Genomic DNA, 230,686 nt, shown 5'->3' with positions numbered 1-230,686 from the left:
TGTTGGTTTGATATACTGAAATAATTCGACTTGACTCCCCCCTGCCCCCAAACAGAATAAGCGTCTAAGTGAGTCGCGCGCGTGACCAGTTTACAGTGCACTGAAACACGAGCCACCTGTTCCAGGTCCTCACTATAAAACAGCCTGTTTTTTCCAGATTTGCACTGCCTGAAACCACACTTGTGCGTGATGTGCGCCTGCGGGTCGCCGCACCATCGCCGCTCTTCGCCTCGGCACCGCCCCGGTACCGCCTGACATCGCCCCGGTATCAACCTGTATCGCCACAGCATTCCAATAATCCCCTTGCTCGCCGCGCGCCACTCCCTAAGATGATCCTCGCACAGAAAACGAAACCCGATTCCCAAAAAACCAAGCATGACTCCCTCCTTTCGTGCCCTTTCGTGTTTTCGTGGCAGCAATATCAATCACCGGGTGCCTCAGTCAGCTTGCCCGACAATGCTGACGCCAGGGTCCACTACCCGTTTCACAACGCATTATAAAAGAGGCGCCCCCACTCCCGCAGATGAATATCCCGAACCACTAAACAGAGATCACGGATAGCCCCGGTTGCAATCCAGGCCAAGCGCAGCGAACAGGAAACTGTCAGAGCAAGCCCTTAATCCAGGTCTCAAGTGACCGACCTGCCCCGCCGGCATGGCGGCCTCACTCTACTCCCCGTCACGCTCTCGCTGGTACTTCTTATAGAGGATCCTGATTATTTCCAGGAAATAACCACATACGGTTCAGTGTGGATTATTTTACTTTTTGAATCTCATTCATTGAGCGTATTTGGAGTATCTTTTAAAACGGTGGTATAAAGGCACGTACCGGAATACGTATGAGTTGACAGGATTACAAAAGCGACTGAAACAGGAGGACCAGAACTTGTTCCATTGCTGGATAGTTCTGTAAACATGAGATGACTGACTTCAATAACAGCCGCTCGGGTCTACAGTTTTGTTATTCCTGTAATTTCGAGTCGGCACCCGAAAACGCCTCAAGATACCCCAGCAACACCGAATAGTTGTGCTGCCGTAACTTCCATTGCGGCGTCTTTGAGGGCGATTGAGTGGTTGTGATCAGCACGCTTCGATCCTCGGGTACCACGACACCGAAGAAGCTAGAATGGAGCGTGGCTAATCCATTGTCGGAGTGACATTGCGAACATTGCTGCAAACCCCTTGGAAAAGGTTGTTCGCCGAAGAATGGTTCGCCGAACTCTAATCTTCTTAATGATGCTGCCGCATCCGTATCGAGAAGATGCTGAATGGACATTTCGAATACTGCACTTCGAAGACGATGTTGCATTCGGGTACGTTCGCTTATCGTGGGGGTTAAGTCATTAAATGCGATCGACAGGATGACGGGAGTCGTTTTCGGGATGCCGCTGGTCGAAATCACAAGCATACGTTCCACAAGAATCGCGCGAAGCCCCTGCGGGAAACTCGGTAGCGGAGGAAGCGGCGTCCGCCGGGGGACAAACCGATAGAGAAACTCGCGTCGCCGTTCCGCTTCCACTGCCGCATGCTTATTGAATTCTGCGAGATAAGTCTTCGCTTGCTCCCGGCCCTTCGGGAACCGAACAAACAGGAGAAACTCTGACCTTCCGCCATGCGAAGATTCGTGCGTGAGTGCCACGCGATTGATCCCTTTGTGTGTGAGCTGAACCCATTCGCCGTCCGGCTCGAACAGGTCTGCGGGAAGCTCAAGATCATTGAGGGAGTCACGGGGTAATTCATTTCCGAGCGGGCGAGTCGAGTAGTTTCCCTTAAGTTCACCGATTTCCCGCTCTGTGAGTGCAGTCAATGAAATGAGTTTCGCGAGTCGGTATCGCAGGGTCCGGTGGGCGGGTGCGGTGAATTTACCTTGATCTACCAGCCGATCAAACGTACGCCACGCCTCGTGTTGCATCACAGCGCGCTGAATCGGTTGTCGAGCATCCGACTCAACCGGCGCGTTGAGCAAAGTATCTATCGTGTCCGACGCTTTTCGCAGGAAGTCCTCATCGTCCAGCTCCGTATGTCCGGTGTTGCTAAGCAACTGATAGCAAACGTTCCACGGATGTTTACAGTCGCTATCAAAGAGCGTTACGTTCTGGGCCCAACATGATGAGCCGCACACCATTCCGAGCGCCAACAGCGTGAGAATACAGAGTCGTGACATGCATGAACTTTCAGGAATAATGATTCAGAGACAGAAGATGTTACTGCATAAACCCATGCTCACATTAAAACCTATCAAGTTTTCCGACTACAGTCAAATAATGACAAGTGAGCCGACATACAAAGCGAGACTGTGTCCCGTTTTACTGTAGCGTCTCCAGTTCCATTGGGACCGTATATATAAGGAAAGGTTGACCTTCTCCCATCCTGGTACAAGGGGGGCATGTCAGAAATCACACTTGTCGCACGCTTTGATTTTTCGCGAACGATACGGGAAACCGTTCTCCCAGCGCGGCTGAAGCCTGTCGGATACATTCACAGGGGGAATTCAATTTCTTTCCTGATCCTCGCTGCCACTTTCTGTACTCTCAACGGGAAAGAGATCCGCCAGAAACGTTACCTGTTCCCCTGATCGAAGGAACCAGGCTTTGATACCTTCGCCGTACGAAGATGACAGGATGGCTGTCGAATCAGGAAAGAGCGACAATACCGTAATGAACCGGGGCGGATTGTAAGGAAAGGACTGCGTCTCCAGTCCATCATAATTCCAGAGGGAAATGCTCCGTACCGTTCTGCCCCCGGCTGTGATGAACTGTTTGTTGTCAGGCAAAAACAGCACCGTCCCTCCTTCCACCGTGCAGCGCAACTCACCTTTGAGTGAGATCAGGGAGGTTTTCTGATTGCAGGAGGCAAGAATCCATTTGCCGTCCGGAGACAGATCAAGATCCTGCACGCCGAATGTGGGTGGTACCTTGCGATCCAGTTCGATCGTCTGCTGGACTTGAAATTCCCCCCCTGGCTCAGACCTGGTCCAGATTTTTACTGCAGGCATCACCTTTTTACCAAACGCTTCCCCGCCACATCCCCCGGAGAGCAACAGCCTGCCGTCCGGTGAAAACTTCAGCTTTGTGACACTGGCCACGTGATCTTTGAGGATCTGAACCGGCAGATTCGATTCGGACTCCAGGTCCCAGACCATGATGTTACCATCCTTGAGACCACTGACAAAATAGCGGCCCGTGGGATCAAACGTACCCGACTCGACAAAGCTGGTTTCTCCTTCCAGAATGCGCACCACTTCACCCGATTCCGTATCCCAGATGGAAACGGGCGCCTTTTCCTGGAGTTCGCGTATGATCGCACGAGGCATCGTGTCAGCAGTCGTCGCAAGATAATTGAAGTCGGGACTGAAATCGAATGCCCTGGTGCCCACCGGTCCCGACGCCCGGTATAACCTTCCTTTGACCTTTGACGGATCGGAAAAGTCCCAGATCAATGCCCCTGTCTGTTCGTTGCAGACCCCTACCCGCTGCGAATCCGGATCAAATTTGATTTCGCGGGGATGCTGATGGGGATACAGATCGGGTTCCGTCAATACGGAACGCACATCGGGAATCAGTTCACCAGAAAAGAGTTTGACGTTCCCCTTTACATCAATGGTCACCAACCGGTCCCTTTCAGGGGGCGTCAGCAGAAAACGGACATTGTCGGGATGCTGCTGGAGACTGGTCAGCTCCCGGCCACTCTGCCAGTCCCAGACCAGCAGCTCATTTTCCGACAAGGCGATCAGCTGGGAACGATCTTTCCCGAAGGCACGCGGTACCCAGAGCGGTTTGTCACGGCCGGCATACTGCTGGATGGTCTTCTCTCCCTCTTCGAGATTCATCAACTTGATCGAACAGGTCTCCCTGGTTTCAGGTCTTGCGCCAGGTTCAAATTCCACCAGGCTCCATTCTGTACCTGAGATCAGCAGTTCGTTTTCAGTGTCAGTAAATTCAATCGCATTGATGTTGGGTTGAAAAGGAATTCCCTGGTAAACCAGTTTCTGCTGTTCCAGGTCCCAGACGTACAAAACATTGACGACATGGGGAAGTGCGCCGGGTGCCCAGTAACCTGGACGGAATTTCTTGATGACTACACCTCGCACGAAAGCCAGCTGTGAATCATCGGCGTTAAAACAGATTTCCCTGATGTGCTGCAGGAAGTCTCTCCACTCGAATTCATAAACCTTCGTCTGGACCGCGCGAATGTTGATTTCAGCAAGCTTGCTTTGCGTCGCGACGTCCCAGATTTCCACCTGTTCTGCCACTGCGACAACGAGGTACTTTCCCGTATTCGAAATCCGATGCGATTTCACCGGTTCGGTTCCTGGTAATTTCAGGCTGGCCACTTCGGAAAACGATTCTGTCTCGTAGACTTTGATTTCGGGATGCTGATAACAGGTGATGTATTTCGCGCCCTCTGAAATACTGTACTGCATCGATGCCTCCGGTTTGACATCAGGCAGCAGCGAATATTCCTTTACCATTTCATGGGTTTTGAGGTCCCAGGTCTGAACCTTTCCGCCGGGCAGACAAAGCATCAGCTGGGAACGATCTGACAGGAAACCGGTCCCCTGCAGTTCTTTCAGGTCCACCGTCAGCAGGTTTCTGGCTTTCCGTTTGGATTCACTGCGTTTCACCTCCATTCGATCAAGATAGACTTCCTCAAGTGCCTCCGGTTTCAGCCGCGATCCCAGCGCGGCAAATTGCGTTTTCGCAATCTTCTGATTCCCCTGAATCCAGTTTATACCGGCCAGGAGTGAAGCGTAATAATCTTTCTGTTCGGCATTGAAATGGGATGCATACCCCTCCACCATCCGCTTCATCTGCGGCAAGATGTCTTTAAACCCATAGACCTCACGACTGCGGGGTCCGGCGGGCCCTCGCGAATATTCACTGTGGGCAATGATCGCCTGCACGGCATCCTGAAAGCCGAAAGGAACCTGTGTATCAAACCGCTCGGTATTCAGGCATTCCACTCCGAACTGGAGCGCCGGCTGAAAACGCTCCCAGTTCTCGTAGATGATCGGTGGAGGAATCAGGGCGACGCGATACTGGCGATACATGGGCCTGAAATCAAACTGGGCAGCGATCGCCCGGTCAAACCAGTACCGCGGGCTCGCCGGTGAAAGCCGATCGGGCTCCCCTTTCCCATCGGGAAGATCCTCCGAAATCTTCAGTTGGAGATTCTGTCGGAACGACATGCGAAACAGCTTCAGCGGGGTTTCCGGGAGTTCAGGGGCGATCTGGTAAGCCTGGAGATACAGCCGATACGATTTGCGCAGGTGTCCCATAATTACCGAGTTCACGTTTAACGGGTTGGACTGATTCACTTTGGTATAAGCGGGCCAAAAGTATCTGAGCATACCTTCGTCCAACCCCAGTTCATAATAAAACGTTCCCAGAATCATGTTTTTGAGCCACGGGTCGGCGTCAGCCTGTTGTTCCAGCGAAATAATGAATTGCCCCAGCTTCGATTGATGTACCGGAGCCAGCATGATTTGCCCTTCGTGCAGATAAATCCGTCTTTCCAGTGACGTCAGCTGCTTGTCCTGGATGGCTTTGCGGAAACTGTGTGACATTTCCTCCCTCAAATCGGTTCCCTTTCCGTAGCGCACCAGTATTTTCAGAATCTGAAAACGGGCGATCTCCGAGTAGTGATCGGGAGTGTAGAGTTCCTGCAGTTTTTGGGTAGAGGCAGTCAGCTCCGTAAACATTTTCTGCCTGCCCAACGCTTCGATCAACAGGCTGATCACCAGCGGATCGTTGCAGCCCAGGTCAAGTACCTGCAGCCCCTGTTTCACGAGCTGGTCGTCCAGCTGGTCGGGATAAAACTTCGGTGAGCGGAACTCTCGATAACGGGCTATTGATGCCCGTCGACCTGCTTCTTTCAGAAAGGCACGCGCCGCTTCATCCCAACGGGGATCGCGGTCGTCGTGCTGTTCATACTCTGTTAAAAACAGATTCTGGTACCATTCCGCACGATCCTGTTGAAACTGATTTTCGGTATAGGTGACCTTCACTTCATTCAGCGGAACGGGCTGGTACTGCTTCTCCCAGGGAATGCCTTTCACCAGTTCGGGATCGATTTTCATCTCGGCAACAGCAGTCGGAGGAAAGAGAATCCGTCCCCGATTGTCGGTTCTTTCCTGCAGCAGTTCACGTCGTTGCTCTTCTGCCTCGCTGAGTCGTGGCGGGGGTGTCGGTGGAGTAAACGTCTGCCTGGCCTGCTGCTTTTGATGTGCGGCGTCAGCAATAGACTCGGCCGCCCGTGTGAACAGGTCGAACTTCTTAGCAATCCCCACAGCCAGTATTACGAGAAGTCCGGCACTGATAATCCACCATTTACGTTTCATCATCATGACTCCCAGGTTCAGGGCAGTTTCCAGATACTGACGTTTCCATTCAGGGAAGCAGCAATGACATGCCGGGCATCAGCACTCGCCTGTATTGCTGTCACAGGTGAAGGGTCGTTGCGATATTCTTTGATCATTTTAAACTGTCGAGTGTCCCACAACCGGACGACGCCACTCCGATACGCTGCGGCCAGTAACCGGGAAGAGGGTACAAAGCACAGATCCGTTACCAGATCGGAATGGCTCTCCAGCACACTCACTTGAGAGTGATCGCTTTGTGAGAGTAGATGAATCAGCCCCCGGCGATCGGCTATCGCAATCAGCTGATGTTCATCACTGACCGCGCAGTCGATCCCTTCATAAGCAGTCTGCAGAAATTCTTCCGGCGATGTACTTTGCGCATAATCCCAGAGTTCCAGCGCATGCGCCCCTGTAACCAGCAGGCAGCGGGCTCCCTCCTTTAGTTGTGATAAATGCAGGATGGGTACATTCAGCTGAAGCGCAGACTCCACCTTGTTCTTTCCCGGATCCCAGCTTTTGAGCTGACCGCCCTGACTGGCAGCCAGGATCAGTTTGCCGCTCTGATCCCACGCCACTGATGAAATCCGATCCTCAAATCCTTCCAGCTTTTGCCAGTCCGTTGTTTTTTTGAGAAATCGCTGCACATGATCGGTGTATTCCATTTTCCGCACGCCAACATAATTGGTGGTGGAACCTTGCTGACCCGTTCCGTAAGCGAGATATCCCCCGTTCGGAGAGAATGCCAGACTCGAAATCTGATTGGGAGACTCCAGCACGAAACTCGCTGGAGGATGATCCATGTTCCACAGGTAAATCATCCCTGCTCCTCCCCCGGCAATCCAGACCCCATCGGAGGCAATGTCCAGGGCGTGAATCGGGGTCTCCGCGTGAAACTGATACACGAGATCTTTTGGCGGAGGGACCTCAGGCAGAAAACATAGATGCAGCGTCTTATCAGAAGTCGCCACGACCCCCATGGCCCCGTTTTGTGCCAGCAGTATTCTGGCCCGCTGGCTGGACTTGATTTGCAGCTCACGAGTCTCGATCAGTTCCCCTGTATCGGTTTGCCAGAGTTTCAGACTGCGGTTTTGCAGCGTTAACGCCCGATTGACATCAGGTGCAAAGGCAGCAGCCTGGCTGACTCCCGCAAAAGAGCGAATTTTTTCTGCAGTCAACGCATTCCACACATCGATGCGTCCTGCCGCGAAAGCCATAGCCAGCCGCGCATCTGCTGACAGGGCGAGCGTTGCTGGAGCAGCATCGGTCGGAAAGACCTTTTCCGGCCTCGATTCCAGCGAGTTCCACAAAACCAGGGAGTCGTCAATACGAAACCTCTTTCCGATCAGCAGGCGACTCAGTTTACTATTTGCTGCCATCAACTCTGCATCGTTGCGGCCGACTTCGAAACGGCGGATTTCCGTACCGGATCTGATATCCCAATAGCGTACCGTACGGTCTTCACTCAGGGAAACCAGGGTCGATTCGTCTCCGGAAAATGTCATGCTGACCACAGGCTGAACATGTCCCTCCAGTCGGCGGTATTCTTCCATTCCCCTTTTGTTCGTTTCAAAGAGACGAATTGAATTGTCTCCGGCTGCAACCGCAGTCAACGTTGCCTGGGGAGAAAGAGCAATCGCTTTCACACCGGCAGGGCCCCCCAGAAATCCCGTTTGAACAACATAGTTCAACCCACTTCGAAAGTAATATTTTATCAATGTATTATTATCGAGTGCAGCGATGACCGTGTAAGCAGGCTTGTCGATGTACCGCGTAACAGCAATGTCCATTGCACGGACTTTGGCCTGGAGCGGGATGATAACCTCCCGGGGAGATTCAATGGGCCAGTGGTGTGACTGTGCTCCCGCCTTGGTTGCGGCTATTGTTTTCAGCGCTGGCTGACCTTGCCCTGATTGCACCGTCCTGAATTGAGTGCTCTTCAGCACAAACAAGAGTATCATGCAGCTCACAACCAGAATCAGGATGGTCACCACTGTTCGACTGCGAGATGCATTACCCCCTCGCTTGCGAGTTTCCGCACTGCGTAAACGGGCCAACAGAACATCGCGTTCAGTCCGCACCTGAGCCAGTCGTGCATTCACCTGATGAAGTTGTCTCTGGATGGTATCGGCCTGCTGCACCTGCTCGGTACAGGCAGCCCGAAGTTCCTGCAGCAGGAAATCATCTTCTGCCTCGCTGTCATCCTGTAGCTTTTCTTTTGTTTTGATATCCTGCTGCAGTTGTTTGAGCAGCAGTTGCGCATCCCGGTTCAGAGATGCCAGCAGATCGCGATGCCGTTCCAGCTTTAAAACGGCTCGATCGACCTGCAACTGAGTATTCTGCAGGCGTTCTGCCCAGTGCGGGGACTTCGTTTCAAACCAGTCGTAAAGACGCTCTACAATCCGGCCCCAGAGACTGGAAGGACCGCTACTGAGAATCTCCAGTTCTTCTTCGAAATCATTGACGCCTGGCGCAGAGATAATGGCGGTGGCAGACCTGGTAGTCCCCGCCTTTGCAATCGGGTTGAAAAAATAGTCAGCATCGTTCTGAAGAATCTGCTCTGCATGCGAAGGAAGTTGTTCACCATTCTGAAACGCCCTGACATCATCCAGAGCCGCCTGGGCGTCTGCATAGCGGTGCGCGGGGTTCTTGGCCATCATCTTTGAAACGATAGCCGAAACCTCAACAGGAACCAGACCAGCGACCTCGGACAGAGGCACAGGACGCTCATAGACATGTTGAAAGATCATTCCGGTGGGGCTGTCCGCGTAGAACGGCAACTTCCCGCTGATAATTTCATAGAGTACAACGCCCAGGGAATACAGGTCACTGCGCGCATCCACGGCTCTGCTGCTGCCCTGTTCGGGGGAGATATAATCCATTGTGCCCAGTACAGTTCCGGAGTGCGTCGGTCCGTCGTCGTCCTGCAGGGATTTGACCAGCCCGAAGTCGACCAGCAGATAACGGTTGGTTTTCTGCTCTCTGAGAATGTTACCCGGCTTGACATCCCGGTGCACGAGCCCCACCCGATGCGCCGCCTGCAGCCCTTCGAGAATCTGCACGATCACGTTCAAGGCATCTGCAACGGAAAGCGGTGCACGTCCCAATTGTTCTGCGAGAGACTCTCCATCGACAAATTCCATCGCAAAGAAATGATGACCGTGATCTTCCCCTATGAAAAAGATCTGAACAATATGAGGATGTACGATCTTCGCGACGCTGGCCGCTTCTGAATAAAACCGCTTCACGAATGAATCATGCCGCCCCAGTTCCGGTGGCAGAACCTTGATTGCCACTTTGCGTTTCAGCGATTCATCATATCCTTCATAAACGTCTCCCATCCCGCCGCTGCCAATGCGTCGAAGGATCTGAAAGTGACCAATGCGTTCAAAGGGAAGCCCTGCCTGCTCATCGCCTGAATCCACGTCCGTCTTAGTCAATTGCCGATGCAGGTGAAGAGACTCAGAAAGGTCTTCCGTCAATGCTTCCTGTCTAAGCAGGCTCTGAATGGTTCTGAGCTGAGTCATCAGATCTTCGATGTCTTCACAACGTTGACTGGGGTCAAATCCCAGTGCTCGGTCAATCAGTGGTCGAAGCTCTACAGGAATACTCTGTAACACGCGGGGGCTTTGCAGATATTCCGAAACACTGCAGTCCGCCGTGATCCGACAGGCAAATTCTCCCAATGCATAACTGTCAATCAGTCGAACAGAGAACACCAGACCGATCTGATCGACTTGCTGTTGCGCTTCTGTAATCTTCAGCGGCAACGTCTGTAATTCCTCACGGGTAGACGCTTCGTACCAGGTAGCCTCGGCGGGAAACGAAATCGGCTCTGACTCACCCGATGCATTAAAGACGATCTGCCACGTCCTCTTTGATTCATCGCACCAGATCTGGGAAGGATCAATCAAGCCACTGAGCATCCCCGCCCGCTGTCGGTCGCGAATAGACTCAGCCACTGCTAGCAATACTTCTACAATTTCATCCAAAGCCGATTGACTGGAATCGGAACGCATCGGTCCGGCTCGCAGCTGTTTCTCTTCCAGTTTTCGGCGTTCAGTCATGCTGTGGTGTCTTTCGATCATCAACTGATGTCAACTGCTGTAGAAGATCTGCTTTCGACTTCCGTTCCTGGAAACGAATCTCATCCGTTTCTGTGGAAAACTGTCGGAACACAGATTCCAGATCGCCCTGCGATTTCAGATACTCCCCCAGAGTCTGCCATTCCAGTTCGACTTCTTCAGCAAAATTATCCCGGTAACCGTATCTTCTGACATGCTCTTCAACAGTAGCCCGCAACCGGTCTGTGAACTGGCCCCGGGTCCGCTTGTAATAATTTTCGACATCCGTCACTTTCAGATTCAGGTACTGCGCCATTTCCGGATTAGACAAGCCTTCCAGAGATTTACCGTAAAATACGCGAAACGCATTCACACGTCCCTGACTGAGACTGTCCTGCTGCAACTGCTTTAAAGTTGTCTGTAATAATTCTTCTACCCAGGCTTCGTAAAAACTATCTTCTGTTGAATCAGTCTGTCGCTCTTCGTTCTCAGCTGCCAGTACCGGTATGATCTCCTCCATGATTTTTTCCCGCCCTGACTGAACCCGGGCACGGTTTGAGATCAGATTTCTGACCACGACGCACAACATCGTACTCAGCCTGGAACGTCGATCTTTCAGCCAGCGAGAGAGCAAATCAGCAGAGACCAGAATTTTGAAAGCCTCAGCTGTAATGTCTTCGGCATCCTGTGTTTTCAGGTTACCTGTGCGAATCGCAAACCGGACGACAGGTCCCCAGTAATCATCCAGAAACGTTTTCCACCCTGGAGCTTCACGACTGGCTACGATTTGTTGAATCAACGTCTGCCGGGTTTGAGGGAAACGATTCACAGTCGCGGGACCTCTTGCTTCCAGTATGAGTGAAGAACTCTCTATTCTCTTCATTGTCAACTTCAGTTGTCAAGCTGTTCACTACCGGAAGGCTCAGTCTTTCTTCTGTTTCAAAGCATTCAGTTCCTCTTCGATTTCCATCGATTGAACCCCATCTGCGAGTGAGTCCTTTTCAATCTGTCCTCCCAGTTCCAACGATGTAACATCAACCATGGCGTTCAATTCATCAAGCGCATCGGCTTCCGCTTCTGCCTCTTCCACTTTTTCGCGGAGACGATCAAATTTACGAAAGGAATTTGTGTTGAATGCTTTAGTCTGCTGGCAATTCAGTGAGGAATGTGATTGTTTACGGATCTCAGCAGATCGCTTTCGCAGCAGTAAGGCAGAAAGTTGTCGCTTGGCTTCCGCCATTTTGGCTTTCATGGCCGACAACTGAACTTTTAATGTATCACCTGCTTTCTTGACCGGTTCGAGTTGTTCTTTCAGCGCCTGACTGAGGTTTTCATGCTCTTTTTTCCGAGCGAGCGCTTTTCGGGCCAGCTGATCGTCTCCGTTCTGCACAGCCTGCAAGGCACGCTGCTGCCAGTTTTGTGCTTCCAGATCATTTTTAGTTAGCTCACGGATCAGTCGTTTCTCCCCCGCCATCACGCGTGCCGTATCCTGGGTCACGGTGTCTATGGATTGCTCCATCTCCCGGATCGCCTGCTTCAGCATGACTTCCGGATCTTCGAACTGATCGATCATGTCGTGAATGTTGGCTGCGATGATATCATTAATTCGTGCAAATATTCGCATGAGCGCTCCCTGATTAAAGTATTCTGCATGGACCCCAAAGTGGATCAAGTTCACGTTTCATCAGAGTGATGTAATAAGACTGTCAGTTCGGTCAGAGAAATTTCATTTTATCTGAAATGATCTGAAACTCACTACTTCTCACTTCGCTCCCATCGATTTGTAATCACCTGTACCTGAATGACTTAACGATTTGTTCCATGCCTGGTTACGAAGCCGGGGATGTTGAATCAAAAACGCGTCGATTCACTGGGGTCGTGGGCTGTCCCTAGTTAATTGTGGGACGCGCGCTGGTCGGTCTCTGCGCTGGCTGCGTCGGGAAATGACCTTGGGAGCTGACAGTCAAGCAGCTCATCGGGAATACCTGCTTCCCGGCTCCGGGGCCAAGCCTCGCTCCAGCTTTCCGGCAGGAACAATTCACCCTCAAGCAGGCAAATGCGCCCGGGTATCCTTGCTGGTAAAGCAATCCGCAACACGATTCTAATAACGACTCTGTTCCTGCGATTTAGACCGTGTCCCGATTTACAGTAGCGTCTCCAGTTTCATTGGGACCGATTATATTAGATGGTGAGACGCTTTATTAAATGTGAAGTGCTCTGGCATGGCAGGACCTCACCAACTCGAATTGCATCCACAGAGATGAATATGTTGAATCAACACACATTTTCTGATATATTAAGTTTATTAAGATTTAGCACCATCCCTCACGTGGTTATGACCACCCCTGCCACCACTTTGGAAATTGCCCATGACAGCCAGAAGATTCATCGACTGTCTTATGATTCTCGGGCTGAGTCTCTGTAACAGCGTGCCTCTTTTCGCAGCCCCGCCTGAACTGGAAAGTCTGTTTCCGTTCAGCTTTCAGGCAGGCACCACCGCCGAGATCAAGCTGAAGGGAAAGAATCTCAAAAACATACGTCAGTCTCAGGTCAATGCGCCGGGAGTTTCCGTCAAAGTCATCGACGACAAGAACCTCCGGATCAACGTCGAGAATCAGACCCCCGCAGGCATTTATAATCTGCGCCTCTTGACCGACGACGGACTGAGCCAGCCGTACCCCGTACAGATCACCGCCTGGTCCACGTTGACAGCCACGGAAAAATCGGATCAGCCCGACTCCGCTCTGAAACTCTCCCTCCCCGGGGGCGTCGATGCCCGCTTCGAACATACCGGAGACATCGACTGGTATGCGTTCACCGGAAAAAAGGATCAACAGATCACACTGCGCTGTCGTTCAAAATCCCTGGGTAGTTCCGCAGCGCCTCTGATGACACTCATCGCCCCCGATGGTGAAGAAATTGCGTTTGCCTCTCCCCATCAACGAGAGCCGGTTCTGCATGTGAAACTCCCCAACTCGGGCACGTACCAGGTCAAAGTGTTTAATCGCGCTTACAGCAGCGATCCCTCGGCCCTGTATCATCTCTCTGTAAATTCAGAGCCGCGTCTGCTGGCGGCGTTTCCTGCTCTGATCAATTCCGGTCAACCCAACCCAGTCACCATTCAGGGAATCAGTCTGCCCGGCGTTTCACAGAACGCTACGCAAATTCTGCAACAAACAGAAATCACCGTCGATCCTGAAAAATGGGCAGCACCACACCAGACCGACAGTCCACTGACAAACCGCTTTCATCTGAACGTGCCGGAACTTGAAGGCACCGTCCCCCTGATAATAACCGACCTGCCCGTCGTTGTTGATCAGGAGCCGGGAAACCAGTCACAGAAAACCGCACAGAAAATCAAAGTCCCCTGCGACATTGCCGGTCAGTTCCTGAAACCCCGCGACCTGGACTGGTACCAGTTCACCGCGGAAAAAGGACAGGAGCTCAGCATTCGTGCTTTCGGCGAGCAGCTGGACCAGCAGATGGATCTCGAACTCGCTCTGCTCGACAGTAGTGGCAAGGTATTGAAGAGTCTGACGAACAAAGCAGAAGTGAAAGGGAACGCAACGCCCGTCTCTGCCACGTCTCTCGATCCGGAGGGGACCTGGAAAGCACCGAAGTCCGGCACTTACGCTCTCCTGGTTCGCGACCTCTATGGCAGTAGCCTGGGTGACTTTGATCGACAGTACCGGGTACGCATCGAAAACAAACAACCGGATTTTCAGGTCTATGCCTACCCCGCTGCCAGCGATCGCTATTCCGGGGTTTCACTCCACCAGGGCGGACACACACACGTAACGATTTACGTCGACCGCCAGCACGGTTTTTCCGAACCGGTCCGCATCCAGGCCGTTGATCTTCCCGAAGGGCTCTCTGCTGACGAGGCCATTATTCCCGCTCATCAAAGCGAGGCCCGCTTCTCGATTTTCACATCGAAAAACGCGCCGCAGACAATCGTTCCTCTTTCGCTTAAAGCAATCGCCACAGTGCAGGATCAGCAAGTCGTCAAACAGGTTCACCCCCAGACAGTCTCTCGCAGCGGTTCGTTCCAGCAGGTCGCCACCCTGACAGCAGGAACCGCAAAGGCTGCCCCTTTCAATATGACGATCAAGCCAAACCAGGCGAAACGGGCGCTGGGTGAGAAAATAGAACTGGATGTTCAGTGGGAATCTGCCGGTTCTGAGATTTCTGGCAAGCCTGTTCTGAAGTGGCACATCGATCTGGTCGATGCCAAAGGTAAGCAGGCATCATTAATCAAACCTGTGACCTCACTCGATTTGAAACAATCCGAGAACATCCTCACCGCACAACTGCCCCAAAACGTGCAGCCAGGCCAATATTCGCTCTGGTTATCCGCCACCCTTAACGTCACACCGTCACAATCGACCGACAAAAAACAGAAAAAGCCAAAACCCGCCCCCTTCGAGGCGGTCAGCAATATCATCACACTGGAGATCCAGCCACTGCCCAATAAAGAGAAAATTCAACCCCGGAAAAAGCAGTCAAAATAAAAGACGAAACCAGACTCATCAACCAACAGTGAGCCGCATGCCGGGATCAAACATACTTAAAGAAAATCAAACCTGATATGATGATTATCTTAAAACAGATCAAAACAGAGAACAGTTTCCTCTACAGGAACAGCAGCATTGGCAAAGCCGTGCTCTGTCTGCTGTTGTCCCTCTGCGGGATACCCCAAGCCGCGACCGCCTCTGAAGCGGAACACAAACCGGCTGCGGAAATCCTGCCTGCTAAAATCTCCCCGCAGCAAACGGTCCGACTCAAGACGTGGCCCGAGAAAATTCATCTGCGCGGTCGAGACAGCCGACAGCAACTCCTGGTCACCGGTTTCGCCGACGACGAGAAAACCTTCGACCTCACGCGTGCTGTCAAATTCAAACTCAAAGATCCTCAATTGGCATCCGTGAATGAACTGGGTATCATCACTCCCGCAGCCTCCGGCAAAACTGAACTGCAAATCAGCTGGGGCAAACTCAAGCAGACCCTGCCCGTCGTCATTGAGCAGGGAGAAACATTTCTCCCGCTGAGTTTCGAAAACGATATTGCTCCGATTCTGACCCGACGCGGATGTAATGGCGGCGGCTGTCACGGAAAATCGGACGGCCGCGGCGGATTCCAGCTCTCCCTGTTCGGCTTTCAGCCGGAACAGGACTACGAATGGATCACCCGCGATATTCGGGGCCGGCGCATCTTCCCCGCCTCGCCTGACGACTCTCTGCTGCTTCGTAAAGCCACCATGAAAATTCCGCACGGTGGAGGCAAACGACTGGAAGAAGCCACACCGGAATACAACCGCTTAGTCCGCTGGATTGAAGCCAATACACCACACGGCCCGGCAGACACGCCGCAGATCGTCAAGCTAACCGTCGAACCTGCATTCGAATCTCTGGGCCACCATGATCAACAGCAGTTGACTGGCACAGCCCATTATTCGGATGGTTCCCGCCGCGATGTCACACCGCTGGTTGAATTTCGCTCAAAGGATACCTCTGTCGCCACGGTCGACGAACGGGGGCTCGTCACTTCCCTGGAACGAACCGGCGAAACCTCGGTGCTGGCTCTGTACCAGGGTCAAGTTTCCGTATCGAAAATTCTGGTCCCCTCCAACGAATCGCCCGATGCCTGGCCCGCGTTTCCTGTGACGAACTTCATCGACGAACATATTCAACGCAAACTGAAAGTCCTGGAGGTTCCCCCCTCTCCCCTCGCCGATGATGCCACATTCATCCGCAGAGCCACTCTGCAGATCGCCGGAAAACTACCGACGCTCGCTGAGGTCGAGACCTATACCCACAGCACCGATCCCCGCAAACGACAAAAGCTGATCGACCGCCTGGTTCACTCCGGCGACTACGCCGATCACTTCGCTCAGAAATGGTCGGATCTGCTGCGTAACAAACGCCGCGGACAACGCAACCGCGAGCCCGGCACGATCGCCTTTCACCGCTGGCTGCGAAATAAAATTGCCGCCAATGCTCCTTATGACGAACTGGTTCGCGGCGTATTGACGGCAACCGGAGATGTTTCGGTCAATCCGCCCGCGCAGTGGTACGCGGAAGTCCGTTATCTCGACCGGTATGTCGACGATATGGCCCAGGTCTTTTTAGGACTGCGAATCGGCTGTGCCCGCTGTCATCATCATCCGTTTGAGAAATACAGCCAGCAAGATTACTACGGTCTGGCTGCCTTCTTTTCCCGTGTGAACCGCACCGGCGGAACCGGCGTTGCCGAACGGCGTGCCAATGAAATGATCTCCGTTAAACAGACCGGTCAGGTCAAACATCCGGTCACGGGTGAAGTCGTCCCCCCGCACGGGTTGGGCGGTCCCGATCTGGAAATTGCTCCTTTCGATGATCCGCGCCACTATCTGGTTGACTGGATGGCCGAAAAACAGAATCCCTATTTTGCCCGGGCCTTTGTGAACCGGATGTGGGCTCATTTCTTTGGACGCGGCCTCGTTCATCCACTGGATGATCTGCGGGTCACCAACCCCGCTTCCAACGAACCCCTGCTGGAAGAGCTGGCACAGGAATTTACCCGGTCTGGCTACGACATGCGACATATCGTCAAACTGATCTGCACCAGCAGTACCTACCAGATCGGTTCTGAAGCGAATGAAATCAACCTTGAAGAGACGCAGAATTATGCGCGCTTCTATCCGCAACGGCTCTCCGCCGAGATTCTGCTGGATGCCATCGACGATGTCACCGACACGCCGACCCGCTACAGTGGGCTTCCCAAAGCAACACGGGCATTGCAGTTGCCCGACGAAGGTTATTCCAACCAGTTCCTGACGCTGTTCGGTCGTCCGAAACGCGAGAGTGCCTGTGAATGCGAGCGGGTTTCTGAACCCAACCTGTCACAGTCGCTGTTTGTAATGAATAACAGCTTCATCCTCTCCAAAGCGATGGGCGGCTATGCATCCTCTCTGGCGAAAGAGAAAAAGACAGAGGAAAGAAAAGTCAGAGAACTGTTCCTGAAAAGCTTATCGCGTGAACCGACTGATCGCGAAATGAAAAATGCACTGGCCTACCTCGCCAGCGAAAAAGACAAGCAGGCTGCGTTTGGTAACCTGATCTGGACGCTGCTCAATACCAAAGAATTCCTTTTCGTTCATTAATCAACCACACACGTTACGATTTTGAACAGAGAATAGAATCATGAATGAAGAAATGAATCAACAATGTTCCGGCCCTATGGGTCGTCGCGAGTTTCTGAAAATTGGTGGCCTCGGTCTGGGCGCCCTGTCAGGCGGTCTGGATCCGAACCTGACAAGACTGCTGGCAGGCGAAACACAGCACGCCAGTCCGAACAAGGACTTTTCGGTGATTCTGCTCTGGGCCAACGGCGGCCCCAGTCACATCGACACCTTCGATATGAAACCGCTGGCTCCCACCGAATACCGCGGCGATTTCAGTCCCATCAAGACCAATGTCCCGGGAATGGAGATCAGTGAACTGTTGCCGAACCTGGCGAAAATGGCGGACAAATTTTCCATCGTCCGCAGCCTGCATCATAACCGCAACGAACATTCGGGCGGCACCTGTCGACTGCTCTCCGGTTACACCCCGACGGCTGCCAACCCGGGAGATGCCGAGTATCCCGAAATCGGTTCGGTTGTGGCCAGCCATCTGGAAAATCAGGTACGCGACATTCCCCTGTTTATCGCCAACACGAAATTTTATGGCGGAGGGCCGGCGTACCTGGGGCCCGCTTACAGTCCCTTCATGTTCAGCGGCGATCCGAACAGTTCCAAGTTCTCGGTAAATAATCTTTCGGTCAACCAGTCGGCGGCGGACGCTCTGAAAAAACGCAATCAGCTGCTGAGCCAGTTCGATACCTTTCGGCGGGAACTGGACAAGAGCGGTTCGATGGCGGCACTGGACAAGTTCAACAATCGGGCACTCTCCATGCTGACCAGCGACCGGACGAGCAAAGCCTTCGACCTCTCCTCCGAACCGGATGAACTCCGCGATGAATATGGGCGAACAACCTGGGGACAGGGCTTACTGCTGGCTCGTCGCCTGGTGGAATCGGGAGTCCGACTGGTGCAACTGCAGGCCAGCTTCCGTCTCTCGAAAAAAGCAGGACGCACCAGCAACTGGGACGACCACTCCGTCAACGCCGACATTTTCCAGGCCTACCGGGAACGCATGCCGGTCTTCGACCAGGCAGTTCCGGCCCTGATTAACGACCTGCATCGCCGCGGCCTGGATCAGAATGTGCTGTTCATTTTCTGTGGTGAATTTGGACGTACCCCCAAAGTTCGCCATCAGGATAAAACCAAACGCCCGGGCCGCGATCACTGGTGCCGGGCCATGAGTATCTTTCTGGCTGGAGGCGGTTTGAAGATGGGTCAGACGATCGGTGCGACCAACCCCAAAGGCGAACATCCCGTGGACCGCGTCATGAACAGTAACGATTTACTGGCCACGATCTATCAGAAATTCGGCATCGATACGTCCCAGGCCTTCCACGATAACACAGGCCGCCCGATCCCGATCCTGACCGATGGAAAACCGATTCCAGAGCTGCTGTAAAAGCGGGTTACCGATTTTATTAATCGGAATCCGTTCCGTTAGCCACAGGCTGAGTCCGTTCTGATAGATTGCTGAATTTTCCAAGCCGTTCGTTGCTCTCAAATAAGAGGCAAAACGAACCCCTCTCTTTCAGACGGGACCACATGTTCCCTGCTGCAACACAATCCCCGCATAGATGACCTCACCCTTAACACACCCACCCACCCACTCCAACACACATATTATATTTACACATCACAACTTTAACCAGACACGCCTGAATATAAACACCGGGACCCAAAAGGTTCTACCAGCCTGCAACACGCCCCTCTCTTACATTTAAAGAGTCAGTCGCCACTCTATAAAACAGGCATACAAACTAATAACACTCATTCTTCAAGCGCCTGACTGCCGAGAATTTATTGAAATCCTTACATTTCTGATTGACATCGCATCAACATTCATTTAACTTAACACACTTAAACTTAAAGCGCATTATATATCCCACTAAAGAATAGTATGTTTCCACCCCCTTCTTATACTGTTCTCTATACATTCAAAGGAAAAAGTCATGAAGATGCGTTTTTCGAGAGTCCGTGGTTTTACGCTGATTGAGCTGCTCGTCGTTATCGCTATCATCGCCATTCTGATTGCTCTCTTACTGCCAGCGGTTCAACAAGCCAGAGAAGCTGCCCGCAGAAGCACCTGCAAAAACAACATGAAGCAGTTGGGGCTGGCAATCCACAACTATCACGATACCCACTCTCAGTTCCCTCCACTCTGCATCTCGACCCAGGCTGGCAGCCCCAATGGTTGCTCGGGATTCGGTGCCCCCAACATCAGCGGCCTGACTCTCATGCTGCCTTATCTCGATCAAGCCCCTCTCTATAACGAGTACAATTTTGCAATTGGTCAGTCTGACCCGGGCGGTTCCATCAACTCAACACAAATGAGTACCAACATACCGGCCTTACTCTGCCCGTCTGACCCCAACCAGACCGTGCAGATGATCGGGGCCTGCCTCAAGTTCCCCTTCCCTGCGGGGAACCATAATGGCGGGACCAACTATGTATTCGCCGTCGGCGCCGGTGCCTGGCAGTTTTATACGGGTGGCACTCCCAGTGCGACACTGGGGCTGACGGGTATCTTCCTGGTGAATGGGAACAAACGGGCTCGCGATGTCACCGATGGCACATCCAATACCGTTGCCATGGGAGAAGTGCTCTGGGTAATCAATCATGATGGCAATCCAGGTAACGGCCAGGGAAAACCTTCCTGGTCCAACGGCTTCGGTACTCAGATCGGCTATTCATCAACAGGCGGAATCAACTTTCAGTGGGAACAGTTTGGTGCAGATTGCCACGGACCGAATGTCACGCAAGGTGCACCTTGTGGAGGTGCTCGTCCCGCTGCGCTGCAAAGCAAGCATGTCGGCGGATGCCACGCGCTGTTTGCCGACGGGTCGGTCCATTTCCTTTCAGAAAACATTGACCAGACAACCCTGGACAACCTCACCATGCGTGCAGACGGCGAAGTGATTGGCGAGTATTAATCGACACTGTGCTGATCAGGCTGATGGTCGCCATTACTGAAAAAGGAAAGAGCAGGCGACATCAGCCGGAACAGGACATCTGCGACACGACCGATTACTCTCAGTAAAGAAGTATCACTCTGCACCCACAATCATCCTCTGATCCTTTAACAATCATCCTCTGATCCTTTAAATTGAAAGGGACTCTGGTGAGATTCTATTTCCATATGACTGGCGTCTGTGTTTTAAGTTTTATTTTGTCGGGATGCAGTAATTCATCAGGAATACCAGCTCCGACCAGAGCTGTCGTCACAGGCGAGATCAAGTTTAACGACAAACCCATCCAGAGTGGACAGATCACCTTTCTCCCCACAAAGGGGCCGGTTGCCATGGGTCCGGTCTCGGAAGGTACCTATCGAATTGACTGGAAAGGCGGCGTTCCAGTAGGTGAATGCAAAGTAGAAATTTTGGGATACGAAGAGACTGGCAAAGAAATCATTGTCGGCGCTGGAGGAAAAACAGAAAAAGAAACCCGTCAAGTCCTGCCTGCGAAATACAATACAGAATCAACATTAAGCGTGACCGTTGAAGAGGGACAGGAAAACCAGTGTGATTTTGACCTCAAATAGCGATTTCAATTTGTTTAAACTACATTATGCCTTATCATTTCTGTATTGTTTGTACTCAATCAGCCATCAGAGCATAATCAGACCACTCGATCTTTCAGAATCCTGCTCATGCTGTCCCAAAACAGGTTTTCTTCTCCGTGAAAAAAAGTAACAACTTCAAGCTACACAAACTTGTCAACAACCGTATCCCTTCTGAAATCCTGGGATGTATCAGGAAATGGGGGCCCATTTCACGCGCGCGACTGGCAGAAAACTGTGGTGTTTCCCGGCCCGCCATTACCCGAACCGTATCCGCCTTACTCCAGCAGGAACTGCTGGTCGAAACGGCACTCTCCGATTCTAAAGGCCCGCGCAGGAAAGACGGGCTGGTACTGAACCCTGAGGCAGGCTATTGCATTGCCATCGCCTATACCGTAGAGGGACTCAATGTCATTGCGATGGATACCTCGTATACGGTAGTCGCTGAGACCAGTCGCTGGGTGGACCTGCACCCGATGACCGAAGAGGAACGACTGCAGACCATCTTTGAAAGCGTAGATGATATCCTCGCTCAAACCCGGGACCTGAAAGGGCACTGCCTCGGCCTGGCAGTGGCTGATCCCGGTGTGATCGACCATGAAGCCGGAATCGCAAAATGGTCGTCGATCCTCCAGCACTGGCACAACGTTCCCATTGTGGATATTTTCCAGAAGCGATTCCAACTGCCGGTCCTGCTGCTGAATGGTGCCTCGACTTATATCCGCGCCATCGACCGACTGGAAATGCGCGAACAATCCGAAAACATGTTTTTCGTCCAGTTCGGAGCCGGTATCGGCTGCTGTTTTAAGCTGGGAGGAATTTATATTTCCGGGAATGCAATGCTCGCAGGTGAATTTGGTCACTGGAAAGTTACAGACGAACCTGTGCAGTGCCGCTGTGGCGGCGTGGGGTGCCTCGAAGCAGTCGCCGCTTTACCCGCCATCGCCAACAATGCCCGGGCAGCGCTGCAACATGGAAGCGAGAGTGTACTGGCCGATCTGGAATCCTTCACTGGCTATGATGTGCTTGACGCCGCCGCTCAAGGGGATCGGCTTTCTTTTCGGATTGTCTGCGAAGCATTCGACCAACTGGGACAGGCGATCGGCGGATTAATCAACACACTCGCGCCGGAAGTCGTCCTGATTGAAGAAGTCGTCGGTCGTGCCGGACCGGATGCCGTCGCTTCCTTATTCCAGTCAATCAAACGAAACATTCTGCCTTCGCATTCTGAGCACCTCAGCCTGCGCATCAGCACCGTCGAATCACAACTGGCACGCATTGCCTGCCTTGGTGCCGCAGTCACCACCCTGGATACCTGTTTTGAATATGACTCCAATTGAGCAACACAACTTTTAAGGCATTGAGATGGATCTGGAACACAAAGTTGCACTTGTAACTGGCGCGGGACAGGGAATTGGAAAAGGGTGCGCAATTCAGCTGGCAAAACAGGGGGCTGACCTGATCTTAAATGATCGTCCGGGATCGCCGACAGTCCAGCAGACTGCCCTCGAAATTAAGGAACTGGGCCGGCAATGTACGGTCCTGGAAGCAGATGTGTTTTCGCGTGAATCCAGTTTGCAGCTCGTTGCGGATGCAATCGCCTGGAAATCGCAGATCGATATTTTAGTCAGCAACCCGGCATTGACCCATCACGCCGACTTTCTTGAATTCGACATTGACCGCTTTGAACAAATCATCCAAAGCACCCTGATCAGCGGCTTTGTCATGAGCCAGCAGATTGCCAAACAGATGGTCAAACAACAGACAGGCGGAAAAATCATTTTCATCTCCAGTGTGCATGCTGAAATGCCCGTGGCGCGATCCATCGCCTATGGCGCCGCAAAAGCAGGCTTGAATCACATGGCTGAAACCATGGCCGTGGAACTGGCGCGCCACCACATTAATGTGAATGTGATCGAACCCGGCTGGATTGATACACCGGGCGAACGCACCCTGTTCTCTGAGGAATACATCCAGGAACAAGCGACTAAGCTGCCACTCGGTCGCCTCGGGACTCCTGATGATATCGGCAGCACCGTCGCGTTCCTCGCCTCATCCTCCGCAGACTACATCACGGGAGCCATCCTGCGCGTCGATGGCGGTTTTGTTCACAAACACTGTCGCGCAGAGAAATCTTAACAAAACAGTACAGAACGGGCCGCCCTGATTCGCAAGCGCATTCGGGAATCTCGAGCCAGACAAACAGTCCCCTGAGACTTCACACAGGTTAACTGTAACTTGCGATCAGCTGGAACACTTATGCCTGCGTCACGTCTCGCCCGGCCAGAGGTACGTGTTTAAAATGCCGGTATTTTAAACTGTGCTCCCCAATAAAAATGTCTGATATACGAGTCGCATCAAGCCACAGGATTCACAAACAACGACACTGATTAATAAATCTTACCACGCACCAACAAATTTAACCCACAAAACATTGACAAACACCTTAACCGCATTTAAATTAACAAATGTAAATTAAAAGACCGTAATATACCCATATGCCGCAACACGAATACACTTAAGGCCACCACCAAAACACAAGGATCAATACTGTGTCCTCTTGCAATTCTCTCAGAGTTCCCCTCTACACTGCCGCACTTATTGTCCTGATGTTTGTGACTTTGAATGCCAGTACAAAGGCAGCAGAAAAGCAGGTCAGCCAGCCCTTTCGCTCCGTATTGAGAGAACCCCTGCCTGAAGAGTCACTGAGCTATAAAGTCGATTCGGTCGGCATCCATCTCAAAGGCCCTGTGTTTGAATATCTGGTTGATCCAAATACCGGCTGCATTACCAATCTTGAGGTCCGTCGCGACGACGAGAAAGTCATTCAGCTCAGTGAACCCGTTGATCTGATTCTGGATGATTACCGGTTGAGCGCAAAACAGAATAGCGGTAAGACCGTACTGGAATTCAAAAGTCAGCATCAGGTCATCCTGAAAACAACCGGACTCCTGAAACCACAGGCGAACAACAGCAGCGCGATCCCTTATACTCTTCAGTCAACTTTTTTTGATGATGGTGTCGTCGTATCGAATGTAACGCTGCAGCCGAAGCAGGATCTGGTCATCCATCGAAACGTAAGTAGCCGCCTGTCAGCGAAGGGGAAATTCCACAGCTATCTGCATAAACGCCGAGATCAACATGGAATGGGCTCGCAAAGTGGCTCATTGCCCCCCACGGGAAAAGCACTGCCCCTGACAACTCTCACCTCGTGCCTCGAAGTATTCAGCCCTGAAGCGGCTCTGGCCCTGTTTACCGACAGTGGTGCCACACATCTTTCTAAAGCCGGCCTGCCGACAGCGGCATTAAACATCACTGAAAATGACGGTGTCACTGCAGATGTGGTGCTGGAGCAGAACATCATCAACATCAGCGAAGGGGCAAAGCCCTATCTTATTAAATCCGGAGAAGAATTGACGTTCCGCACGGGACTCAGCCTGGCACCGAATCGGGTGCCCCACCCGCGCAACAGCGGCCTGCGAATGTTTACCTGGGCCGGGGATCAAAAGCATCCTTACCCGACGCATCAGGAAATTCTGGACGCGGCACGGCTGGGATTTACCCTGTTTCAAATGCATCGTCCGGGAACTCCCGGCAAACCGCGGCCTCCTGCCGGTGAGATGAAGCGTGTCATTCAACAGGTCCACGATGCGGGCATGTTGTTCATCTGGTGCACCATGGCAGACATGATGTATGAGAGTTCGGAGGGGGTCCAGAAAATGCGGGAGCAGAATCAGTGGAAGCTCTGGCAGGGGTTTAACTACGGCGGCCACTACCAGCCGCACATGGACTCGTATTGTAATATGACCGCTACCTGTCTCTCCTCTCCCAATGGACTGGCCGAATATCGTCTGAAAACCATTTCCGAAATGCTGGATAAATTCGCCGTTGATGGCATCTATGTTGATGACAATCTGGCTTATCCCAGTTGTCCGTTGCACCAGGAACATCAGCACCCGCATCCCGTCTACGACAGCCTGATTGAACTGCATGAGGTCAGCTGGCGACGCCGCAAGCTCATGATGGAAAAATGCCCACACGTAGTCTTGATTGATCATTGTACCACTGCCATGGTGCTGCCTGTCATGAGTGCCTTCGACATGCACCTGTATGGCGAAGGTTATGGCTCTACTTCACTGGAAAACTACTGGAACTTCTTTGGAATCACCAAAAGCCTGAACGGGCAAGGCTGTCTCTGGCCGGGAGATGACGAAAACACACGGACTTCTGCAGCCATTGTGTATAACTACGATCTGCTCACAGGGGGCGGCCAGTACAGCTACCTCGACTGGCGACTGTATCCGAAAAAATTCCCGTATGCAAAAGGGGTTGCAGACGAAGAGTCGCTCTATATCCGCACCTACAGCACCGCGCAGGCAAACTTTGGAATTTATGAATCGCAGCCCTATATTTTCGCAGAATCGGGGAAACAGTTTTCCACATCCACACCACAAACCTACGCGACCATCTATCGAAATCGAACATGGAATGACTATCTGATTCCCATTGCAAATATGTCATCGGAATCTCAAACAACCTCACTGGAGATCCATCAGCCGGAAGCGATCAAAGTCAAACAGGACCAGAACTATCTGGTGTTTGATGTCAATCAGCATACCAGTAAAATCGCATCGGGAGCTGATGTATCTTCCACTTTATCCAATCTGGAGATTCCGGGGGGCAGTCTCAGACTCCTGTATCTTCGACCTGTTTCAGACTCGCATCCAATGCACCTCTGGGGAGGGAAACGTCTTTCAGAGTCATGGGATGCCGCTCAAAAATCACTGCGATTCGAAATCGATGGTCCCCCCGGTTTGCAGGAGACGATTTATATCGCCAACTGCCGACAACCCGCTTTGAAAGTGCTCGTCAATGGGCAACCGGCCGCGTTTGCCTTGGATGCGTCACAGGGAATCGCCTTTGGTACCGTGACCTTTACTGAAACGCCTCTGCAGTTAGAAGTCATCGTCGAAACAGAAAAAGAATCCAGCCTGCCGTTAGAGAAGATTAAGCCGGACCAGCTCTTTCTGCATCAGCATCAGAAATGATTGGCATTCGTCAGTCTGTTTTCATAGATTTGATATGTTCTGTCAGTGGCCATCAGGGGAAGAAACTAAGATGATTATCGATGTTCACAGTCATGCCTGGAAATTTCCGGACCACTTCAACGACGATTTTCGTCTGCAGGCGGCACGACGGGCCAAGGCGGGCGTGGAACTCGATTTGACTGTCGAATACGAGGCCTACCGGAATACTGCTCCCGCAGAAACACGCACCATTGTTTTCGGAGGTAAGGCGCGGTTGAGCGGCCTCTGGGTGGATGACCGGTATGTGGCCGATTATGTCAATGCACACCCGGAGACTCTCATCGGTTACATGTCGCTGGATCCGACGCAAGCCGGCTGGCAGGATGAAATGCGAGAGGGATACGAAGTTTTAGGACTAAAGGGTATCAAATTACTGTCCATGTATGCTGGTTTTCGTCCAGATGACAGGCTTCTGGATCCGCTCTGGGAATTTGCCACTCAAAATAAACTGCCGGTCCTGTTACATACCGGCACCACCTTTGTGGCTCAGGCGCCGCTGGATTGCACCTTGCCAATACACATCGATCGGGTGGCGATCCGGTTTCCGGAAGTTAGAATCGTGATGGCACACCTCTCTCATCCTTATGAAGGGGAATCCGTCGTTGTGATTCGCAAACACCCCCACGTTTATGCCGATATCAGCGCACTCCATTATCGCCCGTTTCAGCTGTACCACAGCCTCATGCTCGTGCAGGAATACGGCGTGTGGGATAAACTGCTGTTTGGTTCGGACTATCCTTTTACTACAGTCAACGCATCCATTGAAGGTTTGCGAAATCTCAATCTGATGCTGGAAGGAACAGCCCTGCCCCGGCTCGATACCGAGCAGATTGAATCATTGCTTTTTCGTAATGCCCTGCCGCTTCTGGGGCTGGAAGACTGACCTGCCCCGTTTAATAGATCCCCGCTTGAAAGCTCACTGCATGCCATTTCAGATTACAAAAGTAGAAGCCAGAATCGCAAACTATTCGCTGCACCAGGATCGTGTTATCATCACCAGCCTGGGAATCCATGACCGCTCCCGTTACCTCATCATCACCCTGACGGATGAACTGGAAAACCAGGGATTCGGTGAAGCGGCAACTGTCATGATCTGGAGCGGAGAAGCAGCCGAGACCGGGTTATGGATTGTCCAAAATCGAATTACACCTCTCTTAACAGGCAGCCACTATGATCATCCGAGTGAGATCCTGACAATTCTGGATCGCGCTCTGCAGGGAAACCCGTTCCTGAAAGCCAGTATCGATATCGCCGCCTGGGACTTATGGGCCCGACGCCAGGAAAAACCAGTCAGCGCGCTGATCGGCGATCGGAAACCTGTGGAATCGGTTCCCACCCGGTTCAGTATTGGCGCTTATTCCGTGGAAGATACCGTGCGGCTGGCAGTCGAATCGTGGGAAGCGGGCATCCGAACATTGAAAATCAAAACGGGAGTACCAGGCCTGGATGATGTCGCCCGCCTGAAAGCGGTTCGGGAGCGACTGGGTAAGGAACCGATTTTGACCATTGATGCCAACGGTGCTTATCAAACGGAAGACCAGGCAGTCGCCGCGATTGAGGAACTACTGCCATTTAACCTGGCGCTTGTTGAACAACCGACGCCCCGGGATCGGATCGGCATGATGGCCCGTGTGAAACAACGTGTGGATGTTCCGATCCTGGCCGACGAAAGCATCTTCACACCGGGAGAACTGGCAGAAGCTCTGGACTGCGACGCCATGGATCTGCTCTCGTTGTACCCGGGAAAAAATGGGGGCTTCACGAATTCACTAAAGATGGCTCAAACGGCTCAGAATGCAGGCAAGTATTGCGTGATCGGCTCGAATATGGAAACCGACCTCGGTCAGGCCGCCATGGTCTGTCTGGCAGCCAGTCTGACCGCATTTCCTGTTGAGGAATATGCTTCGGATCTGATGACAGGGATGATTTACACAGCCTCTTCGACGTCTCCCGCACTGGAATTAAACAACGGTCGCCTGTTGACTCCTCTCGGCACCGGATTTGGAGTGGAGCCGCTTCATGACTAAACTGACGATCGTTGACTCACATGTCCTGTTAGGGACCGAAGATCATCTGTCTTTAACACCTGATGATCTCTTGAGACGGATGGATCTGAATGGTGTCGAAACCGCGATTGCCAGACCGATGGGCGCAGAGTTGATTGTCCGCAACCGTGAAGGTAACGATACCATCCTGAAGGCGCATCCCCGCATTAAGGCAATGGTCAGCGTCAATCCCTGGTGGGGACCGGAATTTTGCCTTGAAGAACTGCAGCGCTGCCGCGACCAGGGAGCCGTCGGCCTGTTTCTGAATCCGGCCCGTCAGGGATTTTTCCCGACCGATTCCCGGATTACCCCGTTATTGGAACTGGCCGAAGAATTTCAATGGCCCGTGATGTTTCATACGGGAACCTATATCTATGCCGATGTGTTATCCGTGCTGGAACGGGCACGCCAGTTTCCTGCGCTGAATTTCATCGCCGGCTTCGGTGGTTTTGCCGATATGTGGTTCGAGCTGCCCGGAGTTTTCAGTGCGACGGAAAATCTCTATCTGGATACGTCCCTGCTCTGGGGGGAAGCCGTTCAGGGTATTCTCGAGAGTTCCGGCGCTTCACGGTTGTTGTTCGCCAGTGCCGAGCCGCGCAATTCCATCCAGGTGGTGCTTAAAGTTCTGGAACGACTCGCTTTGCCCGAAACACAGCGGGAATCCATTCTGTCCGGCAACGCGAAGAGGATTTTTCACCTGACATGAGCATTATTGATTTCCATACACATCTGGATGAAGCCTGGCTGGGAAACTCACTCATGAACAGTGAAGATTTCATCGCAGGCCTCGATAAAACTGGCGTGGACATCGCCTGCATTTTTACAATGCAGGGTTTTTACGAAGATTGCCCCCGGCACAATGACTTATTGTTGAAACGGGCCGACCGTTATCCGGATCGACTGATTCCCTTCGTCACCGTCGATCCCAAACAGGGCGCACAGGCCGTCAAAGAGACAGAACGCTGTCTGTCGAACCCCCGCTTTCGGGGCATGAAATTTCATTCCTGGATTCAATCGTTTGCCCCGTCCATGGTCAAAGAAACGATGATTGACATCCTGCACTGCGCTGCCGAGCATAAAGTTCCCGTGTTGTTTCATGACGGCACGCCCCCTTATGCCACTACATTTCAAATTGCCGATCTGGCCAGACAGGTTCCCGAAGCAGATATTGTATTAGGACACGTCGGCCTCGCCGATTATGTTTATCCGGCCGGGCAGTTGCTGCGGGACATTCCTAATTTATATGCCTGTTTATGCGGACCGCGCTGTGGAGATCTGCAGTATCTGATCCAGGAAGCGGGCAGTCACAAAATTTTATTTGGCAGCGATTTCGGAATTGCTGAATGGCTCCTGCTCGCAGAGCGCCTCGATAACGTTTATGCAGCGGACCTGTCTCCGGACGATTTGCATCATGTCCTGTATCAGAACGCAGCCCGACTCTTAAAGCTGGATCAAAGCCCGCTGTCTGCCGCCGACGCCACATCAATCGTTCCGAAAGGTGATCTCACATGAGGAGTGAATTGTTGGCAAGCGTCTCATTCTCACTGGAACTTGCAGACTGGCTGGTATTGGGACTCTACCTGATTTCCATGCTGGCTGTGGGAATTTACTTCTCGAAACGGGCTTCGCAGTCAGCCGATGGATTTCTGATTGCGGATCGGAACCTGCCCTGGTGGGTGATCGGTTTTTCCAATGTGTCCACCTACTCTGATGCCGGGGGCGCCTGGGTCTGGATCTTTTTCTTCGGCGGATTCATGTACTTGAATAAGATCGCCTGGATTTCGTGGTCCATCTGGATGCCGCTGGTCTGTATTTTCTGGGCTAAAATGTGGCGCCGCAGTCAACTGGTGACAACCGGAGAGTTGATCGAATTTCGCTATAGCGGCAAGGTAGCCGGCTGGTTTCGCGGCTTCTATGGCGCTTATGCCTGTCTGGTCTGGGCCGTTGTTCTGCTGGGATACGGTGCCTCCATGACCGCACAGCTGCTGGCGCCTCTGGTCGGCTGGGACATTTTAACCATCACGCTGATATTTGGCGGTATCACTCTGGCTTACACTTTAATGAGTGGGTTGATCGGTGCCGCCTATAACGATGTGCCGCAGTTCTTTATCTTTTTTATCGCCTCGTTTGTGATCCTTTATTTTGGAATTCAGGAGTTCGGCAGCTATGAGAGCATTGTTGAACGCGCACTCACTCAACGACCGGCTGATTTCTGGCAGATCATTCCCCCTTCCTCCGGTGACAATTCCTTCATCGACCCGGTCACGCTGATTGCCATTATCATTATGGGACTGTTCATGGCCGGGAGTCCTTTTGCGGGGGAAGGCTGGGCGGCACAGCGATTCCTTGCGGCACGAAATGAACGGCACGCCGTACTCGGACAGATGTTTAACGCTCTGCTCAGTCTCGTAATCCGCATGCTGCCGATCCTGCCTTTGGGTCTCCTGGCGATCGCCCTCTATCCGGCAGTCGATCCGGCCCAACCTGATGCAATGCTGCTTCCGTCTGGACAGGAAATTCCGTCAGTCGAAGTCTGGGGGCACATGGTGGCACGCTATGGCGATAAAGCCCCCGGGTTTATCGGACTGTTGCTGGCAGCGGTCCTCGCCGGTTATATGTCGACGGTCGACACCTTACTGCAATGGGGATCTGCCTTCATTATTAATGATCTATACCGCCGTCACATACGACCGGAGCAAAGCCAGCAGGAATACATCTGGGTGACCCGTCTCGTCATGATTCTGATGATGATTCTGGCAACCGGTCTCGCGCTTTCGATTCAGGAAATTGGAAACTGGGTGCTGTTCATCAATGCGGCGATGATTATTCCGGCGTTACCGTTGTCCTGGTTGAGATGGTTCTGGTGGCGATTTAATGTCTGGGGCGAAATCTTTGCCATCATGATCTCGGCCCCCCTGGCGTACCTGGTCTGGTTTGTCTGGGAAATCCGCGAACCATTCTGGTACCCTGCCGGGATTTTATTCAGTGTGGGGTTAGTAGGGAGCATCTGCTTGGCCTTCCTGGCCAAACCGAAGTCCGATGACCATCTCAAGCGGTTTTACTTGCAGGTACAGCCCCCCGGACTCTGGGGTCGGATAAGGTCTGAACTCGAGCAGGAAGGATTGATTCAAACTTCCACTCAGAAACAGGAATTCCGCCTGGACCTGCTTGCGGCCATCGGAGGAATTGCCTTATGCCTGTCGGCTACATTTGCCTTGTTTTCAGCCTCCCTGTTACAGTGGACGAAAGTCGGTATGTTACTGCCGGTCATTCTGCTTTCAGGAGTTTTATTTTATGTTCCCTGGTTAAAAAGCAATCAACTGGCCGCCCGCGTTGCCGCGGATTTAAAACAGGTTCCCGATTAACCGAATCACAAGCCACGAAGACCGAACCAAATCCAAGCCTGAGAAAGAAAACCCATGCGAGTCGTCCAATTTATGATCCCCGGACAAGGCCGTCGGCTTGGCGTGATCGAAGAGGAAACAGTCATCGATCTGACCTCCAGCGATTCCAGTCTGACGAGTGTATACGCTGCGTTTCAAACCGCGTTTGCAAAGCAGATCTCTTTCACCCGGTTTCAGAAAGAAGCAGCAACTGCTCCGGGGAATACGCGATACTCTTACTCCGATTTACTGGAGGGGACGCCTGGAGAAGACAGCGCATACCTCTTGCCGCCCGTCGATCACCCGGACCCCCATTGCCTGCTGGTAACGGGAACCGGATTGACACATACCGGCAGTATGCAGTCTCGCGATCAGATGCACGCGCATGCAGAGGATGCCAGCCAGACGGATTCGGCCAAAATGTTTGCCATGGGACTCGCGGGGGGAAAACCGTCATCGGGAAAACGGGGCGTCTCTCCGGAATGGTTTTACAAAGGGAACGGCACCATACTCCGCGGTCAGCGAGACCGGTTAGACATTCCCGGCTTTGCGCTGGACGGTGGTGAAGAGCCGGAAATTGTCGGCTGTTATGTGATTGCCCCTGATGGAACTCCCCGTCGTCTCGGTTTTGTCCTGGGAAACGAGTGGTCTGATCACGAGACGGAAACCATCAATTATCTCTACCTGGCCCCTTCCAAATTACGAACCTGTGCGATCGGTCCAGAGCTGAATACCGACTTTGACTTTGTTGATTTGACCATCCGCTGCACGGTCCGCCGCGAAGGAAAGATTATCTATGAAAGCGGCGACCTTAAAACAGGCGCTGAGTTCATGTGCCATTCGCTGGAGAACTGCGAAGATCATCATTTCAAATATCCTCAGCATCGACAGCCCGGCGATGTCCATTTGCATTTTCTGGGAACCAGTAAACTGAGCCATTCGACACGCAACTGGAAATACGAAACCGGGGATGAAATCAGAATTGAAGCCCCGGGGTTCAGCAGCCCACTGGTGAATACGGTTCTGAAAAACGTTCATTCGGATACGCTGCCGATTAAGGTGGAACCTGCCTGACGTCCCGTAATGACATTTTACACGGTCGCAAAAACGGAACGCATCATTCACAAATCATTTTTGTCCCTTTGAATCATTGACCTTGAGGAAAACCATGCTCCGAACCACTCTGCCGTTGATTGCGTTACTCGCTGTCTGTTATCCAGTCGGTCTCCAGGAAATCAGAGCCGATGAAATCAAAATTCTCGCACCGGCAGAACTAACTCCGCTTGCTGCAGAAAGTCTGCACCGGATCCGCTGGCAGACAGATTCATCCCCGGCTTCCGAATCCCAGCTGACTCTTTCCAGTTCCTTCGATCAGGGACAAAGCTGGATTCCGATCAAACAACTGACCGCTTCCGAATCAGAATATCTGTGGGAGATTCCCAATCAACCGGGAAAAACCTGCCTGCTGCGTCTGCAGACCGCGGACGGCAAACAGCAGTCAACTGTTTCTCTCAAAATCGTACCATGCCGTAAAGTGACGAATTACGAATGGAATAACATTACCATGAAAGCCCCCTTCGCATTCCGCGACGGTGCCGGCGCCCTGGTCTACAAGGATAAAATGTGGCTGCTGGGTGGCTGGAATCCACAAGATAAAACCTACTTCCCGCGCATCTGCAATAATGAAGTCTGGAATTCAACTGACGGCATGCACTGGAACCTGATCAAAGAAAACACGTACCTCGATAAAAACTTCGATCCCCTACAGGACTGGGAAGGCCGTCACACAGCCGGGTACACCGTTTTTCAAAACAAAATGTGGATCGTGGGAGGCGATGCAAATCAGGGACATTATCAGAGCGACGTCTGGAATTCGACGGACGGAAAAACCTGGAATCGCCTCAGCCCCCAGGCGCCCCCCTGGGCACCGCGGGCCCTGCATTACACGTTGACATTCAAAGATAAAATCTGGGTCATCGGCGGACAGACCATGCCCGCCTTCGCTCCTGCAGACGAAATCTTTTACCGTGATCAGTGGAATTCCACTGACGGCATTCACTGGAAAGAGGTGAAACCGAAAGAGCCCTGCTGGTCGGCACGCGGCATGATCGGCGGTAATGTCGTCTTCAAGGATCGCATGTGGATTCTGGGAGGGGGAACCTACGATACACCGACCACCCCCACGCGCGAATTCTATAACGATGTCTGGAGTTCTGCCGACGGAGTCACCTGGAAGGAACATACTGCGGCGGCCCCCTGGTTCCCTCGACAGTATCACGATGTGGCTGTGTTTGATGGTCGCATGTGGGTCATGGAAGGTTACAACGGACAGGGTGGCAACCGAAACGATGTCTGGTATTCAGACGACGGCGTAAACTGGTATGAACTGCCGAATACTCCCTGGAACCCTCGCCACGCCGCCAGCGTTTTCGTATTTGACGATGCACTCTGGATGGTCACCGGCAATAATTTCCAATCAGACGTCTGGAAACTCACGCGAAAATAATTGCGAGGGAATCCTTTCTGAGAAAGATTCCAATTTCATAAATCACTTACCGGCAGGAACCTCGATGTCCAGTGTTTGATCCTGGTCCTGAAACTGCTGCTTGAGTTGATAATCAGAAAACAGTGTTTTCCCCTGCAGAAAGGTTTTCGCGCCGTCGTCGGACTCGAAAGGAACGCCGTCGAAAATCGCGGCAAACAGCAGATGCACCTGCACGACAAAGACGGCTTGCAGCTGCCCCCCTTAACGTGTTCCCTGATCAGATTTACTGTGAGAACGGACCTGAATTCACGACAGGTCGAGTTCGTGACTGACTTCGCAGAATTGCATTGAAAACTTTGTTCATTGCCCCCGAAACGCATCCGCTCCCGATCGTCCTGAGCTTTGTCACGCCATTCGGAATGATTCGATGTCACCGCAGGTACGCCTCAAAGCGGTTCATGATTTCGCTGGGCGTGACTGGCGTGATACTGTATGCATCCATGCCAATTATTTTATATCTTGTGGTTGTTGCAGCTTCAGGTGCCCGGGGTGTCCGGTGAGCGAATGAGTAGCGCTAACGAGCAGGATAATGGAGGTTGTTCCGCCCTCTAATCCTTGCGATACACATCCTGGGACACCTGCCCTCACATCACTGAAATCGGCGCGGAGAGTCTGCGCAGAATCAGCGTTCGCCGCTTAAATACAAATCGACGGGGACCGATTTGTGGTCTCCAGCAGCAGGGAGAAGAAAAAATCCAGAAAAATTCGCAACTGGTTAGACACGGGTGGGACGCGATGTTAAGTTGGGGAACGATTCAGGGCATGGTAAAGCCCTCCCGCTTCCTCAGCACGAGGTGGTTTTGGCATCCACTCAGCCTGGTGGACGATCACCCCTCGCAACAAAGGCCTGCCCCTTTTTCTTCCGGGCGAATTATGGATAATAATGGCTATGAATTTCTTCGATATTGCCGGCATCCTCGTGGCCCTCGCAGCGGCCTTCGCATACATTAACCACAAACTGCTCAAGCTGCCGACAACGGTAGGCCTGATGCTGCTGGCCATGCTGCATGCAGTCGCCCTGCTGCTGATTGATCGGATCGTACCGGGGGTGAGCGTGCTCACCGCGGCCGAGACACTCATCGGCTCGATCGACTTCGACCAGACGCTGATGCAGGGCATGCTCGGTTACCTGCTCTTTGCCGGGGCGTTGCATGTGAATCTCAACGACCTTAAGAAACAAACCGCGGTCATTGTCCTGCTGGCGACCATCGGTGTCCTCGCAACGACGTTCATCGTCGGCGGGCTCACCTGGGTCATCACCGGCTGGCTCGGCATCGAGGTCCGCTTCATCTACTGCCTGATCTTCGGCTCGATCGTCGCCCCCACCGACCCGATCGCGGTCCTGGGGATCTTCAAGAGTCTCGGTGCTCCCAAGTCGCTGGAGACCAAGATCGCAGGCGAGTCGCTGTTTAATGATGGCGTGGGCGTGGTGGTGTTTATTGCGCTCCTGGGCATCGCGGGGTTGGGCGGACATGGTGAGTCGCCTGCAGACATAAATCAGCCAGATGAGTCCAATCGCGTCGTTCAGCAGAGCGAACAAGAGCATGCGCACGATGTTCAAGCAGGCAGCGAGGTGACGGAGACGAACGCAAGCGACGTCGCGAAGCTCTTTGCCCTCGAAGCCGGCGGCGGAATTGCGCTGGGCTTTGTGCTGGGTCTGCTCGCGTTCTTGATGTTACGATCCATTGATCACTACGCGACGGAGATTTTGATTTCGCTGGCGATGGTGACGGGCGGGTATGCACTGGCGATGAAGCTGCATCTGTCGGGGCCGTTGGCGATGGTGGTCGCGGGGCTGATCCTGGGGAACCATGGCAGAACGCTGGCGATGTCTGACAAAACACGCGAGCACCTGGACACTTTCTGGGAGCTGGTGGACGAACTTCTGAACGCGGTGCTGTTTGTGCTGATCGGGCTGGAGGTCCTGGTGTTGTCGTTCCAGGAGAAATATCTGCTGGCCGGGGCGCTGGCAATCCCCGCGGTGCTGCTGGCGCGGTTCCTCTCCGTGGGCACGGTAATAACCGCCCTGAAGAAGGCGACCGGCCGGGAATTCACACCCCACGCAATCAAGGTCATGACCTGGGGCGGCCTGCGCGGCGGGATCAGTGTGGCCCTCGCCCTCTCGCTCAAGGAAGAGATCCACGCTCGGCAATCGCAGTACGACAACGTCGGCGAACTCGTCCTGACCATGACCTACGTCGTCGTCGCCTTCTCAATCCTCGTCGGCGGCCTGACTATCGGCCCCATGCTGAGCCGACTGGGCCTCACGGGGCAAGGCAAAACAGACGCCCCAGAGGGGAACTAAAACGGGGGTAGCAAACTTTATTTGTCCCTGTATGACTCAAAGTCCGAGAACCCCTCAGCCAGCAGTGTCTGGAGCTGGTCTGGGGTTGCTGACACACAGGCCTCCCCAAATATTTCTCGAGCAGAACTCAGCAGCGCAGGCCTGGTGACAATCGCCCGCGAATCCTCCATTGCTGCCTGAATGGCAAATCCAGCTGTATTACTGATTTCATAGATAAGATCAACCATGCTGGATGAATTTGAGTAGACGTTCAGAGCGAGCGAAGTGCACTCTTCCTGGCAAAACAGCTCGGAAGCATTGATCTCAGCATGCCCTCCATCCGGCAGTTGGAGCGTTGCACTACCGTTTGCATCGACCTCGGTCCCCAGCTCAACAAGTCGTTTCCGGATCAGTTCCGCGACCGCCGCATCCATCGGGGCCATTACAGGCACCTCCATGAGTTGGCCTGTAAACGGGTTGGGCCGGGAGTTTGTTTTGCCCGTCCTGCTGCAACTGAGTAGAAAGACATCGAAGCTCATAGCGTTCCTTTCAATTGAAGCGTACATTTGCTGTTCAATGGTGAGCTTTCTGATGCCTATTGAACATTTTTAGCATTTTGAGCAGGACCGATATACACTTTTTGATCTGACGTGTATGGTTCCAGCCGGTATTCAAATCCTTTTTTAACCATCAGGTTTTTTAAAACTGCAAATTGTTCAAACGAATCGGGAGAGACAAAAACAGCGATGTAGTGCTGATCAGGATTAAAGTCAGACAGTCGTTTTTCAAGTGCTTCCTGAACGGAGTTGTCGTCTGAAGAAATCTTTATGCCTGCCGAGGGAACAGGTTCAATATAATCCCCTTGCAGGCCCGTTTTCTCAACGACTTCATTCGTGTTGGGAACGTATATGCCTTCTCCCATCTTTCGTGCGTAAGAAGAGAAATATTGCTTGTGCAGAAAAAACACCATTTCGTTTTTGTCAGTTTTTCGCAACTTCGGCAGTTTGGCAGTCTGAGATCGCGATTCAACTTCCAGTCGGAGTTTGCTTTGCAGAGAAGAATATTTCTCTTTAGCACTGGCGAGCGCGTCAGCACTTTGTTTTGACTCGGCGGCAACTCTGTTGATCAGTACCTGATCTTCACTGATATTACTTAGTGTCTGCTCTTTACTTTCAGCCAGACGGGTTACTTCTGCGTTGAGTTGCGTCCAGTTACGAATAAGATTTTTCGTGTCAGGATCGACAAATTGTTTTTCAATGCTTTGCTGCTGCTCGATTACATGCTGCAGTTTCTGGATTCGATCCTGTGATTTCTGCAACTCAAGCTGCATTTCCATGAGTTCAGTCTGTGCTATCTCATCGGGAGGCCTGCTCCGGGCAGAATCGCTGGACATGTTGATCAGGATTACTACCAGGATCGAAATAAACAATACCCCCCCAAAGGTATTGCAAATGGTATCTAATAATAATTCGAGGCTGCTGCCGTTATTATCCCGTCTTACTCGACTCATTCCAGCCCACTCCCAGCGCCTGTTTGAGGATCGATGGCACTCTGGTTTGCAGAGAGTAAATCAAAGCCTACATCATAATTCTTTTCTTTGAGTTTAGGCAGGATGGAATTAAACTGCTCGATACCATCCGGTTTAATCAATAAAACAAAATACTGAGTTCCCGGATTTCTGCCTGTTAGCCAGTCCTCGAAGCCATTCACATCAGAAAAATGAAACGGCACCTGAGTTTTTCCCATTTCAGCCACACTGATGTTGCCTGCAGTGAGTTCAACAAGCCAGGGGGTTTTTGACGAGCCTTCAGCAGAATTAAAAATAACACGATTTTCCTGTTTCATTTTCTCGAGTTGTTCGTTCATACTCTGGATCTGCTGATGTATCTCCTCGATTGTCTTCTGTTCTGTTCTAAGCTGGTCTTGTTGTTCGACTGCTTTATTTTTCACAAGTTCGGTTTTCTTTTGATCCTCAGCAATGCTCTCATTTTCTGTATGTAAGACTTCAGTGAGCTTGGTAAGCTGACTGATTTGAGTCTGTAAATGAGAGGGGGAAAATCGAGTCAGATCTGCCAACTGGGTCTTGCCAGCATTAAACTGTTTTTCCAGATCTTCGACTTCACCGACAGTTGCTTTGAGTTGGGAAATAATCTCACTGGTTCTTTCCCGGGGAGACTCTTCCTGGCGTTCCATCATTTCCAGAGAGAGAATCAATGTAATCAGAATCATGATGCCCGTTACAGACATGATGATGTCTTGAAACACAAAAAGTGAAAATGCCGATTTATTTCTGCCACGTCGAGACATTTCGAATCTCTATCTTCTAATCCACTTTTTAAACGATCATTAATATGCGATATGCTCAAGTATGTATAAATAATTATCGAGATAAATTATCGATCAATACAGGAGGATCACCATAATTGAGGGTTCCTGAAAACTGCCTGCTTTTTCCGCCCACCATAATCCTGACTGTATACTTCGTGGGATCGGGAGATCCGTGCCGACTGTAATGATGGACGAAGACCTTGTAGATTCCTTTACGCATGTTTCTGGGAGGCCAGTAAATATTTTCCACCGGCTGTAATGATTCGCCACGTACATTCATGTCGACATCCAGTTCTCCGCCATCTGCGGAATGCTTGTGATCAAATGAAATTCTTTCACCAGTGGGGCATAATACATGCAGGTCCAAATCATTTCTGTTATTCCAGATCAGGGAAATCTGAACATCACCGGTTTTAGCTCCCTCTCGTTCAAGACGTTTATTGATTTCCTGATTATTTCCAGTGATGTTCTCATTGCCGGGGCTGGCTACAGAAAGTCGACTGGCAGTGAGCAGACCGGATGCCGGTGGTTCTTTGTTGGTCGTTCCATTCTGCTTTTCAGGTGGTTTTGACTCAAGCGACGTTTCCTGTGAAATCGACTCTGGCGTTTCAGCTTCTGGATTCGGGTCTACCTTGCTCTCCTGACTCTGGGCCGATTCTGCAATCGATGGCATCGTATCGCCGGTCGCGCCGTTTCCCTCTGGGCTTTGTCCCCCTGCTGTTTCCGCTTCCTGGAGTTGTGAGGCGGGTGAACTGGCAACGGTTTCCGGCTGTGTCGGATCTTCCCATAAAAAGAGTACCAGCAACAAAAGCAACAGCAGGAGAAGTCCCCCTGCCAGCATGCTGATAATTACATTTTTATGACGTCGATTCCGATTGGTTACCGGCAAAGGGGGGATCTTTGTTTCATGCGTTGTTTCGTCAATGAACTCGACTATTTCAGAACTGGTGGATGATTGCTGTTGGGCTGCACGCGGTTCTAATAAGGATGAAAGATTGATTTTGGAACGTGTCAGTCTTTCTTTTGAAAACAGTTCACGAACGGAATCCGCACGAAGCCAGACGCTGTCTGTACTGTTTTTTACCTGCGCGCCTGGCGCGAGCTTCCCCTGATTCTTCAAGAAGATCAATTCATCCAATGAATATGGACCATATTCATTCTCGTCGGATTTAAAATACCAACTGCTCATCTCGCTCAATTGTCATTCTGATTTTCAAAAGGCATGATGCGAAGTTTATTGACGATGTTTGTGATGCAGTATTCTGAGCAGGAATCGAGGAATTCTTCTTCCGATTTCTTCAGGAAGGTGAGGATCAACTGAATAAAGAGTGCTGCAATCAATGCCTGTAACGTCGTCTCGAATGCAGTTGCCAGTCCACCAGTTACTCCCTGTAATGATGTTTTGATCTGACTGAGTTCTTCACTGGTCTGCAGAACTTTTCCAAAACCGCCAATCGCCTGAGAAAGTCCCAAAACCGTTCCTATAAACCCTAGAACGGGGATCGCCCAGATAAATCCGCTTAAGAGGGAGTAACTGGTTTCCATGGAAGACTCGTCATGTACTGCCTGCGAACGGAGGATTTCGTCGACATCAGTGACTCGCCCCAGATTTCGCAAATTAGAGAGAGCAATAATAATCCGATTGAACAGCACAAAGTGCCTGGGGTCATCAACACACTCATAAATATTGTCGATTACGGTATCCACAGTGGTTGACGACAACACGAAACTCGCATCGGAGGGAACGACAATGTAAGCCAGACTCTTCTTTTGCAGGGAGAGTTTACGGTACTTGATGAACAGAATTGACAAGGACCATAATGAGAAAAAGCAGATCAGATAAGGAATGAAACCACGTCTGGTAAACATTTCTGCGAAAAATGTTCCTTCCAGCGGAATGAGTAGCGCATAGAAAATAACGGTGAGTATTCCCCCTGATAGAATGGAGAGTAGAGTATTGACGCGTGTGTACCTTCCCCCTTTAAATGCAAGTCGTTGTTCAATATCCTGACGCGACCAGGAAAGGGGAACTTCAGTAGTAATAGCCAACGATCCTCCCAGAATATTTTCTATTGTTACGCTCAAGGTGCCGAATGATCGAGTGAAGACTATGGTTGTACTACGAACTCGCTGCCATGATGCCAATCAGCATAAAAATGGCAAGCACAACGATCACTATCAAACAGACAAAAATGACCCCATACCCCAGCAGCAGGCCAGCGATCGCCATTCCGCGACCGCTGAGTCTTCCTCCCGCCTGTTTGATTTGTTTGAGAGCGACATGACCAAAAATGACAGCCAGAATGCTCCCTAATAAAAATATGATGTTGAAGCCGACCAGTCCCAGAACCAGGCTGGCCACCGCCATGGGGGCTGTTCGTGTGAATTCTGACTCGCCGACTTGATTCACACCAGCAGCTTCTACGATTGGCTGAGTCACTATTTGAGGAGTTGAATATAAGCCCGGGATGTCGCTGCTTAATTCCCAATCCTGCATGCCTTCCTGGCATACATAATCATTCGGTTTAAGTTTACCTGCTGACGCAAGGGATTGGAGTTCCGAGAACGAAACCGGTCCCTGACGTTCCGAACCTTGTGAGTAGTACCAGTTTTTCTGTTCATTGTCAGAAATTTCCGCCAGTTCGTATGACTCAGAGAGCTGATCTTCGGTTTCAGTTTCAGAGACCACCTCCACTTCCTGTTTCTTACGAACTTTGGGTTGTGCAGAAGCAGGAAACAAGTCAGGTCGTGAAGAAGCACGACTCCAATTAATCCCGTCTTCGGAAATTTCATTATGTCGACCAAACCGTCCACGATGTGCCTGGACTCGAATCTGCTCCGCAGTAAGAGGTCCTTTTACATTTCCGCGAATTCGTATAAATAATTGATCTGACAAAGTATTAACCCTTGTTGTAATTTATTGAGAGAAAGAACACCTGGTGTCTCCTCCCTTAATCAGTATTCGTATTCTTTTTCACGTAAAAAACCGGACGTCCTTCCTGGAAGGCATAAGGTGCCCCCGAGAGGGTAGCTTTTCCTTTCTGAACTTCTCCGACTCTTACTATTTCCATCAATTTAGAGTTAGGATCTGCCGATTCAGATTCCGGTTTTGGATCTACCGGTTCAGGCTTAGGATAAATGGCAAATAAAATCTTGTTTTCCGACTCAAGAGGCACTGATTTTGTTTTGCAGATCCACTTGCCTTCTGCTTTATCTTCAATCATCCACCCGTACCATTCATATTGATTTGCCAGAACAGGTTTCTTCCATTTCGCTTGATATGCTTCTAATGATTTCAGTGCAGATTTAGGGTGTTCCATTCTTGCCAAAACGCGAATTGCTTTTTTTTCGGCAAGTTTGGCATTGAGGTTTTCCGGGTTAATCCAGTTGACGGTAAAATCAAGATTGGAGTTTGATAAGATATCCATTTGGGAAGCAAATTCCTGCTTGATAAACAGGCTGCCCTGAGATGCGACTTTCAAGATACTTTCGATCAACTGAAGTTTGAGCATCGGCTCCATCTCTTCATTGTCAAACAATAAAACCAGTATTTCAATAAATGTTTTCTCCCAGCCTTTTCTATCAAGTCCGGCCATCAGGTCCTGTGCTGCAGTACTAAACACTGCTTGTGGCGCTGCGTAATTTACTTTCCCATCTTGAATTGGATATGTTATTTCTCCCTTTTGAATTCGCTCCACACCACCAATTTTCACTAAATCAAAACCATCCAGAAAATTGACAACAAGCACGGCCCCGCTTGAATTCGGAGGCTCTTTAAAATAGTACCTTTTGCCATCGGTTGTTTTGATCATCAGAAGATTCGCGACTGTTTCATTGCTGAATACATCATTTAACTGGTACTGTAGTTTCTCTCCGTTCTCAGTAACGCGACTGTTCCTGGATTGCAGCATGTCCACCAGAGGTTGTATATATTCTGCTGCTGGAAAATCCTTGTATTCTTCCTGTATTTTTCTGGCTTCACTCTCGAAAGCTTTTGACTCATCCTGAGAGAGTTTCGTGAAATCGGTCCTGGAGCATTTATCAATAAAATGATTCCAGGCATTGAGTCCAACCCAGACCGTAAATTCATCCTCTAAAACTTTTTTAATCGCTTCTGCTCGTGCCGTCTGATTTTGAGAGGAGTATTTTTCCAAGGCCGTTTTAAACCGATTCCGATCTCCCACCGCCTCAGTGATCTGCTGTAAAGCTCTGCTCTCACGCTGTTTTTCTAACGTTGTTGTCGTCATTGAATTCAAGGAATTGATCAGAGGTGGTACCAGAACAGAGTACTCCGAACTGACACGAGGTCGCGCGTTGAGCTCATTCGCCTGATTTACCAGCCCCTGCAGTTGAGTCAGATTTTCCTGGTCAGCACCGGCGATGCCTGCCTTCAGTTTGTCTAAATCAGTTCGGAAGCGGTCATCAACTTCTTTCTGCATTCCAATCTGTTTTTCGTTGACCTTACGAGTCAATTCGACAATTTGTCCATACTCTGCATCCGTAATGGCCACTTCCTTGGCTTCATCCAGACTTTCCAGGGCGGCGGGCATGGTTTCCCAGCTTGCATTCAAGACCCCTCTCGTGCGCGCATCATCAAGGATATTTCGAAATTTATCTTGCCGTCCCCTCTCAGCTTCAATCGCAAGTTTCAGGTCTGCCTTGAGTTTTTTGACTTCAGGACTATCGGCGACCCTCTGGTTCTCTGACTCCAACTGCTCAAAATAACGGTTGACTTCTTTGAAATTTCCTGTTGTCCGAGCTGACTCAAGCAGTTCCGTTGCAGCAGCAACAGATGTAGCCAGTTCTTTGTTGTGGATTTGCCTGACAATCAGAAACGTAATTCCGGCCCCGATCAATAAGACCCCCATAGCAACGCAGGAAATAATCAGCCGCCCTTTACGTCGGGCCGCGAGTTCCTGATATTCGAGCCGTTCGGAAAGACGTCGATGTAATACATCGGGAAGAGCACGATCATTTTTTACAGCCTGGTAATAGAGCCGCTCCAGTTCCTCTTTGGGGAGTTCAGCGTCCAGCCCCTGTTCCAGTTGCGATAAGGCGAGCTGGTATTCCTGCTCTTCCTGTTCTTTCTGATCCTCCTGTTTCAACCAGTCCAGAGCCGGTCCTGCCAAATCCCATAACTGATCATCTGGGGGGAGGCTGGCAATCGGAACCAGCGCATTCCAGCGCTGACGTAAGTTTCGTGCCGCCTTAAGGTCAAAGTCACTGAAAGCAGACGTCAGGCCTTCTTCAATTTTTACCATTTCCTCGCGCGCCTCTTTGGCACGCAGTTGTGAATGCGCAGCAGATACATTGGAGAGCAGTTTTTTAGAAGGTCGTTCCAGCCAGTTTGGATCGAGCAGTTCCTGTTCCAGTAGAGCCAGTTGTTTTGTGTCCAACTGTTTCACGGCAACATTCGCTTCATCTTTGAGCTGCATCTGACGAGCGCGTTCAAATACATGCAGGTCATCTTCCCAGATGGGGTTGGTCTGGTCGGCTTCTGCCAGTCGGCGGAGAATTCCGATTCTTGTTTTCAAGGGGCTGCGTGCCAGCGCGTGTAAGCGATTCAAACGCATCAGGCCGTTTAAAGGCTGCTCTTCCGAATACGCTTCGTTAAGGTCGGCGGCAATATCGAGCTGTAATTCCGGAGGGGCCGGCAGATCAAACTGGGAGAGATAATCGACCCAGACCTCACGTCCGGGGAAATCCAGGGCCGCGACAACATCCAACAGATTGGGAGTGATTTCACACTTTCCAAGCGCTTCCGTCCGTAGTCCCTGGTGCAACAGAGTTTCACACTCCCGCAACCGACCATTGGCTTCTTCAACTGCTCTGACGAACCGATCTTCCAGGGCTTCCAGTGTTTCCTGCTCTGCATCGATGTCTGAAGACAGAATTGCCTGGATCTCTTCAATTATACTCTGCTGGTCTCTCATTACTTTTTATCCCTGAGGGTATCTTCGTATCGTTCCAGAAGTCTTAAAGCAGATCTGAAATCAAAGTCCTGGATACTTCCATTCCAAAAGCAGCTGTCGTTAACAAAAGCTAATGCTTTTTACTGTCGGGGGTGGTCTTAATAATCACAACTTTCTCACCTTCGATTTCGATAAAGAGTTCGTAATCGATGGTCACGTTCTTCTCTAACTGGTCGAAGAGTTTCAGCATATTGTTACACCATTTTTCGTTATCTCTTGCAAAGTTAATATGAGTATTGCTGTCTTCGATAGACTTTTTTAATTTTGTAATATCTTGGACTAACTTAGCCTGTTGTAATTTAAGTGATGGGTAATCCAACTTGATCTTATTCAATACGAGCCATTGATAAACCTGTTGATAATAATTAGCAATGACATTCATGTCGGCATTCGCCTGAGGCTGTTTGGGAAACGTGGGATTACTTTCTATTGGTTTTAAAATATGATTTTTCTCATCTAGTTGTGAATCAAGCTTAGCGAGTTTAGTAGTAGCTTTCCGAATGAATTTATTTCGGTTGTCAATTTGGAGATTACAATAGTCGAGGTTCTCTATAATAATCTGGTGTGATACGAACTTGCTCTGAAGAGCACTCTCTCCATCTTTGAGAATTTTCCCATGAGCCTGCGATTGGATTTTTATTCCATAACTATCTGATAGGCGAATGAATGAAATAACCAGGTCCAAAAATGGTTCATCAACTTTCATAATTGGATTGAAAAAACGAATTTCTACTGATTCTTTTTTCGAATTTAACTCTAATTCCGAATCCTTCACATATTGAAATCTGGGATAGCCAACTAATCCATCCTGAGGAGTTCCATGAACTTGAATTTTTAAACGGAGGAGCTCTTCTGGAGGAAGAGAATTTATTGAAAGCGGAATATTATTACTTAGTAACTTTGATTTAAAATCAAGACCAAGAGAATTATTTTCAATCTTGAGTTCTGAATTGGGTTCCGAGAGACGACAGAGCACAGAGTCACCACCAACAGTGATTTTCAGCAGGCAATATTTCAAAAATTGCCATTTTTCAGGAGGCTCCTTCCCCCATACGAACGTAAGGGAGTTATTGATCATCTGGAAATGCCCCACTACCTTCTGACCGAAGCCGCTACCCGACTTTTTGATCACATTCCATTGGTTCGGTGTTTTGGGGAGAGATTCCAGTACAAATTTGCTGCCATCCCCAAGTACTTTCTCGCTACCCAGAAGTTCTAAATGACAATTCTGTTTACCTCTAACAAAGACTTTTGTAAGTTCGTATGGATCGCTGCTACTGTTGAGGCTCTGGTCAAGTAATGGCAAAGGAAGCATCCGATGATGCTTCTTAAGAACATCCTCGAGTGGCTTTTTCTTCGGCTCTTTTTTAACCTGTTTTGGTTCAGGTTCAGGTACCATTTCAGCCTGGGGGATTGAGACAACTTGTTTTGGCTTTTCAACAGGTTTAAGCCGCTTCACCTTTTTTACAGACGCTTCTATTTTGTCTTTCTCCATCTTCTCCAGGATTATTTTCTGTTTCATCTCTGTTGGCGGTTTTGGGGATTGAACGACTTGCTCATGTTCATTCTGTCCCGGCATCAACAGGTAAACGGTTCCTGCAATCAAAACGAACAGCAAAACGACACTCGAACCAATGAGCAGCTTGCGACTCTTTTTTGGTTTCTGAAAATGTTTCTCCAGCGGGGGAGGACCGGAAGCTCTCCGCGTTTTCACAACAGGAGGGGGCACAGGAGAAGCTGGCTCGGGGAAATCGGAATTTTCTTCCGTCGAATCCTGCTGTACGATTTCATGGGACGGGATCGGTGGCGCTACATGAATCGCTTTTGGGGACGCCGAATCCTTCTGTCGATTGATTTGCCCAGTCCGGGCTGCTGCTACCAGGGGCCCTTCCGGGGCCGTTCCCAGATCGGCACACAGGTCAATCAGTTTCACGCGAGGATTACGTCGTGCGGCTTCTGCTTCCGGACTACCATCCAGCACAAACCGCCACTGACAATCCACGCCAGCCGGCAGCTTTGTGAAATAGGTACTGAAGGTCACCTCCCAGCGTTGCTTTTCCGGCAGCAGCTGTAACGCCTCTGACACCAGCGCCAGCGTACTGCTGCCGGCTTCCACCGGATAGATAATCGTCTGTGATTGATTTCCCCCTTCCAACGCCGATTCTGCCAGCACACCTGCCCAGCCCGCATCACACCACCTCGACCAGCTGGTGCACTGGGTCAAGGGAGGATGATCGCTGCTCAGGCGATGGCAGTTTATCTCAGTATAACGAGTCTGAGAGTCCCATGCTTCTATGCAAAAACCTGGCTGTTGCAGCTGGTAGGCTGGTCCCGCAGGGGGACGTTCTGAAGGCGTCAGTGCCACATGATGCGCCAGTTTGTTGGTTCGGCCTGTATAGTCCTGGCCGGCATCGCCGATACGGGACAGTACGGAATATTCCTGGCCACCCACGGTGACTTTCAAATGCGAATAATTGACCGGATTGAGATGCGCGTGTTCGTCATGCACTGCATACGCATGACGATAGCCACTTAAGGATTCCAGGCGTTCTGCCAGATTACGGGCCATGCCCTGCGTGGCGATCACGGTACAGAATCCACGACTGCCCGGCTTCAAACCCTGAGGCGCGGAAGTGTAGACGATCTCCTGACTCATGTTCCCGAATCCCTGAAGATGCGTGGCTGTGATGGTGAGGAGTGTTGGTCCTTACCGGTCTGATCTTTATTGACTGATGAAGCTGCCTTTTTTTTCGCTTCCTCACTCTTCACAGTAGAGATGAGGCCTGGGACAGAGCGATGAAGCGCATAGAGCATGGGGATTTCGATCCACATCGATTTGATATCTTTGGGGCGAATTCCTAAATAACCTGATTCTTCAATCAGTTCAGGCGCTTGTCCCTGGGCACTCGCCGGAACATAGATCACATCTGACGAAAAGCCCTCCACAGCAGACACCATCTCAGGTGCATACTTCAATACAATATCGCGTATCTGCCTGGAAATATTTCGTAACTGCTTCAGATTCAAACCGAAATAAGGGGGATTAGCCGGACTGGTTGCCCATTCTTCTTTCAGAGGTTTTCCGCTCGCCAGTGAGCACCATGCATCATATTTTGTAACAACGACCACGAGGGGACGATCATCTTTTTCATGCGCAGGCAGCCCTTTATAGTTGCGGATACGATTTGCCGCTTCCTGGAAGATCAGATCCTGGCGGTTACTCCAGACATTATCCACCATCTGGGGGTCCTGGCTTTGGCCTTTGCAGGCATTCCTGAATTTCGGATGCTGTGTAGGGTCAAATAAAAACAGTAACACACGCGAGACAGCCAGATGTTGAACTGGCCTGTTTGCCGTTTCGTTTCCCGGGAGAAAATGTTCGCCCGCGTTATCATACAGACACAAAGCACGTGCCAGTCGCCTGCTGTGCACACCATACTGGTGACCCGGTTCGGGTTGGATGGGGAACACAAATGGTTTGGGATACTGTACCGTTCTACCTGATCCATAATTGACCGTCTCGTACAATTCCCCCCCTTCCAGTTCCGTCTTTCGAAGCGCGACTAATTTGTCCTCGTTATTATTGAGGAACAGTTCTTCTTCGTAATCGATTAAAAGCTGGTTCGCTTCGGGGTCGGCATCGCCAAAACTAAGCCCGAATTGATTGCTCAAAATCGACCGTAGTTTCCAGGTCATGGCTGCCAGAAAATACGATTTCCCCGAGCCGGGAGCGCCCAGGATTGAAATAAAGAATGGCTCCATTTCCAGCAACTGTCGGGGAATCAGCAAATGACATTGAGGACAGGCCAGTTTACTGCATGCGACCCCTTTGATATCCAGGGCTTTGCCTTGGACATTAAAACGGGAAGGCAGAAATCGCTGTTGTGCATCATTTCCCAGAAGTGGATCACCTGTCAGATCCGAATGGGCGGCAACCCAAAGTATCTCTTCAGGAGGAAATTCATTCCAGCAGTGAGGACAGATAACTTGCTTCAGCAATGTTTGTGTAATCGTTTTTTCACGGCCCTTCGACACAAAACCTCTCCCACGGGAATCTATCTCAATGGAAACCACTCACTGTCGTTGCCAGTCAAGTTGACTGTTTAATCGACATGAATCTACCAGGGTAAACCTGGTTACAGGTTGATACAAAAGTCCCCAGTGACATATATACTAACATGCATGTCCACGAGAAACGAGCGTTTAGATTTGATTTTCTGGAGAAGTGCAGTAGATAGTAAATGCCAGCCGTAAAGTCTTTATTAAAACAAGGGTTGTTACTTATTTATGTTTCTCGAATTCGTCTTTCCAGTGATCTAAAGCTCTGGGTTCTCCGGCATGGGACGGATTAGAAACTCGAGCGGAAGTATGCGGTTTTCCTGAAATTCTCTCCAGATTCCAGATCACAAGCGCCCTTGATAAATAATCCCCTACTTTCAACTGCTGGTCACCATACTGCAAGATTTTAACGAAATAGATGTCGCCAGTCGGTTTTTTAAGAACCGATTCCGCGCGTACAGTTCCACCACTGCCAAAGGTGTCAATCTTTAATCGAGCGCTATTACCACGAATTAAATCGAGCAAATCCTCTGCAGTACGCAGGCGTTCCCAGGCATCCACTAATTCCTTGGGTAGCTCCAGTTTCTCTTTTTTGCTTTCCTGTTTTTCCTCTGGAATATCTTTCTTCTCTGCATTATAGGATTTCAACTGGTTGTCATATTCTATTTTCAATTCGGAAATTGTAGCGATGCTTTCTCCAGGCGACAGCTGACTGTTCACCGCCTGCCAGATCTTTTCTTCCTGAGCTTTTTGATCGCTTTCAGGTAAGCTGACCAGTTGCCAGTGGAGCACATCCACAAACTCAGGCCACGATAAAGCCACCTCTGCCTTCTTCTCAGGTTCCATGAGTGCCTTAACCAGAGGGTCGACCTCGCCCAGCAGGCCAAGAGCCAGGGTCAGCTGTGCTTTTTGCTGCCCCTCGGACTGATTCAGCTTTTCCAACAGGATCCGTTTTATGTCTTGATAATATTTTTCAGATCTCGAATCAGGGGATGCTCCCTTTTCACCAGTCAGTGCTGCAGTAATTTCCTTAGAGTCTTGTAAATCAACTGCCGGTATTTTGGATGGTGACTCACTTTCTCGCTTTTCAATTCCTAGAGGGTTCTTATCTGAATCTAATTTGATTTCTCCGGATCGTGCAAATAGTTTCAATTGACTCTCTTTAAGCGGTGCTATAGGCAAGTCTGCCTCAAATATTGCAGTTATATTATTTGTTACTCCCAAGGGAGTCATTGCAATACGATGTAAGTGACGGGATTTTGTTGCTTCTGACAGAATGATCTCTTGAGATTTTTGACTCACGTTCTCCACGGTAATCCGGCCGAATCTCAACGAAATTCTGGGGACTGATTTCTCACCGGAATTCACTTCATCCATTGATAATTCAATTTCTGTTTTTTCATGGACGGTCAGTTCCAACTGATCGGTAAGATGAATTTTCACCTGAGACATCGGTAATACGAGCAGCTTTCCTCCCGGGAACCAAATCGCCTTATCATCGTTCGCCTTCTCATTTTTATTTTCTGTAAGATAGAAATCAGGATGCTCACCGAATACAAGATAAGTATCGCGTATGCTTGGTTTGACTGGCTTTTGTGGCGTATCTGCTGTTTTCGTGATTTCAGCGAGTATGGGCTTGGATGCAACAAGCGGGGGTTCGTCAATTGTTGCTGTTTCAGTTTTATTGACAGGTGAAAGACGCTTCACTTCTTTCGCGACTGCCTCTGCCTTTTCTCGCTCCATCTTTTCCAGGGCTTTCTTGTTCTCCATCTTCAGTGGTGGGGGCGAATTTTTGACAACTTTTTCCTGATCTCGTTGGTCCGGCATCAACAGGTAACCCATTCCCACAATCATCAGCAGGAGCAGAACGACCCCTGTACCAATCAGGAGTTTTCGGCTCCCATTCGATTTCGCTTTTTGAAAATGCTGCGCCAACGGAGGGGGGCTTGTGGTACGCTTGGGACTTGCGGAAGGCGAGGGAGTTGGAACCGGTGGTTCTGGCACTGGTGTTGAAGGAAGATCTGTCTTCAGCTGTTGAGGACGTTGCCCAGTCCGGGCTGCTGCTACCAGGGGCCCTTCCGGGGCCGTTCCCAGATCGGCACACAGGTCAATCAGTTTCACTCGAGGATTACGCCGTGCGGCTTCTGCTTCCGGGCTACCATCCAGCACAAACCGCCACTGACAATCCACGCCAGCCGGCAGCTTTGTGAAATAGGTACTGAAGGTCACCTCCCAGCGTTGCTTTTCCGGCAGCAGTTGTAACGCCTCTGACACCAGCGCCAGCGTACTGCTGCCGGCTTCCACCGGATAGATAATCGTCTGCGACTGATTTCTCCCTTCCAATGCCGATTCTGCCAGCACACCTGCCCAGCCCGCATCACACCACCTCGACCAACTGGTGCACTGGGTCAAGGGAGGATGATCGCTGCTCAGGCGATGGCAGTTTATCTCAGTATAACGAGTCTGAGAGTCCCATGCTTCTATGCAAAAACCTGGCTGTTGCAGCTGGTAGGCCGGGCCCGCGGGGGGACGTTCTGAAGGCGTCAGTGCTACATGATGCGCCAGTTTGTTGGTTCGGCCTGTATAGTCCTGGCCGGCATCGCCGATACGGGACAGTACGGAATATTCCTGGCCACCCACGGTGACTTTCAAATGCGAATAATTGACCGGATTGAGATGCGCGTGTTCGTCATGCACTGCATACGCATGACGATAGCCACTTAAGGATTCCAGGCGTTCTGCCAGATTACGGGCCATGCCCTGCGTGGCGATCACAGTACAGAATCCACGACTGCCCGGCTTCAAACCCTGAGGCGCGGAAGTGTAGACGATCTCCTGACTCATGATACGAATCCCTGAATTTATATGGGTTTAATGATAAAGGAAGGGAGTATTGACTGCTGCCCAGGAAAATGGGGGATCAATAATTGAGTTGAAACCTCGATCATTCATAATATTCTGCATCACTAAAAAAAGCTCAAATACTCTATGAAGTATAAACGGCAGGTAATCCTGTAATATCTGATCCCCACTATTCGTGTCATGGGGGGGGACATGATTTCATCAATGAGTTTCTCTCAGAAGTCGCTCGGCTTCACTATTGAAAAAGGCAATACGACAATTAGAAATCTCATTAAACTAACCCCCTCAACACAAGCATGCCCGCCCCGTTCATTTAACATTCCGTTCAGACTATACATATTTGCAAGTATTATCAAGAATGAATCTCTAAGTTTAAACACTGCTGCTTATCACGGCTTTACCATCATTTTGTCGTGAGTTAAAGAAAGACCTGACCTGGTTATTTAAAGGGGTCAGCGACTGTCTTGGATTATGTCAAGAAGCAAGAAGATTTTGATCCCACGTCTGATTGTTTTTCATCATGGAATTCAGGATGGTGATAAACTTTCTCATGCAGGCTGTGATGGCCAGCTTCTTCGGTTTACCTCTTTCCAATAAGGACAAGTAAAATGCTTTGATGCGACTGTTCCAGCGCGTGGCTACTAAGGTCGCCATATAAAGGATCCGCCGTATCTGGCTTCTGCCGGCATATGTTCTGCGCTGCCCTTTGAATTTGCCACTGTCCCGAACGAGAGGAGCCAGGCCGACGAGCTTGGCGATCTGCTGCCGATTCAGTTGCCCGAGTTCAGGCAGCCCGGCAATCAGGTTAGCGGTTGTTGCCGGGCCGACACCTTTCGCAGAGAGCAGAATTTCGGACTTCTGTTTCATGGTCTGGTCGGCTTCAATGACCTTCAGCATTTCATTGTCCAGTTTTTTAAGCTGTTTCTGATAGAGTTGGATCGCCCGTTGAATGAAGGCCCGAATTTGCCGATCCTCAATTTGCTGCTGACGATTGGATTCCTGGGTAATCATACTTTGAACCTGTTCTCGACGAGTTGCCAGCAACTTGAGTTTCTCCCTGTTTCGATCGATTTTTCCCATCGTCCTCGGTTGCATCATCTGTCCAAAAGAGGCGATGATCCTGGCGTCGATGGCATCGTTTTTCTCAAGCTTCCCACAGGCTCTGGCAAAGTCACGAATCAGCTTCGGATTCACCACGGCACATGCAATTCCCTGGCTCTGTAAATATTTGACCAGTTTCTTTTCGTAGCCACCCGTGGCTTCCATGACGACGGTTGCGTTGAGCTTGATGATCTGCCGGGCAAGCAGCTTGAGGGAATCCTGCTGATAAGCGATCTTCTGCTGCTGGCCATTAATCGTATGGAAGAGATCGAGTGAATCTTTAGAAACATCAATGCCAACCACAGAAATTGAAGAGGAGTCTTTCATCGTGTGTCCCATCCTAGTAAAATACGAGCTCACCTGAGTGGCTCTAGCGACTGTTCGGGTTGAAAACGATGCGGCTCTGCGATCCAACTGACCCACGGTGTCTATCAGCACCCAGGACTCGACGATCTACAAAGTCGCAGCTCATCCCTGATGGCCATCAGGGATGAGCTCTTATCAATATAACCAGCCACATCAATTCTGTAAGCCTGGTCCAATGCCGCTCGTACCCGAGATACTAGGACTGAATGGCACTGCCTGTTGTTGTGAAAGAGTTTGCGTTCATACAGTTGCCCTTCTTTGTTGATGGTAATGGTATCTTGGTTGCTTCAGCAAAGCCAGCACTTTGGTGCGACGTTTATTAGCTCTGGGCTCTGTTCGGCCGATGCGATGTCCTACACGTTCGCTGCAGGGGACCTGCTGTCCGAGTGTGGCTAATTCCTCGGTCGTCTGCGTGACAGCTCCCAGCAACCAGCTTGCAGCCAGCATCTGCTGAGTGGTGGTAAACGAGAGCGAGCGTGGATCACGGCCTGTCGCCAGGCTACTCTGCAGCATCTTCAATCGAATCAGATTGTACGCCAGCAGACATGACCAGAGTTCGGTGAGCACCATGGCCGGAGACTTTGCACGCAGAATATCCATGCCCAGAGAACACTTGATACTGCGAATGTCCAGTTCGATCAGCCAGCGGCTCTGATACACGGCGGCGATCCAGCGTGCCGGGCATGCTTTCCGATCTGTGATGGTGGTGGCAATCGTAAAAGTTTTGGTGCGACACCCCGGCTGACTGACCTGCACATCGACCAGGCGCAGAGTGAGTGTCAGCGGCTGTCGCCGGTATTCCTGACGGGCCATCCAGGCAGGACGGACGGGGGGACGTAACCACGTCACCAGGCGCTCTCGCTTGTTCAGTCGGCGTGCGGTTTGCGGATGATCGTCTCGCAGGTGATGATTTTTCATCAGGATCTGCACGCCCCGCGCATGGCAAGCACTCACCAGCCAGTACGTGCAGTAATACGAGTCTGCCACCAGAGTATCTCCCGGTCGGAGTACATCGAGCATTTGCCAAAGCAGGGCTGTTTCGCCACTCCCTTTACCGCTGTAAGGTCCGCTCACCAGGTCAACCAGCAGTCCGGTGGTCATCGAGATCAGAGAAACGCAGCGGAGAACGGGGAACCCGAGCCCTGGCTTCTGTGCCGGATTCTGCGGATAGGCCCGCTGATTCTCAGGCGTATCGGCGGCCGTGATGGTGAAGCCGTCGACAAGCAGAATGCGACCGCCGGTGCTCCGTGATTTCACATCGGCCACGTTGGAAGGACTGAGCCGCGCCGCTGACTGCTCTTGGGACTGGACACAGTTCTGGTCACAGGCCGCTTCGGCATCGGCGGCAAGTTGCTGGACGATCTCACGGATGGCGGTAAAGGACAGTTTGAGTCGCGCCCGACAGTAAGCACCAGTATTCGTGCTGCAGACTCGCCGGCCCAGTGCCGCCCAGAAGCTGGCAACGCGGATCACGGCTGCCTTACAGCTGCGCTGCTCGCCGGAAAAGAAGACCTGAGAGATTAACGCCCAGAGCGTGATCGCCGGTGTGTAGATGGCATCGGGGTCATTGCCAAAATCGATTTCGTGTTCGTCAAACACCTGCTGCCAGCGTTGATCGTCAAGGACGTCGGCTAGCGGCAGGCTGCTCTCCTGCATCATCGAACGTTTGAAAAGAGAAAATGATGCTGCATTCACTCGGGAAGATGATATAAATGGCATAGGACCTTCCTTGGTCAAATGTTTTGCCCACACCAACCCAAGGAAGATCCTGCCAGAACGCAGCATAATGCCGGGAGAGGTTTTGCCAAACTCAATTTCCAGCGAACTGGCAAAAAATTGGAAAATTAAATACGTGACAACGTCACGAAAGAATCGTTGCGCAAACACAAATCATAAAAACAGCGGCAGTGCCATTCGGGTCAGGACTCTTATTTATTGAGTCCTGACCCCTTTATTCATCCGGTTGCGTGACGCAAAGAATGCTTACCAAGCAGCTTCGCGAACTCGAATCAAGTGGATTGGTGTCGAGAACCGTTTACGCTGAAGTCCCACCAAGAGTTGAGTACGAGCTCACGAAAGAAGGAGAGTCGTTGAAGCCAGTCATCAATGCATTGAAAAAATGGGGAGAGTCACATGCGTTGAAACTGCTTGAGCAGCGATAGACCAGCGAAGATGAAATTTTGGTAACACCGCTTACAGCGGGCGCCTGCACATTCACGCAGGAGGGAAATTCTTCGGTTCGCAAATAATGATTTTGCTGAACTGGAACAGTGTCCAAGTAATCAAAAGCAGACATCGTCGCAAACATGCTTTGCTTATAGTCTCATTGTTCGCCAAAAAGAGCCGATTCGTCTATTCATCAATCCATCTGATAGCGGTTTCATTTTTGGGGCTCTTCATGAAGCTCAGCTTCGTGTTGGATCTTGTCGTGCTCGTCGCGTTTTGCTTCTCTAATAAACAGTGGGATGAAAGGGAAAAGGAGAAATATCGACAGGAGAAAGAAGAGTGCTGCGACCACCCCCACCATCGACCAGTCTTCGACCAACGTTGCTGCCAGGATGAAAGCCCCCAAACCTAAGAACAGCGTCAAGGCGATGGCGGTAGAAATGCCCGCGTATTGGACATCCATTTCTGCTTCTTTTTGCGAAATGGTCGACTGATTTCTGCTGCGCAGCACTTTCGCTTGTGATTGACGTTCCAGATAACTCACGAATACGAAACCAATAAATATCACAGGCACTGCAAATGCAGACAGGTAGGCCGCCGAAGGTAAGAACAGTAAGAGTACGCTCGTAGCAATCAGTGCAACGATCAGTAGAAAACGCAGTATTGATTTTGCATGTCGCATCATCACGTGCGCGTCGGGCTCACCAAGAATGGGCTTATCCATTGTACCTGTCCTCTATCTGAGCTTTCCCACCTGGATTAGCCTGGAACCGATCCAAGAATGGATTACTGTTGATTATAAGGTCTGCGATTTCCCGTGTTTAAATTAAAGTGATTTTTCTCCACTTTGTTATCCTTCATTTGTAGTCCTTCAGTAGCTGAAATCCGGAAATCGCTGCCGAACGAATAATTTTTCATCACTCAATACATTTTATGCGCGGACTTTTTCGGTGAGAACCCCCATTTTCCATTAATTGATCCACTGCAGCTTCACGCCGCACGTGCCCCGCAGTGGCGACAGAATTGCCAGCCGTATAATCCGATCAAGAATCGCTGTAAACAATCTTCGTGACACTGCCACTTCCGCCAGTTGAAAGAATCTGTACTAGCTGTGCCCCGGCACTTTGTCGCCAATCTTGTCCAGCTTCTCCCACGGCGTCATCAGCGGCCAGTTCTCGGACCAAAAAAGTAATAAGTTTTCGCTCTCCCCCGTGTAACCGGCCCACGAAATACACCTTGACGTGTATCGTATTCTGAATGTGTTTCAACCCCAGCATATTCAGGAGCGAATGCGATGCCCATATCCCAGCCAACACAACGTGCCGATCAGCGGCGGAACCCGGACCGCGAAGCGTTCTGGCGACAAACAATTTCAGACAGGCTGCAGTCCGGACTTTCGATCCGTGCCTTCTGTGAGCGTGAGGGATTGAGCGAACCAACTTACCACTACTGGCGGCGGGAGCTGAAAAAACGCGATGCCGAGAACACAGTTGCAACATCCTTCCTGCCCATCGAGGTCCCTCGCCAGCCGCTTCCCACACCGATTGAAATCGTGTTCTCACACGGCACCACCGTTCGCGTTGGAAACGGCTGTGATCAAACCACGCTCGAAACCGTGCTCGCCGCGCTGGAGCAGCGCGCATGCTGAATCTCCCGGCCCGAATTTATTTCTGCACGGTGCCCACTGATATGCGTAAAAGTTTTGACGGGCTGATGCGGATGACCGAAGCCTACCTACAGCAAAACGTACTCGACGGGGGACTGTTTGTATTTCTCAACAAAAAACAGGATCGAATCAAGCTGCTCTACTGGGACCACGATGGCCTGGCTATCTGGTACAAACGCCTGGAAGCGGGCACGTACCAGCGTCTCTCCGGCCCGGAAGGCACACACGGCCTATCTCTTAAATCTACCGATCTGGCGCTACTGCTGCAGGGCATCGACCTGACCAGCGTGCAGCGCAGAAAACGCTATCAGATTTCGCAAAAAGTATCGACTTAATAAAAAAACAGTTCCCGCCTGACAACGATTATGTTAAGACGTGGGACATGAACCAGAAACGATCTTCACTGCCGAGCGACGTCCAGTCCTGTCACGACATGATTCACCAGCTGGGTGAGACCGTGGGAGAGCAACAGCGGGAAGTCGAGCAGCTCAAACATTTCATTGAGCGGCTGCTGCGACAACGCTTTGGCGCTCGTTCCGAAAAGATCGCTCCCAATCAAATGAGCCTGTTTGACGAACCCGAGGCTGCCGAGGAAGCTACCGACCCCGAGGACGATGAACCTCCTCCCACGGCGGTTTCCGCACATCGCCGTCATGGTGGTGGCCGTAACAAGCTGCCCGATCATCTGCCCCGGGAACGGGTAGAACATGACCTGACCGAATCGGAAAAACTCTGTCCCTGCTGTAATCAGACGCGACAGCGGATCGGAGAAATCAGCCACGAACAGCTGGAATTCATACCTGCCAGCCTGAAAGTAATCGAGCACGTACGTTTCAAATACGCGTGCCGGGAGTGTGAAGAGCATGTGGCGCTGGCTCCAGTTCCTGCCCGGCCGATTGCCAAAAGCTTCGCCGGCCCCGGCTTGCTCTCGACGATCCTGGTGGGGAAATACTCAGATCATCTCCCCCTGTATCGTCATGAATCCATTCTCAGCCGGAATGGCGTACAGCTTTCGCGAAGCACGATGAGCCGCTGGGTACTGGAAACTGCGGAATTACTGCAACCGCTGACTGATCTGATGAAAAGTCGCGTTCTGCAATCCAGTGTCGTGCATACGGACGATACAACGATTCCCGTCCAGGACCAACGGCTTTCCCGCACGCGGACCGGCCGGTCCTGGGTTTACTGCGGCGATGCCGCGCACCCGTATTCGGTCTATGATTTCACCCCGAACCGGGAACGCGCCGGTCCCCAGGCGTTTTTAAAACACTTTCGCGGTTATCTGCAGGCTGACGCGTATGCCGGCTACGAAGAGCTGTACCGCTCGGGCAGAATTCATCAGGTTTTATGTTGGGCACATGCGCGACGCAAGTTTTACGATGCGCGGACCGTGCAGCCGGAAGCCGCACACCGGGCATTATTGTTTATCCAGCAGTTATACGCGATTGAACGGGAGGCCGGCGAATTGAAATTGGATCTGTCACAGCCGGCGGACTGTGAACGCTGGTGGCAACACCGCCGACAGTTGCGACAGGACAAGGCGTTACCGATTTTGGAAACGTTTTGCGACTGGTTGACGGAAACCGCGCGCAGTCTGTTACCGAAAAGTCCGGTGGCAGTCGCGATGCAATATCTGTTAAGCCGCTGGTCCGGGTTTACGCGGTATTGTGCAGAGGGCATTCTGTCGATTGACAACAATCTGGCCGAACGCACCTTGCGTCCCTGTGCTATCGGCCGGAAGAATTATCTGTTCGTCGGCAGTGACCGGGGCGGCCAAGCCGCCGCCGTGCACTACAGTCTGATGGCCAGTTGCAAAGCAAACGAGGTAGAACCGTTTGCCTATCTGCGCGATGTGTTGGCACGGATCACCGATCACGCCGCCGATCGTCTGGAAGAACTGCTGCCGGACCAATGGCTGAAGCATCACCCGGAAGCCCACCGTCCCCGACGACGCTGAACCGGCAGTGATTCAGTTCAGACCGTTGATAGACCGTGTATTTGCTGAAACGGTTACTCCCCCGTTGCGGTCTGATCTGACAATACTGCTTGATCGCGAAAGTATACCTGCGCAGTGCAGATTCAAGGCCTTTCACCATCAAGACACTCTGGCTAGATGACCTGCCTTAAAAACCTGTACCAGTTTTTATGAAGGTTGGTCAGTGGAACGTGCCTGATCCAGAGCCACACAGGTTCTCCACTCAGAGACATGGAACTCACCCTGGATCGCGTTGACGGCGGCTCGTTTTCGGGAAGGGCTTACCAGTTTCCCTCCGAGATATATTTCAGCATTTTGTTATCCAGAGACAGATCGGCGTGTCCTTCCGGTAAGCGTGCAAAATCTTTCCGTTGTGAATTATTTGGCGGGCCACTCAGGAAGCGAGGCCAGCCGCCGACGGGGGCTCAAGCAACGGCGGGGAGTTCGGCGATTGTCTGGCGGTAGTTCCAGGGCAGGAACCGTTCGGGATGGGCGGCGACTTCGCCGGGATGGCGGAAGAGTTCGGTGAGATAATCGAAGGGGTTCGCCTGATTGAGCTCGCAGGTGTGGATCAGGCTCATGAACATATCGCCGATGCGGGCTCCGTTTTGCGTGCGATAGAAAAGTGAATTTTTGCGATGGCAGATCGCTTTTTTCAGAGCCCGCTCGCAGACGTTATTGTCCAGCGGGGCTCCGGCTTTGTGCAGAAAGAGCGTCAGCTTCTCCCAGTGTCTGAGCAGGTAATTGACGGCGGTGCCCAGAGTCGAGTTCGGCTCGACGAGCCTTTCGTCGAACTGCCGATGCAGCCAACTCTTCAATTCCGTCATCGCCAGTTGGCTGTGGGCTTGATGTAACTCCAGACGTGCTTCAGAAGACAGCCCCTCTTTCCGGGCAGTGGCATCATTTTTATAGACGATCTTTAATGCTTCGAGTACGTGGCCGCACTCTGCGGGAAACAGATCGTGAATCTCCACGAACTGCCGGCGGGCATGGGCCAGGCAGTTGGCGACGATCGTCCCCAGTTCCCGGGGTATGTTCCGCGCGAGCGCATCGCACATCTGGATCGGAGACTCAAGTTCGGCTGCGCGCTGCTTGAGTACCTCGGCCAGGTTCTCGCCGGCGTGCCGATGCGAGCTGAAAAACAACGCAATGCGGCGACCATCCCGCGTGGAAATCACGCCGGAAGTGAACAGACCGGTGCGGTCCGGATTGTCCACGAAGGGAATCCGGCGTTCTCCCATCAGGGTCAGAATCTTCACGGTTGTGTCGTCGTTGTAGAGAATCGTTCCCTGAGCGGCTTCTCGCATGAGGTCTTCAAAAGCCGGATTGAGTAGAGGGGCAAAAGTGGAAACCACATCCCACTGAGTCGAGGCCGGCAGAGGAATTTCCAGGTTCCCCTGCAGACCCTGGAGGCGGTTGAAGGGAAGCCCGCTTCCGTATTTTAAAAGGCCGATCATCGCACCGGCTCTGGCATCGTATTTCTCGCGGCCGGCTTCCCGGGGAAGCGCGGCAGTGAAGACCGCGCCGCACAGACCGCAGCTGAGGCGTTCCAGTGCATAGGTCCTGGCACCCAGCGGAGCCTGGCCTGTGATCCGCACCACAGTGCGGGGCAGCTTTTGATAGAGGGTTCCCTTCCCGCATTCCAGACAAGGATCACCGGCGTGAAGCAAGGAGTGAGGGATTTCGATCTGCTCGGCCCCGCGATACGCGTCGGCTCCGTTTCGGCCGTGGCCCCTGGGAGGTGGTTTGCCGTTCCGCTTTTTGTCGGATTCGGTTTCGCCCGTGTCCCCGGTATGCTCCGAGGATTTGCCGGAGTTCGGCTCGGCATCGGCCTGATCAGAATTGCCCACGACCTGTCTGGTCTTCTCCGTCTTCGCGCCGAACAGCATCTTCTGCAGCCGGCCGATCGACATGTTCTTTTCTTGAATCAGGCCCGCCACATATTCATAGGATTCAAAAACCCGCTCGATCAGCTCCGCATCTTGATGAGCCAGCGATTGCCTGGCGCGGTCCGCCACATCCTGGAGTCGTTTGTGATCCACTTCCATGACCTCCGGTTTCTTCCGATTCATGATCCACCATCCGTGGCAAACACAGAGCCTCCAAGTCCGTTCGCTCAGTGAAGGAATACCCTGATTGTCGCAGCGTGGCAAGAGCAATTGTCTGATGCGACGATCAAGCCTGGGGGCCCACGGGCCGCCAGTCGGGGGCCCACGGGCCGCCAGTCGGGGGCAGCTCCCGTTCGCTCCGGGTTGCCGGCCGAGAACAGAACCGACAATTGATGAGCTGCCAGGCGTTGCGTGGCGGTATCTCGCGCGTCGGGCCACCAGTGAAGGCGCCCTTCGGAAAAACGCTTGTGACAGAGCCAGAAACCCTGGCCATCATACACCAGCACCTTGATGGCAGTCTTTCTGCGATTGCGAAAGCAAAACACCGTCCCCGCGAAGGGGTCTTCACCCAGGGTGTCTTTGCACAACCGTGCCAGTCCATCGATGCCCCTGCGAAAATCCGCCGGTTGGGTGGCGACCAGGATCTTCATCTGCGGTGTAATAGCCAGCATCAGTTTGAGCCTCGCAGGCTGCGTCCCACCACCGCGATATCGGCGGCCTGATAACCTGTCAGATGGACCCGCAACATTCCGGCATGGTCCTCCCACTCGATCACGCATGCGGGAGCCGGGGCAGAGACGGACGGCAATTCGACAAATGCCGCCCCGTTTTCCGCTGGTTGCTCTTCCGCCAGAAAAACCCGCTTTTTCAACGCATAGTAGTCAAGCTTCAATGACCGGGCGGTGCGTGTCACACCATATTTGCCGGCCAGCCTGACCGCCATTTCCCACAAGGGTGCGGGAATCCGCGCCCCGGGCTGTTTTGTCTCCCGCCACCCCGACAATCGATCCCGAACCCTAGCCAGATCCGGGGACAGTGCATTCTGATTCGCCATCGCCGACCTCCTGATAAGAGAAACCGCTCACGATAGCAGATTCAAAAAAAACAATCATGCACGCTTACCGGAAGGACACGATCGTCTGGAAGAACTGCTGCCGGACCAATGGCTGAAGCATCACCCGGAAGCCCACCGTCCCCGACGACGCTGAACCGGCAGTGATTCAGTTCAGACCGTTGATAGACCGTGTATTTGCTGAAACGGTTACTCCCCCGTTGCGGTCTGATCTGACAATACTGCTTGATCGCGAAAGTATACCTGCGCAGTGCAGATTCAAGGCCTTTCACCATCAAGACACTCTGGCTAGATGACCTGCCTTAAAAACCTGTACCAGTTTTTATGAAGGTTGGTCAGTGGAACGTGCCTGATCCAGAGCCACACAGGTTCTCCACTCAGAGACATGGAACTCACCCTGGATCGCGTTGACGGCGGCTCGTTTTCGGGAAGGGCTTACCAGTTTCCCTCCGAGATATATTTCAGCATTTTGTTATCCAGAGACAGATCGGCGACCAGTTCTTTCAGTCGCTTGTTCTCGTCTTCCAGTTGTTTGAGACGCTTGGCTTCTTCCGATTTCATGCCGCCGTACTGATTCCGCCAGCGCAAGTAAGTCGATTCACTGACCTCCAGGTCCCGCAGCAGCGAAGCCAGACTTTACCGGCATTCAGAATCGCATCCGCATCACGCAGCTTGCGGACAATCTGCTCGGGGTTGTGACGTTTTCTTCGCTTGTTCATCAATAGTTCTCCTCGTCAAAAGGACGCTAAGAACCTTCATCAGGGCTGGTACAAGTTTTTGAAAAGCAGACCACAATCATCTTATGCATTTATTTACCTCTGAAATTCAGATTAGAGGTAAACTATTACTCAACGATCGTCCATATTGCACGAAGAGTATGGCGTTCAAGATAAGAAAGCGGTGGAAATGAATCATCATTCATGCCATCTATAGAGAAACTACGTGCTGGAGAGCGGCTAGCTGACATACACCATACCCAATCATCTCCTTGCCATGGCCAAAGTGCGGATCCACCACCCCGAACAACATAAACCCCCTCATCAACAGAAGCTTCTTTTGAATAATCACTTCTAAATAAATCGCAGCACCATTCTCCCGTAAATAGTCCAAAAAACCCAAATTTATTTCGTTTAAAATTGATGTCTTTTGTAAACTCTTCAGAAACGTATTGTTCTAATTCTTGTCGCCCAGGCAAATAGTCACCAAAATAGAACAATTCTTTGGATAAACCACGACAGAAACATTCCCATTCTTCTTCATGAGGTAAGCGTGCGCCTATAGTACTTAAAAACTCCACAGCTTCATCATAAGATAGCCTAACAGGATTTCCAGATTCAAACTCAGCATCTTCATAAACTTCATTAGTAATATAGTGAAAGTCAGAAGGTAAGATGGGGTAGATTGAAGCAAAAATGGATTCCACTTTCGCATTATGAACAGGCCTCATACTGGAAACGCATACTGGAAGTGGATTCTTGATCGCTAGGGCTTTTTCCTCTTCTCTTTTAGACAACCCCATTTTGAATTCATTTGAAGGAATTAATTTCACTTGTAGATTACTTATTTTATGACAAAAAGTTGGAAGAATATCTATTCCATCCCCAAGTTTTATAAATTTGAAATCGGAATTTTTTTCCTCAATTTCTAAGCAATATTCTTTTTGTTTTTCCTGATTTAATTCTAAATATAACAATAAATCCATATCTAAATCCCGATCATAAACTAACTAAAACTATTGTATTGTATTTTAGTCGAAATATAAAAAACTCAATATTTCAATCATTTTAAAATGGAATATTTGGATCATGAATTTTTCCATTTTTATAAATTGTTGCACCATTTTCACCCAGATATTGAATTGTCATATTAAATTTTTGCGAAGCCCATCTCATAATTCCTCTGCAGTGAGAGCATGGAGCAAGAATTCCATCAATATTTAAAAACCGTCCAGGTTGGAGTAGATTACTATCATATAAATCTGAAATTATTTTACCTTCAGTATGTGCATACCACGACTGCTCAGGAAAGGTTAATTTACCAGGATTCGAAAAATCTGTTCCACTAGTTTCAATATCTCTTGCAATTAATTTGCCACTAGGGTCTCTTAACTCCCACTCGGCATAATGCCCTTCGCTTGATGCATAATTGAAATTATTACCAAAGCCATTACTACCTCTATTGACAGAAAATGCACCACTTAACCCTAATGCAACTGGTTTTGCATAAAGATAAGCCCATTGAGCAAGCCACCCCGCTATCACAGGAGTATCAATAGCCCATGGGACCACTTGCTCTACTGTTTTGATTCTACCAACACCAACTGCAACTAGCCCCCCTCCTCCAACAAAAGGAACTGCTGGTGGCGTTGGTGGTCTCTTAATCCCTAATAGTGATAGAACTGCAAAACCAAAGTCTACAGCACTCCAAACAGAGTAAAGTATTCCATCTAGCAACTTTCCAGTTCTAAAGGAATGAAATGCCATTAACCCATGTTGAATACCTGCAGCTCCATTCAAAATGAAGGAAACGGCATTTAAATATGGCATCGCCGCTGAAAAAGCATTCCCCATTGCAGATATCAATCCTTGAAGAGTCTCCAAGCCACTTGGATCTGTTCCATTAATTGGATCTGCTTGAGTGTAGAGGTATTTATGTAAACTTTGGGGGTCTTGAGTGTGCCCTGAAAACGGATCCAAGCGGTTAAATCGACCAGTAGTGGCATCATAGTACCGCGCTCTCAAATATTGCTGACTGATCTTAGCATCAAATTGCTCACCACTGTAGAGATAACTAGTCGCTGCCTGACTAGCTGACATATTCAGCAGATTGCCATATGCATCATAGAAGAAGAGCTGCTCTACTCCAGCAATGCTGGCAATAGCACCTGCAGCATCAGCCAGAACACGTGTACTACCATGTCCATCGGCCAGGAAGTAGAGCGTCTGTGTTGTTTGGGGAGATCCACTCACATACTCAATGGTTGTCTGGCTGATCTGATCATGACCGATTGTGTAAATCACACGTTTTGTGATCACACCGTTCTCATCATATTCAGTTTCCTGAATGACCTGAGAATAGCCTGTAAAGTTATAGGGATCATTCAGATATTCAGTTTTGGTTGTCTCATCGACAATACCATCGGCATCGGTATCTACCTCATACAGAGCGGACACACGAATTCCCCTCGCATCGTAATCATACGTCGTTTTTTCGATACGGGTCGCTGTTCCGGTCCCATCCAGAGTGGTGATAGTGACCGTTTCCATCCGCCCCTGGAGGTCATAGGTAAATGAAGTCGTTGACTGGTTGACTCCCCCTTCACTGACCGTTTTTCCGGTCTGTTGAGTACCGGTATAGCTGTAGCTCGTGGTACTGGTGGATTCAACAGATCCATCATTGTTATCGTCCAGTTCTGTCGTTTCAGAAAGCAGACGATCATTTGCATCATAGCTGTATGTGGTTGTCTTTTTATCGATGTCCCCGTCACCATCAAAATCTTTTTCGACCTGCTGCTCCAGACGGTTCCCGGTTAAGTCGTATGTAAAATGGGATGACTGATCTAATAGATCGTCATAATGACTGAAGACTTCATCGATCAAGCGTCCTGCTTCGTCATACGTCCAGTCAGTGGTTATTGTCTTGATTTCACTGGATTCGAACTGGCCATTCTCGTTTTCGTCGCGGTAAATTGTCTCGGTTTCTTTCGTCCGCTTACCATCGGCCCGCACTACGTATTCAAAGACAATTTTGTCATTGTCCGACAGATCTTCCGGTGTCTCATCGGTCTGGTAATGCGTCAGCGTTTGCAGGCGATTCAGTTCGTCGTAGGTGTAATCGGTAATTACCCCATTGGGCAGAATCGTCTGATCCAGGTTCCCTACCAGGTCATACTCATAGGTTGTGGTTTCCGGAACCGCCAGCACCTCGTCATTGCGTTCAACAACACTCACTGTCGCCAGGCGTCCCAGAGCATCATAGGTATAGAGTGTATCGGTGACCGGGTCACTCGGATCACCAGTATAGGTGCGGGTTTTACGACCATACTGATCGTATTCGTAATTGACGACCCCTTCCGGTGAATCAACCTGGATCACCTGCCCTTGGGAATCGTAGACTGTTGTAGTGGTTCGGGTTTCACTGGCTAACTGCTGTGTGACACTGACTTCGCGACCGAATGCGTCATACACATAAGAGAAGATTTCATAAGGTATTCCGCTACCAGATTGAAAACTGGCTGCGTCATTGAAGAACTGTTTTTGTGTTAATCTTCCTGAACCACTTTGACTGTCATCATAAATGTATTTTGTAATGACTCCTTCAAATGAAGTATGAGTCAACATCCGTTCCCGCGCATCATAGGTAAAATTTTCAACTGAGCCATCTGGTAATGTACGGCTCAGTTGTTTTCCACGCTCATCATAGGTAAATAAAGTCTGATTACCCAATGGGTCCGTGATGGAGGTTTGATTCCCTAAAGCGTCATAGGTGTATTTATAGGTGGGGTTGATTGATTGTCCGCTATTCTCTGGATCAGTGACAGCAGGCAGAATAACTTTAATTAATCGATCCTGCTCATCATATTCATACGACTTGGTTTGTCCCATCGCATTGGTTTCAGCAACCAGATGCCCCAAGTCATCGTATTCGCTAGTAATGAATAAATCGTTTTGATAAATCGTCTTTGTCTGGTTTCCGAATTCATCATATTCATAGCTTGTAATTCGTTCTCCGGAACGGTCAATTGTTCCGTCTAGTAATTGCACAAGATTGGCATGGACCGATTCAACATATCCCTGATAGCTATATTTGAGTTCACTTCTATCCCGCTGAATTATTCCATCTACAACTGTTTCCGGTCCAATTATCGCCGTTTTACGACGAAGAGAATCATACTCATAATCAACAATCTTACCTGTATCTGAAATAGTCTGTGTGACCAGGCCTTGATCATTGTATTTTGTTATTGCATATGAGATCTCAGTTCCAGCTGAAATTAATATTGATTCGCCATCAACCAAGTCTATCTGTAAACCTTCGACAACGGCTTCACGAAATTGTCTTCCGTTACTGTCATATTCAATTTGACGAGCAGTAATCGAAGATGTTTCTCCTTCCAAATATTCATCTGTTGAAATGGCAACTTGGCCAGTTGAATTATAAATTGTACGAGTCACTAACCAGACAACATTACCAGACTCATCCTGTGATTGACGACGAGTCTCAGATATCTGGCCCTTAGAATTATAGGTATAGTGTATCTCGTTTCCATTAGGGTCAACACTTGTTATTAAGCGACTTAATTGGTCATAATCTTTTATAGATTTCGTAAGTGTTGAACCTTTAGATACAAGGATACTTTCCCCATTTCTAATCGCTATATCGATTCCACTTACAGTTTCATACTCTAGAACATTTCCAACAGGATCATATGTTGTTATAGATCCATAAATTGGATTGAAAGTACCTTCATTATATGGATCAGTAGACGCGACAAGCCGACCAACAACATCATAAACATACTTTGAAATCAACCATACTGTCCCTCCATTACCATCAGTCATCTCTGTCCGTTTTTGAATCAGTTGACCACGATTATCATAAAGGTATTCAGTCAAATCCCCATTTTGATCTAAACTACTCGTAATCTGCCTTGTCAGGTTAAAGTTAAATTCTTCTGAATCTGTAACATACTGCTTATCAACTTCGACATGCTCAAATCCTGATTCAATGAAATGTCCCACAGGTAAATTGGCTTTGAGAGTTTTAAGAATATTTCGTTCTTCATCATAGTATGTCAAAACGAGCAATTGAGTCTTGTTTACACCTTCCCCATAAAAAGTCCATTCGGCAATAGTGTCACCATTAGTGTTATATGCATACTGAGTAATTTGTCCTGTTCGATCCGTTCTTGTTAGAACTTCACCATAATCATTGTGAGTAGTCTCAAAGATAATACTGTTATCTGTATCTCTTAACTCTATTACATTTCCTTGGCTGTCATATATAACATGAGTGATATTACCTGATACATCAGTCAATTCACTAGGAAGACTATTTCGACCATAGTTGGTTGAAACAGAATTTCCATACTGGTTCGTTTGAGACTGAATTTTGCCATTTTGATCGTAAGTTGATACCGTTGTGTTCCCAAAATAATCTCGATAGGAAATCAACTGGCCGTTCTCGTCATATTGATAGGTAATTGTTAAATCGTTTTCCTCACCGTTTGCTTGAGAATCTATCTGACCAACAATTTTTGTCTCGGTTGCCAAGTTATTATGTTCATCATATGTTCGTATTGTCATTCCACCTATTGGATTAACTTCTTGAACAATATTTCCCGAATCGTCAAAAGTTATAATTGTTGTATTACCAAGTTGATCTGAAATTTTCTGCTGCTTAGTACCAAGGCTCCAGTCGTATTCAATCGAATTCCCATCAGAATCAATAGCTTTAATTAAACGTCCATCTGAGTCATACTCGGTCTTCGCAGCAGATCTCCCCAACGGATCTATGATTTCGTCTAAATAATGCTCCGGATCATTCACGTCATCCAGGTAAGTAAACTGGGTCGTTGCTCCTATACGATCCGTCATGGAAATTAAGTTTCCATCGGTATCGTAGGAATACTCCAAACGGTTGCCTGTGGGGTCGATAATCGCACTAATACGTCCTGCATAATCACGCTCGAACTCAATACTTCGACCAGCATTACTTTCAATTCCCATACCGGTAAATGTAATCTGATTTCCATTCAAATCTGTGATTGTGGAAAGATCTCCAGTTTCGGCATTGATAGCAAGTTCGACCCCATTTCTCAGGATGAGTGTATAAGCCCCTCCCAAAAGAGGATTGGCAGGTGAATAACCAATGCCTGTTTCCATATCAATGTAGCCATCACCTAATTTTCGAATGTAGCGTTTACCTACTATCAACTGGCTTTTAACTCCGACATCGGGTACAAACATTGGGAGATAATCAGCCGTCTGAATAAATCCGGAAACCTGCTTTTGAGGTTTAAATGTAAAGCCCTCTTCCGTACCGTCAGGCAAGGTAACTACAATACGTGTTCCATCTTCAAAGATCGGGTATCCGGATAGTCCAGGATCTCCTCCTTCTGGTAGAATAATGCGTACTTTGGTGTTGCTGAAATCCAACGACCAACCATATCCAAAATCTCCTTCAATATCGGAATTAAGTGTGTCATATGTTCGCGTCACTGTAATCGGAATCCCCGACACAGGAACTTCCAAGTCAGTGAAAGAGACTGTCATATTCCCCAGCTTCAGATTTCCGTCTACCTTGATCACTTCGCTGTCGTATGACACGTTGCCGCCGGCGTCGGTGGCTTCCAGTTCGATGGTGTAGATGCCGTTTCGCAGTAGCGTGGGGTCGAAGCGGCCGATGACTTCGTTCGTCAATTCGCCGATTCCGCTGGCGATAATTTTAGTTGCGCCGCCGTCGTGGGGGATGGCGGAGAGAGTCCAGCTCAGGTTGTCGAGTGAATCGTCGGTTACCGAACCGAGGATGTCAATCGGCGCTGTGATTTCCTGGTAATAACTGAGCGAAGTCAGCGTCACAGTCGGTGGGTTCTGATCGCTGGGGTCCAGGACCTGCAGTTCGACCGGGGTGGCGGTGCCTTCGTTGCCCGCTTCATCAACGGCGCTGGCGGTAAAGGTCAGCGTGCCCAGCATGTCTTCCGTCAGCGTGAGTCGGGCGATTCCGTTCGCGTCGATGGCCAGCGTCTGATTGAGCACGGTTGTCGTTTCGTTCAGAGTCACGCTGTAAAGCGTCAACGTGCGGGCAGTGACACCTACCTGATCAGTGGCGAAGACCTGAATCGAAAGTTCTTCCCCAATCTTGTCACTGTTATTTAACAGCGTGATCGTCACATCCGGTGCCGTCTGGTCGGCTTCCACGGTGATACTGAATTCCTCAGTGACCGGTGTGCCCCGTCCGTCGGAGACAGTCACCGTCACGTCGTACGGCGTGGCCGAGATATCGTCGATGTCGGTCTGCCAGTTGATCAGGCCGTAAGTACTGTCGATTGTCATGCCACGATCGAGGGACGCCTGATCGAGCGAGTATGTCAGCGGGTCTGCGTTCCCGTCCCAGGCATAGACGCCGTAATTGAAGTAGGCACCGGCGGAAAGCGTGATATCGCCAATCTCTCCCACATCAGGCAGTTCATTGACAGGCTGCACGCGGACGCTGTAACTCTGGGTTGACGTCAGACTGCCATCACTGGCGACGACTTTGAACTGTACCAGTTGCCCGATGAGCGACACATCAGGCGTCCAGGCAATGACTCCCGTATTCGTATCGAAGGTCATGTCTGCCAGCAGCGGATCCGGGGCGACCAGCGAGAAGGTAATCGTATCGCTGAGGTTCGGATCGAAAGCATCCACATCGTAGGTATAGAGCGCCCCTGCTTCGGCTTCGACGGCCGGTCTGGTGGTGATGTAAGGTGCGAAGTTCGGCGGAGCCCCCAGGACTTCCACATCATACAGTTGAGCAACCCCCAGACCGTATTCATCGAACACATTCACATGAATGCGATACGTGCCTGCTGTTGTGGGGGTCCAGTCAATCTCGCCTGTGGCGGAATTGATCGTGATGCCGGTCGCCGTGGTCTGATCGCCGAGTGAATACGTCAGCGTATTACCATCGGGGTCGTTAGCCAGTACGGTGTAGTCATAGCTGTCGTTGATCACAAGTTGCGTAGGCGGACGGGAGGTAATCATCGGCGGACGATTCACACTGCGGACCGTGAGCGTCACGGTCTGGTCCACGCCGGCTCCATAGGTATCCACGAGCCGGACTGTCATCGTGTGTTCGCCTAGATCGTCAATCGAAGGAGTCCACTGGACGAGCCCGGTTTTCGCATCAATGGTCATGCCGTCAGGTGCATTGACCAGACGGAACAGGATTGTATCACCGTCCGCATCGACGCCGTTGGCATCGTAGGTGTAGGTTTTACCAACCACCAGATTGGTAGACGGAGAAGTTGTGAACTGTGGCGCGGTATTGACGAATTCACTGACCACATTGATGTCGTACGATGCCTGCACACTGCCACCCCGCCCATCTTCGACCAGGATCGTGAAGGTGTGCGGCGAGCCGGCGACATCGGCGCCCGTGGGCGTCCAGTCGAGCAGCCCCTTCGAATCGAGCACCATGCCTGCAGGGCCGGAAACGAGCGTATAAGAGAGAGTGTCGCCGTCCGAATCGAAGGCTTCCACCTGATACAGAAATCGCTGATCGACCTGCACCTGAGAACGAGGAGCTGAAGTAAGCACAGGGGCGTTATTATTGACCGGGTCAATCACCTGCAGCTGGTAAGTTTGTGAGCCAGTGGCACCGTCCTGGTCGGTGGCGGTAACCGTAAAGCTGTAGAGTCCGGGTGTGCTGGAGGTCCAGTTCAACAGGCCGGTTTCGGCGTCGATGGTTGCCCCAGCGGGACTGTCGGTCAGAGCGAATGTCACTGTATCGCCGGGGTTCGGGTCACTGGCGCTGACTTCATAACTGTAAGCGACATTGATATCGACGGATTGATCCGGCGTGGAAGTGATGACGGGAGCCGCATTCTTCAGCACAACCAGGCTGAAGGTCTGAGAAGCTGCGGCACCATGCGAATCGGTCGCGATGACGGTTATAGAGTAAGTGCCATCATCCGCCGGCGTCCAGGTCAGCTGACCAGTTGTGGCGTTAATTGCCATATTACCGACTACGGATACCGGATCGAGCGACCAGGTAATGACATCGCCGTTCGGATCACTGGCGATGGCCCGGTACTGGTAGGCACGATCTTTGATCGCAGGACCGGTGGGAGTGGAGGTAATCTCCGGACCTTCGTTGAGCACCACGGGAGCCGTCACGAGCAGCGTGAAGGTTTGCGTTGACTGCAGACCTGCCGGGTCTTCAACGACCAGTTCCACACTGTACTCACCTAGCGTCTGTGGCGACCAGCTGATGAGGCCGTCGTCATCGATGGACATTCCAGCGGGTGCTGAGTTCAGCGAGTAGATCAAGTCATCTCCATTCGGATCATAGGCATCGATCTGATACTGATAAACCTGATTCAATTCCACCGAAGTTACCGGAATCGAATCAATCACGGGTGACTGATTCGGAGGTACAACCGTTTCTACTTCCAGAGTGAACGACTGCGTACGGTAGCCGCCAGCGCTGTCGCTGACTTTGATTTCGATATCGACAGGGTCGGTCGTTGTGGGTGTCCAGGTCAATAAGCCGTTGGCATCAATCTGCATGTCATCGGGCAATACACCCGGTGAGAGCAGTTCGTACTGCAGAGCATGGCCGTCTACATCGGTGGCGATCACCTGATAAGACCATTGAGTACCCACATAGGCAGGCCCGGTCGGCTGTGAGTTGATTTCCGGATTTGCATTATTGACGGCAATCGTAAAGGAGTGCGTTGCGGTTAAACCGTTACCATCGTCGACAGTTACCACCACCGGGTACGAACCAACGGTATCTGGAGTCCAGAGAATGCGTCCGGTTGTGGCATTGATTGTCATGCCACGCGTTAAAGAATCCTCGTCGAGGGAGTAAGTCAGCGTATCCCCATTCGGATCAGTCGCCTGAACGAGGTAGGACCAGTATTCGTTGACCCTGATATTTGTTGTCGGGGTCGAGGTCACTTCCGGAGGCAGGTTGTGCTCGACAACATCGACTTCAAAGGTTTGCGTGGTGATGCCGTCAGCGTTGTCATCTACAGACACCGTAATCGTATATCGTCCCGCGACAGAAGGGGTCCAGGTCAGACTGCCGTTTCCATCGATACTGATATCTTCGCCGGCGACATCAGACTGGACATCGAAAGTAATGGTCGGATCGCCGTCTGGTTCATTATAGGTCACATCGTATGTCCAGAGCTCACCCGCGTAGATGGGCCCTTCCGGCACTGAAGTGATTGTTGGTAGTGCACCGCCGCCACCTGAAGTCGGCGCAGTAATAACAGGGACTGTGAAGCTCTGTTCCGCATAGCCGCCGAAGCCGTCTTCCACGCGGACCGTGAAGCTGAGGCCATCCGGGTTCTGTGCTGCGACCGGCGTCCAGCTGATGGTACCGGTCTGATCATCAAAGCTGACACCTGCCGGCAGAGTTTCCGGAGACACCAGTGAGTAGGTCAGCATGTCATTATCAGGATCGGTGGCATCAATTACATAAGTCCACAACTGCCCCTCAATGGCGGGCCCTGAGGGAATGGAGGTAATCTCGGGTGCTTCATTATGTCGCACTGCAGGAATGGTAACGCTTTGTGTCGCTAAGCCACCATTCCCGTCCGAGACTTCGACAGTGAAGCTCAATTCTGTTTCACCGGTCGAAGGTGTCCAGATCAAAATTCCTGTCTGATCATCAAAGCTGACATTTCCGGGCAGCGTTTCAGGAGACAGCAGACTGTATGTCAACGTATCATCGTCTGCGTCGCTGGCACTGATCTGATAGGACCAGGCTTCATCAATGTAAGCGGGGCCGGTCGGTACCGATGTGATTTCCGGCCCATGATTTAGAGTAATGACGGGCAGCGTGAAGGTCTGAATGAACTGGTTTGCCGCTTCATCCGTTACCGTGATGGATATACTCTGATTTCCCGCTACGGGCGGATTGGTCCAGGTCAGAAGACCGGTGGTGCTGTCGATGGTAATACCGACCGCTTCCGACGCGGAATCCACGGAATACGTCAGCGTTTCTCCCTCGGGATCAAAAGCAGTCACCTGGTATGAGTAAGAGGTTCCCACCACTGCCGGTCCCGTGGGAATCGAGGTAATTTCAGGAGGATCGTTTTGCACAGGAACCGCAACCGCTGGTACTGTAAAGGACTGTTCCCTCCAGGACCCTGCCGAATCGGTAACCCGAACCGTAAACGACTGGCTGGTTCCCACATCACCGACTGCAGGCGTCCAGGTCAATGTATGTGTCACGGTATCAAATTCAATCACCCCGGTGACCTGTTCGGGCGACATAAGTGAATAGAACAGAGCAGCATCATCGCTGTCCACGTCCGTTGCTGTCACCGTATAGGTCCACGGCAATTCTGCGTAGGCAGGCCCCGACGGTCTTGAAGTGATGACCGGAGGTTCGCTGACTACCACCGGCGTTTTTACGGGCAGTGTGAAGGACTGGGTGGTAACCGCCCCCTGCCCGTCATCGGCAGAGATGGTCACAGCGACATCACCCAGGTGCAGCGCAGTCCAAGTGAGGACATTTCCGGTCAGGATCATTCCCCGTGCAAGCGAATCTGCATCCAGGCTGAGGGTTACGGTGTCCGAGAGATTCGGATCGGAGACTACAATATTATAAATATAGACTTCGCCCACAAAGGCCGGAGCCGGTGGATTGCTTTCAAAGACCGGTGCGGCATTATTGCGAACTGGCAAGACAAACTGCAGAGTTGCCGTACCGCCCCGCTGATCGTCGACAGTCACTTCCACCTGATAGTCGCCTGTCGCGGTGGCGGTCCAGGAGACCAGACCGGTGGAGTCGATTGTCATGCCACGATCGAGCGATGCCTGGTCCAGACGATAAACAAGAATGTCACCATTCGGATCACTGGCTTCGACCTGATACGTCCAGAGCAGATCCAGACCGGCCGCTTCAATGGGAGTAGGAGTGATTTCGGGTGCTTCGTTGGTTGAGGTAACATTTAGTTCGAAGACCTGGACAGCCACGCCGCCTAAAGCGTCTGTGACGCGCGCGACCACGGTGGTGTATCCCAGCTGTTTATAGGTCGGCTTCCAGGCGATCATCCCGGTATCGCCATCAATTGCCATTCCTTCGGGAGCAACAGAAAGTTCATACGTCAACCGGTCTCCTTCGGCATCGGTGGCATCCAGATCATACAGGTAAGTCACACCTTCCAGTGCCGAAAGTGGTGCCGAAGATGTGATCACAGGTCGGTTATTTGTGAATTCAGCCGGTTCATTAACGGTAATCGTAAAGCTGGTTTCATCGATGCCACCAAAACTGTCGAGTACGCGGGCCTTTATCGTATATATCCCCTCCTGTTCCTCTGTCGGATTCCAGTAGACAACTCCCGTAGTCGAATCAATTGTCATGCCAACGGGAATCGGTGCTCCGTTGGCAGTGTCGTCAACGAGATAGAACCAAAGGGCATCTCCGTCTGTATCGGATCCAGTCAACTGAATTGTGATTTCGCGATCGGTTTCAGTGGTAATGTCGGCTATATCATCGATCACAGGATCAACATTGTCTGCCCCGGTTTCGGTTACCGTAACAGTCCAGGTTTGAGTGTCCTGGCCACCATTTCCATCGGTCACCAAAGCTGTGAAGGTGTATTCACCCGTGTCTTCTGGATACCAGGTCATGATGCCGGTTTCGGAATTGATTAGAGCTCCATGAGTATCACCAACCAGTTCGTAAGTGAGCGTATCACCATCCACATCCAGGGCATTCACATCGTAGAGATAACCCAGCTGAATCGTAGTTGGAATCGAGCCAAATACAATCCCTGGTTCATCCTGCTGAACAAACTGGAGATCAAATGAATGACCTTCTGTAGTTCCCGTAAATTGAACCGTAAATGTGGCAACCCCATCTTCCACCTGCTCATCCAGGATCGTGAATTCAACGGAAGGGTCTGTTGCAACGAGATCAAGATCCTGCTGATCATAAATGTTCTGCGTCAATGTTGATACAAAAGCTTTAGAAAATGCGATTGCGTTCAGAGTCTCATCTAAAGTCGTAACTCCGTATTGTCCACGAAACTGGTCAATACTCCAGGCCGTTCCCCCGGCTGCGTACGCAAGATCCACATACTCTTCTTCAGTCCCATAATTATCGGCTTCGGTACTTTGGGGATGGGGAGGATAAGATCGTAGCGGTTTGTAAAACAGATTTTCATTTACGATTGTCGTATAATAATCGCCATATCCGGCAATCAGTCGGAGATCAAATTCGCCATTTCCTGCCAGCAGATTGGGATTGATACTCAAAGAAAATTCGCCAGTATATTTATCCGCGATTGCAACGGGATCAAAGACTCCATCAGAATTGTAATCGATTTCGATTCGGTACAAATCTGCGTTCAGACTTAAATCCACAATACCGGCAAGTGTTGCTGTGGAATTTTTAAGATAGTAGGAATCGAAGCCGACTCCGGTAAATGTGATTAAAGCTGAAGCATCCAGTGTTTCCCAAGACAGCGTTTGAGTATCATCGTCAGTCAGCCGGACATTAATGGAACCGCTAGAGGGAATCTGAGCTGCATTGAGTGCAACACTGAAGACACCAGTGGTCGCATTCGCAGACGTTGACGCATCTGCGGAACCATCCTGGTCATAGTCGATCTCAATCAGATAATCGGTATAGCCTTGTGAAAGATCAACAATCCCCGAGAGCACCCCTGTCTGATCATCAAGGTTCAGCTCATCAAAACCTTCATATCTCATCATCGAAATCCAGGGCAAGTCAAATTCGTCGGCCACTTTCACATTAAAGTCAAGATTTGCAGGTACCGAGCCGCTATCCAATACAATACTGAATTCGTATTCTGCATTCGGATAGACACTCTCATCCGGAGATCCATTTTTATCATAATCCACGTACACAACAGGAGTGAACCAGGGGAGACCCGGGTCTAAAGTCCCTGATAGTACATGCGTATTTTCATCATAGTTAATTTCTAAAAAGCCGTTGACTTCTGCTGACAATAAATTTGAAGCATCGACTGCTTGTGAAGATAACGTATTGTAACTGTTATCCGAAAAGAACGCCGCATCCGAAGCAGTTTCCCCAGTCAGGCCCAGAGCGCTGGGAACATCGTCCGGGTAGAAAGAAATATTGGTGTAATTATTCAGAGTATAATCAACTTCAATAACTGGAATCTGGTATCCCAGACTCATATCAAAGACACCAGACACAGTGCCCGTCACTTCATCAAATGAAATGGATTCAAAGCCTGGTACATTCGTCAGGGTCGTGTCCGCCAGCGTGATCCATTCCGGATCCAGTTCAAACTCATAGTAGTCATTAAGTCGAACCTGAACCGTTCCACTCGCATCAATCAGACCAGGATCAAGCGTATAACTGAAGCTGCCTTCATCTGGATGCGCATTGATATCCAGCATCACCATGCTATGCAGGGTTGCTCCGATGGCGTTCAGCTGCTCCAGCATATTGTTATAGTTGAGTGACTGATTTACCACATCGCGATTCTCATCTGTGATCAGAATCACATTCACGGCAGCATCTTCACGGAATGGCAACGACAAAGCCCCGGCTAGACCGTTATAACCATCTTCTGTTCCCGATGTATCTACCGTTGAGACTTTCTTGATAAAATCAGCGGAATCTGAAAATGCATCCAACTTAACAGTAATCCGATCACCACGCTGACCGGAGAATTGATAGACATCCTGTTTTTCCTCGGCAGGAAATTCCCCGGACAGGATCGATTCAAATGTCAACTCCGGCTGGATTGATAAATCGAGGAGACGGAACTCGTAATCTCCCGGAGTACTATTCAGGTTTTCGATCACGATCTGGTAAGTTCCCGGTTCCCATAACGTGACCGGCCAGGGGTTTTCATATTCTGTAGAATATTCAATTGAAAATTCAGTATTGATCAGTTCGTTATCTTTGACAAAAGATGTCGACACAATCTCGTGGCCGCTTGGTGAAATGAGTTTGACCGACATACTGGAAGTCTCCGCTTCCAGGGAATCGAAGAACACGGTCTGACCTGCAGAAATATTAAACAGATAAGTATCCTGCTCCCCATTTGACTGCATGTTCCCCTGCACCACTTCACCCAGGGATTTCAGATCGCCGGAAGGTGTTGTGGGAGTCGTTGAGCCCAATGTTACGATTTCAAAGGAATAGTCAACATCCCCCTGATTGGCAGTAGCTCCTTTGATTAACAGAGAGTAGGTTCCCGTTGACAGCAGCGTACCCGGAGACTGGTCTGCAGCACTTGCCGAGCTCATGTAAGTATTAAAAATCGATCTGCCATACGGATCAATTAATTCCCAGTAGGCACTGCCTGAACCGGAACGTGCAGTAAGATCAAACGTAAACTCGTCACCCGCGGTCACATCAAATCGATACACGTTTGTTTCTGCTGCTGGATCCAGGCTGCCGGTAATTGTCGAGTCGACGGATACCAGTGATCCTGCGGTTTGCAGGTCCAGAATCTGAAAATTAAAGTCAATGGTCTCAGTATCTTTACTATTTATCACAAGCGTATAGTCGCCTGTTTCTGGTAATACAAATACCCCTTGATCTCCATCTCCAGAGTACTCTCCGTTCACAAACACTTTTTTCCCAGTAGGAGAAATCAGTGTCACTTCATAATATTCATATCCTGGTTCTTCAAAGTACAGATTTTCCTGATCAAAAGAGTCATAAAAGACAGTTTGTCCTGCCGTTCCCGTAAAGCGATAAAACTTGCTCGCTTTCGGCTCAGAAATACTGTCGCTGACAGCCGTATTCAACGTCAGATTTGTCGTCAGACCACTAAAGTCGCTCAGACGAACATTGTAGTTTCCTGTATCTGTCGGACTGGTCCCCCTGACTGTGAGGGTATATGTGCCAGATTCGGATAAGAGAACTGGCAATTGATCCAGATAAGTATAAGAATCGTTCAGATATTGCAGTAACACTGATTCACCTGAAGGCGATTCAATCTGGAACCGTAATGGACCTGTATTACCCTCCAGTAAATCAAGATATAACTGAAATCCCTGCGGGGCAGTAAATGTAATGACTGCTTCTTCCCCTGCCTGTATCGATCCCTGAAAATCCCCGAGCCCGGAAACCGCGACACTCTCATCCCGCTCCCGATCCAGGACCACACTATACTCATCATTAGTATAAGGAGATCCTACTATGAGTTTGTAATCACCATCTGCAGGTAAAACAAACTGATCTATTGCCGCGCGCACCGAAGTCAGAGGTACCGATACCGAGTCCACTACGGTATTCCCGGGTCCGATCAGTGTCAGGGCGACCTGGGGATCATTTGCATCATTACTGATAATGTTGGCATCACCGAGAAACTCGACCAGAGCGAATCGATTGTCCGTAATACCGGCATCGATCAAAGCATTATTCAGGTCAGGAATCATGGTTTTCAGCCACTCGAGTTCCTCTCCCATGGAAGGAGAGACGTCAACGACTACCACAATATCAGTTGAAAAACCTGTCGTTACTGGTGGTAAAGTAATCGAAATTGTTTGTGTATCAGTCGCACCCGGAGCCACTGCAATATTGATTTCAGTGGGGTCAACGTCCCCAGAGGCGGGATTGGTTGACTGGTTTGGCACCTCAAACGTCTCTTCAGGCTCACTGGTAATCACCGGATCATGATTGCCCTCCTGAGGATGGACATAGATCTCATACATCTGTTGCGAGAGACCGCCGTTCGAATCGTCTGCCAGCAGGGTCACCTGGAAGATTTTCCCTACATCATCCGCAGTCGGCGTCCAGCTGAAGCCTCCCTGGCTGTTATCGAAACTGGAAACGCGAATAGTTACATTACCGCTGGCATCCAGTAAATCCGCATCGAGGGTATAACTGAACGTTCCATCTACCAGGTTGACGGGAATCACTGTTTCAAAAACGCCATCAAAATCGTAATCCAGCTCAATGAAAGGCTGGTATAAATTCAGGCTGCTGTCAACGGTACCAGAAATCGTTCTGGTCGTGCTGGAGAATTCCAGTTCTGAGAATCCCGGGGTGGGAGTAAATGTCACTCCCGTCACATCTACGTCAGTCCACGGTAATGGTTCGGCTGAGTAAAAGGCATCAATGGCTCGCACTTTAATCGTATCCACCAGCGCCAATTCTGCACTATCGAGTTGAATACTGAATGTTGTGTCCTCTAAAGTTGCTGAGACGACAACATCTCCCTCTCCGTCCCCATCATAATCTACCTCAAATGATGCGACTGTGAACTCGTCGCTATAGTAGAGTTCTCCCGACAATATCCCAGATGCCAGATCCAACTCGAGACTGACGACAGCAGGCACATTCGTTATTGATACGCGTCTGTTCTCCAGAGAAAGCCAGGTTATCGGATCAAGCGATGTTGTCTGACTGTTGATCATCCCATCAGGGCCGCTGACCAGAACATATGACAGGGAATCGCCATCGGGATCAGTAGCGCTGGAGGTATAGAGATATTCTGTATTTACATAAGCGTCAATGACCGGAGAGGACGTGAACTGGGGTGGTCGGTTGGGAATATTTTCCGTTACCTCAAGCGTAAATGTCTGCGTATCCGACAGACCGTGAGGATCAACGGCTTTCACAGCGATGGAGTGGGTTCCCACTTCGTTTGTGGTCGTTCCCCAGCTGATCACGCCGGTCTGGGAATCAATGGTCATCCCATCTGGCCCATAAACCAATTCGTAGGTTAAAGTCCCATTTTCATGATCCGTGGCGTCAACATCATACTGATAGGTCTGACCTGCTACGACTTCCAGCTCTGGATTACTGGTAATATTCGGAGCAACATTCAAATGCCCCAGAACGACCAGATCATAATCAAACTGCGCCTCCTGTGGATTGAGGAATGTCAGGCTCAGACCGGATATGGAATCGCCAGGCGAAAACGTTCCGTCGTTTAACAGATGAGTGATATCATAATAGGGCATCCCCTCTGCCGTATATCCATCTACATTTCCCATAGACACTGCAGGTGAAGTGATATTTCGAATGCCAACCAGAACCGGTCCATAAATGTCATAAGATCCGGCATGTGTCAAAGTGATTCCCGTTAACAACTGATTGTCTGCATCGTTAAAAGAAGTGGTAGTGTAATCTACCTGCATGATGCTGGTCACATCGGTTAAATCACTATCATCCACGTTGTCAGTCTCGCCCTGATATCCAGCGGGAACGGAAGCAGACGGACTCGTGAATGGTGATTCTACAAAAGCAAGTTGTGTATCGATTGTGACTTCTGTGGTCGTATCGTCATCATTATTTACCAGTCGGGCAATCAGAGTCGCTGTCGTACCGGCCGCCAGGTGTGAGATATCAACTGTCACGGTCCCTGTGGAAGCGTTATATTCGACGCCCAACCCATTCTGGAACGACTCACCCTCAGTACTGTTAAAGAACGCATCATGATCCTGATCGATCATGGCAACCAGCGATTGACCATTCGCATCGACCAGCGCCAGCTCGAAAGCATCGTTCATATCATCCGTATCAGTTGTATCAAATTGAAGCCCGGTAAATGTAAGCTGCACTGCTGATGGATTTTCAGGTACCTCAAATTCGATACTGCGCGTGACAACAAAATCAGTCCCCTCAACCAGCGTCTGCAGAGTTGACTCAATAAAAGTCACTACGATCGAATTAGAGTTGTAAGTTCCATCCTCATCCGTGGCCGTCGCAGAAATCGTATAGCTGGAAAGACCATTTGCATAATCATGCGTAACAGTCGAAGGACTACCGGACACCGTCTCAACATTACCGTCGCCCCAGTTGATCGACCATTCCGTAATCGTATCGGTCCCCGGATCGGAAGCAGACAGGTTCAACGTGTAGGTGGCTCCCTCATCGACGGTCGCATCTCCACTGATGGTCAGTGTCGGTGCAACATTCAACACGGAAACCACAATCGAATTCGAATTGAACGTGCCATCTTCATCAGTCGCAGTCGCAGAGACGGTAAAACTGTCTGCACCATCGGCAAAAATATGTGTGGCGGTAGACGGATTCCCGACAATCGTTTCTACATTACCGTCACCCCAGTCGATGGACCATCCCGTGATCGTGTCGGCCCCTGGATCAGAAGCGGACAGGTTCAACGTATAGGTGGCTCCCTCATCGACGGTTGCGTTTCCACTGATGGTCAGTGTCGGTGTGACGTTCAATACGGATACCACAATCGAATTCGAATTAAACGTGCCATCCTCATCGGTCGCAGTCGCTGAGACGGTAAAACTGTCTGCACCATCGGCAAAAACATGAGTGGCAGACGATGGATTACCCACGATGGTTTCCACATTACCATCACCCCAGTCAATCAACCATTCCGTGATTGTCTCAATTCCAGGATCAGATTCACTGAGTGCCAGCGTATATGTAGCTCCCTCATTAATGGTCGCGTCTCCACTGATGGTCAGTGTCGGTGCAACGTTCAATACGGAAACCACAATCAAATTCGAATTAAACGTGCCATCCTCATCGGTCGCAGTCGCAGAGACGGTGTGACTGTCTGCACCATCGGCAAAAACATGTGTTGCCGTTGCAGGATTCCCGACAATCGTTTCCACATTACCGTCACCCCAGTCGATCGACCATTCCGTGATTGTCTCAGTACCCGGATCGGAAGCAGACAGGTTTAACGTGTACGTTGCGCCTTCATCTACAGTCGCGGGTCCACTGATGGTCAGCGTCGGTGCGACATTCAATACGGAAACCACAATCGAATTCGAATTAAATGTGCCATCTTCATCGGTAGCAGTGGCGGAAACGGTATAACTGTCTGCACCATCAGCAAAAACATGCGTGGCCGTTGCAGGATCCCCGACAATCGTTTCCACATTACCGTCACCCCAGTCAATCGACCATTCCGTGATCGTGTCGGCCCCTGGATCAGAAGCGGACAGGTTCAACGTATAGGTAACTCCCTCATCGACGGTTGCGTTTCCACTGATGGTCAGTGTCGGTGCAACGTCCAGAACGGAAACCACGATCGAGTTCGAATTGAACGTGCCATCTTCATCAGTCGCAGTCGCAGAAACAGTATGACTGTCTGCACCATCAGCAAAAACATGTGTGACAGACGATGGATTACCGGCTACGGTTTCTACATTGCCGTCACCCCAGTCAATCGACCATTCCGTAATCGTATCGGTCCCCGGATCGGAAGCAGACAGGTTTAACGTGTAGGTGGCGCCTTCATCCACAGTCGCGGGCCCACTGATGGTCAGTGTCGGTGCGACATTCAAAACGGATACCACAATCGAATTCGAATCAAACGTGCCATCCTCATCGGTTGCAGTCGCTGAGACGGTAAAACTGTCTGCACCATCGGCAAAAACATGTGTGGCCGTTGCAGGATTCCCGACAATCGTTTCCACATTACCGTCACCCCAGTCAATGGACCATTCCGTAATTGTCTCAGTACCCGGATCGGAAGCAGACAGGTTTAACGTGTAGGTGGCGCCTTCATTTACAGTCGCGTTTCCACTGATGGTCAGTGTCGGTGCGACATTCAATACGGAAACTACAATCGAATTCGAATTAAACGTGCCATCCTCATCGGTCGCAGTCGCAGAGACGGTAAAACTGTCTGCACCATCGGCAAAAACATGTGTTGCCGTTGCAGGATTACCGACAATCGTTTCGACATTGCCGTCACCCCAGTCGATCGACCATTCCGTAATCGTATCGGGACCGGGATCGGAAGCAGACAGGTTGAGCGTATAGGTGGTGCCTTCATCCACAGTCGCGTTTCCACTGATGGTCAGTGTCGGCGCGACGTTCAGCACGGATACGACGATCGAATTCGAATTGAACGTACCATCTTCATTCGTAGCCGTAGCGCTGATGTTAAAGCTGTCCGTGCCATCGGCAAAGACATGCGTTGCTGCTGAAGGGTTCCCTGCAATCGTTTCTACATTGCCATCACCCCAGTCGATCGACCATTCCGTAATTGTATCGGTCCCGGAATCTGATGAGGCCAGACTGAGTGTATAGATCGCGGCTTCGTCAACGGTCGCATTACCACTAATCGTCAGCACGGGATCTACGTTGAGTACAGAGATAACGATGGAATTCGAATTAAACATACCATCTTCATCAGTCGCTGTGGCAGAAATGGTATAGCTCGGTGAATCATCCAGGTAGACATGCGTCGCTGAAGAAGGATTACCAGTGATCGTTTCCACATTGCCATCACCCCAGTCGACGGACCACTGTGTGATTGTATCGATTCCAGGATCAGATTCGGAAAGCGAGAGTGTGTAAGTCGCCCCTTCATCTACGGTCGCGGACCCGCTGATAATCAGAGTCGGTGCCACATTTAATACATTTACGACAATCGAATTCGCGTCATAAGTTCCATATTCATCAGTGGCGGTAGCAGAAATCGTTCGGCTGGCTGCACCATCAGTATAGAGGTGAGTGACCGTTGTGGGATTTCCGAAGATGGTTTCCACAATTCCATCACCCCAATTGATCGACCAGTTGGAAATGGTTCCGGTGTCAGTATCGACGGCCGACAGGTCCAATGAATACAGACTTCCCTCATTGGTTGTCGCTGAACCTGAAATCGTCAGCACGGGATCTTCGTTGAGTGCAGTGATGACGATCGAGTTGGAATTATAAGTACCGTCTTCATCAGTCGCTGTTGCGGAAACAGTATGACTCGCCGCCATATTGTTGAAGACGTGAACCGCCGATGTCGGATTACCAACGATGGTTTCCACACTGCCATCACCCCAATCAATGGTCCATTCTACGATGGTGTCATCGCCCGGATCTGATTCTGACAAATTGAGCGTGTAACTGAAACCTTCGACAAAATAGTCATTTCCACTGATCGTCAATGCTGGTGCTACATTTTGCACAGTCACTAACCTGGGTGTTGCTGCGATAGCTCCATTGGCAGAAGTACCAGTGGCAGAAATCATCACAGTCTGATCACCGTCTGAGAAAACATGTGACACGGAAGCCGGGGCTCCTGAAATTGTTTCTACGTCTCCATCTCCCCAGTGGATGGTCCATTCGGTAAAAGCAGCCCCGTCAGCATCGACAACAGGTAAATCCAGAGTATAAGCAGACCCTTCATTTACCGAAGTGCTGCCGGCAATAACAGGACGTTTGCGGTATTCAAAGTCTGCATCAACCTGATAGATTCGCAGAGAGTCAGCCAGACTCAAACCATGTCCATCATCGGCAAGGACAACACGCAATTTATTCCCGGTAATTTCAACAGGTGTACCGAGAAAGTCCCAGCCTTGCAGATCATCATAGAAGTCATTGGCGCCACGGGCTCCATTGACCTGATCCAAATGGAAGTCAGTTAATGGGGTCGTATCATCATAAACTGTATAATGAGCGTCGGGAGCAACACCGCTGTTGTAAGGCGCAATATTGGGATTCCCTACCCAGTTAGCAGCAATCTGATACGTTCCGGGAGTCACATCAAACTCCCAGGTAACCGTTTTAGTGCCATCCCCGATTCCCTGACTCTGCGTACTTGAATACAGATAAGGTAGATCATGAACGGAGTCATGCAACCATCTGCCCCGTTCTATGAATTCCGGGTCATCGTAGTTCACAGTTAACGGACCGGACTCAGCTTTGAGTGTAATGTTATAAGGGCTGTTATCAGGATCCCCTGACGTTACAAAGAGTTGACCTGTAAACTCTCCCAGACTTCCCTCCGGGTTGAACTGCACAGAAAAGGTTACGGAATCCCCGCCTGCCAGCACTGTGGAACCACCAGACAAACCAATTTCAGAACCAGGCACGATCGTAAACTGAGGAGGCAGATTGATCAGGCCTGCAAGATCAACGGCTTGCGTCGAAAGATTTCTGATTACAAAATCTTTGACAACTGGAACATCGGGCAGAGTAGCACCAAAATCTACGATGCCGGCATCATCCTGCAGAACTTCTTCCGAACCATCGGCGTTGACTACCGAGATTTCCAGTTCGGTTTCAGGCAGGTATTCAATCCGAATCGCATCTGCAATCACCCCGTAACCCGGACCCCAATTGTCTCTCCAGTAACTGTTGGCATCATTGGTCAGTGTAACAGTGAGAACTCCTCCCGTAACAGTAAACAGGGAATTCAAATCTAACCAGTTCTTCCCCAGGTCAGTAAATCCAGCGGGAGCGATCTGCTGGTTAACATCAATGGAAAACGTGTCTGCTCCCCCATCCAATGTAAAAGGCGCATCATCGACTCTGGTATAACCTGTGGACCAGGTTGTCGATACTCGATAGTCACCATCAGTCAGTCCTGAAAAGGTCCAGGTCGCAGTTTCAGCGCCAGGTTGCGGCGTATTACCTGGCTGGTTAGGGATTGCAGCGCTGATATCACCTCCAAAACCGGCACTACCCTGCCAATAATTAGTATCAAAAACCACAAAACCTTCGGTTACCGAAAAGTCGGAATCACCATTGTCAATAACAACAACATTAGACACATTGCCATGTAATCGGATTTCATAATTTGTTTCATTACTGTCATTCGTATCGAAAGTCAGCAAGCCGTCCCGGTCCCCAAACGTGGCCGCATTCATCGTAACAGTGAATTCTATCGTCTCACCTGCAGCCACTGTCTGGGTAACCAGATCCGTCGAAAATTCAGGAGAAATGGTGATATTACTGATATTGAGTGGATCAGTTCCCTGATTAGCAATCTGGAAACTGCGTGTAACTTCTGTAAGCAATTCGGTAGTGCCAAAATCAACGCCAGCCTGATTTTCATCGACCACCAGTGTATACGGCGTTTCTCCTACAACTTCATCTGTGATATCTCTAACATCAATGTCGGCGCCCGAACTGATGCGTTCAATTCGGACCGCATCGACGAGATTCCGGGAATTGATTGTAGGAGGTAACATTACAGTGAGTGAGCCGCTGGAGAGGGAATAGATTCCTAAATCTTCCCAGAGCGCACCATCATCGTAAAAGGAAGAAGGAGTTTCACGCTGATTGAGCACCACAGGAGCATCCACTTGAATATAATCATCCAGGACATAATACGTAGCAGTTGTCGGAATTTCTAAACCACTGATTGGAGCATTATCAGGCCAGGTAACCGAAATTCGATATTCCCCGGCATCAAGTCCCGAGAATTCCCAATAAGCAGTTAAACCTGTCCCGACATGGACGATATCCAGATCATTCTGATATCCGTAATTAAGTAATGACGGTCCATATCCAATCTGATTTCCGACGGCACTGGCATTCAGAATTCCATTGTTCTCAAGACGAAAACCGGTAAAAGTAGTCTGATCGAACAAATCACCATTGTCCAGAATCATGACGACACGATCGTCATCCACGATCGTACCTTTGCCTTGCGCATCTGCCAGGATGACGTATGCCCCGGACGTTTGCACATTACTCAAATTGACATAAAATTCTTCATCTGTCACATCATGGTAGTCATCATTGATTGTGACAACGATGGACTTCGTTTCGCCGGCATTTCCTGCAAAATCAAGTGTGCCTGTCTCTGCGATATAATCGTTGCCTGCGACTGTCGCAGTCCCGTCTGATGTCGCAAAGTCAACCGAAACAGGACCGCCAGCAGACTGATCCAGCGTCACCAGAAACTCCATAAAGCTACCGTCTTCAGAGACGCTGGCGTCGGAAATGACAATTGTTGGTACTGCAACCACACTGATGCTGAAATTCTGCACTGTCTGCCCGCCTGCTTCATCAGTCACCGTAACTGTGATCACAGCTGTGCCTGACTGATTTGCCAGTGGTGCATATACCAGAGTTCCTGTACTCTCACCCGAGGTGTAAGATACCGTTGGATCAGCAATCAGAGATGGATTGCTGCTCACTGCTGTCACTGTCAATGTTTGTGACTCGCCGCCACCCGCGGAAATTCCCGTCAGGTTAACCATCTGTTCGCTGGCATCTCCGTTGATCGCCGTCGGATCAGTAATTGCATCGAGTGTTGGTAAATCATTAACAGCATTCACGCCTACCGTAAATATGTCCGAATACGTTACGCCATCTTCATCAGTAATGATCACCGTAATCTGAGCCGATCCGCTCGCATTACCAGTCGGAGTATAGCTCAGAGATCCAGTTGCGTCGCCTGGAGTATACGTTACGCTCGGGTCACTGATCAGACTCGGGTTATCGCTGATCGCAATCAGACTCACCACTTGTTTTCCTGCACCGGCAGTGATTCCGGTCAGTGAAACCGTCTGCTCTCCGGCATCTTCGTCAATCACTGTCGGATCGGAGATCGGATCGAGTTGCAGATCTACATTCACACCATTGACCACTACAGTAAAGGTTTTAGTCGTTTCTCCACCCTGCCCATCACTCACCGTAACTGTGATCACTGCAGAACCATAGGCGTCGGTCACCGGAGAATAGGTCAGGGTTCCGGTCGAATCTGCCGAAGTATAATTCACTACAGGATCAGGAATCACTGACGTGTTACTGCTGCTCGCTGTGACGGTCAAAGCCTGCGTCTCTCCACCACCGGCTGTAATTCCACTTAGATTGACAGTCTGCCCGGTTGCGTTGATAGCAATGACTGCCGGATCGGAAATCACATCCAGGGTCGGATCATCATTGACCCCGTTTACACTCACCGTAAAGGTCTGCACGGTCTGGCCGCCGTCTTCGTCAGTAACGGTCACAGTAACCACCGCAGTTCCACTCTGGTTCTCAAGCGGGGTATAGGTCAATGTACCTGTGCTTTGCCCCGAGGTGTAGACAACAGTCGGATCTGCGATCAGCGACGGATTACTACTGACCGCTGTTACAGTCAACGTCTGTAATTCACCGCCCCCCGCGGAGATTCCCGTCAGGTTGACAGTCTGTTCACCCGCATCTTCGTCAATCGCTGTCGGATCCGAAATTGTATCCAGTGTCGGTGTCGTATTGATCAGTTCTACTCGAACCGCATCCGCGATAACTTTCCCATTCGCCAGGTTATCCGATATTGTAACGGTAATCGGCCCACTGCCATCTACATCAAAATAACCGAAATCTTCCCAGTTAACTCCATTTTCCGCGAGATTGGCAGTCAGGGTTCTCTGGTTGATATACTGAGTGACAGGTCCCCCGGAAACACCATCTATCGTAATCTCTATATTTGTAGCCCGGTCACCATAAGTGAACCAGTTACTGGAGATCCGATAAGTCCCTGCAACTGGATTATCAAACTGCCAGGTTGCCGTATTCAGACCGGTTCCGCCACCATTCAGATAATCAGAACTTCCCAGATAGTTCGAAGCATGTGTACTTTCCAGCCAGCTGCCAGTAGTACTGTATCCGGCATCTTCGTTGTCAATAATTTTCAGATAATTCGCAGTTGCAGTCAGATCAAATGTGAAGAGTTCTTCAAAGTAATCATTACTCAAAATCGTCACAGTATCACTCAGGTCATCTGCTTCAGTACCTGCTGTGAACGCGATTTCAAACGTGGTAGATTGACCCGCAAACAGAGCGCTGACCGGTTGTGAAGTAATAACAAACCCGGAGCCGCCTGCAACGCTGATCCCGTTACTCAAATCGAGTGTATTCGTCCCGGTATTATTAATCGTAATCGTCCTGGTAACTGTTTCTCCCAGATGAACAGTTCCAAAGTCGACCGTACTCGCTCCATTCTCAAGTTCCGTATCACTATCATAGACTCCGATCTCTGGAATAACGGCAGGCACGCGTCCGATTCGAAATGCATCTGCACCAATCACACCATTAGCATCCTCGTCAGTCAGTGTGATACTTAATGTTCCACCAGACTCCACCTCAAAGTACCCAAAGTCTTGCCACTGCGTTCCTTCGTCTTTTATAAAATTAACAATCCAATGCTGGTCAACCGTTACTTCTACATCGCCCCCCACTATGCCTGAAATCGTATATTTTGCATTGGACGCACGGTTCCAGTACGTGAACCAGGTTCCTGAAACGCGGTAGGTTCCTTCATTCAGGTCTGTAAATTCCCAGGTCGCCGTATTGAGTCCTGTCCCACCACTGGACACAGAGAGTATATCATCCTCAAAATAATCAGAGTTCGTTCCATAAGTCCAGGTTCCCGTTGTACTGAAACCGGGATCGCCATCATCAATGATTTTTTCAGACGAAATAGTGGCAGTGATATCAAAAGTAAAGGGCTCTTCCGGCTGGATACTGTTGGGGATTGTTACAGTCTCCGTGAATTCTGCCCAGGGACTTCCTACCTCAAAATCAAATTCGAAATCAGCGTCAAACTGCACCACAAAAGTGGTGGATTCACCAGCCGCCAGAGAGGTCACCGCCGGTTGTGACGCGATGCTGAATCCACTGGTTCCAGTCAGCGTCACTCCATTGCTCAAGTCCAGTGTACTGGCTCCTGAATTCAAAATGGTAAAGGTTTTGGTAGTTGATTCCCCAAAGAAAACCGCATCCATATCCTTACTGACTGTATCATCAACAATAACCTGGGAACCTTCGAAGACTTCAATCGTGGCAGGCACATCGACCAGTGCTTCCAGCCGCATTGCGTCTGCTAAAACATATCCAGCATGTGCGATCACATTTCCTTGAACATTATTATCAGTCAGGGTGACTGAAAGTGTGCCCCCCTCTTCTACTTTATAATAGCCGAAATCCTGAAAATAATGACCGCCATAAAGGTTGGTCTCTCCCCAATGATAGTCTTCGTAATAACCATTAATCTCGGTATCTGATTGATCTATAACAAGAAAATCGTCGCCTCCTACCACACCAGAAATGGTATACTCCGCATGAGGAGTGTAAAGAGAACCGGTTGGCAAGTTCCCGGAAAGTCGGTAATACCCTGCAGCCAGTCCACTGAAACTCCACGTTGCTGTATTCGCTCCTGTACCGGGAGATGAAGTATGAATAATATAGTTTCGGTCACCTCCATAATCCCATGTCGCTGTGATATACCCCCAAGTGCCCGTCGTGCTGTAACCAGCATCTCCATTATCAATAATATTCACATAAATCACTGTCGCTGAAATATCAAAAGTAAACGTACCTTGATTCGGGTCGTTACTTAAAATGGTTACTGTATCTGCGAAGGTACCCTGGGTTGCCCCCGCATCAAACTGAATTTCAAACGTAGTCGATTCCCCTGGATCCAGACTGCTGACAGCTGGTTGCGAAACCAGTGTGAATCCATTCCCACCCAGAATACTGATCCCTCCACTCAGATCTAACGGATCAATTCCGGAATTGCTGATGGTAATTGTGCGTGTTGCCGATTCATTAAAATAGATTCGGCCGAAATTGAGATTCGCAGAACCGTTCGTCAATTCCCCCGTTTCATCAATCACATGGATTCCCGGGTCCTGAACTCCCGTGATTGTGATGGTCGCAGCTTGCGCTGTGGATCCGCCGTCCCCATCAATAATATTGTAACTGTAGGTAACGACTTCTGTTGCTCCCTGAACCAGGTTGTTGTAAGCGTTGGGATCAATCTCCAGCGTATTTCCATTCACAGTAATACCGGCAGCATCACCACTAACCAGCGTCAGACCACTGACGTTAAGCGTCGCATTCGCATCGGCATCACTGGCGCCCGCTAACAGATCCAGACTGAAAGAACCATCATCTTCAGTTACTGTTGAAGATAAGGCAGCACTTACTGTCGGGTTATCATTCATGCCAGTAATTGTAATCGTTGCCGTCTGAGCGACCGTTCCACCGTTACCATCCACAATGTCATAACTGTAACTGATCACTGCTGATTCACCTGTATTCAGACTGGTATAGATTATCGGATTGATATCCAGCATATTTCCATTCACCGTAACACCGGTAGCATCGCCGCTGACGAGAACCAAACCACTAATATTGAGACTATCGCTGAGGTCAATATCGCTGGCGCCTGATAACAGATCCAGACTGAAGACACCATCATCTTCGGTGACCGATGAGCTCAACTCTGCACTCACTGTGGGCGTATTATTCAGCCCGGTAATCGTAATGGTCGCGGTCTGTGCCACAGTACCACCATTGCCGTCAATCACATTGTAGCTGTAACTGATGACTTCACTTTCCTCTTCAGCCAGACTGGTGTAAGCACCAGGATCGATTTCGAGCGTATTACCATTCACTGTAATACCGGCAGCATCACCACTTACCAGAGTCAAACCACTGACATTGAGAGAATCATTCGTATCAGCATCCACGGCATCCGATAACAGATTCAGACTGTAAGCCCCCGCTTCCTCAGTAACTGTCGAGCTCAATGCTGCCCCGACTGTTGGTGTATCATTCACACCGGCAATCGAAATCGTCGCCGTCTGTACTACGGTATTTCCATTAGCATCTGTTACACTATAGCTGTAACTGACGACTTCACTTTCGCCTTCAGCCAGGCTGTTATAGACACCAGGATCGATATCCAGAGTGTTACCGTTAACAGTTATTCCTGCAGCATTACCACTCAACAGTGTCAGACTACTCACGTTAAGAGTATCATTTGCATCAGTATCTTCGGCACCCGCTAACAGATCCAGACTGTAAGTACCATCATTTTCAGTGACCGTGGAACTCAATGCCGCACTTACCGTCGGCACGTCATCCACTCCTGCAATCGTTATGGTCGCGGTTTGAGATACTGTGCCACCATTGCTGTCAGTCACAATGTAGCTGTAACTGACCACTTCGGTTTCGCCGGTATACAGGCCAGCGTAAGCATCAGGATCGACATCCAGCGTATTACCGTTTACCGTGATACCGGCAGCATCACCACTGATCAGCGTCAGACCACTCACGTTGAGCACATCATTGACATCCACATCGCTGGCACCTGCTAATAGATTCAGATTAAAAGCGATATCATTTTCGTTTACTGTTGAACCGATTGCCGCCCCCAATGTCGGAGCCGCATTCACTCCCGTGATTGTGACAGTCACCGTCGCTGTATCCGTAGCCGTTTCAGTATCGGATATCGTATAGGTAAAACTGTCCGTCGCTGCCTCACCCAGCGAAAGATACTCAAACTGACCATTCGGGTCGTAGCTGAATGTACCATCAGAATTCAGAGTCAATAGCGCACCTGAAGCAAGTGTAAACTGAGCACCCACGGTGCCACCTGCAACCGCACTCACCGTCAGTGTCTGACCTTCCGCGTCACTGTCCGCGGTCGTCGGATTAGCAGACAGCACATTATCGCTGGTCAGCGTAACCCCTTCTGATGTAGTAAATGCATCCGCCACAGCGACCGGAGCGTTATTGACCCCACTAATCGTAATCGTCGCCGTCTGAGAGACCGTACCACCATTGCCGTCGATCACGTTATAGCTGTAACTGATCACTTCGCTTTGCCCCATGTTCAACGCGGAGTAGGCATACGGGTCGATCTCCAGAGCATTCCCGTTCACGGTAATGCCGCTCGCATCACCACTCACCAGCGTCAGACCACTCACGTTGAGCACATCACTGACATCCACATCGCTGGCACCTGTCAATAGATTCAGACTGTAAGCACCATCAGCATCCGTGACACCAGAACTCACGGAGGCACTCACTGTCGGAGCCGCATTCACTCCCGTGATTGTGACAGTCACCGTCGCTGTATCCGTAGCCGTTTCAGTATCGGATATCGTATAGGTAAAACTGTCCGTCGCTGCCTCACCCAGCGAAAGATACTCAAACTGACCATTCGGGTCATAGCTGAATGTACCATCAGAATTCAGAGTCAATAACGCGCCTGAAGCAAGTGTAAACTGAGCACCCACGGTGCCACCTGCAACCGCACTCACCGTCAGTGTCTGACCTTCCGCGTCACTGTCCGCGGTCGTCGGGTTAGCAGACAGCACATTATCGCTGGTCAGCGTAACCCCTTCTGATGTGGTAAATGCATCCGCCACAGCGACCGGAGCGTTATTGACCCCACTAATCGTAATCGTCGCCGTCTGAGAGACCGTACCACCATTGCCGTCGATCACGTTATAGCTGTAACTGATCACTTCGCTTTGCCCCACGTTCAACGCGGAGTAGGCATACGGGTCGATCTCCAGAGCATTCCCGTTCACGGAAATGCCGCTCGCATCACCACTCACCAGCGTCAGACCACTCACGTTAAGCACATCACTGACATCCACATCGCTGGCACCTGCCAATAGATTCAGACTGTAAGCACCGTCAGCATCCGTCCCACCAGAACTCACGGAGGCACTCACTGTCGGTGTATCATTGACTCCAGTCACGGTAACTGTTACAGAGCCTATGTTACTGGTCGCCGCATGTGAATCAGTCGCCGTAAAGGTAAAGGTTACCTGACGTGTTTCTCCCGTAGCCAGGTTCTGAAAATCAGACTCCGGATCAAATGTAAAAGTCCCATCCCCATTCGAGATGACTGAACCTTCTGCAGGTTGAGTCACAATTGTATAACTCAATGAATTTTCATCATCATCACTATCTACATCCAAAGCCAGAACGCCAGTCATTACAGTCGAGCCATCTTCCGTTGCAGTAATTAACTCATCACTGGCGACAGGAGCGGTATTCACTGCGTTCACTGTTACTATAAACGTTTTGGATATCGTACCCCCTTCCTCATCAGTCACCGTCACTGTAATCACAGCCGTATCATCCAGGTTACTCTGAGGAGTAAAAGTTAAAGTCGCAGTCGAATCAGGAGAGATATAATTGACTATGGGGTCTGGTATCAATGACGGGTTATCGCTGGATGCCGTCACTGTGAGAGTCTGTGACTCGCTCCCACCCGCAGTAATGCCAGAAAGATTAATCACCTGCTGACCAGCATCGCTGTCAATGGCAGCTGGATCAGTGATGTCATCCAAAGTGGGATCAACATTTACTACGGGCACTGCCTCCAGGCGGATCGCATCCACAAACACAGTCCCATCCGTATCATTTCCGGACAGGGTCACAGTGATTGTCCCGTTCGCATCCACTTCGAAGTAACCCAGGTCTTCCCAGTTGCGACCTGCATCGGTCACATCGACAATCAGAGTCCGCTGGTCAAGATACGTCGTTACATCACCACCGTTAACTCCCGACATCGTAAACGCCGCGCTGCTCGTACGGTTATAATAAGTGTTCCAGGTCGAGGAGAGACGGTAAGTACCCGCTGCCAGACCGGAAAATTCCCAGATGGCATTACTCTCTCCCTCCAAGCCACCGGAACGATAGTAGCTGTCATTACCATAGCCCTCTCCTGCACTATTCCAGTTACCCGTTATCTCAAAACCCGGATCCCCATTGTCCACAATCGTAGACAGAGTCAGATCGGCTGATACCGTAAACGTGAAGGGGCTCTCATCACTGTCATTCGTACTGATACTCACAGTGTCGCTGTACGTCCCGACTTCTGCTGTTGACAGAAACTCCACGTCAAATGTCGTTGATTCACCGGCGGCCAGCACGCTCACGGCAGGCTGAGAGGAGATCGTAAAGCCGTTACCACCCGTCACGCTCACACCGCCGCTCAGATCCAGGTTACCCGTACCCAGATTCGTTATCGTAAATGTCCTCACATGCGAACGACCATATAATGCATCACCCCAGGCGATTGTGCTGTTAACCGCGATACCGGTCGTTGGTTTCGCAGGATCCGTCAATTTGATTTCCGCTGCCGTTGCCCCTGCGGGCACTGCCTCCAGGCGGATCGCATCCACAAACACAGTCCCATCCGTATCATTTCCGGACAGGGTCACAGTGATTGTCCCGTTCGCATCCACTTCGAAGTAACCCAGGTCTTCCCAGTTGCGACCTGCATCGGTCACATCGACAATCAGAGTCCGCTGGTCAAGATACGTCGTTACATCACCACCGTTAACTCCCGACATCGTAAACGCCGCGCTGCTCGTACGGTTATAATAAGTGTTCCAGGTCGAGGAGAGACGGTAAGTACCCGCTGCCAGACCGGAAAATTCCCAGATGGCATTACTCTCTCCCTCCAAGCCACCGGAACGATAGTAGCTGTCATTACCATAGCCCTCTCCTGCACTATTCCAGTTACCCGTTATCTCAAAACCCGGATCCCCATTGTCCACAATCGTAGACAGAGTCAGATCGGCTGATACCGTAAACGTGAAGGGGCTCTCATCACTGTCATTCGTACTGATACTCACAGTGTCGCTGTACGTCCCGACTTCTGCTGTTGACAGAAACTCCACGTCAAATGTCGTTGATTCACCGGCGGCCAGCACGCTCACGGCAGGCTGAGAGGAGATCGTAAAGCCGTTACCACCCGTCACGCTCACACCGCCGCTCAGATCCAGGTTACCCGTACCCAGATTCGTTATCGTAAATGTCCTCACATGCGAACGACCATATAATGCATCACCCCAGGCGATTGTGCTGTTAACCGCGATACCGGTCGTTGGTTTCGCAGGATCCGTCAATTTGATTTCCGCTGCCGTTGCCCCTGCGGGCACTGCCTCCAGGCGGATCGCATCCACAAACACAGTCCCATCCGTATCATTTCCGGACAGGGTCACAGTGATTGTCCCGTTCGCATCCACTTCGAAGTAACCCAGGTCTTCCCAGTTGCGACCTGCATCGGTCACATCGACAATCAGAGTCCGCTGGTCAAGATACGTCGTTACATCACCACCGTTAACTCCCGACATCGTAAACGCCGCGCTGCTCGTACGGTTATAATAAGTGTTCCAGGTCGAGGAGAGACGGTAAGTACCCGCTGCCAGACCGGAAAATTCCCAGATGGCATTACTCTCTCCCTCCAAGCCACCGGAACGATAGTAGCTGTCATTACCATAGCCCTCTCCTGCACTATTCCAGTTACCCGTTATCTCAAAACCCGGATCCCCATTGTCCACAATCGTAGACAGAGTCAGATCGGCTGATACCGTAAACGTGAAGGGGCTCTCATCACTGTCATTCGTACTGATACTCACAGTGTCGCTGTACGTCCCGACTTCTGCTGTTGACAGAAACTCCACGTCAAATGTCGTTGATTCACCGGCGGCCAGCACGCTCACGGCAGGCTGAGAGGAGATCGTAAAGCCGTTACCACCCGTCACGCTCACACCGCCGCTCAGATCCAGGTTACCCGTACCCAGATTCGTTATCGTAAATGTCCTCACATGCGAACGACCATATAATGCATCACCCCAGGCGATTGTGCTGTTAACCGCGATACCGGTCGTTGGTTTCGCAGGATCCGTCAATTTGATTTCCGCTGCCGTTGCCCCTGCGGGCACTGCCTCCAGGCGGATCGCATCCACAAACACAGTCCCATCCGTATCATTTCCGGACAGGGTCACAGTGATTGTCCCGTTCGCATCCACTTCGAAGTAACCCAGGTCTTCCCAGTTGCGACCTGCATCGGTCACATCGACAATCAGAGTCCGCTGGTCAAGATACGTCGTTACATCACCACCGTTAACTCCCGACATCGTAAACGCCGCGCTGCTCGTACGGTTATAATAAGTGTTCCAGGTCGAGGAGAGACGGTAAGTACCCGCTGCCAGACCGGAAAATTCCCAGATAGCATTGTTCTCTCCCTCCAAGCCACCGGAACGATAGTAGCTGTCATTACCATAGCCCTCTCCTGCACTATTCCAGTTACCCGTTATCTCAAAACCCGGATCCCCATTGTCCACGATCGTAGACAGAGTCAGATCGGCTGATACCGTAAACGTGAAGGGACTCTCATCACTGTCATTCGTACTGACACTCACAGTGTCGCTGTACGTCCCGACTTCTGCTGTTGACAGAAACTCCACGTCAAATGTCGTTGATTCACCCGCAGACAGCACGCTCACGGCAGGCTGAGAGGAGATCGTAAAGCCGTTACCACCCGTCACGCTCACACCGCCGCTCAGATCCAGGTTACCCGTACCCAGATTCGTTATCGTGAATGTCCTCACATGCGAACGACCATATAATGCATCACCCCAGGCAACCGTGCTGTTGCCACTGTTCAATTCTGTCGAAGATTGTGACACTTTGATTTCGGATGACGTCACTCCTGCAGGAATTGCTTCCAGTCGCATTGCATCCGCGAACACATAACCATTCGCTCCATCATCGGACAACGTAACCGTAATTGTTCCGTTCGCGTCTACCTCGAAATCGCCCAAATCTTGCCAGTACACGCCTGCATCATACACATCCTGAGTCAAACCTTGTTGATCAAGATATTGAACCACATCGCCGCCGGTCACCCCTGAGACGGTAAATTGCGAATTTGTAGCATGTGAAACATCGACGGTCCAGGTACCAGAGAGACGATATGTACCTGCGTGTAAATTCTGGAATGTCCAGGATGAAGTATTCGAACCTGTTCCCCCAGAAACATACTTACCATCTGCATTCAAACCACTGGTACTATCCAGCCAGGTTCCCGAAAGATTGAATTTAGCATCAGCATTATCGATGATCTCCTGCAAAACCAGACTGGCGGAAAGAGAAATTCTAAAAGCATGCTCATCGCTATCATTATTATTGATGACAATTAAAGCTTCATAATCTCCTGTCCCCTGTGTGGATGAAAACTCCACTGCAAATGTCGTCGATTCCCCGGCAGCCAGCAGACTGCTCGCCGGAGGAGACACGATCGTAAAACCATTACCCCCTGTCAGACTCACGCCGCCACTCAGATCCAGATCGGCGGTACCCAGGTTCTCGATTGTAAATGTCTTTACAACACTGCGACCATATAACACATCGCCCCAGGCGACCGTACTGCTGCCGCTGAGCACATCGTTCGTAGATTCCGTCACCTTGATTTCCGGCAGAGATACACCAGCGGGTACCGCTTCCAGACGCATCATGTTCGCCATCACATAATTATTCGCGTCAATATCAGACACTGTGACTGTGATCGTACCGTTCGCATCCACTTCGAAGTAACCCAGGTCTTCCCAGTACACGCCTGCATCATACACATCCTGAGACAGCGTCTTCTGGTTTACATAACGCACAACATCACCACCAGTCACGCCGGATATCGTATGCTGAGCATTTGAAGCACGATTACTGCTGGTACTCCAGTTAGAAGAGAGTCGGTACGTGCCAGCTCCCAGGTCAGAAAACGACCATGACACGGTATTCGCGCCCGAACCTCCTCCCGCGATGTATTTGTTTCCAGAGGTAGTACTCCACATACCAATTGTACTTGAGGACGGACCTGTTTCTTCCAGCACTGCCGACATAACTTGATCGGCAGATACCGTAAACGTAAAGGGACTCTCATCACTGTCATTCGTACTGATACTCACCGTGTCACTGTAGGCGCCAGCTGTAGAGGAAGACAGAAACTCCACTGCAAACGTCGTCGATTCACCCGCAGCCAGCAGACTGCTCGCCGGGGGAGACATGATCGTAAAACCGTTCCCGCCCGTCAGGCTCACACCACCACTCAGATCCAGATCGGCGGTCCCCAGGTTCTCGATTGTAAATGTCTTTACAACACTGCGACCATATAACACATCGCCCCAGGCGACCGTACTGCTGCCACTGAGCACATCGTTCGTGGATTCCGTCACCTTGATTTCCGGCAGAGATACACCAGCGGGTACCGCTTCCAGACGCATCATGTTCGCCATCACATAATTATTCGCGTCAATATCAGACACTGTGACTGTGATCGTACCGTTCGCATCCACTTCGAAGTAACCCAGGTCTTCCCAGTACACGCCTGCATCATACACATCCTGAGACAGCGTCTTCTGGTTTACATAACGCACAACATCACCGCCATTCACACCGGAAACCGTATGCTGAGCGTTCGTAGCGCGCGATGTATGGGTATGCCAGTTAGCAGAGAGCCGATAAGTGCCAGCTCCCAGGTCAGAAAACGACCATGACACGGTATTCGCGCCCGAACCTCCTCCCGCGATGTATTTGTTTCCAGAGGTAGTACTCCACATACCAATTGTACTTGAGGACGGACCTGTTTCTTCCAGCACTGCCGACATAACTTGATCGGCAGATACCGTAAACGTAAAGGGACTCTCATCACTGTCATTCGTACTGATACTCACCGTGTCACTGTAGGCGCCAGCTGTAGAGGAAGACAGAAACTCCACTGCAAACGTCGTCGATTCACCCGCAGCCAGCAGACTGCTCGCCGGGGGAGACACGATCGTAAAACCATTACCTCCCGTCAGGCTCACACCGCCACTCAGATCCAGATCGGCGGTCCCCAGGTTCTCGATTGTAAATGTCTTTACAACACTGCGACCATATAACACATCGCCCCAGGCGACCGTACTGCTGCCACTGAGCACATCGTTCGTGGATTCCGTCACCTTGATTTCCGGCAGAGATACACCAGCGGGTACAGCTTCCAGACGCATCATGTTCGCCATCACATAATTATTCGCGTCAATATCAGACACTGTGACTGTGATCGTACCGTTCGCATCCACTTCGAAGTAACCCAGGTCTTCCCAGTACACGCCTGCATCATACACATCCTGAGACAGCGTCTTCTGGTTTACATAACGCACCACATCACCGCCATTCACGCCGGATATCGTATGCTGAGCGTTCGTAGCGCGCGATGTATGGGTATGCCAGTTAGCAGAGAGCCGATAAGTGCCAGCTCCCAGGTCAGAAAAAGACCATGACACAGTATTCGCGCCCGAACCTCCTCCCGCGATGTATTTGTTTCCAGAGGTAGTACTCCACATACCAATTGTACTTGAGGACGGATCAGTTTCTTCCAGCACTGCCGACATAACTTGATCGGCAGATACCGTAAACGTAAAGGGACTCTCATCACTGTCATTCGTACTGATACTCACCGTGTCGCTGTACGTTCCGACTTCTGCTGTTGACAGAAACTCCACGTCAAACGTCGTCGACTCACCGGCGGCCAGCAGACTGCTCGCCGGGGGAGACACGATCGTAAAACCATTACCCCCTGTCAGACTCACGCCACCACTCAGATCCAGATCGGCGGTACCCAGGTTCTCGATCGTAAATGTCTTTACAACACTACGACCATATAACACATCGCCCCAGGCGACCGTACTGCTCCCACTGAGCACATCGTTCGTGGATTCCGTCACCCTGATTTCCGGCAGAGACACACCGGCAGGTACCGCTTCCAGACGCATGCCATCTGCAAATACATAACCATCCGCGCCATTGTCAGACAGGGTCACCGTAATCGTACCGTTCGCTTCCACTTCAAAGTAACCCAGGTCTTCCCAGTACACGCCTGCATCATACACATCCTGAGACAACGTCTTCTGATTCAGATAGGTCGTCACTTCTCCATCGGACACACCCGAGATCTGATACTCCGCGTTTGAAGCACGATTACTGTTGGTACTCCAGTTTGCGGAGAGACGATACGTACCCGCGCCCACATCACTGAAGTCCCAGGAGATCCGGTTCAGTCCGGAGCCACCCAGATGGTAACGGCTGCTGCCGGATTCTCCCCAGTTTCCGACAATACGGGTTTCCGTATCTTCCGTCTTAATGATCTTCACAAAGCTGTCATCATTCGTGATCGTCCCGATCGCTGATTCAGTGGCGCCACTTCCAGCGAACGTCACTCCCTGCCCTCCCTCATTCAAATCTGACAATGTGACCTGGAACGTTTCATCCAGTTCCACCTTGGTATCGCCGTATACGTCGATCGCGATGGCGGCACTGGTCTCACCTGCAATGATGGTGAAAGTTTGCGAACTCAATGCCTCATAGTCGCCATCCGCTGCACTGGCGGTGACGTCAGAGGTGGAAACATCAAACGTGACATTCGCTCCGACAGCAGCAGATAAATTTGCATAGAAATAGAGCGTTTGCGTTCCTGAATCATCTTCTACGAGATCGACGTCTGTGATCGAAAGCGACGTTAGCATCTCGCGCGCTTCTAAAACGTCAACTGTCGTGATTTTGTTTTGCTGGATTGCCTGCCAGCGTTTTCGAATTGAGCGGCGGGTGCGAGAATTATAGCGGGGACGATGGCGAATACGGGTTACAAGAGCACTTAACCAGTTCGTTATCAGCACGGTGAACTCCTCTCAACGCTTGAAACGGTCAGATTTTTTTAGATTTAAACAATCAGAATTGCATTAGATTTGAAGATGAGGAACGGAGGTGTTTTGGAATCACAAAAAAACACACAGTCACGTTTGTTCAAGAGAACAAGTTCACATAGTTAACAATTTAAAACTGATTAATCTATACAAAAATTTCGATTTTCATTTTTTTCACAAAACCACAACATGCCCATAACAACATCGCCTCAAGTGTAAACCTATAACCTTAACTGATCTTTCGATCCATGAATTCTCACAGATATAATTTTGCTGATGAGTCTGAAAATGACTGGCGCGATGAATAAATCAACGCAGAATTGTGAAACAAAATGCGAGGTTTTGAGTTGTGATTATTCAAAGAGTTTCGAGTCACAAGAAAAGCAACACCGCGATTTGTCCATACTCTATGATCTGGATGAACTGTTTCATCACATCCTCTGAAATACAGTGATAGAGTGAGGGAAGATGAGATCGAGCTAACCAAATACAGCGGAGTTACAAGCAAGTCCTGAATAGTTACGCCTGCGCGCTTTAGAGAACAAAGAATTCAAAATTCAGCAACAATGGGAAAAAACCGGTACACGACCTGTGAACCGCCCGCTTGTCCTGTCGAAGCAACTCGGAAACTCATTAGAGGGAACAGGAAGATGCCGACCTGGTGAAACGTACCGCCGCGGGTGGAATATGAGCTGACCGAAGCTGGATAACCACTCTCCCCAGTCTTGACTTCACTCAAGGACTGGGAAGAGAACGATGCACTCAATCTATCGAAAACACAGACAGTTCAGACAGTTAATGAAAGATGAATCAGACTCGATCTCCCACGAGCAGATTGCCTTACGCCTCTCACTTACACTGAACATACACTTCATCAAATGCGGTTTCTGACTCTCTTCAGGGAAGCTTCTGAATCAACTGACAGTTCTCTTTGTTAAAATACCAGTCTGTGTGCCTGACTCGTTACAGGGGAACCTGTGGTCAGACTGTTACTTACCGATTTTCCATCAAAATATCAAAAGTCTGACCGTTTTTTTGTAACCAACTCTGATTTCGCGGTAAGTACCCCTTGGAGAGTATTCATGGAACAGACTCAAAACACCGAACATTTTGTCAAACTCCTGACCGAACATCAGAACCGACTTTATGGATACATCTATTCGTTGCTCGGAGATCGCAGCCGGTCGGCGGACGTCGTCCAGGAAACGAACCTCGTTCTTTGGCGAAAGTTCGCTGAATTCGATCCACAGCGTCCTTTTTTACCCTGGGCTTTCTCGATTGCACGGTTCCAGGTATTGGCGCATCTCCGCGATCACAAACGAGATCGCATGCTGCTGAACGAAGAACTGGTTCAGACGCTCGCCGAAGAAACAGAACGAGAAGCCGAACGGCTCGGTTCCTTCCAGACTGCCCTTCGACAATGCCTGCAACAACTGCCCGAGTCTCACCAAAGCCTGATCAAACAGCGTTACTTCAAGTCGCAACCGGTAAGCGACATCGCTGAAACATTAAACCGGTCGGCAGGAACCGTCAAAGTTTCGTTATTACGTATTCGCAGACAACTGGCTGAGTGCGTCGAAAAGCGACTGGTGGGGGGTTCAAATGGTTGATGTCAACGAGATCGACTCACTGTTGCTCGAATGGGAATGTGGTACGCTTGACGACCAGGGCATCGAACATTTGCGCACCTTGCTCAAGACGAATTCCGCAGCCCGCAGCCGCTTTATCCAGATGCAGCTGTTAACGACGGCCCTGCACCAGGAAGCTGATACCGGAGCAACAGAAATCGACACAAATTCAGCTCCGGTCGGAACTACTGTAATTCCAGCAGTCCAGCCACGTTTCCGGCAGACGCGTGCCTGGAATCAACTGGCTGTATCCCTGCTGCTGTTCACGGTCTGCCTGTTGACGGGCTGGATTTTATATCGGGAGACAGGCAGTCCATTAACACAATCGGTGCCCCCCTCGATGCCGAGCCAGCGTGACCCGGCTGCTGAAGCAACTTCTGAAGGTGTCGCACTTTTGACGCGACTGGTTGATGTGCGCTGGCCTGACTCGCAGCCCCAGATCGAGGTGGGACAGGCACTCCCGCGCGGTTCGTTTCAGTTTGATGAGGGACACGCCCAGATCGAGTTTCTCTGTGGAGCCACCCTGATTGTAGAAGGACCGGCGCACATTGAGCTGCAATCTCCGACTCAGGCGCGTGTTCACAAAGGCAGGCTCCGAGCCCATGTTCCTCCGGCAGCGCGTGGTTTCACACTGCAAATGGATGACCTGACGGTGGTGGACCTCGGAACCGAATTCGGGCTTGCTGTTTCTGATGCCGGTACTGATGTCGAAGTCTTTGACGGCGAAGTCGAACTACACGATCCTTCCAGCAGAATACAACGCTTGACGACTGGGCAGGCACTGGTCCTGACTGACGGAGGAGAATATCGAGAGAAGAAACCGGAACCGGAGAAATTTCTCGATATCTCTTCTCTGGAAGTCAAAGACCAACAGCTTCAGTCTGCCCGCTATGAAAGGTGGCGCGCCTGGTCAAAGGCGCTGCGTAAAGATTCGCGGCTGATCGCTTATTACTCGTTTGCAGAACCGGGGGACTGGGAACGGCGTCTCGTCTGCAATACACTTCCGCTTGAAAAGGATCTCGATGGTGCCATCGTCGGAGCACGCGAAGTCCCCGGCCGCTGGGATGCCAAACGGGCATTGGAATTCAAACAGCCTGCAGATCGTGTCCGTGTTCAGATTCCCGGCGAGTACGAGTCACTCACCTTTGCAGCCTGGGTTAAGATCGACAGCCTCGACCGCTGGTACAACTCCCTGTTCCTGACGGACAGCTACGATAAGGGAGAACCCCACTGGCAGATTCTGGATACCGGTCAGCTTTACTTCTCAATTCGTCCGGTCGATCGCGGCGAAAAAGGGCCGACCGATTTCAAAGCCTTATCCCCCCCGTTCTGGAACCCTTCGCTGAACGGGAAATGGATTCACCTGGCCGTAACCTGTGATCTCGCGACGAGTACGATCACTCACTATCTGAACGGCACCATTCTGAGCAGGCACAAAGTACCGCCGGAACAACTACCTGCAACAACCCGCTTCGGAGCAGCCTCTATCGGGAACTGGTCATCGCCAACACTCCCCGGTCAGCGTTTCGCGATCCGCAATCTGAATGGTGCGCTGGACGAGTTAATTCTCTTCTCCAGCGCCTTATCACCAGAAGAGATTCAGGAGATCTACCAACATGGAAAGCCCTAGGCAATGCCTGCAGATGAATGCTGTGAGTCTCCCGGGAATCTCAAAATTCCTGCAACCTTTGACCTGCCTTTTCGTTCTCCTGTCGGCAGCATATTTAACTGCTGGCGAGACTCCCGATGCAGCAGACGAACAGTTCACACTCAAGGTCCTGCCCCTGCTGCAGACCAAGTGCTTTGGCTGTCATGGTACAGATCCCCAGGACATTCGCGGTGAATACAATATGTTATCCCGCGCAGGATTGCTGGCGGGAGGCGAATCGGGAGAGCCCTCGCTGATTCCCGGAAATCCTGAACAGAGCTCGCTGTACCAGGCTGTTCTCTGGGAAGGCCTGGAGATGCCTCCCAAGGAAAATGACCGTCTGACAGACGAGGAAACGAAACAGATCCGCCAATGGATCGCAGCCGGTGCCCCGTGGCCCAGTCTCGAGAGACAGACTCAGATTCACAAATCTGCAGCCGCTGTCGCCGTTAAAGAAGATGGGCGAATCGTCTCCACCAGCGGGGGAACTTCTGCGGAATGGACCAATCGACGTTATCAACCGGCAGACCTATGGGCTTTTGAGCAAGTCAGACCCGCCTCTGATCTGTTGCCTGAGGAAGTTTCCGCGAACGCAGCCATAGATTATTTCATCAATCAGAAACTGGTTGAGGCAGATCTTTCCCCTGCAGCGGAAGCGTCACCGCGTCAGCTGATCATCCGTGCCTCGTATGACTTGACCGGCTTGCCCCCTGCTCCTTCTGAAATCGATGACTTTATCGCCGCTTACTCCCGGGATACAGAGCAGGCCTGGGAAGCACTCATCGACCGCCTGCTGGCAAGTCCGCGTTACGGAGAACACTGGGGGCGTCACTGGCTGGACGTAACCCGCTATGCTGACACGGGGGGAATGTCGAACGACTTTGAACGCTCCAATATGTGGCGTTATCGGGACTATGTCATTCGTGCCTTCAATAATGATAAACCATATCAGGAATTCATTATCGAACAACTGGCCGGAGACGAACTGGCCGACAGGTCCGTGGCAAAGCGAACCGGTGGTGACCGGAAGACGGTGCATCAAGCCCAGCTAGCGGGTAAGTATACCGACCAGGAAGCCGAGTGGATTATCGCGACCGGGTTTCTGCGTCTGGGACCCTGGGACAATGCGATGGTCGAACCGGACGCAGCCCGGCAGATGTACCTGGACGATCTTGTAAATATCACCGGACAGACTTTCCTGGCACAGACCCTTCGCTGCTGTAAGTGTCACGATCACAAGTTTGATCCAATTCCCACCCGCGATTATTACCGGATTTACGCCGCCTTCTCCCCAACACACATGGCGGAGCGTCCCGTCCCTCTACTCTCCTGCGAAAACCGGGACGGCTTTGAAAATGGGAAAGCGCATGTGGAGCGCATGCTGCAGTTCGCCGTCCAGGAGAAGAACCGGCTCATTCAAAAACGGGAAGACGCGGCACGTGCCTGGTTCAGGGAACATGATCTGCCCTACAAGAATGAAGCAGAACGACGTGATCTCCCCGACGACAAAAAACCGCCCCGACACGTGGGTCTGGATCACGTCGAGCAGGGACAACTCAAGGTCCGCGAACAGGATGAGTGGATCTGGACCCGCCGACTCGAACGGTATCAGCCCATGGCACAAAGTGTCTTTAACGCAGAGCGTTATACCATGCCCTGGAACGGCGCTCGTAAGCTGCGTATCAAACGCAAGCCAGCGAAACAGAAGGTCGTCAATCATATTCTGACAGGGGGTGCCCTGGAGGCCCGCGGCGATGTCGTACAGCCGGGTGTACTCAGTGCCGTTTCTATCCCGGCCGACAGCTCCACTGCGAATTCCGGCCTGATAACCGCAGCCACCGAGGGGCGGCGGACGGAACTGGCCCGCCGGATCGCTCACCCCGATAATGGTTTGACGACGCGTGCCATTGTGAATCGAATCTGGCAGTATCATTTCGGAACCGGCCTGGCCGCGAATGCAAACAACTTTGGTGCCAAGGGAGCCAAACCGACTCACCCTGAACTGCTGGACTGGCTGGCTGGTGATTTTGTAATGCATGGCTGGCGCATTAAACGCCTCCATCGTCAGATCATGCTGTCCGAAGTCTATCGGCGGAGTTCCATCCCGGTTGACTCACAGCAACTGACTCAGACAGACCCGAATAATCGACTCCTTTCCTGCTTTCCACGCCGACGTCTGAGTGCAGAAGAACTGCGCGACGGAATCCTGAAAATCACCGGCGAACTGGTACAATCCGCGGGAGGAGTCCCCGTTATGCCGGAAATCAACATGGAGGTCGCGCTGCAGCCGCGAATGATTCAGTTCTCTCTGGCTCCCGCATATCAGCCATCACCCACGCCGGCAGAACGGAATCGACGCACAATTTACTCCTACCATGTTCGTGGCCAGGCCGATCCGTTTACGGAACTGTTCAACCAACCGAATCCCAATGAGTCCTGTGAACTGCGTGAATCAGCGGCGGTCACTCCCCAGGTATTTACCCTGCTCAATAGTGACCAGATGATTGATCGTTCCATCGCATTCGCCTTGAGACTGCAGCAGGAACACGCGACACTTCCCGAACAGGTTAACCGGGCCTTTCGCCTGGCACTGGGACGATCTGCTTCGGAGCAGGAACGGAGTCGACTCAAGCAGTATGTCACGGACATGAGGGAATATCATGCGGATGTGGTTCCTGAACCAAACCGTTACCCCCAGACAATTACGCGTTCGCTGGTCGAAGAGTTTTCGGGTCAGCCTTTCGAATACCAGGAAATCCTGCCTGTCTTCACCCACTACCTGTCAGACAAAAAACCGGCAGATGTTTCCACAGAGACACGGGCGCTGGCAGATCTCTGCCTGTTATTGTTCAATTCTAACGAGTTCATGTACGTAGAATAGAATTCAGATCATGCACACGATACCACACCAGACACGTCGGGAAGCACTCTTCAGCCTGGGTGCCTCTCTGGGGAGCCTTGCCTTCACTTCACTGCTCGGCGCAGAACAGTCTGCAGCTGCCAGCGAGACAGGACCGTTGACTCAGAAAACGCCACAGCACCGCCCCCGGGCCAAAAACGTGATCATGCTCTTCATGGAAGGAGGTCCCGGGCAGATGGATACATTCGATCCCAAGCCCGATCTGACCCGCCTGCACAAACAGGAATCCAAACTGACCGGCGGCCTGGAAAAAGGCTTCAAGTTTTTCGTCGGCAGCCCATTTGGGTTTCAAAAACCTGCTGACACGGGAATTGAAATGTGTGACCAATGGAAATACCTGTCCGATCCATTCGTCGCTAATGAACTCTGTAACTTCCGTGGTTGCCAGGCGGAATCGTTGAATCACCCGGAAGCCCTGTTCCACATGAATACCGGCAGTCGTCTCGGCGGTGATCCTGCTCTCGGCTCCTGGGCGACCTACGGTCTCGGGACCGAGAATCAGAACCTGCCCGGCTACGTCGTGATGACCGAACTCGCGCTGCCCCAGGGAGGTCCCACCAACTGGAGTAACGGATTTCTGCCTCCCCATTTCCAGGGAACGCGTCTGCGTCCGGAAGGCTCTCCGATTCTCGACCTCGCCGCCCCGGGTTTCAAATCGCGTCAACACCAGCTACGCACACTGGAAGAACTGTCGCGACTGAACGCCGACCACCTGCAAACGCTCGGCGTACAGGATCAGAAACTAGAGGCCCGCATGCAGAGCTACGAACTTGCTTTTCGCATGCAGACAGAAGTCCCCAATGTCCTGAATCTTTCCCGTGAAACAGCCCGCACGCAGGAAATGTACGGTTTAAATGAACCGGAGACCAGTGGCTTTGGTCGCCAGTGCCTGATGGCGCGACGACTGGTCGAAAACGGGGTTCGCTTCGTGCAGATCTTCAGCGGCGGCTGGGACAGCCATGATTACCTGGAACGTGGGCACTCCTCGCGAATCAAAAGCGTCGATAAACCGATGGCGGGCCTGATCCGCGACCTGAAAAGCCGCGGCATGCTGGATGACACGCTTGTCATCTGGACGGGAGAATTTGGCCGGACCCCGGACAACAATAAACGGGGCGGCGTCTATTCCCTCGGACGCGGGCACAATAATCAGGCGATGACCATGTTGCTGGCGGGCGGAGGTGTGAAGCCGGGAGTCGTCGGAGCCACCGATGAACTCGGGGCCCGCGCAGTTGAATGCGTACACCCGATTCGTGATCTCCACGTCACACTCTTGCATCTTCTCGGCCTGGATGACAATAAGCTGACCTACCTCCATGCGGGACGCTTTAAACAGCTCAGTCAGTTTGGCGGCCTGGTGATTCAGGAAATGATTGCCTGATGTCTTGATATCTCTTCATTCACTTTTGATCCCCACAATTGATTCAATACGGTCTTTCACTTAGTTGTAATAAGATTTGAGCCACTATGTTCTCTTCCTCCAATCTGAAATCGCGCTACTGAGAAGCCTCCTTCGGTTTATTGAATTGACGCCACTTTTTAAAATCGCTCGCTCTATAAAAGCATTTGACATACTTTCTGGACGGTATCCAGTTTAACAATAGTGTCTCCAGGGCCCGACCATAAAATAAGCCGGGCTCATTTTTGTTTACGTTGCCGATGATATTCTGCCAGTTTCTGGTGGAGTTGTTTTGCGGTTTTGACATCTCCGTTGCGGGCGGCTACGCGGGCCAGTGCGCCGATATATCGGATATTATTTTGATTCTCAGGATAAATCCGCTTCAGTTTCTCGTAGGCTTCAGCGGCTTTTTTTCAAACAGGATGAGCTGAAGCTGCCTGCCGACAAGTCATTAGGATTCGACTGCACTACCTGCCACAATATCCATCAGCAGGCTAGCAGAGATCCTGAGTACTATCGAGAGATCTACTTAATATTTCATCGCGAGCTAAAAGGACACGCTCCCGCCTGCTCACAGGAAACTCTGGACAACCAGTGCCTGAAATGCCACATGCCTGCGGTGAATGTCCTCGAAAACCTGTTCGGTCGTTTGCATACTATTCCTACTCGGTTTAAGCGGGGTTGACTAGTTGGATCATTTAAGTAATTCGTTTCTGGATTGCACTCTTTCTAATCACCTACTCATTTTCAGATAATGATCTTAAGCATTTTTTCACCTTGGTTCAAAAACTAAACTTGACTGACAACGCAACGCTAGTACACTCAGCATGGTGACCATAACGTTTCCATATATGCACATTCATCAAGTAAGAGGAAGGAAGAACATGAAACTCTTCAAATGTTTCTGGTTAGTGACTGTATCAGTAACTCTTTCATCATTAACTACTGTGAATGCTCAGACTCCGGTCTATTCTTTCCAACGAGATCTGTCACTTAGCAGTCTCAGAGCATATCATGACTTTCAATTGTACGTGACGGATCAGTATGCAAATTCTGATTCAGATATCGGCTTTAATGTTGTTACCAATGGTACACTAGCCGCATTAAACAGCAGTGGAGCTGCTTTTACTCCACAAGCAGGAATTGATGATTACACAAGTAATCAGATCAGTTTTAACCCCGATAATTTACAAATTGTGGATATTGCGGCAATTAATCAAAGACATGGGCTTGCCAATGCTAATGACCCAGCAAATTCTTATTTAGATTCTTCATATAGTTACTCAGGTGTAGGGGCAACGGGCATCTTCTTATTCACTAGTGACCCACCGGGAGCACCTGCCGTTCCAGTAAAAATCCGAATCTATGGGTCGTGGAGTCACAATAATGGAATGGTATCTACATACAGTTATTCAGTGTATACGGGCCCCACTGCAACAGGCCCTTGGTCATTACAATTCAGCGACCAGCGTGGTTTTCCATATGATTATCAAGACGGATCAGGAGATACCTTCACGGTTAAAACAATTGCTCCTGGTACCTTTTTTCGCGTGCTGGGAGGTACATCATCTCTTTACGGAATTACTTGTAACTATGATCCGAATTGTAGTTCTAAAGCAGCCTTAGTCCAATCTACTGGAAACGCAACGCTTCAAGTTGGATTTTAATATTGTTTCTTCAGAACTAACTCATCGTAATTGAATTAAAGAAATAACAGACGGCACATTTTGTTATGAAGTGTGCCGTTTTTTATGACTCAGCAAAATAACATTGCCAGACACCAGACGGTACAGCGTGGCAGGCTGCCTCTTAAATAATCGACCTCGCTCATGTGATAGCAACTAAAGGGGTGAGGACTCAATAAGAAAAGAATCCTGCCTCAATTCGCACTGCCTGTTTTGGTAAAAAAGTTTTGCGTTTATACGATCACACTCCGTTGTTGATAGTAATGGTATCTTGGTGGCTTCAATAGAGCTAGCGCTTTTATTCGACGTTTATTCGCTCTGGGTTCTGTTCGTCCGGTGCGATGACCCACACATTCTCTGCTGAGGATCTATTGTCCGGGTGTGGATAATTCCTCGGTCGTCTTCATGACGGCTCCCAGCAAGCAACTTGCAGCCAGCATTTGTTGCGTTATAGTAAACGAGAGTGAGTGCAGATCTCGACCTGTTGCCATGCCACTTTGCAGCATTCTGAATCGAATCAGATTATACGCCAGCAGGTACGACAGGATTTCGGTGAGCCCCATAGCCGGAAACTCCCCACGCGTTAGACAGGGGGAAACCGAAACAGTCACAATGAAAGCCAATGCATAACGAGAACGATTTCCGATTGATCAATCGGGAATCGCTCTGGCGGCCCTGTCTGGCTTCATCAATGTCAAGTTCCTGAAACTGCCCAAGACCATCGGTCTGATGATCGTCGCCTCCCTGTTCGCGAGGCTGTTATTTGACAGTGCGTGGTGTGGATCGATGGTCACATTCTGGACTACGCCCGCACTCTGATTGCCTACATTGGACTTCCAGAAGGTTTTTCTGGATGTCATGCTCGGTGTCCTGTGATCCACCGCGCAGGTGAGGATCGTTTCATACGATACGTTCAATCTGCCGGAATCGATTGCACTCAAATCATGTTTCGAATATTTGATGCGGATGTGGGGAATGCAAACAGGACCGATTTGAGATCTGTTGCGGTCAGGCGGAACTTCATACCCAGCGCAAACAGATTGATGGTTTCTGCAGCATCAGGGGCGAGCAGGTGCGCTCCCAGAACCTGATCCGTCTGCCTTTCAATGAGAATCTTATATGCAGCACAGGTGACTCCCACTTTACGGAGCGAACCCCAGCTGCTCATGTCATCAGTCTGGACTTTGAAATCGTATCCTGCTTCACTGGCCTGCGCTTCATCCATCCCTACCGACGCCAGTTGAGGCACACTAAACAATACGCGAGGCACCACTCCGTAATCGGGCGTCGCATGATTCCCTTCGATTATATTTTTCACAACAGTATAGGCCTGCTGATTCGCAACGGGGGTCAGTTTAGGTTGATCAGTGTCAACGACGTCTCCGGCGGCATAGATATGCGCGTTGGAAATGCTCTGCATAAATTGATTGACTTTGATTCCCTTTTCATCATATTCTACCGCAGCCTGTTCCAGATCGAGCCCCTCGGTCGCCGGGACGCGACCGGCACCGTGCACGACCATGTCTGCAAAATACTCTTTCTGCATCCCCTTTTGTTTCGCGGTCAGTTGTAGTTTCCTGTTTTTATTTTTGACTAAGGACTGCACATTCGAAGATAGAGCGAATTCGATTCCCAGGGTACGCGAATAGTCCACAAGCCTCTCGACTAAAGAAGGTTCAAAACCACTCAGAGGTTGTTCGTTGTGGTCCATTACTGTGACTGCTGAACCTGCACGCTGCGCCACGTGAGCAAATTCAAATGAAATATAACCACCTCCAATAAAAATCAGCTCCGCTGGTAAGCGGTTGCATTGCAGAAATTGATCGCTGTGAGTGATTAAATCCTCCCCGGTAATCTTCAGCGGCGCTGGTCTGGCCCCCGTGCAGATCACAATTTTTTCACCTTCGAGTTCAGCACCATCGACTTCGATGGTTTTTAATCCCGTGAATCGAGCCTCTCCCTGGAAAATGCTGATGTTTTTCTTTTTAAACTTTTTTGTCTTTTGAGATGTCACCGGTTTTGTGAATGTCTCTTTAAATGCGATTAATTGTGACCAGTTAATGCTGGCGCGGCTGTTATCATCAATCAGTTGCCCTTTCGACCGTCGCGTCCTGTCCACTAATTCTGCAGCGTGAACCAGAACTTTTTTTGGATTGCAGCCGTGTAACGCACAGGTCCCGCCAATCTCCTGCGAATCGATAACCGCGACCTGATATCTCTCCGCGCACTGCTCAGCAATACGGGTGGCCGCAGGCCCCGAACCCAAAATCAAGATGTCGAATTGCATTGTCATAACCAATCCTTCACACCAGGTCTGATCCGAACACGAAAAGGGTTTTCGTATTTCGGATTGATTGACGCCTCCGGGAACGCATGAAAGCACGGGCAGTATCGGGAAAATCGATCATCAGAATTGGGATAAGTCAGAGTACTGAGGAGGGTGAAAGGCAAAACCACGGTCACGCAGGCCACAATCAATACAGAGATTACTCTCCAGACGCTGTTGTACTTCGGATTCGGTATAACCCAGCTGGTTTTCCACCCACTCCGGCGAAAAGATCGTATCCAGGTAACGAGTGCCTGAATCATGTAGTATGACCGCACAGATTTTGTCGTGCAGTTCATGTTTCATCGCGCGAACCGTTTCCAGAACTCCCCCTGCCGAACCACCGACGAGCATCGCTTCTTTCTGAACCATGCGCCAGCATCCTGCCACACAATCCAGATCTGAAACGCGACGTACGGCATCGAACTGCTGACCTTCTGCCAGTTCGGGAACATTTCCAGCGCCCAGACCGGGGATGCGTCTCTCGCCTGCGGTACCACCAAACAAGACACTGCCCATGGCATCCACGGCAACGATCTTTGTTTTTCGACCACGCTTCCTCAGATAATCCCGACAACCTCGAATGGTCCCCGTACTGCTTGTCGCCACAAACAGATAATCGAGTTCACCATTGAGCGCTTCGTCGATTTCTTTGATCGTACCGTTTTCATGTGCCCCGGGGTTGTGCCTGTTACCATACTGATTAGGCCAGAACGAATCGGGAATCGTTTCCAGCAGGGACCTCACTTTCGCCAGTCTAGCTTTCAGAAAGTCGCCTTCCAGCGGCTCCGTCACCATCTCGATCTCCGCACCCAGGGCTTTCATAATGGCGATATTCTGAGGTTGAGCCCGCACATCCACCACGCAGATAAAGGGGAGCCCGTAATACCGACAGACCTGAGCCAGACCGATCCCCATATTGCCTGAAGAAGACTCAATGATCGTGGTATTGGAATTAATCTCGCCGGTATTAAATGCTTCTTCAATCATGGCACGTGAAGGACGATCTTTCGCACTGCCTCCCGGATTAAAACATTCCATTTTTGCAAACAGGGCCACGTCGGAACTGCCCAGATAGCGGCGCAGGCGGATCAAAGGAGTTGATCCAATGGTTTCCAGCACCCCTTCTTGCGCCTGGACCTTCAGTACTGTCGTTTTTCGGTTGTCAATCATCGGCTGCGACCTCTGGTTACACTCTGTGACAGGGTTGGTAGACTTAAAACTGGAATATCAGTTGAATAGCTAAAAATGTGCCAAACTTTCAGGCTTTATTTGCAGCAGATTCCCCTGTTTGAACACTGAAAACACATGTAAATAGAAGTGTCCGGCAGAAATGCGCGAGTGTCAGACAGCCAGTCTGGTCGGTCAGAATACAGCGTGGTCCGGAGAGAGTGCAGAACGGCTTGCATGAAACCAGTCTGATACAACCTGCTTCTGGAATGCATTCTGAATCCCTATTGGCTTAAAAAACATGAATCCTGATCGGCTGAGAACCGTCATTCACTCACTTTCACGATCGCTTTTCCCATTTTGCTGCCGTGAAATAAATCGATAAATGCCTGGGGAGTCTTTTCCAGTCCTGTCGTTACTGTCTCTTCCCAATGCATCTTTCCCGCCTGGATCCATTCGGTCATTCTGATTTGAAACTCTTCCCGGATGTCATCATGATCGCGGACGATAAAACCTTGCATTCGCAATCGTCTGGAGATGATTTTAAACAGGTTGTCCGGCCCCGGCTGAGGTGACTTATCGTTATACGTCGAGATCATTCCACATGAGACGATGCGGCCGAAGTCATTCAGGTTATCGAGTGCTGCCTGCAGATGGTCCCCTCCCACATTGTCGAAATAAAGATCAATGCCTTCCGGAGCCAGTTCTTTCAACCGTGCCGACACGTCATCCACTTCCTTGTAATTAAAAGCGGCATCAATATCGGCTTTCTCTTTCAGCCAGTCAATCTTCTGTTTTGAGCCGGCACTCCCCACCACAAAACAACCATGAATTTTTGCAATCTGACAGACAATCGACCCGACGGCACCACTAGCCGCTGATACAAAGACGCGGTCTCCCTCTTTCAATTCGCCGATTTTCAGCAGTCCGACATACGCGGTCATACCGGTCATCCCCAGAATACTCAGATATGCCTGCAGGGGAACCGCTTCAGGATCGACTTTCATCACCCCAGTTCCCTCTGACAGCCATGCGTCCCGCCAGCCCTGGTTTCCCAGAACATAATCCCCTTCGGAATACTGCGGATGCCGCGATTCGACTACTTTGCCGACACAGGCACCTTCCATCGGCTCACCAATCTGAAACGGCTTTACATAACTCTCACCTTCACGCATCCGGCCCCGCATATAGGGATCGACGGACAGCCATTCATTTTGAACCAGAAATTCATTTTCACCGGGAGACTGGAGTTCTGTTTCCACCAGTTCAAAATTATCCAGAGTCGGCAGTCCCTCGGGATAACTTGTGAGCTGAATTTGTCTCGATTGCATAGCGTCATTACCTTTCGTCTCTGATGTGATTATTAATTTATTGCTGAAGCTCCTCGCGTCGACGGTCTCTCAGGATTTCATCGCATGAATCAGTTTTTTATTGACAAATTCCAGAATTCCGAGATGGGATAACTCACGACCGTAGCCGGAATGTTTTATCCCGCCAAAGGGTAATTCTGCCTGTGAATTTGTCGGCTGATTAATGAACATCATGCCCGTATCGACCTGTTCCGCTACGTGACGGGCCCGATCAATATCTTTCGTGTAGACTGAACCTCCCAGTCCATAAGACGAATCGTTGGCGACCTGAATCGCTTCTTTTTCATCTTTCACGACATACACACTGGCGACAGGACCGAATAATTCCTGATCATAAGTCGGCATATCGCGTGTAATGTCTGTCAGAATAGTCGGATTGTAGAAGGCGCCTTCACGGTCGGGCCGTCCTCCTCCCAGTACCACTGTTGCTCCGGCATTGATGGTTTTCTGCACCATTTCATCCAGGTTGACCGCGGCCTCCTCGGTCGACAGAGGTGCCACATCGGTTTCCGGATCCAGTGGATCACCCAGCTTGAGCCTGGACATTTCCTCTTTAAAAGCGGACAGGAATTCATCAGCAACTTTCTGGACGATAATAAAACGTTTTGACGCTGCACAGGATTGCCCTGTGTTGGTCATTCTCCCCTGGACCGCCATTTTAATCACATGTTTCATATCCGCATCTTCCAGCACGATAAACGGATCGTTGCCGCCCAGTTCCAGCACCGAACGTTTGAGTTTTTGCCCTGCTTCTCCCGCGACAATGGCACCCGCCTTATCACTTCCCGTGAGCGAAACTCCCTGGATGCAGTCGTTTTCAATGACTGATTTGATGAATTCCTTGGGAATAAAAAGATTCGTGAACACACCCTCGGGTGCGCCGCAGTCGCTGAACAGATCGTGAATCGCCTGTGCACACTGGGGGACATTACTGGCATGTTTTACCAGGACGGTATTCCCCGCCATGATATTGGGAGCAGCAAAGCGAGTGACCTGATAAAAAGGAAAGTTCCAGGGCATAATTCCTAACAGAACGCCAATCGGCGCATATTGAACATACGCGTCAGCATCGTCGACATCCATCGGCTGGTCCGCCAGAAACTTTTCGGCACCATTGGCGTAGAACTCGGCAATTTCGGCACAGAAATTAATTTCTTCACGACTTTCGGAGATTCGTTTCCCCATCTCCAGTGTAATCAGTCTGGAATATTCATCGATCCGCTCTCGCAGTTTTGAAGCATATTGCAACATCAGATTTTTGCGTTCGTCAAAGGAAGTATGCCGCCAGCAATCGAAAGCCTCGCCAGCCTGCTCAATCGCATCGACTGTCTGTTCGCGTGTGAGTGGATCATATTCTTTAAGGGTCTCGTTCGTGAAAGGATTGATACTGGTATAAGTCATGAATAAATCTCCTGTTTATGTTTGATATGGATAAACCACATTAATATAGAATCACGTCTTTATCGTTAACTCGGATTCGGTACGATTTCATTGGGGCGCACTCCCGGATCGGCTGAACTTTTAAATCCGGACGCGCTGGGACCGAGAGAGTGACGCCGTAACGCTTCCGATAGCCTGAACAGAGGAAACGACGAATTGGTCCCGGGGTAAAGCCGGCATTTGAGAAAAGTCGATCTCCAGTTTCTGATCTCGCACTTTGTAGCGAATTGCTTGTGTCAGAAACCGGGAAGTCAGCTTCATCAGACTGACCGTGATCCACTCCCCCGGACACCGATGATTGGCAGCATATTCCCCACCTCCCTGCGGAATGAAATCATAAGGAGTCGGCTCCCGTTGTAAAAAACGATCGGGTTGAAACAGATCCGGTTCTTTCCAGATCCGGCTGTCGTGATTTGTACCATACAAATCCAGCAGCACACGCTTTCCACGAGGAAACTCATAGCCGTTCCATTCAAAATAAGTCTGCACAATCGCCGCTGTAAAAGGAAAAAAAGGATAGTAGCGTCGCACTTCCTGAACGAAAGCTGTTTCACATTCATCGGAACCTGATTTCAGCTTTTCCCGATATCCAGGATGAAAATGCAATGCATGCGCAATGAGCGTCATATAAACGGATATCGCGACGACCGGTCTTAAAAGATTCAACAATTCTACGGCAGCAACCTGTGGCTCCAGCAGTTCATTTTTCAGATTTCGATGCCAGGCGATCTTTAATGCCGGGCTATGTTCGGGGAGCGAAACCTGCTTGTCTCGAATCTGCTGAATCAAGTCCGTTATCCAGGCATTCGTCTGTCGCCGCGCCAGGCGTGCACGAATATGTCCCATTCCGATTTTCGCCGCATCATTGAATAGAGACGTCAACTGCTTAGTTCGTAACCGCACTTCAGAATCTGCCAGGGGCACGCCTGCCCATTCACAGACAGCCATGGTTAATACCCGCTGAAACTCTTCGTACAGCGGCACCTCAGACATATCTTTCCAATGGGGTACCGCAGCCGTCAACTGGCGTTCTGTCAGAACTCTTAACTGTTCGATCTGCTCTGTCGTCATGATCGACAAAAACATCTGCTTGCGATGCCTGTGTGCATCCTCATCCAGACTCTGTACGCCTCCCTCTCCGAACAATGTTTTCATGACGGCTTTCGGTGCCGCCCCCTTGCGACTAAACAGATCGGGATCATAAAACACCTGAGCGGCTTCCTGTCCTCGCATACAATACGTTTTCTGCAACAGCAGCCTTGCCTCAAACAAATCTGACTGTTCGTTCTGACAGTTTCTGGAAATGAATCGATAAGGATCTCTCAATAAATCAAGGGTGCTGTCCCATTTCTGTAATCGTGGAATCGGAGTCATAATTTCATTCCAGTTTATGAGAGTTTTTTTGGATGTTGCCAGTATGCATTGTTCTATTCAAAGGATTTCAATAGTTTGTTGCTGTCTTTGACTGTCGCTTGAGCCTTCAGGCCGGACGCTTTGCAACCAGCCGCAAGTTTGGAATTCTTGAGCTTTATGAATAAACTTCCTGCCAGACAGGATTAATTTCATTTGAGGCCCCCTTCCCAGCCGTGCCTGATCTTGATTGACGCAATTCCCGTACCTTTAGAATCGGTAGCAGCAGGAATTCTCCAGCTCGGTAGAAGCTGATTTGAAAGACGGATGATTAAGGGCGACAATCTGTCTCAGGAGACCAGGACAATTTTCACATTGCCCTCTTTACGATCCACATTCATTCCCACATCTCGAGGGTGCCGACGCAATGTGCAGTCGATGGTTGCCTCCCCCATGCGTAAATTTTTGATTGAGATCCACTGAATGGCAGGCGGCAGCATGGGATTTTCAAAGCGGATTTCTGACAGATGGGAATAGAACTTGAGCCCCAGACAGGATTGCAGCAGCATGAAAACAGAACCAGCGGCCCAGGCCTGGGGAGCACAGGCCACCGGATACAAGGTCGGTGCATGACCGCTTATTCGGTCAAAACCGCAAAAGAGTTCCGGCAAGCGATGCCATTCCAGAAAGCAGGAGACATCAAACATCCCTGCCAGCAGACGGGTACACTCTGTCTGATATCCATAACGTGACAGACCTGCCCCACACAGGGCGGTATCATGAGGCCAGATTGACCCGTTATGATAGGACATCGGATTATATCTCAATTCCCCGCGCGAAATGGTGCGAATACCCCAGCCATTGAAGGTATCCTCATCCATCAGAGTTTCCGCGACTCGCTTGACATACTGTTCTTCCACAATCCCGGTATAAAGGAGATGTCCGGCGTTGGAATTTCTAACGGCACAGGGATTTTTATCTCCATCCAGGGCAATCGCAAAGGTCCCAATCGTATCGACCCAGAACCGTTCATTAAATTTTCTCTTCAGATCAATTGCTTCAGCCCGCAGTTGGCTGGCCCATTCTTTTTCTCCAAAGATTTCTGCCAGGTCAGCGGCCCTGTTTTTTGCCGCATACACATACCCCTGAACTTCGCTGAGTGCAATGGCGCCTTCTGCGTTTTTTCCATCAGCATGAAAGACGGAATCATCCGAGTCTTTCCAGCCCTGTTGTTTTAATCCATGTTCATTCTGTCTCATGTACTCAAGAAAGCCATCGCGATCAGGGTCTCCATAGCTGTCGATCCATGCGATGGCGCGTTTGATATTCGTCCAGATTTTTTCCAGGAACTCCAGATCTCCTGTCCGCCAGTAATAATGAGCAGCCAGGATCACAAATAAAGGAGTAGCATCCACAGTCCCATAATAACGCCGAAAGGGAATCTCACCTAATGCCGCCATTTCCCCCTCACGGATTTCGTGAAATATCTTTCCTGGCTCCGATTCGGCGACAGGATCCAGTTCTGTAGCCTGCGTAGCTGCCAGAAAGTTGAGAACGCCTTTTGAAAGCTGCGGATGAATCCACAACGTCTGCAGAGCAGTAATGATCGCATCGCGACCAAAAGGAGTGGAAAACCAGGGGACCCCGGCATAAGGATAAGGACCATGGGGAGTTTCAGACGTCAGCATCATCAGATCGGAAGTGGAACGGTTAATCCAGTCATTAAACTGTTCATTGGAAGTTTCGATTCGGGTTCTCTCCTGATTGAACTGATCGATAAAATTCGAAACCTGCTGGATTGCCTGTTGATGACTGCGTTTCGTGATCGGAATCTGATCATTCTGACAGGCAACGATGGTCCGCAAGGTATCGGATTCACCTGGCTCAAGTTCAATGTGGATGTTCGCTTCTTTGTCAGATACGGTTTGCTCTTTCCCCTGGACATCGATTTCCGTGCTGCGTTCTATTTGATCCAGCCCCCGATATTTCAGGATGGCGGAATCGCAATTGACTTCGACAGGCAGCATCGATCCCCGCTGACTGCGATGATTGCCGCGCACTTCAAATATATCGCGAAAATCAGCCGCATAGTGATATTTGATATTGAATTCCAGAGGCGCATTTGAATAGTTCGTCAGCTTCAGGTTTTCATACAGAATGGCGCCTTCAATGATAATGGAACGCGAAGCATGCAGTTGCCCCTTTGGTAACAGTAGTCGATCACCTTGATGGATATCAGGCGTTGTCAGTTCGACCATCAATACGCTGTTGTCCTCTTTCATTGTAGAATTCAACAGCATCGGCCGACGATCATTGATCAGCAGTTCCCAATGAGAAAGATGGCGAGTCCCCAGGTGATAAACCCCCTGCTCTCCGAGCCCGGTACGGGAGATATCCCCCAGCAGGTCAAGAACAGCAAATGTATCTCCCTGTTTTAAAACCTGGTTTCGAGAATCGGTTTTCTGGGAACCGGCTGCGTAATACCACTGATCGTCGATCTGAATGACGTCATCCATGGGTGTTCTTTTCCAGTTAAGGCTGACAGCTCTTCAAAGCTGTTCTTCACTTTTGAAAAGCAATTCCCTTTGAAATTACAGGCTGTGTTGCTGTCGAAGAATGCTCCTGATTTTTCATAGCGCGGTGGCCGGGATTCACTTTTCTTTTCCACTCAGTGAGTACGTTTTGATAAGTTTGCAGGTAGCCTTTAGCCATGTGCTGGCAGGTAAAACGGTTTTCAAAATATTTTCGGCAAAGCCGTCGATCCAGTTGGCTGATCTTTGAAACCGCTGCCACCGCTTCCTGTACCGTCTCCACAATAAAACCGCTCACTCCTGGTTTGACGACTTCCGGAACAGAACCTTCCATAAAAGCAATCACAGGAGTTCCACAGGCCATCGCTTCTGTCATGACCAGACCGAACGGTTCTGGCCATTTGATGGGAAACAACAAGGCACGGGCTCCACATATCAGTTCGGATTTTTCGGGCTCACCAACTTCTCCCAGATATTCAATCAGGGGATGCTCCAGCAATGGCGCAATCCGGGATTCGAAATAGGCTTTATCAGACGCATCCACCTTCGCTGCCATCTTCAGCCGGAAGTTGGATTTCAAAGCGATGTCAATCGCTTCTTCCGGACCTTTATCGGGACAGAATCTTCCCAAAAACAGCAGGTAATCTCCGGGGCTGTCATTGAAATTCTCATTGACGGGGATTCCATTATACACTGTCGAGACCCAGTTGGCATCAGGAATAAACCGTCGTTGCGCAGCCGAGATGGAAACGACAGGCACTTCTTGAAATTCCTGATACAGGGAGATGACATCCGGTCGGTCTAAGCGGGAATGCAGTGTGGTCACATGCGGGATGTCAAGATGACGCACCAGTGGAAAATGAATCGTTTCAATATGAAAATGGATGATGTCAAAGCGATCACGCATCTGGATCAACTTTTCCAGCTGTATGATCTGAGCGATCTCAGGGTCTCGCGGAGTCTGAGATAAACGCAACGATTGCTCTACCACCGCATACAGATCGGCGGTCGTTTTTGAATCGCCTGATGCAAATAATGTAACGTCATGCCCTTCCTTAACAAGTGATTCTGTAAGATTCGAAACGACTCTTTCAATTCCCCCATAGGTCTGGGGAGGAACGCTTTCAATCAATGGTGAAACCTGGGCGATCCGCATTTTCCCTCCTTAGTTCAATGTGAACCTCATATGTATTTATTGAGCCACCATCTCAAAAGTATGAGAAACGGTGACTGTTTAATAAATCTAAAATCTCACAAATGGCTTATTCTGAAAGGGTTTTAGTATCATTTCTCCCGACCGATCTTTTTAACCTCGCCGAGAAATTCAGAGATCACATCGGAATCAAGTGCCCTTCGGAACAGGAAATACTCTTGCAAATGATGAGCCAGTCAGAACAGAAGATTTTAAACTTTTATCAAATCCCTGATTTCGCATTTCTGAACCTTATTTCCACTCACCTGGATCAGTCAGAATCATTGATCGCCCAAGGCGCATAGTGAGCGTTGATAGACCAGAGCCAGGGAAATCAAAGAAGAAATATCACGCGTTTCTCCCCAGGCAATGAGAAGAAACAGAAAACGCAATCAGCCAAGAAATTCTATGAAATATCACTTTCTGCGGATTGCGGTAGAACCGGGTTTCACTCCGATCCTGTATCGTGGCCCGCGATTTGCTCGCTAAGTTGCTGACTGGCGATATCATCTGTCCATTCTGATATTAGCCAATCGGAATGCTCAGTTCAGGGTTGTGAAGCAATTCTCAACGGATAAGACGTGATTCTGCGTACCCATTATCACGTTTTCATCAGGAGAATCGCTTTAGATAAAACAGGGAGGAAAAATGAAAACGGGATTATTTAACTCGACTTGTGCTTCAGGTACATCGAAAGAACAGTGTTCGCTTTCTCAGAACGTTGCCAACAGTGAGCGTGTGCTTTCGTTAGTGGGAGGGGGAAGTCTTCTTTTGATGGGACTGAAGCGGGGGTCCGTCGCAGGTTTACTGGGAATCGCCGCGGGAGCCTCACTGCTATACCGCGGGTGGACGGGACATTGTCACCTGTACGAAGGACTGGGAATCAACACGGCAGACCCGCATCGCGGCCGCCCCGGCGTCCCGGCACAGCAGGGTAGCCGTGTGAACTGCGCCTTGCACGTCAATCGCGACCGTCAGGAATTATACGATTTCTGGCGTCATCTGGAAAACCTTCCCCAAATCATGCAGCATCTGCAGTCTGTGACTGTCATTGACGACAAACGTTCTAAATGGATCGCCCGCGCTCCTTTTGATAAAACACTGGAGTGGGAAGCCGAGATAATCACCGACAAACCCGGAGAAGTGATTGCCTGGCAATCATTGCCCGGCTCTCAGGTGGAGACCGCCGGTTCCGTTCATTTTAAAGACTCGTCTACCGGTGACGGCACTGAACTCGCTATTTCGATCAAATATAATCCCCCCGGCGGTCGTATCGTCACCCAGATCGCACACCTGCTGGGTCAGGATCTTCAGGCAGAATTGAATCAGGATCTGAGAGAGTTTAAACAACTCCTGGAGGCGGGCGAGATTGCGACGAATGCCATTGCCCCGGAAGCAGGTCAGACCCACAAGCCTGATATGACCAGTCTCAAGGTTGAAAAAACATAAAATCCGCTCTCCCTGCTGGAGTTTGAAAAAGGAACAATCACTCACCCACCGAAAACTATTTAAAAGAAGCGAGACCATTATGAGAGCTGTTTCCTGGCATGGTAAAGAAGACATTCGTGTGGAAACGTTTCCCGATCCCCAGATTGTCAATCCCCGTGACGCGATTGTGAAAGTAAGCCTCACCGCCATTTGCGGATCTGATCTGCATCTTTATACAGGACGAATCCCCACCATGCAGACCGGAGATATTCTCGGTCATGAGTTTATGGGAGAAGTCGTCGCCGTGGGTCACGAAGTGACGAATCTAAAGATCGGTGATCGTGTGGTGGTTCCATTCACCATTGCCTGTGGTGGCTGCTATTTTTGCAAACACGATCTCTGGTCTCTCTGCGACAATTCAAATCCCAATGCGTGGATGGTGGAAAAGCTATACGGTCATTCCCCCTCCGGACTGTTCGGGTACTCGCATATGCTGGGAGGCTATGCCGGCGGACAGGCAGAATATGTGCGCGTGCCCTTCGCCGACGTCGGGCCGATAACTGTTCCTGAAGGACTCTCCGATGAACAGGTTCTGTTCCTCTCCGATATTTTTCCTACCGGGTATATGGCCGCTGAAAACTGTCAGATCAGAGAAGGTGACACTGTCGCAGTCTGGGGTTGTGGTCCTGTGGGACTGTTTGCCATCTGGAGCGCCTATAAATTAGGGGCCGGAAAGGTGATTGCCATTGATCGCTTCCCCGAACGCTTGAAACTGGCCCGGGAATATTGCAAAGCCAAAACACTCAATTACGAAGAAGTAGACGTGTTTACCATGCTCCAGGAATTAACGGGAGGACGCGGACCGGATTCCTGTATTGACGCAGTTGGCAGTGAAGCACACGGCACCACTCTTGATGCATGGTATGATCTGGCTGCCGAGAAACTGATGCTGGAAACAGATCGCGGGCATGTCTTGCGCCAGGTTATTCATAGCTGTCGCAAAGGAGGCACCATTTCTATCCCCGGCGTTTATGGAGGCTTTCTGGACAAAGTTCCCATTGGTGCCGCGTTTGGAAAAGGACTGCAGCTGCGGATGGGTCAGACACACGTGCATCGTTATTTACCACGATTGCTGGAATTTATTCGTGAAGGCGAACTCGACCCTTCGTTTCTGATTACACACCGCAGTTCCCTCGAACAGGCTGCAGACATGTATCGGATTTTTGAACAGAAGCAGGACGAGTGTATTAAGGTAGTATTACAGACATGAATTCGAATATTAAGCAACCACTTGTATTAGCAACAGCCGGGCTTGGACTGGCTCTCGCAGGCCGGGCTTTATATCGACGCATGAACCGCCTCAACCTGGCTGGCCGCACCGTATTGATCACGGGGGGCTCCCGCGGACTGGGACTCGTACTGGCACGTCAGTTTGCTGCAGAAGGGGCCAATTTGATTTTATGTGGTCGCAACAAAGACAAACTTCTGCAGGCAGGAAAAGAATTATTTGAAAAAGGCGCCAACGTCAGTTGTGTCACCTGTGATGTCACTCAACCAGAACAGGTTCAAGACATGGTCACACAGATTGAACAACATTTCAGCAGTATTGATGTCGTTGTGAATAACGCCGGCATCATACAGGTCGGTCCCATGGAATCCATGGAAAGACAAGACTACCAGGAAACAATGCAAACCCATTTTTATGGACCGCTGCATGTGATTGAAGCAGTTCTACCCGGAATGCGGAAACGAGGTGCAGGACGCATAGTCAATATCTCCTCAGTCGGTGGTCGCATCAGTGTGCCTCACATGCTGCCTTACAGTGCCAGCAAATTCGCGCTGGTCGGCTATTCACTGGGACTGCGGAGTGAACTGGCAAAAGAAGGAATCGGCGTGGTAACTGTCTGTCCGGGCATGATGCGAACGGGCAGTCCCCAAAACGCCTACTTTAAAGGTCAACATGAAGCGGAATATGCATTGTTTAAAATCAGTGATTCCCTGCCTCTGATCTCCATGAGTTCTGAAAGAGCAGCCAGGCAGATTCTCAAGGCCTGTCAATACAATGACGGATTTCTTGTTCTGGGCCTGCATATCAAGCTGGCAGAAAAACTGTACGCTCTCTGTCCCGGCCTGATGGCTGATGCGCTGGGCGTAGTCAATCGACTCCTGCCTGCAGCGGGTCCCGCTGGCTCTATCAAAAAACAGGGATCAGAAAGTCAGTCGAGATGGTCTGAGTCCTGGTTAACGGAATTAACTCAGAAAGCGGCTGAACGTAACAACGAACTCTGAAGGCTTCAAAGCAATACATCATTATTACGTTACAGCCCGGTTAGACTGTGTCCAGTCTCACTATAGCGTCGACAGGTTCATTTAGACCGGTTATCTCAGATTGACAGACGCTACAGTTAAATGCGGTGCGATCCAGAATAAACAATATCGAAACAGATATTCTCAGTGATTTCTGAGAGCATAAATCAATTCTTTTTTGTCCATTTTTGAACGCCCCTCAATACCCACTTCTTTTGCTTTATCATAAAGCTCTTCTTTCGTCCAGTCTTCGTATTTGCCTGCTTTACCTCCGCGTTTTCCTGTTGTCTGACGGTCAGAATTCGCAATGCGTGCCGCCTTTTCCTTACTCATCCCTTTTTCACGCAGTGTCTGATATTGGGCATCATCTTTGATAGTGGGACCATGACTTTTAACCATGATAATCTCCTTTAGATTGACTTTGAAATACAGTCCGGTAAAAACAACTCTCTGTTAAGCTTTCAACTAATTCAGCCGGCCCGTGTCGCTCCTCCCAGGATGGTCAGAACTTCCCCGGTGACATAGCTGGAATCCGCATTGGAAGCGAAATACACATAAGCTGGCGCAATTTCTTCCGGCTGCGCGGGCCGCCCATAAGGCGTACCACTACCGAAGTCCTTTACCTCATCCTCGGAACGTTCCGCGGGGTTCAGAGGCGTCCAGACCGGACCCGGGGCGACACAGTTCACTCGAATTTTCCGGTCCACCAGGTTCTGGGCCAGGGACTTGGTAAAAGCATGAATGGCCCCTTTGGTTGCTGAATAATCCAGCAGGCGACCACTGCCCTCGAGGCCGGTAATCGAACCGGTATTGATAATATTCGCCCCCTCTTTCATATGTTTCAAGGCAGCCTGCACCATGTGAAAGTATCCATAAATATTCGTCTTGAAAGTATGGTCCCACTGTTCTTCACTGATGTCATCTATCCCATCCTGGTGCTGCTGATAGGCGGCATTATTCACAAGAATATCCAGGTGACCATACTCAGTAACCGTTTGCTCCACCGCAGACTTGCAGAAGGAGGCATCAGTGACATCGCCGCAAATCAGCAGAACCTGATCGCTGCCGACAGTCTCTTGAATATAGTTGCGAATGGCTTCCGCGTCCTGCTGCTCCTCTTCCAGACAGACCAGCGCTAGACTGGCGCCTTCGCGGGCAAACAGCGTTGCGACAGAACGTCCGATTCCAGAATCTCCACCTGTGATCAGAGCCACCTTACCCTCCAGCTTATCCGCAGCTCGATAATCGGGAGCCTCAAAATGAGGTTGTGGATCCATCGCTTCTTCAATTCCTGGTTTTTCCAGTCCCTGTTGTGGAAATTCCGGAGCAGGTTGTTGGCGGGGCATAATACATTTCCTTTTTACTATTGATTCGAGTCAAATAATGAGAGCAATATGATATCTCGTAGAGTGCTTAAGTCAGTGAGAACTGCACTTCGCGTACCAAATCAGAAAGGATTTTATCAGTGCCTGACGGAAAGGACTTCAGTAATGCTGCTGGAAAAAACGGCACTCTTTGCCCGTGAGATGCCAGACCGAAACTGTTCTCTCTGCGAACAATCTGCTCGGTGAGGAATCAGCGGTTCTGATGGATATATTGTGAGAAACTGCGTTTTATCTCTCTGGTAGCTCAGAGTAGTAAAAGCTGACATCGCGAATCTGATCCGGCTTCAATCCATCGACGGCCGCGTGCATCAGATTGGCAGACTGAGACCCACCACGACTGCGGTTCTGAAAGAGTCTGATCTGCAGTTCCAGATAAGCCTGATACTGTCCCATCAGTGCCGGATAAGCATTTTTGAAAGGCTTTCGTGTCGCAGGATGACAGTCTGCACAGGCGGGGACGTCCTGGCCTGCAATTCCTTCCGCCGCGATCTGGGCGCCGCGTTCAAACGATGCGTCTTCTTCTTGAGCGTCACGGTTATTCGTTTTATCTCTACCCTGACTTTCATTTGAAAGGAATGGTTTCAGCCGAGAATAATAGCGTGAAACCTCCTCAATCTCTTGCTGATGCATTCTGCTGGCAAGTTCCTCCATCGTACCGCTCATCCGTTTGTCCTGATGATAGGCTTCCAGAGAAACCAGTAAATAAGCCTCATTCTGACCTGCCAGTCTCGGAAATACGCCGAGTCCCCTCCCCTGTCCGTCTACACCATGGCAGCCGGCGCAGACTTCGATTACCAGATGAGGCACCGGTAACGATGTTCCCTCGGCCGAATCGATCGATTGACCACTCTGTTTTTGATGTTTCCCCCAGACCAGTTCATCATATTCATTGAAATCCAATTCAGGATATTTCAACAGAAATGCAACAACAGGCCAGATTTCATCATCACGCTTTAACTCCGGCCAGGCTGGCATTCCGGTCATCTTAATCCCGTGCTTCACCACATAGAAAAGTTCCTGTGGCTCCCGTTCCGGGACGATGTTTTTTAAATTCGGAGGCTGAGGAGTCATCAGAGATACCATCCGCGGACGCATACCATCTGGTTTTCCGTGACACATTCGACAGCCTGCTTCGTAATGTCCTGCCCCCTTGACGATCAGCGCCTGATCATCAAGGTCCGGAACTTTGATTCCGGTGCTATGCGTCGCAACAGACCGTTCTTTGGTAAAATTCAGAAACCACTTCGTGATTTCCCAGTGTCCTGAACTGGCTTTTACGGGAATGACGCCACTGACTACGACAAGAATCCCAACAATGCCAATCACCAGGATCAGACCAGTCATGATTTTCCAGGGTCGTTTCATGATGACAACTCCTTTCGCTGACTTTTAAGCCATAACAAATCCACCGTAAGCCAGAGACCTCCAGAAAGGTAAACAATGCCTCCCACCACCAGCATGATCGCTCCTCCCAGATGCTGATCCTGCAGCGCTGACATGGTTGAAAAGCCTTGATGGTGCGCATAGACCGAGCGTGGTGCCAGCGCCAGCAAAGCCCCCAGGAGAGTCATATGCATGGAGGTTAACAGCAGCCCGATCACTCCCGCGGCACTACGACTACGACTGCGGGGACTCGTCCCGCCGAAGGCAGATATCCAGACCGCGATCCCCGCCAGCAGGAACGATCCCTGTTCAGCCACAAGCCCCCAGGAAGTCATCCGGGCCAGGTGATGCAAGCCCGGTGCATGCCACGCCCAGACAATAATCAGTTCCGCTACGGACGCCGGTATCGGTGCGAAGAAGACGGGGTACTTAATGACAGGATCAAAACGACTTCCGGCGATTGCCAGGCTGAGTAAAGGAGCTGCTACAGCCACAACCAGCATATGCATTGTCATGTGCGCAAAAAATGCATGATGCGCCAGTTCAGGGAGAGGGCCCGACCAGGCAACCGCCAGGCTAAGCAACCCCAGCAGAAACAGCCAGACCTGCACTTTTCTATAAGCTGAAGTAGAATGAGCCATATGAATACCCTCCAGTTGATTCGTCTTTGTCATTGCAGTCATGCCAGATCTCATCAGTTACAATTCCCGAAAAACAGAGCTACAGCCGCTACGAACAATGTCGCGACGGCACTCAAAGCAGAAAGCAGAAAGGTTGCCAGTCCCAGAAAACGATATCGATCCAGAGGAGTATCGTCATGATAAGCCAGGTCTTCAGAAAGGTGTCGATGCCGCCTGTAACCGGCCCAGCCAAGGGATCCAATGCTGGCAAGCGCCAGCAAGGTATAAATCCCAATCGCCACCCTCACCGTGAGAAAATGATTTGTCATACCGGAGAATTTCGCGCACCAGATCGCAGCGGTCAGGTAACAGGCCAGCAGGTGAACCGCCCAGACCAATGGGGGAAGAAACATGAACCAGATCCGTTCATGTTTTTCATGAAATTCTTCAGAATGATGATGTTGCTGCTCCATGATGGTCCTCATGATACACTGGGAAAGCCGGCGATTACGCCGACAGTCATGACCACGGTCAAAGCCAGAAAATGCCAGTACAGTGAGACATTCACAATATCCGCGTCCCATTGGTTCGTCATTTTCCCTGCCGCCCTTCTCGCCAGACAGTACAGTTGCATGATGACGCCCAGAATCACATGCAATACTGTCCAGCCCGTCAACACCCAGACGATTGCCGGGTAGACATGTGTCGTGGGGTCAAGCCCCGTCAACCAGGGACCAGCCAGCAGTGCACAGGCACCTGCCAGTGAAACAACTGCTGCCAGCGTGAGCGAAAGATAGAAGGCGCTGACCTGCCCCGAACGATTCCAGTAGCGGGAGAGCAACGTCAGTCCATACGCAATCAACAGCAATACCATTCCCGTTACCGGCCAGAATACTCCGGGTCCCTGCAGTGGCTGGGGAGGAAAATCTTCGTGAATCGTCCAGTAGAAAAAGTATCCAAATACCAGTGAAACGAATGCGGTGATGTCAGCAGTCATCGTGATAAACATGGCCCACCAGCCGACTGCATTGGGACCGGAGATATACAAAGGCAGCGAAAGTCCCAGCCCCACATCCTTCCTCTCTTTTTCAGGTATTTCAGCAGTCCCGGTCCAGACCCAGGTTAGCATGACGCCAATCGCAATCAACCCGCTGACGATCGCAGCCAGCCACCAGTGATAGGTCGCGAAAATAAAGAATCCCCCCGTAAATAACGCGGCAAAAAATGTAAGAAAGGTCGGGCCTCCTACCCGCAGGCATTGCAGGGGCTCTGCGTCGATTACCGTCGTGACCAGCGTCTCCCGTTTCCCTTCCACCGCATCGGGCAGATAAAACCGGCCTTCATCTACATCACGCACAAAGTTGGGTTGTTCCCATAACGGATAACGGCTCTCGATGATGGGAATCGTACGCACACCCCAGGGCTGATCCGGCATTTGCGCCAGCCACTCCAGTGTGCCCGCCTGCCATGGATTCCGTTCAGAAAGCGGCTGTTTTGTTCGTGGCCGAACCACATCATATAAAAAGAGCACGAAACCGGCAGCGAGAATCATCGACCCCAGGCTGGAGATCAGGTTCAACGTATCAAAACCCATGTCAGCGGGATATGTAAAAACCCGGCGCGGCATTCCCAGCAAGCCGGTAATATGCATCGGAAAAAATGTGATGTTGAATCCGATCAATACGAGCCAGAAAACAATCCTGCCGATCCGTTCCGAAAGCTGTTTACCTTTAACCAGCGGGAAGAAATAGTAAAAGCCTGCCATGATCGGAAAGATGGTTCCGCCGATCAAGACGTAATGCAAATGACCGACGATAAAGAAAGTGTCATGTGCCTGAAAATCAAATGGCGCCACCGCCACCATCACTCCCGTTAAACCCCCGATGATGAACGTCGCGAGACCGGCAAAAATGAAATGCAGGCAAACAGACCGTTTTACAGTTCCTGCTGTAAATGTTGCCAGGAAACAGAAGAGTTGCACTCCGGTCGGGATTGCCACTGCCTGCGAAGCGGCTGAAAAAATGCCGATGGAGATGCCGGGCAGACCGGTGGTAAACATATGATGGACCCATAACCCGAAACTCAGAAATCCGGTCCCCACTGCAGACAGGACCACCCAGCTGTAGCCGACCATCGGGGTTTTGGCAAACGTCGGCACCATCATCGCCATCAGGGCCACTGAAGGCAGGAATACAATGTAAACTTCCGGATGACCAAAGATCCAGAACAGATGCTGCCACAACAGCGGATCTCCGCCTCGCTGGGGATCAAAGAAGGGCCAGTCAAAGGCACGTTCCATCTCCAGCAGAATGTCACCTGCGATCAATGGCGGAAAAGCAAACAGAATCATTCCCGCAACCACCAGGATGTACCAGCAATACAGGGGAATCAGATTGATTCGCATGCCGGGCGGACGACACTTGAGGACGCCGACAATCAATTCAATCGCAGCTGCAATCGAGGCAATTTCAATAAACGTTAATCCCAGCAACCAGATATCAGCGCCGATATCATCTTGAAAGGAACTCGTCAGAGGAGGATACATGAACCAGCCCCCTTTGGGAGCCGCATCAAAAAACAATGAACCACAGACGAAGATTCCACCGATCACGAAGCTGTAGAAGCCGTATGCTGACAAACGAGGAAACGGCAGATCACGGGCTCCCAGCATTTCGGGAAGAATCATGATTGAAAATGCTTCAAAAATGGGGACGGCAAACAGAAACATCATCACCGAACCATGCATCGTGAAAATCTGATTGTACTGATCAGCGGTTAAAAACGTGTTTCCTGGCACAGCAAGTTGAATGCGCATCAGCAGTGCCAGCACTCCACCGAACAGAAAAAAACAGAACGAAGCGACGGTATACCACATGCCCACTTCAGAATTGTTGACTGCCGACCAGTAGCGCCAGCCGCGCGGAGTTTCCCAGGCCTTCAACAACCGCGCTGCGGACTGTCGACGGTATTCTGCAGAATCAAGATCCTGCTCTGAAATCAGATTGGCGGGTTCAGAATCCATATCGTCTGGCTTCACTTCAACTGTTCTAAATAGTTTGACAGAGTTTGGTATTCATCGTCTTTGAGCGCACGAAATGCGGGCATCTTCACGCCGGGTTTCAATGCGGACACATGTGCGATCCACTTCTGAAGGTTTCCTCGATTAGTAGGAAACATATCCGCTCCCAGAGAGCTACGACTGCCGATATGTGTCAAATCGGGGCCTATCTTTCCATCAGCCTCTGTCCCTCGAATCGTATGACAGGCTCCACAGCCTGTCTGCAGGAATAATGCCTCCCCCCTCTCAACAGATTCAGTTTGCGGCGTTATTCTGTCCGTAGACTGCTGCGCCAGCCACTCATCAAATTCCTCTTTCTCGACAACGTCCACCGTAAAATTCATATAGGCATGAGAAGCACCACAATATTCTGCACAGGCCCCTCGAAAATGCCCCGTCTTCGTAGGATGCAATGTCAGGCGCGTGGTACGTCCGGGGATCATGTCGACTTTCCCGCCCAGTGAGGGAATCCAGAACGAATGCACGACATCATTACTGGTGAGGATAAACTCGACCGGTTCGCCTCGAGGTAATCGTATTTCATTAGCCAGTTCGACTGGCTTTCCACTTTGGGTCGGGTAACGCACTCTCCACCACCATTGATATCCCTCAACCTCGATCTGCAACGTCCCTGCCGGAGGTCGGGCAAGCAGTGCGGGCAGGAGATTTAATCCATAGATCAACAGTATGGTGAGGATGATCGTGGGGGCTATCGCGCCTCCCCCGATTATAAACAGGGCGGATTTCTGACGATGATGGGCGACGGGATTCAGATGCAATGCATAGATCGACAAAGCGATCATGACTAACCAGATGACTGTTGCCCCCCCGGCCATCCACCAGAACAGTCTGGCAATCAGTTCGGCACCTGCTCCTGCAGGATTCAGTGCTGACTGCGAACTGGAACAACCGGAAATCAGAACACCTGCGCAGATCAGCTTAGCCTTGACAGCATCACCCTCGGCAGGCATTTCAATTACTTTCATTCTGGCGGGTCAGAGACGTTCGATTTAATCTTATGAATAACAGAATCATCAGATTCATCTGCCATTCAGGAACATGGTTTAGAAATGATCTCTTTCATATTAAGGCCCGGCCAGATTGTGAAGCCAGCCTTTCTGTGTTTACAGAACGGCATCTGGCCGGGCCCGAAAGAGATATTTATGAATGATCTATTTGTTTCTTTCGCATGCGATTTTGTTTAATGCCTGCTGGCACTTCGGGGCGAAACAGGCAATTCTGCGGTGACTTTCGGGGTTGATTTGGCAATTCCAATGACTCCTAAACCGGCTTGAGGACCTGCATCTCCAGATGGCTGACTGGCAAGATCATCAGCGCCGGCATGAACAACGATCGACCTGCCAATTACGTCAGAGAGCTTGAAGTCTTCAGATCGCATATCGATCACAGCGACTCCATTCTGATCTGCGGTAATATTCCCCAGGTCCCCGGCATGATGCTGACCTTTGCCTGGCTTCCCATGTCGATGACCTTCTGGAGCAAAATGGCCCCCGGCAGAGCTGCCGTCGACTGCACTGAGATCACCAAACTCATGGATGTGAAACCCATGCTTGCCGGGAGTAAGTCCTTCGATTTTTCCTGTCAGATGTACCACTCCTTTGCTCTGCTGCAATTGAATCAGGCCAGTGGCACTGAAATCTTTGGTCGGCATCACTGCTACCACGGCCTTGGTTGTTTTGGACTCTGTCTCTTTCTGGTCAGATTTGACCGTAGACACCAGTGAAGTCGCAACAGGAATGACAGCAGAGAGCAGATAGAATACTTGGGTTTTCATGGTTCAAGTCCTTTACTTGATTTTAGTGATAGCATCCTCTGTTATCACTCCAGATTCTATTAGTGAACCCAGCTTCAACCGCTAATTCGATACCTGAAGCAGCAAAGATCTGAGTCCAACCATCAGACAAAACCCCCTCACTACCATCGCCGGTAGTGAGGAGGACCGAACTCATATTTCAGGCACGCGCTGCCGCTTTATTCGTCGATTCTTCAGCGATCTGCGTCAGAATTTTGTCAGCATTACCTTCTTCATCTAATGTTTCCTGCAGAATTTCAGCAAGATTGGTTTTTCCCAGGCGCTGTGCAAAATTGCGGGCAGATCCGTAACCGGCGATTTCATAGTGTTCCACACGTTGAGCCGCGGCGATCAAGGCTGCATCTTTGACATTGGAATCCCCTTTCGCCTTAACCATCTCTTCGCCTTCGCTGATTAATCCTTTCATGGCCTCACAGGATTCTCTCTTAGGTTCGACACCCATCCCTTTGAAAACAGATTCCAGGCGTTTCACATGCTCTTTGGTTTCGCCCAGATGTGTTTGAAACGCCGATTTCAGCTCCTGGCAGGAAGCGGCTTCAGCCATCTTAGGCAAGGCATCGACGAGCCGATTTTCCGCATCGTATAAGTCCTGAATCTGCTCAACAAATAAGTCCTCTAAATTAGAAAATTCTTTACTGGTGAATAAACCCATTTTGATACTCCTGAACCTTAAAACATTCCGTTCCGTAAAAAGTAACACAATGACACAATGTCACTGCGGCAATCTCAGATAATGTCCGCAATTTTTATGCCGCAGAAAAGAATTCGATACCACTTCGCCAGATTGATTTGCGATCGAAACAGGTAGCAGTGAATCTGAAAAAAGTGATGAGATCTGTGCGATCAACATCGGTTTACACAGCGCATGCTGAAGCAGTTTTAAAAAGTTAATCATTGCTGCTTGAAAACACGAATACCGACAGAGTTGCACAGGCAATCAGCTGGAACGACTGACCTTTCCCTGAAATGATTTCATTTTCTGCCGAAAGTGAAGATTTCGAAACCACAGGATATATTCTCATCAATATCTAAAAGGCGCTTTTCAATAATCGTCAGTTCACAAACCATTCTGGTTGCTGGGCAGTCAGTACGTTAATCGCCCAGAGGTAGAAAAACGGAACTGAATACAAGACTCACACTTCTCAATACGACAGATTGGCACAGGGGTATTTCAGAATATTCGTTGCATCTAAACTGGTTGTCGCCATCTCCTGCAGCCAGATTAAGTTGATTTGGTTGGTTTTAATTGAGTGATGATCGGCTATGCTTTGTTGCGATCACCGTATACAGTGCAGGCACCATGTAGAGTGTAAAGATCGTTCCGATTGCCATCCCTACGCCTAAGGTAAAACTGATGGCAAAGCGGCTGGCAGCCCCGGGCCCTCCGGAAACAATCAGCAATGGTAACAGCCCCACCAGCGTGGCAATTGTGGTCATCAGAATAGAACGCAGTCGCAGTGAAGCTGCTTTTTCAATCGCCTGCCGACGGTCCAGACCTTCCTCGCGCTGGATTTCATTAGCAAATTCCACCAGTAGAATTCCATGGCGAATAATAGAACCAATTAATGCCAGCAGACCGATCTGTGTATAAATATTAATGCTGGTAATTCCCAGAGCAAAGAACAGCATCGCGCCCGCCAGTGACATCGGAATGCTCACAAACATGATCGCCGGATCGCGAAAGCTCTCGTACTGGGCCGCCAAAGTCAGGTACATCATCAGGATTGCCAGGGCAAATGCCACCAGCAAAGATGTATTTTCAGAAACGAACTGCCTGGACTGACCTTTCCAGTCGGTCACTACATTCTGCGCCACAGTCTCCTCCACGGTTGTCTGCAGAAATTCAATCAGTTGATCGAAAGAGACTCCGGGTGCAGGGACGCCTGATAACGTCGCTGAGTTGAGTTGATTGAACCGTTTCAGTTGTCGAGGCTGAATTTCATCTTCCAGTGAAACAAAAAGCGAGAGTGGAACCAGATCACCGTCACGGGTAGTTACTCGATAGTCGAGCAGCTGGTCTGTCTGCAGACGATGCGCGCGTGCCACCTGGGGAATGACACGATAGCTGCGGCCATCGTAGCTGAAATAATTGACATAGCCTCCACTCAACATGGTCGCCAGATCTACTCCCAGCGTACTGATATTAATACCGAGTGCTGCTGCTTTATCACGATCGATTTTAATTCTCTGTTCCAGCTTATCAAACTTGAAATCCGACTGGATGAAAGTGAATAAGCCGCTTTCCCGGGCTTTTTTCAGAATAGTCTGCGAAGTTTCATACACGACCCGCGGCTCATCAATCGAGCTGATCACAAACTGCAAAGGAGGACCTTCTCCCGCGCCGGGGAGTGTGGGGGGAGCGATGACCACCGCTTCCAGGCCTGCCACTTGAGCTGCAGTCATCTGGATCTGCTGTTGCAACTGCATCTGAGAAGGATCGCGTTGTTCCCAGTCTTCTAAAATCACACCCCCAAAAGCAGAACTGCTCCCTCCACCAGTATTCCCTCCTCCACCATTCACCGCAAAAAAATACTGGACTCCCCCGACCTCGCTCACCTTCTTTTCCAGCACACCGGTCCAGCGCTCCAGATGATCGATCGAGATATTCGGATCTGCATTTGCAGAAACGATCAGGAAACCCTCGTCTTCCGGCGGTGAAAGTTCTTTATTCGCAGCACTAAATAGAAAATACAGACTGAGGAGAATGCACATGCCTGCCGCCAGAATAATCCAGCGGGCATCCAGCGCCAGCCCCAGCGTTTTTCCATATCCACGGGAAAGGGCTTGAAAACCCTGATCGACTTTGCGGGACAGCCATCTTTTCTGCATTCCGGTTTTAAGCAGCTGGGCACACATCATCGGTGAAACAGTTAATGCCAGTATACCTGAAATCAGCGTCGCACCGGCGACCGTATAAGCAAATTCAGTAAACAGACTGCCCGTCAGGCCTCCCATCAGTCCTACAGGAGCAAAAACGGCCACCACCACCAGATTCATGGCAATGATCGAACCGGTCAATTCACGTACCGTTTTTTTCGCTGCCCCTTCAGGTGTCGCCCCTCCTTCAATATGGCGTGTGGCGTTCTCGACCATTACGATCCCGTCATCAACTACGGTTCCAATCGCCAGTATTAATGCCAGCAGGGTCAGCAGATTGACAGAATATCCCAGCATCTGCATCAGAAAAAATGCACCAATGATCGCCAGAGGCATCGCAATTCCCGGAACCAGTGCCGAACGCAATGCCCCCAGAAACAGGTAAATCACGACAGTCACAATCAGTAATGCTTCAATCAGCGAGCGGATGACTTCATCGATCGAAGCTTCCACCGCTTCCGTGCTGTCATATACAACAATGCCTTCCAGTCCGCCTGGTAACTGTTTTTTCACCTGGGGAATCAGTTGACGTACACCTGCAATGGTATCGAGCAGGTTCGCTTCAGGAGCGACTTGCACTCCAATAAAGGCTACATTTTTACCTTCAAAAATCACCGAACTGTCATAGCTTTCTGCACCAAGTTCGACTTGAGCAAGATCACGCACGCGAATAATGGTGTCACCTTCTTCACGGATCACCAGATTTTCAAAGGCTTCCACCGAACGCAGGTTCGTATCTGCTTTTAGGGGAATGGAAATCAGCGAGCCTTTGGTTTCTCCGATAGCGGAGAGAAAATTACTTTCAGCGATCGAGCGACGGACTTCACTGGGAGACACCTTCAGTGAAGCCATTTTTCCGGGATCAAGCCAGAGCCGCATGGCGATAGTCTGGGCACCAATCAGCTGTGCCTGCTGAACGCCGGGAACAGTCTCCAGTCGCGGGCGGACAGCACGCGTCAGATAATCGGTTATTTCACTTGCCTTGAGAACATCGCTGAAGAATGCCAGATACATGGCGGCCTGATCGCTGCCTCTGCTGATGGTAACGATCGAGTCTTCCGAACCTTCCGGCAGACGATTCCGCACCTGTTGAATTTTAGTCAGAATTTCAGCGACCGCAGCATTCGGATCATACTCCAGTTCCAGGCGTGCCGTGATGGTACTGGCTCCCAACGTACTGCTGCTCTCCAGGTATTCGATGCCTTCTGCAGTGGCGATCGTCTGCTCTAGAGGAGTTGTAATAAAGCCCTGCACCAGCTCAGCGTTCGCCCCGATGTAAGGAGTGACAATTCGAATTGTTGTGGAGGTGGTTTCCGGATATTGTCGTACTGTCAGAGAAGTCATCGCCTCCGCTCCCAGCAGCAGGACTACCAGGCCGATGACTGTCGCCAGGACAGGACGTTCAATAAACCGATCAAAAATATTCATGGGCTGGTCGCCTTCGCTTCCACATCGCGAGCGGCGTCGGTTCTGGCGATCTGTACGGGAATGCCATCATCGATTTTCAGCTGACCGAAAGTTATAACGCGCGTACCTGGTTCGATCCCTTTTCGGATTTCAATCAGCTTCCCCCGGCGTTCCCCGGTCTCAATGAATGCGCGTCTGGCTATCAGAGAGGCTTTTTGTTTACTTCTTTTTTTTCCGGTCGAGTCTCCCTGGTTGAGATTATTTTTAATGGGACGGTCCGCAGCACTGGCTTCCTGCTGCGCTTCCTGTTCCTGCACAAAATAAACAGACTTTCCGTACGCATTAAATGCGACTGCAGTCTGCGGAATCACAACCACTTCGCGATCGCCTGATATCTCGACGACCACCTGCGCAAACATCCCTGGGCGTAATTTACGCTCTTCATTTCCCAGCTGTGCCCGAACTTTGAAGCTGCGCGTCGACTCTTCGATAAGAGGATTGACGGCTATGACTGACCCCCGAAAAACATGCTTGGGATGGGCACTGACTGAGATCCGGACTGACTGCCCCTCCTTAATGAGGCCGGCATCCTGTTCGGGCAGATCGAAGTCCACATAAATCGGATCAAGCTGCTGTAAAGTGGCAACTGCAGTTTCCGGCGAGAGATATTGCCCCAGACTGATTTGACGGATGCCGATTTCACCACTGAAGGGCGCCAGAATTTCCTTTTTTTCAATAATCGCGCGCTGACGGTCAGCAGATGATTTCAGTCGCTCCACTTCGGTCATCATCTGTTCGTAATTCTCTTCGGTCGTTGCATCTTTCTGCAGCAATTCTTTCACCCGCCCGAGATTCGAATGCGCCTGTTTCAGCTCGGCTTCGATCGATTCGAGTTCTGCCTTTTCACTCGAAGCGTCCAACTGTACCAGCAGTTCCCCCCGTCGGACCCGTTTTCCCGATTCGAATAGAATTTCAATGACTTTTCCAGCCAGCTCACTGGTCAGATCTGTCCCTTGAATCGCGCGAACAGTGCCGATACCGGTTCGTTCTCTCTGCCACGTCTGTTGCTCCGCCTGAGCAACGGTCACAGTCGCCGGAGGTCTGCGGGGACAATTCGATTTTTTACCTTTCGCGGTGAAATACCAATAGCTGGTTGAGACTGCTGCCACGAACAGGATTACGAGAAAGATACTGGTAAAGAGAGCGGTTTTCCTCTTCCTGGTTTTTGCAGCTGCTGTCTGCTCTGGCCCCGAAACCTGAGTTGATGAATCCATTGATTCTCCATTTCCATTAGCCCCGCTATTAGATATCTCATCTCCCGTTCTGAAAATGAAAATAAAGCTGGACCCCCTTCCCCCTGTTTAATAACCAGGCGGATTTAACAGGAGAACGTCTGGTTTTATTTCTTATCCCGTTCGTGGATATGGGCTGGTGGGGCAGTTGCTTCCACCGCAACCAGCGGTTCCAGAATGCGGTAACGGTGGACGGCTTCTCTGGGAACTACCCAGCTGTCACCAGCATTCAGGATAATCTTCTGATCTTCGATTTCCAGCTCGGCACTGCCTTTGATCACATAGCCAACCACTTCGTAATCGCGGCACATTGGCTGAGGATCCGGTTGAGTGGGATCTTCTTCCCAGAGCCGCATCGAGACGGTCACTCCAGAGGCAAGATATTTCTGTCCCATTGAACCCAGCGGGGAATGAGTGGAATCCACTTTCTTAATGCTCGTATCATTCATCAATATCTCCCGACGTTGAGACGAAATACAAAAATCATGACTATGAAGAATAATTAGATCGAAGAACCGCTTGAAATAAATAATAGATGCTGCCTGACATGACATGTCACCCATCTGGTATTACACCAGACAATCCCTCCAGGAGACGAAGGTGCGGAAAGCCTTCCTTCATCGGGTTGGGGCAACCACATCATTTCTGACGCACCTGATCTTCGATTGGCAGCATCTATTATTTTGAATGATGAAATGGTTTCGCAAATCGCATGCCGCTTGGCTTGATATCCGAAGTGGTGGTCGACTGATTTTCTCATTTCACACTTCTTTATCAATACAGCCTGGCTCCCTATTCGCTGGGATGAAACTGGCATTCGACAGGGATGTCGCTCAGTAATTGATTCGAGATCGGATTTTTGATTACTGCCAGACAAGCCAGATTCATTCATCAATATGGTTGCTGAGCGTTCATATTGTTCAATCAATGATCAGTCAGACTTCATTAGTCATCCTTGTATGCTCTGCTACGCCTTTTTGTCTTTTCAACAGAAAATAATGGTCCGTTTATGGATGATTCTAACCGTGACACAACAATCATCTTCACAGAATTAATGAATTAGGAATGCGATATGCAAACATTATTCTGTTAAAACAGGAATGCTGTTGATTGTGTGAAAGGAATCGGTCGGAAGTTTTAAGCAATGGTTAATTTCAGCAGGGCGAAAATATGAAAGCAGTCACATTCAATGAATACGGATCGCCCCGGGTTTTAAAACTATCCCAGATCAACAGACCTGATCCTGATAAACACGAAGTACTGATTCAGGTCGCTGCAGCTGGTGTCAATCCCATTGATGCAAGATTGCGTCAGGGCGAAATGAAATGGTTGCTGCCGGGAGGCTTTCCCAGAGTCCCAGGCTATGATGTTGCGGGGATCGTCGAAGAGTCAGATCCTGCCAGTGATTTCGAACCAGGCGACCGCGTTCTCGCGTTCCTGGATAATATTTATGGTGGTGCTTACGCTGAGTATGCTGGCTGTTCGGCACATTGCGTTGTCAAAATTCCGGATGCCCTTTCATTTACACAGGCAGCAGCGATCCCATTAGCTGGCTCAACGGCATTACAGTCACTCCGAGATTTTGGTCATCTCAAGCCCCGCGATCGCGTCCTCATCAATGGTGCCAGTGGAGGTGTCGGCGCGTTTGCCGTTCAAATTGCAGTCGCTTATGGAGCTGAGGTAACCGCAGTCGCCAGCACCCGGCATGAAGACTTTGTCCGTTCACTGGGTGCCTCGCATTTCATTGATTATAAACGGGAAGACTTTACTGATTCCTCACAAAAATGGGAAATCATCTTTGATGTCGCGGGAAAGCGGTCCTTCTCTCAGGTAAAAGACTCCCTCGCACGAACTGGACAGTACGTCACAACCGAGCCCAGCTTTCGCGGTTTGGCCATTTCTGTTCTTACCTGGCCGCAATCAGAGCAGAGCCATGTCATGTTGGCACATCCGAAAAAAGAAGATCTTACAGAACTTGTTCGGCTCTGGTCAGAAAAACAACTGGTTGTCACACTGGCAGACACTATTTCATTCAGTGATGCTGTAAAAGCACATCAAATGATTGAAGAAGGAGGCTTCTGCGGCAAACTGGTTCTAAAGCCGGATCTCTTTAACGCTGACTGAAAATGTTTGAGATCCATGGCAAGCTGATCGCCAGCTGAAAGTTCCTGGCTGGTTCGGCATAGTTTTTGCGAATATTTTTTTGAGTTAGAAACGGTCAGATGATTCATCAGACCACCAGATCAAATCAATGTCGAATTAATTTTATATTGAAATGGTCGTCCATCTTACTATGAGCGCAAGGAGAATCACATGTTACATCACTCACTTCCTTTAATGCTGCTTGTCTTGTTTACGGCAGGTTGCACCGAACAGGAAAACAGGCCGAATGAACCAGCAGAAAATAACCAGACGCAGACTGAAATGGGAGAGCCAGGCCAACTGACACCTCAGGCTGCAGATGAAACGGAGACTGTTACGAAAGCAGTCTGCAAGCTCCAACCCATTGGTGACAGCCAGGTTTCGGGGATCATTCATTTCACCAGGGAAGGAAATAAAATACATGTTGAGGGAGAAATCACAGGTTTGAAACCAGGGAAACATGGATTTCACGTTCATGAAAAAGGGGACCTGTCAGATAAAGAGACCGGAAAATCTGCGGGAGGCCACTTCAACCCTACCGATAAGCCACATGGCAAGCCCACCGATTCAGAACGTCACGTGGGTGACCTGGGCAATATCGAAGCCAATGCTGACGGACTGGCTAAAGTGGATATCGTTGATGAAGTGATCCAATTGAATGGAGCGAACTCAATTATTGGTCGTTCGATTGTTGTACATGCCGGGGAAGATCAGTTTACCCAACCTTCAGGTGATGCTGGCGACCGGGTGGCATTTGGTGACATCATCGAAGAAAAAACGGATTGATTATTGAATCGAGCCATCGTTCCGTTTTAATCTCAAAGCAATTTACGGCCCTGGCAGATCGTTGACCTGCCAGGAAGGTGGTCCGTATGTGGATCACCTGTCGTCGATTTTATGGGTTGAGCGAGAAAATAAACTATGCCTCACTATATCTGCACAAATTGTGGCACACAGTACGCAGAAACAGTTCAACCTCCGGAAAAATGTACGATCTGTATTGAAGAACGGGAGTTTGTAGCCTGGGATGGCCAGAAGTGGACGACCTCAGACCAACTGGCAAAATCACATCGAAATGTGATCCGCCAGGAAGAGAAAGGACTGTCTGGCATTGGGATGGAACCCTCCTTTGCGATCGGGCAACGCGGCTTGCTGATTACGCATCCCGAAGGAAATGTGCTCTGGGATTGTATCTCCCTGCTGGATAACAGTCTGGTTGAGATGGTGAACGGAATCGGCGGGCTCTCTGCCATCGCCATCAGTCACCCGCATTATTATTCCTGCATGATCGAATGGGCTGAAGCTTTTGATTGCCCTGTCTATCTCCATCATGCAGATCGTAAATGGGTTATGCGATCTGGCCCGCCAATTGAGTACTGGGAGGGCGACCGGAAAAACATCGGCGCTGGTCTGACACTCATTCGCTGTGGCGGGCATTTTGATGGCGGAACTGTTTTACACTGGCCAGCGGGAGCCGGTGGGAAAGGCGTTTTGTTGAGTGGGGATATCATCCATGTCGTGCAGGACCGTCGCTGGGTCAGTTTCATGTACAGCTACCCCAATCTGATCCCTCTCTCTGCTTCAAAAATACGACAGATTGTTAACTGTGTAGAGCCACTCGAGTTTGATCGGATTTATGGAGCGTGGTGGGGAAAAACCGTATCAAGCGATGCCAAAGCCGCCGTTGATCGCTCTGCCAGACGTTATATCCAGCACCTTCAGGAATGATATTCCATTGGGTAATCCAAAACACTGAATCAACCTCGCTGTCGATACAGTCGAACTTTTCGTTCCTGGATCATAAAGAAGATCCTGTTACAGATCTCTGCCCTGACTTGTGTAACGCGATATCATCTCCAGCAGTTCATTGGAGTCGATTGGCTTGCTCAGATAGTCATCGCACCCCAGTTCCAGACACCGGTTCATATCCCCCTGCATCGCATCGGCGGTCAGTGCGATGATCGCCCGGCGAAAACCGATTTCGCGCAGCCGGGCCGCTGTCTGGTAGCCATCCATTCGCGGCATTTGCATATCAAGCAAAATTAAATCAACAGTCAAGCCGTTCTGTAACTGGTTCTCGATCAGTTCCACTGCCTGGATTCCGTCTTCCGCGAATTCGGTCTCGATGCCTGCCCGCTGCAGTAACAGATGCGTCAGATGGCGGACATCCCGTTGATCATCCACAATCAGCACACGGCATTGAAGCTGATACTCCCGTACGGTTGTAATAGCTTTTATGGGTACCACTTCCAGATTGGGGCTCGTTATTTTAACGTTTTCTCTCACCGGTAGATTTATCGTGCAACTGAAGGTACTCCCTTCTCCCGGCTTACTGGAAACAGAAATGTTACCATTCAGCATTCCTGCCAGGCGTTGACTGATTGCCAGCCCCAGGCCTGTACCTCCGTAATTGCGGGTAACGGACGCATCACCCTGCGAAAATGACTGGAATAAGCGAGACTGTTGTTTTGGCGTAATACCAATCCCGGTATCAATCACATCAAATTTTAAGACAGCATCCGCTTTCTCTCTGAGGAAATTAATCACCACTTTCACACTGCCCGTCTCTGTAAATTTGATCGCATTACTGATCAGGTTCAACAGGATCTGACGTAATCGTTTGGGATCAGTTTCAATTCGCTCCGGGAGATCACTGATAAACTCAATACCAAATTCCAGGTTCTTTTCCTCAGCACGGACACGCATCATGGATTGTAAATCTGCAAGCATTTCATTCAGCGAAAATGATTCCTGACTGATCTCCAGCTTACCGGCTTCAATTTTAGATAAGTCCAGAATATCATTTATAATTTCCAGCAGAAAGTTTCCATTACGTTTGATATTCTGGAGATACTCTGCCTTCTCCTGCTCCTGTTCCATACCAATCAATAGATCGGTATATCCCAGAACGGCTGTCATCGGCGTACGGATTTCATGACTCATATTCGCTAAAAAAGCACTCTTGGCAACATTGGCCTGTTTCGCCTGCTTCTCACTTCTACGAAGCGCTTCTTCTCCTTCCCGCTCCTGAGTGAAATCCCAGTTCAACCCAAAGATCTGTGTCACGTTGCCTTGGGGATCACGAACGATTTCTCCGACACCGGCTAACCAGCGGATTTCTCCATCGGGGCGCACAATCCGAAATATCTGATCATATTCTTTCTCCCCCTGAACGGCCTCATCCCATGCTTTAATCAAACCGGGAAGATCCTCCTTGTAGACACAGGAAAATAATGTTTCTGGTGAAGCTGATGTCGTATTCGGAATTCCCAGCAGTTCATACAATTCATTGGACCAGAAACTGGCGTGAGGTTGCCATTCCCAGGCTGCCATTCCCGCTGCTTTCAATGCCATGAACAGTCGTTTTTCGTTTGCCTCAACTTCCTGCTGCAGATGTTTCTGCCGGGTGATATCAAGGTTCATCCCCACCCAGCGCAACACAGTCCCTTCCGAATTGATCTGGGGCACCGCCCGTACCGAGGTCCAGCACCACTCCCCTTCTCTGTTGCATAAGCGGTACTCACAATCAAGGGGAGTCACAGATTCGAATGCTGTCTGCCAGTTCCGCAGTGTCTGCTCACGATCATCGGGATGGATCCCATCTATCCAGCCTTTGTCTTTCCACTCCTCATAAGTCTGACCGGTAAATTCACGCCAGGTGGGAGAATCCTCTACCGTCCGGGCATCAGGAGTCATCGTCCAGACCATATGCGCAGAAGCTTCAACCAGTGCCTTGGATCGACCTTCACTGTCCCGGAGCGCCTCTTCCTGCTGTTTGCGTAAGCTGATGTCTCTCAAACACAGAGTAAAAAATGGATGCCCGTCTTCCAGATGCGTGACACTGATGGCCAGTTCGACTGGAAAGTGGCTGCCATCCTGATGCATTACCGGTAATTCGATGTGTCGCCCGATCAAATCGGATTCACCAGTTTTCAGAAACTGTTCCAGAGCGGTATGGTAACGCTCATGATACTCTTCCAGAAGTAACAGATCACACAGTGTCTTACCGATGACCTCTTGCGCAGTGTATCCAAAAGTCCGTTCCGCTGCCGGGTTGAAATCAACAATATTCCCGGCGGCATCGGTGGTGATGATACAATCGATGGCCGAAGACAATATGGCATTTTTTCGTGCGACCTCCTCGTACAACTGATCCTGGATCCGACAGCGACTGAGAAACGAACCAATTTCGTAACCGATGGAAGAAAACATATTCGCCAGGAGGGGATCACGTTTTAAGTGTTCCCTGGTATAAAATTCCATAATCCCCTGACATTGCCTGTCAAATATAATCGGAATCGCAATACCACTGACCAGCCCACTCTTGCTGGCGGCTTCAGAGCGGTTATACCAGACCAGGGTTTGAATATCCTCGCACCACTCGGTCTGCATGTTCTGCCAGGTTGTCCCCGGCAGTCCTTCTCCACAAGCAAACTGGATGGATGTATTACTCTTCAGGAATTCACGGTTTTTGGTGACGTTGGTTGCCACACTGGTTTCCAGAACAAGCCTCTCATACGATTTGTCAGGGAGCCAGAGCAGTCCCACACTCGCCTGCAGACATTTGCGAATGGTCTGCAGAATGGTCTGATCAATTTCTTTTAATGAATTCGCTTCAGCCAGAAGTTGGGTGATGGCATGTTCGGTTTCCAGTCGAATCTCCGCCAGCTTGAACTCTGTCACATCCAGAAAAGTCAGGATCATGCCATCAAATTCACCATCACTTTCGTAAGGCAAGATGCGTCGTAAAAGCCAGGTTCCATTTTTCAATTGCATCTCATCTTCGAACTGGCCGTTTTGCTTTCTGGTATTTTCAAGCGATGGGATCTTCGGCATTCGCTTTACATTGTGAGTGATATCCGAAAGCGGACGCCCCACATCAGTCGCATTCAGATTGTAAATTGTTTTTGCAGAAGTCGTGAAACTTTTGATCAGCATCTGCCGATCCAGATAGATCGTCGCGATTTTCGTCCCGTTCAGCAGGTTTTCCAGATCAGACTGGGCACGAGTCAACGCTTCCATACTGGCCTGAATTTCCTCTTTGGACGTTTCCAGTTCTTCATTGGCGGACTGCAACTCTTCATTGATGGATAGCAGTTCTTCATTTGAAGATTTCAGTTCCTCATTAGAACCCTCAAGTTCCTGAACACTGTTTTCCAGTTCTGTTCGAGTCCGTTCCAGTTCTGATTCCAGTTGCTCAATTACCGAGTCGCTCTCTGCAGCATTGGCATTCGTCCTATCTGAAAACGATGTGTGGTGCACGATCGGTCCCTGATCTTCAAAAATCACCAGGAATAATTCGGTATCCTGGCTGATTTCGGGCAGTGGATGAACTGCCAGTCGCGCGCGTCGCAGATCACTTGCTGTTTTGTAGGAGAGATCATTGACTTCCACCTTCTCCCTTGTTCTGCAGGCTTCCGTTAAGGCAGTCCGTAAGCCGTTCCGCAGACCGGTGCGTGTCATTTTAATGAGATTATTATGAAAGCTTCCATCCGGGAATTCCAGAAACTGTTCGATCCCCGCTGATGTTGTCAGAATATGTGATTCCTCACTGACTACTGCATACCGGGGAGCATACTCTGCCAGGAGAATCCGTTGGGCAATACCGGGAATATCTGTCGTCTGCACTTCCAGACTCTCATGACCTGTTTGATAATTGCGGGAGCGATTCGAAGTGTACCGCAATGCGGAGGTTTGAATGGGAACTGATTTACGCTGTGAAATACAATGTTTCTTATCCAGGGGACGAAACATGTCCGTATGCATCATCATATTTTCAGAGGGCCCCAGCAGTAGCAGGCCATTCTGTTTCAAGGCAAAGTGAAATACGGGCACGATACGCTGCTGTAATGACGCATCCAGATAGATCAGCAGGTTGCGGCAGGAGATCAGATCCAGTTGAGAAAAAGGAGGGTCACTTATGAGATTATGAGTCGAAAAAACACACAACTCCCGGATCTCTTTGACCACACGGTAATGCTTCCCTTTTTTGATAAAAAAACGTTCCAGCCGCTCCTGCGATACATGTTCTTCAATGGAAAGTGGATAAACGGCTTCCCGCCCGATCGCCAGTGCCCGTTCATCGATGTCAGTCGCAAAAACATGCATTTCCACATCAATCTTTGCCTGTTCCCGGGCTTCGTACAACAGCATGGCCAGTGAATAGGCTTCTTCTCCACTGGCACAACCAGGAACCCAGATGCGGATCGATTGATCCCGCTCCCGATTTTCAAACAGGCTTGGAATATAGCTCTCTGCCAGAATCGCGAAGGTCTTCGGATCACGAAAAAAGGCGGTCACGCTGATCAACAACTCGCGAAACAAAGCCTGACTTTCATCCCGATTCGCAGACAGGTGTGACAGATATTGATTCACATCATTGAATCGTAAGACCTGCATGCGGCGGATAATCCGTCGTATTAAAGTCCCCGTTTTATAATGCCGGAAATCGTGATTGGTTGCTTCCAGTAACTGATCACAGATACGTGGCAGATGGTTTTCTACCTCGTTCAATAAGTCCTGCTCATCAATTTTCCGCTGAGTTCTGCGATTCAGAAATATCAGGTAGGCATCGAGTTCCGCAGGCATCTGAGCTGGCTGCAGTACATAGTCGATGTTCTCGGAATGAATTGCGCTGGCAGGCATGTCATCGTACTCTGAAGATTCCGGATCCTGAACCATGGTCATTCCGCCGGCTTCCCGGATCGCGTTCAGACCGTACGTACCATCACTACCCATTCCCGACAGAATAATCCCCACGGCATTCGAGCCTGCAATTTCCGCCAGGGAACGAAATGAGGGATTGATCACCGGAGTCCCCTGCCCCTCCTGCATGACCGCACTTGCAGAAAAACAAGGCGCATCGTCAAACTGAACGCTGCAGTGTGGGGGGGCTATATAGACGTGATTCTTTTTAACCTGAGTATTCTGATCAATGTCTGAGACAGGCAGAGGACAGATCTGCTCCATCGTTTTCAGTAATGTCTCTGCGCCTTCAGGCAGCATATGCTGAATGACAACGATCGCATAGCCGGGCCTGGCTTTAATGGTCGAAAAGAAATTCTTAACGGCATTCAGTCCACCAGCAGAAGCGCCGATTGCGACAACGATTAATGTGGAAGAGTTTTGAATGTGTTTTTCTTCCGCAGATTTTGGCATACATGGTCCGCCTCATTTAGCAGTCACTTCACACATCATTCAGCTATCCATAAACGTCAGTTTTTGACTGTGATCAGAGTACCTGAAGATCCTGCAGATATTTTCAATTAAGTCACTGAGGAAGGCCACCAGAGTAAAGCCGGAAATGCTCTTTAGAACTTCATCTCCGCCTACTTTACATCTGTATTACCAAATTTTCAAGGAATTCCCTGCTCACCTCCAGGGATTTCAAAGTCGATTTACACATCTGAATTACAATACTCCCCAAACAATACAGCAGGTCTCATCTGTGACAGTCTGACGTACTGAAACAATTACATTCAGTTCATATACGACAGCAGTATGAAGCCACACAGATACAAAACCAGCATCAATACGCTTTCAAAGCCGATATTGGCAGGACCATGCTTCTGTCTGTAAATTAAACCGGAAAGCAGAATCACATTCAGTAACAGCGTAATTGAAATCAGAAAGATTTCGCGCATTCCCACACCGGACGCATGATACAGAGAACCACTCAGGAAGAAAAAATCAGCCGCAGCAATAAACAGTACATCAAAGAAGTTCCCACCAACGACATCGCTGACAGCCAGTGTAAGTGCTCCCCGTTTTACAGCCGCCAGACAGGTTACCAACTCCGGTAAAGATGTCGCGCCTGCCATCAGAAAGCCTCCAATCAGCGATGCGGAAATCGCCGTCTTCTCCTGAATATTAGCAGCGGTCTCTGCAACCAGACTCCCACTGATGAGAGTCAGCAGACCTGAAATGACCAGACCGCTCCAGAGCAACCAGAGTCGCTCATGCTGTGATCCTTTGGCTGGTTTGTCTGCCACGGTTTCGGCTGTATCTTGGGGATGCCACATCGGTTGCTCCTTCACACGATAAGTCAGCCAGAACGCCAAAGCGGCTCCTCCCAACAATAACAGAGTGGCTGGATGAACTGGTCCCACCACAACATTGGGACTGCTTAACCCTGAAAGCACAATCGAAATCAGTAGAATCAACATAATTGTCTGCATCATCGTCGTCGCTGAAGCAGCAGCATGTTCGAGATTGGCTTTGCGATACATCAGATCGGCCAGTGCCAGGACCATCGTCTGAAAGGCGATTCCTCCCATCGCATTACTCAATGCCAGTACCGCATTTCCCTGCAAAGCAGCTGTGACGGAAGCAGCCAGTCCCGGTAGCGCGGTAATCAGTCCCAGCATAATGGTACCGGTCACTGCTTCTCCCAGGCCGGTCCGATCTGCCAGTCGATCTGCGTATTCAGCCAGCTTCACCCCAGAGATTCCAATCACGATCGCCGCAACAATAAATACGGATATATCTCCCCAGAGTGGCAGATCCAGTTGATACATGGTTTGGCAGTCTTTTTTCTTTGATATTGTTCACAGATTATTAGCTATGAGATCAGGAAGTTCATTTACTTCAATTATTTGAACAACTGTAAGAATAAAAGGCAGCTGGCAAACCAGAGTGAGCGCTGAGCAATCAACGGGATGTTTCCTCTTTTATTTACTCGTTTATGTTCGCGTTCCAGTCAAAATACTCAGTGTCTGAACAGCAGATCCCTGTGAACCCAGAGAGCAGTTTCTATCCGACTGCAGTAACCCGACACTACATGCTGTAAATAATGGTCTGTCCTCATTCTCTCAAGTTGATACACAGTACTCTCCCTGCAAATCCCATACGATTAGTAACACTGCGAGAAACTTTCCTCTTGATTCGGGTTTCCATCGAAAAAACCACTGAGTTTATAGGGAAGCAGTCGACAGACAATTTCGATTCATCGTGTTCTCATATTTCTCCTGAGCACGACTTAAAACAGAGGAAATTTGTTCTCCGGCATTGCAGTTGCTTTAAATCGTTTTGCATCTCCATTTTTTCAGTAACCAGGAGAGTTCATACTCGATTGAATCCTCTAAGGGATAAAAGGAGTGAAATCGACTGGGAGCAGTCTGCGCACAGCTGATCAAGTATGGCAAGACCCGCGCTGGTTTGCTGTGCTTGACAGTTATTATGCTGAGACAATGAACATGGGATGGACCATCGACATAACCTTCAACCAACAGGAACACACTCATGACACGTGAACCGATGATTGACCATGGGCAAACTCTCACTGGCCCAGCCGGCAAGGTGATCGGCTTTCTTGATGGTAAAGAGAAGTTTGAATCATTTGCGGATACATTACTGGCTACCGGCTATCCAGAGACGTCTGTGACTTTGCTTTATGGAGAAGACGGAATTCACATCCTGGAACGAATGCAGGAACATCGCTTCTTCTTCTCAGATTCTGAAGACAGCATCATCCAAACCGGTATCCGAGAGCTGAAGCTGGGACATTGTGCCGTGTCCGTGGAAGTCGCCGACCGTCAGCATGCCGTGGACATCGCAAAACTGGCAAAACCTCACGGGGGACACGGTTTCATATACTTCGGAACCTGGGTCAACGAGCGAATCCCGACCTGATGAATTTTAAAGGGGTCAGCGACTGTCTTGGATTATGTCAAGAAGCAAGAAGATTTTGATCCCACGTCTGATTGTTTTTCATCATGGAATTCAGGATGGTGATAAACTTTCTCATGCAGGCTGTGATGGCCAGCTTCTTCGGTTTACCTCTTTCCAATAAGGACAAGTAAAATGCTTTGATGCGACTGTTCCAGCGCGTGGCTACTAAGGTCGCCATATAAAGGATCCGCCGTATCTGGCTTCTGCCGGCATATGTTCTGCGCTGCCCTTTGAATTTGCCACTGTCCCGAACGAGAGGAGCCAGGCCGACGAGCTTGGCGATCTGCTGCCGATTCAGTTGCCCGAGTTCAGGCAGCCCGGCAATCAGGTTAGCGGTTGTTGCCGGGCCGACACCTTTCGCAGAGAGCAGAATTTCGGACTTCTGTTTCATGGTCTGGTCGGCTTCAATGACCTTCAGCATTTCATTGTCCAGTTTTTTAAGCTGTTTCTGATAGAGTTGGATCGCCCGTTGAATGAAGGCCCGAATTTGCCGATCCTCAATTTGCTGCTGACGATTGGATTCCTGGGTAATCATACTTTGAACCTGTTCTCGACGAGTTGCCAGCAACTTGAGTTTCTCCCTGTTTCGATCGATTTTTCCCATCGTCCTCGGTTGCATCATCTGTCCAAAAGAGGCGATGATCCTGGCGTCGATGGCATCGTTTTTCTCAAGCTTCCCACAGGCTCTGGCAAAGTCACGAATCAGCTTCGGATTCACCACGGCACATGCAATTCCCTGGCTCTGTAAATATTTGACCAGTTTCTTTTCGTAGCCACCCGTGGCTTCCATGACGACGGTTGCGTTGAGCTTGATGATCTGCCGGGCAAGCAGCTTGAGGGAATCCTGCTGATAAGCGATCTTCTGCTGCTGGCCATTAATCGTATGGAAGAGATCGAGTGAATCTTTAGAAACATCAATGCCAACCACAGAAATTGAAGAGGAGTCTTTCATCGTGTGTCCCATCCTAGTAAAATACGAGCTCACCTGAGTGGCTCTAGCGACTGTTCGGGTTGAAAACGATGCGGCTCTGCGATCCAACTGACCCACGGTGTCTATCAGCACCCAGGACTCGACGATCTACAAAGTCGCAGCTCATCCCTGATGGCCATCAGGGATGAGCTCTTATCAATATAACCAGCCACATCAATTCTGTAAGCCTGGTCCAATGCCGCTCGTACCCGAGATACTAGGTCTCTTATTTATTGAGTCCTGACCCCTTTTTTTCTGAAACCGTGCGGTAGAGAAACGCATCCGAGGTGAGCAGCGATACCAGCAGTGCATTCATGCTGCCGCCGTTCTCTTTGTAAGCGCGATACGCTGCCTGAAGAACCGGGGCATCATTGAGGGTTTCGTTGCGGCCCATCCAGAAACGAAACGCGTGGCGGACGAAGACCTGTTCGGACCGCTCGCTGGCTGCAAGCTTTTCTATCAGCTCAATCGCGTTGGCAACTTTACCATCCAGGGCAGCATCACCGGAATCAATGATCTCGCCCGTTGTGTCAACCGGCCTCTCAAGTTCCAACTCGCGATATAGGCCGGCATGGTTAAACATTTCAAACGGCAGCCCCAGTGGATCCATTTTCTTGTGACAGGTCCAGCAATATTCCTGCCTGGTGACCCGCATCCGTTCCCGGAGCGTATTTTGTGGTTCATCCGGCAGCATGGCATCCACGGTGATGGGAACATCGGGAATGCCGCCGCCCAGTAAGCGTTCGTGAATCCATCTGCCGCGGCGGATCGCATGATTATCCATGGCGTCGGAGTGGGAGACCAGCCAGCTGGGATGAGTCAGAATCCCCAGGCGTTGTTCTTCAGGTACAGTGGCGAGAAGCCGTTCCGGTTCCATCGATCCGGTACCGAAGCTGCGCCGACTGACACGTGCATAGACCTCCGTCCCAGACAGTTCCGCCGGGGTGACGCTGTGATTCACTCTGTTCTGATTTCTCCTCTTACGCTTCGGCGGCTCTTTCCCGGATTTGGCTGCCTCTTTTCGAGCCAGTTCCTCTGCGGCCTTTCGGGCTGCAATCTCTTCTGCCCGGGAACGCCGCTTACCAAAATAGATTTTGTCCGCATCAGTGGCCACAACCCGATCCGTGGTTAGCAATTGCTTTAATACATCCCGATCTTCTTTGAGGATCAGTTCGATCAGTCGATCCGTACTCGCTGTCGCATCGAACATCGCCCGGTAATGCGCCTGTCCTCGATTGCTCACCCCCGTTTGTGCCAATGCCCGGGCGTCTTTGCAGATGTAACCGGCCAGGTCATAGTCAAAGTAATCACGGAAGAAACGCAGAATACGAGGCTTCCTGATTCTGTCGTCGGCCAGCATCCGTTCCACTTCCCGTTTTACATCGGCCTTCGTCCGCATACGTCCTTCAACAATCGCTGCCCGTAATTCTTCATCCGGTTTGATGTAGCGCAACGCGTGATTGACTGCCAGCCCCAGTTCCCAGTCCTGCAGCATGACACGTCCGTATTGATCTGGTTGACCGGCTTTGGCAAGTTCCGGTCTGAAGAGTGCGTCACGCTCGAGAAAAATAGACGACAAACCAAGGACGACGCCGTCTTCCTTACCAAGTTTCTCGATGGACTGTTTCACAATCGCAGTGTAGTCGTCTGACTCCTTTTTACTCGGAGGACGGAATGTCAGCATTTCAAACAGGTAATCAACGGCAGCCTGCAAACCTTCATCGGTAACACCTTCCTGCCGCATGAGATCATAGACCGGTGTCAGGGGGCGCGCGACCTTCGTACTGTAAACAATACTTGTGGGTAAACCGCGAATATCGCCTTTCATCTTGTCCGCGATGGACCGGGGATTATCCGTAATCTGATAAGGCTTGGCGATGCTCAAAGGACCATAAGCCATATAGCGCAGAATGTCCTCAGAAATCCCCAGGATCTGTGTCGCCTCCGCACTGTTGACAGAATAGAAGTCAGGATAGTTTTCCAGACCATGAGTTCGGGCCGATGAGAGCACAGCGGGAACACTCTTGACAGCCGTCGCATAAGCCACAGTCCCCCCCTGCCATTTGATAATTCGATCTGTACCAAAGTAGAGCTTAAGTTCGCCGCCGTGATTCGTGGGAACCACATCTCCATGAGTTCGCAAACCAGGCTTAGCTGGATCGTACTCCGGCTCTTTATTGATCAATTCATTCAGGCGCGTAATGTGTTCCTGAGGCGTCAATCGCCACAGGCGTGCCGGCGAAGATGCAGGAGTGAGTTTGATTTCCTCTGGCAGTGGGCCGAACAGCAGGCTGTGGTCGACATAGTTCCCTTTATTCGGATCGAGATGATCATGAAAACCACCCTTGTCGCGCATCACGCGTGTCAGTTCACCGACAATCAGGTCTGAGAACTGCAGCCGTTCCACTACTTTGGGCTGAGTCATCTCCTTGGGAGGCATCTCTTTCAGGGTGACCTGTGCCCACACGCTTCTCCAGGTCGCGGCATTGACTTCGTCGACAGGTCCCAGGTCATGGAGCGAGAGATTGCCCTCAGATTCTGTTTCCCCATGACAGTCCACACAATGCCTGTTCAAAAACGATTGAGTAAAGGCCTCAAAGTCTTGGGAAACCTTTTGACCGGGAGTGTAAGTCTCACCAGAAGCGTCTGTAAGCAGACTGCACAGTAGCGCGAGAACCAGAACCAGTCGGCACCCGGTCATACCAGCAGTTCCTGAATCGGGCCGGTAGTGGTATCGAACTTCCTGGCCAGTTTCTCATTCATATTGAAGTGATCACAGGGAACCCCCGCGGTGTGCAGTAGCGTCGCGTAGAGTGAGTTGATGGGGCGTTTACCGTCCAGTTGTGTAAAGCAACCTGTCTTGAATGAGCCGTCAAAATTACCCAGTAGCATAACCGGCCAGTTGGCACCACTGGTATGCTGCTTGTCCGCATTGTTACTGGTGTAAACAATCAGCGTGTGGTCCATCATCGTACTACTTCCTTCTGGAACGCTTTCCAGTGCTTCGATGATCTTCACCAGCATGCGGCTGTTATACTGACGGATCTTAATCCAGATGGGATTGCCAGGCTGCGCCATGTGCCCCAGATTGTGCCCCTGTTGTTCGATGCCCAGTCCCTTCCATGCTCCGAAGATTTCGCCGCGGCCCGAACCAATGGTCAGCGTATTGGTGATACCTGATGTGAGCGACGAGATTCCCAGGTCGAGCAAAGCATCATGCCAGTCTGTTTCATACTCGGGACTGGTATATCGCGAATCCACTTTGGGAGCAAATTTCCGCAGGTGATCTGCAACCGAATCCAGGCGATCACGCAGTCCATTGACATCTTTGAATCCATTCACAAATTGACCGTAACGCTGCTGGTCTGCAGTCGGAAGCGATCGGCCCTTCGAAGCGGCCAACTTTTCAATCTGATTGAGTAAATTGAATCGGGCTTCATGCTGGAGTCGAATATCACCGGTGGAGATACCGCCATACAACATCTGGTAAAGATGATTCGGATTGGAATGCATAAAAATCGGCTGACCGGCACCACTGGCAGAAAGCGTTGCGATGGTAGGCTTGGTCTTCATGTTCTCGATGGAATCCATGCCAATACACAAGTGAGGCAGAAGTGTCTGAGGCAAGACTTTGCTCAATTCATAATCGATCGTCGCTGCACTGGGAGGCACTCCGTCACTGCCGCGATAGCCCCCCAGAGCGCCAAAGAAGGCACTGTGCGACGGGCTGGTGTGGATGCCATGCAGACCATTGATAATGTGCAGGCGTTCCTTGTAAGGTTCCAGCGGACTGATGGGCTCAGGGAGTTTGACTTTTGCCAGCGAGCCACTGCGCTTCATCCCTTCCGGAATGCAGGTGGCTGGATCGAAGCCCTGGTTCTGCATGAAGAACACGATCCGCTTCGGAGTCTCCTTACGGGCCGACGATGCCAGGAGCTGTTCGGGAAGAAAGGGAAGTCCCAGTGCAGCACCTGCACCAGCCGCCATACCTTGAATCATTTTTCTACGGGTCAGCATGATTAATCTTTCAGAAAACGAGGCAGCCATTTAACTGTGATCGAAGTTTTAATCAGGATTGGCCTGTTGGTTCAGACACCCCGATGAGTTAACACCCCGATCCAGATCATCTGGCAGTGGCAGGCATCTCTGATGCTTGAACAATGGAGGCACTATGTTCAAGCAGGAAGACTTAATGAAACACTGGATTTAACAAGATCATTTTAACCGGTTTCAGCGTTGATGCAACCTGTAAATCAGGGCAGAATCGCTCCCACGGGAGAGTTTCATCATTCCATTGTACTGCACCTGGAGATCACTATTTGAGCCCCTGAGAACGTTTTCAGCCAGCACAAGGCCACACAGGCCAGTAACCCCGAACTCCAAATGAAGCAGGAACGGTCTTGAAATCACTTCTGAAGCTGCAGTTGCATTCGGATCAGATTCACACTGGTCATTCGGACAGAAATGTAATCTTCCAGATCAACGGTTTGAGTCTGTTACCGACCAACCTTCTGAACTGTCGTGAATAGATCAGGTTTCGTTTTGCCCCCCTGAATGCGCTCAAGCTCTGAATCAATTCTCGGGGACCTTCGACGGGAGCTCTTCTGTCCCCAGTTGATAAATCACAAAATTTCCCCCGACATAGAGCTGATTCCAAAACACCTCAGAGCCGTAATACTCTTTGAGATATTCTCTGAGCATGGAATCCATTTCAGGGTGTGAGATGAAGAAAATCTGTCTTGATCCCAGCAGTTCGTCCAACGGTGATTCAATCTGGAACGCTTTCATTTTTTTCTGAAACAAAGGCGAACCCTGGCGTCCGTTAAGAAACAGATATTTGAAGTCTTTGAATACCGATTGATTATCCAGGGGTAGAAATCGATCTATGGGAAATGTCCAGATCGCCACGAACACTTTATCCGGCAATTTCTCCTTCAGCAGTTGCACGTCCTGTTTCAGCCGGGTGTTCTGCTTTACGATCCGGTCTGACCAGGAAACGTATCCCAGCAGCATAGCAGAGCTGAGTAGAATTAGAATCACCATACCAGTTTTGAGCAGGAGTGGCCCGCGAAAGATACGACCGGTCGCCGCCAGCCCTTCTTTACCGGTAACATTCATCAGCAGCGTAAAATAAAAGCAGAGAGCGATAAGGCAGGAAAAGACCCGATCGGGTAATTTCTTGTAGACCACCAGGTAAGCCATAATCAGAACACACCAGAGGACAGTCCATTTGATACTCTTTCTCTGCCAGCTTCCTTTCTGTCCCAGGAATGTAAAAAGCAGCGTGGCGAAGAGACTGAAATAAGTGACCGGACGAGTGAGCGCGTGCCGGACTGCCTGCATCCGGGAGGCGGTCACCTCAGGCATTTGACTCAAAGGTAAAGTAGCGACTTGCTGTTGGAACCGCTGCATTCGATCAAGGCTGAATTTTTCCTGATCCAGATAGACCCACTCACGAAACGCGCGGTAATCAGTCCTGCTCCAGTTCACATCAGCAAAGACCTCCTGGGTCTGCTCATTATAGGGGATTTCGATATCATTAATCAGGGGAGCCAACGCGGCGTGGTAAGTTAGAAATTCTCTCCATTCTTCATCCTGTTGATAGTATTGCGCGTCATAATAATGCCCCCCCAGAACACCAAAGACAGCCAGGGCAGCCGGCAGGAGATAGACCTTGATCTTCAAACTGCTGAAATACTGATAGAACAATAGCAGAAGCATTGGCAGAGAAGTCAGGACCAGCATCTGCAGTGACTGAAAACGAACCAGGCTGGCGAAGATCAGACAGCAGGCTCCCCCCCATTTAAGCCAGGGCCGATGCCTTTCCCTGCAATCCAGCATCAGGCTGACCATGATCAGCGACAGGCCCGCCAGGCCGATCAGAAATGCTGTTGAAGTAAACTGAACGTGCACCAGAAAGTAGACTCCTACCCCCACATAAAACATCAGGTAGCTGAACAGTATCAGGCGATTTCGCTTCAACAGGAGCATTGAATATAATAAAAGCCAGTGAGCCACGAACTGGGCCAGCAGCAGGTAGCCACCATACCAGGGAATGAGTGGAGCCAGCATGTAGAGGTGCTTCAGTAACAATCCGATCAGCACGTTCGTGTAAAGCAGGTGCTCATCAGGGCCGACGACTGTCCCATAGCCGGAGGCCACCAGCCCCATGACCGGATCGTCATTTGTGTCGTATACCGGCGTCAAGATCAGGAACGTCAATCCGAACAGGCAGAGCACAATTCCCGCTGCCCAGAGTGCTGGCGATTTTTCAAGCCGGTCGGCGAGTCCGGCGGACTCGGGTTGATGTTGTGCTTCCGACATGATGTTCCTGAATGCTCTCAGAAATAAGATACCCGGGTTTGTTAACAATCTGCTGCACGTGTAAACGCAAAAGATATACCAGAACCTGCAGAGTACCGATTTTTGCAAATATGCAGATTATTCGAGTCCTGACTTCACTCCCAGGTGAACTGCATTTTCATTCTGCGCAGACTGATCGTGTAAGAAATTCTTGCATTGTGCCGCGGTTATTGCCGTGAATTCATCCGCCATCCCCGCTCTCAAAACAGTACCATCAAGACTTTCAAGAGCGCATAGCGGTCAAAGATCGGTCCTGGCACCAACCTGACAGGAAAACAGCCATCTGTCTGACTGATGCACATAAGCCGAAACATTTTGTATCGATACTTTAATTCTGTTCATGTGACTTTATATGAGAGATCAATACACAGACAGATACTTCGTAAGAGCTGGTATATCTTTTGGGTGAGAGGATTGATTGACTCACCGGTAGTTCCTGCCCGGAGCCGCTCAGAAAGAACTGGTATCCAGATTTTTCATCAGCAGGATGGTATCCGTAGAATGCGTATTCTCTTTTGAAAAGCCACGCTTTCGAAACAGTTCCAGCATGCGACGGTTATCCGGAGCCGTTTCGGCCACGATCCGTTTTACCCCCCAGGTCCGGCATACCTCCAGGCAGAAATCCGTCAACATGGATCCCAGCCCCTGTCCCTGCCAGCGATCTCCCACAAGCACGGCATACTCGGCTTCCTGATGATCCGCATCAGCCACCATGCGTCCCACGCCAATCAGCTCTCCTGTTGGATCATCGACTCGCTCTGCGACGATCGCAATTTCACGGTCATAGTCAATAAAACAGAAACGGGTTGCCATATCATGTGTTGTACCTTGAAAAGTAAACCGGAACCGTGCCCGAATGGATTCGGGTGAACAGCCCCGTAGCAGTTCATGCCATTTATCCTCGTCTTCGGGTTGAATCGGTCGCAAGCGCACGAGGGTACCATCCTTCAGCGTCACTGATTTTGTAAACTCGTCCGGATAAGGTCGTATTGCCAGCTGAGAATAAGGACGGGACGACTTTTCCCTCTGTGTTCGATCAACAACAATCCGAGCATCAAGGGCAACGGAATTCCTGGGTGTCACCATGAGAGGATTGATATCCAGTTCCACAATTTGCGGAAAATCGGCAACAAAGTAGGACAGCCGGATCAACACTTCGATCAGTTGATCCAGGTTCACAGGAGGGCGCCCTCGATAGCCGTTCAATAAAGGCCAGGAACGCAGCGATTCCAGCGCATGCCGCGCCAGCCGTTCATTCAGAGGAGGCAGTTCCAGTGCACGGTCCTGGTACAATTCGGCAGAGGTTCCCCCTGCTCCGACCAGCAGCACCATCCCAAATACCGGATCGCGTTTGACCCCCAGAATCAGTTCATGCCCTTCCGGCTCGGAAACCATTCGCTGAACCGTCACTCCCTCTACATCCGCATCTGGTCGCGATTCTTTCACACGTTGCATGATGCGTGCATAAGCTTCACTGATTTCACGATCATCGAACAAATCCAGTTCGACGCCTCCCACATCTGTTTTGTGAGTAATCTGTTCGGAATAGACTTTGAGCACAACCGGCCGCCCCATCTGTTGAGATAACTGCACAGCTTCTTCCGCGCTGCGAGCTACAACTGTTCGATTGACCGGGATCCCATAGGCTTCCAGGAGTGTTTTTGAAGTACACTCGGAGAGGATATCGCGTCCTTCCAGCAACGCGGCGTCAGCCAGTTCCCTCAGGTGCGGTCGATCCAGCAAATAGTGGAGCGGCATCGCGCGCGGAGTTTCATACAGAAACTCACGATTCCGGGCATAGGTCACCAGATACATAAATGCCCGCACGGCCTGCTCTGGAGTATTGTAGGTGGGTATGCCGGCAGCAGTCAGACGTGTTATTCCTTCAAGAACTTTTCCTCCTCCCATCCAGGAAGTGAGAATCGGTTTCGATGTCAGCTTCGCCGCTTTGATGACCGCATCAGCAGCTCCGGTAGGATCGGTCATTGCCTGGGGAGACAGGACTACCAGTACCCCATCCACCTGAGAATCAACGAGGATAATTTCAAGCGCCTTGCCAAATCGTTCCGGCAGTGCATCCCCCAGAATATCCAGCGGATTTCCATGCGACCAGGCTGGCGGTAACACACGATTCAGCTGCTCAATGGTCTCTTCCGAAAGCGATGCCAGGACTCCTTTTCGTTCCAGCAGCGCATCGGTGCACATGACCCCGGGACCTCCTGCATTGGTGAGAATCGCCAGTCGTTCCCCCCGCGGAGGCCTGTGTCGCGCCAGTAATTCAGCGCAGTCAAACAGGTCATCCAGTTCAAAAACGCGTACGATCCCTGCGCGAGCGAATGCTGCTTCATAAACAGCGTCAACGCCTGCCATCGCTCCTGTATGAGATGACGCCGCCTTGGCAGATTCCTGAAAACGCCCTGCTTTGTAGGCAATTATCGGTTTATGTTTAGTAAATGCCCGCGCCGCCGACATGAATTGTCGTGCTTCGGTGATCGACTCCACGTACAGGATGATTGACTTCGTTTGCGGATCCAGGGCAAAGTAGTCGATCAAATCAGCAATGCCGACATCCAGCATATTCCCCACAGAGACAAAATGAGAAAAACCAACCTTTTCCTGCAACGCCCAATCCAATACAGCAGTGCACAGTGCGCCAGACTGCGAGATAAAGGCAATATTTCCAGTGAGGGGCATGTCCGTGGCAAAACTCGCATTCAGATTGACATAGGGAGCCATGATTCCCAGGCAGTTCGGGCCAATAATTCGCATTCCGGAAAACTGCCTGGCAATACTCAGAACCTGCAGTTCCCGCTCTTTCCCTGCGGCTCCTGTTTCACGAAAACCAGCTGACAGAATCACGATTCCCCGAATTCCCGCTGTCCCACACTGCTGGATCACATCGGGTATCGTTTGTGCCGGAGTGCAAATCACAGCCAGATCGACGGGTTCAGGCAGGTCCAGAACAGATTGATAACAGGGATGCTCGCCTAACCGGGCATGCCGGGGATTCACGGGATAGACTTCGCCGGAAAATCCACCTGACACCAGATTCTGAAATACTGTCTGTCCGACGCTCAGTGGACGTTGACTGGCTCCCACCACGGCAACCCGACGGGGACGAAATATCTTATCAAGGTTCCGAATCGGCATAAGAAACTGTCTCTGCTGTTTGTGATCCGTCTGAACTGCGCTTGTCAATATTCAGGCAGATGCCATTTCCAGTAAATGATGTTCAATACATTCTGCAAGAGCGCCGGGATTATATCCCCCTTCCAGCACACTTACGACACGTCCATTGGCATGCGTTTTTGCGATTTCAAGGACAACCCGGGTGAGCCTGGCATAATCTTCACTTTCCAGTCCCAGTGATCCGATCGGGTCGTCTTTATGAGCATCGAAGCCAGCACTGATCAGCACGAGTTGCGGTCTGATGCGTGCGGCCATTTGTTCAACAGCCGCTGTGAACAGCTCGCAATAGTGTTCCCGCGATGTACCCGACTCAACCGGAACGTTCATGGTTGTCCCCAGCCCTTTCCCGGCACCTGTTTCTGCAGCAGTTCCCGTATTTTGATAAAACGAAGAACGATGAATTGACAGAAATCCAACCTGTCCATCTTCCCAGAATATTTCCTGCGTACCATCTCCATGATGTACGTCCCAGTCTACAATCAGCACCCGCTCCAGTCCCAGTTCCTTGATCGCCAGACGCGCACCGACGGCTACATTATTGAACACACAAAAACCCAGCGCCGATTCGGGCGCAGCATGATGTCCGGGAGGACGCACCAGACAGAAGGCCCGCTCTGCTTTGTCTTGAACAATCTGCTCCACCGCATCGCAGACAGCACCGACCGCCTTTCGCGCCACTCCATATGACTCGCGGCAGACGACCGTATCTTCTGAAATATGCCCTCCCCCCTGTTCGCAGAACTCTTTCACGAAACGAATGTACTGTTGCGAATGCACGCGTTCCAGTACGGTATCTGTAACTTCATTCCATGACCGCTGACGACAATGTGCATGCATGGCAATCTGGCTGGCGCGTCTCATTGCGGGAAGAATACGAGTGGCATTTTCCGGAAGATCCCCGGTATCATGTTTCAGGAAAACAGGGTCAGAATAAAGCAGGATCATAAACATTTTTTTCCGTGTTATATGGCAATCATCATCAAGTCGTGGCACGTTGAAGCAGAGTGGGCGGTAAACTGCTCATAATGGTTTTCCGTGACGAAATGAAATGAGCATACAACATCGACCAGCGAGAAGATACGCTCTTTGTACTTCTGAAAGAAAGTACGTTGATCGCGGTGCCAATGATATCCCGGAAAAAATGCGGTCGGCAACAGTTTAGCCTGCAGCAGTTTTCTCACGATGAATGGTCGGAAGAAGATTTTTCGTACGCTTCGCGTACATGCTGGATTTCCTCGTTTTCACTAATGCGCAGTTCATCCAGCAATCCCTGCAGTTCCGTCAAGGCTTCATTCCAGTTCTGAAAGGGAGGCTCTGACTGCTTCAAACGTGTACTGAAATCGCCGATCTGCGTCAGGAATTTTTTATGTTTTTCTCGAAAATCCGGAACCATAATACAAAATCCGGGTGACTCATCCATAACCGGTTTAAAATACCCCTCCTGCTCCTCATCATGGAAATGCTTCGAGAGCAGATCCCGTAAACCTTCCATGCGGGTTCCCATTTCTCCGTATTTTGGTAAGCCTCGTTCATCCAGTTCTCTCCACCAGTGATTCAGTTCCTTAATATGCTCCAGAATCTGTTCATGACCGTCCAGAAGATACTGTAAATGTTCGTGTGAATTTTTTTTCGTTTCCCCCACACGATCAGGTTTCATTCGATCTCGATGATTCATAGCATTTGGTCACTTTCTATGTTTCTATTCCAGCAACAGATTTACTAGATGCCAGGTCAGCCTCTACTTCCGCGATACGTGTTACCGTTTTGACAACGGCATCTGGATTCAGTGAGATACTGTCAATTCCCTGCTTCACCAGAAATTCCGCGATTTCCGGGTAGTCACTGGGAGCCTGTCCACAAATCCCGATCTTTTTCCCCGCTGCTTTCACGCGTTGGATGGCAGTTGCCAGCGACTCCATCACCGCCGGATCACGTTCATCAAAGATTGACGCAACGACTTCAGAATCGCGATCCACGCCGAGTGTCAACTGGGTCAGATCATTGGAACCGATCGAAAACCCATCGAAGATTTCTGCAAACGCCTCAGCCTGAATGACATTACTGGGAATTTCGCACATGATATAAATTTCCAGACCGTCTTTCCCCCTCTGTAAACCATGGCGTGCCATTTCTTCGAGTACTTTTCTTCCTTCTGTCACGGTACGACAGAAGGGAATCATCAGTTTCATATTCGTCAGGCCCATCGTCTCACGCACTTTGCGCATCGCCTGACACTCGAGTCCGAATGCGTCCCGGTAGCGGGGATGATAATAACGCGATGCCCCTCGGAAACCGATCATCGGATTTTCTTCGTCAGGCTCAAATTGCGCCCCCCCGACCAGGTTGGCATATTCATTGGTTTTGAAATCGCTCATTCGCACGATCACTTCGCGCGGGTAAAAGGCAGCAGCGATCATACCGACCCCCTGCGCCAGTGTGTCCACAAAAAATGCCGGTTTATCTGTGTAGCCAGGGGTCAGTCGATCGATTTCCGACTTTAAAATCGGATCTTTTAACTGGTTGTATTCCAGCAATGCCATCGGATGGATTCGAATGAATGAGTTGATGATGAATTCCATCCGCGCGAGCCCCACGCCATCGCTGGGAAGCAGGGAAAGCCGAAATGCTTCGTTCGGATTCCCTACGATCATTTTCACGCTGGTTCTGGTTTCAGGTAAGCGATCCAGGTTGACTTCCTGAATTTCGTAATCCAGTTGCCCGTCATACACATAACCGGTATCGCCTTCCGCACAGCAGACAGTCACCTGTTGACCTGATAGAATCGCAGTGGTAGCCGTTTCTGCGCCCACGATCGCCGGTACCCCCAGTTCCCGACTGATAATGGCTGCATGGCAGGTCCGCCCTCCGCGATTGGTAATGATCGCGGAGGCAATTTTCATCACCGGTTCCCAGTCTGGATCGGTTCGGTCTGTGACCAGCACATCACCTGGTTGCACTTCATTCAGGTTTTTCGCACTCTCGATGACCCGCGCGATGCCATGACCGATGCGTTCTCCCACACTGTGCCCCGAAACCAGCACGCGGCCCCGTTTTTTCAGATGATATGTCTCGAGAGTCTGTGACCGTGGGTTCCCATGAATGGTTTCCGGTCGTGCCTGCACGATAAACAGTTCTCCGGTGTTCCCATCCTTGGCCCATTCGATGTCCATCGGACAGTAGCGTCCCTGCACCGACGAGTAATGTTCTTCAATCCGGGTCGCCCAGCGGCTGAGTGTGAGTATCTCTTCCTCGGTAATGGCAAACCGTTTCCTGTCGACCGGATCAACGGGAACGTTACGCGTCATCTTGCCGCCTCCCGCATCGTAGATCAGTTTGAACTCTTTGGAACCCAGTGTTTTTTTCAAAATCGGTTGGAAGCCCTGCTTCAATGTCGGTTTGAAAACATAAAATTCATCCGGATTCACACTGCCCTGGACAATGTTTTCCCCCAGTCCATAAGCCGCGTTGATCAGAACGGCATCTTTAAATCCGGTTTCTGTATCAATGGAAAACATCACTCCAGAAGCCGCCAGGTCCGAACGCACCATGCGTTGAATCCCAATGGAAAGCGCAATGTCGAAATGATCGAACCCCTTCTCGGTTCGGTAGGAAATGGCCCGATCTGTAAACAGCGAAGCAAAGCAGCGACGACAGGTTTCCAGCAATGTAGCTGGCCCACGTACATTCAGGTACGATTCCTGTTGTCCGGCGAAACTGGCATCCGGCAGATCTTCAGCGGTTGCACTGCTGCGAACAGCAACATCAATACCGCCGGGCAACGCTTCACTCAATTTGTCATACGCCTGCAATATCTCCCTCTGTAACGAAGTCGGCATCTCAGCAGAAAGTATCGCATGTCTGACCTCCAGGCCGTGCTGCTGAAGATTATAAATATCAGTCGTGTCCAGATCCTGCAGGATCTCTCGGATCTGCTGATCCAGACCCGTTTCTTTTAAAAAACAGCGATATGCAGTTGCCGTCGTGGCAAAACCATTGGGAACGCTTATCCCCTCTGAATTTAACTGACAGTACATTTCTCCCAGTGAAGCGTTTTTACCTCCCACCGAAGGTACGTCAGCAATACCGATTTCATCAAACCACAAAACCAGCGGCTCCTGTAACGCCATACTGCCACTCCCTGTCATTGCATTCCGTTTGAAAACAGAATTGATATTGATCGAATCTGCGAATACATTTCTGAGCATGAGTCAATCAGACCCCGGTCTCAGCTTCTGCTAAGGTACTTTACCAGAAGCCAGCGGAATCCCATACGGGTAGATCCCGGTTCAGGGGTAGGGGAAACCACCAGACTGAACGCAACGCTGCGATAATTAGTTAAAAGAGATCCGTTTCATTTTCCACACTCTTGAGTTCTCTCGCAAAATCAATCATTGTCAGAGATAATAAAAAGAGATACGCCAGTCACCACAGAGCCGTCTTCCTGCTGGGCTTTATTGATACACTCCGGTTCGGAAGTAAGGATGCCTGATTTCATGCAGCAGTTGATCGAGACAGAAGAGCGGAATTTCGGAACGGTGCTTTCGGTACGGGGAAGCGTTGTAGATATCAGCTTCCCGCAGGATTTACCTCCCGTTCAAAGCGAACTGCATACCGGCGATCAACAGGAAATCGTCATCGAAGTCCTGACTCAGTTGAACGATCAGACAGTCCGTGGAATTGCTCTGAACTCGACGCGTGGACTTTCGCGCGGCGCCAGGGTTCTGAACACCGGGCATCCGCTGCAAGTCCCTGTCGGACCTCAACTGCTGGGAAGAATGCTGAACGTCTTCGGCCAGACAGTCGATACCGGTGCGCCGGTGGAATGCGATCACTGGCGATCCATCCATCACCAGTCTCCCGCGCTGGTAGAACGGCCTCCGCGTTCAGAAATATTCAGCACCGGCATCAAAGCCATCGACCTGCTTTCGCCCCTGGAACGGGGTGGAAAAGCAGGCCTGTTTGGTGGAGCCGGTGTCGGCAAAACCGTGCTGATTACCGAGCTCATCCATAATGTCGTCGGTGCACACAAAGGGGTCAGCCTGTTCTGTGGAATCGGAGAACGTTGTCGCGAGGCAGAAGAACTCTACCGTGAAATGCAGGACGCGGGAGTACTCGAGAATACCGTCATGGTCTTCGGCCAGATGAATGAACCGCCGGGAGCCCGCTACCGCGTGGGGCACGCAGCGCTTACCATGGCCGAATACTTTCGCGACGATCAACGACAGGATGTGCTACTGCTGATTGATAATATTTTCCGTTTTATTCAGGCGGGAACCGAAGTATCCGGACTGATGGGAGAACTTCCTTCCCGCGTAGGTTATCAACCAACGCTCGCTTCCGACCTGGCAGAACTTGAAGAGCGTATCTGCACGACCACCAGTGGCTCCATTACTTCGGTACAGGCGGTCTACGTCCCGGCAGATGACTTTACCGACCCTTCTGCCGTTCATACATTCGCGCATCTTTCCACATCAGTCGTGCTCTCCCGCAGACGCGCTTCGGAAGGACTGTACCCCGCCATTGACCTGCTGAATTCCAGTTCCAAAATGTTGATGCCCCCGATTGTAGGAGACCATCATTATCAGGTAGCACAATCGGTTCGTGAGACACTCGCAAACTACGAAGACTTAAAAGACATTATTGCCATGCTGGGTCTGGAAGAACTGTCGCGTGAAGACCGACGTATTGTCAATCGTGCCCGACGCATTGAACGGTTCCTGACGCAGCCTTTTTTCAGCACAGAACAGTTCACCGGCTATCAGGGCAAGTTTGTGTCCCTGCAGGAAACATTAGACGGCTGCGAACGTATTTTGAATGACGAGTTTTATGATGTGTCAGAGCGGGCGTTGTATATGATCGGTTCCATTGAGGAAGTAAAAAAAGGCAGTGCCATATGAACCTGAAAGTGCTGTTACCAACAGAAATTCTGATTGACCAGCCTGTCATGAAGGTGGTCGCGGAAGCAGAGAACGGTTCATTCTGTCTGCTGCCGCGGCATGTTGATTTTGTGTCCGCCCTGTTGCCTGGTATTTTGACTTTTGTGGACAAACAGAACGACGAAACCTATCTGGGCATTGGTGGAGGTATCCTCACAAAAACCGGGGCTGAAGTTCGTGTTTCCACAATTTATGCCGTCCAGGGGGAGGATCTGGGCACACTTCGCCAGAAAGTCGCTGCTCAATTTGAAGCACAGTATGAAAGAGAGCGTCTGGTTCGTTCAGCCATTGCGAAACTGGAAGCGGATATCCTCAGGCACTTCGTCAAACAGGGAGTCGGCAATGATGTCTGATAAGCAGCCTGAGCGCGAGAATGATCATCGCTTCGCTAATCACGATTTCCAGGAAGGTCCCCTGCACCTGCATGAACAAGCACAGATTGAACAGAGGATCGCCTCACAGGAAGCACGGAAACTGAAAGCACAACGTGAAAAACATCATACGATCTGGTTCGGGTTCGGGATGTTTGGACTGATTGGCTGGTCTGTCACAATCCCGGCGGTACTGGGGGCGATACTGGGGATGTGGATCGATGCACGCTGGCCGGGTCCGTATTCCTGGACTTTAATGTTGATGATTGGAGGGGTCGCTCTTGGTTGTTTGAATGCCTGGAAATGGATCCATAAAGAAGGAAATATTGAAAAATGAATGTTGAACTGCTGTTACAGCTTCTCGCGAGTCTGGTCTGTGGCCTGGTACTGGGCACACTGTTTTTTGGTGGGCTCTGGCTGACCATTCGCAATCTGCAGAAGGTCTCTCATCCTGCCTTATTATTTCTGGCTTCAGCCCTGACAAGAACCATCCTGACCATTTCCGGTTTCTGGTGCATCGGCGTCTGGCTTGATGAATCTTCACGCTGGCAACGCCTGACCGTCTGCCTGGCCGGATTCATTCTTGCCCGCATGATCTGCACACGCATAATCAGAACTGATCAACCGACTTTCTCAGGAAAATCCGCGTAAATGAATATGTCACCCGATGAACCGCTCTGGCAGTGGGAATTTCTGATTCTGAACAGAACCATTCTGTTTACCTGGCTGGTGATGGGCCTGCTGACCTGCGGCTCCTGGTTCATCACACGACGACTGAGTACCAGCGCCCATCTTTCACGGGGTCAGAATCTGCTTGAAGTACTGGTGTCAGGACTACGAAATCAGATTCAGGAAGTCAGTCAGCAGGATCCCGGTCCCTACCTCCCTTTTATTGGAACCCTGTTTTTATTCATTGTCGTCTCGAATATTCTCTCAATCGTACCCGGTTATCATGCCCCGACCAGTTCCATCTCGACAACAGCGGCTCTGGCAACCTGTGTGTTTGTAGCCGTCCCCCTTTATGGAATTGCAAGCCAGGGACTGGTGGATTATCTGAAGCAGTACATTCGCCCCTCTGTTCTGATGCTTCCGTTCAATATCATCGGCGAACTGTCGCGGACCCTGGCTCTGGCTGTGCGACTTTATGGCAACATCATGAGTGGTAGCGTTATCGGAGCCATTCTACTGGGATTCGTACCCCTGTTTGTGCCCATTCTGATGCAGGCCTTTGGACTGCTGACAGGCATCATCCAGGCTTATATCTTTTCAGTACTGGCGATGGTCTACATTGCATCAGCCACACAAGTTTCACAGGCAATAAGCGAACAGCCACAATCACCTGAAGAATATTCAAAACAGAAAAAATAAAGGAGCAGTCTATGGACTCAAACACTGTCATTGCAGCAGTTTCGATATTTACAGCGGGAATTACCATCGCCATCGGATCCATTGGCCCGGCACTTGGGGAAGGCAGAGCCCTCGCCCAGGCGTTAAGCGCTATTGCGCAGCAGCCCGATGAAGCCAGTACAATTACGCGGACCCTGTTCGTGGGGCTCGCCATGGTAGAATCGACGGCGATTTACTGTTTCGTGATTTCCATGATTCTGATCTTTGCCAATCCGTTCTGGAATCACTTTATGCAGGCAGCCACCAGGTAACCTTACTGACAGATTCAACAGGAAAACGGGATGTCCATCGACTGGTTTACTTTTACTGCTCAGATTCTTAACTTTCTGGTCCTCGTCTGGCTGTTATCTCATTTCCTCTATAAGCCAGTGCTGAACGCAATGGCAGAGCGGGAAAAAAAGATCGCTGCAGAACACGAAGCAGCCACCGCTGCGCAAAACGAAGCAAAATCCGAACTGGCCCGATATCAACAACAGACCGAAGACCTTTCGCATGCCCGGGAGGAATTACTGGCTGAGGCAGGGAAAGAAATTCAGATCTGGAAAGAACAGCATCTTGCGCAGGCGCGCAAGGAAATCGCCCAGGAGAAAACAGACTGGTTCCGTGCTCTGCACCGCGAACGCGAATCCTTTTTAAGAGAAGCCCGCCTGCGCATGGCTGCACACATGCATCAAATGAGCCATCGGATCCTCAAAGAACTGGCAGATTCAGATCTGCAACAACAGACGATTTCCGTTTTCATGAACCGGATCAAACAGATTGATGAAACACATAAACAGGAGTTTCTCGCCAAGCTGGAATCGTCTGACCCGCAAATGCTGGTCGAAAGTGCTTTCGAACTGACACAACCCGAACGGAAGAATATTACGGACCTGATCCATGATTATCTCAGCAGGGAAGTGACGATTCGTTTTCGCGTGAATCATGAATTGATTTGTGGAATTGATCTCCATCTGGCTGGTTACAAAATCTCCTGGAATCTGCAGGAATCGCTGGAAGAACTCGAAGAAGAATTTGTACGTTCCCTCAATGATGTCATCTCAACCGACTCCGAACCAGGGATCAATCCGAAGGCATAACACAGTGAATCAATGCTTACTCAGGCAATACCCATGAATCAGAGTCCCGATATTAAATCATTGATCGATACGACTTTTGATCAGTTTAGCGGCGTATTAAGTCAGCATGAATTTGCTCCACGACTGATCGAAATCGGAAAGGTCACTTATGTCGGACGCAGCCATGCTCGCATTAGCGGTTTACCGAACGTGCAGTCAGAAGAACTGTTACAGTTCCCCCATCATATACTGGGTTTGGCTTTGAACCTGGATGAACATGAAGTGGGAGTCGTACTCCTCGATCACGGAGAACAGCTCACCGCCGGAGATGAGGTCAGGCGAACGCACCGCTTACTTGATGTTCCTGTTGGCGAATCGTTAATCGGTCGCGTCATCGACCCGGTGGGGCGTCCCCTGGATGGGCATGGTCCGATCACTGCCGCCGAACGCAGACCTTATGAACGCGATCCGGCAGCCATCATTGACCGGGCTCCGGTCACCGTTCCTCTACAGACAGGTTTGAAAGTCATTGATGCCCTGATTCCCATAGGCCGCGGTCAGCGCGAACTGATCCTGGGAGATCGCCAGACAGGTAAAACAGCAATCGCCATCGATACGATTCTCAACCAGAAAAATAAAGATGTGATCTGTATCTACTGCGCGATCGGACAGCGAAATACTGCGGTCGCCAAAGTGATTGATGACCTGCGTACTCAGGGTGCATTGGAATACACGACTGTGGTCGTAGGGGAGAGCGACGCTCCCCCCGGTCTGCAGTTTGTTGCCCCCTATGCGGCGACCACCCTGGGAGAATACTTTATGGACCAGGGGCAGGATGTCCTGGTGATCTACGATGACCTGACTTCACATGCTCGCTCTTACCGGGAATTATCACTGCTCCTCAGACGCCCACCGGGACGCGAAGCATTTCCCGGCGACATCTTCTACCTGCATTCACGTTTGCTGGAACGCTCTACTCATTTAGCGGATCGGCTCGGAGGAGGTTCGTTAACCGCATTACCGATCGCCGAAACAGAAGCGCAGAATCTGTCTGCTTATATCCCGACCAATTTAATCTCAATCACCGACGGCCAGATTTACCTTTCACCACAGCTGTTTCAGAAAGGGATTCTGCCTGCCGTCGATGTAGGTCGCTCTGTCTCCCGTGTCGGAGGAAAAACACAACTCCCCGCTTACCGGGCCGTCGCAGGTGATTTAAGATTGTCTTACAGTCAATTCGAAGAACTCGAAGCCTTTTCCCGTTTCAGCAGCCGCCTGGATTCAGAAACACTGGCCACACTGGAACGCGGGCGTCGCGTGCGTGAAATCTTTAAACAGCCTCAATACCAGCCGCTTTCCGTTCCTGAGCAACTGTCTGTGTTAATCGGTATGGCAGGGGGAGCGTTTGACAAAACCGGCTTACCACAGATACATCACCTGGAAGAACAGGTTCAACGGCTTCTCGATAACGAATTTCCCGATTTGAGCGAACAGATCCTCTCGGGTAAAACCATTACCGCTACCGAGCAGAAATCGGTACTGAACGCGGTGAGCGAACTGATTCAGCAATCCCAAAATCCACTTTCTGAAACCGACTGAGCTGATGCAGGATTTCGAAACATTAAAACGGAGCATCGAAAGTACCAGAGATCTGGAGTCGGTCGTACGTACAATGAAAACACTTGCCGCGGTCAGTATCAGGCAGTACGAACAGGCAGTCGACTCCCTCGAAGACTATTCTGACACGGTTTACTGTGGACTGGAAATGGTTTTATCAAAGAGTCTGTCCGACTCTCGTTTGCCAGATGGTCCTGCTTCTGGCACCATCGGCATGATTCTCTTTGGTTCCGATCAGGGAATGTGCGGTCAATTCAATGAACAGCTGGAAACCTACGCGGAAGAATATTTCACAGCGACTGATTTAGTCAGGCGAAAACAGGCCTGGATGATTGTAGGCTCGCGAATGCGGGGTAAAGCTCTGGATTCCGGCCATGAGGTTGATTTTGATTTCAGCCTGCCCGGTTCAGCTACGGGAATTGCCCCCCTGGTCTCTGAAATGCTCGCGAAAATTGATCAATGGCGGCACCAGCGACGACTGAGTGAAATCTATATTTTTTACAATCAGCGTGAATCGGCCTCCACCTATAAACCGCATGTCGTACAGTTGCTGCCCGTCGACCCGACAAAGTTCCATCGAAAAGATCAGGGCCCGAGCACATCACGTTCACTCCCCCTCTACACGATGAGCCGCACAACTTTATTGTCCAGACTGATCCAACAATACCTGTTCGTATCGCTGTTTCGTGCCTGTGCAGAATCAATGGCGGGCGAAAATGCCAGCCGGATCGCTTCCATGCAGGCTGCGGAACGCAATATTAAAGAACGCCTGATGAATTTGCAGGCAGAATTTAATCAACGCAGACAGACTGCCATTACAGAAGAGTTACTGGATGTAGTAACCGGATTTGAAGCATTAAAAGATGCAGAATGAATTTTCAGAGTTCAATCCAGATCATTTTACAGGAGTGAAAAACCATGACCGACCAGCAGAAAACACCATGCGCCGCTGATTTCATGAATCGGCATGTACAAGTCGTAACCCAGGATATGTCGCTGACGGAAGTCATTCGATTTCTATTAAAACACAAAATCTCGAATGCCCCCGTTGTCGAACTACAGGATCAGAAGCAAATTCTCGTCGGTTTTGTATCCGAACGCGACTGCCTGTCTGCTTTGTCGAATGAAGTGTTCTTCGGAAACCCCAGCCCGGCTCAGACAGTGAGAACCATCATGAGTTCACACCCCATCTGCATTACTCCCGAAACAGAACTGTTCTCGATCGTTTCGATCTTTGTCAGCCATCATCTGCGCCATCTGCCTGTTGTACAAAATGGAGTTCTCAAGGGAATCGTCAGTCGACGAGAGATTCTGGAAGCCATGGAAACTTATTACAATCACTCACTTCATACTCAAGAACACGAGCGACTTTTGCGCGATGCTTCACAGCCCATGAACCTCCGTTTTTTAATTGACCGAAGCTGAACGGGAAGCGCATAGCTGAAAACAGTTCAACAGATTCGCGGCAAAGGACTTCCCAGTGGATCGTGAAGAGGCTGTTCAAGACCCAGAGTCCGTTTTACCGTTACCGCAGCAACTCCCCGGCCTTTGACAGAACCGATTAACCGGGCATCTGCTGTCTTTGAGAGAGACTGTAATACAGAGACTGCTTCCTGCCCGGCCCCCTGCCTGACAGCGATCAGCATGGTCCCCTCATTGGCAATATGCAGAGGATCCAGCCCCAGTAATTCACTCATGCCCTTAACTCCGGGTGTGACTGGTACACAACGTTCGTCGATACTAAGTGTTAAACCACTGGACCCAGCCCATTCCTGCAGTACCGCGGCCACCCCGCCCCGGGTTGCATCCCGCAGACAGCAAATCCGGTCCCCGAGTGCTTCCCGCAACTGCTCCACGGCTGTTAACAGGGAACCACAATCGCTGTGAGGCAAGGGGTCTAACTGCAATTGTTCGCGTGCTGCCAGTACAGCAATGCCATGCTGGCCGATGGGCCCGCTGACGACAAGTTCATCCCCCTCTCTCAGAAACGCGGGTCCTGGCGGGACAGGCTCTGTCAGCTTGCCAACTCCCGCCGTATTGATAAACAGACCATCAACGGCGCCCCGGGGAACCACTTTCGTATCACCGGCCACAATCTTGACCGCCGTACTCGATGCTGCTTCAGCCAGACTTTGCAGTACGCGATCCAGAAGCATCAGCGGAAAGCCCTCTTCAAGGATCAATGACAGCGTGAGCCAGAGCGGATGTGCCCCGCTGACTGCCAGATCGTTGACGGTCCCATAAATCGCCAGGCTGCCAATATCGCCTCCCGGAAAAAACAGGGGAGATACAACAAAACTGTCCGTCGTGAATGCAAGTGGCCCGTCGACGCGAGGCAGTCGAGCTGCATCATCTGAGGTTTCCAGAAATTCATTTTTCAGCACGGAAGCAATACGTTCCTGAATCAGTTTGCGGGAAAGCCTTCCCCCCTCTCCATGTGCCAGCGTCACGCAGTCCGTTTCCGCTGGTATCTCGATGGGACAATTCAGCTGCCAGCTGCCAGTCATGTTCTGCTGATTATTTTCCATCGTACTTCACATTCAATTTGAACAGTTAACAGATCGCTTCAAACACCCGCATAGCGATAGTAAGCGGCACAGGCACCTTCTGAAGAGACCATCGGCGCTCCCAGAGGCGTTTCGGGAGTACACTGTTTACCAAAATGCGGACACTCTGTTGGTTTGAGTTGCCCGGTCATCACATCGAAGCTGCGACACTCACTGTTGAGAATGACAGGCAAACTACTATCCGAAAATCGAACCCGCGCATCAAACTGCTGCCACTGTTCCCGCAGTGAGAGACCACCCGCCGGAATGAGATCAAATCCCCTCCAGCGCGCGTCTGATATCTGATAAATTTCCTGCACAAGATCCTGTGCTGACTGATTTCCGGCCATCTGTACTGCGCGTGAATAACAATTCTCCAGCCGGGTTTCACCAGCCTCCAGTTGTCTGACACAGGCCAGAATGCCCTCCAGTAAATCCAGCGGTTCAAAACCGGTCACGACGACTGGCAACTGATAGCGTTCCACCAACCGGTTGTAAGATTCATATCCCATTACCGTACAGACATGCCCGGCTGCCAGAAACGCCTGCACCCGGTTCTCCGGTGACTCAACCAGGGACTCCATCGCAGGTTGTACCCGAACATGCGATACGATCAGACTGAAATTATCGAGCTGATACTGCGCAGCCTGCTTCACAGCCAATGCGGTCGCAGGTGCCGTCGTCTCAAATCCAACAGCGAAAAACACCACCTGTTTCTCAGGTTGCCTGCGTGCCAGTTCCACTGCATCCAGAGGCGAATAAACAATCTTCACCTGTCCGCCTCTGGTCCGGGCATCCAGTAAAGAACCCTGACTGCCGGGCACACGCAACATGTCACCGAAACTGGTCACCATCACGTCTGGCCGTTTAGCCAGTTGGCAGGCAAAATCAATGTCTGCCTGATCGGTCACACAGACTGGACAACCGGGACCATGAATTAATTCAACAGTCCCCTGCAACTCGGCTGCAATCCCATGTCGTAACAGACTGTGTGTCTGCCCGCCACAGACTTCCATCAATGTCCAGCTTCGGGTGGAGACGCGCCGAATTTCATCCAGCAATCGCTGTGCTGCTGCCAGATCTCGATATTCATCCAGGTACTTCATGATTCGTCCTCTCCCGCATCAGGCAGAGTTTCATGCCAACCCTCATCTTCCCCCCACTCAGCCAGCGTATCAAAAATCCGTTGCGCTTCCCGTGCATCAATCCTGTTGATCGCAATACCGGCATGAACCAGAATGTAATCACCCACTTCCGCCTCGGTCACGCAGGCCATATGCACGACTCGGCGTACGCCATCAAACTCAATTTCTGCCTGCGAAAAGATGCCTTCCCGTTCCACCCAGCGAACCAGTTGGCCAGGTATTCCTAAACACATGGCGCGGCTCCCTTCTGTTTCGAACGGACAATCGCAACCGCCAGTTGCCCCGCAGCCAGCCCCCCATCATTAGGCGGTATCCTGCCAGGCAATCCCAGCGGTTGATCATTTTGACGCAGTTCTTCTGCCAGAAGTTCAACCAGACAGCGGTTCTGAAAGACACCTCCCCCCAAAACAACAGACAAAGGCATAAACTGCCGACACAACCGCGCGGTTCCCCGGGCCAGACCGCGATGAAACCGCATTGCCATCACACCTGTTGAGACTCCCGCTTTCCGATCTCGCAGAATCGCGGCAATACAAGGTCGCCAGTCCAACTGAAATGGAGCCCCCTGTGAAAGCGGCATCTCGTAACTGCCGGCTTCCGCAAGGTCGCAACTCGCTTCCAGCAACATCGCCGCCTGCCCTTCATATTCAGAATGCGTGACGCCCAGAACCAGAGCAGCGACTCCATCAAATAACCGTCCGACACTGGAGGTGCGTGGAGAAAGACGTTTCGATTTGATGATCTGCAACACAGGTCTGACCAGTTCTGTTTTGATTCCCGTATTCAACGCAGCCTCCGATCCCAGCGTCTCTGTCATCAGGGAAACCGCAACTCGATACGGTTCGCGGACGGCCGCTTCTCCCCCCGGCAGGAGGAACGGTTTTAAATGACCGACCCTGGTATATTGAGCCGCCGTTGACAGTAAAAACTCACCTCCCCAGATGGTCTGATCGTCGCCCCGACCGGTCCCGTCAAAAGCGACTCCCAGTACCTGACGATCCAGCCAGCCCTGTTCCAGCATACCCGCCACGATATGAGCATGATGATGCTGCACTCGCTCAACGCGTGAAACTGGTTGCGATGCCCGGTTCGAAGTAAAATAATCGGGATGCTCATCGCAGATATAATCAGCCTGCGAAACAGCATAGAGCTGCTGTAGAGATTCCAGCTGCTCCTCGTAACGCTCGCAGACAGCCAGGCTCTCCAGATCGCCAATATGAGGCGCCAGAACAGATTGAGCACCATTATTCAAAGCGACAGCAGCTTTCTGATGTCCCCCCAGCGCAATGGCAGGTTGAGGATGTTCCAGATCCAGAGACAACGGAGCCAGCCCCCGTGCCAGTCGAATCGTGACAAGTCGTCCTGCCATCCAGCGAACGACACTGTCATCGATGGGGCGTTCGATCGGACGATCATGCTCCAGCCAGCAGTCTGCCAGTGTATTGATTTTTTCAGAATGACTTCGATCCTGATAGAACAGTGGTTCGCCTTCCCGGTTGGCGCTGGTGACCACCAGGGGGAAATCGCATTGCTGCAGTAGCAACCAGTGTAGTGGTGTCGTGGGCAACATCACTCCCACTGTATTCAATCCCGGATTCACATTACCGGCAATCGGTGAGTTCTCATGCGCCTGCAACAGCACAATTGGTGCCGCTGGACTTGCCAGCGTCTCAGCTTCCGCATCATTCATCATAGCCAGTTTGCGCGCTGCAATGAGGTCTGTCACCATCACAGCCAGCGGTTTTCCCAGGCGTTGTTTTTTCTCCCTTAACATTTGAACGGCTGCTTCACTGGTGGCATCAACCAGCAGTTGATAACCACCCAGTCCTTTCAGACCAACAATTGCTCCCTGCTGCAGCGCGCGGGCCGCACTCTGGATTGCCTCCGTATCAGAATCGTTGGTTTCGCCGGTTGTACTGGTGCACCACACGCGGGGACCACACTGCGGACAGGCGATTGTCTGCGCATGAAAGCGACAATCAACGGGGGAATCGTATTCTCTCTGACAGTGGGAACAGAGGTCATATTTCGACATGCCTGTTTGACCGCGTTCATAAGGCATCGAATGCAGCAGGGAATACCGGGGACCACAGCGCGTGCAGCTGAGGAAAGCATAACCGAACCGATGATCAGCCGGATCAGCAAGTTCAGCCAGACAATCCTGGCAGACAGCGATATCAGCTGGAACGCGTGCCGCCAGGGGACCACTGGTCTGTTTTTCGATAATGTCAAACCGCTCTGATCCACAGTTCTTTGTCGTTTCACGGGTTTTCTGGTGAATTATCGTTTCATCAGGCAGGTAATTTTCCAGGTCCCGCTCGAATTCCTCTACGACCTTTTCCGGTCCTTCAATCTGCAGCTCAATTCCTTCTGTCGTATTACAGATAGAACCTGCCAGTCGTAATTCACGGGCACGCCGCGCGACGGCAGGGCGCAATCCGATTCCCTGTACCCGACCACTCAAAGTGATTCTGATCGCAATTTTCCGTTCCGTACTCTCAATAATTACTCGTGGATTCATGGTATGCTGCCAGTTGAAATTGATGTTGCTCTTCCAGGAAATCACACCAATCCTGAATGCCTTTTCCTGTCAGGGAACAACAGGAAATGACCTGGAGCGCAGATTGAATCCGCTGGGCGTCTGCCGTTACAGCTTCTACAGAAAACGGTACGTGCGGCAGTAAATCCAGCTTGGTGATCAGCATGGCCTGACTGGTGCGGAACATTTTGGGATATTTCCCCGGCTTATCGTCCCCTTCTGTCGTGCTGATGAGGACCACGCGCAAGTGCTCTGCCAGGTCATGCGAAGCGGGACAGACCAGATTTCCCACATTCTCGATAAACAGAAAATCGACTGCAGGATCACCCAGCGCTGTCAAACCCCGCTGCACCAGCGGTAGTTCCAGATGACAGGCGCCCCCCGTCGTCAGCTGCGCGACCGGAATCAGGGGTGCTAACCGCTGCGCATCGCGGTCGGTTTCCAGGTCACCCACCAGCACCGCCATTGACCGGCGACCGGCAAAGTGCCGCGCTGTCGCTTCCAGTAAACTCGTTTTTCCCGACCCCGGAGAGGACAGCAGATTCACAACCAGAGTGCCACGCCGCCCCAGCCGTCCACGCTCTACTTCAGCATCAGCTTTTTGCTCAGCTTGCACATCACGTTTGACAATGATGGTCTGTTGACTCATGCGGATACTCCCTCATTTGAATCGATTGATTCCATTGTAATACTGATCAGTTGCAATTCATCCCCCTGAATGACGTCAATGCTTCCTGACTGACATTCAGGACAACGAAAGTGAAAATCGAGGACTTCAAACTCATGCTGACAATGAGTGCAAACGGCAGTGACAGGAACCAGGTCCAGTTTCAATTGACATTCCACAGAAAAGACATCCGGGACCATCTCCTCAAACGCGGCTGCAAATAACAGCGGTTCAACACCCGACAGATCTCCCACCTGGACACAGATTTCAGAAACGCGACCGCCCCCCTGTTCAGCCACGATGTGGCTGACCTGTTTCAACAGATTCTGAACCAGTGACCGTTCATGCATGCTCAATCTCTCCTGGTCTCAAAGATGGAATGAGATCCCCACAGATCGATTCGACGGCAGCGACAACTCCTGCCTGCACCGCTTGTGATAAAGTCTTGCCGGAATGATTCGAATCCAGTTCGACACCGCAGATCCGAACCTGTTTTGGAAGTCTTCCCAACTGCGATGCCAGCGCGAGCACTCCCGTTAAAGACATCTGATGCGTCCCTGACCAGTGAATTTCATCCAGTCGCCCGCAAGGCCAATCCCATTGATGAACGCTTCCCGCCTCACCGGCTCCCTGGCAGGCATCACAAATCAGCAGGTCCATCGCAGGATCGATCCAGTCCAGTAAATCAGCCGGTGTCCGTGCCAGTTTCACACAAACGTGATTATAATTTCGCTGTTCAATCTGTCTGGCCACTTCCCAGCCTGCCTGATCGTCACCATGCGGACTGCCAATTCCAGCGATCATGATCTGTCCCCCCTTTTTCATTCCCTCTTCCTCCTGCTGGATCTCAGTCTCGATCGATTGTGACTTTCAGAAAATGAGTGGAACAACTGATACAGGGATCATAGGCTCTCACCAGGTTTTCACATTTCCGCGCGAGTTCTGCTTCTTCGTTTCCAATTGACTCTGCCACAACATGCTTGAGATCCACTTCAATTTGGGCCTGATTCTGAGACGTCGGCGGGACAATACAGGCCTCAACGATCTTGCCTTGATCATCAATATCATAGCGATGATACAGCGTCCCCCGGGGCGCTTCGGTCGCTGACTTACCGGTCCCTGCTTGTGGGGAATACGATTCGCGTGGTTTTCCGGCAGGGTGTTGATCGCGCAGGATCGACAACGCCTCTTCGTATGCGTGAACAATTTCCAGCCCGCGGGCAATAATCGCCTTGTGGGGATTACGACAGACCGACTCCCATCCGATTTCGTCTGCCAGCTTTCGCGCCTGGGGAAACAGTTGATTTCGATTCAGGTTAATTCGCGATAATGGCCCGAGCAGATAAGGACGCCCCGTAGACTTACGAAACGCCTGCAGCGCCGTCGAGTGGGGTACCTGCCGTTCTTCAAACTCCTCTTCATACTGTTCCACATCAATCACGTCTCCCAGGCTGGACTTCATCACACCCTCATTCATGGGATATTCATCCGGATGCGACAGCGATACAAAATCGCAATCCGATTCCATTTCCGGAAAATCGAAACCAGCCAGCCAGCGTGTGGTTTCCTTCGCGGCGTTCAGACCCCATTCAAAATCCGGTATCAGTTTCTGAAATTCATTTCGGCGGGGAATGCGGTAGAAGCCCCCCACGCAAACATTCACCGGATGGATGGCTCTCCCCCCCAGCAGGTCGACCAGCTGGTTACCATGTTTTTTCAGTCGCAGTCCACGATTGACTTCGTCAGGAAACTGCTTCGCCATCTCCAGCCCGCTCTCAAAGCCGAGAAAATCAGGGGCATGCAATAAATGCATATGCAGGCCATGGCTTTCAATCCATTCGCCACAATAGAGCAGCCGACGTAAACGGCGAATCTCTGGGGATACGGTCACTTTCAATGCAGCTTCCAGGGCATGCACACTGCTCATCTGGTATGCCACCGGACAGATTCCACAGATCCGCGCCGTGATATCTGGTGCATCTTCGAGAGGCCGTCCCCGCAATAACGCTTCAAACAGACGCGGTGGCTCGTAAATTTCCAGGCGGACTTCCTCAATCGTTTCACCACTCATGCGGATGAACAGCCCCCCTTCCCCTTCCACACGGGTCAATGTTTCCACTTTGATCTTGCGGTCACCCATCAGCCTGACTCCCCGTTCCGATCCAGCAATCGCCGGCTTTCCTCACGAAATGCAGGCGCATTGTTGTTGAAATTCTGCAGGCTGTTGGAAATTTCCTGCTTTGAGGCGCCCTCCTGCTCCATCTGTGTGGTCAGGCTCACCAGATTGATCTGCGAAGCAGGTCCAAAGCAGCCGTAACAACCCCGGTTGTAACTCGGGCAGAGTGCATTACACCCCGACTGCGTTACAGGTCCCAGGCAGGCAATTCCCTGTGCCACAGTCACACACACCGTGCCGCGGCGTTTACAATCCAAGCAGACACTATGACCGGGAGTGCGCGGCGTCCGTCCTGCCAACAGAGACTGAATGACTTCAATCAGCTGATATTGATTGATCGGGCAGCCTCGTAATTCGAAATCAACTTTTACATGATCTGCGATCGGCGTTGACTGTTCTAACACCTCGATATATCCGGGACTGGCATACACTGACCGCATGAATTCTGCAGAATCAGCCCCGTTTCTCAATGCCTGAATACCGCCAGAGGTCGCACAGGCACCAATGGTCATCAGAAAATGGGAGTCTCTGCGAATCTGCTGGATCCGGGTTGCATCGTGAGGCGTGGTAACTGATCCCTCAATCAGCGCAATATCATACGGGCCTGCTTCCATGCGACTGGTGGCCTCGGGAAAATAAACGATCTCTAAGGCATCCGCGACGGACAACAGCTGATCCTCGGCATCCAGCAGGGAAAGCTGACAGCCATCACAGGAAGCAAATTTGAAAACAGCCAGTCTGGGTTTTCCCACGCTCAGAGTCCTTCCACTTTTAAATAGGGTGAAATCTGATCGTAGCGAAAGACGGGGCCATCCTTGCAGATGAATTCCGGTCCCAACTGACAGTGACCACACAAACCGACCGCACACTGCATATTTCGTTCGGTCGAAACCCAGATCTGTTCGCCAGTCATTCCCCGTTGAAGCGCGGCACGGGCGGTAAAACGCATCATCAGATCCGGACCACAGATCAACAGAATCGTCTGTGCGGGATCAAAGCCGGTGAGCCGTTCCAGTAACTGAGGCACAACTCCCACATTTCCGCGCCAACCAGTACTCGACCGATCAACGGTTTCTCTGATCTCCAGTCCCCCTGCTCTCCAGCGGTCATATTCCCGCGTATAAACGCGCATCTCTGGTGTGCGGGCGCCATACAATAAATGCAGACTCCCATACTCCTTTCGCTGCGCCAGCAGTTGATAAATCAAGGGACGCAAGGGGGGCAGTCCGATTCCCCCCGCCACCAGAATCACATTTTTTCCCCGACAGGCTTCGCGCGGCCAACTCGTACCAAAAGGGCCGCGCAGACCCAGGGTATCCCCCACTTCCAGCGCAGCAATACCGCGCGTCACATTACCGGCCAATCTTATGGTATGAACCAAAGTCTCACAGGCAGCAGGATCACCGCTCATGGAAATCGCCGATTCTCCCGCACCGGGAAGATACAGCATGTTAAACTGACCTGACTCAAAACGATAGGACTGTGCAGCTGCAGCATCTGTCAGCGCCAACTGATAAGTGGCAACCCCGCTGACTTCGGCAGTGATTTCACGAATGACTGCCGTCTTCGAGACCCAGAAGCTGGCGGATTTCTCAGTCTGTTTCCCAACGGTCGAATTCATGACTGCGATTCCCGTATCGCGTCCACTTCCTGCGTCAGGTCGATTCCGACAGGACACCAGGTGATACAGCGTCCACAACCAACGCACCCTGATGTGCCGAACTGATCAATCCACGTCGCCAGTTTATGTGTTAACCACTGCCGATAACGATTGCGAATGCTGTTGCGGACCAGTCCTCCGTTCATGTAGCTGAAATCGAGATTAAAACAGGAGTCCCACTCCCGCTGTCGTTCCACATGATCTCCGGTCAGATCACTGACTTCTTCGACCGAACTGCAGAAACAGGTCGGACAGACCATCGTACAATTCGTGCAGGACAGACATCGCTCTGCCACCTCATCCCACTGGGAATGTTCCAGGTTGGACATGAGCAGGTCTTTAATATCCGTCGTGTCAAATCGTCGTTCAATCTGGTCGACTGCCTGCTGTCGCGCCGCATGTGCCTGTGAATCCTGTTCAGGCAAAACATCTAACGTTTTCAGCTCCTGCAGTATCTCTGCACCGGCGGCAGAGGCGACCTCGACCAGAAAGCCATCAGGCAGTTCGGTGAGCGCCAGATCAAAGCCTGCTTTGCAGCGAGGTCCCGTCTCCATGGAAGTGCAAAAACAGGTTGACGCTGCCTGCGTACAGTTCACCGCAATAATCAGCGCCTGATTGCGACGCTGGTCATAAATCGAATCGACATAAGGCCCCCCCGTGAAAACCCGATCCTGTATTTTCATCGCAGCCAGTTCACAGGCACGCACACCCAGAAATGCATAACGGGGTGTTTCTTCTTCCGCTTCCTCGAACTGCCAGCCTGCCTCCGTGCGATCAGCTGTCGCCAGGGTGACGACCGGTGGAAACAGTTGCTTCTTCCAGGAACTCGGCCCCACCACATAACCAAAGAGTGCCTCATCATCGCGTTTCACCAGTCGGTATTTGCCTGGCTCCTGATGATCGGTCCAGCCGCGCGGGAGATCATCAATCGATGACAGCTCGCCGTAGACGATGGATTCCTGATCGATCGTAGGGCCAATCACTTCGTAACCGCGGGATATCAGCACATCAAAGAGTCTGGCAAATTCATCCAGTGGTAAAAAGCAGGTTTGTGGATTGTCCGACTGCTCAGATTCACTCATTGGCGTCTCCCTGTTTCAGTGGATGTGCTTCATCTGCAACAGCATACATGTCGAGTACCTGCAGGCGACTGGCAACCAGCCTCTGAGACAACGCCAGAGCCACTCGTCGCATAATCTGGTAACCGATATCATGATCCTGTTCGCAGACGACCGCCAATGCTTCTGCATCGATAGCAATCAAGCGGGACGCTTCTACTGCGACCACGGTCGCTGTCATCTCTCCCTGTTTGAGAATGGACGACCAGCCAACCAGGTCCCCTTCTTCCAATGTCAAAACAGGCAAGCAGCCACGTGCAGGAATGGTCATGCATATTTCTACGCGACCACTGAGAATGATATAAAGATCCCGATGCTCGGTCCCTTCGGTAAAGATCGTCGCGTTACGGGGAAAATCCTGAAAACGGGAGATGGCAGCCAGTTGCTGCAGTTCCTCAACTGACAAGCCGGAAGTGAAGCGGAGTTGTTGTAGATGTTCCTGCAGCTGTTGAATCTCCATCGCAGCCTCTCAGTCAGCATGTAAAACAGTGGACAGGACATTTCGATTCTAGCCTGCCTGTTCGGAATCGTCCAGCGACCTGGATTTTGGATTCACTCCTTTATTCCTGTTTCAGACTGACATCGGGGATTCCCCTATCTAAAAATACGAAATCATCCCATGCTGGATCACCTTGCTCTCCTGATTACTATTCAGGCACAGGATTTTAGAATGATTTACGCAGTGAAGATTTGAGATCATGATTCTGTTTTTTGCAACGTATTGGGTTCATGAAATGGTTTCAGTCAATCAGTCAAATCGTAATTCCTGCAGACCTTCGACCGTGAATCAGATACATTTGAATAAAATCAACAAGGAGCGTTCGATGAAGACATTAACACATGATGAGCTCAAATCACTGACGGAATGGGAAAAAGGGCCCTGCGTTTCCATATATTTACCCCGGCATCAGGCTGTCTCTGAACTGGGAAAAGATTCCATTGAACTGCGAAACAGGTTAGATGAAGCGGAAACATCACTCCAGCAAATGGGTCTGGGCACTGCGGAAGCTGCCCAGTTTCTGAAACCGGCGCGAATGCTGCAGAATGATCCTTCCTTCTGGAAACAGGGAGCGGCTCAGGGGCTCTGCCTGCTGATGGCTCCGGAAATGTTCCAGCAGTACGACTTGCCCTACCAATGTCCCCCCATGCTGTCTGTTGCAGAAACGTTCTATCTCAGTCCGTTATTCTATAAAGCATATGAAGATGATCGATTTGATCTGCTGGCAATCTGCCCGAATTCGGTCAGGATGATTCGTCATCATAATGGTGATTTCACAGAGGTAGAACTTCCTGATAATATCCCCGCTCATCTGGATGATTTTGCGGGAGGAATCGAACTCGAAGAATCATTACAGTACCATACGACTTCTTCCGGAAGCCATGGTGGAGAATTCGCCGGTGTTCAACATGGACATGGTTTGACGAAAGAACAACATGAAAAAGTCCTGACGGATTACTATCAGTTTCTCGCCCGACAATTCGATCAGTACCTGGAAGACAACGCGCCTCCTCTGGTACTTGTCTGTGCGGAAAAACAGCAGAGCCTGTTTCGCAAACACTTCCACGGGAGTCAACTTCTGCCTGAAGGAGTCACCACTTCCCCGGACCAGCTCTCTGCAAGAGAACTGGTAGATCTCGCATTACCAGTAGCTGAATCCAGCTTCCAGACATCCCTGCACAAAGCGCAAGAGAAATTTCAGAATCATATGGGAACATCTCGTATTTCTCATCAACTGGAAGAAATTCTGCAGTCAGCAGAACAGGGACGCGTCGAGGCGCTGTTTGCTCCCCTCGGCTCAGAACTCTGGGGGCATCTGCCTCAGGATGGCGAATTATTACAAACACATGCCCAGCCGGAATCTGGCGACATTGCGCTCCTGAACTGGGCAATCCGGAACACATACCGACATGGTGGGACTCCTTACGTCATTCAGCCGGATGACATGCCCGATCAACACTCTGTACTCGCCAGTTTTCGCTGGTAAACAGAGTCTGGGGAGAATGAAAGGTGTCAACGACGAATGGTACTGCCGCTGATACCTTTTTCATTCTTCCAGCCAGCGATTCACAATTTGAGGCACGTGTTCCACCGCGGTCCCTTTGATCCAGTGGAATGCGACAGGCTCCGATTCCAGGTCCGGGCTGACGATCAGTTTCTCCGCACTCGGATTCGCTTTTGTCAACAGGCAGGCGGGTAGACCGAGAGCGAGGTCCCCACGACGAGCACTTTCCCTGCATTTTTTACATGTCTTGCCGCAATGTCATAGTTGTGAATGGCTTCGCCAAACCAGACAATGTGTGGCCGTAACTGGGCCCCCTGTTCGCAGAGATCGCCCAGCTGAATTTCCTTTCCGCCGATTTCATAGATGAGCGTCGGATCAACAGTACTGCGGGCTTTCACCAATTCTCCATGTACGTGGATTACCTGGGTGGAGCCTCCCCGCTCATGCAGGTCATCCACATTCTGCGTGATCACGACCACCTCGTAACGACTCTCCAGTTCCGCCAGCGCCCGATGCGCCGCATTGGGTAAAGCCGCGACCGCTTTTGTTCTACGTTCATTATAAAAATCCAGTACCAGTTGTGGATTCATCTCCCAGGCCTGGGGTGAAGCCACCTCGGTGATTTCGTACTGCTCCCATAGCCCGCCCATATCACGAAACGTTGGCAACCCGCTCTCGGCACTGATGCCGGCCCCCGTCAGCACGACAACTTTATTGTGATCAAGGGGGTCAGACATCTGTGGTCTCAATTTCACTTTCATGGGAATTTACCTGCAAGAGATTTCCTCTGGTTTCACTCCTGACACAATTAATCCGTTGGAAGTTCAGCTACCAGGTTACGCATCGTGCTCTCCCCCATCGGCATCATAGGCTTCGCGTTCGAACGGATTATCGCGATAAAACCGACGACCGACCAGCCACATATAGATAGACGACAGATAATAGGCGGGCAAAAATAGTGGCCCCCAGCGTTCATACTGCCGGACATGAACCATTTCATGTTCGCGCGAAATATCCAGGGACGCATCGGTCTGCCCGAGAATGGTATGCCCTAATGTCAAAGCGAGTGTAAACTGACCATGAGGCAATCGTTGGATAAACCACTTCGTACCCCCGTCATAAAACTCAATCGCCCGCCCCTGAATCCGGGCTCGTCCGCCAAAACACATTCCCACGCCACCAATCAGTAGTCCTATGAGAGTATTGGGTGATGCCCACACTACACGAATTAGAAATGAAATAAGGTCCATCAATGACACTCACCGCGACAGTTCCAGATCATCGATCCAGATCTCGGCATCCGTGTCTCCCTGGCTGACGAAACCCAGCCAGTCGAGTGTGTTCCATTCGGGATTAACACACCGTAGATTCTTGAAATGCCGTGGCTGTTGTCCCGGTAACGTCACCGATAGATTCCATTTGCCCGCTTGCTTACCGAGCGGTGCCGTGATTTCCAGATTCACCCATTGATCGATGGGGAAATCCATCAATTCTTTGCCGTTCGCTGCACGGAGCTTGCCTTTTTCAACCCAGAGCGTGGGACCAATCCGATACGGGTTCGATTGATCGCGCCACTCATGCTGAAAGACAGCAGCAGAACTCAGCTTGATCGCAAACGCACAGCGACTGACACCTTCACTATGATGTGGCGAGACCACAAACATCGGGTAATAGCGATGTTTCTGCCCCGGAGTGTCGAGCAGTCTCAGTGCCTGCGAACCAGACGGTGCCCCCTTGACTTCCACGACTTCGACACCGCCCCGCTTCTCATCTTTACTGACCGAGGTACTTGGCGGCAGCGCCCCTGCTTCGAAGTCTTCCACGAATGACAACAGAGGCGTTGGCGGCGGGTCTTTCATCTCGGGTAAAACCAATTCACGCGCTTTCGCGATCCATTCCGCGTCTCCATAGAGACCCGCTTTCTCGTAGTCGAATGGTTTAAATCCGATTTTGAACGCGGGGGAATCTTTCGCCAGCTGGAAATTGTCATTCGCCGGATCGATAAAATGAGGATTGGCAATGATCGAGCCCTGGTCTTTTCCGGCAGCCTGCCACTCTGCGAACGTTTTTCCCTGGAAATCAATCGGCTTGTCATCGGAGCGCCAATACAGATTGTGATCCACCTTCACATTTTTGTCTTTCCAGTTCCCATGAAACAGCTCGCCGGAATTGAAAGCGACAATGTTATGTTCGAACGTGAAAGAGAGATGCTCTTCCACCCGACTGCGTTTCACCTGGTACTCGCGCGAGAAGGCGAAGATGTTATTCCGGATCAGATTATTCCGACCGTAGTGCTGGTGATAACCGCCCGACCGGGTGCGGTAGACCAGGTTATTCTCCATCACAATGTCCGTACTTCCTTCGTCATTATAGAGCCCCCAGCCGCCATAGCTCCAGGAAAGAACATCGTGGATCACATTGTTACTGACGGTCGTGCCGGGTGAAGGTCCGAGGGTGTAGACGCCCCCCATGTCACTGAGCCAGCCCCAGCCGAGATGATGGATGTGATTAAATTCGATCTTGTTCCGAACAGCGAGGCTGTCACTGTAGCCCCAGCGCCAACCAACTGAGACCCCCGTATAAAAGAAGTCGGCAATCTCGTTATGAGTCACCGTATTGTCACCGGACTGACCAATCCACACACCAACCGCACACGGAAAAAGTCGGCCTCCGTGCCGAATCAGGTTGTTATCAACCATGATCTTGCCAGTCCGTTCAGCTTCTTTAGCAGCAATTCGGTTTTCACCGACGCGCACGCCGCCGGCTCCCAGATCGTGCAGATCGCAGTGAGTAACAATGCTGTCACGACAGCCTTTCCGAAACCAGAGTCCATAAGTGGCGACATGACCGATTTCGCAATCTTCAAACTGAATGGAACGCCCGCCATCAATCATCACTGCCGCTTCGATGGGCGAAGCAGCCTGGGAAGGTTCGAACCCTTGTGGCGGTGTGCGCCAGTCTGTGTGTTGAAAACTGAGTCCGCGAAACGTCAGATGTTCGACGAACTTTCCACCCGCCGGATCTCCCTTGAGGATCAGTAACTGTTCAGCAACAGGCGCAAACACCTCCGCCTTCTCAGGCGTCTCCCCTTCGCGGGGAACATAGTGTAATTTGCCTCCCGGCGCCAGATACCATTCCCCGGGAGAATCGAGTGCAGCCCGGTAATTCTCCAGGAAATAGGCAGTATTCCGGGTCAGCGGATTCCACTGTTTCATCTGCCGACCGGACGTCAGGAGCTTGCCCGTCTTGACGTCAAACCCGTCCAGATATTTCCGCGTATTATCCCACTTGTGAAAGAAGAGCGCCTGAACTCCCGCACGTTCGGATTCAGGAACATTCTGAAGAGAGACCAGATCGGCGGGATCAGCATCCAGCGTCTGTCGGGCGATGTCTTTCGGTTTCGGACCATCAGTTTTCCCCATTTTCTCCCGGCCATAGCGCAGGTAAAAGAAGAACTCATCAGGCTCCCGTGCCCGTACCGCGCGATTCCCGTTGACCCAGAGTTGCTCGAATTGCCAGCCAGGATCGACGGTCGCAGTCCACGTACCATCCGCTTGCCGTTTGAAGCCGGTAATCGACTTGCCGCCAGAAATAACCGGGCGACTTCCTGGAGCCGCCTCGTAGACAATCGGTGCTTTCTCCGTACCCGAGTCTTCCGACGTAAAAACGACAGGTTCTGTGATCAGATAAGTTCCTGCTTTGAAAACAACTCGCGTTGGTTCTTGCGGCTTAAGTTTTCGTATTTCATCGCGGGCAGCAACGAGTGAGCGGAGTGAGCCCTCAGATGATACTTCCAGAACAAGTTCTGCGTTGGCTTGCGAGCGGGTCAGAACAGACCCCGCAATCAGAGCAGCTAACAGGAATACGTGAGTCCTTTTCATATTGATTCCACCTGATGCATCCCCGAGGTCAGCATCTGTTTTTTAAGTTTTCATTTTGAGTTTCAACCTTCCTCTGTCATAAGATACTTCCAGCCTGACATTCAAGAATACAACTGACAAAAATAACAGATACCTCACAACTTTTCCTTGCCAGACACGCCCGGATCAGTTTCTTTAATTCTGTCGTGAGAGCACATCGCATGTGAACCAGACGTCTTTAACCGGGCAGTTCAGGGAATATCTACTGAAAACAATATCGATCACAACGACATCTATCACAATGCAAAAAATACAGCGAGACCATAGATGCCACCTAGCACCACTCCCACACCCAAGACGGCCACCAGCACTATGAAACTGAGATAGAGCACAACCAGGCTGGTAAAAATCGTGAATTGCAGCAGACCGGCTATGATCCGCGGGGCAAACCAGCCGCTTCCAGTGAGGAGCAATAATCCCCAGCCGGTGAATCCGAATTGAACACCGACTGTCAGAAACGCGAGTATACAGATCACCTTAAATGCCATCCCCACCTGAGAGGGAACCCAGGTAAATACTGACTTCACATAGTCAACAATGGTTTCAGTCCACTCAGAAGCGAAGTCCCCTGCTTCTTCAAATGCTTCATCCAGAATACCTGGTCCACTGGGTCCCGGGTTGCATCTCTTGCCGAGGTTCTGATCTCTCTGCTTTTGTTCATACCGGTAATGTTCTGCCCCCAGCGAACTGTAAACATTGTCATAATATCCGGTCGCTTTTCCCAACAGGTAATCACCCAGTTGATGGTCGGTAGAATCGTATACAGCCATTATTGTCTCCCTGTGAACGTCCTGTGAAATACCTGTGTGTGTCTCTTCACAAAACTTGGCGATACTCAAGAGAAAGTTGTGCAGCGAGATTCTATTAATTCTCATAATTTACAGCATATTCGAACTTCTGAGCCGACAACAGATTATAAAAATGCAAAGTTGCGTCTTAAGAAGTACCACCGTAGAATCAAAACAGTCAGAGATGCATGGACCTCGATAGAGGAAGTCTGGCTCCGGTAGTTACCATTGCAATTCTGGGACGACATAGATATCGAGATCGACAGGCAATACAGATGACTGCATCCCCAGAAGACAACCCAATAAGTTGGCATCAATCAATTTACGATCAACTGCATGGGCTGGCTGAGAAGGCTTTGAATCGGGAAACACCGGGACATTCGCTGCAGCCGACGCTGCTGGTCAACGACGCATATCTGCGTCTGCAGGAACAGCGGAATCTCGATCCAGCCGACCGCTCACAGATGATGGCGGCCGGCGCAACCATCATCAGGCGACTTCTGGTCGATTACGCGCGCGAGCGAAAACGCCTGAAACGGGGAGGAAAAGCAGGTCGCGGAATTCCATTGCACATTTCTGTGACAGATGCCGCCAGAGAGTTAGACATTCTTGAACTAAACGACGCGCTGGAGGCTCTCGCAAGAGAATTACCCAGGGCAGCAAGGATTGTAGAGCTGAAATTCTTTGGCGGGTTGACCGGCGAGGAAATCGCGGAACAACTGGAAGTCTCATTGCGGACAGTCAACAATGACTGGAAGTACGCCAAGGCCTGGTTGTATCGCGAACTCGGGCCGGGAACAGAAAGTGATGAGACCAATGAGTGATTCCCACGCGGAAAAAGTGCAACAGGTTTTCCTGAGCGCGCTGGAAGTCCCGGCTGAAAAAAGAGATGCCTGGCTACGGAATGAGTGTGGCACCAACGAGTCGCTGTGGGCCGAAGTCCGCTCACTGCTAGAGCATGCAAACCCCTCTGTCGATCTACTGGAACAGAATCTGGATGAAGTCATCCCTGACATTCCTCAGCTGGGAGAGACACCGGAAGAGAATCAGACTCCCCAGGACGAACTGCCTGCTAATGTAAACTGCGATCACTTTCTATCAAAACTCTCTGAAGTCGGGGTTCTCTCGCCGGATGAATTCGCATCAGTCAGCGATTCCGTTTCGTCTGCACATCCATCGACCGATGCACGTCAGCTGGCATCGCAACTCGTAACGAAAGGCAAACTGACTTCCTACCAGGCGGCTGCACTGCTGAAAGGTGAGCCAGATCTGTTGATCGATAAATACCTCATTCTCGATCTGATTGACGTCGGCGGGATGGGCATGGTCTTCAAAGCCATTCATCGCACGATGAATCGACTGGTCGCCTTGAAGATGATTTCACAACAGATGCTGGCCTCAGACGATCTGATCAGACGTTTTAAACGGGAAGTCCGCGTCGCTGCGACACTGGAACATCTCAACATTGTCAGAGCCTACGATGCCGACGAATCGCGGGGCGTGAATTTCCTCGTCATGGAATACGTGCGGGGAGACAATCTCAGCAGGATCGTTCGCGCCTCCGGTCCACTGTCACTCAGTCAAGCCGTCGACTGCATTCGACAGGCCGCCACTGGTCTGCAACATGCCCACGAACGGGGCATCGTCCATCGGGACATCAAACCCGGAAATCTGCTGCTGGACGATCAGGGCACAGTCAAATTACTCGACCTGGGACTGGCTCATATCGACGATTCCATTCGACTCGATTCACCTGAGAACGGGTCAACAGATGCTGACAGCGGACGTCCTTATGTCAGCCGTTCCGAATTGACGGCAGCGGGAGCAATTCTGGGGACCGCTTCCTTCATGGCACCCGAACAGTCGCTCGATGCACACCTGGTCGATTTTCGGTCAGACATCTACAGCCTGGGCTGCACACTTTACTTTCTGCTCACTGGCGAAGTCCCCTATTCGGGGAGTACCATCTTCAAGGTCTTCGTCCAACATCGCGAAGCCGAGATCCCTTCTCTGCAGGATCAGCGGCCCGACGTTCCCGATTCCGTCACCGCCGTCTATCAGAAAATGGTTGCCAAGAAACCGGAAGACCGTTTCCAATCGATGAGCGAGCTCATCGTGGCACTCAATGACTGTCATATTCCGAATCCCGTCAAAGAAACACCGCGATCAAAATCGAAAACTGCTGTCACTTCCAACGCAACCGCAGCAACGATCAGTGAATCGGGAACAACCAAACCGATTCTGTTCACCAGTGGAAAATACTGGAAGTCTCTGATCGGGGCGGCGTGCCTGATAGTTCTGGCAGGAATCATCGCCTTCACCTGGCCCGACAGCTCCCCTCACACTAAAATCATCCAAACCAACAGTTTGGATACAGACAAGCCTGCCGATTCAACCACCGATCGCTCTGTGCTTCCTGCAGGAAATCATGCCAAACAGAATATTTCAGTCTCTCCACAGGCATCAGCCGCCGATCTGCTGGCTTCGGGGGAATGGGAATGGCAGGTGACAAAAAACATGGGTTCCCTGATTAATTCACATGATTTTGAGTTCAGCGGCGATATGACCGCTGACAAATGCACCCTTGTTTTCTCAACAGGCCTCAAGAATCCACAATTTGAACGTCGCAACTTATGGATCTCAACACGTCCTTCCAAAAATGTCGAGTGGAACGCTCCCACTTTACTCCCCCCGGAGATTAACACCAACGGGAATGCAGAATGTCCACAGATTTCGGCAGACGGCTTGAAACTTTCATTCCGACGGGACGCATTCTGGTATCTTTCGACACGCACGAGTCTGAATGATCCCTGGCAGGACGCGATCCCCGATCCTATCGCCGTTGGTAACAGACGCGATTACCGTCTCACACCTGATGGTCTGACCGCATTCCGCCCCCGTATCGTAACAGCAGACAAGAAATCAACTGATCAGAAAAGCCACCTGATGATCTGGCGACGCGACTCGCTGGACAGCCCTTTTGGAGAGCGGTCAGAGGAAACACTTCCCGTTGACCAGAGGATCAGCGTTGGTTCCCTGAGCAATGATGGACGAGTCTATATTTTTTATCAGAAAGAGGATTGGGAAACCGACCCGGATAATGCTCTTAGCAAGTTACATATCACAACGCGCCCCGGCTGGAATTCTGCCTGGTCAGAACCGGAACTCGTTTTTAGAGACGATCCGAATGCTTCGGGACGTGCCCGGTTATTACGGGATGGCAGAAGCTTTCTTTTCGTCGCCAACCGTCCTGGTGGCTACGGGGCCAGCGACATCTGGATGGCAGAGCTGGTTAAAAAAAGTGACGCACGTCAATCTGAATCTACTTCTCAGAGCACGACATCATCAGTACTGGGGGTTTCAGAGTAAGGCGAAACGCCGCCTCTTATCGGGAATTGGTCTGAACCAGACTATAGTTTTCATCCTCACGCAATTCATACAGCAATTTACCACAGGAATCGTATTTGATTAGATAGATGCACTCGCCATGATCATATTCTCCTTTATCCAGCAGATTTCCTGCTTCGTCGTGCACTGTATATCGACCATGCAGTCTGCCCCTTTCATCATGCGCACATTTTGTGACATTACCTGAAACCTGATTCACATGGGTTACCACGGGATAACTTTCCAATGAGGGAATGACCGCGATGGAAATGACGAGAAGCAACAACAAGAATAACACATTGGTTCGCATTTGATTTCCCCTGATCTCCCCTGCTGAGCCCCGTACCTGCAAAATTTAAATATGTTCTTGCACTTACACTCATATATAGGTAGAAATGTATATTAAACGACACTTATAACCACCCCTGCATATGCCCCCGCATACCCTGCATATGCCCCCGCATAAACACGAGGACAGATTTCTCGTGATACTTCACCCTCCTGTTCAAATTGATTTAAGAATTGTCTACATGGAATAGGTGTTATTCCGAACAACCAGTGTGACAGCAAAATTGTTTCCTCAGCTTTTTTTTGAAAATAAACTTCATTTAGAAGACAATAAACTCGCCATGAATTTAGAGACAATCTCGACCACACTGATCCAGCGTGCCTCAGAAGGAGATCCGGCAGCTTCGAACAGGCTGATGGAGCTCTCGGCCTGGCTGTTACTCCGAATGACGAGCCGCATCATTGCGAACAAGGAGGACGCCGAAGACGTTGTTCAGGAAGCATTAACCGCAGTATTTGAAATCATGTCCAAAGAAAATCTTCGACTGAAATATGGACGCCACAGCTACATCAGGCTCCTGAAAACATGCCTGCGGAATGTCTCCTCTAATCGCTTTCGCAAAAAACAGGTCATTGCCACCGGGGGCACAGATAACCTGAATCACATCCACAATCTGATTGACGACAGCATCGAAACGGTAGAAGAAAAAAGAGATATCGCCGAAGGCGTGATTGAATTTGCCGGATTGACAGATAAGGAAAAACAGGTTTTGAGATTGTTTTTCCTGTCCGGTATGACCACCAGAGAAATCGCGGAAGAATTACAGACGACTACTGCCAATATTCGGCAAATCCAGTCCCGCGCCCTCCGAAAAATTAGAGACCTGTTAGGGGAAGACTTATAAAGTTTATTTTTCCGGGATATTTTCTGTCACATTTTCCCTCGGAACCAACACATAAAAGATGAGAACGCGTTGGTGCTATCAAACTTTTAATGTACTGAGGACACACTTTTGTGGTTGACTCAACCTCTTCTTCCTGCCCGAATCTTTTGGAGATCTCAGATTACAGCCTGGGCAAACTCGACTACACACAGATTGAAACTCTGTCCGGACATTTTGATATCTGTCCTCTCTGTCGTGAGAAACTGGAACGACTGGACGACGAACCCGACGAACTGATCAACCGCCTCAGAGTGCCTCCCCTCTCCATTGCCCAGATCTCGCTCGAATACGAGATTGGATCCGGAGGCATGGGCCGTGTTTTCAAAGGCTACGACACAAAGCTGATTCGTCCCGTTGCAGTGAAACTCATCAATACGGAACGGCAAAAGGAATGGAAAGACCTGGCCGAGCGATTTGAACGGGAAGTGCAAATGCTCGCGCGGGTGGAATCCCCTTATGTTGTAAAAGCGCTCTTTGCAGGTGAAGAAAACGGCTTCACCTATTTTGTACAGGAGTACGTGAACGGCAAAAACCTGAAGGAAAGAATGGATGAACTGGGTTTTTCCCTGCCCTCGCTTGCCTCGGCCACCATTGTGTATCAAGTCGCCTCCGGCCTGACTGCTGTACACAAACTGGGGATCGTGCATCGAGATATCCACCCCGGAAATCTCCTGCTCAATAACCGGGGATTCGTGCAGATTGCCGACTTCGGACTGGCTTTTGAAGAAGGCCGATCGGATGGTTCGGAACTGACTGCGATGCGACAGGGCTTCGGACAGGTTAAGTATGTGGCCCCGGAACAATGGAATTCCGCGCGCAATGCCACCACAAGCTCGGACATCTACTCCCTGGGTTGCGTCTGGTTCTTTCTGATCACGGGTCTCCCCCTCAATCGGGACCCGAAAACACTTGAAATCATTCATCCCTCCAGCCAGTTCCAGATGGTCGGTCGGGCAGATCGAAAACTGTTGACGTCCATGCTGCATGTGGACCCTCAGCAGAGGCCAACGGCAGAACAAGTCGTCGCGGCATTACAGAGCCGGGTGGGGGCTGGCAATTCGGTTGAAGTCATCCTGAAAAAACAACTCGATCAAACTCACACAAAATGGAACCGTGCTGCTTTCATTTCATGCATCACTCTGATCGCGTTATGTTCTCTCCTGTATCTGGTGTACTCTCCTGCCGAGAATCATATCTCACGGGATGTCAGTCCTGCTAACCCTGTGGTTCCGCCAGTCCCTCCGGAGTTGCCTCCTGAGAACCAGGAACAGTTTGCACTCAGGTTTGATGGTATTGACGATTTTGTGGAAACGCCATTCGTATATGGCAGCGGCGCCCCCATTACGTTCGAAGCCTGGATCACCCCCGACTGTGAAGAACGACCTCGGTCGATGGAGATCATCTCGAACGCGGAGACAGCGGGCATTATCGTCAGGCTGAAAGACGGTACCCGGCCTGAATTCCTGTTTCACGAAGGAACCAGCTACGCCGCCCACACTCGATCAGAACAGATCGGCTGCGGAAAGCTGGTCCATCTCGCTGCCGTCTACGACGGGATCAGTGTGGGCATGTACGTCGATGGCAAGAAACAGGGACTGAGTTTCCCCGTCAGACGCTTGCATCGACATTCCCCCATTCCCATTCACCTTGGTGCCAATCCCGACCCGGCCCTCATAGGACGTCCTGTTGCAGAAAAAAAAGCCTGTTTTGCCGGTTTAATGCACCAGTGTCGCTTCTCACGAGGAGTCATCTACCAGGATGATTTTTCTCCTGAGAAGCTGCTTTCCACTTCAGATTCCACGATCCTGCTGTATCACTTGAATGCGGATTCCGGAGAGATCGTGAAAGACCAAAGTGGAAACGGTTATGATGGAAAGATCATCGGTGCAACCTGGGAAAAATACGACCCCCTGAATGTTCCTGAGAAAACGGAACAATATAAGTGGCCGGCCAATACTCCAGATCCCATTAGCGTCAATGACAGCCCTGATCGTATCAGCCAGTTGCAACAGGCCTGGGCCGAACATTTGAAACTCCCTGCAGAGGTCACTATCCCATTGGGACAAAACATCAGTATCGCTCTGGTGTTGATTCCTCCCGGTGAATTTATGCTGGGATCCCTGGAAGAAACGCTGGCGAAAACTGATGGCCCAACGCAGCAGGATGAGACCAAACCTCGCAGGTTATCTGCGGATCTACTTCAGCGGTTGGCCCGGATTACACACCCCTTCTATCTCAGCAAGACCGAAATTTCACGGAAACAGTTCCGGCAGTTTGTCAAGCAAACCAGTTATAAAACAGACGCGGAGCTCGACGGTGCTGGTGGTTCTGGGTTTAATTCATCAGAAACGAATCCCCAGATTACCTGGGCCAGTGACCTCGATGGTGCACTCAGTGAAGACCATCCCGCAGTGAACCTGAGCTGGTATGATGCCAGCAACTTCTGCGGCTGGTTAACCCGAAACCAGTCTCAGTTTGTGTTCAAACTTCCTCGAGAAGCACAATGGGAATATGCCTGCCGTGCAGGGACGACTTCAAAATGGTTTGCTTCAGAGGAATCAGAGTTATCAAAGGTTGCCTGGTTTCAATCAACAACGACTCATCCCTGCGGACAGCTGCAAGCCAATGCCCTGGGTCTCTATGATATGCATGGAAATGTGGCTGAATGGTGTCAGGACTATTTCTCAGACAAGAACAGTTTCTCCAGTGCGGTCAATAATCCTTCTGGCCCCAGTTCGGGTACGCATCGAATTGCACGAGGCGGTTCCGCAGTTCGGGATGCGCTCAATTGTCGATCTGCATCCCGTGAAGGTCTCAGATCTAATTCACGTGATGCTCTGACCGGATTTCGCGTTGCCGCCACGGTCAATTCCGTGTCAGAGAACCTCGAAAAAAGAGATCCGTTTTCTTTGCATTTCAATGGTATCGATGACTATGCCGAAGTCGATTACGATTATCGAAAAGCGTCTGAACCTCTGACAATTGAATGCTGGGTCGATATTCCCGAAGTGACAATCAAAGACCAGTTTGCCTCTTCTGTTATTTTTGATCTCCATTCCCACTTACGAGTATTTTATTGTGTACTACGCAATCACCGCATCCATATGTATTATCACGAAGGTGAATGGATCTGGCATGCCTTCTCTGCCGATATTTCTCCCGGAAGACATCACATTGCAGGCGTGTTTGATGGGACCAGTCTCAATGCATTCGTCGATGGCAGCGTTCCCGCAAAAGTGACAAAGAACCGGGCAAATCGTTTAGCAAGGTTTTTAAGATCAACCTTTCGAATCGGTTCCGGATCGACTTATGAAAATTCGCAACACCGTGGTTTTAAAGGCAATATTTCACAATTACGGATCAGCGAACATACTGTTTATAACGATGAATTTCAGCCTCCACCGCTGCTCACCAGACACGAGTCTACAGTCGCCTTATACCGTTTTGAAGAAGGAAAAGGCAAAATCCTGCACGATCTCAGCGGGATGTATAATCATGCCAGAATCACCGGCGCGGAATGGTCCGTTGCTCTGCAACCGGACAAAGAACTTCTGAACCGAGGGGTGCAGCTTGACGGCGACGACTGGATCGAAACAAAATTCCCGGATCCTTCCGCGGAACAATTCACCATTGAAGCCTGGGTCACCCCCGAAACAAACAGGAAACTTGCGCATCAGCTTCTGTTTCAGCTGGGCTCACTCAGCCTGAAATATCATGTCAATAACGGCGAATACTGGACCTGGTCCCTGCTGGATCCGCAGTCCCAGGAAATCCCGGTCTCCACGGTCTCCAGCAAGGATGTGGCCCTGAATCATCCGGTCCATATCGCCTGTCAGTGGAACGGGACCATCTGGAAGATGTTTTTAAATGGGCTCCCTTGCCGCACCCTTCCCATGCGGGCAACACAGAAGGAACATCTGGCAGAGATCATCAGCGCAAGCCTGAAACAAAATCTATTCATCGGAGGCTTCCCTGCTACTGAAAAAACTCGATCACATTGCTTCGAAGGAAAAATTCATGCTTTAAAAGTCTCCCGGATCGGACGCTACCAGCAGTCTTTTACACCACTCGCTGATTTTTCAGTGGATGAAAACACGCTTCTTTTCTACCACTTTGATGAAAAGTCAGGAGAATCAGCGCAAGACTCATCCGGCAATGAAGCACATGGAACTTTACATGGCGCAAACTGGCTCAGCAAATGATCGTTAACCCGCAAAAGAGTTTGGTTACACATTTTTCAGACCATTTTTCCTGAACGGCTTTTTCGCGAAATGAATCGTTTCTAAACAGTAGAACGAGTAGACAGAATCATTTCAAATATATAGAACGCATAAATTCATATTCAAATTCGTGACATTTTAATTTTCACTCTTCTTGAGACGTTTTCCGTCTGGATTCATTTATGGTTGATCAACTGGAAATTTTTAAAGTGGAACTGTGTGGTCCCAACCTGATTGTCATTCCTCAGGGATCTACACTTCATTTTTTGTACAGCAACGTTCAGATCGAGTCCAACAAAGTATTAAAACTCTTCAGCACACCCGAGTTGAAGAATGTAATTATTGATCTTTTCAAAGTCGACCATCTGGATTCCATCATTATCAGCTCAATCATTCGTCTGCTGCAACAGGCAAAGCAGACCGGCGGACAGGCCGTATTCTGCAATGCCTGTGAGAACATACAGAACCTGCTCCAGTGCATCAAAGTGGGAACCTATTGGCCTCTCTTCGAGACTCGCGAAGCAGCGATTCAAGCCATTGCTGCTTCCTCTTAAAACAGCGGACAGACACACTTCATCGCCTCAGTATCATCCAAGGCTGACACTTTTCCTGTTCGATGATTCCTGACGGCTGTCAACGCTCCTCAGAAAATATACGATTTTTCGCAGCATGCATTCTGACCCTTCCCTGTTAAATAAAATGCGGGTACCTTGGTGATCAACAGGATCATTGTGATCCCCAGGCCATTAACAACAGGAGTGACGACTGATGAAAGTGTTCTTTGTTTTAACTCTCACCGCGATGTCTCTGATAACCAACATCGCTCTCGCACAGAAATCTTCGGCGAAACCGTTTCAGGCGGGAAAACCACTGGGCGCCGTCAATGAAGCCGGGAAATTCGTCCCCCTCTCTGACAACGTCAAAGTCTATGGCAGTTTCCGTTTTGCTGAAAGCTGTGTTTACGATGCGACCCGCGACCTGATTGTCGTCATGAACGCCGGCGTGCCGCAAACCCAGGATGAGAATGACGGCTACGTCTCACTGTTGAACCCGGACGGATCGGTTCACACCACGAAATGGATTGGTGCGACGCGCGACGGGTTAACGCTCAACCATCCGCTCGGCAGCGCGATTCATAACGGGACCCTGTATACCGCTGACATCGACGTGGTACGCACGTTCGATCTCGCAACCGGCAAACCGGGCAAAGCCTACCCGGTAGAAGGTTCCACGTTTCTGAACGGAATCGCCGTCAACAAGGAAGGCACGATCTTTGTTTCCAATTCGCGTCCCGAGTTCCGCGTCTATAAAATCACCGCTGACGGCAAAGTTTCGCTCTTTGTGGATGGAGATCCGCTCAACATCCCTAACGGCGTCGCCATTGATCCAGACGGAAATGTTGTCGTCGTCAACGTCGGAAACAATGACGTGATGACATTCGATCCTGCCAACGGAAAACTGATCCGCACCGAACATGCCGCCGAAGGGGGCAACGACGGACTGGTGATTCTCCCCGATGGGACGAAGTATGTCAGCAGTGTCCGTTTCGGAAGCGTTTCCAAAATCAGCCCCGGGAAACCCGCCGAGGTCATCGCCTCGGGGATCCCCAGTGCCGCGTCGATGGGATACGATTCGAAACACAAGCAGTTGATCATTCCCATGAACAACAACAACGCCGTGGCATTTCTCAAACTGGAAGATTAAAGCATCCACAATCCGCGGTTTCAAAACATTGATGTCAGGTCTATTTATTAATGGACCTGGCATCTTTATCGCATAGGACAATTGGTCACTGATTTGACAAATAGTTTTTTTAAGACTTGATTGAAACGATGCCCATTCCTGCCTGGTCCCTTGAATCTCTGATCTCAACGCTCTTTACCGGAGAGAAACTTCCAGGTGAAAACAGTGACAATCCCCCCTGGCCCTCTAGTTTTGAAGACGAATATCGGCGGATTACGGCTGCGAATTGCCTGGAGAAAGATTTTGGGCATCTCAAAGAAGCCGTTGATGCCCTGCAGCGGTTTGCAGAAGCAGGTGATGTGCCGGAAGCCCGCATGCGTTGTGTAGCTCTATTGGGCTTACGAAGAACGATCAAACCATTGATTGAACAACTGCTGAAGGATGTGGAACCAGAGCTTCGACTGTATGCCATCGAGTATCTGCTGGTACACGAACCGGAACGGTTTCCAGAACTGGAGGAAAAGTTCAGCGACGAGGAGGATTGGGAAATTCAGGAAACACTCGAGCTCTTTCGCAATGGTGAGCCTATCCCTCTCTTTTACTACGACATGCCGAAACAGTAGTCTCCCTGTTCCCGATCAGTGAATCAATTTGTTTTCAGGATTCAATTTTACCAGGCACAGTCTTAAATCGCATACCGCTTGACGATCGCTTCATCCACCTCAATACCGAGCCCGGGACGGGTGGGGACGTCTACAAAACCATCCTTTAACTGGAATGGTTCTTTGACGATCTCAGTCCGCCAGGGATTCTCCGACTGATCCAGTTCCAGCATGGGGGTATCGGTAGGAAAGCCCCAGTGCGGATCAGGCATCAGCGACAGAGTCTGCACGGTGGCCGCGATGAGAATGGCTCCTCCCCAGCAATGTGGAATACAACGGATTCCTGACAGTGCCGCCATTTCAGAGATAAACAGGGTTTCGCCGATCCCGCCGCACAGACTGACGTCCGGCTGGATGATGTGCATGCACTGCCGGTCGATCAGTTCTTTAGCGCTGCCCCGCGAATCAACGCCTTCACCGGCCGCCAGAGGCAGAGGGAGCTTGCGTCTCAGTTCTTCGTAACCGGCATAGTGGGGAGATTGCGGCAGGGGCTCTTCAAAATATTCAAAATTCAGATCGTGCAGTACCTCTCCCATCTGCAGAGCCGACGAAAGCGTATAAGCGGCGTTTCCGTCCGCCATTAATTTGATATCAAGCCCGACTGCTTCACGAACTGCAGCAGCGACCGCCGCCTCGCGAAACACCGGATAACGACCGATTCGCATCTTCAAAGCCTTGAACCCCTGCTTTACCAGCTGTTCTGCTTCGCGGGGATACTGTTCTTCCGGCTGTTCATTTTCCACATAATTCATCGCCGAGGCATACGCGGGAACGCGATCGCGAAGTCTTCCGCCAAACAATTCAGCTACCGACAGATTCAATGCATGTCCGCGGATATCGTTGATGGCCATATCCAGCGCGGCCACCGCCAGCGCATTGCCGAAATTCGGTCCCCACATCATCCGCCACAATTTTCGTTGCTCCAGCGGACTCTGACCGATCAGCCGTGGTCCGATTTGATCGTCGATCGTTCCGCGGGCACCTCCGACCGGAGCCGTTTCCCCCCAGCCGGTCAGACCAGCGTCAGTCTCAATCTTAACTAACAGCGTCTTTCTGAACTGATCCAGAGGAACCGAGACCGAAACACCGAACGGGCGTTTCAGTTTATGTTGCAGAAGATAGGTTTTGACGCCGGTAATCTTCAGTTTCAGCGGGTCAACCTGCTGTTCCGGTTCAGCAGCTCGCAAGACAGCTGGCCCCCCGGCCAGACAACCGGCCGCCAGCAGCGCCCCCTTCTGCAGCAACTCCCGTCGATTCGTATGCGTCACGGACATCACAAAACTCCTTATTAGCTGACCCTCATAATATCTGGCTGACAGTGATATCTACCGACGTCGACTGTAACCAGCGGGCATGCATCTGGAAGCGATCAGATGCGGATTAAGAATGAAAGCTATTCTAACAAAGGCACACCGCCGTAAGCCAGCACCGTATGAATTTCATTGCAGAGAAGATTAAAGGTGTCGGGTCCATTAAGTATTAGATCTGACATACTCTGTCTCTGTAAAAACGTCGTGTTTGACAACATCATGATGTGATGAGACTAAACTCTTCTGAACCAACTCATCAAAAAGTGTTGATAATTCCGATCATAGTCTTTATCTTGAATAAACCATGGTTGAAATGATATTTCCTCGGAACGACCTTCCTCCAGGACGCCTGCCTTATGCTGACCATTGAGAGTGGCAAACAACATCGTTTTTGTGACGGCATCTCCCGGCGGAACTTCCTGCAGATCGGTTCTCTGGCAATGGGAGGCCTTTCGCTGCCGCAGATTCTGCGGGCACAGGACCTCGCCGGTAAACGGGACTCTCATAAAGCGGTCATCATGATCTTTCTGTCTGGCGGACCTCCACACCAGGACTGGTTTGATCTCAAACCGGAAGCCCCGGCCGAAATTCGTGGCCCGCGAATCCCCATCGCTACCAATGTTCCAGGTATCGAAGTTTGCGAATTGATGCCCCGGTTGTCGAAGACGGCCGACCAGTTTTCCTTTATTCGTTCCATAGTGGGTGCCGAGGGACGACACGCTTCGTTCCAGTGTATGACAGGGAGAAAAACCAGCCGTCAACCGCAGGGAGGCTGGCCATCGCTGGGCTCAACTGTATCGAAGCTTCAGGGAGGAACCGCCCCGGCAGTCCCACCCTTTGTCGGATTATCGCCGAAGATGCGACATTACCCCTGGGCGGATGCAGGGCAACCTGGGTTTCTGGGGGTCGCTCATGCTCCCTTCAAGCCGAGCGCGGAAGGCAAACAGGATATGATCTTGAACGCGGTGAATGCGGAGCGCCTGGATGATCGCAAATCGTTGTTAGCCTCACTCGATAATATGCGTCGCCAGGCCGAAGTGATTGAGGACATGCAGGGCATTGATGCATACACAAAGCAGGCGTTTGGCATATTGACTTCGAGCAAACTGGCCCAGGCACTGGACCTTTCAAAGGAAGATCCGAAATTGCGCGACCGTTATGGTCGTGGCTCAACCAAACCAGCGGGTTACGGCGACGCGGGACCTTTACTGAACGATTATTTTCTGATGGCCCGACGTCTTGTTGAAGCAGGCGTACGTTGCGTCACGCTGGCCTATGGTCGCTGGGACTGGCATGGCAGACCGCACGGTACCATCTTTGAGCACGAAGAAGAACATTTCCCGATGCTCGACCAGGGACTGACCGCCCTGATGGAGGACCTGCAGAACCGGGGAATGGACAAAGACGTTTCGATCATCGTGTGGGGAGAATTCGGCCGTACGCCACGGATCAGCCCCAAAGTCGGTCGAGATCATTGGCCGAAAGTTTCCTGCGCCATGCTGGCGGGGGGCGGAATGCAGACCGGACAGGTTATTGGTTCCACAAACCGTTTCGCCGAACATGTTGAGAGCCGTCCCGTCGGTTTCAATGAAGTCTTTGCCACCCTGTATCACAACCTGGGAATTGACGTGAATTCAGCAACGGTGACCGATCTGTCCGGACGCCCCATGTATCTTGTCGACCAGGCACAACCAATTCGGGAGTTGATCTGATTGCATCACCATGAACCATAGCGTCTCTCGAACTGATCTACCCGCTCCAGATCCCCCTGAAAACACTACAATAAAACGGGACACAGTTGAGACAGTTCCCGTTTTCTCAATTATGAGCCCTTATTGAAGATTGGAACGGGCATTCTGTAAGGCTATTACTTTATAATATTCACGGAGAGGACTGGAGTGATCTATCCATCATCGAAGTTCACTCTCAGTTGTCCGACTTCAGACCTTCTGCGCCGAAAACGATTACCATCCCCTGCCCCAGTTGACGATTAATTCAAACCCTGCCTTTATCATGAAATGAATCTTGAATCATGCACCTGATATATCGAAATCTTTGTGTTACCCTGCTCCTGTCCACCTGTCTGGCTTATCTCACTCCTGACGCAGAAGGCCAGTCTGCTGCGAAATCAAACCTGCGAGCGGGCGTAGCCAAAGTTGACATCACCCCTGCAGAAGTGAATGAGTTAGAAGTCGTCGGGCACCGCCGCAAAGTCACCGGCGTGCGTGATCCCCTGCGGGCAGGAGTGCTCGTATTGGATGACGGTCAGACCAAAGCAGCCATCGTCACCCTGGACCTGATCGGCGCGTATACAGAGATTGTAAAGCTGGCCCGAGCTCAGATTGAAAAAGAAACGGGCATCCCGGCGGCTAATATCATGGTTGCTGCCTCACACAATCACTCCGGGCCCGGCTTTGATGCCAATTCCGCCTGGGGAAAAGAATTGATCACAAAACTCGGCGCAGCCGCAAAACAGGCGGCATCGAAAATGACTCCCGTGACGGTCGGCTACGGTGAAGACAAGATCGGGTTCAGCATCAATCGTCGCAAGGTTATCAATGGCCGGGCGGTGGTACGACTTAACGAAGACGGACCCAATGATCCCCGCGTGAAAGTTCTGCGTTTCGACGACGGAAAATCACTGACACCTGTCGCAGTCCTCATGCATGCCGTCTGTCATCCCTGTTTTTTCACCTGGGGCGATAAAGGCTCGATGCCGTACCCCAACGGTTTCCCGAAGATGAGTGCCGACTTTCCCGGTGAAGCCCAGTCGTTTGTAGAGATGTGCTACGGAGATCAGACCAGTTCATTGTTTCTGCAGGGCTGCGCGGGTGATATTCGCCCGAATCTGCCCGGTTATCCGTACCGCTGTGCAGATGAAGCCGATATTCAGTGGGCCGGACGGGATCTGGGCAGCGCAGTCGTGCGCACCCTCGCTCAGAGCATGACCCGGGAACAGCTTGCCACGCGAGCCGAATACTATCCGATCCGTGTCGCGAACTCAGTCATCTCGTTACCCGGCAAGGAAGGGCGCATTGAAGCGGAACTGCAGGCCATGAAGATCGGCCCCTACCTGCTGCTGACCATGCCGGGCGAACCGATGGTTGAATACGGTTTGAAACTGGAGAACGACATCGCAGACCGCGCCACTCCCATTATTGTAGGCTATGCCAACGGACATGTCGGCTACATCGCGACCACCGATTCCTATAGTGTCGGCGGCTACGAACCGAACACCTCGAAACTGCTACCGGAAGCAGAACCGATTATTCTTACTGAGTTGAGTCTGCTCGCGGACCGTGTCATCGGCGATGTATTCGAATCGTTCTCCAAACACCCCAAAGACATCAAAAAAAGAGAGCAGGCAGAAAAATCCCGCGCCGGGAAAGAGTAACAGCTCCACCTTGCATACAAATCGCATTTCACAGCTCAGTCCGACAATATGTCTGACTGGACCTGTTTCCCGACAGTTTTTCTTGCAGATGTTACAGCCTGTTTCTTATTATTCCCGGGCTGTCTGACATCAACTCCTCTTGTTTTTCTGTTCTGCCAGACCGGTCATTGATATTGGATCCGGAATTGAAAGCGGATTCAATTGCATCGTAGTAATCCTCACATTCTGAATCTCAATCAAAACATATCTGAAGTCGCTACGTTAATTTTTGACAGTGGTCATTTTCGCTGTTTTTGTGAACGGCTTTTGTTATGATTATTTGTCGGAACCGAGTGACCACGTCACGCGGGTTGAAATAATCTGACTATATTTACAGAATTGCCGAGATGCAGACCAGACGGCGCAGCATCAGTGCTCGGATCATAATTCGCTGAATCAGTCAGTGAAACCTACCTCTAACTCAGAGGAACGCAGGGCGGGTCCGAAACGATTCATCAATTCATGCTGCTTCCCTGCCGCACATGTGGCTGAAAATTACTGACCCAAAGGCTTTTAATGAAACAGAATCGTCAACAAAGCAACAATCAACCGATTATTGTTGGCGTAGGCTCCTCTGCCGGTGGGCTGGAAGCTTTTGGAATATTACTTGAGTCACTCCAGGATGCGACAGGACTGGCATTGGTCTACATTCAGCATCTGGATCCTGCCAGCAAAGCCGTTCTGCTGGAACTCCTGACGAAATACACGTCACTGGAATTGACCGAGTTGGGTGATCGCACGAAATTGATCAGCGGAAAGATCTATGTCTGCCCACCTCAAGGACTGCTGGAAATCAGGAACGGCGTTGTCACTCTGGCAGATACTGAAACAGATCCACATCCATCACATGCGATCGATCATTTTTTTCATTCGCTTGCTGAAGATCAAGGTGAGCGAGCTGTGGGAGTGATTCTCTCCGGCGCAGGCAGCGATGGCACACTTGGCCTGAAAGCGATCAGTGACAGCGGTGGATTGACGTTTGCACAAGATTCAAAATCAGCAAAATACGACAGCATGCCGCGGAGTGCCGCCACGACAGGTGTGGCAGACCACGTACTCCCCCCGGGTGACATCGCACGAGAGTTGATCCAATATGCAGAACATCTGCATAAGTTAAATACCTCGGCATCCCTGACTCGTTTTCAGGATCAGATTATCGATGCGATTCCTCAAATCACTGCGATCCTGCAGAAAAAAACCGGACACAATTTCCAGCATTACAAAACGAGTACGCTTTCGCGACGAATACAGCGTCGAATGCAGGTCTTAAAAAAAAGCAACGTTAAAGAATATCTAGGATATCTGCAGGAGAATGAAGAGGAAACGCAGGCATTATTTCGGGAACTGTTGATTGGAGTGACCGAATTTTTTCGCGATCCGCAGGCATTTGACAGTCTGGCCAGTGAGGTACTCCCCCGCCTGTTTGAAAACCGTTCTGCCGACGATTGTGTGCGTATCTGGGTAGCAGGTTGTGCCAACGGCTCAGAGGCTTACACGATCGCCATTCTCTGCCGTGAAGCGATGGATGATTTAAAATCACCACCGCAACTGCAGATTTTTGCCACAGACATCGACGAACGCGCGCTACAGGTGGGGCGTGCAGGCATCTATCCGGTCGGCATTGAGAACCATGTCTCCCCCGAACGACTGAAGCGTTTTTTTATCAGACGGGGAAAACGGTATGAGGTGACCAGGGAAATCCGTGAACTGGTTCTGTTTTCGGTACACAATCTGATCAGTGATCCCCCCTTTTCACGACTGGACCTGATTTCATGCCGCAATCTCCTGATTTACCTGGGACCGCATCTGCAGAAAAAACTCATTCCCCTGTTCCATTATGCGCTGCTTCCCTCTGGTTATCTGTTGCTGGGTCCCAGTGAGAACATCACCACGCACGCTGAGTTGTTTCGCACGCTGGACAGCAAATTTCGTATTTCTCAACGGAAAGGGACCGCAGTGAAATCCGCAGCAACTCTCCCGCTCATGCCAGGGAAGTTGCATTTAAAATCCAGCCAGGAACGGGAACCCGATGAAAAAGTGGATCTGCAAAATTTCAGACAACGAATTCTTCTGGACGAATTTGCCCCCAAATCATGTGTGATTGATGAATCCGGTCAAATCTTGAACGCCGATGCTGACATGGAGAAGTTCCTGACATTGGGAGAGGGTGATTTTCAGAATAATATTGTAAAAATGGCGGCAAAAGGTTTACGGGTGGGCCTGCGTTCCGCTCTTAATGAAGCCATCAAGACGCGACGAAAGGTGCAGCAGCAACACCTGACAATTCGTAAAGGAGACCAGATCCAGGAAGTGATGATCACGGTCCAGCCGATGCCTCGTCTGGGTGAAGATGAGGGCCTGTTTATGGTCGTGTTCCATGATGTAGGCTTGCCTGTCAAAAAAGAGGTCAATGAAGAGTCCCCCAGAGAAACGGTCCCCCATGCGGACGCCATTATCGCACAGTTGGAATACGAGTTGCAGTGCTCTCGTGACGAGCTTGAAAAAACTCTGCAGGATATGGATGTGGCTCATGAAGAATTGAAGTCGACTAACGAAGAACTGTTATCGATGAATGAAGAGCTGCAATCTGCCAACGAAGAACTGGAAACCTCTAAAGAGGAAATTACGGCTGTCAGTAATTCCGTGGCGCGGACCAACAGTGACCTGGAAAACCTGCTGCGCAGTACGCAGATCGCTACTGTTTTTCTTGATGATGAGTTACTGATTCGCAGCTTTACTCCTGCCATCACAGAAATTTACAGCCTCATTCACACTGATATTGGACGTCCACTCGAACGATTTGTTCCTCTGGTCGAAGAAATGCCGCCCCTGCCCGATCCGCGCAAGTTGCAGCAATCTCACCCCATAGAACACACGGTGGTTGCAGATTCAGGGAAAGTCTATATCCGGCGGGTTCTACCCTACCAGTCTTATTCAGGGCAGAACGAAGGGATTGTCGTTACATTCATTGATGTCTCTGAACTGCACAACAGTCAGGAACTGTTTCAGTTACTCATCGATGCCTCATCTCAGATTGTCTGGATGACCGATGCGGCAGGTATCGTCGTCGAAGACTCCCCCAGTTGGCGTGAATTCACCGGTCAAACATACGAGGAATGGAAGGGTACCGGCTGGTTGAACGCGATTCACCCGGATGACCAGCAGGCAACAATCCAGGCATGGCAAACCGCGGTTTCAAATATCGAGACGTTCTCTGTCGAATATCGACTCTGGCATCAGCAGGGCGAATGGCGGTGGATGCATGCCCGAGGGGTACCTCAAAAATTACCGGATGGATCCATTTTACGCTGGATCGGAATGAATACCGATATCACCGAACAAAAAGAAGCACAACGGGTGATACTGGAATCCAGCCGCCAGTTGCAACTGGGTGTGGAAATCGCGAATCTGGGCCTGGCTCGTGTCGACTATGCCAATAACTGCATTACATTGACTCCGGAAGCTGCTGCCATCTACGGTCTGGGATACCAGGAAATTCTGATTACACGGGATGAAATGCTCGACCTCTATCATCCGGAGGATCGACAGGATGCAGCAGACCAGATCCAGGCATGCATTCAGGAATGTGGGGATGGCCGCTGCGATCTTGAACATCGCCTGATCCTGCCTTCGGGGGAAATCCGCTGGATCAGTGCACGCAAGCAAATCTATTTCGACCGTAGTGTCGAGCCGGCTGTGCCCGTCTATGCAACCCTGGTTGCCCAGGACATCACCATCAGCAAGCGGGAAGAATTGAATCTGGCTTTCCTGTCCGACCTGCAGACTCAACTGATTCCCCTGTATAATGTTGACGATCTGATGGAGGTAGCCACAAGAGAGACAGCGAAATATCTTGACTTATTCCGCTGCCTGATCGTGGAATTTGATGCCAATGCGGACTATGCAGATATCCTGTTCGAACATCATGACGATTCACTGCACTCAATTGTGGGTAAGCATCGGGTTCGCGATTTTCATACTGAAAGCGAGAGACAGAAGCTGCTGGCAGGCGAGCAATTCTTCATCTCGGATACGCTGTATCCTGAGCAGGATTCCCGGATCGCAGAAAACTTTCAGTCGATTAACGTCAGAGCATATTGTAACTCAGCCTACATTACGCCGCAGGGGATCAAATTTGTTATTTCTGCGGTGAAGCGTGAAGCATATCAATGGCGGCCTGATGAATTAAAATTGCTGCAGGAGATTACAAACCGGCTCTGCATCCGTATTGAACGGGCCCGCGCAGAAGCGGAACTGGCCGATCGCGAAGCCCATCTGCGACGGGTAATCAATAACCAGCTCGGACTGGTTGGTGTCATTGGCCGTGATGGCAGGCTTCTGGAAGTCGACGATGATTCCATGAAGATTGCCGGTTTAACGCGCGAAGATGTCATCGGTAAACATTTCGCGGAATGTGCCTGGTGGACATACGACGAAGCTGTCTCTCAGAAAATGCGCGAATCGATGCAAAAGGCATTCGCCGGTGAAGTGGTACGCTATGATGTCCCGCTCTTCGCAGCCGGCCTGGGAGGGGCAGAACGAAGACTGATGATTGACTTCATGATGGCCCCCGTATTTAACAAAAATGGAGAGGTCGAATATCTGATCCCATCTGGTGTCGATATCAGCGAGCGTGTGGCTGTCGAAAATCTGCATAAAGAGACAGCTGCCCGCCTGGAGTCCATGTTCAATTCTGCCGTGGACGGCATGATTACCATTAATGCCGCTGGGAACATGGATTCGATTAATCCGGCTGCCCTGGATCTTTTTGGATATGAACTGGAAGAACTACAGGGGCAAAATGTCAATATGTTAATGCCGGACCCCTGGCACAGCGAACATGATTCCTACCTCAATGCTTATCTGAAGACCGGACAGGCAAAAATCATTGGCAGTAAGCGAGAAGTACTCGGGCTGCGTAAAGACGGCAGTACGTTTGCAATGGAACTGGCAGTCAGTGAAGCATATATGCGCGGCGAAATCCTGTTTGTCGGAACGGTGCGTGATATCTCTGAAAGAAAACAGCGCGAACTCAATCTGGCTTTCATTGATGAGCTGCAACTACTGCTCGGAGCTCCCCTGCTGATCGAAGAAATCATGCAGCAGACCTGTGCCAGAATTACAGATTTCCTGGGAGTTTCACGCTGCCTGCTGATTGAATTAGATACCGAAGCAGAGATCGCTGATGTCGTCTATGAAGCTCATGAATCAGGTTTATCCGACATCTCAGGCAGGCATACCATTACCAATTTTCTGGAAGAGCAGGAACAGGAGCCTTTACTGGCAGGTCAGCCGATTCTGATCGGTGATACTCAGAATCATCACAGAATTTCAAAGAGAACAAAAAACTTTGCCGCACTTGACATAGGATCGCTCCTCTTAATTCCATTTGTCAGTGAAAAGCGTCTGAAATTTGTGCTTACCATTTGTAATCAGCAGCCCTGTCAGTGGCAGGCCGTCGTGATTGATCTGTTACAGGAACTCACACCACGCATCTTTGTCCGCCTGGAGCGTGCACGTGCGGAAGCAGCATTACGCGAAAGCGAAGCTCGTTTTCGGGATCTGGCCGACAACATGTCCCAGTTTGCCTGGATGGCAGACGAGAAAGGTTTTATTTTCTGGTATAATCAACGCTGGTTCGAATACACGGGCACAACACTCGAAGAGATGCAGGGCTGGGGCTGGAAGAAGGTGCATCACCCGGAACACGTCGATCGCGTTGTAAAACGGATCCAGCATTCCTGGGATACAGGTGAGACCTGGGAGGATACCTTTCCCATTCGTTCCAAAGAGGGAGAATTCCGCTGGTTCCTTTCCCGCGCCGTACCCATACGCGATGCCTCGGGTAAGATACTAAGGTGGTTTGGGACCAATACAGACATCACCAGTACCCGGGAACAGGAACAGCGGGTCCGCGCCAGTGAAGCCCGATTACGTCTGGCGATGCAGGCAGCAAATTTGTCATTATGGCAATGGGACATCGACAAAGATAAAATCTACTGGTCGCATGACAGTCATGAATTATCAAGTATGGAACCGCGCCAGGCTGTCGGCGGACTACAACATTTCCTGAACCTGGTCCATCGTAACGATCGTGAGGCTGTAGAACATTCTCTTCGCAGTTGCCTGTCCAACGGCAAGCCGTTTCAGGCGGAATTCCGTACCAGAAAATCTGAGAATACCTATGCATGGGTGCTTTCAACCGCTTACCTGACGACTGATTCAACGGATAATTCTACCGTCATGGTGGGTGTGAATCTGGATATTACAGAGCGTAAAAAGTCGGAACTGGAAATCAAACTCAGTGAGGAACGATTACGAAATGCAGCTGAGTCTGCAGGCTTTGGTATGCTGCACATCGACCTGTTGGAGGAAACAACAGCGTTTTCACCTGAAATGAAGCGCATGCTCGGACTTCCTGATAATGCAGAAAATAATCTGAAGTTTGGCGAAGTCCCCGACTGGATTCACCCCAAAGACCGTAGCGCCTATCGGAAGCATCTGCAGGAATCTGCAGCACTCCCGGAAGGTAAGAATCAAAGCCTGGACCACCGCATCATTCGTCCTGATGGAGAGACCCGCTGGGTACGCCTGCATGCCAGACCCGTTTTCACAGGCAAGGGGTCACGACGCAAGGCGACTCAGTTGATCGGCACACTACTCGACATCACCAGCCAGCGACAGTTCGAGCAGTCACTGAAAGAAGCCCGCCAGATGGCAGAGGCAGCCAATGAATCCAAGAGTGCGTTCCTGGCGAATATGAGCCATGAAATCCGTACGCCGATGACCGCTATCATGGGTTATATCGATCTCATCGATGAATTGATCGACCACAAAATCGCGACAGCTTATCTGAGTACGGTGCGTCGCAATGGGGAATTCCTGCTGGATATCATTAACGATATCCTGGACCTTTCCAAGATTGAGGCCGGTAAACTGGATATCATCCGTGAACGATTTTCGCCGCATCAACTTCTGGAAGATGTGTGTTCCATCATGGACGTCCGGGCGGCTGAGAACCGTCTGGAACTGGATATATTTTATTACGGTAAAATCCCGGCAGAGATCGAGTCTGATCCCAAGCGGCTCAAACAGATTCTGATTAATCTGGTCGGAAATGCCATCAAGTTCACGATGAAGGGCAGCGTCAAAATCTTCGTCTCCTGCAACGATCAGCAGTTGCAGTTTATCATCGTTGATACGGGCATTGGTATCACGACTCGCCAGCAGAAACGACTGTTTCGTCCTTTTTCACAGGGAGATCACACGGTCAATCGTGAGTTCGGCGGAACCGGCCTGGGACTGGCAATCAGCCAGCGTCTGGCAAATATGCTGGGTGGAGAAATCTGCGTCGAGAGCGAGAAAGACAAAGGCAGCAAATTCACCGTGACCATTGCCACGGGAGACATCTCAGAGGTGAAGATGATTCAACCTCGGGCCAGTACAGAACCCAGCCAGGAACCGAAAAAAGAAGAAGAGATTGTACTCAACTGTCGTGTCCTGGTGGTGGATGACCGCCGCGAGATTCGATTTCTCAGCAAACGGTTTCTGACACTCGCCGGTGCTAGCGTTGCCGAAGCCGTGGACGGCGAGCAGGCCATTATCGTCGTGACAGAATCCATGCAGGAGAATCAACCATTCGATCTGATTCTGCTCGATATGCAAATGCCTAAACTGGATGGATATGAAACCGCCCGACAACTCCGCAAGCTGGGTTTTACGGCTCCGATAATTGCATTGACCGCCGATGCCATGCAGGGAGATATGAGCCGCTGCATTGAATGCGGCTGCAATGACTATTTAAGTAAACCGATCGACAAAACCCTTTTACTCCAGACGATCAACCGCTACGTCAACTCTGATACGGACCTCGTATAGTTCAGCTCGATTCCTGCTTTCCAATGACGAAAACGTCTTTCAACCGGCTCCTGTCACTGGCTGAAATGAATCCAGTCAGGCAAAGAGTTCCTGTACCGCTTCTCCCTTGGCATCTTTTGTTACATAAAAGGGGCGGCCTTCAATATCGAATCCGGTTTTCGGGCTGATCCCCATCGCTGTCATTATGGTGGCATGCAGATTTTCTATAGAGACAGGGTTTTCGATCGCCATCAACGGTCGCTCATCTGCCGTTTTCCCATAGACGAAACCGCGTTTCATTCCCCCGCCGAACATCACCACACTCGTGCCACCGGTAAAATGACGATGCAGGCCATAATGCTTCATCTCGGAAACCGAGTCTACTTTCTCCCGAGCCTGATCGTTGGCATTGGAGCCCGGTTGCCCCTCCATTAACGCATCCCGGCTGAATTCCGATGCGATGATGACCAGAGTCCGATCGAGCAATCCACGTTCTTCAAGATCGAGAATCAGCTGAGTCACCGGTGCATCAATTTCTTTATGCATCCGGTCCACCGTGGTATGCCCATCGGCATGCGTATCCCAATGCAGAAAGGGAACGTACTCCGTCGTGACTTCAACAAACCGGGCTCCCGATTCCACCAGGCGTCGCGCCAGCAGACAGCCGCGTCCAAACCGGCCGGTATCATATTTCTGGCGTTTCTCCTCCGGCTCTAATGTAATGTCGAAGGCATTCCGTTCTTTGGAACTCAGCAGCCGATAGGCTTTGTCCATGGATCGCAGCATTGATTCCTGCTGGTAATCGCTCATCAGCGCGCGTTGCGGGCTTTGATCGATCAAACGGCGATACAGTTTATTACGGTTGACGAATCGCTCTCCCGTCATCCCCTGCGGCGGTCGCACCGAGCGGGCAGCTTCTTCAGGATAGGGCAGATTCAACGGCCCGTATTCGCTGCCGAAAAAACCGGCCGTGGTGAATGCCTTGAGTTCTTCACTTTCTCCGACTCCTTCCAGCCGCTGACCGATATTGATGAAGGCCGGCATCACAGGGTTGCGGGGACCAGCCACCCGCGCCATCCACGCCCCCAGATGCGGAGTCGCCACGGTCTGAGGGGGCACATAACCGGTATGCCAGTGATACTGATGCCGGGAGTGCAGAATGCTGCCCAGATCGGGTTGCACAGCAGAACGGATCAATGTAGCACGATCCATCACCGAGGCAATCCTTTCCAGCCCTTCGCAAATCTGCAGACCATCGACGGCTGTGGGAATCGCGGGAAAGGTACTCAGCATGTCAGCAACTTTGAGTCCCTTCTTAAACGGCAGATAGCGTTTTGGATCAAAGGTGTCCGGTGCCGCCATCCCTCCGCCCATCCAGAGCAGAATGCAACTGTCAGCGGTTGCCTCTGGATGTTTTGCATGACCGGGATCACTGGCATGCAGCAGTCGCGGTGCTCCCGCCATCATAGCCGCTGCTCCGGCGGCACTTAACTGCTTGAGAAAGTCACGTCGGACTATCTGTTCGGGAGCTTCAGGATCGAATTCAAATGTCATCAGTCGTTCTCACTGTGTATGAAATTTGTGCTCTGGTGATTTCACTCTTTTATTATACCACAGATCAGCGGATCAGGAAAAATTCAGGCAACATGCAGACCGACCATAACAGGTCTTCCACTTCCGCAGCCTGTGGGCTCTCTCCCAGCATCTGACCAACAAGTTCCGATTCTTCCGATGTCGGTGCTCGCGATAATGCATACAGAAACAAATACTCTGTCAGAAGCTTCGGATCACCGTCTGCTTGTGCAATCAGCCGTTTTGCTCCCTCGGCAAATACTTCCGCCAGTGTGGCTTCGTTGGAAAGATCAATCGCCTCCAGAGTCGTCAACTGGTCGGGACGCATTGAGACAATCTGCTCACGCATGGGACGTCCCAGCGATTTCATCAACGCCGTATTTTTCAACAGCGATGCCCGCACCATCGGCTGCTTTCCCTCTGCAGCCACAGCAAGCAGACTTTTAGCCTGCGCATCAACCGCCTTTGTCCAGCTTCCATTCGGTTTGACGATGGTCACCGGATTCCATTTTCCTTTAATGCTTCCCAGTCTTCCTTCACGTGAGGCAGGAGCATTGGGGTTCCATTCCCACGTTTCATCAGAGGCCAGTGAAATCTGCTCACCATTCTCCAGTTCCAGTCGGGCTTCAAAAAAGAATCCCGCCGCATTCGGGGTTTTCCCACCGTTATGCACAATCGCGGTAAGATCATTCTTACCTGGTTTTAATAAAGTATGCAGCGGCAGGGTTCGAACCTGGGACCAGTTCTTTCCCACGTCAACTTCCCGCCGGTTGATAAACAGAATATGGGAATTATCGCAGGTCAGGACCGCTCCCCCCCGTTTGACCGCGGACGGAAGTTCGATGATTTTCCTGACCACAATTGTTTCGTCGGCGGGAGGGGTTTCTTTCGCGGAATCACCCCAGATCCACTGCGCATTCAGTTCGAGTTCCGGTGCCCCTCCCTGCTCGACTTTTGTTCGAAAGATCGGAGCATCAATCTTGTCTGGAGCCGCACCGGTCATCTGCCAGACGCTGTCCAGAAACTGCTCTGCCGTCAGCCGACGCGACCGCGGCCCGCGATACAGATAGTCTGAACTCTCTGCCCCTTCTACCACTTCCACTTGAGACTGATACGCTTCTGAGGTAGCAATCAGTTCCAGCATCTGCTTCAAATCGTACTTGTGATCACTTAACGAGACCGCAAGGTAATCGAGCAGATCTTCATTCCAGGGTCTGGTCTGCATCGCATCCAGCGGATGTACGATCCCCCGTCCCATCAGGCGATGCCAGAGTCGATTCACAATCGTTCGCGTAAAACGTCCATTTTCAGGATGCGTCATCAACGCTGCCAGTTGCTGCAGCCGGGCTTCCCGCGAGGCACTGGGGTCGATCGTTCCAAGCTCCGGAAACAACCAGCTCGCCTGCGCTGTCTTACCGATCGGTTTGTCGCAGCGGTGAATCTCCAGTTCACGTTCCGAGTAGATCGCCGCCAGTCCATACGACTCGTCGAGTGTCCAGCGGTCGATAAAACTGTCATGGCATGAAGCACATTTCAAATTGATTCCCAGAAACGCCTGCCCCAGACTCTGTGCGAATTGAATCTCAACCGTCTGGCCCGCAGATACATTACCCCGCCATTTAATCCCGTCGATAAATCCGCGGCTGGCATCTGAAGGGGGCGCAATCAATTCGCGGGTCAGTTGATCGTATGGCTTGTTGTATAACAGCGATTCATACAACCAGCCGGAAACCTGTTTTCGCCCGCCGGTAATAAAGCCGGTCCCGCTGTAATCGTTTCTCAACAGATCATTAAAGAATGACAGCCAGTGATCGGCATAAGCCGTATCATCTGCGAGTAACTCCCTGATTTTCAGCGCCCGTTTCTCAGAGCAGGGATCAGCCAGAAATGTTGTTAATTCTTCTGGAGTTGGTAACAGCCCGACCAGATCGAGGTGCACTCGTCGCAGAAAGGTCGCATCATCAACAGGACCAGGTCGTGGTAGTTTATGCTTTGACAGATATTGATCGATCAGCCGGTCAATCGGATGATTGCGGCAATCTACAGTCGGCGGAAGAACGGGACGACGCGGTTTCAAAGGTGGTTCGTAAGCGACTTTCCCAAAAGAAAAACCAGCTTCCCAGGGCAGATCTTCGGAGACCCACTGTTTGAGCGTCGCCACTTCTTCCGCGGAAAGTCGTGGCTTGCCTTTCGGGGGCATCTGCATTTCAGGATCGCTGGAAGTAACCAGCTCAAGTAGATAAGAAGCTTTGACATCCTTCGGATCAACAAAGCCGGATTCCAGCCACAATGCGCGCGTGTTGAGGGAAAACGATCCCTTCGCCTCGCGGCCGCCGTGACAGGCAACGCAATGCTTTTGCAGAATCGGCACCACCTCGTGAGCAAAGTCGATCGGGCCCGCCTGGACGGGTGAAACAATGTCGACCAGCAAAACAATCAGGATGGGTAAATTATAGCGTGATATCATGAGGCGAGTCTGTTACAGGGTTTTGAACAGGTTATGAACATCATTTCGGTAAGACACTTCATGATATCACATCACAACCGGCAATCGCAAATTGCTTTTCAGGGTTAACACTGGAGATCCAGCCGACTTTCAAACTGTTCAAAACCATATTCACAATCCTGTAAGCACATCTTTTTATATGAAATACAGATCCATTTTGAATGACGTTCCTGAACTCCCTCTGGGAAACAATCATCAGCTCGGTCAGCCTGTCGTAGCGACCCGACATTCAAATAGCCTCCTTTTCTGGCTGCTGCAAGACCAGCATGATCGATCAGCGACCTCCCCCTGGTCGATTAATATACAACGAGACGCAATTCGGCCTTCCATTGATTCAGCCCTCCCAGCTTCGCACCACAGAGCATTGTACATGTGCAGGATAATTCCCGTTCATTTCTGTCTGAAGCACCTGTCAATTTTTCGCAGCGAATCCCTCACCTTTGGTACAGCAAATGCAAAACTGCGAGGTCTCACCATTCTGATTTAAGGCGCTCTTTATTCCCTCAATTTGATCCAGGACTATCCCATGCAGAATCTGCAAGAGGCTACGCTGCCGAATGAATTTATCAATCGACGAATCGAAAGTTCCATTCATCAGATAGGATACCCCCAGTTAAAAACGATACGTTGCGAATCAAACGGTTCCACCCTGATTCTCAAAGGGGAACTGAATTCATATTATCAGATGCAACTCGCTCTGAAAATTGCTGTTAACGAACCCTGGATCGACCAGATAGACAATCACATCAGGATCGTTCCCGACAGTCGAGAGTTGAATCTGATCTTCTGAGTGGGGTGAGACATAGAAGTGAGACGGCGTTGAAAGTCCCATGTCCGGAAATCGCTGACATCTTCTTCTTCTTCACCTGTTGATTGTGCATCAGTTTCACCTTTCACCTGTCCATTTTCGTCTTGACCCCACTGCGCTGCTGGCGATAAACGTCAAATCGTGTCGCGCGCGTGACCAGTTTACAGTGCACTGAAACACGCGACCGTTGTTAAGAATCATCACTATAAAACAGCCTGATTTTTCCAGATTTGCACTGCCTGAATCAGCACCAGTTCGTTATGTATGCCTGCGGGTCGCCGCACTTCGTGGCCTTTCACCCCGTCAACGCCCTGGTACCGCCCTGCATCGTGCCGGTATCAACCTGTATCGCCACCCGATTCTGTTCATCCCACTTGACGCCCCCGTGCCCTTCTCCAGAATAAGCACCATGAGATGCATCATTACCAGGCCATCAATCGCAGAATAAAACATGAAATCAATTTCCTTCAATCATTGTCAGACCCGTGGGTGCCATCTGTCGGCTCGCCCGACAGTGCCGATTTAACCAGCCTCCCTACACAAAAACGGATAAGCCCGAATACAATTCGGGCCGAGGGCAGCGAGCAGGAGGTCTCAGTGAAAGCAAACAAGCCACTCAAAAAGTTCTAATTCAGAACACCCCACGAAAGCAGGAAACCGTCAGATCAACTCACATAAAAAGCACCCCAGAATCCTACCAGAAGTCCCAGCCCCACCCCCAAATGAACAGCGACCACAAAAGTGGTCAAACACTCACCCATCATCAGCTTTCCCACTACCCAAAAGGGAAATCGAGCCCCCTGTCATGCAGACATCCAGATATCTTGATTTATTTCCAGATTAGACCGGTAAATGACTCAATCCGCATACGTTTACTAAATGAGGGCTTAAACCCATTTACACATGAACATTAGAACCATCCTCTCTGATCGTGTTTCAATTGCGGCCGCAATTGTTTGCACAGCAGTCACGATACTGCTGCAGAGAACCGTTCGAATGGAGCCGTCTCACGGCGTGGCATGTGTGGTCACACAGTGACCGCTCTTAATTAATTTCTTCCATACCATTTTAACCTGTTTTATTTCATTTATTAGAAAGTGTGAAAATCATGACAGCCAGATCGCGCTCACTTCGTCCTCGGGGATTTACCCTGATTGAACTGCTCGTCGTCATCGCCATCATTGCGATTCTGATTGCCCTGCTCCTCCCGGCGGTCCAGCAGGCGCGGGAAGCAGCCCGCCGCAGCAGTTGCAAAAACAACCTCAAGCAACTCGGCCTGGCCGTTCACAATTACAATTCCACGTTCGGCATGCTCCCCCCCGTCTATGTAATCGACCCCAACGTCGGCGACGACGAAGGACACTGGACCTGGTCCGCGTTCCTCGCCCCGTATGTTGAACTGGGTACGGTCTACAACAAATTTGATGTCGGCAACACCCCCGCCAGCTACGCCTTCGGTCGGAACATCTCCGCCATGCAGCAGACCTACGCCGTCTTCCGCTGCCCGTCCGATACCGGCCCGCAGAAGCACACCGACGCCGGTTACACGATTGACTACTTCGATTCTTCAGGCAGCAGAACCTCCAACGTGGGTGTCGCCCTTACCAACTATGTCGCTTCCAATAACAACGCCTACCATCGCGCCAACAAAGCCAGCAACTATCTGGATGGTACCACCGGAGGCACCGGCGCTTTCTGGGGGAACAGCAACTGCCGCATTCGCGATATTACCGATGGACTGAGCAATACGATTCTCATGGGAGAACGGGCCTATCAGATCCCCGGCAATAAAATGATTGCCGGCATGCTGTTTACCGTCCGCGACAACCTGGGACAGGGTCCCACCTGTGCCAACTGCACCGGCAATACCGCAGCGAACCAGGGACTGCTGAGCGTCGCGGGGACCACTCATTTTGGTATCAACCCCACCTCCACATCAGACCAGGCCAACGGCGGCTACAGCAGTCTACACACCGGGGGCGCCCAGTTCTTAATGGGCGACGGTCGCGTGCAGTTCATCAGCGAAAACATCGACAACAGCATCGCCTCGGGCGGCATCGTCGACAGTACGTTTGAGCGACTGGCCTCCATTCAGGACGGCGCCGTCATCGGCGAGTATTAACAGACGCCCGCCTCTCCCCGCGGTTCCTTTCACACCGAATTGCGGCGGAGACCGGTTCTCTCCCCATTCAGGCGAAACAGATCCGATTCTGTTTCGCCCTGTTCTCTAGCGACTCGAGAAAGCAGATCGATGAAACCCGTTTCTTTTTTTAATGCAACGCTCCTCAGCCTGTCATTCGTGTTCCTGTCAGCCTGCGGCGGAGGCAGCGACACCCCTCCTCTGGGCACCGTTACCGGCGTAGTGACTCTGGACGACAAACCCCTGTCCGATGCGGAAGTCACCTTCCAGCCGGAAAAGGGACGCCCTTCCCTGGGAAAAACCGACAGCGAAGGGAACTACACCCTGGTCTACACCGCCAGCGATAACGGCGCCCTGATCGGCCCGCACAGGGTCCTCATCACCACCGCCGTCGAAGCCTTCTCCGACGAATCCGGCGGCGGCAACGACCGCGAAGCCCGCCCCGAAATCCTCCCCCCCAAATACAACGCCCAGACCACCCTGACCGCACAAGTCAAACCGGGCGCGAACACAATCGACTTCCCGCTGAAGTCGAAAGAGTAAGAAAAGTAGAGAGTATCGAGAAGAAACGTCTGCCATTTAATCGTTCGCAGCGGACATAGGGAAAACTCCTGTGGTGGGAACAAGTGAGGCGAGAATCAGTCCTTCTATCGTATCAGATAGGCTGGATCTCTCCACCCGTTTTTGGTGGATGTGAGGATTTTTGTGGGGGGGATTAGATTTCTTCTTTTGCATCATACAACCAATTAGAAACTAACTCTAATTCACTCGGTAGATTAACTTTTAGTCCATCCATCAGAATCCGAATTAGATTTTGGGCCCTTTTTCCAGGTGCCAATAGATTAATCTTGCTTAAACATCCCTCTATATAAGGATGATTTGAAAAACTAAATTTTCTTGCTTCAAGAATACGAGACCAATACAAGAGTAGATTATCAGTAAGAAATAGCCAAAGAGTTGAATTGGTTGAGATTTTGGAAGAATATTCATGCATTATTAGGGCATGATAGCTTACTGCGGCATTTAGGTGCGTTTCTTTTGAAAAAGATGCCAGTATGAAATTTGCTGTCGCCCCTGCTCTATTCCCTGCTTTATATTCTTTCATAGCACTATCTCTAAGTTTAAAACTCGGTTTTTCTTCGAAAGAACATTTTATAGCGGCTGAAATAGAATTAAAAACATTCGGATCAGATGAATCTTCTGCCTGTTCAGTGCAATAGGAAACTAAACTTTCGAGTTTTCTTTTGTTGTCGTCCTCCAAAATAGAGATGTATAGCATAGTGGGAAGCACCCCTAAAAAAAGAGCGAGTGATTCTGCCTGGTTCCAATTTTGATTCGGTTTTTCCCCCATCAGCGTTAGCGGGTTTTGATTTTGAAGAACAGAATGTATGCCCTTATTCGAGGCAACCATACTTGCTGTTAATGCAATTGCAGCTTCCGATGCATAATCCAGAACTTTCTCAGTCTGAAACTTCTTGATCAACGATGCTATTAAGGTTTCTCCAAGTAGAAATATTGAAGGTAAAATACTTTTTTTCCTAGCATCATCAATGCCTCTATTTGCCCAGAATATTGCTCTATTATGCTTCCCAAGTGATGAAGAATATACTACCAAAAGATAAGAAATAAGTGCTACAGTTCTTACATCCATGGTTTCATCATACCAGTTGGCTAATTCTTCATTATATATGGATAAAAAACCTCGTTCAGGTTTTATATATGACTCTTCTGGTGGAAAGCCTGTACTTGAAACAGAAGACATATAGCCGAGAACTTGTGCTAGTAAGACACTATTCATTTTCCACTCAGTTGTCTCCTCAAAATGCTGAAACAACACTAAAAATGCTTCGTCAAGATAATCAAAAGCTAAACTCTTATTGTGATTATACCATGCGGCAATTGATGCTTCTCCCAACGCACGTATCATCAATTTACTATGAATGACTTTCGGATTCTGGCTCGCAATTCGAACAGCTGACTCAGCTTTCTCTAAAGCCTTGCTAGAATCAGAATCGCCAATTGCTCTACTTAATTCGATAAATGCATGGCACTTCAAATCTTTAAATTCATCTGCATCTAATTCGCATGCTATTGAGAGTCGCTCAGATGCCTCAATGATCTTATCATTGAAAAGGTACTGCCTCCCTAGAATGTGATTTATCAAAAAAAGAATTTCATCATCATTTTTCTCAGATTCCAAGAAGTCGCTAGCTAATTGAGTAGCAGTCTTAATGTCTTTTAGATATTCAGCGTAAACTATAATTTTTGAACGTACAGCTAATGCCTGAACCCACCGAAAATGATTTTTTTTCGCATATGAGATTACTGTGTCATAGCTTCGAATAGCATCATCAAAGTTTTGCTCTTTCGCTGAGACTTGGTGTTGAATTATCCATAGACGATCTAATAATAATTGAAGCCCTCCTTTTGCCAAATCACAAGAAATAATCTTAGAAGCGGGTTCTTTTGGTAGATCAGAAATTAGTTTGAACCAGTTGTTAAAATCATCAGTGTTTTTAATTTCTGGTACAAAAAACCAAGGGAAAGAACTCAAATATTCATCATCGAATAATGGACTTGAGTCTGGAAGTGCTTCTGCATAATCTTCGATCTCTTTTACTTTTTCGAAGTTCGATAACACAAATCCACATAGATCAAGACCCACGCTTAAATCGACCTTTGCAACGATAGATGCTGTCTGTATCGCAAAAATAAAGACTCCCCAAAAATCCTCTTTTCTAGAATTCTCAATTAATTCACCAGCTTCTGAAAGCAACTCTCTAATAGATCTGTTCAATGATTGTGCTAAATGTACCTGAACAGCCTTGATTATAAGTGCCAGAATTGTAGGACAATCATCTAGTAAACCTTCAGATATGGACGTTTGGTAAATTAGTTTTTTCCAGTCCTCTGGAAATTCGAAAGATTTCCTTAAACCGGATAAAAGATGCATTCCGAGGCTTGGACCGTTCCTAGCGAGTTTGAAATAGCTAATTCCTTTTGCAAAATCGATTGGAGAGAGACCTGATGATTTGAAAACTAATTCGGCTAGTTTATTTGCAACAGTTCTTTTTACATCTTCTTCAAGTTCATCTTGTCCGAATTGTGCAATCAGAGGACAGATGAATGCGGTGTTTTCTGTTTGTTTCTCGATCCAAAGCCCCTGTAAATGAGAATATGCTTCGTTTGGTCTATTCACCTTAGGGGATACTGATGCAACAGAATCAATTTCTATTCTTCCAAACAAGCCTATAACTACGCAAAGTCGATAGAGTAACTCTCTAGAATTATTGCTTTCCACAGTACTAAGAAGCCGAGCCATTGTCTCTTCGACTAATTCCCCCCCTTAGGGCGAAATTAAAGCTTTGAGCTCGAAATGCTTCGAGTTGATCCCACCCAGTAGAACTGATACTGCGAGCGGTGGCGGCAAGAATAGTCGGGTTACCTGAAGTTGATTGCACAAAAGATTCTGCAATTTCTGGAGTTATTATTCCATCAGGCGCACCATGTTTCTCAAAGAGCTCTTTAGTTTCGATACTATTCAAACTAGGTGATGGAGTCTCAAAAAATGTTGACTTCTTGAGAACATCAGGAATTGATTTAGGAATGGCGTAGTGACTCAAGGTTACTAGTTTGTGTCCCTTCTCTGCCATCTTTTCGGCAATTTCAATTAAACATCGACTAAGAGAATCACCAGAAATGAGTCGAGGAACATCATCAAGAAAAAAGACCGTCTCTTTTTCTAATGCATTTAAACCAGATTCCGTAATCGTGCCAGTTCGCATATCGTCGCAAAGCTGAGAGAATAAATGATGTATTAGGAAATTGGCTTCGTCTGAGTTTAAATCTCTAAGTGAGACATAAATAACAGCACCTAGTTGTTCTCCTAATAAAGAAGCGATTTGAGTTTTTCCACAACCGATACTTCCATAAATTGCGATCCAATTCTTCGTATCAAGTATCTTCCTTAATCCTGAAACTGTTGTTTCGCGATTAGAAATTGTACTTACTTGCACTGGAAGCTCTGTTGAAATATCCCCTATTGCAGTGGAAAGAGCTAAAGATATTTGGGGGCCATATTTTTCTTCGAGGAGTTTTTGTTGGATCCCGGCGATGATTATTTCATGCTGTTTGCTATCTTTTTCGAGCTGTTCAATTCGAATCGAATGCGAGAGTACTTCTGATTTTAGAAAACTCAGTAGTTCAATCTCATTATCATTAAGAGTTGGGAGACTAAGTATTGCATCAAGCAGCTGGAGATCTAGTATTTTTTCTTCACGCTTTGATAAAATTTCTATTACTTGAAGGAATAATCTAGGATAGACATCGTCAAGCTTTGATACATCTATTTTCTTCGTTTTAATCAACTGAAATATTTCTTTGGATATATCTTCAGCATTACTCTCTTGAGTAGACCATTCAAAGCACCGAATTAGTTCTTCAAGTTCACTAAGACTAACATTCTTAACATAGTCTTTAAATGAATCCCAAGTTAGATGATCAACTCCTTGAGGTTTATCATCTAACTTGGACAAAAAAGATTGTAGCTTCGTTAATCTTTCAGTACGTTCCGGTTCAGATATTGTTTTTAAGCGAAGCTCTTCCCATACTTCAATTGCAGGCTTTCGATCGACAAATGGAGAAGGACGTTCTGTTGTTACCAATGAATTTGTGCAAAATCGAAAAGCGAGATTTAGTTGAGGATTATTTTTAAAATGTTGGATTGCATTAGCGAGAGCAATTTTACAGGGAGACGACCTAAGAGTAATTGATTTCTCTAAGTGTTTAACTTGCTCAAGAACTCGATCAAATTGTTTCGCACCTTTGGATATCGAGTCATTTACTATGTCAATGTCTTCTCCAAATTCAAGAACCAGCTTTTGGTCATCCTTAAGAGACAACCAGCGTTTTATTGTTAGATCTATTTGATATTTATAACCCCTAATAACAAACCAAGCATCTCGGTTTTTGGAAAGTTTAAACTCGTTCATTTCATATCCTGTGTCATCAGATTAGCAGCTCAATCGGTCCCAGGATCGAATGGCACTGCCTGTTGTGGTGTAACAGTTTTCGTTCATACCATCGCCCTTCTTTGTTGATGGTAATGGTATCTCGGTTGCTTCAGCAAAGCCAGCGCTTTGGTTCGCCGTTTATTGGCTCTGGGTTCTGTTCGGCCGGTACGATGTCCCACACGTTCGCTGCAGGGGATCTGCTGACCGAGTGTGGTTAATTCCTCAGTCGTCTTCGTAACGGCTCCCAGCAATCAACTCGCAGCCAGCATCTGTTGCGTGGTAGTAAACGAGAGTGAACGGGGATCACGGCCTGTCGCCATGCCACTCTGCAGCATCTTCAATCGAATCAGATTGTACGCCAGCAGACACGACCAGAGTTCGGTAAGCACCATGGCCGGCGACTTCGCACGCAGGACGTACAAAAGACTTTTTGTATCTGACGAGCGGCTGCCTTCTTTCAATCAACGGCAACACAAGCTAGAATGGAAATTCCCAACCACGAGCGATGCACTTTCCGACCGAGTCGCGCTGCAGTAAGCGACCAGTGTATAGACGCTTAACCTCCAGAACATTCGATTCTAAATTCAATGAATGATGTTTTCAATTCCACGGCTCTTTTATTAACACTTCTCAATCCCTTTCTGGTGATCATTTATCTTGTTGACGTGGTTCAAAAGCTGGAACAGAAACAATTTCGTCATGTACTGATGCGGGCGGGTCTGATTACCAGCGCGATTTTCTGTAGCTTTGTGGTTCTGGGAGACAAGATTTTTACCGGTGTGATGCAAGTCGAATTTGCCTCATTCCAGATCTTCGGAGGTATTGTCTTTCTGCTGATCGGGATTCAGTTTGTCTTTAAAGGTCCCGTGGTCATTGAAGCATTACGAGGAGAATCTTCCAATATTTCTGCTTCGATCGCGATGCCGGTGTTGATTGGCCCGGGGACCATTAGCGCCTGTGTACTGATTGGGAAACGGCACGAACCTCTGGTGGCATGCACGATTGTTGTGATTTCGGTTTTCGTCTGTCTGGCCACCATTCTGGTTCTGAAATTCATACACGATATGGTGAATCAAAAGCGGAGCGCGTTAATTGATCGGTACATCGAAATCATGGGCCGCATCACAGCGCTTTACGTCGGAACAGTCTCGATCGACATGATCATGCAGGGCTTGCGAACTTGGGCCGATAAATTTTAAAAAGAGAACACCACCGGATCAAAGCCTGGCGGGAACAGTTTTCGGGCTACCGAGTTCTGCCACCCGGTTTGACGGTTCGGGGGCGAACTGTAACGGCTCAGTCCCCCCATTCGATCCAGCAGTGGATCAAATCACTTCACTAATCAACCCCACTCACCGCCCTGCATCAATACAATACAGGTTGTCGACGGTGCGGATGAAGATGCTGCCGTCGGCGATGGCGGGGGTGCCCCAGGCTTGCTGGTCGAGTTTGTTGACAGCCACCAAGTTCAACTGGTCACCGGGTAGATTAAAGGGGTCAGGAGTCGTTTTATTGACTCCTAGTATCTCGGGTACGAGCGGCATTGGACCAGGCTTACAGAATTGATGTGGCTGGTTATATTGATAAGAGCTCATCCCTGATGGCCATCAGGGATGAGCTGCGACTTTGTAGATCGTCGAGTCCTGGGTGCTGATAGACACCGTGGGTCAGTTGGATCGCAGAGCCGCATCGTTTTCAACCCGAACAGTCGCTAGAGCCACTCAGGTGAGCTCGTATTTTACTAGGATGGGACACACGATGAAAGACTCCTCTTCAATTTCTGTGGTTGGCATTGATGTTTCTAAAGATTCACTCGATCTCTTCCATACGATTAATGGCCAGCAGCAGAAGATCGCTTATCAGCAGGATTCCCTCAAGCTGCTTGCCCGGCAGATCATCAAGCTCAACGCAACCGTCGTCATGGAAGCCACGGGTGGCTACGAAAAGAAACTGGTCAAATATTTACAGAGCCAGGGAATTGCATGTGCCGTGGTGAATCCGAAGCTGATTCGTGACTTTGCCAGAGCCTGTGGGAAGCTTGAGAAAAACGATGCCATCGACGCCAGGATCATCGCCTCTTTTGGACAGATGATGCAACCGAGGACGATGGGAAAAATCGATCGAAACAGGGAGAAACTCAAGTTGCTGGCAACTCGTCGAGAACAGGTTCAAAGTATGATTACCCAGGAATCCAATCGTCAGCAGCAAATTGAGGATCGGCAAATTCGGGCCTTCATTCAACGGGCGATCCAACTCTATCAGAAACAGCTTAAAAAACTGGACAATGAAATGCTGAAGGTCATTGAAGCCGACCAGACCATGAAACAGAAGTCCGAAATTCTGCTCTCTGCGAAAGGTGTCGGCCCGGCAACAACCGCTAACCTGATTGCCGGGCTGCCTGAACTCGGGCAACTGAATCGGCAGCAGATCGCCAAGCTCGTCGGCCTGGCTCCTCTCGTTCGGGACAGTGGCAAATTCAAAGGGCAGCGCAGAACATATGCCGGCAGAAGCCAGATACGGCGGATCCTTTATATGGCGACCTTAGTAGCCACGCGCTGGAACAGTCGCATCAAAGCATTTTACTTGTCCTTATTGGAAAGAGGTAAACCGAAGAAGCTGGCCATCACAGCCTGCATGAGAAAGTTTATCACCATCCTGAATTCCATGATGAAAAACAATCAGACGTGGGATCAAAATCTTCTTGCTTCTTGACATAATCCAAGACAGTCGCTGACCCCTTTTTTTTTCCTGTCACCTTTTATTCTTGCACAAGAAACTCCCAAACGGCGATAATCACTTCTTTTTGACTCATCGTTCGCGCTTCCTCGTCGTACTGACTTCGCAACGTGTATACATCCTGGTTTGGTGACTGTATCTCAACATAATCATCACGAAAACCAAACACTTCCATAAAACCTGATTCGACGCCGTTAAGGTTTCGTATTTCCTGATCAATCATCGTAAAGCTTACGGGGACTCCACTCGAGCTGCCAGCACCTCCTTGTGTCCTCGGATTTTCAAACCTGAGCAGGGCCTTCGGTGTTATGACTCTTCGCCAATCCAATGCGGGGTTCGTATGATGCCTCATCTCAACAAACAATTCTTTTAATTCACTTCCTGAATATTCACAATTATGGATCGGAAGAACTAGATAGAGCTCCTTGCGTTCCTCATCTAACCTTCCCTTAAAGTAGCTGTGAAAATCAGGGGGAACCAATAACAAATGAGTAAAGTTGTATTCGTTTGGGATGTCAATCTGATGTTTCGACAAGACACTCTGGCCTCCATCTAACTGCTCAACTGCCAGCAATAGGGACTGTGCAAATTGATCATTGTGATACCCGTCAGTCACTAAAAGCAAATCCCTCTGAGAAAGAGGATCTGGCATGAAGTAATAAAGAAATTTAAAAGCAGGAACGATATCCTGGGACTTCAAAATATCGCTTGTAATAGTCTCAATATCAAAAAAATTGGCTTCGATGTCTTGCTGAGAGATCACAAATTAACTCCCTGTTATCTTTCGGAATCTGGGACATAAGCTGAAACAATAACAGATCATTTCTCACTTGTCACAATCTCAGCCTGAAGTGAAAAGAAGTCAGCCCACGATTCCACCTTTCCTGTATTGAAATCACTTCTCAAGTCTATCCGAAATGACGAGATACAAAGAGGCGACAATGATAATCACCAGTAATGGCAAATAAAGGTAAGATGGAACCTGCAGGCCCACCAACG

The 230,686-nt window shown here is 50.3% G+C and carries 140 protein-coding genes and 2 pseudogenes (1 of these 142 running past the window's edge); 58 read left to right on the top strand and 84 right to left on the bottom strand.

The annotated features are described in order from the left end of the window. Positions 1 to 960: 960 nt before the first annotated feature. From GmarT_RS09585 to GmarT_RS09565, 5 genes are all read right to left on the bottom strand, one after another. Positions 961 to 1,911 (bottom strand): hypothetical protein, encoded by a 951-nt coding sequence (locus tag GmarT_RS09585; protein WP_149302586.1) that lies wholly within the window; start codon positions 1,909 to 1,911, stop codon positions 961 to 963. Positions 1,912 to 2,490: 579 nt separating this feature from the next. Next, on the bottom strand, positions 2,491 to 6,345 hold the full coding sequence (locus GmarT_RS09580; RefSeq protein WP_002648386.1) for a WD40 repeat domain-containing protein: 3,855 nt from the start codon (positions 6,343 to 6,345) through the stop codon (positions 2,491 to 2,493). Between the two features lie 11 nt (positions 6,346 to 6,356). Then, on the bottom strand, positions 6,357 to 10,424 hold the full coding sequence (locus GmarT_RS09575) for a WD40 repeat domain-containing serine/threonine-protein kinase (RefSeq protein WP_052301277.1): 4,068 nt from the start codon (positions 10,422 to 10,424) through the stop codon (positions 6,357 to 6,359). Further along, positions 10,417 to 11,304, bottom strand: a complete 888-nt coding sequence (locus tag GmarT_RS09570; RefSeq protein WP_002648388.1) for an RNA polymerase sigma factor — start codon at positions 11,302 to 11,304, stop codon at positions 10,417 to 10,419. Before GmarT_RS09570 ends, GmarT_RS09575 begins: the two co-directional genes overlap by 8 nt. A 39-nt stretch (positions 11,305 to 11,343) precedes the next feature. After that, on the bottom strand, positions 11,344 to 12,045 hold the full coding sequence (locus GmarT_RS09565) for a PspA/IM30 family protein (RefSeq protein WP_002648389.1): 702 nt from the start codon (positions 12,043 to 12,045) through the stop codon (positions 11,344 to 11,346). A 745-nt stretch (positions 12,046 to 12,790) separates the two neighbouring features. Here GmarT_RS09565 and GmarT_RS09555 point away from each other — a divergent pair. From GmarT_RS09555 to GmarT_RS09485, 15 genes are all read left to right on the top strand, one after another. Continuing rightward, on the top strand, positions 12,791 to 14,932 hold the full coding sequence (locus tag GmarT_RS09555; protein ID WP_081459584.1) for a PPC domain-containing protein: 2,142 nt from the start codon (positions 12,791 to 12,793) through the stop codon (positions 14,930 to 14,932). 77 nt (positions 14,933 to 15,009) lie between these two features. Continuing rightward, on the top strand, positions 15,010 to 17,562 hold the full coding sequence (locus GmarT_RS09550) for a DUF1549 and DUF1553 domain-containing protein (RefSeq protein ID WP_002648391.1): 2,553 nt from the start codon (positions 15,010 to 15,012) through the stop codon (positions 17,560 to 17,562). A gap of 52 nt (positions 17,563 to 17,614) precedes the next feature. Then, the gene (locus tag GmarT_RS09545; protein ID WP_187782355.1) at positions 17,615 to 18,982 is read left to right on the top strand and encodes a DUF1501 domain-containing protein; all 1,368 of its coding nucleotides are present in this window, start codon (positions 17,615 to 17,617) and stop codon (positions 18,980 to 18,982) included. A gap of 550 nt (positions 18,983 to 19,532) precedes the next feature. Continuing rightward, a complete protein-coding gene (locus tag GmarT_RS09540) occupies positions 19,533 to 20,513 on the top strand; it encodes a DUF1559 domain-containing protein (RefSeq protein ID WP_002648393.1) in 981 nt (326 codons plus the stop codon). Positions 20,514 to 20,701: 188 nt separating this feature from the next. Beyond that, positions 20,702 to 21,121 carry a hypothetical protein gene (locus GmarT_RS09535; protein ID WP_149302580.1) on the top strand — a complete coding sequence of 140 codons (420 nt, stop codon included), beginning with the start codon at positions 20,702 to 20,704 and terminating at the stop codon, positions 21,119 to 21,121. Between the two features lie 137 nt (positions 21,122 to 21,258). Further along, complete coding sequence (locus tag GmarT_RS09530) at positions 21,259 to 22,479, top strand: ROK family transcriptional regulator (RefSeq protein WP_002648396.1); 1,221 nt, start codon at positions 21,259 to 21,261, stop codon at positions 22,477 to 22,479. Between the two features lie 25 nt (positions 22,480 to 22,504). After that, positions 22,505 to 23,278 (top strand): SDR family NAD(P)-dependent oxidoreductase, encoded by a 774-nt coding sequence (locus GmarT_RS09525; protein WP_002648397.1) that lies wholly within the window; start codon positions 22,505 to 22,507, stop codon positions 23,276 to 23,278. A 413-nt stretch (positions 23,279 to 23,691) separates the two neighbouring features. After that, positions 23,692 to 26,187 carry a hypothetical protein gene (locus GmarT_RS09520; RefSeq protein WP_149302576.1) on the top strand — a complete coding sequence of 832 codons (2,496 nt, stop codon included), beginning with the start codon at positions 23,692 to 23,694 and terminating at the stop codon, positions 26,185 to 26,187. Positions 26,188 to 26,257: 70 nt separating this feature from the next. After that, entirely contained in the window at positions 26,258 to 27,109 is an 852-nt protein-coding gene (locus GmarT_RS09515) for an amidohydrolase family protein (protein WP_044239577.1), read from the top strand. 40 nt (positions 27,110 to 27,149) lie between these two features. Beyond that, entirely contained in the window at positions 27,150 to 28,253 is a 1,104-nt protein-coding gene (locus GmarT_RS09510) for a mandelate racemase/muconate lactonizing enzyme family protein (RefSeq protein WP_002648400.1), read from the top strand. Further along, entirely contained in the window at positions 28,246 to 28,977 is a 732-nt protein-coding gene (locus GmarT_RS09505; protein WP_002648401.1) for an amidohydrolase family protein, read from the top strand. Before GmarT_RS09510 ends, GmarT_RS09505 begins: the two co-directional genes overlap by 8 nt. Continuing rightward, positions 28,974 to 29,783: an amidohydrolase family protein gene (locus GmarT_RS09500; RefSeq protein ID WP_002648402.1), complete on the top strand. Its 810-nt coding sequence runs from the start codon at positions 28,974 to 28,976 to the stop codon at positions 29,781 to 29,783. Before GmarT_RS09505 ends, GmarT_RS09500 begins: the two co-directional genes overlap by 4 nt. Before the next feature lie 11 nt (positions 29,784 to 29,794). Next, on the top strand, positions 29,795 to 31,636 hold the full coding sequence (locus GmarT_RS09495) for a sodium:solute symporter family transporter (protein WP_198139442.1): 1,842 nt from the start codon (positions 29,795 to 29,797) through the stop codon (positions 31,634 to 31,636). A 54-nt stretch (positions 31,637 to 31,690) separates the two neighbouring features. Then, a complete protein-coding gene (gene araD1, locus GmarT_RS09490; protein ID WP_002648405.1) occupies positions 31,691 to 32,728 on the top strand; it encodes an AraD1 family protein in 1,038 nt (345 codons plus the stop codon). A 94-nt stretch (positions 32,729 to 32,822) separates the two neighbouring features. Beyond that, a complete protein-coding gene (locus GmarT_RS09485; RefSeq protein WP_002648406.1) occupies positions 32,823 to 34,160 on the top strand; it encodes a Kelch repeat-containing protein in 1,338 nt (445 codons plus the stop codon). Between the two features lie 42 nt (positions 34,161 to 34,202). On the opposite strand, the gene GmarT_RS29455 is transcribed toward GmarT_RS09485, so the two are convergent. After that, positions 34,203 to 34,373 carry a hypothetical protein gene (locus GmarT_RS29455; RefSeq protein WP_002648407.1) on the bottom strand — a complete coding sequence of 57 codons (171 nt, stop codon included), beginning with the start codon at positions 34,371 to 34,373 and terminating at the stop codon, positions 34,203 to 34,205. Between the two features lie 715 nt (positions 34,374 to 35,088). On the opposite strand from GmarT_RS29455, the gene GmarT_RS09480 reads away from it, so the two are divergent. After that, the gene (locus GmarT_RS09480) at positions 35,089 to 36,504 is read left to right on the top strand and encodes a cation:proton antiporter (RefSeq protein ID WP_002648409.1); all 1,416 of its coding nucleotides are present in this window, start codon (positions 35,089 to 35,091) and stop codon (positions 36,502 to 36,504) included. 17 nt (positions 36,505 to 36,521) lie between these two features. Here the strand turns inward: GmarT_RS09480 and GmarT_RS09475 are convergent, their stop codons facing one another. The 12 genes from GmarT_RS09475 to GmarT_RS09420 all read right to left on the bottom strand — a co-directional run bounded on the left by GmarT_RS09475 (position 36,522) and on the right by GmarT_RS09420 (position 54,890). After that, positions 36,522 to 37,022 (bottom strand): hypothetical protein, encoded by a 501-nt coding sequence (locus tag GmarT_RS09475; protein ID WP_149302573.1) that lies wholly within the window; start codon positions 37,020 to 37,022, stop codon positions 36,522 to 36,524. 56 nt (positions 37,023 to 37,078) lie between these two features. After that, complete coding sequence (locus GmarT_RS09470) at positions 37,079 to 37,993, bottom strand: hypothetical protein (protein ID WP_002648411.1); 915 nt, start codon at positions 37,991 to 37,993, stop codon at positions 37,079 to 37,081. Beyond that, positions 37,990 to 38,790: a hypothetical protein gene (locus GmarT_RS09465; protein ID WP_002648412.1), complete on the bottom strand. Its 801-nt coding sequence runs from the start codon at positions 38,788 to 38,790 to the stop codon at positions 37,990 to 37,992. The genes GmarT_RS09470 and GmarT_RS09465 overlap by 4 nt, the downstream gene beginning before the upstream one ends. 73 nt (positions 38,791 to 38,863) lie before the next feature. Beyond that, the gene (locus GmarT_RS09460) at positions 38,864 to 40,000 is read right to left on the bottom strand and encodes a DUF2135 domain-containing protein (RefSeq protein ID WP_002648413.1); all 1,137 of its coding nucleotides are present in this window, start codon (positions 39,998 to 40,000) and stop codon (positions 38,864 to 38,866) included. Between the two features lie 5 nt (positions 40,001 to 40,005). Further along, a complete protein-coding gene (locus tag GmarT_RS09455; RefSeq protein WP_230682346.1) occupies positions 40,006 to 40,860 on the bottom strand; it encodes a MotA/TolQ/ExbB proton channel family protein in 855 nt (284 codons plus the stop codon). Between the two features lie 70 nt (positions 40,861 to 40,930). Beyond that, the gene (locus tag GmarT_RS09450; RefSeq protein ID WP_002648415.1) at positions 40,931 to 41,707 is read right to left on the bottom strand and encodes a GYF domain-containing protein; all 777 of its coding nucleotides are present in this window, start codon (positions 41,705 to 41,707) and stop codon (positions 40,931 to 40,933) included. A gap of 55 nt (positions 41,708 to 41,762) precedes the next feature. Continuing rightward, positions 41,763 to 44,744, bottom strand: coding sequence for a hypothetical protein (locus tag GmarT_RS09445; RefSeq protein ID WP_002648416.1), 2,982 nt, complete (start codon positions 44,742 to 44,744; stop codon positions 41,763 to 41,765). 109 nt (positions 44,745 to 44,853) lie between these two features. Further along, complete coding sequence (locus GmarT_RS09440; protein ID WP_002648417.1) at positions 44,854 to 47,439, bottom strand: GAP1-N2 domain-containing protein; 2,586 nt, start codon at positions 47,437 to 47,439, stop codon at positions 44,854 to 44,856. Further along, positions 47,436 to 48,818 carry a hypothetical protein gene (locus tag GmarT_RS09435; protein ID WP_002648418.1) on the bottom strand — a complete coding sequence of 461 codons (1,383 nt, stop codon included), beginning with the start codon at positions 48,816 to 48,818 and terminating at the stop codon, positions 47,436 to 47,438. The genes GmarT_RS09440 and GmarT_RS09435 overlap by 4 nt, the downstream gene beginning before the upstream one ends. A 246-nt stretch (positions 48,819 to 49,064) precedes the next feature. After that, a complete protein-coding gene (locus tag GmarT_RS09430) occupies positions 49,065 to 51,686 on the bottom strand; it encodes a GAP1-N2 domain-containing protein (RefSeq protein ID WP_002648419.1) in 2,622 nt (873 codons plus the stop codon). Positions 51,687 to 52,178: 492 nt separating this feature from the next. Next, positions 52,179 to 53,132, bottom strand: coding sequence for an IS110 family RNA-guided transposase (locus GmarT_RS09425; RefSeq protein ID WP_002643830.1), 954 nt, complete (start codon positions 53,130 to 53,132; stop codon positions 52,179 to 52,181). 279 nt (positions 53,133 to 53,411) lie between these two features. Beyond that, on the bottom strand, positions 53,412 to 54,890 hold the full coding sequence (locus tag GmarT_RS09420) for an IS4 family transposase (RefSeq protein WP_230682347.1): 1,479 nt from the start codon (positions 54,888 to 54,890) through the stop codon (positions 53,412 to 53,414). Positions 54,891 to 55,132: 242 nt separating this feature from the next. Here GmarT_RS09420 and GmarT_RS09415 point away from each other — a divergent pair. Then, positions 55,133 to 55,333, top strand: a pseudogene (locus GmarT_RS09415) (winged helix-turn-helix transcriptional regulator); the annotation flags it as partial. A 218-nt stretch (positions 55,334 to 55,551) separates the two neighbouring features. On the opposite strand, the gene GmarT_RS09410 reads toward GmarT_RS09415, so the two are convergent. Beyond that, complete coding sequence (locus tag GmarT_RS09410; RefSeq protein ID WP_002649807.1) at positions 55,552 to 56,061, bottom strand: hypothetical protein; 510 nt, start codon at positions 56,059 to 56,061, stop codon at positions 55,552 to 55,554. A 570-nt stretch (positions 56,062 to 56,631) separates the two neighbouring features. Here GmarT_RS09410 and tnpA point away from each other — a divergent pair. Genes tnpA through tnpC (GmarT_RS09395) form a run of 3 tightly spaced genes read left to right on the top strand, consistent with a single transcriptional unit; the run spans position 56,632 to position 58,960 of the window. Then, complete coding sequence (tnpA, locus tag GmarT_RS09405) at positions 56,632 to 56,985, top strand: IS66 family insertion sequence element accessory protein TnpA (RefSeq protein WP_002645297.1); 354 nt, start codon at positions 56,632 to 56,634, stop codon at positions 56,983 to 56,985. Then, a complete protein-coding gene (gene tnpB, locus GmarT_RS09400) occupies positions 56,979 to 57,338 on the top strand; it encodes an IS66 family insertion sequence element accessory protein TnpB (RefSeq protein WP_002645298.1) in 360 nt (119 codons plus the stop codon). Before tnpA ends, tnpB (GmarT_RS09400) begins: the two co-directional genes overlap by 7 nt. A gap of 47 nt (positions 57,339 to 57,385) precedes the next feature. Continuing rightward, the gene (gene tnpC / locus GmarT_RS09395) at positions 57,386 to 58,960 is read left to right on the top strand and encodes an IS66 family transposase (RefSeq protein ID WP_233468682.1); all 1,575 of its coding nucleotides are present in this window, start codon (positions 57,386 to 57,388) and stop codon (positions 58,958 to 58,960) included. A 443-nt stretch (positions 58,961 to 59,403) separates the two neighbouring features. Here tnpC (GmarT_RS09395) and tnpC (GmarT_RS09390) read toward each other — a convergent pair whose 3' ends face one another. From tnpC (GmarT_RS09390) to GmarT_RS09365, 6 genes and pseudogenes are all read right to left on the bottom strand, one after another. Beyond that, positions 59,404 to 61,131, bottom strand: a complete 1,728-nt coding sequence (gene tnpC, locus GmarT_RS09390; RefSeq protein WP_149302568.1) for an IS66 family transposase — start codon at positions 61,129 to 61,131, stop codon at positions 59,404 to 59,406. Continuing rightward, entirely contained in the window at positions 61,095 to 61,517 is a 423-nt protein-coding gene (gene tnpB / locus GmarT_RS30335; protein WP_369010747.1) for an IS66 family insertion sequence element accessory protein TnpB, read from the bottom strand. Before tnpB (GmarT_RS30335) ends, tnpC (GmarT_RS09390) begins: the two co-directional genes overlap by 37 nt. A gap of 20 nt (positions 61,518 to 61,537) precedes the next feature. Next, positions 61,538 to 61,921 carry a hypothetical protein gene (locus GmarT_RS09380; RefSeq protein ID WP_002643562.1) on the bottom strand — a complete coding sequence of 128 codons (384 nt, stop codon included), beginning with the start codon at positions 61,919 to 61,921 and terminating at the stop codon, positions 61,538 to 61,540. A gap of 462 nt (positions 61,922 to 62,383) precedes the next feature. Beyond that, a pseudogene (locus tag GmarT_RS29900) lies at positions 62,384 to 62,658 on the bottom strand (transposase); the annotation flags it as partial. 125 nt (positions 62,659 to 62,783) lie between these two features. Then, on the bottom strand, positions 62,784 to 63,641 hold the full coding sequence (locus GmarT_RS09370; RefSeq protein WP_002649281.1) for a formylglycine-generating enzyme family protein: 858 nt from the start codon (positions 63,639 to 63,641) through the stop codon (positions 62,784 to 62,786). 82 nt (positions 63,642 to 63,723) lie between these two features. Beyond that, the gene (locus tag GmarT_RS09365) at positions 63,724 to 101,568 is read right to left on the bottom strand and encodes a golvesin C-terminal-like domain-containing protein (protein ID WP_149302566.1); all 37,845 of its coding nucleotides are present in this window, start codon (positions 101,566 to 101,568) and stop codon (positions 63,724 to 63,726) included. 1,109 nt (positions 101,569 to 102,677) lie between these two features. Between GmarT_RS09365 and GmarT_RS09360 the strand changes: the two genes are divergently transcribed. The 5 genes from GmarT_RS09360 to GmarT_RS09340 all read left to right on the top strand — a co-directional run bounded on the left by GmarT_RS09360 (position 102,678) and on the right by GmarT_RS09340 (position 110,857). Continuing rightward, positions 102,678 to 103,205 (top strand): sigma-70 family RNA polymerase sigma factor, encoded by a 528-nt coding sequence (locus tag GmarT_RS09360; protein ID WP_002649707.1) that lies wholly within the window; start codon positions 102,678 to 102,680, stop codon positions 103,203 to 103,205. Next, positions 103,198 to 104,853 carry a LamG-like jellyroll fold domain-containing protein gene (locus GmarT_RS09355; protein WP_002649708.1) on the top strand — a complete coding sequence of 552 codons (1,656 nt, stop codon included), beginning with the start codon at positions 103,198 to 103,200 and terminating at the stop codon, positions 104,851 to 104,853. The genes GmarT_RS09360 and GmarT_RS09355 overlap by 8 nt, the downstream gene beginning before the upstream one ends. Next, positions 104,840 to 107,752, top strand: coding sequence for a PSD1 and planctomycete cytochrome C domain-containing protein (locus GmarT_RS09350; protein WP_230682350.1), 2,913 nt, complete (start codon positions 104,840 to 104,842; stop codon positions 107,750 to 107,752). Before GmarT_RS09355 ends, GmarT_RS09350 begins: the two co-directional genes overlap by 14 nt. 10 nt (positions 107,753 to 107,762) lie before the next feature. After that, a complete protein-coding gene (locus GmarT_RS09345) occupies positions 107,763 to 109,172 on the top strand; it encodes a DUF1501 domain-containing protein (protein WP_002649710.1) in 1,410 nt (469 codons plus the stop codon). Positions 109,173 to 110,074: 902 nt separating this feature from the next. After that, on the top strand, positions 110,075 to 110,857 hold the full coding sequence (locus GmarT_RS09340) for a hypothetical protein (protein ID WP_149302564.1): 783 nt from the start codon (positions 110,075 to 110,077) through the stop codon (positions 110,855 to 110,857). A gap of 386 nt (positions 110,858 to 111,243) precedes the next feature. Here GmarT_RS09340 and GmarT_RS09335 read toward each other — a convergent pair whose 3' ends face one another. From GmarT_RS09335 to GmarT_RS09295, 9 genes are all read right to left on the bottom strand, one after another. Beyond that, positions 111,244 to 111,438 (bottom strand): hypothetical protein, encoded by a 195-nt coding sequence (locus tag GmarT_RS09335; RefSeq protein ID WP_002649081.1) that lies wholly within the window; start codon positions 111,436 to 111,438, stop codon positions 111,244 to 111,246. Positions 111,439 to 111,525: 87 nt separating this feature from the next. Then, positions 111,526 to 111,735: a hypothetical protein gene (locus GmarT_RS09330; protein ID WP_002649082.1), complete on the bottom strand. Its 210-nt coding sequence runs from the start codon at positions 111,733 to 111,735 to the stop codon at positions 111,526 to 111,528. 77 nt (positions 111,736 to 111,812) lie between these two features. Further along, the gene (locus GmarT_RS09325) at positions 111,813 to 113,168 is read right to left on the bottom strand and encodes a dihydrolipoyl dehydrogenase family protein (protein ID WP_044240132.1); all 1,356 of its coding nucleotides are present in this window, start codon (positions 113,166 to 113,168) and stop codon (positions 111,813 to 111,815) included. Positions 113,169 to 113,282: 114 nt separating this feature from the next. Continuing rightward, a complete protein-coding gene (gene sbnA / locus GmarT_RS09320; protein WP_002649084.1) occupies positions 113,283 to 114,374 on the bottom strand; it encodes a 2,3-diaminopropionate biosynthesis protein SbnA in 1,092 nt (363 codons plus the stop codon). Between the two features lie 323 nt (positions 114,375 to 114,697). Continuing rightward, complete coding sequence (locus tag GmarT_RS09315; RefSeq protein ID WP_002649085.1) at positions 114,698 to 115,702, bottom strand: NADP-dependent oxidoreductase; 1,005 nt, start codon at positions 115,700 to 115,702, stop codon at positions 114,698 to 114,700. A gap of 69 nt (positions 115,703 to 115,771) precedes the next feature. Continuing rightward, on the bottom strand, positions 115,772 to 117,142 hold the full coding sequence (locus GmarT_RS09310; protein WP_002649086.1) for an NAD-dependent succinate-semialdehyde dehydrogenase: 1,371 nt from the start codon (positions 117,140 to 117,142) through the stop codon (positions 115,772 to 115,774). 120 nt (positions 117,143 to 117,262) lie between these two features. After that, entirely contained in the window at positions 117,263 to 118,555 is a 1,293-nt protein-coding gene (locus GmarT_RS09305; RefSeq protein ID WP_002649087.1) for a cytochrome P450, read from the bottom strand. 326 nt (positions 118,556 to 118,881) lie between these two features. Next, complete coding sequence (locus GmarT_RS09300) at positions 118,882 to 121,047, bottom strand: amylo-alpha-1,6-glucosidase (RefSeq protein ID WP_002649088.1); 2,166 nt, start codon at positions 121,045 to 121,047, stop codon at positions 118,882 to 118,884. A 46-nt stretch (positions 121,048 to 121,093) separates the two neighbouring features. Next, positions 121,094 to 122,218 carry a glycosyltransferase family 4 protein gene (locus tag GmarT_RS09295; RefSeq protein ID WP_002649089.1) on the bottom strand — a complete coding sequence of 375 codons (1,125 nt, stop codon included), beginning with the start codon at positions 122,216 to 122,218 and terminating at the stop codon, positions 121,094 to 121,096. Between the two features lie 684 nt (positions 122,219 to 122,902). On the opposite strand from GmarT_RS09295, the gene GmarT_RS09290 reads away from it, so the two are divergent. The 3 genes from GmarT_RS09290 to GmarT_RS09280 all read left to right on the top strand — a co-directional run bounded on the left by GmarT_RS09290 (position 122,903) and on the right by GmarT_RS09280 (position 125,971). Then, positions 122,903 to 123,703 carry an SRPBCC family protein gene (locus tag GmarT_RS09290; protein WP_081459617.1) on the top strand — a complete coding sequence of 267 codons (801 nt, stop codon included), beginning with the start codon at positions 122,903 to 122,905 and terminating at the stop codon, positions 123,701 to 123,703. A 79-nt stretch (positions 123,704 to 123,782) separates the two neighbouring features. Next, positions 123,783 to 124,952, top strand: coding sequence for a zinc-dependent alcohol dehydrogenase (locus tag GmarT_RS09285; protein WP_002649092.1), 1,170 nt, complete (start codon positions 123,783 to 123,785; stop codon positions 124,950 to 124,952). Continuing rightward, on the top strand, positions 124,949 to 125,971 hold the full coding sequence (locus tag GmarT_RS09280; RefSeq protein ID WP_002649093.1) for an SDR family NAD(P)-dependent oxidoreductase: 1,023 nt from the start codon (positions 124,949 to 124,951) through the stop codon (positions 125,969 to 125,971). Before GmarT_RS09285 ends, GmarT_RS09280 begins: the two co-directional genes overlap by 4 nt. A gap of 162 nt (positions 125,972 to 126,133) precedes the next feature. Here GmarT_RS09280 and GmarT_RS09275 read toward each other — a convergent pair whose 3' ends face one another. From GmarT_RS09275 to GmarT_RS09220, 12 genes are all read right to left on the bottom strand, one after another. Further along, on the bottom strand, positions 126,134 to 126,388 hold the full coding sequence (locus GmarT_RS09275) for a DUF7218 family protein (protein WP_002649094.1): 255 nt from the start codon (positions 126,386 to 126,388) through the stop codon (positions 126,134 to 126,136). Between the two features lie 71 nt (positions 126,389 to 126,459). After that, the gene (locus GmarT_RS09270; RefSeq protein WP_002649095.1) at positions 126,460 to 127,335 is read right to left on the bottom strand and encodes an SDR family oxidoreductase; all 876 of its coding nucleotides are present in this window, start codon (positions 127,333 to 127,335) and stop codon (positions 126,460 to 126,462) included. Positions 127,336 to 127,602: 267 nt separating this feature from the next. Then, on the bottom strand, positions 127,603 to 128,739 hold the full coding sequence (locus tag GmarT_RS09265; RefSeq protein WP_002649097.1) for a c-type cytochrome: 1,137 nt from the start codon (positions 128,737 to 128,739) through the stop codon (positions 127,603 to 127,605). Next, complete coding sequence (locus GmarT_RS09260; RefSeq protein ID WP_223123523.1) at positions 128,736 to 129,398, bottom strand: cytochrome c oxidase assembly protein; 663 nt, start codon at positions 129,396 to 129,398, stop codon at positions 128,736 to 128,738. Before GmarT_RS09260 ends, GmarT_RS09265 begins: the two co-directional genes overlap by 4 nt. Positions 129,399 to 129,451: 53 nt before the next feature. Continuing rightward, complete coding sequence (locus GmarT_RS09255) at positions 129,452 to 129,850, bottom strand: hypothetical protein (protein ID WP_002649099.1); 399 nt, start codon at positions 129,848 to 129,850, stop codon at positions 129,452 to 129,454. Positions 129,851 to 129,858: 8 nt separating this feature from the next. Beyond that, positions 129,859 to 132,399 carry a cytochrome c oxidase subunit I gene (gene ctaD, locus GmarT_RS09250; RefSeq protein ID WP_002649100.1) on the bottom strand — a complete coding sequence of 847 codons (2,541 nt, stop codon included), beginning with the start codon at positions 132,397 to 132,399 and terminating at the stop codon, positions 129,859 to 129,861. Positions 132,400 to 132,410: 11 nt separating this feature from the next. Then, on the bottom strand, positions 132,411 to 133,406 hold the full coding sequence (coxB, locus tag GmarT_RS09245) for a cytochrome c oxidase subunit II (protein ID WP_002649101.1): 996 nt from the start codon (positions 133,404 to 133,406) through the stop codon (positions 132,411 to 132,413). 230 nt (positions 133,407 to 133,636) lie between these two features. After that, complete coding sequence (locus GmarT_RS09240) at positions 133,637 to 134,230, bottom strand: superoxide dismutase family protein (protein ID WP_002649103.1); 594 nt, start codon at positions 134,228 to 134,230, stop codon at positions 133,637 to 133,639. A 178-nt stretch (positions 134,231 to 134,408) separates the two neighbouring features. Then, entirely contained in the window at positions 134,409 to 134,921 is a 513-nt protein-coding gene (locus GmarT_RS09235; protein WP_002649104.1) for a ferritin-like domain-containing protein, read from the bottom strand. Positions 134,922 to 135,511: 590 nt separating this feature from the next. After that, positions 135,512 to 138,574, bottom strand: a complete 3,063-nt coding sequence (locus tag GmarT_RS09230) for an efflux RND transporter permease subunit (protein WP_002649107.1) — start codon at positions 138,572 to 138,574, stop codon at positions 135,512 to 135,514. Beyond that, entirely contained in the window at positions 138,571 to 139,827 is a 1,257-nt protein-coding gene (locus tag GmarT_RS09225) for an efflux RND transporter periplasmic adaptor subunit (protein WP_002649108.1), read from the bottom strand. The genes GmarT_RS09230 and GmarT_RS09225 overlap by 4 nt, the downstream gene beginning before the upstream one ends. A 125-nt stretch (positions 139,828 to 139,952) precedes the next feature. Further along, positions 139,953 to 140,294 carry a cupin domain-containing protein gene (locus tag GmarT_RS09220; RefSeq protein ID WP_002649109.1) on the bottom strand — a complete coding sequence of 114 codons (342 nt, stop codon included), beginning with the start codon at positions 140,292 to 140,294 and terminating at the stop codon, positions 139,953 to 139,955. Positions 140,295 to 141,015: 721 nt separating this feature from the next. Here GmarT_RS09220 and GmarT_RS09215 point away from each other — a divergent pair. The 3 genes from GmarT_RS09215 to GmarT_RS09205 all read left to right on the top strand — a co-directional run bounded on the left by GmarT_RS09215 (position 141,016) and on the right by GmarT_RS09205 (position 143,715). After that, positions 141,016 to 141,969, top strand: coding sequence for an NAD(P)-dependent alcohol dehydrogenase (locus tag GmarT_RS09215; protein WP_002649111.1), 954 nt, complete (start codon positions 141,016 to 141,018; stop codon positions 141,967 to 141,969). A 189-nt stretch (positions 141,970 to 142,158) separates the two neighbouring features. Further along, positions 142,159 to 142,773 (top strand): superoxide dismutase family protein, encoded by a 615-nt coding sequence (locus GmarT_RS09210; protein ID WP_198139449.1) that lies wholly within the window; start codon positions 142,159 to 142,161, stop codon positions 142,771 to 142,773. A 135-nt stretch (positions 142,774 to 142,908) separates the two neighbouring features. Next, on the top strand, positions 142,909 to 143,715 hold the full coding sequence (locus GmarT_RS09205) for an MBL fold metallo-hydrolase (RefSeq protein ID WP_002649113.1): 807 nt from the start codon (positions 142,909 to 142,911) through the stop codon (positions 143,713 to 143,715). Positions 143,716 to 143,802: 87 nt separating this feature from the next. On the opposite strand, the gene GmarT_RS09200 is transcribed toward GmarT_RS09205, so the two are convergent. After that, positions 143,803 to 149,145 (bottom strand): CheR family methyltransferase, encoded by a 5,343-nt coding sequence (locus GmarT_RS09200; RefSeq protein WP_002649114.1) that lies wholly within the window; start codon positions 149,143 to 149,145, stop codon positions 143,803 to 143,805. A 320-nt stretch (positions 149,146 to 149,465) separates the two neighbouring features. Further along, the gene (locus GmarT_RS09195) at positions 149,466 to 150,503 is read right to left on the bottom strand and encodes a sodium:calcium antiporter (RefSeq protein ID WP_002649115.1); all 1,038 of its coding nucleotides are present in this window, start codon (positions 150,501 to 150,503) and stop codon (positions 149,466 to 149,468) included. Positions 150,504 to 151,227: 724 nt separating this feature from the next. Between GmarT_RS09195 and GmarT_RS09190 the strand changes: the two genes are divergently transcribed. Then, on the top strand, positions 151,228 to 151,617 hold the full coding sequence (locus GmarT_RS09190; RefSeq protein ID WP_002649116.1) for a hypothetical protein: 390 nt from the start codon (positions 151,228 to 151,230) through the stop codon (positions 151,615 to 151,617). A gap of 37 nt (positions 151,618 to 151,654) precedes the next feature. On the opposite strand, the gene GmarT_RS09185 is transcribed toward GmarT_RS09190, so the two are convergent. From GmarT_RS09185 to ppsA, 8 genes are all read right to left on the bottom strand, one after another. Beyond that, a complete protein-coding gene (locus GmarT_RS09185; RefSeq protein WP_002643830.1) occupies positions 151,655 to 152,608 on the bottom strand; it encodes an IS110 family RNA-guided transposase in 954 nt (317 codons plus the stop codon). 244 nt (positions 152,609 to 152,852) lie between these two features. Then, the gene (locus tag GmarT_RS09180) at positions 152,853 to 155,327 is read right to left on the bottom strand and encodes a DUF1588 domain-containing protein (protein ID WP_002644681.1); all 2,475 of its coding nucleotides are present in this window, start codon (positions 155,325 to 155,327) and stop codon (positions 152,853 to 152,855) included. After that, positions 155,324 to 156,643: a DUF1552 domain-containing protein gene (locus GmarT_RS09175; RefSeq protein ID WP_002644682.1), complete on the bottom strand. Its 1,320-nt coding sequence runs from the start codon at positions 156,641 to 156,643 to the stop codon at positions 155,324 to 155,326. The genes GmarT_RS09180 and GmarT_RS09175 overlap by 4 nt, the downstream gene beginning before the upstream one ends. A gap of 555 nt (positions 156,644 to 157,198) precedes the next feature. Then, positions 157,199 to 158,950 carry a hypothetical protein gene (locus tag GmarT_RS09170; RefSeq protein WP_002644684.1) on the bottom strand — a complete coding sequence of 584 codons (1,752 nt, stop codon included), beginning with the start codon at positions 158,948 to 158,950 and terminating at the stop codon, positions 157,199 to 157,201. A gap of 489 nt (positions 158,951 to 159,439) precedes the next feature. Next, positions 159,440 to 162,139, bottom strand: coding sequence for a bifunctional acetate--CoA ligase family protein/GNAT family N-acetyltransferase (locus GmarT_RS09165; RefSeq protein ID WP_002644686.1), 2,700 nt, complete (start codon positions 162,137 to 162,139; stop codon positions 159,440 to 159,442). 51 nt (positions 162,140 to 162,190) lie between these two features. Beyond that, positions 162,191 to 163,123, bottom strand: coding sequence for a histone deacetylase family protein (locus tag GmarT_RS09160; RefSeq protein WP_002644687.1), 933 nt, complete (start codon positions 163,121 to 163,123; stop codon positions 162,191 to 162,193). A gap of 232 nt (positions 163,124 to 163,355) precedes the next feature. Then, complete coding sequence (locus GmarT_RS09155; protein WP_233468681.1) at positions 163,356 to 163,835, bottom strand: hemerythrin domain-containing protein; 480 nt, start codon at positions 163,833 to 163,835, stop codon at positions 163,356 to 163,358. 34 nt (positions 163,836 to 163,869) lie between these two features. After that, positions 163,870 to 166,305, bottom strand: a complete 2,436-nt coding sequence (gene ppsA / locus GmarT_RS09150; protein WP_198139394.1) for a phosphoenolpyruvate synthase — start codon at positions 166,303 to 166,305, stop codon at positions 163,870 to 163,872. Positions 166,306 to 166,659: 354 nt separating this feature from the next. Here ppsA and atpD point away from each other — a divergent pair, with 354 nt between their 5' ends. From atpD to GmarT_RS09100, 10 genes are read left to right on the top strand one after another with little or no spacing between them, the layout of a single operon-like run. Then, the gene (gene atpD / locus GmarT_RS09145; protein ID WP_002644691.1) at positions 166,660 to 168,075 is read left to right on the top strand and encodes a F0F1 ATP synthase subunit beta; all 1,416 of its coding nucleotides are present in this window, start codon (positions 166,660 to 166,662) and stop codon (positions 168,073 to 168,075) included. Then, entirely contained in the window at positions 168,072 to 168,467 is a 396-nt protein-coding gene (locus tag GmarT_RS09140; protein ID WP_002644692.1) for a F0F1 ATP synthase subunit epsilon, read from the top strand. The genes atpD and GmarT_RS09140 overlap by 4 nt, the downstream gene beginning before the upstream one ends. Beyond that, the gene (locus GmarT_RS09135) at positions 168,457 to 168,822 is read left to right on the top strand and encodes an AtpZ/AtpI family protein (RefSeq protein ID WP_197994443.1); all 366 of its coding nucleotides are present in this window, start codon (positions 168,457 to 168,459) and stop codon (positions 168,820 to 168,822) included. The genes GmarT_RS09140 and GmarT_RS09135 overlap by 11 nt, the downstream gene beginning before the upstream one ends. Continuing rightward, complete coding sequence (locus GmarT_RS09130) at positions 168,819 to 169,136, top strand: ATP synthase subunit I (RefSeq protein ID WP_002644694.1); 318 nt, start codon at positions 168,819 to 168,821, stop codon at positions 169,134 to 169,136. Before GmarT_RS09135 ends, GmarT_RS09130 begins: the two co-directional genes overlap by 4 nt. After that, positions 169,137 to 169,853 (top strand): F0F1 ATP synthase subunit A, encoded by a 717-nt coding sequence (locus GmarT_RS09125; protein ID WP_002644695.1) that lies wholly within the window; start codon positions 169,137 to 169,139, stop codon positions 169,851 to 169,853. It begins immediately after the preceding gene. 11 nt (positions 169,854 to 169,864) lie between these two features. Continuing rightward, positions 169,865 to 170,143: a F0F1 ATP synthase subunit C gene (locus GmarT_RS09120; protein WP_002644696.1), complete on the top strand. Its 279-nt coding sequence runs from the start codon at positions 169,865 to 169,867 to the stop codon at positions 170,141 to 170,143. Between the two features lie 30 nt (positions 170,144 to 170,173). After that, positions 170,174 to 170,971 carry a F0F1 ATP synthase subunit delta gene (locus tag GmarT_RS09115; protein ID WP_002644697.1) on the top strand — a complete coding sequence of 266 codons (798 nt, stop codon included), beginning with the start codon at positions 170,174 to 170,176 and terminating at the stop codon, positions 170,969 to 170,971. Between the two features lie 33 nt (positions 170,972 to 171,004). Then, positions 171,005 to 172,549 (top strand): alternate F1F0 ATPase, F1 subunit alpha, encoded by a 1,545-nt coding sequence (locus tag GmarT_RS09110; RefSeq protein WP_002644698.1) that lies wholly within the window; start codon positions 171,005 to 171,007, stop codon positions 172,547 to 172,549. 4 nt (positions 172,550 to 172,553) lie between these two features. Next, a complete protein-coding gene (locus GmarT_RS09105; protein ID WP_002644699.1) occupies positions 172,554 to 173,441 on the top strand; it encodes a F0F1 ATP synthase subunit gamma in 888 nt (295 codons plus the stop codon). Between the two features lie 44 nt (positions 173,442 to 173,485). Beyond that, positions 173,486 to 173,992, top strand: a complete 507-nt coding sequence (locus GmarT_RS09100; protein WP_002644700.1) for a CBS domain-containing protein — start codon at positions 173,486 to 173,488, stop codon at positions 173,990 to 173,992. Between the two features lie 26 nt (positions 173,993 to 174,018). Here GmarT_RS09100 and hypE read toward each other — a convergent pair whose 3' ends face one another. The 12 genes from hypE to GmarT_RS09040 are packed head-to-tail and all read right to left on the bottom strand — an operon-like array spanning position 174,019 to position 184,878. Then, on the bottom strand, positions 174,019 to 175,095 hold the full coding sequence (gene hypE, locus GmarT_RS09095; protein WP_002644701.1) for a hydrogenase expression/formation protein HypE: 1,077 nt from the start codon (positions 175,093 to 175,095) through the stop codon (positions 174,019 to 174,021). A gap of 38 nt (positions 175,096 to 175,133) precedes the next feature. Further along, the gene (gene hypD / locus GmarT_RS09090) at positions 175,134 to 176,219 is read right to left on the bottom strand and encodes a hydrogenase formation protein HypD (protein ID WP_002644702.1); all 1,086 of its coding nucleotides are present in this window, start codon (positions 176,217 to 176,219) and stop codon (positions 175,134 to 175,136) included. Continuing rightward, positions 176,216 to 176,491: a HypC/HybG/HupF family hydrogenase formation chaperone gene (locus GmarT_RS09085; RefSeq protein ID WP_002644703.1), complete on the bottom strand. Its 276-nt coding sequence runs from the start codon at positions 176,489 to 176,491 to the stop codon at positions 176,216 to 176,218. The genes hypD and GmarT_RS09085 overlap by 4 nt, the downstream gene beginning before the upstream one ends. After that, positions 176,482 to 178,779, bottom strand: coding sequence for a carbamoyltransferase HypF (hypF, locus tag GmarT_RS09080; protein WP_002644704.1), 2,298 nt, complete (start codon positions 178,777 to 178,779; stop codon positions 176,482 to 176,484). Before hypF ends, GmarT_RS09085 begins: the two co-directional genes overlap by 10 nt. Then, complete coding sequence (hypB, locus tag GmarT_RS09075) at positions 178,757 to 179,446, bottom strand: hydrogenase nickel incorporation protein HypB (RefSeq protein WP_002644705.1); 690 nt, start codon at positions 179,444 to 179,446, stop codon at positions 178,757 to 178,759. The genes hypF and hypB overlap by 23 nt, the downstream gene beginning before the upstream one ends. Continuing rightward, positions 179,443 to 179,814 carry a hydrogenase maturation nickel metallochaperone HypA/HybF gene (locus GmarT_RS09070; RefSeq protein WP_002644706.1) on the bottom strand — a complete coding sequence of 124 codons (372 nt, stop codon included), beginning with the start codon at positions 179,812 to 179,814 and terminating at the stop codon, positions 179,443 to 179,445. The genes hypB and GmarT_RS09070 overlap by 4 nt, the downstream gene beginning before the upstream one ends. After that, positions 179,807 to 180,289 carry a hydrogenase maturation protease gene (locus GmarT_RS09065; protein WP_002644707.1) on the bottom strand — a complete coding sequence of 161 codons (483 nt, stop codon included), beginning with the start codon at positions 180,287 to 180,289 and terminating at the stop codon, positions 179,807 to 179,809. Before GmarT_RS09065 ends, GmarT_RS09070 begins: the two co-directional genes overlap by 8 nt. A 22-nt stretch (positions 180,290 to 180,311) precedes the next feature. Further along, on the bottom strand, positions 180,312 to 181,604 hold the full coding sequence (locus GmarT_RS09060) for a Ni/Fe hydrogenase subunit alpha (RefSeq protein WP_002644708.1): 1,293 nt from the start codon (positions 181,602 to 181,604) through the stop codon (positions 180,312 to 180,314). Further along, positions 181,604 to 182,392 (bottom strand): NADH-quinone oxidoreductase subunit B family protein, encoded by a 789-nt coding sequence (locus tag GmarT_RS09055; RefSeq protein WP_002644709.1) that lies wholly within the window; start codon positions 182,390 to 182,392, stop codon positions 181,604 to 181,606. Before GmarT_RS09055 ends, GmarT_RS09060 begins: the two co-directional genes overlap by 1 nt. 2 nt (positions 182,393 to 182,394) lie before the next feature. After that, entirely contained in the window at positions 182,395 to 183,261 is an 867-nt protein-coding gene (locus GmarT_RS09050; protein WP_002644710.1) for an FAD/NAD(P)-binding protein, read from the bottom strand. Then, positions 183,258 to 184,382, bottom strand: a complete 1,125-nt coding sequence (locus GmarT_RS09045; protein WP_002644711.1) for a 4Fe-4S dicluster domain-containing protein — start codon at positions 184,380 to 184,382, stop codon at positions 183,258 to 183,260. Before GmarT_RS09045 ends, GmarT_RS09050 begins: the two co-directional genes overlap by 4 nt. Then, positions 184,375 to 184,878 (bottom strand): Crp/Fnr family transcriptional regulator, encoded by a 504-nt coding sequence (locus tag GmarT_RS09040; protein ID WP_002644712.1) that lies wholly within the window; start codon positions 184,876 to 184,878, stop codon positions 184,375 to 184,377. Before GmarT_RS09040 ends, GmarT_RS09045 begins: the two co-directional genes overlap by 8 nt. Before the next feature lie 364 nt (positions 184,879 to 185,242). Here GmarT_RS09040 and GmarT_RS09035 point away from each other — a divergent pair, with 364 nt between their 5' ends. Beyond that, positions 185,243 to 186,403, top strand: a complete 1,161-nt coding sequence (locus tag GmarT_RS09035) for a baeRF3 domain-containing protein (RefSeq protein ID WP_149302562.1) — start codon at positions 185,243 to 185,245, stop codon at positions 186,401 to 186,403. 60 nt (positions 186,404 to 186,463) lie between these two features. Here GmarT_RS09035 and GmarT_RS29445 read toward each other — a convergent pair whose 3' ends face one another. The 5 genes from GmarT_RS29445 to GmarT_RS09015 form a co-directional block, all read right to left on the bottom strand. Beyond that, a complete protein-coding gene (locus GmarT_RS29445; protein ID WP_002644714.1) occupies positions 186,464 to 186,601 on the bottom strand; it encodes a hypothetical protein in 138 nt (45 codons plus the stop codon). Next, positions 186,598 to 187,158, bottom strand: a complete 561-nt coding sequence (locus GmarT_RS09030; protein ID WP_149303676.1) for a Sir2 family NAD-dependent protein deacetylase — start codon at positions 187,156 to 187,158, stop codon at positions 186,598 to 186,600. The genes GmarT_RS29445 and GmarT_RS09030 overlap by 4 nt, the downstream gene beginning before the upstream one ends. A gap of 99 nt (positions 187,159 to 187,257) precedes the next feature. After that, complete coding sequence (locus GmarT_RS09025) at positions 187,258 to 187,671, bottom strand: hypothetical protein (RefSeq protein WP_044236704.1); 414 nt, start codon at positions 187,669 to 187,671, stop codon at positions 187,258 to 187,260. A 9-nt stretch (positions 187,672 to 187,680) separates the two neighbouring features. Beyond that, on the bottom strand, positions 187,681 to 190,302 hold the full coding sequence (locus tag GmarT_RS09020; protein WP_002644717.1) for a right-handed parallel beta-helix repeat-containing protein: 2,622 nt from the start codon (positions 190,300 to 190,302) through the stop codon (positions 187,681 to 187,683). 275 nt (positions 190,303 to 190,577) lie between these two features. Next, positions 190,578 to 191,111, bottom strand: a complete 534-nt coding sequence (locus GmarT_RS09015; protein ID WP_002644718.1) for a hypothetical protein — start codon at positions 191,109 to 191,111, stop codon at positions 190,578 to 190,580. Positions 191,112 to 191,404: 293 nt separating this feature from the next. Between GmarT_RS09015 and GmarT_RS09010 the strand changes: the two genes are divergently transcribed. Together GmarT_RS09010 and GmarT_RS09005 are read left to right on the top strand one after the other, a co-directional pair. Continuing rightward, positions 191,405 to 191,953: an ECF-type sigma factor gene (locus GmarT_RS09010; protein ID WP_002644719.1), complete on the top strand. Its 549-nt coding sequence runs from the start codon at positions 191,405 to 191,407 to the stop codon at positions 191,951 to 191,953. Then, on the top strand, positions 191,937 to 194,498 hold the full coding sequence (locus GmarT_RS09005) for a serine/threonine protein kinase (protein WP_233468680.1): 2,562 nt from the start codon (positions 191,937 to 191,939) through the stop codon (positions 194,496 to 194,498). Before GmarT_RS09010 ends, GmarT_RS09005 begins: the two co-directional genes overlap by 17 nt. Before the next feature lie 16 nt (positions 194,499 to 194,514). Here the strand turns inward: GmarT_RS09005 and GmarT_RS09000 are convergent, their stop codons facing one another. Next, complete coding sequence (locus tag GmarT_RS09000) at positions 194,515 to 194,826, bottom strand: toxin-antitoxin system YwqK family antitoxin (RefSeq protein WP_002644721.1); 312 nt, start codon at positions 194,824 to 194,826, stop codon at positions 194,515 to 194,517. A 319-nt stretch (positions 194,827 to 195,145) separates the two neighbouring features. Here GmarT_RS09000 and GmarT_RS08995 point away from each other — a divergent pair, with 319 nt between their 5' ends. From GmarT_RS08995 to GmarT_RS08975, 5 genes are all read left to right on the top strand, one after another. Continuing rightward, positions 195,146 to 195,709 carry an RNA polymerase sigma factor gene (locus tag GmarT_RS08995; RefSeq protein WP_149302560.1) on the top strand — a complete coding sequence of 188 codons (564 nt, stop codon included), beginning with the start codon at positions 195,146 to 195,148 and terminating at the stop codon, positions 195,707 to 195,709. Between the two features lie 110 nt (positions 195,710 to 195,819). Beyond that, positions 195,820 to 199,950 (top strand): protein kinase domain-containing protein, encoded by a 4,131-nt coding sequence (locus GmarT_RS08990; RefSeq protein ID WP_002644723.1) that lies wholly within the window; start codon positions 195,820 to 195,822, stop codon positions 199,948 to 199,950. 200 nt (positions 199,951 to 200,150) lie between these two features. Continuing rightward, the gene (locus GmarT_RS08985; RefSeq protein WP_002644724.1) at positions 200,151 to 200,522 is read left to right on the top strand and encodes an STAS domain-containing protein; all 372 of its coding nucleotides are present in this window, start codon (positions 200,151 to 200,153) and stop codon (positions 200,520 to 200,522) included. 214 nt (positions 200,523 to 200,736) lie between these two features. Further along, entirely contained in the window at positions 200,737 to 201,672 is a 936-nt protein-coding gene (locus GmarT_RS08980; protein ID WP_002644725.1) for an SMP-30/gluconolactonase/LRE family protein, read from the top strand. Positions 201,673 to 201,800: 128 nt separating this feature from the next. Then, entirely contained in the window at positions 201,801 to 202,274 is a 474-nt protein-coding gene (locus GmarT_RS08975) for a HEAT repeat domain-containing protein (protein WP_002644726.1), read from the top strand. 62 nt (positions 202,275 to 202,336) lie between these two features. Here GmarT_RS08975 and GmarT_RS08970 read toward each other — a convergent pair whose 3' ends face one another. Further along, a complete protein-coding gene (locus tag GmarT_RS08970; protein WP_002644727.1) occupies positions 202,337 to 203,587 on the bottom strand; it encodes a mandelate racemase/muconate lactonizing enzyme family protein in 1,251 nt (416 codons plus the stop codon). 392 nt (positions 203,588 to 203,979) lie between these two features. On the opposite strand from GmarT_RS08970, the gene GmarT_RS08965 reads away from it, so the two are divergent. The 3 genes from GmarT_RS08965 (at position 203,980) to GmarT_RS08955 (ending at position 214,934) form a co-directional block, all read left to right on the top strand. Beyond that, the gene (locus GmarT_RS08965) at positions 203,980 to 205,335 is read left to right on the top strand and encodes a DUF1501 domain-containing protein (protein WP_002644728.1); all 1,356 of its coding nucleotides are present in this window, start codon (positions 203,980 to 203,982) and stop codon (positions 205,333 to 205,335) included. Positions 205,336 to 205,655: 320 nt separating this feature from the next. Next, on the top strand, positions 205,656 to 207,017 hold the full coding sequence (locus GmarT_RS08960) for a hypothetical protein (RefSeq protein WP_002644729.1): 1,362 nt from the start codon (positions 205,656 to 205,658) through the stop codon (positions 207,015 to 207,017). A gap of 555 nt (positions 207,018 to 207,572) precedes the next feature. After that, the gene (locus tag GmarT_RS08955) at positions 207,573 to 214,934 is read left to right on the top strand and encodes a PAS domain S-box protein (RefSeq protein ID WP_002644730.1); all 7,362 of its coding nucleotides are present in this window, start codon (positions 207,573 to 207,575) and stop codon (positions 214,932 to 214,934) included. Between the two features lie 75 nt (positions 214,935 to 215,009). On the opposite strand, the gene GmarT_RS08950 is transcribed toward GmarT_RS08955, so the two are convergent. The 3 genes from GmarT_RS08950 to GmarT_RS08940 all read right to left on the bottom strand — a co-directional run bounded on the left by GmarT_RS08950 (position 215,010) and on the right by GmarT_RS08940 (position 219,220). Next, positions 215,010 to 216,467, bottom strand: a complete 1,458-nt coding sequence (locus tag GmarT_RS08950; protein ID WP_002644731.1) for a DUF1501 domain-containing protein — start codon at positions 216,465 to 216,467, stop codon at positions 215,010 to 215,012. 64 nt (positions 216,468 to 216,531) lie between these two features. Then, on the bottom strand, positions 216,532 to 218,952 hold the full coding sequence (locus GmarT_RS08945) for a DUF1549 domain-containing protein (protein WP_002644732.1): 2,421 nt from the start codon (positions 218,950 to 218,952) through the stop codon (positions 216,532 to 216,534). 58 nt (positions 218,953 to 219,010) lie between these two features. Beyond that, complete coding sequence (locus GmarT_RS08940; RefSeq protein WP_002644733.1) at positions 219,011 to 219,220, bottom strand: hypothetical protein; 210 nt, start codon at positions 219,218 to 219,220, stop codon at positions 219,011 to 219,013. A 297-nt stretch (positions 219,221 to 219,517) separates the two neighbouring features. Between GmarT_RS08940 and GmarT_RS08935 the strand changes: the two genes are divergently transcribed. The 3 genes from GmarT_RS08935 (at position 219,518) to GmarT_RS08925 (ending at position 222,482) form a co-directional block, all read left to right on the top strand. Further along, positions 219,518 to 219,781: a BON domain-containing protein gene (locus GmarT_RS08935; RefSeq protein ID WP_002644734.1), complete on the top strand. Its 264-nt coding sequence runs from the start codon at positions 219,518 to 219,520 to the stop codon at positions 219,779 to 219,781. 1,126 nt (positions 219,782 to 220,907) lie between these two features. Further along, complete coding sequence (locus tag GmarT_RS08930) at positions 220,908 to 221,921, top strand: DUF1559 domain-containing protein (protein WP_002644736.1); 1,014 nt, start codon at positions 220,908 to 220,910, stop codon at positions 221,919 to 221,921. A gap of 129 nt (positions 221,922 to 222,050) precedes the next feature. After that, a complete protein-coding gene (locus tag GmarT_RS08925; RefSeq protein ID WP_002644737.1) occupies positions 222,051 to 222,482 on the top strand; it encodes a hypothetical protein in 432 nt (143 codons plus the stop codon). Positions 222,483 to 222,654: 172 nt separating this feature from the next. On the opposite strand, the gene GmarT_RS08920 is transcribed toward GmarT_RS08925, so the two are convergent. From GmarT_RS08920 to GmarT_RS29440, 3 genes are all read right to left on the bottom strand, one after another. Further along, on the bottom strand, positions 222,655 to 225,261 hold the full coding sequence (locus tag GmarT_RS08920; RefSeq protein WP_002644738.1) for a hypothetical protein: 2,607 nt from the start codon (positions 225,259 to 225,261) through the stop codon (positions 222,655 to 222,657). Further along, positions 225,245 to 226,930, bottom strand: coding sequence for a hypothetical protein (locus GmarT_RS08915; protein WP_002644739.1), 1,686 nt, complete (start codon positions 226,928 to 226,930; stop codon positions 225,245 to 225,247). The genes GmarT_RS08920 and GmarT_RS08915 overlap by 17 nt, the downstream gene beginning before the upstream one ends. A gap of 272 nt (positions 226,931 to 227,202) precedes the next feature. Next, a complete protein-coding gene (locus GmarT_RS29440; protein WP_155367897.1) occupies positions 227,203 to 227,373 on the bottom strand; it encodes a hypothetical protein in 171 nt (56 codons plus the stop codon). Positions 227,374 to 227,538: 165 nt separating this feature from the next. Between GmarT_RS29440 and GmarT_RS08910 the strand changes: the two genes are divergently transcribed. Next, the gene (locus GmarT_RS08910) at positions 227,539 to 228,150 is read left to right on the top strand and encodes a MarC family protein (RefSeq protein WP_002644741.1); all 612 of its coding nucleotides are present in this window, start codon (positions 227,539 to 227,541) and stop codon (positions 228,148 to 228,150) included. Between the two features lie 153 nt (positions 228,151 to 228,303). On the opposite strand, the gene GmarT_RS08905 is transcribed toward GmarT_RS08910, so the two are convergent. Further along, positions 228,304 to 228,546 (bottom strand): PQQ-binding-like beta-propeller repeat protein, encoded by a 243-nt coding sequence (locus GmarT_RS08905; protein WP_044236708.1) that lies wholly within the window; start codon positions 228,544 to 228,546, stop codon positions 228,304 to 228,306. A gap of 163 nt (positions 228,547 to 228,709) precedes the next feature. Here GmarT_RS08905 and GmarT_RS08900 point away from each other — a divergent pair, with 163 nt between their 5' ends. Continuing rightward, the gene (locus GmarT_RS08900) at positions 228,710 to 229,663 is read left to right on the top strand and encodes an IS110 family RNA-guided transposase (protein WP_002643830.1); all 954 of its coding nucleotides are present in this window, start codon (positions 228,710 to 228,712) and stop codon (positions 229,661 to 229,663) included. A gap of 46 nt (positions 229,664 to 229,709) precedes the next feature. On the opposite strand, the gene GmarT_RS08895 is transcribed toward GmarT_RS08900, so the two are convergent. Continuing rightward, complete coding sequence (locus tag GmarT_RS08895) at positions 229,710 to 230,450, bottom strand: hypothetical protein (RefSeq protein ID WP_002644743.1); 741 nt, start codon at positions 230,448 to 230,450, stop codon at positions 229,710 to 229,712. 132 nt (positions 230,451 to 230,582) lie between these two features. Beyond that, positions 230,583 to 230,686, bottom strand: the 3' portion of a protein-coding gene (locus tag GmarT_RS08890; protein WP_044236710.1) for a hypothetical protein. 76 nt of this gene lie beyond the right edge of the window; only the last 104 of its 180 coding nucleotides appear in the window; its start codon lies beyond the right edge, outside the window — the gene reads right to left on this strand; it ends in the stop codon at positions 230,583 to 230,585.

The sequence above is a fragment of the Gimesia maris genome, assembly GCF_008298035.1.
In the GTDB taxonomy this organism is placed as follows: domain Bacteria; phylum Planctomycetota; class Planctomycetia; order Planctomycetales; family Planctomycetaceae; genus Gimesia; species Gimesia maris.
Note: the sequence above shows the minus strand (reverse complement) of the source record. Positions and strands in the feature narration are given on the sequence as shown.

Coding starts and splice junctions, on each gene's coding strand:
- GmarT_RS09140 (WP_002644692.1), top strand. CDS start 168,072: ATGAACCTGAAAGTGCTGTTACCAACAGAAATTCTGATTGACCAGCCT.
- GmarT_RS08915 (WP_002644739.1), bottom strand. CDS start 226,930: ATGAACGAGTTTAAACTTTCCAAAAACCGAGATGCTTGGTTTGTTATT.
- tnpC (WP_233468682.1), top strand. CDS start 57,386: ATGAACCAGAAACGATCTTCACTGCCGAGCGACGTCCAGTCCTGTCAC.
- GmarT_RS09485 (WP_002648406.1), top strand. CDS start 32,823: ATGCTCCGAACCACTCTGCCGTTGATTGCGTTACTCGCTGTCTGTTAT.
- GmarT_RS09030 (WP_149303676.1), bottom strand. CDS start 187,158: ATGTCTGACCCCCTTGATCACAATAAAGTTGTCGTGCTGACGGGGGCC.
- tnpB (WP_369010747.1), bottom strand. CDS start 61,517: ATGAAGATCCTGGTCGCCACCCAACCGGCGGATTTTCGCAGGGGCATC.
- GmarT_RS09110 (WP_002644698.1), top strand. CDS start 171,005: ATGAATCAGAGTCCCGATATTAAATCATTGATCGATACGACTTTTGAT.
- GmarT_RS09020 (WP_002644717.1), bottom strand. CDS start 190,302: ATGAAAAGGACTCACGTATTCCTGTTAGCTGCTCTGATTGCGGGGTCT.
- GmarT_RS09260 (WP_223123523.1), bottom strand. CDS start 129,398: ATGGCTCATTCTACTTCAGCTTATAGAAAAGTGCAGGTCTGGCTGTTT.
- GmarT_RS09210 (WP_198139449.1), top strand. CDS start 142,159: ATGTTACATCACTCACTTCCTTTAATGCTGCTTGTCTTGTTTACGGCA.
- GmarT_RS09350 (WP_230682350.1), top strand. CDS start 104,840: ATGGAAAGCCCTAGGCAATGCCTGCAGATGAATGCTGTGAGTCTCCCG.
- GmarT_RS09515 (WP_044239577.1), top strand. CDS start 26,258: ATGATTATCGATGTTCACAGTCATGCCTGGAAATTTCCGGACCACTTC.
- GmarT_RS09155 (WP_233468681.1), bottom strand. CDS start 163,835: ATGAAACCTGATCGTGTGGGGGAAACGAAAAAAAATTCACACGAACAT.
- GmarT_RS08925 (WP_002644737.1), top strand. CDS start 222,051: ATGAAACCCGTTTCTTTTTTTAATGCAACGCTCCTCAGCCTGTCATTC.
- GmarT_RS09115 (WP_002644697.1), top strand. CDS start 170,174: ATGTCCATCGACTGGTTTACTTTTACTGCTCAGATTCTTAACTTTCTG.
- GmarT_RS09040 (WP_002644712.1), bottom strand. CDS start 184,878: ATGGAGATTCAACAGCTGCAGGAACATCTACAACAACTCCGCTTCACT.
- GmarT_RS09065 (WP_002644707.1), bottom strand. CDS start 180,289: ATGAAAAAGGGGGGACAGATCATGATCGCTGGAATTGGCAGTCCGCAT.
- GmarT_RS09160 (WP_002644687.1), bottom strand. CDS start 163,123: ATGATCCTGCTTTATTCTGACCCTGTTTTCCTGAAACATGATACCGGG.
- GmarT_RS09190 (WP_002649116.1), top strand. CDS start 151,228: ATGACACGTGAACCGATGATTGACCATGGGCAAACTCTCACTGGCCCA.
- ctaD (WP_002649100.1), bottom strand. CDS start 132,399: ATGGATTCTGAACCCGCCAATCTGATTTCAGAGCAGGATCTTGATTCT.
- GmarT_RS09195 (WP_002649115.1), bottom strand. CDS start 150,503: ATGTATCAACTGGATCTGCCACTCTGGGGAGATATATCCGTATTTATT.
- GmarT_RS08930 (WP_002644736.1), top strand. CDS start 220,908: ATGACAGCCAGATCGCGCTCACTTCGTCCTCGGGGATTTACCCTGATT.
- GmarT_RS09585 (WP_149302586.1), bottom strand. CDS start 1,911: ATGCAACACGAGGCGTGGCGTACGTTTGATCGGCTGGTAGATCAAGGT.
- GmarT_RS08995 (WP_149302560.1), top strand. CDS start 195,146: ATGAATTTAGAGACAATCTCGACCACACTGATCCAGCGTGCCTCAGAA.
- GmarT_RS09500 (WP_002648402.1), top strand. CDS start 28,974: ATGAGCATTATTGATTTCCATACACATCTGGATGAAGCCTGGCTGGGA.
- GmarT_RS09340 (WP_149302564.1), top strand. CDS start 110,075: ATGAAACTCTTCAAATGTTTCTGGTTAGTGACTGTATCAGTAACTCTT.
- GmarT_RS08960 (WP_002644729.1), top strand. CDS start 205,656: ATGCACCTGATATATCGAAATCTTTGTGTTACCCTGCTCCTGTCCACC.
- tnpA (WP_002645297.1), top strand. CDS start 56,632: ATGCCCATATCCCAGCCAACACAACGTGCCGATCAGCGGCGGAACCCG.
- hypD (WP_002644702.1), bottom strand. CDS start 176,219: ATGAAGTACCTGGATGAATATCGAGATCTGGCAGCAGCACAGCGATTG.
- GmarT_RS09420 (WP_230682347.1), bottom strand. CDS start 54,890: ATGCCATTTATATCATCTTCCCGAGTGAATGCAGCATCATTTTCTCTT.
- GmarT_RS08985 (WP_002644724.1), top strand. CDS start 200,151: ATGGTTGATCAACTGGAAATTTTTAAAGTGGAACTGTGTGGTCCCAAC.
- GmarT_RS08910 (WP_002644741.1), top strand. CDS start 227,539: ATGAATGATGTTTTCAATTCCACGGCTCTTTTATTAACACTTCTCAAT.
- GmarT_RS09445 (WP_002648416.1), bottom strand. CDS start 44,744: ATGAGAGACCAGCAGAGTATAATTGAAGAGATCCAGGCAATTCTGTCT.
- GmarT_RS09425 (WP_002643830.1), bottom strand. CDS start 53,132: ATGAAAGACTCCTCTTCAATTTCTGTGGTTGGCATTGATGTTTCTAAA.
- GmarT_RS09370 (WP_002649281.1), bottom strand. CDS start 63,641: ATGGATTTATTGTTATATTTAGAATTAAATCAGGAAAAACAAAAAGAA.
- GmarT_RS09580 (WP_002648386.1), bottom strand. CDS start 6,345: ATGATGATGAAACGTAAATGGTGGATTATCAGTGCCGGACTTCTCGTA.
- atpD (WP_002644691.1), top strand. CDS start 166,660: ATGCCTGATTTCATGCAGCAGTTGATCGAGACAGAAGAGCGGAATTTC.
- GmarT_RS09555 (WP_081459584.1), top strand. CDS start 12,791: ATGACAGCCAGAAGATTCATCGACTGTCTTATGATTCTCGGGCTGAGT.
- GmarT_RS09440 (WP_002648417.1), bottom strand. CDS start 47,439: ATGAGTCAGGAGATCGTCTACACTTCCGCGCCTCAGGGTTTGAAGCCG.
- GmarT_RS09575 (WP_052301277.1), bottom strand. CDS start 10,424: ATGACTGAACGCCGAAAACTGGAAGAGAAACAGCTGCGAGCCGGACCG.
- hypF (WP_002644704.1), bottom strand. CDS start 178,779: ATGAATCCACGAGTAATTATTGAGAGTACGGAACGGAAAATTGCGATC.
- GmarT_RS08950 (WP_002644731.1), bottom strand. CDS start 216,467: ATGACATTTGAATTCGATCCTGAAGCTCCCGAACAGATAGTCCGACGT.
- GmarT_RS09215 (WP_002649111.1), top strand. CDS start 141,016: ATGAAAGCAGTCACATTCAATGAATACGGATCGCCCCGGGTTTTAAAA.
- GmarT_RS09220 (WP_002649109.1), bottom strand. CDS start 140,294: ATGAATGATACGAGCATTAAGAAAGTGGATTCCACTCATTCCCCGCTG.
- araD1 (WP_002648405.1), top strand. CDS start 31,691: ATGCGAGTCGTCCAATTTATGATCCCCGGACAAGGCCGTCGGCTTGGC.
- GmarT_RS09270 (WP_002649095.1), bottom strand. CDS start 127,335: ATGCCCCGCCAACAACCTGCTCCGGAATTTCCACAACAGGGACTGGAA.
- GmarT_RS08970 (WP_002644727.1), bottom strand. CDS start 203,587: ATGTCCGTGACGCATACGAATCGACGGGAGTTGCTGCAGAAGGGGGCG.
- GmarT_RS09280 (WP_002649093.1), top strand. CDS start 124,949: ATGAATTCGAATATTAAGCAACCACTTGTATTAGCAACAGCCGGGCTT.
- GmarT_RS09380 (WP_002643562.1), bottom strand. CDS start 61,921: ATGGCGAATCAGAATGCACTGTCCCCGGATCTGGCTAGGGTTCGGGAT.
- GmarT_RS09175 (WP_002644682.1), bottom strand. CDS start 156,643: ATGCTGACCCGTAGAAAAATGATTCAAGGTATGGCGGCTGGTGCAGGT.
- GmarT_RS09315 (WP_002649085.1), bottom strand. CDS start 115,702: ATGCAATCGAGACAAATTCAGCTCACAAGTTATCCCGAGGGACTGCCG.
- GmarT_RS09310 (WP_002649086.1), bottom strand. CDS start 117,142: ATGACTTATACCAGTATCAATCCTTTCACGAACGAGACCCTTAAAGAA.
- GmarT_RS09430 (WP_002648419.1), bottom strand. CDS start 51,686: ATGAGTCAGGAGATCGTCTACACTTCCGCGCCTCAGGGTTTGAAGCCG.
- GmarT_RS09105 (WP_002644699.1), top strand. CDS start 172,554: ATGCAGGATTTCGAAACATTAAAACGGAGCATCGAAAGTACCAGAGAT.
- tnpB (WP_002645298.1), top strand. CDS start 56,979: ATGCTGAATCTCCCGGCCCGAATTTATTTCTGCACGGTGCCCACTGAT.
- GmarT_RS09050 (WP_002644710.1), bottom strand. CDS start 183,261: ATGAATTCGACCGTTGGGAAACAGACTGAGAAATCCGCCAGCTTCTGG.
- GmarT_RS08920 (WP_002644738.1), bottom strand. CDS start 225,261: ATGGCTCGGCTTCTTAGTACTGTGGAAAGCAATAATTCTAGAGAGTTA.
- GmarT_RS09265 (WP_002649097.1), bottom strand. CDS start 128,739: ATGAAACGACCCTGGAAAATCATGACTGGTCTGATCCTGGTGATTGGC.
- GmarT_RS09200 (WP_002649114.1), bottom strand. CDS start 149,145: ATGCCAAAATCTGCGGAAGAAAAACACATTCAAAACTCTTCCACATTA.
- GmarT_RS09060 (WP_002644708.1), bottom strand. CDS start 181,604: ATGGGTGACCGCAAGATCAAAGTGGAAACATTGACCCGTGTGGAAGGG.
- GmarT_RS08955 (WP_002644730.1), top strand. CDS start 207,573: ATGAAACAGAATCGTCAACAAAGCAACAATCAACCGATTATTGTTGGC.
- coxB (WP_002649101.1), bottom strand. CDS start 133,406: ATGCCTGCCGAGGGTGATGCTGTCAAGGCTAAGCTGATCTGCGCAGGT.
- GmarT_RS09275 (WP_002649094.1), bottom strand. CDS start 126,388: ATGGTTAAAAGTCATGGTCCCACTATCAAAGATGATGCCCAATATCAG.
- GmarT_RS09125 (WP_002644695.1), top strand. CDS start 169,137: ATGAATATGTCACCCGATGAACCGCTCTGGCAGTGGGAATTTCTGATT.
- GmarT_RS09015 (WP_002644718.1), bottom strand. CDS start 191,111: ATGGCTGTATACGATTCTACCGACCATCAACTGGGTGATTACCTGTTG.
- GmarT_RS09300 (WP_002649088.1), bottom strand. CDS start 121,047: ATGGATGACGTCATTCAGATCGACGATCAGTGGTATTACGCAGCCGGT.
- GmarT_RS09085 (WP_002644703.1), bottom strand. CDS start 176,491: ATGTGTTTAGGAATACCTGGCCAACTGGTTCGCTGGGTGGAACGGGAA.
- ppsA (WP_198139394.1), bottom strand. CDS start 166,305: ATGGCGTTACAGGAGCCGCTGGTTTTGTGGTTTGATGAAATCGGTATT.
- GmarT_RS09035 (WP_149302562.1), top strand. CDS start 185,243: ATGAAGACATTAACACATGATGAGCTCAAATCACTGACGGAATGGGAA.
- GmarT_RS09230 (WP_002649107.1), bottom strand. CDS start 138,574: ATGAATATTTTTGATCGGTTTATTGAACGTCCTGTCCTGGCGACAGTC.
- GmarT_RS08945 (WP_002644732.1), bottom strand. CDS start 218,952: ATGATATCACGCTATAATTTACCCATCCTGATTGTTTTGCTGGTCGAC.
- GmarT_RS09470 (WP_002648411.1), bottom strand. CDS start 37,993: ATGAGTCGAGTAAGACGGGATAATAACGGCAGCAGCCTCGAATTATTA.
- GmarT_RS09285 (WP_002649092.1), top strand. CDS start 123,783: ATGAGAGCTGTTTCCTGGCATGGTAAAGAAGACATTCGTGTGGAAACG.
- GmarT_RS09130 (WP_002644694.1), top strand. CDS start 168,819: ATGAATGTTGAACTGCTGTTACAGCTTCTCGCGAGTCTGGTCTGTGGC.
- GmarT_RS09170 (WP_002644684.1), bottom strand. CDS start 158,950: ATGTCGGAAGCACAACATCAACCCGAGTCCGCCGGACTCGCCGACCGG.
- GmarT_RS09025 (WP_044236704.1), bottom strand. CDS start 187,671: ATGGACCTTATTTCATTTCTAATTCGTGTAGTGTGGGCATCACCCAAT.
- GmarT_RS09355 (WP_002649708.1), top strand. CDS start 103,198: ATGGTTGATGTCAACGAGATCGACTCACTGTTGCTCGAATGGGAATGT.
- GmarT_RS09255 (WP_002649099.1), bottom strand. CDS start 129,850: ATGGAGCAGCAACATCATCATTCTGAAGAATTTCATGAAAAACATGAA.
- GmarT_RS09225 (WP_002649108.1), bottom strand. CDS start 139,827: ATGGATTCATCAACTCAGGTTTCGGGGCCAGAGCAGACAGCAGCTGCA.
- GmarT_RS09480 (WP_002648409.1), top strand. CDS start 35,089: ATGAATTTCTTCGATATTGCCGGCATCCTCGTGGCCCTCGCAGCGGCC.
- GmarT_RS09185 (WP_002643830.1), bottom strand. CDS start 152,608: ATGAAAGACTCCTCTTCAATTTCTGTGGTTGGCATTGATGTTTCTAAA.
- GmarT_RS08905 (WP_044236708.1), bottom strand. CDS start 228,546: ATGAGCTCTTATCAATATAACCAGCCACATCAATTCTGTAAGCCTGGT.
- sbnA (WP_002649084.1), bottom strand. CDS start 114,374: ATGATTGACAACCGAAAAACGACAGTACTGAAGGTCCAGGCGCAAGAA.
- GmarT_RS09460 (WP_002648413.1), bottom strand. CDS start 40,000: ATGAGCAGTTGGTATTTTAAATCCGACGAGAATGAATATGGTCCATAT.
- GmarT_RS09510 (WP_002648400.1), top strand. CDS start 27,150: ATGCCATTTCAGATTACAAAAGTAGAAGCCAGAATCGCAAACTATTCG.
- GmarT_RS08980 (WP_002644725.1), top strand. CDS start 200,737: ATGAAAGTGTTCTTTGTTTTAACTCTCACCGCGATGTCTCTGATAACC.
- GmarT_RS09045 (WP_002644711.1), bottom strand. CDS start 184,382: ATGAGTGAATCTGAGCAGTCGGACAATCCACAAACCTGCTTTTTACCA.
- GmarT_RS09305 (WP_002649087.1), bottom strand. CDS start 118,555: ATGACTCCGATTCCACGATTACAGAAATGGGACAGCACCCTTGATTTA.
- GmarT_RS09165 (WP_002644686.1), bottom strand. CDS start 162,139: ATGCCGATTCGGAACCTTGATAAGATATTTCGTCCCCGTCGGGTTGCC.
- GmarT_RS09335 (WP_002649081.1), bottom strand. CDS start 111,438: ATGGGGCTCACCGAAATCCTGTCGTACCTGCTGGCGTATAATCTGATT.
- GmarT_RS09235 (WP_002649104.1), bottom strand. CDS start 134,921: ATGGGTTTATTCACCAGTAAAGAATTTTCTAATTTAGAGGACTTATTT.
- GmarT_RS09070 (WP_002644706.1), bottom strand. CDS start 179,814: ATGCATGAACGGTCACTGGTTCAGAATCTGTTGAAACAGGTCAGCCAC.
- GmarT_RS08975 (WP_002644726.1), top strand. CDS start 201,801: ATGCCCATTCCTGCCTGGTCCCTTGAATCTCTGATCTCAACGCTCTTT.
- hypE (WP_002644701.1), bottom strand. CDS start 175,095: ATGGAAAATAATCAGCAGAACATGACTGGCAGCTGGCAGCTGAATTGT.
- GmarT_RS09000 (WP_002644721.1), bottom strand. CDS start 194,826: ATGCGAACCAATGTGTTATTCTTGTTGTTGCTTCTCGTCATTTCCATC.
- GmarT_RS09505 (WP_002648401.1), top strand. CDS start 28,246: ATGACTAAACTGACGATCGTTGACTCACATGTCCTGTTAGGGACCGAA.
- GmarT_RS09475 (WP_149302573.1), bottom strand. CDS start 37,022: ATGAGCTTCGATGTCTTTCTACTCAGTTGCAGCAGGACGGGCAAAACA.
- GmarT_RS09540 (WP_002648393.1), top strand. CDS start 19,533: ATGAAGATGCGTTTTTCGAGAGTCCGTGGTTTTACGCTGATTGAGCTG.
- GmarT_RS09550 (WP_002648391.1), top strand. CDS start 15,010: ATGATGATTATCTTAAAACAGATCAAAACAGAGAACAGTTTCCTCTAC.
- GmarT_RS09465 (WP_002648412.1), bottom strand. CDS start 38,790: ATGTCTCGACGTGGCAGAAATAAATCGGCATTTTCACTTTTTGTGTTT.
- GmarT_RS09525 (WP_002648397.1), top strand. CDS start 22,505: ATGGATCTGGAACACAAAGTTGCACTTGTAACTGGCGCGGGACAGGGA.
- GmarT_RS09120 (WP_002644696.1), top strand. CDS start 169,865: ATGGACTCAAACACTGTCATTGCAGCAGTTTCGATATTTACAGCGGGA.
- GmarT_RS09325 (WP_044240132.1), bottom strand. CDS start 113,168: ATGACAATGCAATTCGACATCTTGATTTTGGGTTCGGGGCCTGCGGCC.
- GmarT_RS08940 (WP_002644733.1), bottom strand. CDS start 219,220: ATGTCGGGTCGCTACGACAGGCTGACCGAGCTGATGATTGTTTCCCAG.
- GmarT_RS09180 (WP_002644681.1), bottom strand. CDS start 155,327: ATGACCGGGTGCCGACTGGTTCTGGTTCTCGCGCTACTGTGCAGTCTG.
- GmarT_RS09290 (WP_081459617.1), top strand. CDS start 122,903: ATGAAAACGGGATTATTTAACTCGACTTGTGCTTCAGGTACATCGAAA.
- GmarT_RS08965 (WP_002644728.1), top strand. CDS start 203,980: ATGCTGACCATTGAGAGTGGCAAACAACATCGTTTTTGTGACGGCATC.
- GmarT_RS09330 (WP_002649082.1), bottom strand. CDS start 111,735: ATGACATCCAGAAAAACCTTCTGGAAGTCCAATGTAGGCAATCAGAGT.
- GmarT_RS08935 (WP_002644734.1), top strand. CDS start 219,518: ATGCAGAATCTGCAAGAGGCTACGCTGCCGAATGAATTTATCAATCGA.
- GmarT_RS09345 (WP_002649710.1), top strand. CDS start 107,763: ATGCACACGATACCACACCAGACACGTCGGGAAGCACTCTTCAGCCTG.
- GmarT_RS09010 (WP_002644719.1), top strand. CDS start 191,405: ATGACTGCATCCCCAGAAGACAACCCAATAAGTTGGCATCAATCAATT.
- GmarT_RS09360 (WP_002649707.1), top strand. CDS start 102,678: ATGGAACAGACTCAAAACACCGAACATTTTGTCAAACTCCTGACCGAA.
- GmarT_RS08900 (WP_002643830.1), top strand. CDS start 228,710: ATGAAAGACTCCTCTTCAATTTCTGTGGTTGGCATTGATGTTTCTAAA.
- GmarT_RS09240 (WP_002649103.1), bottom strand. CDS start 134,230: ATGAAAACCCAAGTATTCTATCTGCTCTCTGCTGTCATTCCTGTTGCG.
- GmarT_RS09205 (WP_002649113.1), top strand. CDS start 142,909: ATGCCTCACTATATCTGCACAAATTGTGGCACACAGTACGCAGAAACA.
- GmarT_RS09005 (WP_233468680.1), top strand. CDS start 191,937: ATGAGACCAATGAGTGATTCCCACGCGGAAAAAGTGCAACAGGTTTTC.
- GmarT_RS09295 (WP_002649089.1), bottom strand. CDS start 122,218: ATGCGGATCGCCCAGGTTTCACCATTGATTGAAAGCGTTCCTCCCCAG.
- GmarT_RS09410 (WP_002649807.1), bottom strand. CDS start 56,061: ATGGATAAGCCCATTCTTGGTGAGCCCGACGCGCACGTGATGATGCGA.
- GmarT_RS09545 (WP_187782355.1), top strand. CDS start 17,615: ATGAATCAACAATGTTCCGGCCCTATGGGTCGTCGCGAGTTTCTGAAA.
- GmarT_RS09565 (WP_002648389.1), bottom strand. CDS start 12,045: ATGCGAATATTTGCACGAATTAATGATATCATCGCAGCCAACATTCAC.
- GmarT_RS09100 (WP_002644700.1), top strand. CDS start 173,486: ATGACCGACCAGCAGAAAACACCATGCGCCGCTGATTTCATGAATCGG.
- hypB (WP_002644705.1), bottom strand. CDS start 179,446: ATGAGTCAACAGACCATCATTGTCAAACGTGATGTGCAAGCTGAGCAA.
- GmarT_RS09570 (WP_002648388.1), bottom strand. CDS start 11,304: ATGAAGAGAATAGAGAGTTCTTCACTCATACTGGAAGCAAGAGGTCCC.
- GmarT_RS09135 (WP_197994443.1), top strand. CDS start 168,457: ATGATGTCTGATAAGCAGCCTGAGCGCGAGAATGATCATCGCTTCGCT.